This is a genomic window from Nocardia sp. IBHARD005 (genome assembly GCF_052814245.1).
The window spans coordinates 5,032,870-5,262,922 of the sequence record NZ_CP199935.1 but is presented as its reverse complement, the minus strand read 5'-3'; the positions used below and the strand labels follow the sequence as shown (position 1 = coordinate 5,262,922).

Annotated in this window: 208 protein-coding genes, 1 tRNA gene and 2 pseudogenes (2 of these 211 running past the window's edge); 109 read left to right on the top strand and 102 right to left on the bottom strand. The window is 67.9% G+C overall.

All coding sequences use genetic code 11. The annotated features are described in order from the left end of the window. The 3 genes in view from ACTWPB_RS24775 to ACTWPB_RS24765 are tightly spaced (at most 25 nt apart) and all read left to right on the top strand, a layout consistent with a single transcriptional unit that may run on beyond the window. On the top strand, positions 1-906 hold the 3' portion of the coding sequence (locus ACTWPB_RS24775) for a bifunctional 3,4-dihydroxy-2-butanone-4-phosphate synthase/GTP cyclohydrolase II (RefSeq protein ID WP_446222930.1). It extends 339 nt beyond the left edge of the window; only the last 906 of its 1,245 coding nucleotides appear in the window; its start codon lies beyond the left edge, outside the window; its stop codon occupies positions 904-906. A gap of 25 nt (positions 907-931) precedes the next feature. Continuing rightward, complete coding sequence (gene ribH, locus ACTWPB_RS24770; RefSeq protein WP_378929156.1) at positions 932-1,408, top strand: 6,7-dimethyl-8-ribityllumazine synthase; 477 nt, start codon at positions 932-934, stop codon at positions 1,406-1,408. A 2-nt stretch (positions 1,409-1,410) separates the two neighbouring features. After that, positions 1,411-1,896, top strand: coding sequence for a PH domain-containing protein (locus ACTWPB_RS24765; protein ID WP_446226469.1), 486 nt, complete (start codon positions 1,411-1,413; stop codon positions 1,894-1,896). Between the two features lie 18 nt (positions 1,897-1,914). Here ACTWPB_RS24765 and ggt read toward each other — a convergent pair whose 3' ends face one another. Beyond that, complete coding sequence (gene ggt, locus ACTWPB_RS24760) at positions 1,915-3,867, bottom strand: gamma-glutamyltransferase (RefSeq protein ID WP_446222929.1); 1,953 nt, start codon at positions 3,865-3,867, stop codon at positions 1,915-1,917. Positions 3,868-4,035: 168 nt separating this feature from the next. Here ggt and ACTWPB_RS24755 point away from each other — a divergent pair, with 168 nt between their 5' ends. Further along, entirely contained in the window at positions 4,036-4,728 is a 693-nt protein-coding gene (locus ACTWPB_RS24755; RefSeq protein ID WP_446222928.1) for an HAD family hydrolase, read from the top strand. Between the two features lie 22 nt (positions 4,729-4,750). On the opposite strand, the gene ACTWPB_RS24750 is transcribed toward ACTWPB_RS24755, so the two are convergent. Continuing rightward, positions 4,751-5,164 carry a hypothetical protein gene (locus ACTWPB_RS24750; RefSeq protein WP_446222927.1) on the bottom strand — a complete coding sequence of 138 codons (414 nt, stop codon included), beginning with the start codon at positions 5,162-5,164 and terminating at the stop codon, positions 4,751-4,753. Positions 5,165-5,435: 271 nt separating this feature from the next. Here ACTWPB_RS24750 and uvrC point away from each other — a divergent pair, with 271 nt between their 5' ends. From uvrC to tpiA, 7 genes are all read left to right on the top strand, one after another. Continuing rightward, positions 5,436-7,421: an excinuclease ABC subunit UvrC gene (uvrC, locus tag ACTWPB_RS24745; protein WP_446222926.1), complete on the top strand. Its 1,986-nt coding sequence runs from the start codon at positions 5,436-5,438 to the stop codon at positions 7,419-7,421. Positions 7,422-7,540: 119 nt separating this feature from the next. Then, on the top strand, positions 7,541-8,497 hold the full coding sequence (gene rapZ / locus ACTWPB_RS24740) for an RNase adapter RapZ (RefSeq protein WP_446222925.1): 957 nt from the start codon (positions 7,541-7,543) through the stop codon (positions 8,495-8,497). Next, positions 8,494-9,558 carry a gluconeogenesis factor YvcK family protein gene (locus tag ACTWPB_RS24735; protein WP_446222924.1) on the top strand — a complete coding sequence of 355 codons (1,065 nt, stop codon included), beginning with the start codon at positions 8,494-8,496 and terminating at the stop codon, positions 9,556-9,558. The genes rapZ and ACTWPB_RS24735 overlap by 4 nt, the downstream gene beginning before the upstream one ends. Next, a complete protein-coding gene (gene whiA, locus ACTWPB_RS24730; RefSeq protein ID WP_056810477.1) occupies positions 9,549-10,532 on the top strand; it encodes a DNA-binding protein WhiA in 984 nt (327 codons plus the stop codon). Before ACTWPB_RS24735 ends, whiA begins: the two co-directional genes overlap by 10 nt. 213 nt (positions 10,533-10,745) lie before the next feature. Beyond that, positions 10,746-11,762, top strand: a complete 1,017-nt coding sequence (gene gap / locus ACTWPB_RS24725; protein ID WP_446222923.1) for a type I glyceraldehyde-3-phosphate dehydrogenase — start codon at positions 10,746-10,748, stop codon at positions 11,760-11,762. A 5-nt stretch (positions 11,763-11,767) separates the two neighbouring features. After that, positions 11,768-13,000 carry a phosphoglycerate kinase gene (locus tag ACTWPB_RS24720; RefSeq protein ID WP_446222922.1) on the top strand — a complete coding sequence of 411 codons (1,233 nt, stop codon included), beginning with the start codon at positions 11,768-11,770 and terminating at the stop codon, positions 12,998-13,000. A gap of 3 nt (positions 13,001-13,003) precedes the next feature. After that, a complete protein-coding gene (gene tpiA, locus ACTWPB_RS24715) occupies positions 13,004-13,792 on the top strand; it encodes a triose-phosphate isomerase (protein WP_378912970.1) in 789 nt (262 codons plus the stop codon). Between the two features lie 68 nt (positions 13,793-13,860). Here tpiA and ACTWPB_RS24710 read toward each other — a convergent pair whose 3' ends face one another. Both ACTWPB_RS24710 and ACTWPB_RS24705 read right to left on the bottom strand, forming a co-directional pair. Then, on the bottom strand, positions 13,861-14,646 hold the full coding sequence (locus ACTWPB_RS24710; RefSeq protein ID WP_446222921.1) for an META domain-containing protein: 786 nt from the start codon (positions 14,644-14,646) through the stop codon (positions 13,861-13,863). 70 nt (positions 14,647-14,716) lie between these two features. Beyond that, positions 14,717-15,232 (bottom strand): MmpS family transport accessory protein, encoded by a 516-nt coding sequence (locus tag ACTWPB_RS24705; protein WP_446222920.1) that lies wholly within the window; start codon positions 15,230-15,232, stop codon positions 14,717-14,719. A gap of 239 nt (positions 15,233-15,471) precedes the next feature. Between ACTWPB_RS24705 and ACTWPB_RS24700 the strand changes: the two genes are divergently transcribed. Continuing rightward, the gene (locus ACTWPB_RS24700) at positions 15,472-17,067 is read left to right on the top strand and encodes an MFS transporter (protein ID WP_446222919.1); all 1,596 of its coding nucleotides are present in this window, start codon (positions 15,472-15,474) and stop codon (positions 17,065-17,067) included. 61 nt (positions 17,068-17,128) lie between these two features. On the opposite strand, the gene ACTWPB_RS24695 is transcribed toward ACTWPB_RS24700, so the two are convergent. Further along, on the bottom strand, positions 17,129-18,232 hold the full coding sequence (locus ACTWPB_RS24695) for an RNA-guided endonuclease InsQ/TnpB family protein (protein WP_446222918.1): 1,104 nt from the start codon (positions 18,230-18,232) through the stop codon (positions 17,129-17,131). A 38-nt stretch (positions 18,233-18,270) separates the two neighbouring features. Beyond that, positions 18,271-18,384, bottom strand: a pseudogene (locus ACTWPB_RS24690) (helix-turn-helix domain-containing protein); the annotation flags it as partial. A 159-nt stretch (positions 18,385-18,543) separates the two neighbouring features. Here ACTWPB_RS24690 and secG point away from each other — a divergent pair. Together secG and ACTWPB_RS24680 are read left to right on the top strand one after the other, a co-directional pair. After that, the gene (secG, locus tag ACTWPB_RS24685) at positions 18,544-18,777 is read left to right on the top strand and encodes a preprotein translocase subunit SecG (protein WP_101468684.1); all 234 of its coding nucleotides are present in this window, start codon (positions 18,544-18,546) and stop codon (positions 18,775-18,777) included. Between the two features lie 129 nt (positions 18,778-18,906). Then, positions 18,907-19,416, top strand: a complete 510-nt coding sequence (locus tag ACTWPB_RS24680) for a hypothetical protein (protein WP_446222917.1) — start codon at positions 18,907-18,909, stop codon at positions 19,414-19,416. On the opposite strand, the gene ACTWPB_RS24675 is transcribed toward ACTWPB_RS24680, so the two are convergent. Next, a complete protein-coding gene (locus ACTWPB_RS24675; protein ID WP_446226468.1) occupies positions 19,413-21,596 on the bottom strand; it encodes a dehydrogenase E1 component subunit alpha/beta in 2,184 nt (727 codons plus the stop codon). The genes ACTWPB_RS24680 and ACTWPB_RS24675 overlap by 4 nt on opposite strands. 120 nt (positions 21,597-21,716) lie before the next feature. Here ACTWPB_RS24675 and ACTWPB_RS24670 point away from each other — a divergent pair, with 120 nt between their 5' ends. Beyond that, positions 21,717-22,091 (top strand): SCO4402 family protein, encoded by a 375-nt coding sequence (locus ACTWPB_RS24670; RefSeq protein WP_446222916.1) that lies wholly within the window; start codon positions 21,717-21,719, stop codon positions 22,089-22,091. 492 nt (positions 22,092-22,583) lie between these two features. Next, positions 22,584-23,468 (top strand): hypothetical protein, encoded by an 885-nt coding sequence (locus tag ACTWPB_RS24665; RefSeq protein ID WP_446222915.1) that lies wholly within the window; start codon positions 22,584-22,586, stop codon positions 23,466-23,468. Between the two features lie 87 nt (positions 23,469-23,555). On the opposite strand, the gene ACTWPB_RS24660 is transcribed toward ACTWPB_RS24665, so the two are convergent. The 6 genes from ACTWPB_RS24660 to tkt all read right to left on the bottom strand — a co-directional run bounded on the left by ACTWPB_RS24660 (position 23,556) and on the right by tkt (position 31,737). Then, positions 23,556-24,248, bottom strand: coding sequence for a hypothetical protein (locus tag ACTWPB_RS24660; protein WP_446222914.1), 693 nt, complete (start codon positions 24,246-24,248; stop codon positions 23,556-23,558). 950 nt (positions 24,249-25,198) lie between these two features. Beyond that, positions 25,199-25,984, bottom strand: a complete 786-nt coding sequence (pgl, locus tag ACTWPB_RS24655; protein WP_446222913.1) for a 6-phosphogluconolactonase — start codon at positions 25,982-25,984, stop codon at positions 25,199-25,201. Next, a complete protein-coding gene (opcA, locus tag ACTWPB_RS24650; RefSeq protein WP_446226467.1) occupies positions 25,977-26,885 on the bottom strand; it encodes a glucose-6-phosphate dehydrogenase assembly protein OpcA in 909 nt (302 codons plus the stop codon). Before opcA ends, pgl begins: the two co-directional genes overlap by 8 nt. Then, positions 26,882-28,453, bottom strand: coding sequence for a glucose-6-phosphate dehydrogenase (zwf, locus tag ACTWPB_RS24645; RefSeq protein WP_446222912.1), 1,572 nt, complete (start codon positions 28,451-28,453; stop codon positions 26,882-26,884). Before zwf ends, opcA begins: the two co-directional genes overlap by 4 nt. Before the next feature lie 4 nt (positions 28,454-28,457). Further along, positions 28,458-29,591 (bottom strand): transaldolase, encoded by a 1,134-nt coding sequence (gene tal / locus ACTWPB_RS24640; RefSeq protein ID WP_446222911.1) that lies wholly within the window; start codon positions 29,589-29,591, stop codon positions 28,458-28,460. Positions 29,592-29,595: 4 nt separating this feature from the next. Then, positions 29,596-31,737, bottom strand: a complete 2,142-nt coding sequence (gene tkt, locus ACTWPB_RS24635) for a transketolase (protein WP_446222910.1) — start codon at positions 31,735-31,737, stop codon at positions 29,596-29,598. Positions 31,738-32,228: 491 nt separating this feature from the next. Between tkt and ACTWPB_RS24630 the strand changes: the two genes are divergently transcribed. Next, entirely contained in the window at positions 32,229-33,164 is a 936-nt protein-coding gene (locus ACTWPB_RS24630; protein ID WP_446226466.1) for a heme o synthase, read from the top strand. A 131-nt stretch (positions 33,165-33,295) separates the two neighbouring features. On the opposite strand, the gene ACTWPB_RS24625 is transcribed toward ACTWPB_RS24630, so the two are convergent. Continuing rightward, positions 33,296-34,966, bottom strand: a complete 1,671-nt coding sequence (locus ACTWPB_RS24625; protein WP_446222909.1) for an FAD-dependent monooxygenase — start codon at positions 34,964-34,966, stop codon at positions 33,296-33,298. Between the two features lie 96 nt (positions 34,967-35,062). Between ACTWPB_RS24625 and ACTWPB_RS24620 the strand changes: the two genes are divergently transcribed. Beyond that, positions 35,063-35,665 (top strand): TetR/AcrR family transcriptional regulator, encoded by a 603-nt coding sequence (locus tag ACTWPB_RS24620; protein ID WP_446222908.1) that lies wholly within the window; start codon positions 35,063-35,065, stop codon positions 35,663-35,665. Positions 35,666-35,758: 93 nt separating this feature from the next. Here the strand turns inward: ACTWPB_RS24620 and ACTWPB_RS24615 are convergent, their stop codons facing one another. Continuing rightward, positions 35,759-36,724: a quinone oxidoreductase family protein gene (locus ACTWPB_RS24615; RefSeq protein WP_446222907.1), complete on the bottom strand. Its 966-nt coding sequence runs from the start codon at positions 36,722-36,724 to the stop codon at positions 35,759-35,761. A 76-nt stretch (positions 36,725-36,800) separates the two neighbouring features. On the opposite strand from ACTWPB_RS24615, the gene ACTWPB_RS24610 reads away from it, so the two are divergent. Then, the gene (locus tag ACTWPB_RS24610) at positions 36,801-37,166 is read left to right on the top strand and encodes a hypothetical protein (protein ID WP_446222906.1); all 366 of its coding nucleotides are present in this window, start codon (positions 36,801-36,803) and stop codon (positions 37,164-37,166) included. A gap of 69 nt (positions 37,167-37,235) precedes the next feature. On the opposite strand, the gene ACTWPB_RS24605 is transcribed toward ACTWPB_RS24610, so the two are convergent. The 5 genes from ACTWPB_RS24605 to ACTWPB_RS24585 form a co-directional block, all read right to left on the bottom strand. After that, the gene (locus tag ACTWPB_RS24605; protein ID WP_446222905.1) at positions 37,236-38,207 is read right to left on the bottom strand and encodes a COX15/CtaA family protein; all 972 of its coding nucleotides are present in this window, start codon (positions 38,205-38,207) and stop codon (positions 37,236-37,238) included. A gap of 68 nt (positions 38,208-38,275) precedes the next feature. Beyond that, a complete protein-coding gene (locus tag ACTWPB_RS24600; RefSeq protein ID WP_446222904.1) occupies positions 38,276-39,058 on the bottom strand; it encodes an ABC transporter permease in 783 nt (260 codons plus the stop codon). Further along, on the bottom strand, positions 39,055-39,987 hold the full coding sequence (locus ACTWPB_RS24595; RefSeq protein WP_446222903.1) for an ABC transporter ATP-binding protein: 933 nt from the start codon (positions 39,985-39,987) through the stop codon (positions 39,055-39,057). The genes ACTWPB_RS24600 and ACTWPB_RS24595 overlap by 4 nt, the downstream gene beginning before the upstream one ends. A gap of 73 nt (positions 39,988-40,060) precedes the next feature. Continuing rightward, positions 40,061-41,779: a polyprenol phosphomannose-dependent alpha 1,6 mannosyltransferase MptB gene (mptB, locus tag ACTWPB_RS24590; protein ID WP_446222902.1), complete on the bottom strand. Its 1,719-nt coding sequence runs from the start codon at positions 41,777-41,779 to the stop codon at positions 40,061-40,063. 135 nt (positions 41,780-41,914) lie between these two features. Next, the gene (locus ACTWPB_RS24585; RefSeq protein ID WP_446222901.1) at positions 41,915-42,865 is read right to left on the bottom strand and encodes a rhomboid family intramembrane serine protease; all 951 of its coding nucleotides are present in this window, start codon (positions 42,863-42,865) and stop codon (positions 41,915-41,917) included. A 324-nt stretch (positions 42,866-43,189) separates the two neighbouring features. Here ACTWPB_RS24585 and ACTWPB_RS24580 point away from each other — a divergent pair, with 324 nt between their 5' ends. From ACTWPB_RS24580 to ACTWPB_RS24540, 9 genes are all read left to right on the top strand, one after another. Further along, the gene (locus tag ACTWPB_RS24580; protein WP_446222900.1) at positions 43,190-43,984 is read left to right on the top strand and encodes a helix-turn-helix transcriptional regulator; all 795 of its coding nucleotides are present in this window, start codon (positions 43,190-43,192) and stop codon (positions 43,982-43,984) included. After that, positions 43,981-45,417 carry a Fe-S cluster assembly protein SufB gene (gene sufB, locus ACTWPB_RS24575; protein ID WP_446222899.1) on the top strand — a complete coding sequence of 479 codons (1,437 nt, stop codon included), beginning with the start codon at positions 43,981-43,983 and terminating at the stop codon, positions 45,415-45,417. The genes ACTWPB_RS24580 and sufB overlap by 4 nt, the downstream gene beginning before the upstream one ends. Then, entirely contained in the window at positions 45,417-46,595 is a 1,179-nt protein-coding gene (sufD, locus tag ACTWPB_RS24570; protein ID WP_446222898.1) for a Fe-S cluster assembly protein SufD, read from the top strand. Before sufB ends, sufD begins: the two co-directional genes overlap by 1 nt. Positions 46,596-46,627: 32 nt before the next feature. Next, positions 46,628-47,395: a Fe-S cluster assembly ATPase SufC gene (gene sufC / locus ACTWPB_RS24565; protein ID WP_427908752.1), complete on the top strand. Its 768-nt coding sequence runs from the start codon at positions 46,628-46,630 to the stop codon at positions 47,393-47,395. Position 47,396: 1 nt separating this feature from the next. Next, positions 47,397-48,650 carry a cysteine desulfurase gene (locus tag ACTWPB_RS24560; RefSeq protein WP_446222897.1) on the top strand — a complete coding sequence of 418 codons (1,254 nt, stop codon included), beginning with the start codon at positions 47,397-47,399 and terminating at the stop codon, positions 48,648-48,650. A 3-nt stretch (positions 48,651-48,653) separates the two neighbouring features. Beyond that, positions 48,654-49,136, top strand: coding sequence for a Fe-S cluster assembly sulfur transfer protein SufU (gene sufU, locus ACTWPB_RS24555; RefSeq protein WP_446222896.1), 483 nt, complete (start codon positions 48,654-48,656; stop codon positions 49,134-49,136). Beyond that, on the top strand, positions 49,133-49,540 hold the full coding sequence (locus ACTWPB_RS24550; RefSeq protein WP_378912942.1) for a metal-sulfur cluster assembly factor: 408 nt from the start codon (positions 49,133-49,135) through the stop codon (positions 49,538-49,540). The genes sufU and ACTWPB_RS24550 overlap by 4 nt, the downstream gene beginning before the upstream one ends. Positions 49,541-49,659: 119 nt before the next feature. Further along, positions 49,660-50,145 carry a DUF4189 domain-containing protein gene (locus tag ACTWPB_RS24545; protein ID WP_446226465.1) on the top strand — a complete coding sequence of 162 codons (486 nt, stop codon included), beginning with the start codon at positions 49,660-49,662 and terminating at the stop codon, positions 50,143-50,145. A gap of 214 nt (positions 50,146-50,359) precedes the next feature. Further along, a complete protein-coding gene (locus tag ACTWPB_RS24540) occupies positions 50,360-50,788 on the top strand; it encodes a DUF4189 domain-containing protein (protein ID WP_446222895.1) in 429 nt (142 codons plus the stop codon). Positions 50,789-50,849: 61 nt separating this feature from the next. On the opposite strand, the gene ACTWPB_RS24535 is transcribed toward ACTWPB_RS24540, so the two are convergent. Continuing rightward, positions 50,850-51,473 (bottom strand): TetR/AcrR family transcriptional regulator, encoded by a 624-nt coding sequence (locus tag ACTWPB_RS24535; protein WP_446222894.1) that lies wholly within the window; start codon positions 51,471-51,473, stop codon positions 50,850-50,852. 158 nt (positions 51,474-51,631) lie between these two features. Between ACTWPB_RS24535 and ACTWPB_RS24530 the strand changes: the two genes are divergently transcribed. From ACTWPB_RS24530 to ACTWPB_RS24520, 3 genes are all read left to right on the top strand, one after another. Then, a complete protein-coding gene (locus tag ACTWPB_RS24530; RefSeq protein ID WP_446222893.1) occupies positions 51,632-52,921 on the top strand; it encodes a PucR family transcriptional regulator in 1,290 nt (429 codons plus the stop codon). Positions 52,922-53,086: 165 nt separating this feature from the next. After that, entirely contained in the window at positions 53,087-53,641 is a 555-nt protein-coding gene (locus tag ACTWPB_RS24525) for an NADAR family protein (RefSeq protein WP_446222892.1), read from the top strand. 276 nt (positions 53,642-53,917) lie between these two features. Next, a complete protein-coding gene (locus ACTWPB_RS24520) occupies positions 53,918-54,388 on the top strand; it encodes a DUF4189 domain-containing protein (protein WP_446222891.1) in 471 nt (156 codons plus the stop codon). A 49-nt stretch (positions 54,389-54,437) separates the two neighbouring features. Here the strand turns inward: ACTWPB_RS24520 and ACTWPB_RS24515 are convergent, their stop codons facing one another. From ACTWPB_RS24515 to ku, 5 genes are all read right to left on the bottom strand, one after another. Next, positions 54,438-55,100, bottom strand: coding sequence for a methionine ABC transporter permease (locus ACTWPB_RS24515; RefSeq protein ID WP_446222890.1), 663 nt, complete (start codon positions 55,098-55,100; stop codon positions 54,438-54,440). After that, positions 55,100-56,113 carry a methionine ABC transporter ATP-binding protein gene (locus ACTWPB_RS24510; protein ID WP_446222889.1) on the bottom strand — a complete coding sequence of 338 codons (1,014 nt, stop codon included), beginning with the start codon at positions 56,111-56,113 and terminating at the stop codon, positions 55,100-55,102. The genes ACTWPB_RS24515 and ACTWPB_RS24510 overlap by 1 nt, the downstream gene beginning before the upstream one ends. Beyond that, positions 56,110-56,979, bottom strand: a complete 870-nt coding sequence (locus ACTWPB_RS24505) for a MetQ/NlpA family ABC transporter substrate-binding protein (protein ID WP_446222888.1) — start codon at positions 56,977-56,979, stop codon at positions 56,110-56,112. The genes ACTWPB_RS24510 and ACTWPB_RS24505 overlap by 4 nt, the downstream gene beginning before the upstream one ends. A gap of 188 nt (positions 56,980-57,167) precedes the next feature. Then, positions 57,168-57,704 carry a GNAT family N-acetyltransferase gene (locus tag ACTWPB_RS24500; protein WP_378912931.1) on the bottom strand — a complete coding sequence of 179 codons (537 nt, stop codon included), beginning with the start codon at positions 57,702-57,704 and terminating at the stop codon, positions 57,168-57,170. Between the two features lie 15 nt (positions 57,705-57,719). Continuing rightward, positions 57,720-58,619 carry a non-homologous end joining protein Ku gene (gene ku / locus ACTWPB_RS24495; protein ID WP_446222887.1) on the bottom strand — a complete coding sequence of 300 codons (900 nt, stop codon included), beginning with the start codon at positions 58,617-58,619 and terminating at the stop codon, positions 57,720-57,722. A 110-nt stretch (positions 58,620-58,729) separates the two neighbouring features. Between ku and ACTWPB_RS24490 the strand changes: the two genes are divergently transcribed. Continuing rightward, positions 58,730-59,794 (top strand): lycopene cyclase family protein, encoded by a 1,065-nt coding sequence (locus tag ACTWPB_RS24490; protein WP_446222886.1) that lies wholly within the window; start codon positions 58,730-58,732, stop codon positions 59,792-59,794. Between the two features lie 326 nt (positions 59,795-60,120). Then, entirely contained in the window at positions 60,121-62,502 is a 2,382-nt protein-coding gene (locus tag ACTWPB_RS24485; RefSeq protein WP_446222885.1) for an MMPL family transporter, read from the top strand. A gap of 87 nt (positions 62,503-62,589) precedes the next feature. Here ACTWPB_RS24485 and ACTWPB_RS24480 read toward each other — a convergent pair whose 3' ends face one another. Beyond that, entirely contained in the window at positions 62,590-63,354 is a 765-nt protein-coding gene (locus tag ACTWPB_RS24480) for an SDR family oxidoreductase (RefSeq protein WP_446222884.1), read from the bottom strand. A 124-nt stretch (positions 63,355-63,478) separates the two neighbouring features. On the opposite strand from ACTWPB_RS24480, the gene ACTWPB_RS24475 reads away from it, so the two are divergent. Continuing rightward, positions 63,479-65,110 carry an ABC-F family ATP-binding cassette domain-containing protein gene (locus ACTWPB_RS24475; protein ID WP_446222883.1) on the top strand — a complete coding sequence of 544 codons (1,632 nt, stop codon included), beginning with the start codon at positions 63,479-63,481 and terminating at the stop codon, positions 65,108-65,110. Positions 65,111-65,246: 136 nt separating this feature from the next. Further along, the gene (locus tag ACTWPB_RS24470; RefSeq protein WP_446222882.1) at positions 65,247-65,519 is read left to right on the top strand and encodes a helix-turn-helix domain-containing protein; all 273 of its coding nucleotides are present in this window, start codon (positions 65,247-65,249) and stop codon (positions 65,517-65,519) included. A gap of 23 nt (positions 65,520-65,542) precedes the next feature. On the opposite strand, the gene ACTWPB_RS24465 is transcribed toward ACTWPB_RS24470, so the two are convergent. The 4 genes from ACTWPB_RS24465 to ACTWPB_RS24450 form a co-directional block, all read right to left on the bottom strand. After that, positions 65,543-66,502, bottom strand: coding sequence for an MvdC/MvdD family ATP grasp protein (locus tag ACTWPB_RS24465; RefSeq protein WP_446222881.1), 960 nt, complete (start codon positions 66,500-66,502; stop codon positions 65,543-65,545). A gap of 15 nt (positions 66,503-66,517) precedes the next feature. After that, positions 66,518-66,937 carry a hypothetical protein gene (locus tag ACTWPB_RS24460; protein ID WP_446222880.1) on the bottom strand — a complete coding sequence of 140 codons (420 nt, stop codon included), beginning with the start codon at positions 66,935-66,937 and terminating at the stop codon, positions 66,518-66,520. A 287-nt stretch (positions 66,938-67,224) separates the two neighbouring features. Further along, entirely contained in the window at positions 67,225-67,644 is a 420-nt protein-coding gene (locus tag ACTWPB_RS24455) for an acyl-CoA thioesterase (protein WP_446222879.1), read from the bottom strand. Positions 67,645-67,729: 85 nt separating this feature from the next. After that, positions 67,730-68,224, bottom strand: coding sequence for a cupin domain-containing protein (locus tag ACTWPB_RS24450; protein WP_446222878.1), 495 nt, complete (start codon positions 68,222-68,224; stop codon positions 67,730-67,732). A gap of 65 nt (positions 68,225-68,289) precedes the next feature. Here ACTWPB_RS24450 and ACTWPB_RS24445 point away from each other — a divergent pair, with 65 nt between their 5' ends. Continuing rightward, positions 68,290-68,790: a MarR family winged helix-turn-helix transcriptional regulator gene (locus tag ACTWPB_RS24445; RefSeq protein WP_446222877.1), complete on the top strand. Its 501-nt coding sequence runs from the start codon at positions 68,290-68,292 to the stop codon at positions 68,788-68,790. A 69-nt stretch (positions 68,791-68,859) separates the two neighbouring features. Here the strand turns inward: ACTWPB_RS24445 and ACTWPB_RS24440 are convergent. The 3 genes from ACTWPB_RS24440 to acnA form a co-directional block, all read right to left on the bottom strand. Next, positions 68,860-68,935 (bottom strand) — tRNA-OTHER (locus ACTWPB_RS24440). Positions 68,936-69,016: 81 nt separating this feature from the next. After that, positions 69,017-69,586, bottom strand: coding sequence for a TetR/AcrR family transcriptional regulator (locus ACTWPB_RS24435; RefSeq protein ID WP_266290299.1), 570 nt, complete (start codon positions 69,584-69,586; stop codon positions 69,017-69,019). Between the two features lie 131 nt (positions 69,587-69,717). Then, positions 69,718-72,531, bottom strand: coding sequence for an aconitate hydratase AcnA (gene acnA, locus ACTWPB_RS24430; RefSeq protein ID WP_446222876.1), 2,814 nt, complete (start codon positions 72,529-72,531; stop codon positions 69,718-69,720). A gap of 283 nt (positions 72,532-72,814) precedes the next feature. Between acnA and ACTWPB_RS24425 the strand changes: the two genes are divergently transcribed. The 9 genes from ACTWPB_RS24425 to ACTWPB_RS24385 all read left to right on the top strand — a co-directional run bounded on the left by ACTWPB_RS24425 (position 72,815) and on the right by ACTWPB_RS24385 (position 81,727). Further along, a complete protein-coding gene (locus ACTWPB_RS24425; RefSeq protein ID WP_446222875.1) occupies positions 72,815-73,366 on the top strand; it encodes an Rv1476 family membrane protein in 552 nt (183 codons plus the stop codon). Positions 73,367-73,694: 328 nt separating this feature from the next. Then, positions 73,695-75,056: an NlpC/P60 family protein gene (locus tag ACTWPB_RS24420; RefSeq protein WP_446222874.1), complete on the top strand. Its 1,362-nt coding sequence runs from the start codon at positions 73,695-73,697 to the stop codon at positions 75,054-75,056. Positions 75,057-75,232: 176 nt separating this feature from the next. Beyond that, positions 75,233-76,393 (top strand): AAA family ATPase, encoded by a 1,161-nt coding sequence (locus ACTWPB_RS24415; protein ID WP_446222873.1) that lies wholly within the window; start codon positions 75,233-75,235, stop codon positions 76,391-76,393. A gap of 29 nt (positions 76,394-76,422) precedes the next feature. Further along, positions 76,423-77,373: a DUF58 domain-containing protein gene (locus ACTWPB_RS24410; protein WP_266290289.1), complete on the top strand. Its 951-nt coding sequence runs from the start codon at positions 76,423-76,425 to the stop codon at positions 77,371-77,373. Beyond that, positions 77,370-78,374 (top strand): VWA domain-containing protein, encoded by a 1,005-nt coding sequence (locus ACTWPB_RS24405; protein ID WP_446222872.1) that lies wholly within the window; start codon positions 77,370-77,372, stop codon positions 78,372-78,374. Before ACTWPB_RS24410 ends, ACTWPB_RS24405 begins: the two co-directional genes overlap by 4 nt. Positions 78,375-78,459: 85 nt before the next feature. Then, the gene (gene fabG1, locus ACTWPB_RS24400) at positions 78,460-79,176 is read left to right on the top strand and encodes a 3-oxoacyl-ACP reductase FabG1 (RefSeq protein ID WP_446222871.1); all 717 of its coding nucleotides are present in this window, start codon (positions 78,460-78,462) and stop codon (positions 79,174-79,176) included. A 182-nt stretch (positions 79,177-79,358) separates the two neighbouring features. Further along, positions 79,359-80,195 (top strand): NADH-dependent enoyl-ACP reductase InhA, encoded by an 837-nt coding sequence (gene inhA / locus ACTWPB_RS24395; protein ID WP_266290283.1) that lies wholly within the window; start codon positions 79,359-79,361, stop codon positions 80,193-80,195. Beyond that, complete coding sequence (locus tag ACTWPB_RS24390; protein WP_446222870.1) at positions 80,195-81,244, top strand: ferrochelatase; 1,050 nt, start codon at positions 80,195-80,197, stop codon at positions 81,242-81,244. The genes inhA and ACTWPB_RS24390 overlap by 1 nt, the downstream gene beginning before the upstream one ends. Before the next feature lie 87 nt (positions 81,245-81,331). Continuing rightward, positions 81,332-81,727: a hypothetical protein gene (locus ACTWPB_RS24385; RefSeq protein ID WP_446222869.1), complete on the top strand. Its 396-nt coding sequence runs from the start codon at positions 81,332-81,334 to the stop codon at positions 81,725-81,727. A 261-nt stretch (positions 81,728-81,988) separates the two neighbouring features. On the opposite strand, the gene ACTWPB_RS24380 is transcribed toward ACTWPB_RS24385, so the two are convergent. Next, on the bottom strand, positions 81,989-82,801 hold the full coding sequence (locus ACTWPB_RS24380) for a hypothetical protein (protein ID WP_446222868.1): 813 nt from the start codon (positions 82,799-82,801) through the stop codon (positions 81,989-81,991). Positions 82,802-82,913: 112 nt separating this feature from the next. After that, the gene (locus tag ACTWPB_RS24375) at positions 82,914-83,738 is read right to left on the bottom strand and encodes a DUF3097 domain-containing protein (RefSeq protein WP_446222867.1); all 825 of its coding nucleotides are present in this window, start codon (positions 83,736-83,738) and stop codon (positions 82,914-82,916) included. Positions 83,739-83,844: 106 nt separating this feature from the next. Between ACTWPB_RS24375 and ACTWPB_RS24370 the strand changes: the two genes are divergently transcribed. Together ACTWPB_RS24370 and ACTWPB_RS24365 are read left to right on the top strand one after the other, a co-directional pair. Further along, positions 83,845-84,276, top strand: a complete 432-nt coding sequence (locus ACTWPB_RS24370) for an NfeD family protein (RefSeq protein WP_446222866.1) — start codon at positions 83,845-83,847, stop codon at positions 84,274-84,276. Between the two features lie 2 nt (positions 84,277-84,278). Beyond that, positions 84,279-85,520 carry an SPFH domain-containing protein gene (locus ACTWPB_RS24365; protein WP_446222865.1) on the top strand — a complete coding sequence of 414 codons (1,242 nt, stop codon included), beginning with the start codon at positions 84,279-84,281 and terminating at the stop codon, positions 85,518-85,520. A gap of 71 nt (positions 85,521-85,591) precedes the next feature. Here ACTWPB_RS24365 and ACTWPB_RS24360 read toward each other — a convergent pair whose 3' ends face one another. From ACTWPB_RS24360 to ACTWPB_RS24350, 3 genes are all read right to left on the bottom strand, one after another. Further along, a complete protein-coding gene (locus tag ACTWPB_RS24360) occupies positions 85,592-86,800 on the bottom strand; it encodes a molybdopterin-binding protein (protein ID WP_446222864.1) in 1,209 nt (402 codons plus the stop codon). A 315-nt stretch (positions 86,801-87,115) separates the two neighbouring features. Then, on the bottom strand, positions 87,116-88,189 hold the full coding sequence (locus ACTWPB_RS24355) for a tartrate dehydrogenase (RefSeq protein WP_446222863.1): 1,074 nt from the start codon (positions 88,187-88,189) through the stop codon (positions 87,116-87,118). Between the two features lie 10 nt (positions 88,190-88,199). After that, on the bottom strand, positions 88,200-89,687 hold the full coding sequence (locus tag ACTWPB_RS24350) for an NAD-dependent succinate-semialdehyde dehydrogenase (protein WP_446222862.1): 1,488 nt from the start codon (positions 89,685-89,687) through the stop codon (positions 88,200-88,202). Positions 89,688-89,896: 209 nt separating this feature from the next. On the opposite strand from ACTWPB_RS24350, the gene ACTWPB_RS24345 reads away from it, so the two are divergent. Together ACTWPB_RS24345 and ACTWPB_RS24340 are read left to right on the top strand one after the other, a co-directional pair. Next, entirely contained in the window at positions 89,897-91,138 is a 1,242-nt protein-coding gene (locus tag ACTWPB_RS24345; protein WP_446222861.1) for an aspartate aminotransferase family protein, read from the top strand. 153 nt (positions 91,139-91,291) lie between these two features. Then, the gene (locus ACTWPB_RS24340) at positions 91,292-91,786 is read left to right on the top strand and encodes a DUF3830 family protein (protein ID WP_446222860.1); all 495 of its coding nucleotides are present in this window, start codon (positions 91,292-91,294) and stop codon (positions 91,784-91,786) included. A 151-nt stretch (positions 91,787-91,937) separates the two neighbouring features. On the opposite strand, the gene ACTWPB_RS24335 is transcribed toward ACTWPB_RS24340, so the two are convergent. Then, a complete protein-coding gene (locus tag ACTWPB_RS24335; RefSeq protein WP_446222859.1) occupies positions 91,938-93,332 on the bottom strand; it encodes an amidase in 1,395 nt (464 codons plus the stop codon). Between the two features lie 11 nt (positions 93,333-93,343). After that, a complete protein-coding gene (locus ACTWPB_RS24330) occupies positions 93,344-94,309 on the bottom strand; it encodes a D-2-hydroxyacid dehydrogenase (protein ID WP_446222858.1) in 966 nt (321 codons plus the stop codon). Positions 94,310-94,396: 87 nt separating this feature from the next. Between ACTWPB_RS24330 and ACTWPB_RS24325 the strand changes: the two genes are divergently transcribed. The 3 genes from ACTWPB_RS24325 to ACTWPB_RS24315 all read left to right on the top strand — a co-directional run bounded on the left by ACTWPB_RS24325 (position 94,397) and on the right by ACTWPB_RS24315 (position 96,576). After that, positions 94,397-95,137, top strand: a complete 741-nt coding sequence (locus ACTWPB_RS24325; RefSeq protein ID WP_446222857.1) for a maleate cis-trans isomerase family protein — start codon at positions 94,397-94,399, stop codon at positions 95,135-95,137. Between the two features lie 64 nt (positions 95,138-95,201). Then, complete coding sequence (locus ACTWPB_RS24320) at positions 95,202-95,933, top strand: maleate cis-trans isomerase family protein (protein WP_446222856.1); 732 nt, start codon at positions 95,202-95,204, stop codon at positions 95,931-95,933. Next, positions 95,920-96,576 (top strand): GntR family transcriptional regulator, encoded by a 657-nt coding sequence (locus ACTWPB_RS24315; RefSeq protein WP_446222855.1) that lies wholly within the window; start codon positions 95,920-95,922, stop codon positions 96,574-96,576. Before ACTWPB_RS24320 ends, ACTWPB_RS24315 begins: the two co-directional genes overlap by 14 nt. Before the next feature lie 143 nt (positions 96,577-96,719). Here the strand turns inward: ACTWPB_RS24315 and ACTWPB_RS24310 are convergent, their stop codons facing one another. The 3 genes from ACTWPB_RS24310 to ACTWPB_RS24300 all read right to left on the bottom strand — a co-directional run bounded on the left by ACTWPB_RS24310 (position 96,720) and on the right by ACTWPB_RS24300 (position 100,615). After that, on the bottom strand, positions 96,720-97,337 hold the full coding sequence (locus ACTWPB_RS24310; RefSeq protein ID WP_446222854.1) for a DUF305 domain-containing protein: 618 nt from the start codon (positions 97,335-97,337) through the stop codon (positions 96,720-96,722). A gap of 2 nt (positions 97,338-97,339) precedes the next feature. Next, positions 97,340-98,887, bottom strand: a complete 1,548-nt coding sequence (locus ACTWPB_RS24305; RefSeq protein WP_446222853.1) for an LVIVD repeat-containing protein — start codon at positions 98,885-98,887, stop codon at positions 97,340-97,342. A 591-nt stretch (positions 98,888-99,478) separates the two neighbouring features. After that, the gene (locus tag ACTWPB_RS24300) at positions 99,479-100,615 is read right to left on the bottom strand and encodes an EamA family transporter (protein ID WP_446222852.1); all 1,137 of its coding nucleotides are present in this window, start codon (positions 100,613-100,615) and stop codon (positions 99,479-99,481) included. Between the two features lie 348 nt (positions 100,616-100,963). Here ACTWPB_RS24300 and ACTWPB_RS24295 point away from each other — a divergent pair, with 348 nt between their 5' ends. Further along, complete coding sequence (locus ACTWPB_RS24295; protein WP_446222851.1) at positions 100,964-102,073, top strand: substrate-binding periplasmic protein; 1,110 nt, start codon at positions 100,964-100,966, stop codon at positions 102,071-102,073. 460 nt (positions 102,074-102,533) lie between these two features. Then, complete coding sequence (locus ACTWPB_RS24290) at positions 102,534-103,400, top strand: hypothetical protein (RefSeq protein ID WP_446222850.1); 867 nt, start codon at positions 102,534-102,536, stop codon at positions 103,398-103,400. Between the two features lie 86 nt (positions 103,401-103,486). Here the strand turns inward: ACTWPB_RS24290 and ACTWPB_RS24285 are convergent, their stop codons facing one another. After that, positions 103,487-104,410 (bottom strand): 3-methyladenine DNA glycosylase, encoded by a 924-nt coding sequence (locus tag ACTWPB_RS24285; RefSeq protein ID WP_446222849.1) that lies wholly within the window; start codon positions 104,408-104,410, stop codon positions 103,487-103,489. 164 nt (positions 104,411-104,574) lie between these two features. Between ACTWPB_RS24285 and ACTWPB_RS24280 the strand changes: the two genes are divergently transcribed. Then, positions 104,575-104,886 carry a hypothetical protein gene (locus tag ACTWPB_RS24280; protein ID WP_446222848.1) on the top strand — a complete coding sequence of 104 codons (312 nt, stop codon included), beginning with the start codon at positions 104,575-104,577 and terminating at the stop codon, positions 104,884-104,886. A gap of 366 nt (positions 104,887-105,252) precedes the next feature. Next, positions 105,253-106,857: an FAD-binding protein gene (locus ACTWPB_RS24275; protein ID WP_446222847.1), complete on the top strand. Its 1,605-nt coding sequence runs from the start codon at positions 105,253-105,255 to the stop codon at positions 106,855-106,857. A gap of 66 nt (positions 106,858-106,923) precedes the next feature. Here the strand turns inward: ACTWPB_RS24275 and ACTWPB_RS24270 are convergent, their stop codons facing one another. From ACTWPB_RS24270 to ACTWPB_RS24215, 12 genes are all read right to left on the bottom strand, one after another. Next, positions 106,924-107,445, bottom strand: a complete 522-nt coding sequence (locus tag ACTWPB_RS24270; RefSeq protein WP_446222846.1) for an SRPBCC family protein — start codon at positions 107,443-107,445, stop codon at positions 106,924-106,926. Then, a complete protein-coding gene (locus ACTWPB_RS24265; RefSeq protein ID WP_446222845.1) occupies positions 107,442-107,801 on the bottom strand; it encodes an ArsR/SmtB family transcription factor in 360 nt (119 codons plus the stop codon). Before ACTWPB_RS24265 ends, ACTWPB_RS24270 begins: the two co-directional genes overlap by 4 nt. 164 nt (positions 107,802-107,965) lie before the next feature. Continuing rightward, the gene (locus ACTWPB_RS24260; protein WP_446222844.1) at positions 107,966-109,030 is read right to left on the bottom strand and encodes a hemolysin family protein; all 1,065 of its coding nucleotides are present in this window, start codon (positions 109,028-109,030) and stop codon (positions 107,966-107,968) included. Beyond that, entirely contained in the window at positions 109,023-110,378 is a 1,356-nt protein-coding gene (locus ACTWPB_RS24255) for a hemolysin family protein (RefSeq protein ID WP_446222843.1), read from the bottom strand. The genes ACTWPB_RS24260 and ACTWPB_RS24255 overlap by 8 nt, the downstream gene beginning before the upstream one ends. Positions 110,379-110,623: 245 nt before the next feature. Beyond that, positions 110,624-112,060: a GuaB1 family IMP dehydrogenase-related protein gene (locus tag ACTWPB_RS24250; RefSeq protein ID WP_446222842.1), complete on the bottom strand. Its 1,437-nt coding sequence runs from the start codon at positions 112,058-112,060 to the stop codon at positions 110,624-110,626. 52 nt (positions 112,061-112,112) lie between these two features. Continuing rightward, a complete protein-coding gene (locus ACTWPB_RS24245; RefSeq protein WP_446222841.1) occupies positions 112,113-112,973 on the bottom strand; it encodes a DMT family transporter in 861 nt (286 codons plus the stop codon). 119 nt (positions 112,974-113,092) lie between these two features. Further along, positions 113,093-114,556 (bottom strand): DEAD/DEAH box helicase, encoded by a 1,464-nt coding sequence (locus ACTWPB_RS24240; RefSeq protein ID WP_446222840.1) that lies wholly within the window; start codon positions 114,554-114,556, stop codon positions 113,093-113,095. A 255-nt stretch (positions 114,557-114,811) separates the two neighbouring features. Beyond that, positions 114,812-115,750 (bottom strand): M56 family metallopeptidase, encoded by a 939-nt coding sequence (locus ACTWPB_RS24235; RefSeq protein ID WP_446222839.1) that lies wholly within the window; start codon positions 115,748-115,750, stop codon positions 114,812-114,814. A 64-nt stretch (positions 115,751-115,814) separates the two neighbouring features. Then, positions 115,815-116,195 carry a BlaI/MecI/CopY family transcriptional regulator gene (locus ACTWPB_RS24230; protein ID WP_358182026.1) on the bottom strand — a complete coding sequence of 127 codons (381 nt, stop codon included), beginning with the start codon at positions 116,193-116,195 and terminating at the stop codon, positions 115,815-115,817. 71 nt (positions 116,196-116,266) lie between these two features. Then, positions 116,267-117,091, bottom strand: coding sequence for an ABC transporter ATP-binding protein (locus ACTWPB_RS24225; RefSeq protein WP_378929334.1), 825 nt, complete (start codon positions 117,089-117,091; stop codon positions 116,267-116,269). Positions 117,092-117,143: 52 nt separating this feature from the next. After that, positions 117,144-118,157, bottom strand: a complete 1,014-nt coding sequence (locus ACTWPB_RS24220) for a FecCD family ABC transporter permease (RefSeq protein ID WP_446226464.1) — start codon at positions 118,155-118,157, stop codon at positions 117,144-117,146. A gap of 119 nt (positions 118,158-118,276) precedes the next feature. Next, entirely contained in the window at positions 118,277-119,356 is a 1,080-nt protein-coding gene (locus ACTWPB_RS24215; protein WP_446222838.1) for a FecCD family ABC transporter permease, read from the bottom strand. Between the two features lie 76 nt (positions 119,357-119,432). On the opposite strand from ACTWPB_RS24215, the gene ACTWPB_RS24210 reads away from it, so the two are divergent. Then, positions 119,433-120,131 carry a hypothetical protein gene (locus ACTWPB_RS24210; RefSeq protein WP_446222837.1) on the top strand — a complete coding sequence of 233 codons (699 nt, stop codon included), beginning with the start codon at positions 119,433-119,435 and terminating at the stop codon, positions 120,129-120,131. A 186-nt stretch (positions 120,132-120,317) separates the two neighbouring features. On the opposite strand, the gene ACTWPB_RS24205 is transcribed toward ACTWPB_RS24210, so the two are convergent. The 4 genes from ACTWPB_RS24205 to ACTWPB_RS24190 all read right to left on the bottom strand — a co-directional run bounded on the left by ACTWPB_RS24205 (position 120,318) and on the right by ACTWPB_RS24190 (position 125,501). Next, positions 120,318-121,355 (bottom strand): alpha/beta hydrolase, encoded by a 1,038-nt coding sequence (locus tag ACTWPB_RS24205; protein ID WP_446222836.1) that lies wholly within the window; start codon positions 121,353-121,355, stop codon positions 120,318-120,320. A 165-nt stretch (positions 121,356-121,520) separates the two neighbouring features. After that, on the bottom strand, positions 121,521-122,033 hold the full coding sequence (locus ACTWPB_RS24200; protein WP_446222835.1) for a pyridoxamine 5'-phosphate oxidase family protein: 513 nt from the start codon (positions 122,031-122,033) through the stop codon (positions 121,521-121,523). Then, positions 122,030-122,242 (bottom strand): hypothetical protein, encoded by a 213-nt coding sequence (locus ACTWPB_RS24195; RefSeq protein ID WP_446222834.1) that lies wholly within the window; start codon positions 122,240-122,242, stop codon positions 122,030-122,032. The genes ACTWPB_RS24200 and ACTWPB_RS24195 overlap by 4 nt, the downstream gene beginning before the upstream one ends. Positions 122,243-122,276: 34 nt before the next feature. After that, positions 122,277-125,501 carry a BTAD domain-containing putative transcriptional regulator gene (locus ACTWPB_RS24190; RefSeq protein WP_446222833.1) on the bottom strand — a complete coding sequence of 1,075 codons (3,225 nt, stop codon included), beginning with the start codon at positions 125,499-125,501 and terminating at the stop codon, positions 122,277-122,279. 205 nt (positions 125,502-125,706) lie between these two features. On the opposite strand from ACTWPB_RS24190, the gene ACTWPB_RS24185 reads away from it, so the two are divergent. Next, positions 125,707-127,284, top strand: coding sequence for an MFS transporter (locus ACTWPB_RS24185; RefSeq protein WP_446222832.1), 1,578 nt, complete (start codon positions 125,707-125,709; stop codon positions 127,282-127,284). Between the two features lie 67 nt (positions 127,285-127,351). Here ACTWPB_RS24185 and ACTWPB_RS24180 read toward each other — a convergent pair whose 3' ends face one another. Both ACTWPB_RS24180 and ACTWPB_RS24175 read right to left on the bottom strand, forming a co-directional pair. Next, positions 127,352-127,525, bottom strand: a complete 174-nt coding sequence (locus ACTWPB_RS24180) for a hypothetical protein (protein ID WP_446222831.1) — start codon at positions 127,523-127,525, stop codon at positions 127,352-127,354. Positions 127,526-127,656: 131 nt separating this feature from the next. Further along, entirely contained in the window at positions 127,657-128,169 is a 513-nt protein-coding gene (locus ACTWPB_RS24175) for a L,D-transpeptidase (RefSeq protein WP_446222830.1), read from the bottom strand. 420 nt (positions 128,170-128,589) lie between these two features. On the opposite strand from ACTWPB_RS24175, the gene ACTWPB_RS24170 reads away from it, so the two are divergent. Then, on the top strand, positions 128,590-128,997 hold the full coding sequence (locus ACTWPB_RS24170) for a PaaI family thioesterase (protein WP_446226463.1): 408 nt from the start codon (positions 128,590-128,592) through the stop codon (positions 128,995-128,997). Between the two features lie 95 nt (positions 128,998-129,092). Here ACTWPB_RS24170 and ACTWPB_RS24165 read toward each other — a convergent pair whose 3' ends face one another. Beyond that, positions 129,093-129,665, bottom strand: coding sequence for an exonuclease domain-containing protein (locus tag ACTWPB_RS24165; protein WP_446222829.1), 573 nt, complete (start codon positions 129,663-129,665; stop codon positions 129,093-129,095). A gap of 299 nt (positions 129,666-129,964) precedes the next feature. Between ACTWPB_RS24165 and ACTWPB_RS24160 the strand changes: the two genes are divergently transcribed. From ACTWPB_RS24160 to ACTWPB_RS24130, 7 genes are all read left to right on the top strand, one after another. Beyond that, positions 129,965-130,267: an urease subunit gamma gene (locus tag ACTWPB_RS24160; RefSeq protein WP_056810177.1), complete on the top strand. Its 303-nt coding sequence runs from the start codon at positions 129,965-129,967 to the stop codon at positions 130,265-130,267. Between the two features lie 9 nt (positions 130,268-130,276). Next, on the top strand, positions 130,277-130,588 hold the full coding sequence (locus ACTWPB_RS24155; protein ID WP_446222828.1) for an urease subunit beta: 312 nt from the start codon (positions 130,277-130,279) through the stop codon (positions 130,586-130,588). Between the two features lie 30 nt (positions 130,589-130,618). Continuing rightward, on the top strand, positions 130,619-132,340 hold the full coding sequence (locus ACTWPB_RS24150; RefSeq protein ID WP_446222827.1) for an urease subunit alpha: 1,722 nt from the start codon (positions 130,619-130,621) through the stop codon (positions 132,338-132,340). Positions 132,341-132,441: 101 nt separating this feature from the next. Then, positions 132,442-132,987: a YbaB/EbfC family nucleoid-associated protein gene (locus ACTWPB_RS24145; RefSeq protein ID WP_446222826.1), complete on the top strand. Its 546-nt coding sequence runs from the start codon at positions 132,442-132,444 to the stop codon at positions 132,985-132,987. A 109-nt stretch (positions 132,988-133,096) separates the two neighbouring features. Beyond that, a complete protein-coding gene (locus tag ACTWPB_RS24140) occupies positions 133,097-133,426 on the top strand; it encodes a type VII secretion target (RefSeq protein ID WP_446222825.1) in 330 nt (109 codons plus the stop codon). 2 nt (positions 133,427-133,428) lie between these two features. After that, positions 133,429-134,424: a hypothetical protein gene (locus tag ACTWPB_RS24135; RefSeq protein ID WP_446222824.1), complete on the top strand. Its 996-nt coding sequence runs from the start codon at positions 133,429-133,431 to the stop codon at positions 134,422-134,424. A gap of 48 nt (positions 134,425-134,472) precedes the next feature. Further along, positions 134,473-135,144, top strand: a complete 672-nt coding sequence (locus ACTWPB_RS24130) for an O-methyltransferase (RefSeq protein ID WP_446222823.1) — start codon at positions 134,473-134,475, stop codon at positions 135,142-135,144. Between the two features lie 380 nt (positions 135,145-135,524). Here ACTWPB_RS24130 and ACTWPB_RS24125 read toward each other — a convergent pair whose 3' ends face one another. The 3 genes from ACTWPB_RS24125 to ACTWPB_RS24115 all read right to left on the bottom strand — a co-directional run bounded on the left by ACTWPB_RS24125 (position 135,525) and on the right by ACTWPB_RS24115 (position 138,323). Then, entirely contained in the window at positions 135,525-136,748 is a 1,224-nt protein-coding gene (locus tag ACTWPB_RS24125) for a cytochrome P450 family protein (RefSeq protein ID WP_446222822.1), read from the bottom strand. A 136-nt stretch (positions 136,749-136,884) separates the two neighbouring features. Then, on the bottom strand, positions 136,885-137,202 hold the full coding sequence (locus ACTWPB_RS24120) for an alpha/beta fold hydrolase (protein WP_446222821.1): 318 nt from the start codon (positions 137,200-137,202) through the stop codon (positions 136,885-136,887). A 134-nt stretch (positions 137,203-137,336) separates the two neighbouring features. Then, positions 137,337-138,323 carry a zinc-binding dehydrogenase gene (locus ACTWPB_RS24115; RefSeq protein ID WP_446222820.1) on the bottom strand — a complete coding sequence of 329 codons (987 nt, stop codon included), beginning with the start codon at positions 138,321-138,323 and terminating at the stop codon, positions 137,337-137,339. Between the two features lie 219 nt (positions 138,324-138,542). Between ACTWPB_RS24115 and ACTWPB_RS24110 the strand changes: the two genes are divergently transcribed. Continuing rightward, positions 138,543-139,763 (top strand): DUF418 domain-containing protein, encoded by a 1,221-nt coding sequence (locus tag ACTWPB_RS24110; protein WP_446222819.1) that lies wholly within the window; start codon positions 138,543-138,545, stop codon positions 139,761-139,763. A gap of 30 nt (positions 139,764-139,793) precedes the next feature. Next, the gene (locus ACTWPB_RS24105; RefSeq protein WP_446222818.1) at positions 139,794-140,957 is read left to right on the top strand and encodes a DUF418 domain-containing protein; all 1,164 of its coding nucleotides are present in this window, start codon (positions 139,794-139,796) and stop codon (positions 140,955-140,957) included. Here the strand turns inward: ACTWPB_RS24105 and ACTWPB_RS24100 are convergent. Continuing rightward, positions 140,940-141,614 carry a class I SAM-dependent methyltransferase gene (locus ACTWPB_RS24100; RefSeq protein WP_446222817.1) on the bottom strand — a complete coding sequence of 225 codons (675 nt, stop codon included), beginning with the start codon at positions 141,612-141,614 and terminating at the stop codon, positions 140,940-140,942. The two genes, ACTWPB_RS24105 and ACTWPB_RS24100, sit on opposite strands and share 18 nt — an antisense overlap. 255 nt (positions 141,615-141,869) lie before the next feature. Continuing rightward, the gene (locus tag ACTWPB_RS24095; protein ID WP_446222816.1) at positions 141,870-142,541 is read right to left on the bottom strand and encodes a TetR/AcrR family transcriptional regulator; all 672 of its coding nucleotides are present in this window, start codon (positions 142,539-142,541) and stop codon (positions 141,870-141,872) included. A gap of 91 nt (positions 142,542-142,632) precedes the next feature. Here ACTWPB_RS24095 and ACTWPB_RS24090 point away from each other — a divergent pair, with 91 nt between their 5' ends. The 4 genes from ACTWPB_RS24090 to ACTWPB_RS24075 all read left to right on the top strand — a co-directional run bounded on the left by ACTWPB_RS24090 (position 142,633) and on the right by ACTWPB_RS24075 (position 146,379). Beyond that, a complete protein-coding gene (locus ACTWPB_RS24090) occupies positions 142,633-144,102 on the top strand; it encodes an MFS transporter (RefSeq protein WP_446222815.1) in 1,470 nt (489 codons plus the stop codon). A 232-nt stretch (positions 144,103-144,334) separates the two neighbouring features. Further along, positions 144,335-144,985, top strand: coding sequence for an urease accessory protein UreF (locus ACTWPB_RS24085; protein WP_446222814.1), 651 nt, complete (start codon positions 144,335-144,337; stop codon positions 144,983-144,985). A gap of 28 nt (positions 144,986-145,013) precedes the next feature. Further along, a complete protein-coding gene (gene ureG / locus ACTWPB_RS24080) occupies positions 145,014-145,721 on the top strand; it encodes an urease accessory protein UreG (RefSeq protein WP_446222813.1) in 708 nt (235 codons plus the stop codon). Then, entirely contained in the window at positions 145,711-146,379 is a 669-nt protein-coding gene (locus ACTWPB_RS24075) for an urease accessory protein UreD (protein ID WP_446222812.1), read from the top strand. Before ureG ends, ACTWPB_RS24075 begins: the two co-directional genes overlap by 11 nt. Positions 146,380-146,439: 60 nt before the next feature. Here ACTWPB_RS24075 and ACTWPB_RS24070 read toward each other — a convergent pair whose 3' ends face one another. From ACTWPB_RS24070 to ACTWPB_RS24055, 4 genes are all read right to left on the bottom strand, one after another. Further along, on the bottom strand, positions 146,440-147,219 hold the full coding sequence (locus ACTWPB_RS24070; RefSeq protein WP_446222811.1) for a hypothetical protein: 780 nt from the start codon (positions 147,217-147,219) through the stop codon (positions 146,440-146,442). A gap of 205 nt (positions 147,220-147,424) precedes the next feature. Further along, entirely contained in the window at positions 147,425-148,849 is a 1,425-nt protein-coding gene (locus ACTWPB_RS24065; RefSeq protein ID WP_446222810.1) for an NAD(P)/FAD-dependent oxidoreductase, read from the bottom strand. A 158-nt stretch (positions 148,850-149,007) separates the two neighbouring features. After that, on the bottom strand, positions 149,008-149,901 hold the full coding sequence (locus tag ACTWPB_RS24060) for a tat pathway signal sequence (RefSeq protein ID WP_446226462.1): 894 nt from the start codon (positions 149,899-149,901) through the stop codon (positions 149,008-149,010). A gap of 86 nt (positions 149,902-149,987) precedes the next feature. Then, complete coding sequence (locus tag ACTWPB_RS24055; protein ID WP_378627280.1) at positions 149,988-150,194, bottom strand: hypothetical protein; 207 nt, start codon at positions 150,192-150,194, stop codon at positions 149,988-149,990. Between the two features lie 189 nt (positions 150,195-150,383). On the opposite strand from ACTWPB_RS24055, the gene recC reads away from it, so the two are divergent. Genes recC through ACTWPB_RS24040 form a run of 3 tightly spaced genes read left to right on the top strand, consistent with a single transcriptional unit; the run spans position 150,384 to position 159,296 of the window. Further along, on the top strand, positions 150,384-153,791 hold the full coding sequence (gene recC / locus ACTWPB_RS24050; RefSeq protein WP_446222809.1) for an exodeoxyribonuclease V subunit gamma: 3,408 nt from the start codon (positions 150,384-150,386) through the stop codon (positions 153,789-153,791). Next, positions 153,788-157,150, top strand: a complete 3,363-nt coding sequence (locus ACTWPB_RS24045; protein ID WP_446222808.1) for a UvrD-helicase domain-containing protein — start codon at positions 153,788-153,790, stop codon at positions 157,148-157,150. Before recC ends, ACTWPB_RS24045 begins: the two co-directional genes overlap by 4 nt. Positions 157,151-157,202: 52 nt before the next feature. Then, the gene (locus ACTWPB_RS24040; RefSeq protein ID WP_446222807.1) at positions 157,203-159,296 is read left to right on the top strand and encodes an AAA family ATPase; all 2,094 of its coding nucleotides are present in this window, start codon (positions 157,203-157,205) and stop codon (positions 159,294-159,296) included. A gap of 57 nt (positions 159,297-159,353) precedes the next feature. Here the strand turns inward: ACTWPB_RS24040 and ACTWPB_RS24035 are convergent, their stop codons facing one another. Then, the gene (locus tag ACTWPB_RS24035; RefSeq protein ID WP_446222806.1) at positions 159,354-159,545 is read right to left on the bottom strand and encodes a hypothetical protein; all 192 of its coding nucleotides are present in this window, start codon (positions 159,543-159,545) and stop codon (positions 159,354-159,356) included. Continuing rightward, a complete protein-coding gene (locus tag ACTWPB_RS24030; protein WP_446222805.1) occupies positions 159,509-161,398 on the bottom strand; it encodes a DUF4153 domain-containing protein in 1,890 nt (629 codons plus the stop codon). The genes ACTWPB_RS24035 and ACTWPB_RS24030 overlap by 37 nt, the downstream gene beginning before the upstream one ends. On the opposite strand from ACTWPB_RS24030, the gene ACTWPB_RS24025 reads away from it, so the two are divergent. Continuing rightward, on the top strand, positions 161,397-161,990 hold the full coding sequence (locus tag ACTWPB_RS24025) for a hypothetical protein (protein ID WP_446222804.1): 594 nt from the start codon (positions 161,397-161,399) through the stop codon (positions 161,988-161,990). The genes ACTWPB_RS24030 and ACTWPB_RS24025 overlap by 2 nt on opposite strands. Before the next feature lie 158 nt (positions 161,991-162,148). On the opposite strand, the gene ACTWPB_RS24020 is transcribed toward ACTWPB_RS24025, so the two are convergent. The 3 genes from ACTWPB_RS24020 to ACTWPB_RS24010 form a co-directional block, all read right to left on the bottom strand. Continuing rightward, positions 162,149-163,153 carry a HAMP domain-containing sensor histidine kinase gene (locus ACTWPB_RS24020; RefSeq protein WP_446226461.1) on the bottom strand — a complete coding sequence of 335 codons (1,005 nt, stop codon included), beginning with the start codon at positions 163,151-163,153 and terminating at the stop codon, positions 162,149-162,151. Between the two features lie 26 nt (positions 163,154-163,179). Next, entirely contained in the window at positions 163,180-163,881 is a 702-nt protein-coding gene (locus ACTWPB_RS24015; RefSeq protein ID WP_446222803.1) for a response regulator, read from the bottom strand. A 184-nt stretch (positions 163,882-164,065) separates the two neighbouring features. After that, a complete protein-coding gene (locus tag ACTWPB_RS24010; protein WP_446222802.1) occupies positions 164,066-164,746 on the bottom strand; it encodes a TetR/AcrR family transcriptional regulator in 681 nt (226 codons plus the stop codon). Between the two features lie 147 nt (positions 164,747-164,893). Between ACTWPB_RS24010 and ACTWPB_RS24005 the strand changes: the two genes are divergently transcribed. Both ACTWPB_RS24005 and ACTWPB_RS24000 read left to right on the top strand, forming a co-directional pair. Then, complete coding sequence (locus ACTWPB_RS24005; protein WP_446222801.1) at positions 164,894-166,468, top strand: succinic semialdehyde dehydrogenase; 1,575 nt, start codon at positions 164,894-164,896, stop codon at positions 166,466-166,468. 28 nt (positions 166,469-166,496) lie between these two features. Then, positions 166,497-167,324 (top strand): SDR family oxidoreductase, encoded by an 828-nt coding sequence (locus ACTWPB_RS24000; RefSeq protein WP_446222800.1) that lies wholly within the window; start codon positions 166,497-166,499, stop codon positions 167,322-167,324. A gap of 159 nt (positions 167,325-167,483) precedes the next feature. Here the strand turns inward: ACTWPB_RS24000 and ACTWPB_RS23995 are convergent, their stop codons facing one another. Both ACTWPB_RS23995 and ACTWPB_RS23990 read right to left on the bottom strand, forming a co-directional pair. Beyond that, positions 167,484-168,290 carry a putative protein N(5)-glutamine methyltransferase gene (locus tag ACTWPB_RS23995; protein ID WP_446222799.1) on the bottom strand — a complete coding sequence of 269 codons (807 nt, stop codon included), beginning with the start codon at positions 168,288-168,290 and terminating at the stop codon, positions 167,484-167,486. 64 nt (positions 168,291-168,354) lie between these two features. Next, the gene (locus tag ACTWPB_RS23990; protein ID WP_446222798.1) at positions 168,355-169,227 is read right to left on the bottom strand and encodes a YdcF family protein; all 873 of its coding nucleotides are present in this window, start codon (positions 169,225-169,227) and stop codon (positions 168,355-168,357) included. A 170-nt stretch (positions 169,228-169,397) separates the two neighbouring features. Here ACTWPB_RS23990 and ACTWPB_RS23985 point away from each other — a divergent pair, with 170 nt between their 5' ends. Next, a complete protein-coding gene (locus tag ACTWPB_RS23985) occupies positions 169,398-170,249 on the top strand; it encodes a bifunctional 5,10-methylenetetrahydrofolate dehydrogenase/5,10-methenyltetrahydrofolate cyclohydrolase (protein ID WP_446222797.1) in 852 nt (283 codons plus the stop codon). A gap of 59 nt (positions 170,250-170,308) precedes the next feature. On the opposite strand, the gene ACTWPB_RS23980 is transcribed toward ACTWPB_RS23985, so the two are convergent. From ACTWPB_RS23980 to ACTWPB_RS23970, 3 genes and pseudogenes are all read right to left on the bottom strand, one after another. Then, positions 170,309-171,697, bottom strand: coding sequence for a hypothetical protein (locus ACTWPB_RS23980; protein ID WP_446222796.1), 1,389 nt, complete (start codon positions 171,695-171,697; stop codon positions 170,309-170,311). Positions 171,698-171,807: 110 nt separating this feature from the next. Continuing rightward, positions 171,808-172,179 (bottom strand): annotated as a pseudogene (locus ACTWPB_RS23975) (L,D-transpeptidase); the annotation flags it as partial. A gap of 400 nt (positions 172,180-172,579) precedes the next feature. Next, positions 172,580-173,239 carry a cyclodeaminase/cyclohydrolase family protein gene (locus ACTWPB_RS23970; protein ID WP_446222795.1) on the bottom strand — a complete coding sequence of 220 codons (660 nt, stop codon included), beginning with the start codon at positions 173,237-173,239 and terminating at the stop codon, positions 172,580-172,582. 149 nt (positions 173,240-173,388) lie between these two features. On the opposite strand from ACTWPB_RS23970, the gene ACTWPB_RS23965 reads away from it, so the two are divergent. Then, positions 173,389-174,426, top strand: coding sequence for an LLM class F420-dependent oxidoreductase (locus ACTWPB_RS23965; RefSeq protein ID WP_446222794.1), 1,038 nt, complete (start codon positions 173,389-173,391; stop codon positions 174,424-174,426). Positions 174,427-174,490: 64 nt separating this feature from the next. Here the strand turns inward: ACTWPB_RS23965 and ACTWPB_RS23960 are convergent, their stop codons facing one another. Beyond that, positions 174,491-174,826: an STAS domain-containing protein gene (locus tag ACTWPB_RS23960; RefSeq protein WP_101468711.1), complete on the bottom strand. Its 336-nt coding sequence runs from the start codon at positions 174,824-174,826 to the stop codon at positions 174,491-174,493. A gap of 376 nt (positions 174,827-175,202) precedes the next feature. Here ACTWPB_RS23960 and ACTWPB_RS23955 point away from each other — a divergent pair, with 376 nt between their 5' ends. The 3 genes from ACTWPB_RS23955 to ACTWPB_RS23945 all read left to right on the top strand — a co-directional run bounded on the left by ACTWPB_RS23955 (position 175,203) and on the right by ACTWPB_RS23945 (position 177,430). Next, positions 175,203-175,682, top strand: coding sequence for a cation:proton antiporter regulatory subunit (locus tag ACTWPB_RS23955; RefSeq protein ID WP_446222793.1), 480 nt, complete (start codon positions 175,203-175,205; stop codon positions 175,680-175,682). Between the two features lie 61 nt (positions 175,683-175,743). Further along, positions 175,744-176,226, top strand: a complete 483-nt coding sequence (locus ACTWPB_RS23950; RefSeq protein ID WP_446222792.1) for a cation:proton antiporter regulatory subunit — start codon at positions 175,744-175,746, stop codon at positions 176,224-176,226. Between the two features lie 10 nt (positions 176,227-176,236). Further along, a complete protein-coding gene (locus tag ACTWPB_RS23945) occupies positions 176,237-177,430 on the top strand; it encodes a cation:proton antiporter (RefSeq protein WP_446226460.1) in 1,194 nt (397 codons plus the stop codon). Between the two features lie 95 nt (positions 177,431-177,525). On the opposite strand, the gene hutG is transcribed toward ACTWPB_RS23945, so the two are convergent. Both hutG and hutI read right to left on the bottom strand, forming a co-directional pair. Further along, positions 177,526-178,443 carry a formimidoylglutamase gene (hutG, locus tag ACTWPB_RS23940; RefSeq protein WP_446222791.1) on the bottom strand — a complete coding sequence of 306 codons (918 nt, stop codon included), beginning with the start codon at positions 178,441-178,443 and terminating at the stop codon, positions 177,526-177,528. Next, positions 178,440-179,630 (bottom strand): imidazolonepropionase, encoded by a 1,191-nt coding sequence (hutI, locus tag ACTWPB_RS23935; RefSeq protein WP_446222790.1) that lies wholly within the window; start codon positions 179,628-179,630, stop codon positions 178,440-178,442. Before hutI ends, hutG begins: the two co-directional genes overlap by 4 nt. Positions 179,631-179,837: 207 nt before the next feature. Between hutI and hutH the strand changes: the two genes are divergently transcribed. Then, positions 179,838-181,397, top strand: a complete 1,560-nt coding sequence (gene hutH / locus ACTWPB_RS23930) for a histidine ammonia-lyase (RefSeq protein WP_446222789.1) — start codon at positions 179,838-179,840, stop codon at positions 181,395-181,397. Positions 181,398-181,646: 249 nt separating this feature from the next. Here hutH and helR read toward each other — a convergent pair whose 3' ends face one another. Both helR and hutU read right to left on the bottom strand, forming a co-directional pair. Beyond that, complete coding sequence (gene helR, locus ACTWPB_RS23925; RefSeq protein WP_446222788.1) at positions 181,647-183,839, bottom strand: RNA polymerase recycling motor ATPase HelR; 2,193 nt, start codon at positions 183,837-183,839, stop codon at positions 181,647-181,649. A 141-nt stretch (positions 183,840-183,980) separates the two neighbouring features. Next, positions 183,981-185,657 (bottom strand): urocanate hydratase, encoded by a 1,677-nt coding sequence (gene hutU / locus ACTWPB_RS23920; RefSeq protein ID WP_446222787.1) that lies wholly within the window; start codon positions 185,655-185,657, stop codon positions 183,981-183,983. An 85-nt stretch (positions 185,658-185,742) separates the two neighbouring features. Here hutU and hutC point away from each other — a divergent pair, with 85 nt between their 5' ends. The 15 genes from hutC (at position 185,743) to ACTWPB_RS23845 (ending at position 202,377) form a co-directional block, all read left to right on the top strand. Beyond that, the gene (hutC, locus tag ACTWPB_RS23915) at positions 185,743-186,498 is read left to right on the top strand and encodes a histidine utilization repressor (RefSeq protein ID WP_446222786.1); all 756 of its coding nucleotides are present in this window, start codon (positions 185,743-185,745) and stop codon (positions 186,496-186,498) included. Between the two features lie 463 nt (positions 186,499-186,961). Further along, a complete protein-coding gene (locus ACTWPB_RS23910; RefSeq protein WP_446222785.1) occupies positions 186,962-187,288 on the top strand; it encodes a hypothetical protein in 327 nt (108 codons plus the stop codon). Between the two features lie 9 nt (positions 187,289-187,297). Then, positions 187,298-187,894: a hypothetical protein gene (locus tag ACTWPB_RS23905; protein ID WP_446222784.1), complete on the top strand. Its 597-nt coding sequence runs from the start codon at positions 187,298-187,300 to the stop codon at positions 187,892-187,894. Between the two features lie 764 nt (positions 187,895-188,658). Next, positions 188,659-189,708 carry a polyprenyl synthetase family protein gene (locus tag ACTWPB_RS23900; protein WP_446222783.1) on the top strand — a complete coding sequence of 350 codons (1,050 nt, stop codon included), beginning with the start codon at positions 188,659-188,661 and terminating at the stop codon, positions 189,706-189,708. Continuing rightward, positions 189,705-190,967, top strand: a complete 1,263-nt coding sequence (locus tag ACTWPB_RS23895; RefSeq protein WP_446222782.1) for a hypothetical protein — start codon at positions 189,705-189,707, stop codon at positions 190,965-190,967. Before ACTWPB_RS23900 ends, ACTWPB_RS23895 begins: the two co-directional genes overlap by 4 nt. Positions 190,968-191,017: 50 nt before the next feature. Further along, positions 191,018-192,013, top strand: coding sequence for a fatty acid desaturase (locus tag ACTWPB_RS23890; protein ID WP_446222781.1), 996 nt, complete (start codon positions 191,018-191,020; stop codon positions 192,011-192,013). Next, entirely contained in the window at positions 192,004-192,801 is a 798-nt protein-coding gene (locus ACTWPB_RS23885) for a methyltransferase family protein (protein WP_446222780.1), read from the top strand. The genes ACTWPB_RS23890 and ACTWPB_RS23885 overlap by 10 nt, the downstream gene beginning before the upstream one ends. A gap of 36 nt (positions 192,802-192,837) precedes the next feature. Next, the gene (mvk, locus tag ACTWPB_RS23880) at positions 192,838-193,884 is read left to right on the top strand and encodes a mevalonate kinase (protein ID WP_446222779.1); all 1,047 of its coding nucleotides are present in this window, start codon (positions 192,838-192,840) and stop codon (positions 193,882-193,884) included. Next, positions 193,881-195,017 carry a diphosphomevalonate decarboxylase gene (gene mvaD / locus ACTWPB_RS23875; protein WP_446222778.1) on the top strand — a complete coding sequence of 379 codons (1,137 nt, stop codon included), beginning with the start codon at positions 193,881-193,883 and terminating at the stop codon, positions 195,015-195,017. The genes mvk and mvaD overlap by 4 nt, the downstream gene beginning before the upstream one ends. Then, complete coding sequence (locus ACTWPB_RS23870) at positions 195,014-196,096, top strand: phosphomevalonate kinase (protein ID WP_446222777.1); 1,083 nt, start codon at positions 195,014-195,016, stop codon at positions 196,094-196,096. Before mvaD ends, ACTWPB_RS23870 begins: the two co-directional genes overlap by 4 nt. After that, a complete protein-coding gene (fni, locus tag ACTWPB_RS23865; protein WP_446222776.1) occupies positions 196,093-197,187 on the top strand; it encodes a type 2 isopentenyl-diphosphate Delta-isomerase in 1,095 nt (364 codons plus the stop codon). The genes ACTWPB_RS23870 and fni overlap by 4 nt, the downstream gene beginning before the upstream one ends. Further along, positions 197,184-198,242, top strand: coding sequence for a hydroxymethylglutaryl-CoA reductase (locus ACTWPB_RS23860; protein ID WP_446222775.1), 1,059 nt, complete (start codon positions 197,184-197,186; stop codon positions 198,240-198,242). The genes fni and ACTWPB_RS23860 overlap by 4 nt, the downstream gene beginning before the upstream one ends. Positions 198,243-198,244: 2 nt before the next feature. After that, the gene (locus tag ACTWPB_RS23855; protein ID WP_446226459.1) at positions 198,245-199,411 is read left to right on the top strand and encodes a hydroxymethylglutaryl-CoA synthase; all 1,167 of its coding nucleotides are present in this window, start codon (positions 198,245-198,247) and stop codon (positions 199,409-199,411) included. A gap of 9 nt (positions 199,412-199,420) precedes the next feature. After that, complete coding sequence (locus ACTWPB_RS23850) at positions 199,421-200,902, top strand: flavin-containing monooxygenase (RefSeq protein WP_446222774.1); 1,482 nt, start codon at positions 199,421-199,423, stop codon at positions 200,900-200,902. Beyond that, positions 200,899-202,377, top strand: coding sequence for a flavin-containing monooxygenase (locus tag ACTWPB_RS23845; RefSeq protein ID WP_446222773.1), 1,479 nt, complete (start codon positions 200,899-200,901; stop codon positions 202,375-202,377). Before ACTWPB_RS23850 ends, ACTWPB_RS23845 begins: the two co-directional genes overlap by 4 nt. Here ACTWPB_RS23845 and ACTWPB_RS23840 read toward each other — a convergent pair. The 6 genes from ACTWPB_RS23840 to mftR form a co-directional block, all read right to left on the bottom strand. Next, a complete protein-coding gene (locus tag ACTWPB_RS23840; RefSeq protein ID WP_446222772.1) occupies positions 202,369-204,729 on the bottom strand; it encodes a SpoIIE family protein phosphatase in 2,361 nt (786 codons plus the stop codon). The two genes, ACTWPB_RS23845 and ACTWPB_RS23840, sit on opposite strands and share 9 nt — an antisense overlap. A gap of 52 nt (positions 204,730-204,781) precedes the next feature. Further along, entirely contained in the window at positions 204,782-205,375 is a 594-nt protein-coding gene (locus ACTWPB_RS23835; RefSeq protein ID WP_378928943.1) for a SpoIIE family protein phosphatase, read from the bottom strand. Positions 205,376-205,394: 19 nt separating this feature from the next. Further along, positions 205,395-205,808 (bottom strand): ATP-binding protein, encoded by a 414-nt coding sequence (locus ACTWPB_RS23830; protein WP_378966074.1) that lies wholly within the window; start codon positions 205,806-205,808, stop codon positions 205,395-205,397. Next, on the bottom strand, positions 205,798-206,178 hold the full coding sequence (locus tag ACTWPB_RS23825; protein WP_446222771.1) for an STAS domain-containing protein: 381 nt from the start codon (positions 206,176-206,178) through the stop codon (positions 205,798-205,800). The genes ACTWPB_RS23830 and ACTWPB_RS23825 overlap by 11 nt, the downstream gene beginning before the upstream one ends. Before the next feature lie 10 nt (positions 206,179-206,188). Next, positions 206,189-207,094 carry an STAS domain-containing protein gene (locus ACTWPB_RS23820; RefSeq protein ID WP_378912777.1) on the bottom strand — a complete coding sequence of 302 codons (906 nt, stop codon included), beginning with the start codon at positions 207,092-207,094 and terminating at the stop codon, positions 206,189-206,191. A 68-nt stretch (positions 207,095-207,162) separates the two neighbouring features. Beyond that, positions 207,163-207,831 carry a mycofactocin system transcriptional regulator gene (gene mftR / locus ACTWPB_RS23815; RefSeq protein ID WP_446222770.1) on the bottom strand — a complete coding sequence of 223 codons (669 nt, stop codon included), beginning with the start codon at positions 207,829-207,831 and terminating at the stop codon, positions 207,163-207,165. A gap of 81 nt (positions 207,832-207,912) precedes the next feature. On the opposite strand from mftR, the gene mftE reads away from it, so the two are divergent. From mftE to ACTWPB_RS23795, 4 genes are all read left to right on the top strand, one after another. Then, positions 207,913-208,614 carry a mycofactocin biosynthesis peptidyl-dipeptidase MftE gene (gene mftE, locus ACTWPB_RS23810; protein WP_446222769.1) on the top strand — a complete coding sequence of 234 codons (702 nt, stop codon included), beginning with the start codon at positions 207,913-207,915 and terminating at the stop codon, positions 208,612-208,614. Further along, entirely contained in the window at positions 208,611-209,855 is a 1,245-nt protein-coding gene (mftD, locus tag ACTWPB_RS23805; protein WP_446222768.1) for a pre-mycofactocin synthase MftD, read from the top strand. The genes mftE and mftD overlap by 4 nt, the downstream gene beginning before the upstream one ends. A 127-nt stretch (positions 209,856-209,982) precedes the next feature. After that, on the top strand, positions 209,983-211,794 hold the full coding sequence (locus tag ACTWPB_RS23800; protein WP_446222767.1) for a GmrSD restriction endonuclease domain-containing protein: 1,812 nt from the start codon (positions 209,983-209,985) through the stop codon (positions 211,792-211,794). Next, positions 211,791-212,819 carry a CBS domain-containing protein gene (locus tag ACTWPB_RS23795; RefSeq protein ID WP_446222766.1) on the top strand — a complete coding sequence of 343 codons (1,029 nt, stop codon included), beginning with the start codon at positions 211,791-211,793 and terminating at the stop codon, positions 212,817-212,819. The genes ACTWPB_RS23800 and ACTWPB_RS23795 overlap by 4 nt, the downstream gene beginning before the upstream one ends. A gap of 414 nt (positions 212,820-213,233) precedes the next feature. On the opposite strand, the gene ACTWPB_RS23790 is transcribed toward ACTWPB_RS23795, so the two are convergent. Next, the gene (locus tag ACTWPB_RS23790; protein ID WP_446222765.1) at positions 213,234-213,425 is read right to left on the bottom strand and encodes a hypothetical protein; all 192 of its coding nucleotides are present in this window, start codon (positions 213,423-213,425) and stop codon (positions 213,234-213,236) included. On the opposite strand from ACTWPB_RS23790, the gene ACTWPB_RS23785 reads away from it, so the two are divergent. Then, positions 213,418-213,687: a hypothetical protein gene (locus tag ACTWPB_RS23785; RefSeq protein ID WP_446222764.1), complete on the top strand. Its 270-nt coding sequence runs from the start codon at positions 213,418-213,420 to the stop codon at positions 213,685-213,687. The two genes, ACTWPB_RS23790 and ACTWPB_RS23785, sit on opposite strands and share 8 nt — an antisense overlap. Here ACTWPB_RS23785 and ACTWPB_RS23780 read toward each other — a convergent pair. Then, complete coding sequence (locus ACTWPB_RS23780; protein WP_446222763.1) at positions 213,684-214,193, bottom strand: MarR family winged helix-turn-helix transcriptional regulator; 510 nt, start codon at positions 214,191-214,193, stop codon at positions 213,684-213,686. The two genes, ACTWPB_RS23785 and ACTWPB_RS23780, sit on opposite strands and share 4 nt — an antisense overlap. Positions 214,194-214,449: 256 nt before the next feature. On the opposite strand from ACTWPB_RS23780, the gene ACTWPB_RS23775 reads away from it, so the two are divergent. The 3 genes from ACTWPB_RS23775 to ACTWPB_RS23765 all read left to right on the top strand — a co-directional run bounded on the left by ACTWPB_RS23775 (position 214,450) and on the right by ACTWPB_RS23765 (position 218,292). Continuing rightward, the gene (locus ACTWPB_RS23775; protein WP_446222762.1) at positions 214,450-216,126 is read left to right on the top strand and encodes a fumarate hydratase; all 1,677 of its coding nucleotides are present in this window, start codon (positions 214,450-214,452) and stop codon (positions 216,124-216,126) included. A gap of 136 nt (positions 216,127-216,262) precedes the next feature. Continuing rightward, positions 216,263-217,639: an ABC1 kinase family protein gene (locus ACTWPB_RS23770; protein WP_446222761.1), complete on the top strand. Its 1,377-nt coding sequence runs from the start codon at positions 216,263-216,265 to the stop codon at positions 217,637-217,639. A gap of 143 nt (positions 217,640-217,782) precedes the next feature. Beyond that, on the top strand, positions 217,783-218,292 hold the full coding sequence (locus tag ACTWPB_RS23765; RefSeq protein WP_446222760.1) for a M15 family metallopeptidase: 510 nt from the start codon (positions 217,783-217,785) through the stop codon (positions 218,290-218,292). Between the two features lie 50 nt (positions 218,293-218,342). Here the strand turns inward: ACTWPB_RS23765 and ACTWPB_RS23760 are convergent, their stop codons facing one another. Then, complete coding sequence (locus ACTWPB_RS23760) at positions 218,343-219,482, bottom strand: epoxide hydrolase family protein (RefSeq protein WP_446222759.1); 1,140 nt, start codon at positions 219,480-219,482, stop codon at positions 218,343-218,345. Positions 219,483-219,567: 85 nt separating this feature from the next. On the opposite strand from ACTWPB_RS23760, the gene ACTWPB_RS23755 reads away from it, so the two are divergent. Next, positions 219,568-220,530 (top strand): helix-turn-helix transcriptional regulator, encoded by a 963-nt coding sequence (locus ACTWPB_RS23755; RefSeq protein ID WP_446222758.1) that lies wholly within the window; start codon positions 219,568-219,570, stop codon positions 220,528-220,530. Positions 220,531-220,818: 288 nt separating this feature from the next. Here the strand turns inward: ACTWPB_RS23755 and ACTWPB_RS23750 are convergent, their stop codons facing one another. Continuing rightward, positions 220,819-221,247, bottom strand: a complete 429-nt coding sequence (locus ACTWPB_RS23750; protein WP_446222757.1) for a RidA family protein — start codon at positions 221,245-221,247, stop codon at positions 220,819-220,821. Positions 221,248-221,310: 63 nt separating this feature from the next. On the opposite strand from ACTWPB_RS23750, the gene ACTWPB_RS23745 reads away from it, so the two are divergent. Then, positions 221,311-222,291, top strand: a complete 981-nt coding sequence (locus ACTWPB_RS23745; RefSeq protein ID WP_446222756.1) for a helix-turn-helix transcriptional regulator — start codon at positions 221,311-221,313, stop codon at positions 222,289-222,291. Positions 222,292-222,313: 22 nt separating this feature from the next. On the opposite strand, the gene ACTWPB_RS23740 is transcribed toward ACTWPB_RS23745, so the two are convergent. From ACTWPB_RS23740 to ACTWPB_RS23725, 4 genes are all read right to left on the bottom strand, one after another. Beyond that, positions 222,314-226,855: an SbcC/MukB-like Walker B domain-containing protein gene (locus tag ACTWPB_RS23740; RefSeq protein ID WP_446222755.1), complete on the bottom strand. Its 4,542-nt coding sequence runs from the start codon at positions 226,853-226,855 to the stop codon at positions 222,314-222,316. A 2-nt stretch (positions 226,856-226,857) separates the two neighbouring features. Next, positions 226,858-228,222 (bottom strand): DUF2398 family protein, encoded by a 1,365-nt coding sequence (locus tag ACTWPB_RS23735; protein ID WP_446222754.1) that lies wholly within the window; start codon positions 228,220-228,222, stop codon positions 226,858-226,860. Between the two features lie 181 nt (positions 228,223-228,403). Beyond that, on the bottom strand, positions 228,404-229,963 hold the full coding sequence (locus ACTWPB_RS23730; protein ID WP_446222753.1) for a TIGR02677 family protein: 1,560 nt from the start codon (positions 229,961-229,963) through the stop codon (positions 228,404-228,406). A 74-nt stretch (positions 229,964-230,037) separates the two neighbouring features. Then, on the bottom strand, positions 230,038-230,053 hold the end of the coding sequence (locus tag ACTWPB_RS23725; protein ID WP_446222752.1) for an XRE family transcriptional regulator. The gene runs 1,124 nt beyond the window's last position; 16 of the gene's 1,140 nt are visible here — the last part of the coding sequence; its start codon lies off the right edge, out of view; its stop codon occupies positions 230,038-230,040.

Genomic DNA, 230,053 nt, shown 5'->3' with positions numbered 1-230,053 from the left:
AGTGCCGAGGCCAAGGCCGACGAATTCACCCGCCCCGGCCACGTGGTGCCGCTGCGCGCCAAGGACGGCGGCGTACTGCGCAGGCCCGGCCACACCGAGGCCGCGGTCGATCTGGCCCGGATGGCCGGACTGCGTCCCGCGGGTGTGATCTGCGAGATCGTCAGCCAGAAGGACGATGGCCACATGGCTCGCACCGACGAGCTACGCGTGTTCGCCGACGAGCACAACCTGGCGATGATCTCGATCGCCGACATGATCGCCTGGCGGCGCAAGCACGAGAAGCATGTCGTGCGGGTGGCCGAGGCCAGGATCCCGACCGCGCACGGCGACTTCAAGGCCGTGGGCTACCAGAGCGTCTTCGACGACGCCGAGCATGTCGCGCTGGTGCGCGGAAACATCGGCGACGGCGAGGACGTGCTGGTGCGCGTGCACTCGGAGTGCCTGACCGGCGATGTCTTCGGCTCGCTGCGCTGCGATTGCGGCCCGCAGCTGGACGCGGCGCTCGAGATGGTCGATCAGGAGGGTCGCGGCGTAGTCCTCTACATGCGCGGGCACGAGGGCCGTGGCATCGGCCTGATGCACAAGCTGCAGGCCTACCAGTTGCAGGACACCGGCCGTGACACCGTCGATGCCAACCTGGATCTCGGCCTGCCTGCCGACGCCCGCGATTACGGCACCGGTGCGCAGATCCTGGTCGATCTCGGTATCCGCTCGATGCGCCTGCTCACCAACAACCCGGCCAAGCGGGTCGGTCTCGACGGCTACGGCCTCGCGATCACCGAGCGTGTCCCGATGCCGTTGCGCGCCAATGCCGAGAACTTGCACTACCTGCGCACCAAGCGGGATCGGATGGGCCACGACCTGGTCGGCCTCGACGATCTCGATCTGGGCGAAACCGCGCAGTGATCACTCCTTCCGAAAGGCGGCAACGATGAGCGGCACAGGTGTTCCGACCTTTGCGCTGGCGCAGGCCAAAGACGTCAAACTCGGCATCGTCGCCTCGCGCTGGCATACCGAGATCTGCGACACCCTCGTGGCCAATGCCGAACGGGTGGCCAAGGAAGCCGGCGTCGAACACGTGACCGTGGTGCGCTGCGCCGGGGCGATGGAGCTGCCGGTCGTCGCGCAGGAGCTGGCGCGCACCCACGATGCCGTGGTGGCTCTCGGTGTCGTGATCCGTGGTGGCACACCGCATTTCGAATATGTCTGTGACGCGGTGACGGCCGGATTGACCCGGGTGTCGCTCGATGCGGCGACCCCCGTCACCAACGGTGTGCTCACCACGAACGACGAGGAGCAGGCGCGCGACCGGGCGGGGCTGCCCGGTTCGGCCGAGGACAAGGGCGAGCAGGCGTGTGCCGCCGCCCTCGATGCCGCGCTCACCCTGCGCGCGCTGCGATCGGTGTGACCGTGCCGGTGGTGCGGACGTGGCGTCGCGGTGCTCCCGAGCCGGACACGGGCTGGGAGTTCGAGGTGCGTCCGCGCCGGGCGACCCGCACCGCCATCGTGGTCGCGATCGTCATCGTCGTCGCCTTCACCGCAGGCGGGTTGCTGTTACGCACCGGGTCGACCGGGGTGAACTTCCGGGTCGCCGATCAGGTCGCGATGATCCTGATCGGGGTGGTCGGTGCGGGCGCGGTACTGATGCTCACCCGGCCGCGTGTGCGCGCGGGTAGCCAAGGCGTCGCGGTGCGCAACATTCTCGGGGAGCAGGTGTATCCGTGGGCCTACATCCGCGGTGTGTCCTTCCTCGACCGCAAGTCGTGGGCCCGCCTCGAACTGGCCGACGACGACTACGTCCCGATGCTGGCGATCCGGTCCAATGACAAGGCACATGCCGCGGATGCCATCGAGCGGGTGCGCGAACTCGGCGCCCGCTACGCCCCGCGGGACTGAGTGCGGGCGCCCGGCGCCTCAGCGGGTATCGCCGAGGACCGCTCCCTCGCGTCGCGGATCCGCACCGCCGATCCAGCCGTCCTTGCCGTTGTGCCGCAGGGCACTGAGTCCGCTGGACTGCGGCGCGACCGACACCTGGTGACCCATCGCCCGCAGCTTTTCGACCAGCGGATCATGGTCACCGTTGTCGGTGGCGTTGATGTCGGGATGCTCGCCGCCTACGCCGGTGACCGGAGTATTGCCCGCGCCGAACGACACCCCGGAGACCGCCTGTTGTGGGTCCAGGCCCCAATCCAGCACGTTGACAAGCGTTTTCACGACGAACTGGATGATCACCGAACCGCCGGGTGAACCCGTGACGAGCTTCAGTTCGCCACGATCGCCCTTGTCGTCGCGTTCGAACACCAGGGTCGGGGCCATCGAACTGCGCGGGCGCTTATTCGGCTGGAGGCGGTTGGCCACCGGGGTGCCGTCGGGATCGAGCGGGTCGGCGGCGAAGTCGGTGAGCTGATTGTTGAGCAGAAACCCGTCGACGAGATGGAACGACCCGAACGCCGATTCGACCGTGGTGGTCATCGCGGCGGCATTGCCGTATTTGTCGACGACGGAGATGTGGCTGGTGCCGTGCTCCGGCGGTTGTGGGCCGTTGCCGAGGGGGACCGGTCCGAGATTGCCGGGCTTGGCGGTACCCATGCTTCGCTGGGGGTCGATCAGCGTCGACCGCTCCTTCAGGTACTGCGGGTGGACCAGCGAGAGGGCCGAATTGCCCGGCAGCGGAACGAAATCCGGGTCGGCGACGTACTTGTTACGGTCGGCGTAGGCCAGCCGCTCGGCCTCGGAGATCAGGTGCACGGCCTGCGCGTCGGGGCGCCCACCGTTGGCGTCGAGCTCCTGGGGGCGCAGCGCGGGGATGTCGAAGTTGGCGAGGATGCCCAGCGTCGCGGCGACGGTGCTGCCACCCGAGGACGGTGCGGGCATGCCGCACAGTTCGTACTTGCGATACCCGGTGCACAGTGCCGTGCGCTTCTTGGCCTCGTAATCGGCCAGGTCGGTGGTGGTCAGCGCACTGGGGGTGCGCCCACCCGCCGTACTGCCCGCCGCCTCGACGATGTCCTCGGCGATAGCCCCGCGGTAGAAGGCCTTCGCTCCGTCGGTCGCGATCGTCGAGAGCGTTTTCGCCAGCGCCGGATTGGTGAGGACGGTGCCGGCCTGCTTGGGCGAACCATCGGGTTCGAGGAAGTAGCCGCGCGCGGCGTCGTCGGCGGCCAGGTCCTTCGCGGATTCGGCGATCTGCCCGGCCAGCCGCGGACTGATCTCGAAACCGCTGTCGGACAGGCTGATCGCGGGATCGAACAGTTCCTTCCAGGCGCTCATCCCGTGCTCGGAATGCGCGAGTTCGAGCATCCGGAGCACGCCGGGTACACCGATCGAGCGCCCGCTGGCCCGGGTGTTCGGCGCGGGTTCGGTGCGGTCGGTATCGCTGACCCAGCGCAGATAGTTCTCGGTCGCCGCGGCAGGCGCGGTCTCGCGGCCGTCGTAGGTGTCGACCGTGCGCGACTTCGCGTCGTAGTGCACCAGGAAGGCGCCACCGCCGATTCCGGACGCCTGCGGTTCGACCAGCCCGAGCATCGCCTGCGCGGTGACCAGCGCGTCGGTCGCGGTGCCACCCGCCCGCAGCACCCGGCACGCGGCCTCCGTGGCAATCGGATTGGCGGTCGACACCGCGTAGGTGCTGGTGCGCACCGCCGTCATGTCCGAGCGATACCCCGAGGCGATCTCAGGATTGGTGCTGAGATTCTGCGAGGTCGGCGTACCCCCGCCGGTCGCGGGCGCCGCGGATACCGGAGTGCCGTTGGGCGTGCTCGTACACTCGGCAGCCGTCTTCTCGTCTGTCGAACAACCGGTCAGTACCCCCACCGCGAGCACTGCGGCCGTCGTGGCCCCGATCCACGTCCGTCGCCTTGGCGTCATGTAGGCAGCGTAACTCGCCGGTCCGACACGATTCGCTCTTTTTCCGCCGGGGCGCACGCCGTCGACCTCCTCGACGATGTCGACACGCGGATGAGGTGTACGCCAATCTTGGCTTCCCCGCCCGATTTCCGCCAGGTGCGCGATCGCCGGCTGGCTACCCTGGCTGATATGGATATCGACGCGGTGCTGTTCGACTACTCGGGCACGGTCTTTCGTTTGGAGGAGGACCGGACCTGGGCCGACGAACTCGTCGGCGACGACGGCACACCGTTCGACATCGCGGCGAAAGCCGAAGTGCTGCGGCGGATGACGGCCCCGGTCGAGCAGTTCATGACCTTCGACGCGGCAGGCCAATACGCCTGGGACAACCGCGATCTCGACCCCGCCCTGCACCGTCACGCCTACCTCGAGGTGCTGCGCGGCTCCGGCGTCCCCGACGCCCAGGCAACGCGCCTCTACGAACGCCTCATCGACCCGCTCACCTGGACTCCGTACCCCGACACCGGCACCGTCCTGAAATCTCTTGCTGCCCAAGGCATCCCGGTCGGGATCGTCAGCAATATCGCCTTCGACATCCGCCCCGCCTTCGCGAAGCACGGCTGGACGGACCTGATCGGCTCGATGACCCTGTCCTACGAGGTGGGCGCGATCAAGCCGAATGCCCGCATCTTCGGCGACGCCACCGACCGCCTCGGCGTCGACCCCGAACGCGTCCTCATGATCGGCGACAGCACCGAAGCCGACGGCGGCGCCACCACCCTCGGTGCCCGCTTCGCCCTCGTCGACGCGGTCCCCACCATCGATCGCCCCCGCGCCCTCATCGACGCACTCGCCGAACACGGCATCCGCACGGCCGGCTGACCCCCGCGGGCGGAGCCGACGATCAGCGCTCGCGGGTGAACCAGGCGAGCGCCGAGGGGCGAAGAAGCAGACCGGCGACGGCTCCGTTGGCGACGATGCCGACCACGCCGGGCGGCAGTCCGGTGAGGATGCCCGTCGACGACACCAGCAGCGCCAGCACCGCGACCCCGATCGCCGCCTTGCGCACCAGGTCGCCGCCCTGCCGGAACAACAGCACCAGCGGGACAAGCGCGAAGGACGGCAGATACCCGGCGAGCAGCGCGCCGAGCGAGCCACCCAGCGCCACCGTGATCGCGATCAGCACCACGCCGACGGCGGTAGCGACCGTCGCGATCAGCCGCGCCCCGCGCACAGTGCCGGGCATGACCCCGAACGGGGTCAACTCGTCGTCGTACCGGTCATCACCAGTTCGCGGCAGGGCGGCAGCGTTGCTCATCGTCGTCCTTTCGGGCACACAATCCGAGCACTCACGCTACACAGGCGGGTACTCGGCCGGTCCCGGCGCGCCTGCCGCAGTCCTTCGACCCGGCGGACTATCGACGGCGCCTCGGTTCGTGTGCCCGCCTCGGTGGTGCGGACCTGTCGGGCTAGGCGCACCTGCGGCGGTGTGGAGCTGTCGGAGCCCCTCGCTAGGCGTACCTCCGCCTTCGCTCCGGCCGTGCGCAGCTGAGGAGCGCTGTCGCGCCTGCGCCCATTAGGCTTGACAGGTGGCAGATCCCGCGACGTACCGGCCGGCGCCGGGCACGATTCCCGTCGAACCCGGTGTGTACAAGTTCCGGGACGTGCACGGGCGGGTCATCTATGTCGGCAAGGCCAAGAGCCTGCGGAGTCGGTTGAATTCCTACTTCGCCGATGTGTACTCGCTGCATCCGCGCACCAAGCAGATGGTGACAACGGCCGCCGCTGTCGAGTGGACCGTGGTGTCCACCGAGGTCGAGGCGCTGCAGCTCGAGTACAACTGGATCAAGGAATTCGATCCGCGGTTCAATGTGCGTTACCGCGACGACAAGACCTACCCGGTGCTCGCGGTAACCCTCAACGAGGAGTATCCGCGGCTGTTCGTCTACCGCGGTGCCCGCAAGAAGGGCGTGCGCTACTTCGGCCCCTACGCGCACGCCTGGGCGATTCGCGAGACCCTCGACCTGTTGCTGCGGGTATTCCCGGCGCGCACCTGCTCCAACGGAGTCTTCAAGCGGCACAACCAGATCGGGCGACCCTGTCTGCTCGGCTACATCGACAAGTGTTCCGCGCCGTGCGTGGGCCGGGTCGATGCCGACGAACACCGCCAGATCGTCGAGGACTTCTGCGACTTCCTCTCCGGCAAGACCGACAAGATGGTGCGCGCACTCGAACGCCGCATGCACGAAGCCGCCGAAGACCTCGACTTCGAGACCGCCGCCCGGCTACGCGACGACGTCCAGGCGCTGCGCCGCGCACTCGAGAAGCAGGCCGTGGTGCTCGGCACCGGCACCGACGCCGATGTGATCGCCTTCGCCACCGACGAACTCGAAGCCGCGGTCCAGATCTTCCATGTCCGCGACGGACGCGTGCGCGGCCAGCGCGGCTGGGTCGTCGACAAAGCCGGCGACGCACTCGACGTCGCGGAATCAGGAACCGAACTGGCCGCCCTGGTCGAACAGTTCCTCACCCAGTTCTACGGCGAACAGGCCTCGATGGCAGACCAGAACGGCGACGCGGCCATCGTCGTCCCGCGTGAGGTATTGGTGCCCGAACTGCCCGCCGACGCGGTGGAGATCGGTGAGTGGCTCAGCGAGATGCGCGGCTCCGCGGTCTCGCTGCGCATCCCCCAGCGCGGCGACAAGAAGGCGCTTGCCGAGACGGTGCAGCGCAACGCCGCCGAGGCACTGGCCCAGCACAAGCTCCGCCGCGCCGGTGATCTCACCTCGAGATCGCAAGCGCTGCAAGATATTCAAGACGCACTCGAACTCGACAGCGCCCCACTGCGGATCGAATGCGTCGACATCAGCCACGTGCAGGGCACCGACGTGGTCGCCTCACTGGTGGTCTTCGAAGACGGCCTGGCCCGCAAGTCCGACTACCGCCACTACGCGATCAAGGAAGCCGCGGGCGACGGCCGCTCCGACGACGTCGGCAGCATCGCCGAGGTGACCCGTCGCCGCTTCGCCCGTCTGGCCCGCGACCGCGAACAACCCGTCGAGATCGAACCCGACGAGGTGGACGAACCCGCCTCACGCCCTGGCGTCGACCCGACCACCGGCCGGCCGCGCCGCTTCGCCTACCCGCCCAACCTCTACGTCGTCGACGGCGGTGCACCCCAGGTCGCCGCCGCCGCCGAGGTCCTCGATGATCTCGGTATCACCGATGTCGCGGTGATCGGCCTGGCCAAACGCCTCGAAGAGGTATGGGTGCCCGGCGAGGCCGACCCGGTGATCATGCCGCGCAACAGCGAGGCACTGTTCCTGCTGCAACGCGTGCGCGACGAGGCGCACCGCTTCGCCATCACGTTCCACCGCAGCAAACGCTCACGCCGGATGACAGCATCGGCGCTGGACGCGGTGCCGGGTCTCGGCGAGACGAGGCGGACCGCCCTGGTCACCCACTTCGGCTCGGTCGCGAGAATAAAGGACGCGACTGTCGAAGAAATCACCTCGGTGCCCGGAATCGGGGTCGCGACGGCAAAAGCAGTGCTCGCGGCGCTCAACAGCCCGTAACCGTGACGGCCGGGATCGCAGGACGCAACATTGCGTGTGCCGTACGTTGTGTGTCTGCGCCCGATACCCGAACCGGTGCGGGATGATCGAAAGGCACCCAGAAACGGATCCGGTAGGACATGACACGCGTCGAATCGAATAACAAGGCGGGGGCGGCACCCGGGCAATCCGGGACGGTCACCGACACACAGCAACCAGTAGAAGTGGTTATCGTGACCGGCTTGTCCGGCGCGGGCCGCGGCACTGCCGCGCGCGTGCTGGAGGATCTCGGCTGGTATGTGACCGACAACCTACCGCCCGAACTGATCGGGCGGATGATCGAACTAGGCGCCGCGGCCGACCCGCCGATCCGGCGGCTCGCGCTGGTCATGGACGTGCGCAGCCGATTCTTCACCGGCGAGCTCTCCGGGGTCACCGAGCAGTTGCGTGGCGCGGGTATCCGCACGAGGGTGCTGTTTCTCGAGGCGTCCGACGATGTGCTGATCCGGCGGTTCGGCTTCGCCCGGCGTCGTCATCCGCTGCAGAGCGACAGCCCCGACGGGACGCTCTCGGCCGGTCTGACCGCCGAACGAGCCAGGCTCGCCCCGGTCAAGGCCGCCGCCGACCTCGTCATCGACACCACCGAGCTGTCGATCCACCAGCTGCACCGCAAGCTGGAGGAGGCATACGGCGCGGGCGCGCCAGCCGCACTGCAACTGACTGTGCAGTCGTTCGGCTTCAAATACGGTGTTCCCCTCGACGCCGACATGGTGTTGGACGTGCGATTCCTGCCGAACCCGCATTGGATTCCAGAATTGCGGGAACACACAGGACAGGAGTCGGTGGTCAGCGATTACGTGCTGTCCCGGCCGGGTGCGCGCGACTACCTGCAGACCGGCAAACACCTGGTCGACCTGACGACGACCGGATACCGCCAAGAGGGGAAGCGATACATGACCGTGGCAGTGGGGTGCACCGGCGGCAAACATCGCAGCGTCGCTATCGCCGAGGCACTGGGTGAGCGCATCGGCGCCGATACCGGGCACGTGGCGGTGGACGTCGTTCGCGTCGTGCACCGGGATCTGGGGCGCGAATGAGTGGAACCGAAGCCGACCCAGCCGTCGTCGCGCTGGGCGGCGGACATGGGCTGTACGCGACATTGACGGCGGTACGCAGGCTGACGAGGCGGATCACCGCCGTCGTCACCGTCGCCGACGACGGCGGGTCGTCCGGCCGGCTACGCGCCGAGCTGGGCATGCTCCCGCCGGGTGACCTGCGAATGGCCCTGGCAGCGCTGTCCGACGACGCCGACGGTGTCTGGACCACGACGGTGCAGCACCGCTTCGGCGGCACCGGCGCGCTCGCGGGGCACTCGGTGGGAAATCTGATCCTGGCCGGGCTCACCGACATCCTCGGTGATCCGGTGGCAGCGCTCGACGAGGTGGGCAGGCTGTTGCGGATCACCGGCCGGGTGCTGCCGATGTCGCCGATTCCGCTCGACATCGAGGCCGAAGTGTCTGGCCTGGAATCGGATCCGCGGATCGGCCGGTGCGTGCGCGGTCAGGTTGCGGTCGCGACCACGCCGGGTAAGGTCCGGCGGGTGCGGCTGATTCCGTCCGATCCGCCTGCCAGCCCCGAGGCGACCTCGGCTATCGAAGACGCGGATGTTGTTGTGCTGGGACCTGGTTCGTGGTTCACCAGCGTCATTCCGCATGTCCTGCTGCCGCAGTTGCACGCGGCGCTGGTACGTACCAGGGCACGCAAAGTACTCGTTCTCAATCTGGCCGCGGAGCCGGGCGAGACCGCCGGCTTTTCCGCGGAGCGACATCTGCATGTATTGTCCCAGCACGCACCGGATTTCGCGGTCGACGACGTGCTCGTCGACTCGGCGTCGGTGCCCGAGGGGCGGCAACGGGAACATGTGGCAAGAGCCGCCGAACAGTTGCGTGCACGGGTAACGTTCTGCGATGTCGCCGAGCCGGGAACGGATCGGCATCATCCCGGAAAACTTGCCGCCGCACTGGATCAGCTGATCCGGTCGCCGCGGTCGCAACTGACTGGGCTTCGATTCGAGAGACGGCACAGTGCCTCAGATGTGCACAGTGTTGCAGATGAGCGTTCGGGGTCGGTGGGAAAGGAGCGCGTCTCGTGGCGATGACAGCCGAGGTGAAGGACGAGCTGAGCAGGCTCGTGGTGTCGCAGGTCAGCTCGCGTAAAGCGGAACTGTCGGCGTTGCTGCGGTTTGCGGGCGGTCTGCACATCGTGGGGGGCAGGGTGATCGTGGAAGCCGAGGTGGACATGGGGTCCATCGCCCGGCGACTGCGCAGAGAGATTTTCGAGCTGTACGGATACGGCTCCGACGTACATGTGCTCGGCGCGGGTGGGTTGCGTAAGACCTCCCGCTACGTCGTGCGGGTGTCGAAGGAAGGCGAGGCGCTGGCGCGCCAGACCGGTTTGCTCGACGTGCGCGGACGTCCCGTCCGCGGGCTGCCCGCGCAGGTGGTCGGCGGCAGCATCGGTGACGCCGAAGCGGCATGGCGTGGTGCGTTTCTCGCGCACGGTTCGCTCACCGAGCCGGGTCGTTCCTCGGCGCTCGAGGTGAGCTGCCCCGGTCCGGAGGCGGCCCTGGCGCTGGTCGGTGCGGCGCGCAGGCTCGGCATCACCGCGAAGGCGCGGGAGGTGCGCGGCACGGATCGAGTCGTGGTGCGTGACGGTGAGGCGATCGGCGCCCTGCTCACCCGGATGGGCGCGCAGGACACCAGGCTCACCTGGGAAGAACGGCGGATGCGCCGCGAGGTGCGGGCCACCGCCAACCGGCTCGCCAACTTCGACGACGCGAACCTGCGTCGATCGGCGCGTGCGGCCGTCGCGGCGGCGGCTCGGGTGGAGCGGGCGCTGGAGATCCTCGCCGACGATGTTCCCGAGCATCTCGCCGCGGCGGGCAGGCTGCGGGTACAGCACCGGCAGGCCTCCCTGGAAGAACTCGGTCAGCTGGCCGAGCCGCCGATGACCAAAGACGCTGTCGCGGGCCGGATCCGGCGATTGCTGTCGATGGCCGACCGGCGCGCCAAGGACCTCGGTATCCCCGATACCGAGTCGGCGGTGACAGCGGAACTCCTCGACGACGCGTAACCAGGAACCGAGACTCCTCGCGCCGAAAGGTGTGGCGAATCCGACGATTAGGGCAGAGCGGTCATGCTGGACCGCTCTGCCCTCTATTCTGGGGTCTCCGCAGGCCTGAAGCCGGGGAGCTCACAACTCACAGGTGGCTGTCGTGAAGGCTGATGCGGCTACTACTGTGGTTACCGTCGGAATGAATCCGCTTGAAAGCTGAGGAGCGATAACGTGACTGTCCGGGTAGGTATCAACGGCTTCGGTCGTATCGGACGTAATTTCTTCCGTGCGGTGGAGGCGCTGAAGGCCGTCGGCGAGACCGATATCGAAATTGTCGCGGTTAACGACCTCACCGACATCAACACCCTGGCCACCCTGCTGAAGTACGACTCGATCCTGGGTCGCCTGCCGCAGAACGTCTCCGTCGAAGGCGACACCATCGTGGTCGGCGAGCAGCGCATCAAGGCGCTCGCGATCAAGGAAGGCCCCTCGGCGCTGCCATGGGCCGACCTGAACGTCGACGTGGTCGTCGAGTCGACCGGCATCTTCACCGCCGCCGAGCAGGCCAAGGGTCACCTGTCCGCCGGCGCCAAGAAGGTCATCATCTCCGCGCCTGCCACCGGCGACGACATCACCATCGTGATGGGCGTCAACGACGACAAGTACGACGGCAGCCAGAACATCATCTCCAACGCGTCCTGCACCACGAACTGCCTCGGCCCGATCGCCAAGGTGCTCAACGACTCGTTCGGCATCGTGAACGGTCTGATGACCACCATTCACGCCTACACCCAGGACCAGAACCTGCAGGACGCCCCGCACAAGGACCTGCGTCGCGCCCGCGCCGCGGCCCTGAACATCGTGCCCACCGGCACCGGTGCCGCCAAGGCCATCGGCCTGGTGCTGCCCGAGCTGCAGGGCAAGCTCGACGGCTACGCGCTGCGCGTTCCGGTCCCGACGGGCTCGGTCACCGACCTCACCGCCACCCTGGCGAAGCCGGCCACCATCGAAGAGATCAACGCCGCGATGAAGGCCGCCGCCGAGGGCCCGATGAAGGGCATCCTCAAGTACAACGAGGACCCGATCGTGTCCAGCGACATCGTCACCGACCCGCACTCGTCGATCTACGACGCGCCGCTGACCAAGGTCATCGACAACCAGGTCAAGGTCGTCTCCTGGTACGACAACGAGTGGGGCTACTCGAACCGGCTGGCCAACCTGGTCGATCTCGTCGGCAAGACGCTCTGATCGCCATGACAGTTCAAACACTTCAGGATCTCCTGGCCGAGGGTGTCGAGGGTCGCGGCGTGCTCGTGCGCTCCGATCTGAACGTTCCCCTCGACGACAACGGCCAGATCACCGACCCCGGCCGCATCATCGCCTCGGTGCCGACCATTCAGGCGCTGGTCGACGCGGGCGCCAAGGTGGTCGTGATGGCTCACCTGGGCCGCCCCAAGGGCGAGCCCGACGCCAAGTTCTCCCTCGCCCCCGTGGCGGCGAAGCTGGCCGAGCTGCTCGGCCGCAATGTCCAGCTGGCCGGTGACGTGGTGGGCTACGACGCGCTCTCGCGCTCGGAAGGCCTCACCGACGGTGACGTGCTGCTGCTCGAGAACGTGCGCTTCGACCCGCGTGAAACCAGCAAGGACGACTCGGAGCGGGCCAAGCTGGCCGCGGCGTTCGTCGAGCTGGTCGGCGACGACGGTGCGTTCGTCTCCGACGGTTTCGGCGTGGTGCACCGCAAGCAGGCGTCGGTCTACGACGTCGCGCAGGCGCTCCCGCATTACGCGGGCACGCTGGTCGCGGCCGAGGTCGAGGTGCTGCGCAAGCTGGGTGGGTCCGGGGGCGAAGGTGCAGACCCGGCCCGCCCGTACGCGGTGGTGCTCGGTGGCTCCAAGGTCTCGGACAAGCTCGCGGTGATCGAGGCGCTGGCCCCCAAGGTCGACACCTTGGTGATCGGCGGCGGCATGTGCTTCACCTTCCTTGCCGCGCAAGGACTTCCGGTCGGTGGTTCGCTGCTGCAGGCCGAGATGATCGACACCTGCAAGTCGCTGCTCGAGCGCTTCGGCGACGTGCTGCACCTGCCGGTCGACATCGTGGTGGCCGACAAGTTCGCGCCCGACGCGGAGTCGAAGACCGTGGCCTCGACCGAGATCCCCGACGGCTGGCTGGGCCTTGACATCGGCCCCGAATCGGTCTCGCGGTTCTCCGCGTTGCTGACCGAGGCCAAGACGGTGTTCTGGAACGGACCGATGGGTGTGTTCGAGTTCGACGCGTTCGCCGCGGGCACCCGTGGTGTCGCCGAGGCCATCGTGACCGCCACCTCCAAGGGTGCGTTCACGGTCGTCGGCGGCGGTGACTCGGCGGCTGCCGTGCGCACCCTCGGCCTGCCCGACGACGGCTTCTCACACATCTCCACCGGTGGTGGCGCTTCTCTGGAATACCTGGAAGGCAAAGAGCTGCCCGGTATTTCGGTGCTGGAGGGCTGAGCGATGGCTGCACGTAAACCGCTCATCGCGGGCAACTGGAAGATGAACCTCAACCACCTCGAGGCCATCTCGCTGGTGCAGAAGGTGGCGTTCGCGCTGCCCGAGAAGTACTTCGCGAAGGTCGACGTGACGGTGATCCCGCCGTTCACCGATCTGCGCAGTGTGCAGTCGATCGTCGACGGCGACAAGCTGCTGATCACCTACGGTGCGCAGGACGTCTCGGCGCACGACTCCGGTGCCTACACCGGCGAGGTCAGCGCGCCGATGCTGGCGAAGCTCGGCTGCGCGTACGTGGTGGTCGGGCACTCGGAGCGTCGTCAGTACCACCACGAGGACGACGCGACCGTGCTGGCCAAGGCCAAGCAGGCGCTGAAGTACGAGATCACCCCGATCGTCTGCATCGGTGAGGGTCTCGGCGTCCGCGAGGCGGGTACGCACGTCGAGTACAACCTCGAGCAACTGCGTGGATCGCTCAAAGGCCTCACGGCGGAACAGATTTCGCAGGTTGTCATCGCCTACGAGCCGGTCTGGGCCATCGGCACCGGCAAGGTCGCCTCGGCGGCCGACGCGCAGGAAGTGTGCGGCGCGATCCGTGGCGAGCTGGAGAAGCTGGCTTCCCCGGAGGTCGCCGCCGGTGTGCGCGTGCTCTACGGCGGCTCGGTGAACGCCAAGAATATCGGCGAGCTGATCCGTCAGCCCGATATCGACGGCGCGCTGGTCGGCGGTGCTTCGCTCAAGGGTGACGAGTTCGCCACCTTGTCGGCGATCGCCGCGGGCGGTCCGCTGCCCTGATCGGGCACTGAACACCGAAGGGCTGGAAACCAACGGGTTTCCGGCCCTTCGCTTTTCGTCGGTCGGGGCTACTGCGCGTGCAGGATCAGGCCGTAGCCGTTGTCGTTGCGCAGGGTGAGGGTGTCGGCGTCGATGGTGGCGGTGGTTCGGCCGTCCAGCGCGCGCAGCACGTTCTGCTCGACTTCCATCACCTCCGGTGGGCACATCATCTTGGTGGTGGCGACGGCGAAGGTCACCGCGTCGCCGGGACCGACGCCGGCGGTGCCGGTGATCCGGTTGCAGCCCGCGGTACCGCTGACGGTGCCGCCCTCGCCGATGCCGAGATTCGGGCTCACCTGGTCGAGCGTGGTCGACCGGATCTGCGCGTCCGGGGTGATCATGGTCGTGACCACCCACGCGGTGCCGGTCAGCGGCTTGTCGGGACTCACGATCTTCTTGTCGGTGAGATGGACGGTGACGGACTGGCCCGTCAGTGTCAGCCGATCACCGTCGAGACGCCAGGTGGGGTCGGATTCCAGGAAGTTGTTCTGCCAGGCGTCGACGCCTTCGCGTTCGCCCGGGCACGCCATCAACGTGCTGGCCAGCGGAGACGTGTGCACGACATTGTTGCTCAGGTCGACGGTGCCGCCCGCGGAGTTGCAGCCGGAGTTCGCCGCGATCCGGCCGTCGGTGAAGGTGAGCGTCATCGGACCGCCGCCCGGGATCTTGTCGCCGACGACCTCGGTCGAGATATAGGTGTGGCCCATCGGCGTGGCGCTGTCGTCCACCGGTTCTTTGTCGGGCGATCCGCAACCGGCCACCACCATGCCGGCCAGTGCGAGCAGGACGGCCAGAGGACGAGGTGATATCCGCATGGAGCCGATGGTACGGACCGCCCCGAACACCGCTGTTCGATGTTCGGGGCGGGTCGCGATCCGGTGAGAACTACTTGCCTGCGTCGCCCGTGCAGTCGGCGGTGGCGAGTGAACCGCTGGCCTCGTCCTGGGCGATCACCTTGCCGCCGACGACGATCTTGCAGGAGACCGTTCCGCCGTCGATGCCCGCCATGACGCTCAGCGCGGAGTGCTTCACCAGGCCGGTGATCGTCACATTCTTCGACCACGGCAGTGGTACGTCGTCTTCGGTCTGAACGTTGAGGGTCCCGTCGGAATAGATGACGGTGCCGGTGCCCGAGCCCGCGGCCTGGTAGGAGACGGTCACCTCACGGCTGACCTCGTTCTCGATCTCATTGGCGACGGTACCGACGAACGCCACACAACCACCGACGATCAGCAACAGCACGACGAGAATGCCACCGAGTACCCACGGCCACACCTTCTTCTTGCGCGGCGGCTGCGGGTAGCCACCCTGGGGCGGGTAGCCGCCGCCGGGCGGTTGCTGGCCGTAAGGCGGTTGCTGGCCATAGGGCTGCTGGCCATAGGGTTGTTGCGGGGCGTTCATACATTTCCTCCGTGTCGTGACAGCTCCCCCCGAACGAAACGGGAGCTGAACTTCTGATCGCTCGAAAGCGCTCAGAAGATAACACCGTATCGGCGGATCACCCGTTCGATTGTCGTGCGCGACAAGGTATCTGATAGTTTGCCGGGACTCTTCGCCGCGGGCGTGCGCTGACGGCGGGCTACCTTCTCGGCAGCAGTCACATCACGCGCGATGGCAGTCGCCGGGGATAAGGTCATCGGGTGGGCATCGTCGCGGCAGAACGGATCTCGACCTGGGCGCCGTTGCGTTCACCGGTGTTCCGGGCGCTGTGGATCGCGCAACTCGTGTCCAATCTGGGCACGTGGATGCAGACGGTCGGCGCGCAGTGGATCCTCGTGGATCAGCCGAACGCGGCGGCCCTGGTGTCGTTCGTGCAGACCGCGCTCGCGTTGCCGGTGATGTTGCTGTCGATCCCGTCCGGAGTGCTGGCCGACCTGGTCGACCGGCGCAGGCTGCTGATCGGCGCGCAGACGGGCATGGCGCTCGCCTCGCTCACCCTCACCGTGTTCACCGCCACCGGCCACACCACGCCCGCGGTCCTGCTCGGCCTGCTGTTCCTGCTGGGCTGTGGGCAGGCGCTCACCGCTCCTGCCTGGCAGGCGGTGCAGCCCGAGCTGGTGTCGCGCGACCAGATCACGTCGGCGGCGGCGCTGGGCAGCATGAGCGTCAATATCGGTCGGGCCGTCGGTCCCGCGGTGGCGGGTGTGATCGTGTCGGTGGCCGGGCCGACCGTGGTGTTCGGGTTCAACACGGTGTCGTTCGTCGGCATCGTTGCGGTGCTGCTGGTGTCGAAGTGGCCGACGCGAACGAGCCCGCTACCCAGTGAACGGCCTCTCGCGGCGTTGCAGGCAGGCACCCGGTTCATTCGAGCCGCGCCTGCGATCAGGCGGGTGCTGTTCCGCGCGATCCTGTTCATCGCCCCCGCCAGCGCGGTGTGGTCGCTGCTGCCGGTGATCGCGCACGACCGGCTCGGACTGTCGTCATCGGGCTACGGTTTGCTGCTCGGTGCGCTCGGCCTCGGTGCGGTCTGTGGTGCGCTCGGATTGTCGCGGCTGCGGGTCCTGTTCACCCCTACCCAGCGACTCGCGTTCGCCGCGGTTCTGTTCGGCCTCGGCGCGGTCGCGACCGCGCTGGTCCACCACGTGGTGCTGGTACTGGTGCTGCTGGTGGGGGCCGGGCTGGCGTGGTTGCTGGCGATGTCGACGCTGAACTCGACCATGCAGTTGCTGCTGCCCGCCTGGGTCCGCGCCCGGGGTCTGTCGGTGTACATGCTGGTGTTCATGGGCGGGCAGGCGATGGGTTCCCTGCTCTGGGGTCTGGTCGCCGGTGCCTACGGTGCCGTGACGGCGCTGCTGATCGCGGCGGTGCTGCTGGCGTGCTGTGCCGTGAGCACCCTGTGGTGGCCGATCCGGCACAACGTCGAGGACATCGACCTCTCACCGGCGGCGTACTGGCCCGAACCACAACTCGTCGTCGAGCCCGACCCCGCGGACGGCCCCGTCCTGGTGATGCGGGGCTACGACGTGCCACCTCGCGACGTTGCCGCCTTCACCGAATCGATGGCGATGGTCGGGCGATCCCGGCAGCGCACTGGCGCGATGGAATGGCGGCTCTACCGCGACGTCGGCACCGTCGACCGCTTCGTCGAAGCCTTCGTCGTCCGATCCTGGGCCGAGCACATGCATCAGCACCAGGTGCGCCAGACCGCCCGTGACCAGGAGATCGAACAGACCGTCGCGCAGTACTCCGCAGGGCCCCACACCGTCTCACACCTGGTCGCCGTCGAGCCTGGTTGAAGCGTGCCTCGAACTCCTCGGCGGAAGTTCTGAAGCACCGTCCTTCTCGGACGTCCTCGACTCACGCGGCCGATGCCGGGTGAGTGTCGGTTTCCGCTTCTTCCGGGCTGGTTTCGCCGACACCTGAGTGTCGGCCAGTGCCTTCCCGTCCACGGGCGTTGGTAACCGGGGCTCGCGCTTCGGGCTCCCGAGCCTGGTGATGTCTTTCGCCCCAGGCGGCGAGATTGACCGCGGCGTTGAGATCGCGATCAAGAGTGTGTCCGCAGTCGGTGCAGGTGAAAACCCGCTGCGCCAGTGGCAACATCTCGGCACGGGTTCCGCAGCCCGAGCAGGTTTTGCTGGAAGCAAACCACCGGTCTGCTAGGTAGACCTGCCCACCCCGCCATCGCTGCTTGTACTGGACTTGACGGGCGAACTCACCCCATCCAGCATCGCTGATCGTGCGAGCAAGATGGTGGTTGCGCAGCATCCCGGCAATGCTCAGATCTTCCAACACGATCCGGTCGTGGGTTTTGACCAGATCATGCGAAACCTGATGCAGGAAGTGCTCGCGGATGTTGCGGCTACGTTGATGATGCCGTGCGAGGCGTATGGTCGCCTTGCAGCGGCGGCGTGATCCCTTTTCCCGGCGCGCTACCACCCGTGCCAATCGCCGTTGCTGTCCGAGTCTCGACGTGAGAGGGGTGGGTCGGTCGGTGATCCGGGCTACCTCGCGGCCATCGGGGGTGGCCGCGACGATCAGCGCCGACAGTCCTCTGTCTACCCCGACCCAACCGCTCGGATCACTGCCGCCGCGACCAGGGTGCCGCTGGGCCGGATGATGATCGGCGGCTTCGACAGTGAGTGAGACCCACCACCGATCAATCCTCTCGGTGACTGTCGCGGCCAATATTCTGGCATGGTTCTTGGCCAGCATCCGCCGCAACGGCCGGGTGTCCTCCCGCACACCGACCACTCCGATCCCGGGCAACCGCACCGACCGCGCAATATTGTTCTCACCGACACGGATTGGCGGGCGATTGCTGCCGGTGTATTTGTTGCGGAGTCGAAACGATCGCTTGTGAGTCTTCTTCTTGAATCGTGGAAACCCGACCCGCCGATTGCCACTGCCTGTGCGGACCGTATGAACGTGTTGAACGAGTTGATCTGATCGAAACCCGACCATGGAACCGCGACCGCCGGATCACGTCGCCGCGCATCCAACCGTGTCTTCACAGTGGCGAGACATTGGTTGTAGGCAAACCGTGCGGCTCCGGCATGGCGTGACATGACCGATCGCTGCTCGACCGTCGGGTCGAGGCAGTATCGGAAGGTCATATGCCGAACCATTCGCGCAGTCTGCCAGCTGTCACCGACAACTATTCGTTCGATGTCCATGGCCCTACCCGGCCGCCCGACTGAACCTCCGACCAGCACTCATGAGGTATCAGATACCCTCGTGGGCCAGTCGGCTGCTGACCACCTAGGATGAACCTCATGTCGCTGTTCCTCGATATCCTCCTTGTGATCACCAGCTTGCTGTTGGTGCTGCTGGTGCTGTTGCACCGCGCCAAGGGTGGCGGCTTGTCCAGCCTCTTCGGTGGTGGCGTGCAGTCGAGCCTGTCCGGCTCCACCGTCGTCGAGAAGAACCTCGACCGCATCACCATCTTCGTCGGCATCGTCTGGTTCATCGCGATCCTCGGCATCGGCCTCGAGATCAAATTCGCCTGAGTTCGCACCCAGTTCTGCCCTGCTGACCCGCGCACAGCATGTCGGTAGGGTATTTCCATGAGCTATGGGGGAGCTGTGCCGGTCCAGGTCGTCGAACGAGGGGATCGGAGGGCGCCGAGGTGGTGGCCCGTGGCATCCAGCGTGATCGTCGGTGCCGTCGTGCTGTGCTGTCTGGGTCTGCTGTGGACGGTCCTCAGCAAAGCCGACCTCGGGCTCACGCTGGTGCTGTTGGCGTCGCTGGCGTTCACCGGCCTGGTGTGGGCCGTGTGGTCGATTTCCGGGCTGATCGTCTATCGGGTCGGGTGGATCAGTCTGGTCGCACCGGTCGTCGTGGTGATCACCGTCGGCATCACGTGGAGCGGACTGCCGAATCGGCTCGGCTGGTGGCTGTCGGAATCCGCGCTGACGGGTGCTGCTCTCACTTGTGATCCTGCCGACGGCCACCGGCGAATCGGTGTGTACTCGGTCGGGCGCATCAGCACGCGGGACAACGGTTGTCTGCTGACCGTGTCGGGGATGGGCCTGATCTCTCCTGCCGGGTTCGCCTACATGCCTGCAGGCGAACCACCTGCCGCGCGTGGAGAATACGACGAGCAGTACACCCATCTCGAGGGGGCCTGGTACCGGTTCTCGACCTAGCCCCGCATCAGATGCTGTGCGCCGGATTCGATCGCCGACTCGCTCAGCAGCACAGTGTCTGCGGCGGGTCCGAGCGGAACGAAACTGTCCGCGCTCGTGACACGGGCGAGCGCCCCACGGTAGCCGGCATCTATCAGCGCCGCGTAGACCGACTCGGAAACCCCACCGCTGCTACGAGTTTCGTCGGCGACCAAGACCCTTCCAGTAGCGTCGGCGTGGCGGAGCAGATCGGCGACCGGTAGCGGATTCAGCCAGCGCAAATCGAGTACCCGTGTGTGAATACCCTGCGCGGCAAGGCGATCCGCGGTCCGCAAGCTCATCGGTACTCCATTGCCGAAAGTGACGATGGTGAGGTCGTTGCCGTTGCGATAAGAGCGGGCGCTGCCGATCGGAATGTGCTCGGAACCCGTTGCCGCCAGCCATGATTCGTCGCCGGGGTGCAGATCCCTGGTGTGGTACAGCGCGATAGGTTCGACGAACAGGCACACGCGACCATCGACCCTGGCTGCTGAGACACAGGTGCGTAGCAGCGCGGCCGCGTCGTCGGCGCGCGCCGGTACCGCGACGACGACGCCGGGGATGTCGCGTAGCGCTGCCAGCGAATCGTCGTTGTGGAAGTGGCCGCCGAAACCTTTTTGGTAGGCGAGGCCCGCGATGCGCACAACCATCGGGTTGCGGTACCGGCCGTTCGAGAAGAACTGCAGTGTTGCCGCTTCGCCGCGGATCTGGTCGGCCGCGTTGTGGACGTAGGCCAGGTATTGGACCTCGGGAATCGGGATGAATCCGGCTAGTCCGGTGCCGAGCGCGGTGCCGAGGATGGACTGTTCGTCGAGGAGAGTGTCGAAGACGCGACGTGCTCCGAAGCGTTTTCTGAGGCCCTTGGTGACGCCGTAGACGCCGCCCTTGCGGCCGACATCCTCACCGAATACCAGTACATCGGAGTCTCGGGCGAGGAGTTCGCCGAGTGTGTGATTGATGGCCTGCGCCAGTGTCATCCGGGCAGTGCGATCCGCTGTCTTCGATGGATCGGGTGGTCGGGGCGCGCACGCGCGACGCAGTTCGCCGGCTGGCGCCTGTGCCGGGGGAACTCCCAGGCCGGGACGGGTGACGTCGTCGCGGATCGCGAGGGGGTGAGTCGGCGCGAGCGGCGCGATCACGGCCGCGGCGGAATCGAGCCGAGCCTCGTGGACCACCTCGTCGGCGGTCTCCCGCACGCGGGCACCGATCCGCTCGTAGCGCTCGAGCAGGTCGTCCGCATCGGCGATACCCGCCGACATCAAGTATCGGGCGGTGCCGAGAAGGGGATCGCGCGCTAGGTCGGCGGCGATATCGGCCGGACCGCGGTAGGCGGACTCGACATCGGACCCGGCGTGTCCACCGAGCCGGACGGTGCGCAGGTGCAAGAAGACCGGCACCCGCCAGGTCCGCGCCAGTTGCACCGCGTCTTGGGCGGCGCCGAGCACATCGGGAAGGTCGCACCCGTCGGCGGCGAGGTAGGTGAGCCCCGGTCGTGGGCCGTAGGCGCGTTCGATCCAATCCGGTGCGGTGGGCACGCTGATACCGAGACCGTTGTCCTCGCAGACGAAGACGAGCGGTATCGGCACGCCCTGATGGGCGGCATACAGGGCGGCATTGATGGCACCGACCGCCGTCGAATGATTGGCCGACGCGTCGCCGAAACTGCACACCACCACCGCATCAGCGGGCCACGGACACGAAACCCCTTGCTTCGCAGCCCGATCCAACGCGAAGGCCAGCCCCACCGCGCGGGGCAGATGCGAAGCGATCGTCGAGGTCTGCGGAATGATCGACGCCGCCGCACTCCCGATCACCTTGTGCCGACCGCCTGAGATCGGATCAGCAGCCGCCGCGACAACCCCGAGCAGTACATCCCGAATCGGATCCGACCCCGGAATCCGCCGGCACCGCTGCACGAAGAACGCCGCCGACCGATAGTGCAACAACGCCGGATCATCGACGCGCAACGCGGCCGCCACCGCCGCATTGCCCTCATGCCCCGAAGACCCGATGCTGTAGAACCCCTGCCGAGCGGCCCCCAACCGCCGCGCCGCCAGATCGAGATGCCTACTGGCCACCTGCGATTCGAACAATTCGATCCCGAACGCGGCGTCGATGGTCGCGATCGGGTCGATCCGGTCGGGCACAGCGAGACTGTCCATCGCGGCCCGAAAAGCCCCGTCCAGGTCAAGCGATCCCGGCGCCACCGTAACAACTCCTCGCCCGCAGTCGAGTCGACGTCCGAACCGTCGGCATCTCCAAGAAAGCTACTGTGGTCATCGATGAACGGCGTGCAATTCCCGGAGATGCGCGCATCTGTGTTGTCCGCCGTCGCAGCATTGGCCGACCACGAGTACCAGCAGCGGATCTGGCTGGAACACCGGTATCCCCACGAAAACTTCTACGACGACCTCGATGAGAGAATCCACGCCCTCTACGACGATTGCGCCGTCCTCCCGGATCCTCGACGAGCAATCAGCACGATCCTGATCGACAACGAGGAACTCGGCGCTTTGGTAGAACTCGATCGAGTGTTGTCCCTGCTTATCGACGACCTCGGTGTTGCGCCCGACTCGGTGTATGTAGGTGATGCGCGATGGGGCGATGTCATGAAGGCAGCCCGCGAGGCCTTGGTAGCGATGACCCGAAATCCATAGTGCCCCAACAAGGATCACCTCAGCTGCTAGGTAGTCGGAGCTTGCGCAAAGGCCCGTGATGGGATTCGCCATGTGGAGCACCGTGCGCGGCAAAGCAAGCATGTACCTTCCGGATCCGCGCGCGGTTGTGGGCTGACAGTCCGCAATGGCACCGAATTTCGCTGCTCGCTCGAATGGTGTAAGGGCGTGGTGAGTGCCGGGAGTGAGTGACGACACAGTCGACCTTGTGCTGCCGACATGATGGGTGATGATTCCGCTGGTGGCGGGGCATTGTGGAATCGGACCGGGGCATTACTCGGTGATTGTCAACCCACACCCAGGTTTTGACGGCGCCACAGTGGTCATGTTTACAGTGGCGCGTCCGGCACCGCGACGGTGCCGTATGTCGACATGAGCAGAAGCGGGGAGTTCGAGATGGCCGGCAAGCACCGAAGAATCAAAGCAGGAGTGATCGCGAGGCGCGCGGCACCGGCATTAGGGATCCTTCCCGTCATGTTCGCCGTGGCCTGCACCGACACCGGCGCCGATGTCGCGAGCTCGACATCGACCAGCCTGACACCCAGCGACACGCAGGCGCCCAAACCCACCACGGCCACGCCGAACCCGGCGAAACCGGAACCGGGAACAGCCACCCCGCCGCTGCCCGGCGATCGGGGCGGCGCGACACCAGTGGTCGGGCCGGGACGCACCACCACCGTGCAGCCGGGCGTCACCGCGCCGGGCGACGATCCGAACGCCGCGTTCGGGCCGCGCACCACCCCGCGTCAGCCGGGTGTCACCGTGCCGCGCGAGGCCAAGCCGGGCCCGTTCGGCGACTACGCTGTCCCGCCGGGCCACCGGACGGTGCCGAGCAACGAAGGTGCGCCGCCGGTCAACCTCGGTGCGCTGCACGCACCACGAGCGGTGGAGCCGGTTGCTCCCATCGCCCCACCGGACCGCACGCTGCGCCTCGGCGATTTCACCTCGCCGGTGCCCGACGCGGTGCCCGAAGACCTGCTCGACGGGGTGAACTCGGCGGCCGCCAACACCGAAGCCGCGATCGCCACGGGCGGAAAGTCGATCGGTATCGACCCGAGTCGCTCGGACAAGATCGCCGCGGGTGCCCTTGCTGGTGCGGCTGTGGCCGGGGTGCCTGCAGCGGTCGCGTGTGGTGTGGCCGGCGGGTTGATCACGTCTGTCACCCTCGCCCCCGCTGCCGCGGTTGCCGCCGGTGCCGCTGCGGGCGCCGCATCGGCTGGGGTACTGGCGGCTCCGGCCGCGGGCGCGGCGTTCGCGGCGGCAGTTGCCGCGGGTTCGGCAGTCGGCGCGGTCGCCTGCGGCGTGCCGGCAGCGGTCGTCGGCGGCGTTATCGGTGGCGCGGTGGGCAGCGCGATCTGACGCTGCACCGATAACTGATCTGAACACGTTGCCCTCCACGCCGATTCGGCTGGAGGGCAACGTCATTCAGGGAGCAAGGGGTGAAGCTCACTGTCCCCGTTCGACAATCGTCGCGATCAAAGTTCGCCCGTCGCGGACGGTGGTGGTGATGAGCTGGGTGTAGAGCAGGTCGTCTGCTGACGTGCCCCCGGGGCGACGTTCGGTCAGGTCGAGTTCGTAGCTGTCCGGGCCGATCTGGTTGATCTGGGCGCAGTAGGTGGTTCCGAGCGGGACGTACTTGTCGATGCCGCCCTGGATGATCGGGGCCGACCCCACGGTGTCGGCTTCGGGCGCCACATACGAGCGGGCCTTTTCGCCGTTCCGGTCGGTGTAGAACGCGTACTCGAAGCCGAGGATCACGCCGGGGCCGGAGCTGTTGTCACCAGGACCGCGGCCGATGGTCAGGCCGCCGCGCTGTTCGTCGACACAGGACAGTGGCCCTGCCGTCTTCTTCGTTGTCGTCGGCGGGCTGGTGGCGGCGATGACCACGGTTTCCGCTGGTTCGCTGTCCTGACCGGCCAGGACGACGAAGGTCATCGCCGCCGCCACACCGACCGCGATCGTCGCCACCGAACCCAGCACGATCACGCCGATCCTGCTGCGACCCGATGTCGACGCGTCGGGGAGCGCGTTGTTCGCGCGGCTGGCGTTGTACAGGTCATCGAACAGGTCGTCTTCATCCCACGAGGACTGCGACTGCTGTCGACCAGATACCTTGCCCGGCTTGAAGATCGCGGCCATCGGGTCGTCATCCCACGACGGCGGAGGTTCGCGAAGTCGATCCTCCCGGCTGGGCGGTGCGGGTTCGCGATTCGGTTCCCGCTGAACGGGCGGCGCAGGCTCGTGATCCCGCTGAATCGGCGGTGGAGGTTCGCGCCGATCCTGCTGAATCGGCCGTGAGGGTGCCGGTGGCGACCAGTCCGGCAGCCCCTCGGCGCCGGTGGTGTGCATCGGCTCATTGCCCGCGGGCGCCCGGAACTGGGGCGGTGGCGCCGGGATCGTCGCTTCCGGGGCAGACTCCGGACCGGCAGGTCGCCACGAAGTCGGAGCCTGCTCGTGCAAGCCCGCCACTGCGGCAGGATCAGGCCCGAGCGCAGCCAGCGGGGGACCGAATGGCGACCCCGAACTCTCGTCCTCCCATGGTTCTGTGGAACCCACCCATCACCCTTTCCCTTCCCATGCCGGCACCTCGCACCCGGCCCAAGCGCAACTCAGCGCACGGGGCACGACACCACCACAGGCAGGTAACCCGTGACGTTCCCGGTTCGGCAAACTCGCGTCCCCCGCCATACCGATCGCCCGACATTTTACCCGGTACACCCCGGTGCGGGACCGGACGGGATGGGCGGACAGGGGATTCGACCGACGTGCTGTGCGATAGATCATGATCTGCCGGAAATAGGTTTGAACGACTCGAACGTGGTGTGGGTTGGGCGAGCGAGCCGGTCGTCGACAGTGACCGCATGTTTCCGAAGCGGAGTGGTGGTCGCGGCTGTCAGGGTAGCTCTACACCGCCGGAAGACGGGTGGTGCGAGAGCGCCAGGCGGCAGGTGACGACCGAACGGGGACTACTGGTGTGTGGGCCTGCGGACACTACCCGCCGCCGAAGTAGGTGAGTATGTCCGAGACCCGGTCGCCTGGCACGAACGAGCCGGGGCCCCGATCACGGGGCCCCGGCTCGTTCGTTGGTGCTATTCGTCGTCGAGCAGCAGACCCGTCGCCGCGGCCTCATCGATCACCCAGGTGGTGGACTCGATGCCGACCGCGCCGGCCGAGGGGATGTCGTCGGGGGAGGCGCCGTTGACGGCGGCGGCTACCGCGGCGGCCTTGCCTTCGCCGCTGACCACGAGCATCACGTGGCGGGAGCGGTGGATCGCGGGCAGGGTCATCGTGACCCTGGTCGGCGGGGGTTTCGGGCAATTGTGGACGGCGACAACGTAATCGGTTGTCTCCTGCACTGCGGGGGAGTGCGGGAACAGGGAGTCGATGTGGCCTTCGGGGCCCATGCCGAGGACCGTGAGGTCGAATTCGCCGCGTTCGTCGAGTTCGGTGTGGACGAGTTGGGCGTAGGCGGCGGCGGCTTCCTCCGGGGTGCTGTAGGGGCCGTCGGAGGGGCCTATCGGGAAGACGTGGGCCGGGTTGAGGGGAACGAAGTCCAGTAGTGCCTCGCGGGCCTGGAGTTCGTTGCGGTCCTTGTCGCCGACGGGGACGAAACGCTCGTCGCCCCAGTAGACGTAGAGGGTGGACCAGTCGATGTCGCCCGGGGACCGGCGAACCCGCTCGAGCAGGCGGATGCCGTCGCTGCCGCCGGTGAGGGCGACCGAGGCGTTGCCGCGGTCGGCCTGGGCGGCGACGATCACGTCGACGAAGCGTTCGGCGGCCGCGTCGGCGAGCAACTCCGCGTCGTCGTGGATCTCGATCGTGTTGGCGGGGAATTCGGCACCGAGGTCGTCGTGCACATCTATGTGGTCACTCATAGGTCACCTTCTCGATTCCGGCGAGCGCCTCGGCGTAGATCTCGTCGGCGTCGAGCCGGCGCAGTTCTTCGGCGAGGCAATCGCGAGTTTCCCGGCGTGCCAGCGCGATCCGCTGGTCGGGTTCGCCGGTGCGGGTCAGCGTTGCCGTCCTTCCTAGTTGCGGGCGTTCGATGGCGATCGAATCGGTGGCGCGCTGGATCTGGACCTTCAACTCCCCGGTCTTGCGGATCACCGGGCAGTGCAGACGCGAGGCCAGCCAACCTGCCAGGGTGTCGAGTGCGGGTTCCGACGCCAGGCCCGACACGGTCACCGAGGTGACCGGTTCGAACGGCGGCTCGTCCAGCGCCGCGGCCAGCAGGGCCCGCCAGTAGGTGATGCGGCTCCACGCCAGATCGGTGTCACCGGTCGCGTAGGAGAAGCGGCGCTTCTTGATCGCGGCCTGCGGATCGGGGGCGTAGGTGGCGTCGGTGATGCGGCGCTTGGCCAGCTTGCCCACCGAGTCCATCGACGGATACTCCGGCGCGCCACGCGGCCACCACGCCACCACCGGGGTGTCGGGCAGCAGGAAGGGCGTCACGACGCTGCTTTCGTGGTTCACCAGCGCACCCTGCAGGCGCAGCACGATCACCTCGGCCGCACCGGCGTCACCGCCGACGCGGATCTGGGCGTCGAGGCGGGTCTCGGCGTCGCGGTCACCACGCGCCAACACGATGACCCGGCACGGATGTTCGCGGCTGGCGTCGTTGGCGGCGTCGATAGCGTCCTCGGCCTCCGAGGAGTCCAGGGTGCACACCACCAGCGTGAGCACCCGGCCCTGGGTGATCACGCCGTTGGTCTCGCGCAACTGCACCATCCGCTTGCCGACATCGACGGTGTTGGTGTCGGGCATGTCGACGATCACGGACGCCGCCATTCCCGCCCGCTGCGCGCGAGCATCTCATCGGCCGAGGTGGGACCCCAGGTACCGGCCTCGTAGGGTTCGGGTTTGCCGCCCGCGGCCCAGTGCGCGAGCACGGGATCGAGGATGCGCCAGGACAATTCGACCTCCGCGTTGACCGGGAACAGCGACGGCACGCCGAGCAGCACGTCGAGGATCAGCCGTTCGTAGGCCTCGGGCGAGGACTCGGTGAACGCCTCGCCGTAGCTGAAGTCCATGTTCACGTCGCGTACTTCCATGCCCGAGCCCGGGACTTTGGAACCGAAGCGCAAGGTGATGCCCTCGTCCGGCTGCACCCGGATGACCAGCGCGTTCTGGCCGAGTTCCTCGGTCATGGTCTGGTCGAAGGGCAAGTGCGGCGCGCGCTTGAACACCACCGCGATCTCGGTCACCCTGCGGCCCAAGCGTTTTCCGGTGCGCAGATAGAACGGCACACCCGCCCAGCGGCGGTTCTCCACGTGCAGGGTGAGCGCGGCGTAGGTCTCGGTCCGCGACTGCGGATCGAAGCCTTCTTCCTGGTGCAGGCCGACTACGTGCTCGCTACCCTGCCAGCCCTCGGTGTATTGCCCGCGCGCGGTCGTTTCATCCAGTGGCGCAACGAGTTTGGTGGCCGAGAGGGCCTTGATCTTCTCGGTGGTGAGCTGCATCGGCTCGAAGGAGGTCGGCTCCTCCATCGCGGTCAGCGCGAGCAGCTGCAACAGGTGGTTCTGGATGACGTCTCGGGCGGCGCCGATCCCGTCGTAATAGCCTGCGCGACCACCCAATCCGATGTCCTCGGCCATGGTGATCTGCACGCTGTCGACATAGTTGGCGTTCCAGATCGGCTCGAACAACTCGTTGGCGAAGCGCAGCGCCAGAATGTTCTGGACTGTTTCCTTGCCGAGGTAGTGGTCGATGCGAAAGACCTGTTCCTCCGGGAAGACCCGGTTGACCAGGGCGTTGAGCTCCTTGGCGCTGGTCAGGTCGTGGCCGAACGGCTTCTCGATCACCACGCGCCGCCACGGGGTGTACCCGTCGGGCTCGGGTTTGGCCTTGGCCAGGTTGTGTTCGGAGAGCTGATCGAGCACCACCGGGAACATATTCGGCGGAATCGACAGGTAGAAGGCGTAATTGCCGCCGGTGCCCCGGGTTTCGTCGAGGTTGGCCAAGGTATCGGCGAGCGTCGCGAAGGCCGCGTCGTCGTCGAAACTGCCCTGTACGAACCGCAGACCCTCGGCCAGGTGGTCCCAGACCTCTTGGCGGAAGGGGGTGCGCGCATGCTTCTTCACGGCCTCGAGCACCACCGCGGCGAAGTCTTCGTCGGCGTAATTGCGCCGGGCGAAGCCGACCAGGGCGAAACCAGGGGGCAACAGCCCCTGGTTCGCCAGGTCATAGATGGCCGGCATCAGCTTCTTGCGGGACAGATCTCCGGTGACACCGAAGATCACCAGGCTGCACGGGCCCGCGATGAAGGGAACACGTTTGTCGCGTTCGTCGCGCAGCGGGTTGTGCCACAGCCCCGCCGCCTGATCCGTCGATGCGGTGCCGGCCATCGGGTCAGTTGCCCTCCGCCGCGACGCCGAGCGCGCCGGTGGTGGCCTCGATCAGCTCGCCCCACGCGCTCTCGAACTTGTCGACGCCTTCGCGCTCGAGCAGCGCGAACACATCGTCGAGATCGATACCGGCCGCGGCCAGATCGGCGAAGACCTGGGCGCCCTCGGCACCGCGGCCGCTGAGCGTGTCGCCCAGTACCTCACCGTGATCGGCGAACGCCTGCAGCGTCTTCTCCGGCAGGGTGTTGACCGTGTTCGGGCCGACGAGTTCGGTGACGTAGAGGGTGTCGGGGTAGTCCGGGTTCTTCACCCCGGTCGACGCCCACAGCGGCCGCTGCCGGTTGCCACCCTGCGAGGCCAGGTGGTTGTAGGTGGAGGTGTGCGCGCCACCGTCGAACACGTCCTGGTACTCGGCGTAGGCCAGCCGGGCGTTGGCCACACCGGCCTTGCCGCGCAGGGCAAGGGCCTGCGGGGTGCCGATTGCCTCGAGGCGCTTGTCGATCTCGGTATCCACCCGGGAGACGAAGAACGAAGCGACCGAGTGGATCTTGGCCAGGTCGTGGCCGATGATCCTGGCGTTGCGCAGACCGTCGAGGTAGGCGCCCATCACCGCGCGGTAGCGCGGCACCGAGAAGATCAGCGTCACGTTCACGCTGATGCCCTCACCGATCACCGAGGTGATCGCGGGCAGGCCCGCCTCGGTGGCCGGGATCTTGATGAACAAGTTCTTGCGGTCGACGATCTTCCACAGCTCGATCGCCTGGGCGACGGTCTTGCCTGCGTCGAAGGCAAACCGCGGGTCGACCTCGATCGACACGCGCCCGTCCACGCCACCGGTCGATTCGAACACCGGCGCGAGCACGTCGCAGGCGGCGCGTACATCGTCGGTGGTCATCGTGCGGATCGCCGCGTCGGCGTCGGCGCCTTGGGACGCAAGGTCTTTGAGCTGTGCGTCGTAGGCGTGTCCCACGCTCATCGCGGCCTGGAAGATGCTCGGGTTGGTGGTGACCCCGACGACGCTGCGGGTCGCGATCAGTTCGGCGAGATTGCCGGACTGGATGCGCTCACGCGAGAGATCGTCGAGCCACACCGAGACGCCCGCGGCCGAGAGCGCGGCGAGATTCTCGTTCTGTGCCATGGTCTTACCCCTTCACCTTGTCGGCGGAACGCAGTGCCGCGCGGACGACGGCATCGGGGGTGATACCGAATTCGCGGTACAGAGTCTTGTAATCGGCCGACGCGCCGAAGTGATCGATGGACACGATCTCGCCCGCGTCACCGACGAATCGGTACCACGGCATCGCGATACCCGCCTCGACCGCGACCCTGGCCCGCACCGACGGGGGCAGCACCTCGTCGCGGTATCCCTGATCCTGCGCGTCGAACCACTCCACACACGGCATCGAGACCACGCGGGTCGGGATGCCCTGCTCTTCCAGGGTAGTGCGCGCGGCGACCGCGAGATGGACCTCGGAGCCGGTGCCGATGAGGATCACTTCCGGGGTGCCGGTGGATGCCTCGGCCAGCACGTAGCCGCCCTTCTTGACACCCTCGTAGCTGGTGCCGTCCAGCGTCGGGACGTCCTGGCGGGTGAGTGCCAGCGCGGACGGGCCGTCCTGCTTGGGCGACTCGTGCACCGGGAAGTGCGAGATGTGCTCGTCGGAGTCACGCTCGAGCACGGTGCGCCAGGCGTGGACGGTCTCGTTGGCGTCGGCCGGGCGAACCACATTGAGGCCGGGGATCGCGCGCAGCGCGGCCAGGTGCTCGATCGGCTGGTGGGTCGGGCCGTCCTCGCCGAGGCCGATGGAGTCGTGGGTCCACACGTAGATGGCGGGCACTCGCATCAGCGCGGCCAGGCGCACGGCCGGGCGCATGTAGTCGCTGAACACGAGGAAGGTGCCGCCGTAGGGGCGGGTCGGGCCGTGCAGCGCGATGCCGTTGAGGATCGAGCCCATCGCGTGCTCACGGATACCGAAGTGCAGGGTGCGCCCGTACGGGTTGGCCTTCCACGCGCCGGTGGAGATCGACTCGGGGCCGAAGCTCGCCTGGCCGGGCATCGTGGTGTTGTTGGACTCGGCCAGGTCGGCCGAACCGCCCCACAGCTCGGGCAGCTCGTCGGCGACCGCGGCGAGGAACTTGCCCGACGCCTTGCGGGTGGCCATGCCCTTGGGATCGACCTCGAAACTCGGCAGCGCCTCGGTCCAGCCCTTGGGCAGTGAACGGGTCTGCAGGCGATCGAACAGCGCCTTGCTGGCCGCGTTGGCCTCGGCCCACTGGTCGAAACTCTGCTGCCACTTCGCCTGTGCTTCGGCGCCGCGGGCCAGTGCCTTGCGGGTGTGCTCGATGACGGCCGGGTCGACCTCGAAGGACTTCTCCGGGTCGAAGCCGAGCGCCTTCTTCACCGCGGCGACCTCGTCGGGGCCGAGCGCGGCGCCGTGCGCGCCACCGGTGTTCATCTTGTTCGGAGCCGGGAAGCCGATGATGGTGCGCAGGATGATGATCGAGGGCTTGGACGTCTCGGCCTTGGCCGCTTCCAGTGCCTTCTCGATGGCGACCACGTCTTCGCCACCCTCGACGATCTGCACCTGCCAGCCGTAGGCCTCGTAGCGCTTGGCCACATCTTCGGTGAAGGCGATGTCGGTGTCGTCCTCGATGGAGATCTCGTTGTCGTCGTAGATCACCACGAGGTTGCCCAGCTGCTGGGTGCCCGCGATCGAGGAGGCCTCGGCGGTGACGCCCTCCTGCAGGTCGCCGTCGGAGGCGATCGTGTAGATGAAGTGGTCGAACGGGCTGGTGCCCTCGGGGGCGTCGGGATCGAACAGCCCGCGCTCACGTCGCGCGGCCATCGCCATGCCGACGGCCGAGGCCAGACCCTGACCCAGCGGGCCGGTGGTGATCTCGACGCCGTCGGTGTGGCGGAACTCGGGGTGACCCGGGGTGAGCGAGTCCCACTGGCGCAGGTGCTCGAGATCGGTCAGCTCCAGGCCGAAACCGGCCAGGTAGAGCTCGATGTAGAGGGTGAGGCTGGAATGCCCACAGGACAGCACGAACCGGTCGCGACCTACCCAGCGCGGCTGCGCCGGGTTGTGGCGCATCGTGCGCTGGAAGAGGGTGTAGGCGACCGGCGCGAGGCTCATCGCGGTGCCGGGGTGCCCGTTGCCCGCCTTCTGCACGGCGTCGGCGGCGAGTACCCGGGCGGTGTCGACGGCCAACGTGTCGAGGTCCGTCCAGTCGCTGGGGTAGTTCCGCTGAGTGAGGGCGCGAATGTCGTCTGTGACTGGCACGACCGTGGTTCTCCTGACCTAGGTTTCGTCGACGGCGATAGCGTGGCAGCGGCGAATGAGGATCCTGCGGGTCGCACGCGGCCGGGGTGCGTACCGATGTACAGGAATACCCTAGTGGTGCTGCTACACCGGGTTGGCGCGAACCCTGGCGTTGAGTCTAGTTCGGATTGCCGCGTACCGGCGGTGTGCGGTGCCGACCATCGCCGGGACCCGTTGCGGTGCCGTTCACCTGCGCGTCGATGCCGGTTCACCGCCGCGTGGGCGTGGGATGGGGGCTCGGGGGGTCACGTGACCGCGCCCACGGTGGCGGGGGTCTGGCGCGGAGCGGCAGGTGAGTGGGTCTACCATCCTCTGTAGTAGTGGCCGCGCCGCAGCCGCGCGCTGCTCGTTCCATTACCGGATGCGAAGCGAAGCACAGCGTGCGAGGAGAAACAGTGCGGATCGGTCACGAGCCGGGTAGTAGCGGTGCGCACGGAACTTCGTCGACGGCGCTGGCCGACCGCCTCGCGGGCGACAGTCTCGCCGCGCGGGTAGTGCGCAAGCCCCTTGCCTACATCGCGCTCACCAAGCCACGGGTCATCGAGCTGCTGCTCGTTGCCACCATTCCGACGATGTTGCTGGCCGACCGCGGCACAGTGGACATCCGGCTGATCCTGGTCACCCTGCTCGGTGGCTGGATGGGCGCGGCCAGTGCCAACACCCTCAACTGTGTCGCCGACGCCGACATCGACAAGGTGATGAAGCGGACCGCGCGTCGCCCGCTCGCCCGCGACGCGGTGCCCACCTCGCACGCGCTGGTGTTCGGCGTGGTGCTCGGCGCGATCTCCTTCGCCTGGCTGTGGTGGCAGGCCAACCTGCTCAGCGGCGCGCTCGTCGTCGCGACGATCCTGTTCTACGTTTTCGTCTACACCAAGGGCCTCAAGCGCCGGACCTCGCAGAACGTGGTGTGGGGCGGCGCCGCCGGGTGTATGCCCGCGTTGGTCGGCTGGTCCGCGGTGACCGGCGATATCGGCTGGCCCGCCGTCGTGCTGTTCGCGGTGATCTTCTTCTGGACGCCGCCGCACACCTGGGCGCTGGCCATGCGCTACAAGGAGGACTACCGCGCGGCCGGTGTGCCGATGCTGCCGGTGGTCGCTACCGAGCAGGTGGTGACCAAGCAGATCGTCATCTACACCTGGTTGACGGTGCTCGCCACGATGGCGCTGGTGCCCGCGACGGGTGTCATCTACGCGGCGGTCGCGCTGGTGGCGGGTGCCTGGTTCCTGCTGATGGCGCACCAGCTCTACGCCGGGGTGCGCCGCGGCGAGTCGGTGAAGCCGCTGAAGTTGTTCCTGCAGTCGAACAACTACCTGGCGGTGGTGTTCTGTGGTCTGGCCGTCGACTCGGTGCTCGGCTGGGAGACGATCGGCACGATCATCGGGCTGTAGCAGACTCTTGGACAGTGGCCGGGCAGCGATGCCCGGCCGTTGTCGTTTCCGGACTACGTCGGCCCGGCTATCTGCCGGTCACGACCCATCTCGCTGACCGGCAGATGGGCGAGTGGGACCTGGTTGACGGCTCACCAGCGATGGGCGAGGTGCCCGTCTGGACGGACCAGGACATAGCTGCCCGGCGTGGCGGCGTAGGCGGCGAACGCGTCGCCCTCGGTGTCGACGAGTGTGGTGAACCCGTGGCCGTCGGTGACGACGAGCGTCGTGCACGCGGGGCGGTCGGCGTCGGCGGATCCGTTGGTGGCGGTACCGATGCGACGTATCTCGACTGTGCGGACGACGGAATGTGCGTTGGCCGCCGATCCCGCTGCCGCGGACGCTGCCGGCGCTGCGGGCTCGGTGTCGGGTGCGCCGGTCGTCGGGGCGAAACGGAGCAGGGTGGCGTGGGGCCCGCGGAAGAGGTCGAACAGCCGGCGTGGGCGGCCGGCTTCGTCGTGGAGTAGCGCGTCGGGGGCGCGGTCACCGGCTACGAGCGGGCCGTGGTCGGCGGGGGAGCGATAGGTGATGCCGAGTTGGCGGGTTTCGGGGCCGCGGTGCATCGCGTCCTCGTCACCGTCGACGAGCTTGTCGAGGAGCTCGGTGCTCAGGCCGAGAACGCGGGCCGCGACCGTGCGGCGTTCGGGTTCGTAGGTGTCGAGCGGGGCGGGGTCGCCGCCGAGGGCTGCGGCCAGTTTCCAGCCCAGGTTGTAGGCGTCCTGGACGCCGGTGTTGAGGCCCTGGCCGCCGGTCGGCGGGTGGACGTGGGCGGCATCGCCGGCGAGGAACACCCGGCCCTCGCGGAAGTGTTCGGCGAGTCGAATGTTGGGGCGCCACACCGTGATCCAGGACAGGTCGCTCAACGTCAGGCCGCAGGTGTGTCGATCAGCGAGAGCTTGTAGAGCGTCGAGGTCAGGAGAGGCGGTATGGCCGCCTTCGTGTATCAGCGCGGCCGTGCGGCGCCCCGCGGTCGGCGCCCCGCGAAGCCGCGCCCTGCCACCCCGACCGGAGGGGTTGCTGGACTCGGTGTGGGCGCTCTGGGCCTGCGCGACTCCGGCGTGGCCCAGCGGCGCGGCGAATTGGAAGCGCCGACCGCCCGGCAGCGGGGACAGCGCGAAGCCGGTCATCGGTTGGTCGGCTGCGGCGGCGAACCAATAGCCGTAGTCGTGGTCGAGAGCGTCGGCGCGGACATCGCCGAGCAGCATCTTGATCGAGTCGTCGGTGCTGCCGTCGAACGCGATCCCGAGGCGCTTGCGCACCGCGCTCGCACCACCGTCGGCACCGACCAGATAGCTGGCGTGCGCCGTCTCCGGTGTGCCGTTGCGGTGCAGTGTCACCGTGACGCCGGTGTCGTCCTGGGTGAAATCGACCAGCGCCGTGCCGAATTCGACCGTCACCCCGAGCTCGGCGAGCCGCGCCCGCAGGATGGCCTCGGTGTCGGACTGGCCGAGCACCCAGGCATTCGGGTATGGCACATCCGGTGTCGGCTCGACCGGTTCGGCCATGCGGCGCTCGCCGGCGAAGGTCCCCGCGAAGTAGGCACGCATCACCGGGAGCTCGCGCCCGGCGGCCAGTACCGCGTCGATGACGCCGAGGTCGTCGAACACCTCCAGGGTGCGCGGTTGCAGGCCGTCGCCGCGCGACCCCTGAAACGGTGTATCGGCCCGGTCGACGAGCCGGACGTGCACGCCGCGCCGGGCGAGGTCGATGGCGAGGGTGAGGCCGGTCGGTCCCGCGCCGGCGACGAGTACCTGTTCTGACATGGGAAATACCTCCTGCGACAAAAACTGAATTGATATTCAGTGAATATGAATTCAGTTTCAGTGTTGGTACTTTGCTTGTCAAGGAGGTGGTGTCCGGTGGTGGGCAGCAGACGTGAGAAATCCGCGGAAACCGAGCAGGCGCTCAAGGACGCGGCCCAGCGGGTCTTCGCCGAACACGGCTACCTGAACGCGAAGATCACCGACATCACCACCGCCGCGGGGCGCGCGGCGGGCTCGTTCTACAACCATTTCGCGAGCAAAGAGGAACTGCTGCAAGCACTTCTGCGCGATCTGGCCGCGCAGGGCGACGAGCAGGCAGCCACGTCCGAGCACAACGGCGACTTCGCCGACCCTGCCGCGGTCCGCTTCCACGTCGCCGCCTACTGGGCTTTCGCCCGCGAACACGCGGTCGTCCTGCGCGCGACAGCTCAAGCCGCCCAGGTGAACCCGGACTTCGCCCGAATGGTCGCGGGCTTCGGCGCCGAGCAACGCGCCGACATCGCCGACCATGTCGCGGATTTCCCCGAGCGCGGGCTGCGGCTACCCGGCCGGGTCGACGTCAGCCTGGCCATGATGTTCGCCGCGGTCGACGGCATGGTCCGCATGGTGGAGGACGATGCGCTCGCCGTATCCGACGCCGAGGCGATCGAGTCGATCAGCAGGTTCGTCTACCGGGGCTTGACCGGGCGCGACTACTGAGCTGAGCGTTCGCAGATCGCGCGAATGGTCGAGATTTCGACGGATTCGGCGATTTGTGAACGCTGAGCGCAGGTTTTCGTTGCAGGGCCGGCGCTAGGGCAGCAGGACGATCGAGCCGGTTGTCTGGCGGGCGGCGAGGTCGCGGTGCGCTTGCGCGGCCTCGGCCAGCGGGTAGGTGGCGCCGACGCGGAGGTTCAAGGTTCCCTCGGCCGTCCAGTCGAAGACATCGGTGGCACGCCACAGGAATTCGGTACGGTCGCGGGTGTAGGCGCCCAGGGAGGGGCGGGTGAGCCAGAGGGAGCCGGCGGCGTTGAGGCGTTGGGGGTCGAAGGGCGCGACAGCGCCGCTGGCCGCGCCGAACAGGGCGAGGGTGCCGCGGATTCGGAGGGAGGCGAGGCTCGCTTCGAAGGTGCTGGCGCCGACACCGTCGTAGACCGCGGCGACGCCGATGCCGTCGGTGAGGTCGCGGACGCGGGCGGCGAGGTCGTCGCCGTAGTGCAGGACATCGGTGGCGCCCGCTTCGCGGGAGAGCTTTTCCTTGGCGTCGGTGGAGACCGTGGTGATGACCCGGGCTCCCTTCGCGACGGCCATCTGGGTGAGCAGCAGGCCGACGCCCCCCGCGCCGGCGTGGATGAGAACCGGGTCGCCGGGTTCGGGGGAGAAGACCGATTCGATCAGGTAGTGGGCGGTCATGCCCTGGAGCAGGGCGGCAGCCGCGACGGCGGGTTCGACGTCGTCGGGCACCTTCACCGCGACGGCCTCGTCGACGGCGACCATCGTCGCGTAGCTGCCGGGTGCCGACGCCCAGGCGACTCGATCGCCGATCGAGAACTCGGTGACGTCGGAACCGATCGCCACCACGATGCCTGTGCCCTCGGAGCCGGGGATATAGGGCGTCGCCTGCGGGTACTGGCCGGTGCGGAAGTAGATGTCGATGTAGTTGACACCCACACCCTGGGTCTCGACCAGCAGCTGACCGGGTCCGGCCTGCGGGTCTGCCACCTCGACGGACCGCAGGACCTCGGGACCACCGTGCTCGGAAACCTGAATCGCGCGCATGAGTTCTCTTTCTACACCTCGTGTTCCAGGCCACTCGGGGCTGGACTGGAAACTACCGGCCGGTAAACTGCGGTTCATGAGTACAACCGCCGCCCCCGAGGCCGTGAAGGTGCCGGCCGAGGTCGAGAAGTCCATCGTGAAGTTCCTCGCCGAGCACGGTGGTTCGGGAACGGCCGTGCTGCAGTACATCGGCGAGCAGGGTGTGCGGATCACCCTGGTCGGTGCCGACGGCATTCTCGGCGACCGGGTGGTCGGCGATCTGGCGACCGCGAAGGCGATCGTCGAGCGGGTCGACGGCCTCGTCGAGACCGACGAGTGGAGCCGCGAGCTGGGTTCCATCGTCACCCCGGCCGCGACCCACTGGGCCAAGATGGCGGGCTGGGTTGCCCGGCAGCGGAAGTTCCCGAAGGCGCGCAACGCGAAGGTGTTCGCGGGCGCCTGACACCCACACACGAGAAAAGCCCGCGAATCGCACGACGATTCGCGGGCTTTGCCGTTGTCGGAGGGGGCCTCAGCGCACGGAAGTCTGCGACAAGGCGGGCGCGGCGATCTCCTCGCGAGTACGCAGTGACGCCCACAGCGCGGCGGTCGCGGCGGTGCACGCCGCCGCCCCGCCCACGTGGATGGCGACCAGCGCGGCGGGCACATCGGTGAAGTACTGGACGACACCGACGAGCCCCTGTGCGAGCACGAGCGCGAGCAGCACGAACAGCCGCGTGCGGATAGCCGGTGTGATTCCGGCAGCGAAGAGCCCGAAAGCGAGGCCGACGAGCAGCGCCAGGTAACCGATCAGCAGCTGCGAGTGCAGGTGGACCAGCGTGACGATCTCGACCTGCAGGCGTTCGACCGGTCGCTCGATGCTCTTGTCCCCGGCGTGCGGGCCCGCGGCGGTCACCAGCGTGCCCGCGATCAGGACGCCCGCGAGCGCGACCCCGCTGAGCGCGGTCAGCCAGCGTAGGGGAGCGGGTACCTGCACGGCCGCGATGCCGTCATCGGGTTCGGAGATCTTGGCGTAGAGCACCACCGCCAGCCACACCATCGCCATCGAGGCGAGCAGGTGCACGGCCACGGTCCACCAGAGCAGCCCTGTGCGCACAGTGATGCCGCCGATAATCGCCTGCACGACGGTGCCGCCCGGCATCAGCCACGCATACACAAGGACTTCTTTGCGCCGCCGGGCGCGCACGACAGCGAGCACGATCAGTGCCGCGCACAGCGTGACCGCGAAGGTGAGCAGACGGTTGCCGAATTCCACGGTCTGGTGGATGACCGGCACTTCCGACACCCCCACCGGGGTGAAACTGCCGGGGAAGCACTGCGGCCAGGTCGGGCAGCCGAGCCCGGAGGCGGTGACGCGCACGATGGCGCCGGTCACCGAGATTCCCGCCTGGCTGAGGATCACCGCGACGGCGATGAGCCGCTGCACCCGCAGCGAGGGGAGCGGCAGCCGGTCGACGAGGCCAACGAAGGCGCGATACAGCACGTCAGGAATGGTACCGGCCGGGAATTCGGCGCTGATACCAGGGCTACTACAGTGCGTCGTTGGTCACGTCAGCTGAACCGGAACAGCCGGGTCGCGAGCCACCCGCACACCACGCCCCACGCCGCGAGCACCGCCACCCCGAACCAATCGATCGATCCCGACAAGGCCGTGTCCAGCGCATAAGCCAGCGCACCGGACGGGATGAGCCGCGCGATCACGGACAGCGCGGTGGGCAGGGTATCGCCGACGAGTACCAGGCTGGCGATGCCGAGCATGATGAACCACAAGATATTGGCCAGCGCGAGCACGACCTCGGCCTTGAGCGTGCCCCCCAGCAGCAGCCCCATCGCCGCGAAGGTGGCCGTGCCGAGGGCGATCACCAGCGCGCCGAGAGCGAGTCCGCCGATGCCCGGCCGCCACCCCAGCGCGACACCGATCGCCCCGAGCAGCATCGCCTGCAACACCACCACGATCAGCACGGCCGCGCACTTGCCCGCGATCACGCCCCAGCGGGGCAACGGTGTGGCGCCGAGCCGTTTGAGGGCGCCGTAGCGGCGGTCGAACCCGACGGCGATGGCCTGGCCGGTGAACGCGGTCGACATCACCGCGGTCATCATCACCATCGGCACGATCCGGTCCACCCGGTGCTCGCCGAGGTCGCCGAACGGGAGCAGGCTGAGCCCGATGAGCAGGGTGATCGGGATGAACATGGTGAGCAGCAACTGTTCGCCGTTGCGCAACAACAGTTTCAGCTCGAGCCCGGTCTGCGCCGTGAGCATCGCGGTACGCGTGGCAGGCCGCGGATCGGGCGTGAAGGTGCCGGCCTGGAAACGGCTAACAGTCTCGCTCATCCGCGCAGGTCCCGTCCGGTCAGTTCGAGGAAAACGTCTTCGAGGCGGCGCTGGTCGATGCGGATGTCGGTGGCCAGCACGTCCATCCTGGCGCACCAGGCGGTGACGGTGGCCAGCACCTGCGGGTTGATCTCGCCCTCGACGAGGTAAGTGCCCGGCGTGGTCTCCCGTGGCGAAAAGCCTTCCGGGAGAGCCGATGTCAGCAGGTTCAGGTCGAGTTTCGGCGGTGCGCAGAACCTCAGCTGACCGGCCGCGCCATGGGCGGTGACCTCGGCGGGGGTTCCCTGGGCGACGATCTGCCCGTGATCGATGATGACGAGGTGATCGGCGAGCTGTTCGGCCTCGTCCATCATGTGCGTGGTGAGCACGACGCTCACGCCGTCGCGGCGCAGCGCGTCGATGAGTTCCCAGACGATCAGCCTGGCCTGGGCGTCGAGCCCGGCGGTCGGTTCGTCGAGGAACACGATCTCGGGCTTGCCGACCAGCGCGCAAGCGAGCGCGAGCCGCTGCTGCTGGCCACCCGACAAGCGTCGATAGGGAGTGCGGCGACTGTCCCGCAGGCCCAGCGTCGACAGCAACCAGTCGGGGTCGATGGGATCGGCGGAATAGGCCGCGACCAGGTCGAGCATCTCGCCCGCGCGGGCACCGGGGTAGGCGCCGCCGCCCTGCAGCATCACGCCGATGCGCGGACGCAACTGTTCGGAGTCGGCGATCGGGTCGAGGCCGAGGACGCGAACGGTGCCCGCGTCCGGGCGCACGAAGCCTTCGCACATCTCGACGGTGGTGGTCTTGCCCGCCCCGTTGGGGCCGAGCAGCGCGAACACCTGGGCGGGCTCTACATCGAACCGGAGACCGTCTACAGCGGTGGTCTCGCCATAACGCTTGACCACACCGTCGACGCTCACGGCGGGTCCAGGGCGACTTGTCACAACCGCGCCTCGCTGACGCTCGGCTCCGTCGCGCCAAAAGGTGCCGTGCCCTTGGTCCGCTCGCTGCGCTCCCTCACGTTGTCACACGGTAAGCTGTGCCCTGCTGTGACGGAGCCGACACCCCCAGCTGGGCCCGCCAGGGCAGGGTGTGCCGGGTGAGTGCGAAGAACAGCGCGAAGCAGACGACGGCCGCCAGCGCGGCGCCGATGATCTGGAACACCTGGAACTCCGCACCCCGCGGCATCACCAGCATCGAGACCACCGCCGAGAACGCGACGGCGGGCACGCGGAACACCGGCTGGGTGGCCCAGGCGGCCAGCGGAACGATGGCCCAGAGCAGGTACCAGGGCTGGACCACCGGAAACAGCAGCACGATCGCCGCGAGGGAGACGCCGAGCGCACCGACGGGATGCAGTCGGCCCATACCGGTGGCCACGAGCATGCGGATCGTCACGTAGCCCGCAACCACGGCCGCGATGGGCCGGGTGATCGACAGTAGCGCGGTGGTGTGGTCACCCAGCCCGAGCAGTACGCCGCCGAAACCGGTGACGATCCCGATGATGGTCGGCAGCGACATCCAGCTCCGCACGGCGTTGGCAACGCTGAGGGTATTGACCCAGCCGAAGCCGAGCCCACTGGCGAAGCCGATGAGAAGCGTTGTCGCCACGGCGATGACGCCAAGCAGCGCCGCCGACTTGACGACGGCGGTGAACGTGGCGCCCCAGCGTCGGGCCAGCGCCATTCCGACGAATCCGAGCGCGATGATGGAGGTGAGCTTGATCGACGACGACAGGGTGATCACCACCGCGCCACCGATCAGCAGCCCGTAGGCGCGAGCGTCGAAGGGCGGCAGTTTCGTGCCCGTCAGCCGGTCTGGTTTGCCGCCTGCGCCGTAGATCGCGCGCAGCATCAGCTCCATCCCGGCCAGCATCAGGCCGAGCATCAGCGCGTCGTTGTGTACGCCGCCGACGAGGTGGAACAGCACCAGCGGATTGGCCGCACCGAGCCACAGCGCACTGACCGGCGCCACCCCGCAGCGCACCGACAACCGCGGCAGCGCCCACACGATCAGCGCCACCCCGGCCAGCGCCAGCAACCGGTGCACCCACACCCCGGCGATGATGTTGTCCCCGGTCAGCTCCGCGATCCCGCGGCCGATCCACAGGAACAGCGGACCGTATGGCGCGGGCGTATCACGCCAGATCGTCGGCACATTGTTGGTCAGCACATTGTCGATCCCGAGCCCGGCGACCGGCCCTTCGGAATACGGGTCGATACCGCGGGCGGCGATCTCGCTCTGTGCCAGATAGGAATAGACGTCGTTGCTGAACATCGGCGGCGCCACAGACAGCGGGATGATCCACAGCAGCAGGGTGCGATCCAGTTGGGATCGGGTCAGACGGTGCAAAGGTGATCCAGCGAGACCGCCGATCGCGAACCGCCCCAACAGCAACCACGCACCGATCACCAGCGCGGTGCCGAACATGCACATCGCGAGCGACCCGGTGTGCGCTCGCGCGAAGATGCCGAGCACCCGCACGCCCGAGACCGGATTCTGATGCACCGGCTGGGCGCCGATGCCAAGCGCCGCGATCGCCATGAGCACCGAGCCGGTCGCGCCCATCAGCCGGATCCGGTCCAGTTGCGCCCGTTCGCGCTTGTCGAGCCCGGGGACCTCGGTCTCGTCGCGATGCAGCACCGCGACGGTGTGATCGGGCGTCGACACGTCGAGCCCGAGAGCTCGCCGCCCGAACGCCAGTGTCTTGCGCGCCGCGCCCTCCAGTACCGCCACGAGGTCAAAGCCTAGTGGTCGCGGAGGCGACAGGGTTCGTCAGTCATTCGCGCACCGCTGGAGCGAAGGCGAAGGTACGCCCAGCGGGTGCAGGTGGGCAGCGCTCCTGGGCCGGTCACGCACGGTCGCAGCGGACTACCTGGGTGCTTCGACGGAGGTCGGTGCGGTCACGGCCGGTGGTCCGGTGAACACCGGTTCCGAGCGCAGCGCGAGCACGGCGGCGATGATCACGGCCACGCAGATCACCGCGACTGCGCCGAGCGCCGCCCAGCCGATGCGTTGCGCGGCCCGCTGATCACGGGCCGACAGCCAGCCGGGCACGAACAGGATGCCGAGCGCGCTCAGTGTGCCCGCGGCCAGACCGCCGAGGTGGCCCCACAGCGAGATCCCCGGGATCGAGAAACTGATCAGCACGTTCACGCCGATGACCACCAGCATCGGCGTCGGGCTCTGCCGCAACCGGATCAGTGTCACCGTGACAGCGCCGAACAGGCCGTACACCGCGCCGGAGGCACCGGCAGTCGCGGTCACCGAATCCGACAGCGCCATCACCGCCGCCGACCCACCGAGCACCGAGACCAGATAGACGCACCCGTACCTGACCCGGCCGAGCACCTGCTCGAGGTCGCGCCCCACCACATAGAGCGCGAACATGTTGACCAGCAGGTGGATCGCGCCGTAGTGCAGGAACCCCGACCCGAGCAGTCGCCACCACTCGCCATCGGCCACCAGCAGCGGGACCAGGACGAACTCGCGGAACACCGACGACCCGCGATAGTTGTCCATCGGACTGCCGGCCTGCGCCGCGGTGATCACATAGACCAGCACATTGACCGCGATCAACCCGTAGGTCACCAAGGGAACGGCCCCGCCCTGGCGCGCCCCGCTGACGGTTCGTACCGGCCGCACGTCCTGCTGCCCCTGCCGCACACAATCGACACAGTGCTGCCCGACCGACGCCGGGCGCAGGCAGTCGGGACAGGCGGGGCGCCCGCATCGCGTGCACGCGAGTCCGGTAGGCCGATCAGGATGACGGACACACGTTGGTGTGAGCGGGTTCGACACCCTGCCATCGTGCCAGACCACGGCCCCCGACCGCGTCGTTCGCCACGGCGAACCCGGACAGTCGATCGCGACGTTGTGGTGCGGATATAGCCTGCGAGCAACGCTGCGAAAGTGTGCTGATGCCCTGTCTGGCGCCGGACAGGGCTGCGCAGACCGCCGGGTGGTCGCGGTCGAAGACCTGTGCGTTGGGTCACCTCGCCGAGCCTCGGCGATCGGTCCGCAAGGGCCGCACCTGGGGTTTTATCGGGCAGGGGAGTGACCCGATGATCTTCGTCGCAGGTCAGGGCACCCTTTGTCAGGGGACCCTTATTAGATTTAGGGAAGCAATTCCGCCACACTGGTGTTGTGAAAACCGTGGGTTTGCGGACAGACGTGGGAAGTGACGGTCGTAAGACGACCGGCGCTCGGTCGTCTGCTGTGCCCGCGGCAACCGCACACGAGGGGCAGACCAGGGCGGCCATCGTCCAGCTGCTGCTCGAGCAGGGGCCGATCACCGCGACGGCGATCGGCACCGAACTCGGTCTCGCGCCCGCCGGGGTGCGCAGGCACCTCGACGCGCTCATCGACGCGGGCCAGGCCCGGGCGAACCGCTCGGCGCCGTGGCAGCAGAAGGGGCGCGGCAGGCCGGCCAAGCAATACCAGCTCACCGCGGCGGGCCGGGGCAATCTCGGTCACGCCTACGACGATCTGGCCGGGGCGGCGATTCGCCAGCTCGGTGAGATCGGCGGCGACGCCGCGATCGCCGAATTCGCGCGCAAGCGGGTTCGCGTGATCGTCGACGGCATCGAGCCCGTCGCCGACCACACCGCACCGGTGATCGAAGCCAAGGTCGAGGAGATCGCGGAAGCGTTCGCCGAGGCCGGTTTCGCCGCCACCACCCGTCAGGTCGGCGCCGGTGTGCAGATCTGTCAGCACCACTGCCCGGTGGCTCACGTCGCCGAGGAGTTCCCGCAGTTGTGCGCCGCCGAATTGGACGCTTTCCGCGACCTGCTCGGCACCCACGTGCAGCGACTTGCGACCATCGCCAATGGCGATTGCGCCTGCACCACCCACGTACCGCTGGTCGCGGTGCCGAAGATCCCATCCGCCGCACAGCCCGCGGCGGGACGAACGAACGACTCCGGAAGGAGTGCCGAATGACGACCTCGACCGACCAGGTGCAACCGCTCACCCAGGACGAAACCATCGCCTCGCTGGGCACCTACGGCTACGGCTGGTCCGACTCCGATGTGGCAGGCGCCAGCGCCCAACGTGGCCTGTCGGAGGCTGTCGTTCGCGACATCTCGGCCAAGAAGAGCGAAGAGGAGTGGATGCTCGACGTGCGCCTCAAGGCGCTGCGCATCTTCGATCGCAAGCCCATGCCGAACTGGGGTTCCAACCTCGACGGCATCGACTTCGACAACATCAAGTACTTCGTGCGCTCGAGCGAGAAGCAGGCCGAGAGCTGGGAAGACCTGCCCGAGGACATCAAGAACACCTACGACAAGCTGGGCATCCCGGAAGCGGAGAAGCAGCGTCTGGTCTCCGGTGTCGCGGCGCAGTACGAGTCCGAGGTCGTCTACCACTCCATCCGTGAGGACCTGGAGCAGCAGGGCGTCATCTTCCTCGATACCGACACGGCGTTGAAGGAGCACCCGGAGATCTTCCACAAGTACTTCGGTTCGGTCATCCCCGCCGGTGACAACAAGTTCTCCGCGCTCAACACCGCCGTCTGGTCGGGTGGCTCGTTCATCTACGTGCCGCCGGGCGTGCACGTCGACATCCCGCTGCAGGCCTACTTCCGGATCAACACCGAGAACATGGGCCAGTTCGAGCGGACGCTGATCATCGTCGACGAGGACGCCTACGTCCACTATGTCGAGGGTTGTACAGCCCCGATCTACAAGTCCGACTCGCTGCACTCCGCGGTCGTCGAGATCATCGTGAAGAAGGGCGGCCGCTGCCGCTACACGACCATCCAGAACTGGTCGAACAACGTCTACAACCTGGTCACCAAGCGGGCCAAGGCCGAAGCGGGCGCCACCATGGAGTGGGTCGACGGCAACATCGGCTCCAAGGTCACGATGAAGTACCCGGCGGTCTGGATGACCGGCGAGCACGCGCACGGCGAGGTCCTCTCGGTCGCGTTCGCGGGCCCCGGCCAGCACCAGGACACCGGCGCCAAGATGCTGCACCTGGCCCCGCACACCTCCTCGACCATCGTGTCGAAGTCGGTGGCGCGTGGCGGCGGTCGCGCGTCGTACCGCGGTCTGGTCCAGATCAACAAGGGCGCCCACGGGTCGAAGTCGACCGTGAAGTGTGACGCGCTGCTGGTCGACACCATCAGCCGCTCCGACACCTACCCCTACGTCGACATCCGCGAGGACGACGTGACGATGGGTCACGAGGCGACTGTTTCCAAGGTCTCCGACGACCAGCTGTTCTACCTGATGAGCCGCGGCCTCACCGAGGACGAGGCGATGGCGATGGTGGTGCGTGGGTTCGTCGAGCCGATCGCCAAGGAATTGCCGATGGAATACGCATTGGAACTGAACCGGCTCATCGAGCTGCAGATGGAAGGGGCCGTGGGCTGATGTCGACGCTCGAGACGCCGACCCAGAACCCTGGCGCGGGCGCCGCGGTCAACAAGGGCGAGGTCTTCACCTCGTTCGACGTCGACCAGTTCGAGATCCCGTCGGGTCGCGACGAGGCGTGGCGGTTCACCCCGCTGCGTCGGCTGCGCGGCCTGCACGACGGCACCGCCGTTGCCGATGGTGTAGCCACCGTCGAGGTGAGTGAGGTCACCGGTGTCACCGTGGAAACGGTGGGCCGCACCGACTCTCGTCTCGGCCAGGCCGGTACTCCCGCGGATCGTGTTGCCGCCCAGGCCTATTCGGGTTTCTCCGAGGCGACTGTGATCACCGTCGGTCCGGAAACCGAGGTGTCGGACCCGGTGACGGTCACCATCACCGGTCCCGGCGAGGGTAAGACCGCCTACGGTCACCTGCAGGTGCGTCTGGACAACTTCGCCGTCGCCACCGTGGTCATCGACCAGCGCGGCAGCGGAACCTTCGCCGAGAACGTCGAATTCGTGCTCGGTGACAGCGCCAAGCTCACCGTCGTCGCGGTCCAGGAATGGAACGAAGACGCCGTGCACGTCACCGCGCATCACCTGAAGCTGGGTCGTGACGCGAACCTGCGCCATATGTCGGCGACCCTCGGCGGTGACCTGGTTCGCCTGTCCGGCACCGTGCGCTACGCCGGTCCCGGTGGTGAAGCGGAGCTGTTCGGCCTGTACTTCGCCGACGCGGGCCAGCATTTCGAGCAGCGTCTGCTGATCGATCACGCCGAGCCCAACTGCAAGTCCAATGTGCTGTACAAGGGTGCGCTGCAAGGTGATCCGAAGTCCCCGAAGGGTGACGCTCGCACGGTCTGGATCGGCGACGTGCTGATCCGCGCGGCCGCCGAGGGCACCGACACCTACGAGGCCAACCGCAACCTGGTGCTCACCGACGGCGCGCGCGCCGACTCGGTGCCGAACCTGGAGATCGAGACCGGCGAGATCGCCGGTGCCGGACACGCGAGTGCCACCGGCCGTTTCGACGACGAGCAGCTGTTCTACCTGCGCGCTCGCGGCATTCCCGAAGACGTCGCCCGCCGCCTTGTCGTGCGTGGCTTCTTCTTCGAGATCATCCAGAAGGTCACGGTCCCCGAGGTCCGGGAGCGGCTCGAGGCGGCCATCGAGGCCGAACTCGCCACTGTCGGTATCTGACTCACCTACTTCCCACGAAGGATTCGAATTCGATGACCACCTTGGAAATCAAGGACCTGCACGCCGAGATCACCACCCCCGAGGGTGAGTCGAAGCAGATCCTCAACGGCGTCAATCTCACCGTGAAGTCCGGCGAGACGCACGCCATCATGGGCCCCAACGGCTCGGGCAAGTCCACGCTGTCCTACGTGATCGCGGGCCACCCGAAGTACACCGTCACCCAGGGCACCATCACCCTCGACGGTGAGAACGTCCTTGACATGTCGGTCGACGAGCGCGCCCGCGCCGGCCTGTTCCTGGCCATGCAGTACCCGGTCGAGGTCCCCGGCGTCTCGATGTCGAACTTCCTGCGCACCGCCGCCACCGCCGTGCGCGGCGAGGCCCCCAAGCTGCGCACCTGGGTCAAGGAGGTGAAGGAGTCGATGAAGGAGCTCGATATCGACTCGGCCTTCGCCGACCGCTCGGTGAACGAGGGCTTCTCCGGTGGCGAGAAGAAGCGTCACGAGGTCCTGCAGCTGGGTCTGCTCAAGCCGAAGATCGCGATCCTCGACGAGACCGACTCCGGTCTGGACGTCGACGCGCTGCGCATCGTCTCCGAAGGCGTCAACCGCTACAAGGAGCGTACGGACGGTGGCGTGCTGCTGATCACGCACTACACCCGCATCCTGCGCTACATCAAGCCCGACTTCGTGCACGTGTTCGTCAACGGCAAGATCGTTGCCGAGGGTGGCTCCGAGCTGGCCGACGAACTCGACGCGAACGGGTACGAGCGCTTCACGTCCGCGACCGCTGGAGCCTGATATGACCGCTACGGTGCCAGCCCTCGACCTGGCCCGGATCCGGGCCGACTTCCCGATCCTGCACCGCACGGTGCGGGACGGGAAACCGTTGGTGTACCTGGATTCCGGTGCCACCTCGCAGCGTCCGCTGCAGGTGCTGGACGCCGAGCGCGAGTTCTTGCTCACCCGGAACTCCGCCGTGCACCGCGGTGCGCATCAGCTGGCGGAGGAGGCGACCGACTCCTACGAACAGGCGCGCGCCGATATCGCCCGCTTCGTCGGCGCGGATCCCGGCGAGATCGTGTTCACCAAGAACGCGACCGAGTCGCTGAACCTGGTGGCCAACGCGTTCGGTGACGACCGGTTCCCCTACAAGGTCGGCCCCGGCGACGAGATTGTCATCACCGAGCTCGAACACCACGCGAATCTCGTTCCGTGGCAGGAGCTCGCCCGGCGCACCGGTGCCACGCTCAAGTGGTACGGCATCACCGACGACGGCCGCATCGACCTGGATTCGCTCGAACTGTCGTCCGCGACAAAGGTGCTCGCGTTCAGCCACCAGTCGAACGTGACCGGCGCGGTGGCTCCGGTGGACGAATTGGTCCGCCGCGCACAGGCCGTCGGCGCGCTCGTCGTGCTCGACGCCTGCCAGTCGGTGCCGCACATGGCGGTGGACTTCCACGCACTCGGTGTCGACTTCGCCGCGTTCTCCGGCCACAAGATGCTCGGTCCGATGGGCGTGGGCGGACTGTACGGCCGACGTGCGCTGCTGGAGGAGACGCCGCCGTTCATCACCGGTGGGTCGATGATCGAGACCGTCACCATGGAGAAGACCACCTACGCTCCGCCGCCGCAGCGCTTCGAGGCGGGCACGCCGATGACCTCGCAGGTGGTCGGGCTGGCCGCCGCGGTGCGTTATCTCGAAGACCTCGGCATGGACGTGGTCGCCGCGCACGAGCACGCGCTCACCGGTGCCGCGCTGGATGGTCTGTCCGGCATCGACGGTGTGCGGATCATCGGGCCCGCCGACAACGTCGATCGCGGAGGCGCGGTGTCGTTCGTGGTCGACGGGATCCACGCCCACGACGTGGGCCAGATCCTCGACGACCAGGGTGTCGCCATCCGGGTCGGACACCACTGCGCCTGGCCGCTGCACCGCAAGTTCGGTATCGCCGCCACCGCGCGTGCCTCGTTCGCCGTCTACAACACACTCGACGAGGTCGACGCACTGGTTGCCGCCGTGCGGAAGGCCAAGAGCTTCTTCGGGGTTGCCTAGAACATGCGTATGGAGCAGATGTACCAGGAAGTGATCCTGGATCACTACAAGCACCCGCACCACCGCGGTCTGCGGGAACCGTTCGGTGCGCAGGTGCACCACGTGAACCCGACCTGCGGTGACGAAGTGACGATGCGTGTGCAGATCGACGGCGCCGGTGAGGTCGCCGACGTCTCCTACGACGGTCAGGGCTGCTCGATCAGTCAGGCCGCCACCTCGATCCTCACCGATCAGGTGATCGGGCTGCCGGTGCAGCAGGCGCTGAAGGTGGTCGACGCGTTCAGCGAGATGATCTCCAGCCGCGGCACCGTCGAAGGCGACGAGGACATGATCGGCGACGGCATCGCCCTCGCCGGTGTGAGCAAGTACCCGGCGCGGGTCAAGTGCGCGCTGCTCGGGTGGATGGCGTTCAAAGACGCTGTCGTGCAGATCAGTTCGGCCGAGGAAACCAAGGCACCGATGGGAAATGGGGAGTCTGCCACATGAGTGAGAGCACCGATACCGCACAGATCCCGGAAGCCGCTGAGGCCGTCGAGGCCGAAAAAGCCGTCGAGGTCGAGTTGACGGCCGAGCAGATCCAGCACATCGAAGACCTCGAAGAGGCGATGCGCGACGTCGTCGACCCCGAACTCGGTATCAATGTCGTCGACCTCGGCCTGGTCTACGGTCTGTCCGTCGACGATGCGAACATCTGCACCCTCGACATGACGCTCACCTCGGCGGCCTGTCCGCTGACCGACGTCATCGAGGACCAGTCCCGCAACGCGCTGGTGCGCAGCGGTCTGGTCGAGGACCTGAAGATCAACTGGGTCTGGATGCCCCCGTGGGGCCCGGACAAGATCACCGACGACGGTCGCGAACAGCTGCGCGCCCTCGGCTTCACGGTGTAGCACTGAGCTTTTCGGGCCCGGATCCTGACTGGATCCGGGCCCGTTTTGTTGCGGCTATGTGTCGGCTGGTGCCGGTGTGATGTTTCCCGTTCCGGTTGGCTATCACCGGGCGATCAGTGATGATCTTGAAGGTTCTGGGCTTGCCGGAACAGTGTCACGAGGAGATCTTTCGAATGAGTTTCATGAGTAAGGCCGGCCTCGCCGTCGCGGCTCTCGGCCTTGCGGCCGGCACGGTGCTGGGTGCCGGTTCGGCGAATGCGGATGGCCTCGACCAGTGGGGCGCGATGGCCGCGGACGGAGACTGGGCGAACTACGGTCGTTCGGTCGACTATTCCACGCGTGCTGAGGCTGAGGCTGCCGCGCTGGAACAGTGCGCTGCGGATGGTTGCACGGTGGAGGCCGTGTGGGTGAACGGCTGCGCGGCCCTGGTGGAGAACGATGAATTCATCGCCTGGGGCAAGGGCGCAACCCGCGCCGACGCGGAGCGGGAGGCTTACCTCGCGCTGACCGAGGGCACCCCGCAGAGCCTGCTCGTCAACGTTGGTTCGTCGCAGCTGGCCGGCGGTCATGTGATCGAAACGGTCTGTACTGCCAACGCGCGCTGATCGTCACGGCGATTTTCGAGCCCGGACCGCGCAACGGTCCGGGCTTGCGTCGTCTTCGCCCCCGACGCTGATCACGGCGGAGCGAGCGGGCCCGGATTCATGTGCTGACGGCGGTGCTGTGATGTTTCACCGTGCGGTTGGCTATCACCGGTAGTTCGATGATGATCTTGAAGGTTCCGGGCTTCCGGGACAGTTTCACGAGGAGATCTTTCGAATGAGTTTCATGGGTAAGGCCGGCTTCGCCGTTGCGGCGCTCGGCCTTGCGGCCGGGTCGGTCCTGGGTGCCGGTTCGGCGATCGCTGCGGGTAACCAGTGGGCGTCGATCGCGGTGAGTAAAGGTGAACTGATCTACGGCACCAGTGCCAACGAAGCCGATGCACCGTCGGCCGAAGCTGTTGCGCTGGCTGATTGCCATTACGCCGACTGCGAGGTCCTCGCCACCTGGGCCAACGGTTGCGGCGCGCTCGTACAGAGCAACGACGCCTTCGCATGGGCGATCGGCGCCGATCGGGCAGAGGCTGAACGTGTCGCGTACGAGCAGCTGTCGTCGGTGACGCCCACCGCGATTCTGGCCAACACGGGTTCGGCGAACCTCAGTGGCGCCAAGATCGTCGACGTCGTCTGCACGGCGAACGCGCGCTGACCATCGCGTAGCGAACGGGCCCGGATCCGCACACAGGATCCGGGCCCGTTGCTGTTGTGCGCTAAGCGTTTTCGACCGCGGCGACCGAGTCTATCCATGCGCTGATCATGTCGGCGGTGCCGGCGATGATGGCCTCGAGTTCGGCGTCGTCCAGTTCGACCGAACGCAGCGCGGTGGCGAAGCCCGCGTTGAGCACGACAAAGGCCATGACGTCGATGTCGACGTGCTTGATCGGGCCGATGAACTGGAGGATGTAGAGCTTGATGAGCATCCGCAGCCGGGGTTCGAATTCGGGGATGCCGCTGCCGTGGAACTGCAGATCGGCGACGAGGGCGCGCACGAGGGGCCCGTTCGCGACAAGGATGTCGACGGCGGAGCGGATCAGATCGACCACGGCATCGCGGGGGGATTGGTCTGAGCTGGCGGTCAGCAGCTGGCCGTAGCGCTCCTCTACCTGCAGGAACAGGCTGTCGTTGAGTTCTTTGACGATCTCGTCGCGGTCGTTGAAGTACCGGTACAGGGTGCCGATGCTCATGCCCGCTTCGGTGGCGATCCGGTTGGTCGAGGTGTTGCCGATGCCGCGGGTGCCGAAAAGATGAGCGGACACCGTGAGAATGCGTGTTCTGGTCTCCTTCGCCCGGTCCTGCTTGGGGCGTTTGCGCTGCTTATCGGCTTGCGGTGGCATCTGTGGACCTCGGTGGAAAGAGGAGTAGAAGGTGAGCGGTTGCTCACCCTACAGTCATGATCACGGAGAAACCGAAGTGTAGGCCATCACATCGGCAGGCATCACGGAAGCGCGACCACTACCGGCGGTGCCGGGGTGCAGAAGAGGAGGAGTCGACGATGACGATCCCACTGGACGAGACGGCCATGTGGCGGCCCCTGCGCGACGTTCGGGCGATGACCAGCCGATTGGTAGGCCATTTCGTCGACACTGTCGCGACCTGCCGGGCGCTACCCGGCGATGCGATCGCCGGCGACGTCACCTCGGTCACCAGGATGTGCCTGGAAATCGTCGGCGGAATGCTGGACGGCCGCGACGAGGAGGTGAAACTGAACCGGCTCGCGGTGGCGGCGGCGGGCTGGGCACGCGAAGGCGTGCCGATCGACACGATCCTGCACGCTTTCCATGAGGGTTTCCGGCTCTCCTTCGACGCGGTCTTCGACGAGGTAGCCGACGCCGACCGGGCGAGCCTGATCCACGGCTTCCGCCGGGTCGTCGAGATCTCGGACCTGTTGTGTACCACGGTGACTCGTTCCTACATCCGCGAGCACCGCGAGGCCGTCGGCGAACATCACACGGCCGTACACACCCTCGCCTCGGCGCTACTGGCCGGTCAGCCGACCGTCACCATGGCGCGCGAGGTCGGCATCACCGTCGCCGGCGCGTATTCGGTGCTCGCACTGTCGATCGGGGCGCATCCCGATGAGCACGAACCATGCGTGAACGGTGCCGTGGTGGCGCGGCGCAAGCTGCGCCGGGTGCAAACGGCGTTGGCGCACAGGTGCGGTGAGCAGGTGCTGGCACTGCTGTCGGTCGATGGTGGCACCCTGCTGATCCCGGCCGATCTGCTGGCGGACGCGCAACTCGACGCGCTGGTCGAGGCGTTGTCGCGGGCCGCGCACGTCGACATCACGGCGGCTCTGGTGCCCGCCATCACCGACGAGATCCCCGACGCGGCCCAGCGTGCCCACGAACTCCTGGACATGGTCGAACGTCTCGACAGCGCCCCCGGTCTCTACCGCTTCGGCGACCTGGCCTTGGAATACCAGCTCACCCGCCCCGGCCCCGGCCGCGCCCGCCTCGGCGAACTGCTCGCCCCCCTCGACAACCACCCCGAGCTCTACGAAACCCTGCGCGTGCACATCGCCAACAACATGAACCGCCGGCGCACCGCGCGTCTGCTGCACATCCACACCAACACCGTCGACTACCGCCTGCGCCGAGTAGCCCAACTCACCGGCCTCGACCCGGCCCAATCCTCGGGCCTGTGGCAACTGCGCTCCTCGATGATCGCGCGCAGCTTCCACACCGGCCGCGGCACCCGATCCACCGTCGTCGCCGACCCCGGAATCCCGCGCCGCGCCACCCCCCACCCCTACCTCGACCTGAACGGCATCCGCTCGGCCTGACCCGTACCCGCTGCTCCGGCCCCGGCACCGCGACCCGAACAGTCGCGAGGCCGGGGCTTGCGAACGCGGATTCCCCAGTCCGCCGGCGAAACCGGAGCCCGCGTCGTCAAGCGAATAGAACCTCGTTCCAATCTATGGTTACATAGACCAAAACCAGGAGGGGTGATGGCTGTCGAATCTGTGGACCAGTTGTGTCGGGCAATCGCGCAGGGCGCTTCGCCGAAGTACCTGCCGTTCTGGGGGCATAGCCCACGTCGTGACGGAACGATCGGGTCGAGCAGCCTGAGTCAGTGGTGGCCTGCGACCTTCGTTGTCGACGGTGTGGAATTCGCCAGTGCCGAGCACTACATGATGTGGCGTAAGGCGATGCTGTTCGACGACGCGGCGACCGCGGCGAAGGTCCTCGGGGTCGGCCATCCGAGCCAAGCGAAGAAGCTCGGGAGACAGATTCGGGACTTCGACGAAAATGTCTGGGAGCGTGCGCGGTTCGACATCGTGGTCGCGGGGAGTGTGGCCAAGTTCGGGCAGGATGACGTCTTGCGGGGATATCTGGTCGGTACCGGCTCGCGAGTGCTCGTCGAAGCCAGTCCGGTGGACCGGATCTGGGGGATCGGGTTGGCCGCCGACGATCCGGGTGCGATGGATCCTGCGCGATGGCGGGGACTCAACCTGCTCGGTTTCGCGTTGATGCGGGCGCGGGATGAGCTGGTTCGCCAGTAGGGGGTTGCCGGGCGCCGTTACTTGTCGGAGGGCGTTGTTAGTCTGTGGTGGACGGGCGGTTCGGGAGGAATCGGGCGTTAGACATGCGAGAACTGTTGTTGCCGGGGATGTCTCGGCGCTATGACGGAGCTCGCTGAATGGTCGTCGTGGCGATGCCGGAAAGCTATTTCCGGGAAAGTGGGCGGCCGTTCATGATTGGTTCGGCTTCGAGGCGCGGAGTCGGTATTTCGACGGGGAGAATCGCTGATGTCTGTTATGGGCAAATTTGCCCTTGGGGTGGCTGCCATATCCGCGGTGGCGGCGTTCACCGTGGTGAACGCTGGGCCTGCTTCCGCGGGGGCCAGTGGTGTGGCAATCGCTGAGGTGCCGGGGTACACCGCTGTGTCGCGCGATGGTGGATTCCAGGCCGCGGCGGGCGATCTCTATGGGGCGCTGGCGTTGTCGGCGGGCCAGGCCGTGGTGGCCTCGGCGGTGAATTACGGCAGCTGGGCGGCGGCGAGCCGGGCCGCGCTCGATGAGTGTGGTGTGCGGGACTGCCAGGTCGTCGTCGAGTTCCGCAATGCCTGCGGTGCTGTGGCGCAGGGCGCGGACTACCGCTTCGGCTGGGCGTGGGATCACTCCCTGGCCGCGGCCGAGCGCTCCGCGGTGGATGTGCTCGGCATCAGTGCGGCACCGTTCCCTGATCCGGGCTCGGCGTCGCCGCGTGCGGCGAGCGTTATCCTGTCTGCTTGCACTGCGAACATCTAGACGAATTCGGTAGTGGCACGGGCTGAATTGGCCTGTGCCACTACTGAATTCAGCGGCGCAGCACTTTTCTGGCGAGCCAGTTGCCGAAGAACTGCACACCTTGCACACCGGCGATGATGATCAGCACCGCCACGATCGTGACCTGCCACTGGAATTGCTGATACCCGTAGACGATGGCGAAATCACCGAGTCCGCCGCCGCCAACAGTGCCCGCCATCGCGGAGATATCGACAATCGAGATCACCACAAAGGTGTAGCCGAGGATCAACGGCCCCAGCGCTTCCGGGATGAGCAGCGTGAGAATGATCCGCAGTGGTCGCGCACCGACCGCACGCGCGGCCTCGATCACGCCGGGATCGACTGTCACCAGGTTCTGCTCCACGATCCGGGCGAGCCCGAACGAGGCCGCGACGATCATCACGAACAGCGCCGCCTCCGAGCCGATCGTGGTGCCGACCACCTCCAGGGTGACCGGGCCGAGCGCGGCCAGCAAGATGATGAACGGAATCGGGCGCACCACATTGACGAACACATTGAGCACGAAGTAGATCGGCCCGTTCGCCAGCAGTCCACCCTTGCGGGTCGTGTAGAGCGCTGTCCCGAGCACCAGCCCGATCACCCCCGCGACGACGAACGTCACGCCGACCAGATAGACCGTGGTCCCGATCGCCTCGAACAGCGTGGGCCGCAGCTTCTCCCAGTTGGTCTCCATCAGCCCGCCTTCCGTTCCAGGTCGGCGACGACGCGATCCAGCGCGGCGTCGGGCCCGTGCAGCGCCAGGGTGACGCTGCCGAAAGTCTTGTCCTGCAACGTACTCACCCCGCCGTAGACGATCTCGAAACGCACGTCGGCGGCGGCAGCGGCAGCCAACGCCGCCCCGATCCCGGCGTGATCGTCGATGTCGACAGTGACCAGCCTGCCCCCGTGCAGCGCCCGCAGCCGATCCAGCTCCGCCGCGCCGGGCCGGTTGTGCAGCACGGTCGCTACGAACGACCGTGTCGGCGCGGCCTGCGGTGCGGCGAAAACATCGAAGGTGGCGGCCAATTCGGCGATCCCCCCCTCGGCGAGCACCGCCACCCGGTCGGCGACCGCGCGGATCACCTCCATCTCATGGGTGATCACCACAATGGTCACCCCGAGCTCGGCATTGATCTTCTTCAGCAGTCGCAGCACCTCCCCGGTGGTTTCCGGGTCGAGCGCGGAGGTGGCCTCGTCGGCCAGCAACAGCGAGGGCGAGGTCGCCAGCGCCCGCGCGATCCCGACGCGCTGTTTCTGCCCACCGGAGAGCTGATCGGGGTACGCGCGCGCCTTGTCGGTGAGCCCGACGAATTCGAGCAACTCGGCCACGCGGGCCTTGCGCTCGGCCCGTTTCCAGCCCGCCACCTTCAGCGGATACTCGATATTGCCTGCGGCAGTGCGTGATCGGAACAGGTTGAACTGCTGGAACACCATGCCGATATCGCGGCGCAGCCGGCGCACCGCCGACTCCGGCACCCCGGTGATGGGAGTGCCGGAAATCGTGACGGTGCCCGAGGTCGGCTTGTCCAGCGCGTTGATCAGCCGGACCAGCGTGGACTTGCCCGCCCCGGAATAGCCGATGACGCCGAAGATCTCACCCGGCTCGATCCGCAGGTCGATGCCGTCGAGTGCGGTGTGCCGATCGGCGCCGCTGCCGAAAACCTTGGTGACGGACCGGAATTCGACGGCGGCTGGGTGCGCACTCACTTGGTGGTGCGGATGCCCTGCTGCACCCGGTTCAGGATCTGTTCGAGCTCGGCACCGGGCCGGTTCACCGCGACCGCGGTGCCCTTGGTGGTCTCGGCGTGCGCGGTCGCCACCGCCGGATCTTTCCAGATCTCGACCAGCTTCAGATACGTCGGATTCGTCTTGTCCGCAGCCCGGCTGACGATCACATTGATGTAGGGCTCGGCGGCGGGATTCTTCGGATCATCCTTGTACAGCGCCGATTTCGGGTCGACGCCCGAACGTTCGAGGAAGGTGTTGTTGATGACCGATCCGTCGACGGAGGGCAGCGACAGCGCGGTCTGGGCGGCGTCCACCGGTGTCACCCGCACTTTGGAGGCGCCCTTGTCGATGTCGGCGGGGGTCGGCTGCGCCGAGGTGCCGGTGATCTTCAGCAACCCGGCGGCCTGCAGCACGAACAGCGCGCGCGCCTGGTTGGTCGGATCGTTGGGAATCGCGATCTCGCCACCGGCCGGGATATCGGCGAGTGCCTTGTGCCTGTTCGAGTAGAGCCCCAGCGGCACAATGTAGGTCGAGCCGATCGGGGTGAGTGTGTCCGAGCTCGCCACGTTGTACTGGCCGAGGAATTGCAGGTGCTGGAACAGATTGAGGTCGATCTGATTCTGCGACAGCGCCGTATTCGGCTGCTTGTAGTCGGAGAAATTGGTGACCTTCAGCGTGATGCCCTGCTCCTTCGCCTTCTGTTCGAAGACCTCGAAAGCCTTGTCCTTGTCGGTGGTGCCGATCCGTACCAGCGTGCCCGACGCGTCATCGGAACCGCACGCGGTCAGGGTGAGGGCCGCGGTTGCTATCAGCACTGGGATCGCCAGTGTCCGAAGGAATTTCACTTGTACTCCCGAATTGCTCGCAGAAGAGGAACTCGGCCATCCAAGCTGCCGGCACTACCGGCCGACAACGGTTTGACTTGCCGTGAGCGAAATCCTCGCAAACAGTGGTACGCCCGTCTAACTTGCCGACATGCGAATCCTGCGCCGTCTTCTGGCGATTCCGGTCCGCGAGCTCGGGTCGGACAGGATCAGCGCAGTGGGTGCTCAACCGACAATCTGCCGCGGCGGACGAGGTCGCGCTTGGTGATCGGCGGCAGCGTGGCGTCGTCGTCCGGGGCGGCGGGGTTGGGCCGCACCAGCAGGGTGACGGTCGCGGCGGGCACGAACCCGCTGCTGGTCATCAGCGCGGCCGAGGCGCTGTTGCGGTCCTCGACATCGGTGACGATATGGCGGGCGCCGCGCGCGAACAGCGCCTCCGAGCACACGTTCACCAGCCGCCGGGCGATCCCGTGGCCTTGCATATCGGGGGCGACCGCGATCCATTCCAGATACGCCCAGTCGTCGCGATGCTCGAACTCCATCGACCCGAGCACGAACCCGACCACCCGGTCGGAGTCCAGGGCCACCCAGCAGGCATTGTCGGGGCTGTCGAGGTGCTCGGCGACGGCCGTGAGCGACCACGACGTGTAGGGCTTGATGGTGGTGTCGAAGACCTGATGGCCGAGGTCGAGGACTTGACGCAGATGTCCCAATCCCATCGGCACGACAGCGATGGCGGTGTCCATAGCCGCCAGTGTGCCCTACGCGCCCTTGCGGGTCGCGGTCTTGGACGCGGTGGATTTGCTCGTGGCGGCCTTGCGCGGTGCGGCTTTCTTGGCGGCCTTTTTCGCGGGCTTGTCCGGGGCGGCTTCCCGGCGACCGCTGGCCTCGAGACTGCGTTGCAGCGCGGCGACCAGATCCACGACTTCGGCATCGGCCTGTTCGGCGGGCTCGGTTTCCGCGGCGGGCTCGACCTTGCCGGTGCCGCTGGCGATCGCCTCATCGAGAAGTTTCTGTAGTTCGATCTGGTATTCGTCGGTGTATTCGGACGGGTCGAAATCGCCCGACATCGACTCGACGAGAGTTTCGGCCATCTTCAGTTCTTGCGGGCGCGGGGCGGGCGCGTCGTCGAGCGACGGGAATTCGACGGCCCGCACCTCGTCGGGCCACAGCAGCGTCTGCAGGACCAGCACGCCGTCGCGCACGCGTAATGCGGCCAGCCGGGTCTTCTGGCGCAGCGTGAAATGCACGAGCGCGGTCTTGTCGATGCGTTCGAGGGTCGCCGCCAGCAATTGGTAGGCCTTCGGCGTCGCGGAATCCGGTTCGAGGTAATAGCTCTTGTCGAACAGCACCGGGTCGATCTGATCGGACGGCACGAATTCCAGCACCGGAATCTCATGCTTCTCCGCCGCGGGCAGCTTCGAGAAATCGGCGTCGGTCAGCACCACCTGCTCGCCATCGGGCGAGGTGTAGGCCTTGTCGATATCGGCGAACTGCACAGAATTGCCACACACCTGGCAGACCCGGTCATATTTGATCCGGCCCCCGTCCTTGGCGTGGACCTGGTGGAACCGAATGTCATGGTCCTCGGTCGCGGTATAAACCTTGACCGGGACATTGACCAGCCCGAAAGCGATCGAGCCCTTCCAGATCGATCTCATGCACCCCATCATGGTCGAAATGTCGCGTCGCGGCGAGCAAGCGATCCCGAATAGGTGCTGGTCCGTGATCCGCCGGAGCGTGAAATCGTTGCGTCTGGTCCAATCAACGGGTGGGTGTGGAGGTGATCGTCTGTGGGCTCGGTCCGGCGGGCCGGGCTGTTGCTCATCGTGCGCTGGCGGCGGGGCGCGACGTCACGGTGATCGATCCGCATCCGGACCGGGTATGGACGCCGACCTATGCGGCGTGGGCCGATGAACTACCGGAGTGGCTGGATTCCGGCGTGGTGGCGGCGGTTGACGCACCGACGGCGTGGGCGGTGGGCGAGCATCGGATCGATCGCGTCTATCAGGTGTTCGATACGGCGGCGCTGCAGTCGGCGCTGACGCTGGACGGCGCGACCGTGATCGCGGACCGGGCCGTCGAGGTGGACGCACGAGAAGTGCGGACGGCCGGTGGCCTGACCCGCACCGGTCAGGTGGTCGATGCGCGGGGGCTGGCGCGATCGGCGCATCGCGCCGAGCAGACCGCATACGGCGTCGTCTCGGCCCGTGGCGAACTAGCGCAGACGCTGTTCATGGACTGGCGCCTCGACAACGGTGCCGATCCGGACGACCCACCCTCCTTTCTGTACGCGGTACCGCTCAGTGCCGACACCGCGCTGTTCGAGGAGACCTGCCTCGCCGGCCGGCCTGCGCTCGCGCCGGAGGTGCTGCGGCGCAGACTCGAACACCGGTTACGGGCGCGGGGGATCGCACTCACCGGAGCCGAACCTGTTGAGCGAGTGCGATTTCCGGTGCAGGGAGGCACACCGGGCGGTGGCCGATTCGGTGCGGCCGGTGGCTTGACCCATCCCGCGACCGGATACAGCGTCGCCGCCGCACTCGCCGCCGCGGACACCGTCGTCACGGGTGGCACCGTGTGGACTCCGCGAGCGCGGGCAGTGGCGGCCCTGCGGCGCGCGGGATTACGCGCGCTGCTGGCTCTCCCGCCCCGCGAAGTCCCGGTGTTCTTCGAGGTGTTCTTCGGTTTGCCTGCCCCCCTTCAGCTTTCCTATCTGTCCGGCCACAGCGACCTCGGCGGCACCCTCGCCGCGATGCGCGCACTGTTCGCCGACCTGCCCCCGAATCTGCGCCGCGCTGTCGTGACCTCGGTCATCGGTGCGTCCGGCCGGTAGCCGGCGAGCGCTCGCGCCGCGGTGCGAAACGGTGCGCCGGACGCGCCTCGGCGTTCACCGAACTCGACCCGCAGAGCCCTTGACGCCGCCGGTGGAGGTGGCGAGACGGTCGCCGTGCCGGGGTGGTCGAGACCGGTGGCCGACGGGAAGAACAAGGGTGTGCCAGAGGCCCGGCGGTGGCGCCACGAAGTTGCTACGATCGCCTCGCGAACGCGCCGACCCGCCAACAGGATCGGGCCGACGAGGCGGACGGCCGGAAGTGTCTCGAGCCCCCGCACGTCGATCTGCGTGCCGCTCGGTTGTGTGACGAGTTAGGGGACAATCCGGTGTTCGAATTCACCAGGCGGCGCAGCTGCTGGGTGCTCGGCGTTTTCGCGGTGCTCGCGGTGGTGCTCGGCGCACTGGGTGCCACGCTGTTCGAGCGGGTGGAGGGCGGCGGATACACCGACCCCGGCAGCGAATCCAGCCGTGCGCTCGAGGTGTTGCGCGAGGAGTTCGGCCAGGCGCCGCCGAACCTGCTGTTGCTGGTGGAAACCGAGTCGTCGGTCGAGGACCCCGAATCCACCGCGGCGGCAACGGCATTGGTCGCCAACCTGCAGGAACGTGCCGGTGTCACCGAGGTGATGTCGTATTGGACCTCCCACCAGCCCGCGCTGCGCAGTGTCGACGGCAAGCAGGGCCTGATCGTCGCGAGTGTGCTCGGCAGCGAACGCGAGATCGACGAACGCGTCACCGCCATCTCCGGCGAGCTGACGGGCAAACAAGGATCGTTGCAGGTCAGGGCGGGCGGATTCGCCATGCTCATGCACGAGACGGTGCAGCAGAGCAAGACCGATATCGCCAAGGGCGAGGCCATCGCCTTCCCGCTCACGCTGATCGCGCTGCTGTTCGTCTTCGGCGGCCTGGTCGCCGCTAGCCTGCCGCTGCTCGTCGCGATCGGCACCGTGCTCACCACCATGGGCGCGCTGTGGCTGCTCACCCTGTTCACCCCGCTGTCGGTCACCGCGACCAACGTGGCGACGCTGCTCGGCCTCGGTCTGGCCATCGACTACAGCCTGCTGATCGTCAACCGCTACCGCGACGAACTCGCCGACGGCCGCAACCCGGCAGGCGCGGTGGCCACCACCCTGCGCACCGCGGGCCGCACCGTCGCGTTCTCGGCGCTCACCGTCGCGGTGGCGCTGGCCGGGTTGCTGTTCTTCCCACTGCTGGCGATCCGGTCGATGGGTTACGCGGGCATCGTCGTCGCGGCGCTGGCCGCGCTGGTCTCGCTCACCGTGCTGCCCGCCGCGCTGCTGCTGATCGGCACGCGCATCGACAAGGGTCAGCTCGGCTGGTGGTTCCTGCGCGCCCCGCGCCCCGCACCGGGTGAGGGCGCCTGGCACAAGCTGGCCACCGCCGTGATGCGCAAGCCGATCTCGATCGGGCTCGCTGTCACCGCCCTGCTGCTGCTGCTCGGCGCGCCGTTCCTCGGCGTGAAACTCGGTTTCCCGGACGAACGAACCCTGCCGGAATCGATGAACTCCCGTCAGGTCACCGAGATCGTGGCACGCGACTTCAGCGAGAGCGACCAGCACACGCTCGTCGCGGTGCTTCCTGACAGTGCTTACAGCGCGGCGGGACTCGACACCATCGCCCGTGCCATGTCCGACCTGGACAATGTCCGCCGCGTCGACACCGCCACCGGCAGCTACGCCCAGGGCGGCCTGTTTGTCGAACCCACGGCGGCCAACGCGCGCTTCCGGGTCGAGAAGGCCGTCTACCTGTCGATCGTGCCGACCACCGGAGACAGCGATGCCCTCGCCGGTCTGGTCGAGCAGGTGCGCGCGGTGCGCACGCCGAGCGAATTGCTGGTCGGTGGCGTGGCCGCGGCCAATGCCGACTCGGTCGCCGCCATCGAGAACGCACTGCCATGGGCGCTCGGGTTCGTGGTGATCATGATGCTGATCGTGCTGTTCGCGCTCACCGGCAGCATGGTGCTGCCGGTGCTGGCGGTGATCCTCAGCGCGCTGAGCCTGACCGCGACCTTCGGTGCGCTGGTGTGGATCTTCCAGGACGGGCACCTGTCCGGGGTGCTCGGCTTCACCGTCACCGGGGATCTGTCCGCCACGGTCCCGGTGATGTTGTTCGCCGCCGCCTTCGGGCTCGCGATGGACTACCAGGTGTTCCTGCTGTCGCGGATCCGGGAGGAATACGACCGCACCGGCAAGAACGAGACCGCGGTCGCGCTCGGCCTGGAACGGGTCGGGCGCATCGTCACCGCCGCCGCGATCCTCATCTCGCTGGTCTTCCTCGGCTTCCTGGCCTCCGACATCACCTTCATGAAGGCGTTCGGCATCGGTCTGCCGCTGGCGGTGATCGTCGACGCCACCCTCGTGCGCGGGTTCCTGCTGCCCGCCGCGATGAAGGTGCTCGGCGACGCGAACTGGTACGCACCGGAATTCCTGCACCGCCTGCACGACCGGTGGGGCCTGGACGACAGTGGTGCGGCGCGGCCGCCGAAACGTGAAGTGGTGGTGCGTGATCCGCTCGCCGCCCGGCCCGAGGAGATCGTCGTCGTGGATCCACTGGCGCGAGCTGAGGCGGCGCGGGCCGAGGCAGCACGGGCTGAGGCGGCGCGAACCGAGGACAGCGCCGGAGCGCGGGAGAACGCGCGGGCCAAGGAAAGCCTTTCGGCGTCGACAGGAAGCCGCGAGACCTCGGACTGACCAGGCGCCGGTCTGATCCGTCAACACCACGCTGAAGGGCGGCACCGGTTCAGTTCCGGTGTCGCCCTTCGGTATTCAAGCGATGTCTCAGATGCCGCCGGTGGCCAGCAGCCCGCCGTCGACCCGCACACAATCACCGGTGATCCACGCGGCCTCGTCGGACACCAGGAACGCGATCAGCCGGGCCACGTCTTCGGGCACGCCGAGCCGCTTCATCGGGTACACGCTCGCGGCGCGCTCCTCGTCGTCGGCGTACAGCGCATCGGCGAACTTGGTCTTCACCACGCCCGGTGCCACCGCGTTGACGCGGATCTTGGGGCCCAGCTGCCAGGCCAGCTCCTCGGTGAGCCGGATCAACGCCGCCTTCGACGCGCCGTAGGCCGAGATCACCCCGGACGACCGGATGCCCGCGACGCTGGCCACGTTCACCACGGCGCCGCCGTGCTCGGCCATCCACGCGCGGTAGGCCTGCTGCACATAGCCCAGCGACGCCACCACGTTCACCTCGAAGATCTTGCTGACGCCGCCCAGATCGGCGTCCATCAGCGGACCGTAGACGGGGTTGATGCCGGTGTTGTTGATCAGGATGTCGAGCGAGCCGTACTCGGTGACGGCTCTGGCCACGGCCTCCGCGCGCGCGTCGGCATCGCCGGCATTGCCGGCGAAAGTGCTCACCTGGCCCTTGTGGCCGAGCGCGCGCAGCTCGGTCGCGGCGACCTCGAGCGGTTCGGGTTTACGGGCGGTGATCAGCACGTTCGCGCCCCGGCTCAGCAGTTCGGCCGCGGTCGCGAGCCCGATGCCGCGACTGGCTCCGGTGACGAGAGCGGTGCGGCCAAGTAGATCGGTAGTCATGGCACGAGAGTAACCACGCTCACATCGGGCAGCGCCGGGTTCGGCCTCCGGAGACGTCGACGGTAAAATAACTGGTTCTTGCCGAAATACCTTTCCCGTTTTGTCTTACTCTGAGGAGAACTCTGTGATCACGGCGACCGACCTGGAGGTCCGGGCCGGAGTCCGCACCCTGCTCTCGGCCCCTGGGCCGGCGCTGCGGGTGCAGTCCGGCGACCGGATCGGACTGGTCGGTCGCAACGGTGCGGGCAAGACCACCACCCTGCGCATCCTCGCGGGCGAGGGTGAACCGTACGCCGGAAAGATCACTCGCTCCACCGACATCGGCTACCTGCCACAGGACCCGAAGGAGGGCGATCTCGATGTGATCGCCAAAGACCGGGTCCTGTCGGCGCGCGGCCTCGACGTCCTGCTGCGCGATATGGAGAAGGCCCAGCTCGAAATGGCCGAGGTCGCCGACGATGCCGCCCGCGACAAGGCGATTCGCCGGTACGGCCGCCTCGAAGACCAGTTCTCCTCGCTCGGTGGCTACGTCGCCGAAAGCGAGGCGGCGCGCATCTGCAACAGCCTCGGCCTGCCCGACCGCGTCCTGGACCAGCAGCTGCGCACCCTCTCCGGTGGTCAGCGGCGCCGCATCGAGCTGGCCCGCATCCTGTTCTCCGCGTCCGACGGCTCGGGTGGGCGCTCGGACCGCATCCTGCTGCTCGACGAGCCGACGAACCACCTCGACGCCGACTCGATCACCTGGCTGCGCGGGTTCCTGCAGAACCACGACGGCGGACTGATCGTGATCAGCCACGATGTGGAACTGCTCGGCGACGTGGTCAACAAGGTGTGGTTCCTCGACGCCGTGCGCGGTGAGCCCGACGTCTACAACATGGGCTGGAAGAAGTACCTCGATGCCCGCGCCACCGACGAGCAGCGCCGCGTCCGCGAGCGCGCCAACGCCGAGAAGAAGGCGGGCGCGCTGCGTCAGCAGGCCGCCAAACTCGGCGCGAAGGCCACCAAAGCCGCTGCGGCACACCAGATGGTGCGTCGCGCCGAACGGTTGATCAACGAGCTCGACGACGTGCGCGTGAGCGACAAGGTCGCCCGCATCCGGTTCCCCGAGCCCGCGGCCTGCAGCAAGACTCCGCTGATGGTCAAGGACCTGACCAAGCTCTACGGTTCGCTCGAGATCTTCACCGGCGTGAACTTCGCCGTCGACAAGGGCAGTCGCGTGGTGGTGCTGGGGCTCAACGGTGCCGGTAAGACGACCATGCTGAAACTGCTCGCCGGTGTCGAGACGCCGACCGCGGGTGGCGTCGAGCAGGGGCGTGGGCTCAAGGTCGGCTACTTCGCCCAGGAGCACGACACCCTCGACGATCAGGCCTCGGTGTGGGAGAACATCCGCCATGCCTCCCCTGACGCGGGGGAGCAGGAGCTGCGCAGCCTGCTCGGTGCGTTCATGTTCACCGGGCCGCAGCTCGACCAGCCCGCCGGCACGCTCTCCGGCGGTGAGAAAACGCGTCTGGCGCTGGCCGGGCTGGTGTCCTCGGCGGCGAATGTGCTGCTGCTCGACGAGCCGACCAACAACCTCGACCCGGTCTCCCGCGAGCAGGTCCTCGAGGCGCTGCGCACCTACGCGGGCGCCGTGGTGCTGGTGACCCACGATCCTGGTGCGGCCGAGGCGCTCAACCCGGAGCGGGTCATTCTGCTTCCCGACGGCACCGAGGACCACTGGTCCGCCGAGTACGCGGAGCTCATCGATCTCGCCTAGGGCCGGTGTGTCGTGCGTGAAACGCGGTGTCGGGAAGGAACTCGCCGGGGCCGCGTGAGTTTGATCACTGTTTTCGTTGATCACCGAGTGCGGAGTGTCTAGCCTGGAAGGAGTGCTCGGCGACTCGGAGGAAGCCATGAGCGACAGTGCCAGACAGGCCGCTAGGGCGGCCAAGGGTAAATCGACGATCGGCAAGGCAGTACTGGGCAAGGGCACCCGGGTGACGGGCAAGTCCCGCGACCGGTTGCAGACCCAGTTGAAGAAGCAGTACGAGGCGGGCGCGTCCATTCGCACCCTGGCCAGGTCCACCGGCCGCTCGTACGGCTTCATCCACAATGTGCTGGTCGAGTCACATGTCGAACTGCGTGGGCGCGGCGGCGCCAATCGGCGCAAGAATCCGGCCGACTGAGCCGCGCGTCGTCGACGGAGCCGCTACCAGCCTGCGACGGCTCCGTCGCTGCGGACCAGCAGATTCGCCAGGCTGGCGAACAGCGGCAGCCCCGTCTTGATCTCGAGGTACGCGAACTGCCCCTGCGGGTTCACCTCGAGGAAGTAGTACTCGCCATCGCTGCCGAGGCGGAGGTCGACGACACCGAAGCTGAGTCCGAGCGCGCCCATCAGGGTCGCGAGGGACTTGCTGACCGACGCCGGTAGCCGATCGGGCGCGAAGGCGACCGAGGTGTCGAGGCGGGAGTCGATGCGGCCGACCCCGGCTTGGGAGTCGATGCGCACACTCCACTCGACACCGTCGACCCACACCACCCGCAGATCGCAGCTGGCTTCCACATAGTCCTGGAACGTGGTCGGCGTCGAGCGGATCGAGTCGAGTCTGCTCAGCTCGGGTCCGGTGATGATCCTGGTCTCCGAGAACTCGCCACGGCCGGTGCCGGTGCGTTTGTACACCACTGGACCACAGCGGGATTCGACGAAACTGCGCGCCTCGTCCGGGTCGTTGGTGATCAGCGTCTCCGGGATCGTGAAACCCGCCCGCTGCGCGGTTTCGAGCTGCACGATCTTGCGCGTGGCGGTGCGTTCGGCGGCCGGATCATTGACCCAGTACGCCGGGATCGACCACAGCATGCCCTGCAGGAATCCGTCGCACTCGGCCTGGCGGAACTCGTCGTCGGCGGCGCGCACGCCGTGCGGCACCCGGCACGGGTGCGGCCTGCGCCACCACACCGCGCGCACGTCGTCGAGACCGTGGACATGAGAGAGCGCACGGTTGGTGCCCGCTTTGTCGAGCCGGAAACTCCCTGTCTCGGAAGGGAAGTCGCGCAGGTCGAGTCGAATCGGGTCGAGCCCGTGGTGTTCTCGCAGGGTCGACGCCAGCGCATCGGCGTGCAGGTCGTCGGTTTCGGAGACGATGAGCACGGCGTCGGTAGCGCCTTCCATAACTTCTGTGCCGTTTCAGTCGAGGCTGTCGCAGTTGATGCCGTCGCGGAAGGTGAACGTCGCCCCGGTGACACCACCTCGTTCGGCGATGCGCAGTTTCGTGGCCCAGCCGCGGGTGGCGCGGGCCAGCTGCTCGTCGCCCAGCGCCTCCGACGGTTCCGGCGCGAGGGTGATCGGCCGGTCCACCAGCTCGACGCGCATGCGCCGGGTGAAATCGGCGGTGGCGCCGGGGCGGATGTCGACCCGCACCTGACGTTCACCCGCGCCCGCGCGGTCTTCGGTGAGTCGCACGACGTCGTTGCGGTCGAAAGTCCAGGTACCGCCGTCGACGCGCACCGAGATGTCGCGATCGGACTCGGCCACCAGCAATCCGCGCAAGGCGGGGCCCCGATCTCGGGACGACGCGGTTGCGGGGAGGTGGATGGCGTCGGTCATGGGCACTCACTCCGATCTTCTCGTCTGCTCGCAATTTGCCAGAACCCCAAAAGGTGCTTCGGATCATAGCGTGAACGAGTGGCCCGCCGAGCGGGTTCGCAAGATTTGCGGAGCGCCGGGCAAACCGCCGAGCGGCGCGTGATCGCCTTGCGGGGAAAGAATTTCGGACAACTCGGATGCCACAACTGTGTTCGCACGGGCAATCCGGCAGCAAACACCTATGACAGCGGCGCGGCAGGCATCCCCGGGCCGGTGCCGGATGTTGCCTGCCGCGCCGTGTGTGGTGTCTAGAGGCCGAGCAGTTCGGGATTCTCGGCGAGCTCGCGGAAGTGTTCGGCCGGGTTGGGCACGAGTTTGCGGGCCGTCAGATCCATCGCGCCTGCCACGACGGTGATCTCCGCGGCGACGGTACCGTCGAGCTTGATGATCTGGTGGTGGAACCGGAAGACCTTCTCGCCTTCCCGCCAGTCGAAGGCGCAGGTCACGGTAACTTCGTCGCCGCCGCGCAGCTCACGCTTGTACTTGATGGTCGACTCGAGCACCACCGCGCCGACGCCGCTGGCGATGAACTTGTCCTGCGGGATTCCTGCTGCGCGCAGCAGCTCCCACCGGGCATGCTCGCCGTACTGGTGGTAAACGGCGTGATTGAGGTGGCCTTGGGTGTCGAGCTCGTAGCCGCGGACGAGGACCGGTACGGAGAACGTCATACGGCGTATAACCGGCCGCTTCGGTGGCGTTGTTCCCGGTCGGGGTGAAATCTCGGCCACAGTATCAGGACGAGTGCATGACAGGTCAGCCGCGATGGGCGTTGCGCTCGGCCCACCAGGCCGGAGCGTCGACGAAGTGATTGTCGAATTCCTCTTGGGCAGCGACGAATTCGTCATGGGTGGCATCGCCGTGGATGAGGCGATCGAGCAGGCGGAAGTACTCGAAGCGTTGGACGCCGGGCATCAGGGCGATGAGGATGCGCGCGCCGCTGTCCGGGGTGGCGCCGAAGGCGTGTGGCATCTGCCGCGGGACTACCAGCGAGCCGCCCGCGCCGACGGTGAGGATGCGATCGCCCGCCATGACCTGGAGTTCGCCGTCGGCGACGTAGAACAGCTCGTCGGAGCGGGTATGGAAGTGCGGTGCGGCGCCGTCGGCACCCTGCGCCATGGTGACCTCGAGCGTGCTCACCGCGCCGTCGCTGGCGTTCGCGTCGGTGAGCAGGCGCATCCGCACGTTATCGGTGCCCAGGGTCTCGGCGTCCTCGGGCAGGCAGAGGGCGATGTCGCGGGTGTTCGTCATGACCATTCCATTCGCCGGTTGATAATTCGTTATCGAACTATATCTCAGCGAATAGAATCATGTCCATGGATGAACGCGAACCGGATGTCGTCGATGCGATCACCTCCCAGTGGCAGCGGGAGCGACCCGATCTGGACCTAGAGGCGATGGCGGTCTTCGGCAGGCTCGGCAGGCTGATGAACATCGCCACGGCACGGATCGAAAGTGTGTTCACCGCACACGGTTTGCAGCGCGGTGAGTTCGATGTGCTTGCGGCACTGCGCCGTTCGGGTTCACCGTTCGAACTCAACCCGTCGGTGCTCGCCGATACCTTGATGCTGTCGCGCGCGGGGATGACCGGCCGCATCGACCGGCTCGAAGCGGCGGGCCTGGTTCGCCGCATCGCCGATCGCGAGGACCGGCGCGCCGTGCGGGTGGCGCTCACCGTGCAGGGCCGGGCGCTCGTCGACACGGTGGTCGTGGCGCACACAGAGAACGAGACCGCGATGCTGTCGGTGCTCGAGCCCGCGGATCGTGCCGCCCTGGACCGGATCTCGCGAACCCTGCTCGATGGCTGGGCGAGCTGACCTGCCGATCCCGGCCGGGGAAAGGGCACTCTGCGATGATCCCGCCGCGCGCAATCGGCGATGGTTCGGTGGCCATGGAGGCGGGAATCGAACCCGCGACATCCGTCCTGTGGAGTCGGCGTTCTACCTGCTGAACTACTCCATGGCCGTGCCGAGCATAATAGGCGCAGTCGCGCAGCGTTCCTCAGCCGCGCACGGCCGGAGCGAATGCGGAGGTACGCCTAACTCAGGATTCCTTGCGTCGCACCGAGGCTTCGACGAGATCCAGTACGGCGGAAAGGTTTTCGTTGGTGTGGCCCGAGGCGATGCGGGCGATGAGGCCGTCGAGAACCAGGTCGAGGTAGCCGAGCAGGACGTCGGTGGGGACGTCGTCGCGCAGGGCGCCCGCTGCCTTGCGGCGCTCCAGGCGGGCGAGCGTCGCGGCGGTGAGTTCGGCCGAGCGCTGGGTCCAGCCCGCGCGGAATTCGGGGTCGGTGCGGACTCGGCGGGCGATCTCGAGGCGGGTGCCGAGCCAGTTGAATTCCTCCGGGCGGGCGAGCATGTCGCGCATCACCTGGACGAGGCCCTGGTTGGCGGCGACGTCGGCCATGCGTTCGGCGTCGTCCTTGGCCAGGGCGAAGAAGAGGGCGTCCTTGTCGCGGAAATGGTGGAAGATCGCGCCGCGGGACAGGCCGATGGCCTCTTCCAGGCGGCGCACGGTGGCGCCGTCGTAGCCGTATTCGGCGAAGCAGCGTCGTGCACCGTCGAGGATCTGGCTGCGGCGGGCGGCGAGGTGGTCGTCGCTGACCTTGGGCATGATTCCTCCAGCTAGCGGATACACCGACCCCCGCCCCGGCGAACCGAGACGGGGGCTGTCGCATTATTCACGGGCAAACGAATGCCCTTATGGCGCAACACCTTACGATGTCGCGCCACCGGGTCGAACAATCAGCCGCGGATCATGTTGCGCAGCACGTACTGCAGGATGCCACCGTTGCGGTAGTAGTCGGCCTCACCGGGGGTGTCGATGCGGACGACCGCGTCGAACTCGGTGACCTTGCCGTCTTCCGCGGTGGCGGTGACCTTGACGGTCTTGGGGGTGACACCCTCGTTGAGGGCGGTGATCCCCGCGATGTCGAAGGTCTCGGTGCCGGTCAGGCCCAGCGACGCGGCGGACTGCCCGGCCGGGAACTGCAGCGGCACAACGCCCATGCCGATCAGGTTGGAGCGGTGGATGCGCTCGAACGACTCGGTGATGACGGCCTTCACACCCAGCAGGCTGGTGCCCTTGGCGGCCCAGTCACGCGAGGAGCCCGAACCGTATTCCTTGCCACCGAGCACGACCAGCGGGATGCCGGCGGCCTGGTAGTTCTGCGAGGCGTCGTAGATGAACGCCTGCGGGCCACCATCGACGGTGAAGTCGCGGGTGTAACCACCCGAGACGTCATCGAGCAGCTGGTTGCGCAGCCGGATGTTGGCGAAGGTGCCACGGATCATGACCTCGTGGTTACCGCGACGCGAGCCCAGCGAGTTGTAGTCCTTGCGGGCCACACCGTTGGCGTCGAGGTACTGCGCGGCCGGGGTGCCGGGCTTGATCGGGCCCGCCGGGGAGATGTGGTCGGTGGTGACCGAGTCGCCCAGCAGTGCCAGCACCCGAGCGCCGGAGATGTCGGTGACGGGGGAGGGATCCATCGACATGCCGTCGAAGTACGGCGCCTTGCGCACGTAGGTCGACTTCTCGTCCCACGCGAAGGTGTCACCCTCCGGGGTGGACAGTTCCTGCCAACGCTTGTCACCGTCGAAGACGGTGGCGTAGGAGTTGCGGAACATGTCCTGGCTGATCGACGTCTTGATGGTGTCGTCGATCTCCTGGGCCGAAGGCCAGATGTCCTTCAGGAAGACATCGTTGCCGTCGGTGTCCTGGCCCAGCGCGTCGGTCTCGAAGTCGAAGTCCATCGTGCCCGCGAGCGCGTACGCGATGACCAGTGGCGGCGAGGCCAGATAGTTCATCTTCACGTCGGGGGAGATGCGACCCTCGAAGTTGCGGTTACCCGAGAGCACCGCGGTGACCGAGAGGTCGTTGTCGTTGATCGCGGCCGAGATCGCCTCGGGCAGCGGACCGGTGTTACCGATGCAGGTGGTGCAGCCGTAGCCACCGACGAAGAAGCCCAGCTTCTCCAGGTAGGGCCACAGACCGGCCTTCTCGTAGTAGTCGGTGACGACCTGCGAACCCGGCGCCATGTTGGTCTTCACCCACGGCTTGGTCGCGAGACCCTTCTCCACCGCGTTGCGGGCGAGCAGGGCGGCGCCCAGCATGACCGACGGGTTGGAGGTGTTGGTGCAGGAGGTGATACCCGCGACCACGACGGCACCGTGATCGAGCACGAACTTGTTGCCGTCTTCGCCGACAACCTCGACCGGCTTGGACGGCCGGCCGTTGGCACCCTTGGCGGCCGAGTGGGCCGGGGTGTAGGTGTCGTCGGCGGCGTTGGCCGACACGGCGACCGAATCCGACGCGGGGAAGGACTCCTCGCCTGCCTCGTCCAGCGCGGTGAGCTCACCCTCGCCGACGTAGTTGACGATGTCGGAGCGGAACGCGTTCTTGGAGTCGCTGAGCAGGATGCGGTCCTGGGGACGCTTCGGGCCCGCGATCGAGGGCACGACGCTGCCCAGGTCGAGCTCGAGGTATTCCGAGTAGACCGGCTCGCGCTCGGGGTCGTGCCACATGCCCTGTTCCTTGGCGTACGCCTCGACGAGCGCGAGCTGCTCGTCGCTGCGGCCGGTCAGGCGCAGGTAGTTGATGGTTTCGCCGTCGATCGGGAAGATCGCGGCGGTGGAACCGAACTCGGGGCTCATGTTGCCGAGGGTCGCGCGGTTCGCGAGGGGCACCTCGGCGACGCCGGCACCGTAGAACTCGACGAACTTGCCGACGACGCCGTGCTTACGCAGCTGCTCGGTGACGGTGAGCACCACGTCGGTGGCGGTCACGCCGGGCTTGATCTCACCGGTCAGCTTGAAGCCGACGACGCGCGGGATCAGCATGGAGACCGGCTGGCCGAGCATCGCGGCCTCGGCCTCGATGCCGCCGACGCCCCAGCCGAGCACGCCGAGGCCGTTGACCATGGTGGTGTGCGAGTCGGTGCCGACACAGGTATCGGGGTAGGCCTGGCCGTTGCGGATCATGACCGTCGGTGCCAGGTACTCGATGTTGACCTGGTGGACGATGCCCATGCCCGGGGGGACGACCTTGAAGTCGTCGAAGGCGCCCTGGCCCCAACGCAGGAACTGGTAACGCTCGCCGTTGCGCTCGTACTCGAGCTCGACGTTGCGCTCCAGCGCGTCGGCGCGGCCGAAGACGTCCAGGATCACCGAGTGGTCGATGACCATGTCAGCCGGCGAGAGCGGGTTGACCTTGCTCGGGTCGCCGCCGAGGACGGTGACGGCCTCACGCATGGTGGCGAGGTCGACGATGCAGGGCACGCCGGTGAAGTCCTGCATGATCACGCGCGCGGGGGTGAACTGGATCTCGACGCTCGGCTGTGCCGAGGGGTCCCAGTTCGCGATCTCGCGGATGTGGTCGGCGGTGATGTTCGCGCCGTCCTCGGTGCGCAGCAGGTTCTCTGCCAGCACCTTCAGGGCGTAGGGCAGCTTCTCGGTGCCGGGAACAGCCGAGAGACGGAAGATCTCGTAGGAGTTGCTTCCGACCTCGAGCGTGCCTTTGGCGCCGAAGGTATCAATCTTCGTCACGTCAGCTCCACTCATCTGTGAGGGTGTGCCGCCGGCGGGGCTGTGCCGGCGGCTCGCGTCTTCGGAGGGGGTATCCGGCGCCGTGAGACGCCGGTTTCCTCGCCGTAAGAGCCTAACAGTACGCTTGTCCTATGAAATACGCGGGGGCCGTCGGTGGTGCCATGTAGGCGTGGTCGAGCACTCCGTCGCGTACTGTGCCTGACGAGCGAAGTCGGGGAAGACGCAGTGACGCTCACCTTGGCAGTGTTGGACGCCCGTCGCGACACCGGCGATCGTGGCTCGACAGACCGGATGGAACATGACCACTTTTGCGCCGATGGCGGCCGAACTGCCGCCGAACACCGTGCTGAGCAGCGTCGCGTCCGACCTCGCCGACAATCACGTCGCGGCCCCCAAGGGTCAGGATCAGGAGAAACTGGCGGCGATCGTCGCACAGGCGCGATCCGAGGGGATCCCGCTCAGTGTCGTCATCGTTCCCGGTAATCCCGGCCACGACTCGAGCCTACGTGATCTGGCCACCGAGGTCGGCGAAAGCACGCACGGCACCGTCGCGGTGTTCAGCGACGACTGGATCGGTACCTACAGCGACAGCATCAGCCGGGTTCGGCTGGAGTGGGCCGAGGACTCGGCCAAGTACAAGGGCAACCGCCCCGAAGAGGCCGTGCAGGCCTTCGTCAACCGGCTCGAGCAGCCGGAGGGCGTCTCCTGGGGCGTCATCACCACGGTCTTGATGACCCTGATGGTGCTGGTGATCGCCGGGCTGTACCTGGTCAAGGTCCGTCGCGGTCCCGAGGTGGACGCACCGGCAGTCGCCGCGTCGTCGCGCATCGATGCGGGTTCCACCAACTAACTGGTTTCATTCCAGTCGCATTTCCACACCAGCGGTCTGTTCTTCCGCGTAGAAAGCTGTCCAGCGCCAGGCAAATTCTGAGCAATCGATGAATTGTTGCCGCGCGCCACTGTGGCAGATGTTTCCTTTGGGAACTATGTGTCGTACGGTTGCGGTGATCGCGATCGTGAATGCAGTGGTACAAGGGGCATTAGTCGACTCGTGTGGTCGGTGTTTCGGCTGATGTGCCGGTGGCGTATGTCGAGTCGAGATACTCGGAGGTGCCGTGCGCGGTGCGGGCAGGCAGGACGAACCAGGTCTATTACGGATAGCGATCGGTTTGCTGGCGGTGCTGGTTGTACTCGGCGGCGCGGGACCGGTCGCGGCGGTACCACCCCCGCCACCCAATCCGTCCGACGGCGAGATCGCGGGCGCGAGCGCCCAGGTCGACGCGCGGGTCAGCGAGATCGGCGTGCTGATCAATCGCGTCGCCGCGGCCGATCAGCAGTTGCGCGAACTCGACGACGAGCTCGCGGGCAAACGGGAAGCGGTCAACCGGGCGCTCGTCGACCTGCAGACCGCACGCGACGCCGCCGACGCGGCAGCGGCCGCCGTCACCGACAGCCAGACCCAACTGGCCGACGCGGGCGTGAAAGTCGGTGCGGCACGCCAGGATTTCGATCAGGTCGCCACCCAGGCCTACGTCCGCCCCGCCAACAGCTCGGTCGTCACCTACCTCGCCTCCTCGACCCCCGATGCCGCGATGGACCGCGCGCAGGTGCTCGGCATGGTGTCGAGGAACCAGCGGCAGATCCTCGACGATCTGCGCCGCGCCCAGGTCGCCCAGGCCAATCAGAATTCCGCCGCCCGCCAGGCCAAGGCCGACGCCGATACCGCCGCGGCGGGCGCGCAACGCCAGCGCGACGCCGCCCAGACCGCGGTGAACATCGCGAAATCCGAGTTCGACACCCAGGCCGTGGCCCGCGACAACCTGCGTCGCGACCGCAGTGCCGCGCAGTCCGCCCTCGACATCGCCCGCTCGACCGTCGCCGGGCTCCAGAGCCAGCGCGAGATCTTCCTGAGCTGGGACGATCAGCGCGAAGCCGAGGTGCTGGCCCTGCTGGCCGCGGCCAACGCCGCCGCCGCGCGCGCCGCCGCCGACAAGGCCGCCCGCGACCGCGCCGCCCAGCTCAACGAGGGTCAGCGCCCGCACACCGACCTCGAGTCGACCCCGGCGTCTCCGCGCAGAACCAAGCCGCGCCCCACGAAACCACAGGTCACCGGTTCGGCCGCGATCGAAACGGTGGTCGACCGCGCGATGTCGCAACTCGGCGTCACCTACGCCTGGGGTGGCGGCGACGAGGACGGGCCCACCCTCGGCATCCGCGACGGCGGCACCGGCGACGCCCACGGCGACTTCGACAAAGTCGGCTTCGACTGCTCGGGGCTGATGCTCTACGCCTTCGCCGGTATCGGCGTCTCCCTGCCGCATTACAGCGGCTACCAGTACAACGCGGGCACCCGGGTGAACGTCGAGGATCGCGAACGCGGCGACATGCTCTTCTGGGGTCCCGGCGGCAGCGCGCATGTGGCGATGTATCTGGGCAACGGCAAGATGATCGAGGCCCCTGAATCCGGGGATGTCGTGAAGATTTCCCCGGTCCGCGAAGACGGCATCATGCCGTACGCGGTCCGCATCGTCACCGACTGAGGGCGTATCGCCGCTGGTGGGGGCGAAATCGGTGCGGTGGGTGCCACACTTGCCGCCGGAGGTGAGCGCCGTCACGCACAGGACGAATCCCCGTCTAGTCCTGGCCGGTTGCGGCGCACCGGGCGATTCAATGGAATAGTTGGTGCCGCACGCACAGGACCAAAGCGAAAGCGGGGATGTTGGTGACTTCGACGGAAGGTGTGAGCGGGCCGAAGCTGGCGAAGGACGCCGGTACGGCTACGCCGAGCACCCTGGAGCGTGACGTCCAGACTCTCGAGAAGGCGATCTACGAGGTCAAGCGGGTTATCGTCGGTCAGGATCGGCTCGTCGAGCGTTTGCTCGTCGCCGTGCTGGCGCGCGGACACGTGTTGCTCGAAGGTGTGCCCGGCGTCGCGAAGACTCTTGCGGTGGAAACCTTCGCCAAGGTCATCGGCGGCTCGTTCTCCCGGGTGCAGTTCACCCCGGACCTCGTGCCCACCGACCTCATCGGAACCCGCATCTACCGGCAGGGCCGCGAGGAATTCGACACCGAGCTCGGCCCGGTCGTCGCGAACTTCGTGCTCGCCGACGAGATCAACCGCGCACCGGCCAAGGTGCAGTCGGCACTGCTCGAGGTGATGGCCGAGCGCAAGCTGTCGATCGGCGGCAAGACCTACCCGATGCCCGATCCGTTCCTGGTCATGGCGACCCAGAACCCGATCGAGAGCGAAGGCGTGTACCCGCTGCCCGAGGCGCAGCGCGACCGCTTCCTGTTCAAGGTCCTCGTCGACTACCCCTCGGTCGAGGAAGAGCGCGAGATCATCTACCGGATGGGTGTGAGCCCGCCCGAGCCGAATCAGATTCTCGACCCCGAGGACATCATCCGCCTGCAGAAGGTGGCCGCCAACGTCTTCGTGCACCACGCGCTCGTCGACTACGTGGTCCGCGTGATCACCGCGACCCGCACGCCCGGCGAATTCGGCATGGACGATGTGGCGAGCTGGATCTCTTACGGCGCTTCCCCGCGTGCGAGCCTCGGCATCATCGCCGCGGCGCGCTCGGTCGCGCTGATCCGTGGCCGTGACTACGTGGTCCCGCAGGATGTCGTCGAGGTCATCCCGGACGTGCTGCGGCACCGTCTGGTGCTGTCCTATGACGCACTGGCCGACGAGGTTTCGCCCGAGCACGTCATCAAGCGGGTGCTGCAGACCGTCGGTCTGCCGCAGGTCGCCCCGCAGGCCGTCAACGGTCAGGTCGCCCCGCAGCCGGTGCCGCAGCCGCCCGCACAGCTTCAGCCTGTGCCGCAGCCGGTGAACGGGCAGCAGTCCCAGCCCGCCGGCTCTGTCGCGCCCCAGTGAGTGCGCCGGAACCCGTTGTCCGCGTGCCCATGTCGTCTCACGCCCCGCCATCGTTTCGTGCCGGTGAACTGACCGACCCGAAACTGGCCGCCGCGCTCAAGACCCTCGAGTTGACCGTGCGGCGCCGCCTCGACGGCGTGCTGCACGGTGACCACCAGGGCCTGATCCCCGGTCCCGGTTCGGAACCGGGGGAGGCGCGGCTGTATCAGCCGGGTGACGATGTCCGACAGATGGATTGGTCGGTCACCGCCCGCACCACCCATCCGCACGTGCGGCAGATGATCGCAGACCGCGAGCTGGAGACCTGGCTCGTCGTCGACCTGTCGTCGAGCCTGGACTTCGGCACCGGTCGGGTACACAAGCGCGATCTCGCGATCGCGGCGGCCGCGGCGATCACCCACCTCACCTCCGGCGGCGGCAACCGGATCGGCGCCGTCGTCGCGACCGGTCAGGATCTGGTGCGCATTCCCGCCCGCAGCGGGCGTATGCACGCCCAGACCCTGCTGCGCGGTATCGCGACCACCCCGCACGCCCGCGACGGTGTCCGCGGTGATCTCAAGGCTGGGATCGAATCGCTGCGCCGTCCGCAACGCAAACGCGGTCTGGCCGTGGTGATCAGTGATTTCCTCGGCGACGTCGACTGGCAGCGTTCCCTGCGCGCGATCTCCGCACGCCACGACCTCCTGGCCGTGGAAGTGCTCGACCCCCTGGATATCGCGCTGCCCGACGGCGGCGACGTGGTGCTGCACGATCCCGAATCGGGGCGCACCCGCGAGTTCAGCGTCACCCCCACGCTGCGTGCCGATTTCGCGGCCGCGGCCGGAGCCCAGCGTGAGCAGGTGGCGCAGGCGCTGCGCAGCTGCGGCGCGCCGGTGCTCACCCTGCAGACCGATCGGGACTGGATCGCCGACGTGGTCCGGTTCGTGTCCACCCGGCGCCACAGCCTCGGCGCCCCGAGCGGGCGGGTGCCTCGCCAGTGAGTATTTCGCATTTCACGGCCGTCGTCTGGCTCGGTTTCCTCGCGGTCGTCGCCCTGCTCGTGCTCGGCTATGTGCTGGTGCAGCGCGCCAGGCACAAGCGGATGCTGCAGTTCGGCAACATGGCCATCCTGGAACGGGTCGCCCCGTCGCGACCGAGTCCGATGCGGCACGTGCCGATCGCGCTCATCCTGGTCGGCTTGATTCTGCTCACCATCGCCGCCGCTGGCCCGACCGCCGTGCAGAAGGTGCCGCGAAACCGCGCGACTGTTGTTCTGGTGATGGATGTTTCGCTGTCGATGGAAGCCACCGACGTGGAGCCGGGCAGATTGCAGGTCGCGCAGGAAGCAGGCAAGGATTTCGTCGAAGGCCTGACTCCGGGCATCAACCTCGGTTTCGTCACCTTCGCCGGCACGGCCTCGGTGATGGTGTCGCCGACCACCAACCGCGAAGCGGTCAAGCACTCGATCGACAACATCAAGCTGGCCGAGCGCACCGCCACCGGCGAGGGCATCCTCACGGCCCTGCAGTCGATCGACACCCTGGCCGCCGTGCTCGGTGGCGCCGAGACACCACCGCCCGCGCGCGTGGTGCTGATGTCGGACGGCAAGCAGACCGTGCCCGACGACAAGGACATCGACAACCCGCGGCACGGTTTCACCGCCGCGCGCCTGGCCAAGAACAAGGGCATCCCGGTCTCCACGATCTCCTTCGGCACCGAATGGGGCACGGTCGAGATCCCGGACTCCGACGGCAAGGGTTCGCAGCGGGTGAAGGTGCCCGTGGACAACGACTCGCTGCGCGAGATCGCCGAGCTGTCCGGCGGCGATTTCTACACCGCCTCGTCGCTGGCCGAACTCACCGCGGTCTACGACACCCTCGAGGAACAGATCGGCTACGAGACCACGCGTGGCGATGCGAGCAGGCCCTGGCTGTTGCTCGGCATGCTGGCCATCGCGGCGGGAGTCGTGGTCAGTTTGCTCTATCGTCAACGCCTGCCCTAGCTCCCACCGCCCCGCGTTGTGAGCTGTCGCAACGGCGCGACCCCTGACGCGGGGCGCACGAATCGGAACAGATAGGTTGGACCCTATGTCGAACGTCACATCCCGGTCGGTCCTGGTCACCGGCGGTAACCGAGGTATCGGTCTCGCGGTCGCGCAACGTCTGCAGGCCGACGGCCACAAGGTCGCCGTCACCCATCGTGGATCGGGGGTGCCCGAGGGTCTGTTCGGTGTGAAATGCGATGTCACCGACAGTGATTCGGTCGATCGTGCGTTCACCGAGGTCGAGGAGCACCAGGGTGCGGTCGAGGTGCTGGTCGCCAATGCGGGCATCACCGACGACACCCTGCTGATGCGCATGACCGAGGACCAGTTCGAGCGGGTCATCGACGCCAACCTCACCGGCGCGTTCCGCTGCGCCAAGCGCGCCAACCGCGCCATGTTGAAGGGTCGCTGGGGCCGGATGATCTTCCTCGGCTCCGTCGTCGGGCTCGGTGGTGGCCCCGGCCAGATCAACTACGCCTCCTCCAAAGCAGGTGTGATCGGCATGGCTCGCTCCATCAGCCGTGAGCTGGGCTCACGCTCGATCACCGCGAACGTGGTCGCCCCTGGTTTCATCGAGACCGATATGACCGCCGAACTGCCCGACGATCTGAAGGAAACCGCGAAGAAGTTCATCCCGCTGGGCCGCCTCGGTCAGGCCGAGGACGTCGCTGCGGTGATCAGCTTCCTGGCCTCGGAGGACTCCCGCTACGTCACCGGCGCGGTTATTCCGGTCGACGGCGGCATGGGCATGGGTCACTGATCCAACAGCGGCACTGTCGTCCACGTCGACGGCCGCCATTGCATGGGTCACTGATCCAACAGCGGCACTGTCGTCCACGTCGACGGCCGCCATTGCATGGGTCACTGACCCGCTAACAGATCGCACCGCACCACCGACAAGGTGGCAGCAACCCACACTGATCTCAGGAGAACCGAAAACTCATGGGCGGACTGCTCGAAGGCAAGACCATCCTGGTCACCGGCATCATCACCGACTCGTCGATCGCGTTCCACGCGGCCGCGATCGCGCAGGAGCAGGGCGCGAGGGTGATCATCACCGGTATCCCCGACCGCCTGCGGCTCATCGACCGCATCGCCAAGCGGCTGCCGCAGGAAGTGCCGCCTGCCATCGGCCTCGACGTGACCAACGAAGAGGACCTGGCCGCGCTCACCGAGAAGCTGCGTGAGCTCGCGCCCGAGGGCATCGACGGCGCGCTGCACTCCATCGCGTTCGCGCCGCGTTCGATCATGGGACCCGGCGCGCTGCCGTTCCTCGAGGGCCCCGGCCCCGATGTCGCCAAGTCGTTCGAGATCTCCGCGTGGAGCTACGCCTCGCTCGCGCGCGCCGTGCTCCCCGTCATGAACGAGGGCGGTTCGCTGGTCGGCATGGACTTCGATCCGCGCGTGGCCATGCCGTATTACAACTGGATGGGCGTGTCCAAGGCCGCGCTGGAGTCGGTGAACCGCTACGTGGCGCGTGAGGTGGGTGCGGCCAAGAAGGTGCGCTCCAACCTGATCGCCGCGGGCCCGATCAAGACCCTGGCCGCCAAGGCCATCGCGGGTACCGCCACCGACGATGCCAAGCAGCTCGTCCAGCTCGACCAGTACTGGGACGGTGCGTCGCCGATCGGCTGGGACGGCAACGACCCGCGCGCGGTCGGCAAGTCGATCGTGGCTCTGCTCTCGGATTGGCTGCCCGCCACCACCGGCTCGATCATCTACGTCGACGGCGGCGCCAGCCACAACATGTGGTTCCCGGAGAACATGTCCCTGAGCTGATGCCGGACGCCCTGCTGCTGCTGTCCTTCGGTGGCCCCGAGGGTCCCGAGGACGTGATCCCCTTCCTGGAGAACGTCACTCGGGGCCGTGGGGTGCCCCCCGAACGGCTCGCCGAGGTCGCGCAGCACTACCTGCATTTCGGCGGGATCTCGCCGATCAACGCGTTGAATCAGCAGATCATCGCCGCGGTCGAGGCCGACCTCGCCGATGCCGGGATGGGTCTGCCGGTCTATTTCGGCAATCGCAACTGGCACCCCATGGTCGAGGACACGGTCGCGCGGATGACCGCCGACGGCGTGCGCTCGGCGCTGGTCTTCCCGACCTCCGCGTGGGGCGGGTATTCCGGTTGCCGCCAGTACGACGAGGACATCAGCCGTGCCCGCACGGCAGTGGGCTCGGCTGCCCCCGAGCTGGTGAAGCTACGCCAGTACTTCGATCATCCGCTGCTGATCGAGTCCTTTGCCGACGCGATCGCCGCTGCGGTGCAACAGATTCCGGCCGATCGCCGCGCCGGTATCCGTCTGGTGTTCACCGCGCATTCCATTCCCGTCGCCGCCGACACCGCCGCGGGACCGCCCGCCGACGGTGGCTGCCTCTACAGTCGCCAGGTCGCCGAAGCCGCCCGATTGTGCGCCGCGGCAACCGGTTTCGCCGAGTATGACGTGGTGTGGCAGTCGCGCTCGGGTCCACCGCAGGTGCCGTGGCTCGAACCCGACATCGTCGATCACCTGGATGTGCTGCACGGCAAGGGAATCGACGCCGTGGTGGTGTGCCCGGTCGGTTTCGTCTCCGATCACCTCGAGGTGATCTGGGACCTCGACAACGAAGCATCCACCCGCGCCGCCGAACTCGGCATGGCCTTCGCTCGCGCGGGGACTCCCGGCACCGACCCTAGGTTCTCCCGGATGATCGTCGAACTGATCGCCGAACAGGTGCGTGGCGGTCCGGTACGTGCACTCGGCGAAGTCCCCGGTTACGGCTGCACCGTCGACGGTGCCCGGTGCGCTCCGGGGTGCTGCGAACTGCCCGCGCGCCCGGTCCGGCGCTGAACACAACCGGATAACCATTCATCGGTCGGCCCGGGTTCGAGGAGTAGCCTTTCCACAGTTGTGCTCGACTGATCGGAGGATGTGCCGATGATCTCGACACCGCCGCGCCGCGCCGCCGGGTTCGCCCTGGTACTGGCCGCCGCCGCGCTCGGGCTGACCGGGTGCGGCAAAGACTCCGGCTACCAAACCCAGCCATACCAGCCCACCGAGCCCACCATTTCGCAAGCCTCGGTGCAGGAACTGTGCGGCATCCTCGACGGACAGAAGGGCACGTGGAAGGCGCTGGGCCCGAAGGTCGCACGGGTGGCGTTCACCGGCGCGATGAAGCTGTGGACAGTGAACGACACCGTCGCCAATGCCGCCATTTCCTTCAATCGGCGCATCGTCGACACCGTCACCATCCGCACCTGCCCGCGTGTCCGGGACGCCACAGTCAAGGTGCTCGATGTGCCGGATCTGAAGGCGGCCCTCGGCGGATTCTGAACTGGCACTTCCCACTTCGAGTCTGCTCTGCGTTAGCCGCCTCAGCCGTATCCGGCCCAGTATCAGCAGCCGTACCCGCAACAGCAACCGTCGGGTCCCGGCTATCCGCAGGCCCAGTACCCGCTGCAGTATCCGCAGGGTCAGTATCCCCAGCAGCAGCCGATGCCGTACCCGCAGCAGGCGCCGTACCCGTACCAGCAGTCCTACCGTCGCTGACGAATCGGCTCCGTCGGCCGCTGGACTTCGCGGCGCCCGGCAGGTCTAGCCGTCGCGGCGGGCGGCGGCGTGGACCGCGACGAGGCGAGCCTCGCGGATGGTGTTCCACAGCGGGCGCAGCAGGGATTCGTGCGCGCCGATCGCGGTGGCCGAGGTGGGCGAGGACGCCGGTTCGTGCTGGGCGACGGTGAGGATCGCGGCCACGTGATCGGCGGTATCGAGAATTCGCTTGGCGCGCAACGGGATCGAGTCGGGGTAGGCGTGGCGTGAGTAGGCCGCCAGCTGCGCCTCGATCTGCTCGCGCGGATCATCGTCACCGTTGCCGACCGACGTGGTGTGCAGCTGCATGAGAGCGTCGGCGGCGTCACGGACCGATTCGCGCATCGTGTACTCGGCCTCACCGAGCGACATATCGTGACCCGCGATGCGGGGGAGGTCGACGCCGTAGACGCTCCACTGCAGGGTTTCGTCGTCGTCCCACTGTGGGATCAGGCCGGTGCCCGGCTCACCGGGAACACCGAGCAGCAGGCCTTCCTCGGCGTCGATCGCGTCGGCCGCGAAGGCGGTGCCGACCGGCAGCCCACGCACGTCACCCGGCGCGGGCAGGACCAGCCGCAACTGCGCACCGGCCGGAGCCATCGCCTCGCGGATCACCTTGAGCAGGGGCATGGCACCGGAGCCCGCTGCGCCGCGTGAGGTCCACGGCAGATCCGTGCGTCCGCCGGTGACCGGGTCGCCCGCCGCGATGGTGTGGCGCGGCGCCCAGGCATGGAGTGCCTCCAGCACGTCGTCGGGCGCGCTGGTACCGGCCAGCCAGGAGCCGGCCCACAGCGTCAGCGTGGCACTGGGAGAGCACATAATCATCGAGCATAAAGGTTCGCCGACGATCGCGTGCGTGCACTGAGGCCGCCGATGGTGTGTACGCGGGCCGTTGTTTTCGGTGCGGGGACCCACCTGACCTGCTGTGCGATCACTGGGGCTCGGTGACGAAGTCGATGAGCCGTTCGACGGCGCCGATGAGCGGGGATTCCAGATCCCGGAACGAGCCGACCGCATCGTAGACACGGCGCCAGCCCTGCTGGGGTGTTCCCCAGCCGAGGCGCGCGCAGATTCCGGTCTTCCAGTCCTCGCCGCGCGGCACCGCAGGCCAGGCGTCGATGCCGAGCGCGGCGGGGCGCACTGCCTGCCACACGTCGATGTAGGGATGGCCGGTCACCAGCACATGCGGTCCGAGGCCGGTGGTCAGGTGCGTCTCCTTCGAGCCGGTCACCAGGTGGTCGACGAGCACCCCCACCCGCGCGCCAGGACCTGGTTCGAACTCGGTGAGCCGGGCACCGAGATTGTCGAGGCCTTCCAGATGCTCGACCACCACGCCCTCAACCCGCAGGTCGTGGCCCCACACCCGTTCGACCAGCGCCGCGTCGTGCACGCCTTCCACCCAGATCCGGCTGGTCCGGGCGACTCTTGCGCGCAAGCCCTCGACGCGGGTGGAGCCCGACGCCGACCGGGTCTGCTGTTTCGGCGCGGTGGCGGTGGGCCTGGTCAGCGTCACCGGTTTCCCGTCGATCAGGAAGGCCGCTTCCCGCATCGCGAACAGTCGCACCGCGCCGCGCGCGTCCTCGAGTTTCACGAATTCGCCGTCGTAGCTGCGGTCGAAACCGACTACGGCACCGCAGAATCCGCTCGCCGCGTCCTCCACCACCAGGTCCCGTTCGGCACTCACCGTCGGCACCGGCTTCTTCTTGGTCCGATCATGTCCGGAATAGATATCGCCGTAGCTGTCTCGCGCACTCACGCCCCGAAACTACCGCGCACGGAACCCACTGCGTCGCAGCGCCGCACCGGACCGGCTGATCGCGCGAGGCTGCCCGCAACGGGGGCATCAGGGCTAGGCTGGCAGTGTGGCCGCAATAGTCTGGCTGATCGCGGGCATCGTTCTCGCGGCGGCGGAAATGCTCACCGGGGATCTCATGCTGCTCACGCTGGGCGTGGCGGCACTCGGTACGGCGGGTGTCAGCGCCGCCACCGACATACCGGTGTGGGGCGATGCGCTGGTGTTCGCCGCGATAGCCGGTGTGCTGTTCCTCGGTGTGCGCCCGCTGCTGCGCCGTAAGTTCGGTTCGCCGCCGCCCACTCCGACGAATGCCGATGCGCTGCCGGGTAAGTCGGCGCTGGTGCTCGAGCAGGTCGCTGAGTATTCGGGTCAGGTCAAGCTCGGCGGCGAGGTCTGGACCGCGCGTCCGCTCGACCCGAGCGACGTGTACGAAGCCGGTGTGACTGTCTATGTGATGAAGATCGACGGCGCGACCGCTGTCGTCTGGAAGGGTCCCTAGTAATGGTTGCCTTGATCGTGGCCGCCGTCCTCGTCCTGTTGGTCGTGGTGGTGGTTTTCAAATCGATCGCGCTCGTCCCGCAGGCCGAGGCGGCGGTGATCGAACGGCTCGGGCGTTATTCGCGCACCGTGTCCGGTCAGCTGACGTTCCTCGTCCCGTTCGCCGATCGCGTCCGCGCGAAAGTGGATCTGCGTGAGCGGGTCGTGTCGTTCCCGCCGCAGCCGGTGATCACCCAGGACAACCTCACCCTGCAGATCGACTCGGTGGTGTATTTCCAGGTCACCAGCCCGCAGGCCGCCGTCTACGAGATCAGCAACTACATCGCCGCGGTCGAGCAGCTCACCGTCACCACCTTGCGCAACGTGGTCGGTGGCATGACCCTGGAAGAGACGCTGACCTCGCGCGATCAGATCAACAACCAGCTGCGCGGTGTGCTCGACGAGGCCACCGGTCGCTGGGGCCTTCGCGTGGCCCGGGTGGAACTCAAGTCCATCGATCCGCCGCCGTCGATCCAGGAATCGATGGAGAAGCAGATGAAGGCCGATCGCGAGAAGCGCGCGACCATCCTCACCGCCGAAGGCAACCGCGAAGCGCAGATCAAGACGGCCGAGGGCGCCAAGCAGGCGGCGATCCTGACCGCCGAGGGTGGCAAGCAGTCCTCGATCCTGTCGGCCGAGGGTGAACGCCAGAGCCGCATTCTGCGCGCGCAGGGTGAACGCGCCGCCTCCTACCTGCAGGCCCAAGGTCAGGCGAAGGCGATCGAGAAGGTGTTCGCCGCTATCAAGAACGGCAAGCCGACTCCGGAACTGCTTGCCTACCAATACATGCAGACCCTGCCGATGGTGGCCAAGGGCGACGCGAACAAGGTGTGGCTGGTCCCCAGCGACTTCGGTAAGGCCCTGGAAGGTTTCGCCCAGAACTTCGCCACCAAGGGCGAGGACGGCGTCTTCCGCTACGAGGCGTCCACCGACGAAGCTCCGGTGAAGATCGAAGACGACGCCGACGTAGCCGACTGGTTCGAAACCGCCTCCGACCCGAAAATCGCCGAGGCGGTCCGCGCTGCGGAAGCCACCGCGCGCACCCCCGTCGAAGGTTTCGAAACACCCGTTCCGCGCCCGAAGACCTCGGTGGCCAAGGCGAGCCCGGAGCTGCCTGCCCCGCCCCCGATCGCCCCTCAGGAACATCGCGCGCCTCGCCCCGACGACCCGTACGGTCGCCCCTGGCAGCCGCCGCAGCACGGCTGATCCAGCAGATTACGGCCCTGGTGTGGAGTACCGCACCAGGGCCGCTGCTGTTGTGCGGCAACGCCGTTGAGTCAGTGGGGGAGGGGGAGCAGTTCGACGAGGGAGCCCCGGCCGGTGCCGGGTGGGAGGATGGCAAGGGCCTGGCAGGCGATGAGGCCCGCCAAGTGCGGGGTGTGGGCGGGACCGGTGCTGCGCCAGACGCCGCCGGGGTGTTGCTGGACGCCGACTATGCGGGTGGCTTCGCCCTCCATGACGCCCGCGTCGGAGAGGCGGCCCCACATGGTGGGTCCGGGGGAGCGCAGGGTGAGCGCGTCGACGATGGCCGGACCGACGGCCAACAGGGCGGCGACAGCGGCGAAGGGGTTGCCGGGTAGGCCGAGGAGAACGCGACCGTCGGGGAGCTGGGCGACGAGGGTGGAGCCGCCGGGGCGGATCGCTACGCGCTCGACGATGATGCGGGCGCCGAGGTCGGCGAGCAGGGTACGCAGGTGGTCGGCGGCACCGCGGCCGGTGGCGCCGACCATCACGACCAGGTCGGCGTGGGATTTCAGGGTGAGCCAGGAGCGCATCAGGTCACGACTGTCGGCGAGGTGCCACAGGCCGGTGCTCTCGATATCGCAGCAGCGCAGGAACTGCGGCAGTACGGGGCCGAGGGAGTCGCGGGTTTCGCCGGGGCCGAGCGGGCCGACGGCGCGGATCTCGTCGCCGGTCATCACCACATCGGCCCGCAAAGGTCCACGCACGGTGACGGTTTCGGCCTCGGCGCTGAGCGCCGCGGAAGCCAGCGCCGCCGACACACGGGCACCGGCGCGAGCCAATTCTGTTCCGCTGCTCCAGTGTTCGCCTTGGCGGCGGGTGTCGTCGCGCACCGGTGCGCCGGGCGCTCGCATCACAACCGGCTTACCGGACACGGTCGTGGTCACGATGTGTTCGTCGCGCAGGGTCGCCGTGGTGCCCAGCGGGGTCGCGGCGCCGGTCGCGATCCGCACCGCCTCGCCGGGTGCCAGGACCACCGAGCAGCCGCGTCCGGCGTAGCTGACCTGCTGGTGCAGCCGCCACCACGGTCCAGGACCCGCGACGGCGTAGCCGTCCATGGCGGCGCTGTCCACCCGCGGCAGGGGAGTGCCCGCGGCGAGGGCGAGGGCAAGGGTCGCCCCGACCGCCTCGGCCACGGGTCGCTGCCGCACCGCGATCGGTTCGAGATCCGCGGTTATCTGCGCGCGCACCCGACCCAGCCCACACTGCGCTGCCGGAACTACGCCCACCCGTGCGCTCGTCACCACGTCTCGCCTTCCGAGGACCCATCACCGACACTGCGACTCATGGTGCGCACCACCGATTGCCTGCGATTTTCTTGGCAGTTGCCTCGCGATGACGTTGTGCTCACCGAAGAGCTCCCCGCTCGGTGCGCAGTTCGGCGTCATGGTGCGGGTGCCCGCTGGTTTCGGCCGCGCGAGGGACGGGTGCCCGAGTTACCTACAGGAGCTCCTCAGCAGCTACGGCGCGGCAGGGACCGGCGGGTTCGGTCAACGAATTCGCGAGTTCGGTGCCAGGACGCTGCCGCTGCCTTGCCAACGGTGCCGGTGGTGTTCGGTTCATGCTTCGGTGCGGGCGTTCGCGAGTTCGGCGGCGCGGTCGGCGATGGCGGTGCCGAGTTCGGCGGTGGTGGCAGTGCCGCCGAGGTCAGGGGTGCGGACCGTGCCCGTGGCGAGAACATCACAGACCGCCTGGTCGACGGCGGCGGCCGCGGCGTGCTCGCCGAGGTGTTCGAGCAGCATCGCACCCGCCAGGATCTGCGCGACCGGATCGGCGATGCCCATCCCTGCGATATCGGGTGCGCTGCCGTGCACGGCCTCGAACATCGACGGTGCGTCCGCCGCGGGGTTGATATTGCCCGAGGGTGCGAGCCCGAGGCCGCCGGTGACGGCGGCGGCGAGGTCGGAGAGGATGTCGCCGAACAGGTTCGAGCCGACGATCACGTCGAGGCGGTCGGGGTGCAGCACGATTTCCGCGGCGAGCGCGTCGACGTGCATCTGCCGTGTTCGCACCGACGGATATTCGGCCGAGACGCGCTCGAAAATGCTGTCCCAGTACGGCATCGAGTGGATCAGGCCATTGGATTTGGTCGCCGAGCAGAGCTTTCCCGAGCGTTGCGCGGCGCGGTCGAAGGCGTAGCGGATGATCCGTTCGCAGCCGGTGCGGGTGAACACCGACTCCTGCAGGACGAATTCGTCCGGCCTACCCGGGTTGTGGATGCCGCCGATCTCGGAGTACTCGCCCTCGGAGTTCTCGCGGACGATCAGCATGTCGAGGTCGTCGGCGGTGCGGTCGCGCAGTGCCGATTCCGTGCCGGGCAGCAGCCGCACCGGCCGCAGGTTGACGTACTGGGCGAAGGCGCGCCGCAGCGGAATCAGCAAGCCCCACAGCGAAATATGGTCGGGCACCCCGGGGAATCCGACGGCGCCCAACAGGATCGCGTCGAACTCCGCGAGCTGCTCCGGTCCGTCGGCCGGCATCATCGCACCGGTCCGCAGGTAGTTCTCACACGAGAAGTCGAACTCGGTCCAGCGGATTCCCGGCAGGACCCGGTCGAGCACCTTCACCGCCTCGATGGTCACATCGACGCCGATTCCGTCACCGGGAATGGTCGCGATCCGGTATGTGCGCACGCTGCTCTCCCTAAACCTTGACACCGATGTATTTGGTCTCCAGGAATTCGTCGATCCCGGTGAACCCGCCCTCGCGCCCGAGTCCCGATTCCTTCACCCCGCCGAACGGTGCGGCCGGATTGGAGACCACGCCCTGATTCAGGCCGACCATCCCCGTTTCGAGAGCTTCGCAGACGCGCAGTCCGCGGCGCAGGTTCTCGGTGAACACGTACGCGACCAGCCCGTACGGGGTGTCGTTGGCGCGCGTGATCGCTTCGTCCTCGGTGTCGAACGTGCCGATCGCGGCGACGGGACCGAAGATCTCGGTCCGGCACAGCTCGGCGTCGTCGGGGACGGCGGTGAGCAGGGTCGCCGGGTAGAACGTGCCGGGTCCGTCGATGGCCGCGCCACCGAGTAGCACCTGGGCGCCGCGTCGGCGTGCGTCGGCCACCAGGTGCTCGACCTTGGCGACGGCATCGGCGTCGATGAGTGGCCCCACGACGACGCCCGGCTCGGTGCCACGGCCCATCGGCAGAGCCGCCATCCGGGCGGCCAGTCGCGCGGCGAACTCATCGGCGATGCCGCGCTGCACCAGAATTCGGTTCGCGGCGGTACAAGCCTGGCCGATATTGCGCATTTTGGCGGCCAGCGCACCCTCGACCGCTTCGTCGAGATCGGCATCGTCGAACACCAGCAGCGGTGCGTTGCCGCCCAGTTCCATGGAGGTGCGCATGATCGTGCGGGCGCACTGTTCCAGGAGGAGTTTCCCGATGGCGGTCGACCCGGTGAAGGAGAGTTTGCGCGAGCGTGGATCGGCGATGAGCGGTGCCATCAGCGCGCCGGGGTCGGCGGTGGTGACGACATTGACCACCCCGGCGGGTACGCCCGCCTCGGCCAGGATCGCCGCGAGCGCCAGCATCGAAAGAGGCGTCTGTTCGGCGGGTTTCACGACGCAGGTGCAGCCTGCGGCCAGGGCGGGCGCGATCTTGCGAGCACCCATCGCCATCGGGAAGTTCCACGGGGAGATGAGCAGGCTCGGCCCCACTGGCTGTTTCGTCACCAGAAACCGGGAACCGCCCGTCGGTGCGGGCATGTACCCGCCGTCGATGCGAACGGCCTCCTCGGCGAACCAGCGGAAGAACTCCGCGGCATAGGCGATTTCGCCGCGCGCCTCCGCCAGCGGTTTGCCCATCTCCAGGGTCATGATCAGGGCGAGGCGTCCGGTGTCGGCGAGCAGTGCGTGGTGCGCGCGCATCAGGATGTCGCTGCGGGTGCGTGCCGGGGTGTTCGCCCAGTCCGCCTGTGCCCCGGCCGCGGCGGTGAGTGCATCGAGTCCGTCGGCCGGCGTCGCATCGGCCACCGCGCCCAGCTCCGCGCCGGTCGCGGGATCGAGGACGGGCAGGGTGGCAGGGGAGTCACGCCAACGGCCGCCGATGAACAACCCCTTCGGGACGCTGTCGATCGCGGTGCGCTCGGCGGCGCTCAGGTTGTCGAGCAGCTGCGCGCTGCCCCCGGACATATTGGTAGGGAGCCGTTGTTCCTCGTTGGTAGGGAGCCTTTGTTCCTCGTTGGTAGGGAGCCTTTGTTCCTCGTTGGTAGGGAGCCTTTGTTCCTCGTCCATGCGGTGACCTCACTCCCGGCGCGGTGGATCACCCATTGCTGTGACCACTGCCGCCATGTTATGCATATTGTCAACAATCCGACAATAGACAATCTGGGGAGTCTGTGATGACCGAGCTGTCTCCCGTCCTGAAGCAGGCCACGCCCGTGCACGTCGACCACGGCGCAGGCTGCTACCTCTACGACACCGACGGTCGCCGCTACCTGGATTTCACCGCCGGGATCGGCGTCACCAGCACCGGGCACTGCCATCCCACCGTGGTCGCGGCCGCGCAAGCCCAGGTCGCCCGCCTGATCCACGGCCAGTACACGACGGTGCTGCACCGGCCGCTGCTGGAACTCACCGAGCGGCTCGGCACCGTCCTGCCCGAGGGTTTGGACGCGCTGTTCTTCGCCAATTCCGGCAGCGAGGCGGTCGAGGCGGCGCTGCGCCTGGTCCGCCAAGCCACCGGGCGGCCGAACGTGATCGTCTTCCACGGCGGTTTTCACGGCCGCACTGTCGCCGCCGCGACCATGACCACCTCGGGGACCCGGTTCTCGGCGGGGTTCAGCCCGCTGATGTCGGGTGTGCACGTGGCCCCGTTCCCGACCGCGTTCCGCTACGGCTGGAGGGAGGAGGAAGCCACCGACTTCGCGCTGCGTGAGCTCGACTATCTGCTCGCCACCCTCACCTCGCCCGCGGAAACCGCCGCGTTCATCGTCGAACCGGTGCTGGGCGAAGGCGGTTATATCCCCGGCAACACCCGGTTCTTCCAGGGTCTGCGCGAGCGCGCCGACCGGCACGGGATCTTGCTGGTCTTCGACGAGATCCAAACCGGCTTCGGCCGGACCGGAAAGTTCTTCGGCCACCAGCACTTCGACGTTCGCCCCGACGTGATCACCATCGCCAAAGGTCTGGCCAGTGGCTTCCCGCTGTCGGGCATCGCGGCGTCGCGGGAGTTGATGGCGAAGGCCTGGCCGGGGTCGCAGGGCGGGACATACGGCGGCAATGCCGTGGCCTGTGCCGCCGCCGTCGCGACACTCGAGGTGATCGAGGCCGAGGGTCTCGTCGACAACGCCGCCGTCCGCGGCACGCAGTTGCGCAGCGGCGTCGACCGGCTCGCCACGAAAGCGATCGGGGATGTCCGCGGCCTCGGTCTGCTCGTCGGCGCCGAATTCACCACGGCGACAGGCGAGCCCGATACCGCGACGGCGACGGCCGCCCAGCGGGCCGCCGTCGACAAGGGTTTGTTGCTGCTCACCTGCGGCGCCCACATGAACGTCGTGCGCATGATTCCGCCGCTGATCGTCACCGCCGACCAAGTCGAGGATGCGCTGACGATCTGGTCGGAAGTCCTGGCTGAGCTGTAGTTCCGCGCGCCGTCCCCGCTCGAGTGCCGGGCGGGGGCACCCACCGCGTCCTGGGTAGGCCTGGATTCGATGGGTAATCCCCACCCTGCCGCGGACCGCCCCCTCGGCATGCACCGACCCCGTCCGCTCGTACCGCACAGGAAGCAGCAACCGATGGCCCGCTACATGAGCATCACCCTCACCAAAGCCGGCGTCACCTGCCGTGCCCGCCTCCTCGACGACGAAGCCCCGCTCACGTGTGCCGCCGTCTGGGATGCGCTCCCGCAGGAGGGCGACGCCTTCCACGCCAAATACGCCCGCAACGAGGTCTATGCCCTGGTGCCCCGCATCACCGCGGCACCGCACCGCGAAAACCCCACCGTCACACCGATTCCCGGCGATGTCTGCCTCTTCGACTTCGAACCGTGGGAAATCGGCAACCCCGCCTACGGCTACGAACCCGGCTCGGCCGCCCACCATGCCCAGGGCGCCACCGACCTGGCCCTGTTCTACGGCCGCAACAATTTGCTGATCAACGGCGACCTCGGCTGGGTCCCCGGCAGCGTCTTCGCCACCATCGAGGAAGGACTCGCGGACTTGGCGGATGCCTGCCACGGGCTGTGGTTGCGCGGTGTCGAGGGCGAGACGTTGGCCTTCGCCCGCGTCTGAACAGGCTCTGCCCCACGCAGAAACCCGGCTCGCTCGCCCGTGCGGAACGGGGGCACCAGGACGAGACGTTCCCGTGAGGTCGACGGTCGGTACTCATCGACGCCGTCCGGCCGATGTGGCGGCGTCGAAACAGGCCGACGCCCTGCCTGTTTCAGCTGTTGAGCACGAACTCGGCGTGCCGGGCGACCGCGAGGATCAGATCGTCGGAGTGCCGGGGACCGACGATCTGTAAGCCCACCGGTAGCCCGGCGCGAGTCCTGCCGACGGGAATACTGATGGCGGGCTGCTGGGTCATGTTGAACGGGTAGGTGAACGGGGTCCAGTCGGGCCAGCCGTTGAGCCCGCTGCCCGGCGGCACATCGTGCCCGGCTTCGAACGCGGTGATCGGCATGGTCGGGGTGATCAGGACGTCGTAGGCCATATGAAAGGTGCCCATCGTGATGCCGACTTCGGCGGCGATGTGACGGGCGTCGAGATAGTCGATGGCGCTGACGGATTCACCGCGCGCCCACACCGCACCCAAACCGGCATCGACCTTCTCCCGGGACCCGGCGGGGAACTTCGCCAGCATGGTCGCCGCACCCGCGGCCCACAGCGTTTCGAAAGCCGCACGCGGATCAGCGAATCCGGGATCGACGGCATCGATGGTCAGATCGGCCTCGGCCAACCGCGCCACCGCGCTCTCGACGATCTCGGCGACCTCGGGGTCCACCTGTGCGTACCCGAGCGTGGCGGAGTAGCCGACCGACAGCCCGCGCACATCCCGCTGTATCTGACTGCGGAAGGTCGTGAAGGTGGGTGCCAACGCTGTCGGGTCGCGCGGATCGGGCAGCGAGAGGATGTCCATCAGCAGCGCCGCGTCCTCCACGGTGCGTGTCATCGGACCGGCGTGCGCGAGCGGGCCGAACGGGCTGGCGGGGTAGAGCGGAATCCGCCCGTGCGTGGGTTTGAAACCGACGATCCCGCAGAACGAGGCCGGAATCCGGATGCTGCCACCCCCGTCGGTGCCGACCGAGACCGGTGTCATCCCGCCCGCTACCGCCGCCGCGCTGCCCCCGGACGACCCGCCCGCCGTCGTGGCCGGATCGGCGGGATTGCGGGTGACCCCGGTCAGTGGACTGTCGGTGACACCCTTCCAGGCGATCTCCGGCGTGGTCGTCTTACCGACGAACACCATCCCGTCCTCGCGCAGTCGAGCGGCGACCGGACTGTCCACCGACCACGGCCCGCCCGCGTCGACACAGGTGGAACCGCGCAGGGTCGGCCATCCCTCGGTGAGAAAGATGTCCTTGATGGAAATCGGCACGCCGTCGAGCAGCCCGCGCGGATTGCCCGATTGCCAGCGCGCCTCGGAGTCCTTGGCCTGCACCAGCGCCCGATCCGGATCCACCAGGCAGAACGCGTTGAGCGCGCCGTCGCGCGCGGCGATGGCATCCAGACAGGCCTGCGCGGCCTCGACGGGGGAGAGTTGCCCGGCCGTGTAGGCCGAAACCAGCTGAACCGCCGTCATCACGGTGGGATCGGTGGGGAGATCGGGCTGCGTCATGGCGGGCTCCTTCAGCCGGGCACGTACCCGAGCGTCTTGTCGACAACGTTGGTCAGCGGCAGACCGGCTGCCCACCTGCCGAAGTTGTCGGTGAATGCGCGGACGATCTCGGTGCGCCAGCCATGGAAATCGCCCGAATTGTGTGGCGTGAGCACCACATTCGGCAGATCCCACAGCGGATGACCAGCAGGCAGTGGCTCCGGGTCGACCACGTCCAGTGCGGCTGCGGCGATCGAACCGTTGCCGAGCGCGGCGACGAGATCGTCGGTGACCACTAGTTCCCCGCGCCCGACATTGACAAACCTGGCATGCGGTTTCATCGCCGCGAACGCGGCGGCATCGAACATGTGCCTGGTCTGCGCGGTGAGCGGCGCAATCGCGATCACGTAGTCGGCGCCGGGCAATTCGGCATGCAGATCGGCGCTGATGGTGTCGAAATCCGGGTCGCCGGTGCGAGCACGGCGCCCTACCCCGCGCACTGTCATTCCCGCGGCGCGCAGCAGGCGCGCGATGGTCCGGCCGATCGAGCCGGTCCCGACGATCAGCGCGGTGGCGCCGGCGACGCGTTCGGATTCCCGGTGCCGCCACTGGTGCCGCTGCTGTAGCCGGATCGACCCCGGCAGGTCCTTGGCGAACGAAATGATCTGTCCGAGAACATATTCGGCGATCGCCGCGTCGAAGACACGGCGGGTATTGGTGACCACCACCTCGGAGGCTCGCAGTTGCGGGAACATCACCGGATCCACGCCGACGCCGCCCATGTGCAGCCAGCGCAAGCGGTCGGCGCTGTGCCACGCACCGGGGACGGCGCGAGTCTGGAAGTCGTAGACGAACAGCACATCGGCGCCGCGTAGCGCATCGGCGAGCCCGTCGGCCTCGGTGTAGCGCACGTCGGCGCGTTCGGCAACGGGGGCCATGAGGTCCGATTCGGGCACACTGTCACGATGTAGGACGGTGACAATCGGCCCGTTTTCCACATTGACACCGTACGATCAGATCGTATGATTGTCAACAATCCGATCGTGTTCGGAGGTCCGCCCGGCTGAGCGCGAGAGGGGGCCGCAGTGGAGTTCAGCTTCCCCGACATCGACGGGCCGGTAGCCCAACGAGGCATCGGCGTGATCGCGCCGTTCGACCTCGCCCTCGAACGGGAACTGTGGCGGTGGGCGCCCCTGGAGGTGAGTCTGCACCTGGCCCGCACCCCCTATGAACCGGTGCCGGTGTCGCTGGCCATGGCCGAACTGGTGTCCAACCCGCTGCACCTGACCGCGGCCACCCACGACGTACTGCACGTGGAGCCGGAAGTCGTTGCCTACCTGTGTACTTCGGGCAGCTTCATCAACGGGCTCGCCTACGAACGATCCCTGCGGGAAACCATCTGCCTGGCGGGCGCACCCGATGCGGTGACCACCTCCGGTGCCCTGGTGGAAGCGATCAAGCACCTCAATATCGCGCGAATGTCGGTGATCACGCCCTATGACGAGGTCCTCACCGGCAAGCTGCACGACTTCCTCGACGAAGCGGGATGCGCCACGATCAAGTCCGATCACCTCGGACTCGGCGGCGGTATCTGGAAGGTCAACTACCGCACCATCGCCGAACGGATTCTCGGCGCCGACGACCCACGCTCGGAAGCGATCTTCGTCAGCTGCACCAACCTGCCGACCTACGACGTGATCGAGCCACTCGAACAGGCACTCGGCAAACCCGTCCTCACCGCCAATCAGCTGACCATGTGGGCCTGCCTTGGCCGGATGAAACTGCCCATGATGGGCCCAGGAAAGTGGCTCGTCGATGTCTTCTAACCGAATGCTGACGCGACATTCTGCCCAGGGAAGTGGCTGGTCGATGTCTTCTGAACGGAGCGAGATGCGTATGCCGACAATCGGATTCATCTATCCCGATCACGCCGCCGAGGACGACTACCCCCGCGCCGCGGCCCTGCTCGACGCCGCGTTGCCGGTGGCCCACATCTACGGCACCGATCTGCACGCGATCGCCGAACTGCTCGACCTGGGCAGCCCCGAGAAGTTGCGTCACGGTGCGTCGTTGCTGGCACCCGAGGAACCCGCCGCCGTCGTATGGGCGTGCACCTCGGGCAGTTTCGTCTATGGCCCCGAGGGCGCTCGCGGTCAGGTCGAGAGCCTGGCGGCGGCGGCCGGAGTACCCGCTTCGAGTACGAGTTTTGCGTTCGTCGAAGCGGCACGGGCGCTCGGGGTGCGGCGGGTGGCCGTCGTCGCGAGTTACCCCGAGGAGGTGGCGCGGTTGTTCGTCGACTTCCTCGCCGACGTGGGCATCGAGGTGGTGTCGATGTCGAGTGCGGGCATCGACACCGCCGCCGAGGTCGGCACCCTCACCCCCGACCAGGTCCTGACCCTGGCCGTCACCGACGACCACGCCGACGCCCAGGCACTGCTCATCCCGGATACGGCCATGCATACTCTCGAGGTGCTCCCGAAACTCGAAGCCGCGCTCGGTAAGCCGGTGCTCACGGCGAACCAGGTCACCATCTGGGAAGGTTTGCGGCTGGCCGGGGTCACCGCCTTCGTTCCTGAACTCGGCGCGCTGTTCGCGGAGGAGAGTCGGCATGTCGATCACTGATTTCGAGCCGGTCAACCAGCAGTCCACCGCGGAGATGATCGCCGACCGGCTGCGCGAGGCGATCATGCGCGGTGCGCTGGCGCCGGGCGCCCAACTCGGTGAAGCCGATCTGGCTGCCAGTTTCGGCGTCTCCCGCGGACCCGTGCGCGAGGCCATGCAACGCCTCGTCCAGGAGGGCCTGCTGTTCAGCATCCGCAACCGCGGCATCTTCGTCATCGAACTCACCACAGACGACGTCATCGACATCTATCGCGCCCGCACCGCCATGGAAGGCGGCGCACTCGACCTCATTCTCGACGGCCGCCGCGACATCGCCTACGCCGCACTGCAACCCAGCGTCACCGCCATGCGGCGCACCGCCGAAGCGGGCGACGCTCCCGGGGTCTCCGACGCCGACCAGGCTTTCCACGAAGCTCTCGTCACCGCCGCCGACAGTCCCCGCCTCGTCCGGGCCGCCCGCACCCTGCTCATCGAAACCCGCATGTGCCTCGGCGCGCTCCAAACCACCTACCCAGACCTGCGCGAACAAGCCCGCGAACACGTCGAACTGCACGAAGCGATCGGCACCGGCTCGCCCGAGCGGGCGCGCGCCCTTCTCGTGGAACACATGGACGACGCCGTGCGTCGCCTGCGCGACCGCTAGGTTCTGTCTCGAAGTCGTGAGAGCTGGCCATCAGCCCGCGATATGGATCGTTGCCGGGCGCAGGCGAACTGGACGACTGATCACCAGGCCGTCAGGTAGGCATCGCCCGAGAGCCGATCTACGCCATGGCCTGGTGATCTTGATCAGAAGGTGGGGCTGGCACCCCGGAGGTCGAGGAGCATGCCGAGGTAGCCCATTTCCTGGCTTTGGGATTGGGCCATGGCGCGGGCGGCCTGTTTGACGGGGCCGGAGGTGAGCAGGGTGTCGGCGGCGCGGGCCATCGTGACGCCGCCCGCGTGGTGGCGGTACATCAGTTGCAGGAAGAGGATTTCGGCGTCGGCCGCGCGGGCCGCGGCGAGGGTGTCGAGGTCGGCGGTGGTGGCCATGCCGGGCATCGTGGTCGGCGCGGTGGTCGCGTGGTGGGTTCCCGCCATCCAGGTCATCGGGACGTCGGCGGTGGGGGCCGCGCGGGCGAGTTGGGTCCAGCCGAGCAGCGTGCCGATCTCCACCCGCTGGGTGTCGGCGATCTGGTCGGCCAGTCTGCGCACCGCGGGGTCGGCGGCCGGGTCGAGGCGTTCGGTGAGAATCAGTGCCTGCTGATGGTGCGCGGTCATGTCCTGCACGAAGCCCAGTTCCGTGGTGGTGAGAACCGGTGCGGGCGTAGCTGTTTCGGTGACGAAGACCGGTCGCAGGGCCGCGCCGAGGGCGAGCAGGAACACGACGGCGGCGCCCGCGAACGCCAGGCGGATCACCCGGTTCACGGTTACGACCCGACCGTGGACTGCTGATTCGCGGGCGGTGTGTACACCTCGTTGTCGAGCTGCAACACCATGAACCCGTTGTCGGAACACGTGACATACAGCTGATCGCCGCGCCACTGCGGCGGTGACAGACACCAGTCCGTGGACAGATCGCCGAACGCGATATCGCCTGCCCGCGAGGTGAGCGCCTGCGCCGGATCGAACAGCCCCTCGGCCATCGACCGCAATGCCGCCGGAGCGCTCATCACCGGAATCCCGATGATCGAGGCCAGCGCGTGGGGTGAGTTCCAGATCTCGAGGTTGCGGCCGGTACGGGCAGGCGGGTTGAAGTAGGCGATCTCGCGGATCTCGCCCGGATCGCGGACGTCGAACACCCGGATACCGGAGGAGATCCAGCCGCAGGCCAGCGCGGTCGGGTCCGCGGGGCGATCGGCGGTGCAGTAGTGCGATTCGTAGGAGAACGCCGAACCGCCCATCGCAGAACCGATACCGGCGTCGATATTGTCGGGCAGGTTGATCTCGAGTTTGATCTTGGCGGTGATGCGGGGCGCGCTGTCGTCGGATACGTCGATGAGTTTCACCCCACCGGAACCGCCCTCGTCGACGGTGAACAGATGAGGCACGCCGTCATAGGTCACGGGCACGCTGTGCTGGGTGGCCCACCCGTCGGTCCAGAAGGTGCGGCCCAGATGTGGCACGTGCGGATTCGGGTCGCGCCGTTGCACCGCGCTCACATCGAGCACGGTGAATCCGCCCAGCGCGGAGATGTAGAGCCGGTTCCCGTCGGGACTCACGCCGAGCCCGTGTGCCTCGATCCCCGTCAGTCCCTGCCAGATCACCCGGGGATTCGCCGGATCGGTGAGATCGACCGCGCTGAGAAAACCGGGCACAAGGCCCGACGCCCAATACGTGCGACCATCGGGCGAGAAGCCGCCCTCGTGCGTCGTGATCGGCAGTGGCATCAGCAGATTCGAGCCCGTCCCGGGATTGAGCAGCCGCGGATGCGCGCAATCGGAGATGTCGTACACCGACAGGTATCCGGCGCCCATGCCCACCGGCACGCCCGTCCCGACGAGCAGTGTGCGAGTCGTGTTGACCTTCAACGTCTCCCATGTCCCGGCCAGCATCGCGGGTTCGGCGAGCGTCGCGGTCAGCCGCGGCTCGGTGGGATCGGAGACATCGAGGACCTGTACGCCAGGGTGCTCGCTGAGCATGTTCCCGGGGAAGAACGTGCCGACGTAGGCGCAGTGCTCGAAACTGGTGGAGGTGATGCCCGCTCCCCGCCCGGCATAGCCCCCGATCATGGACATATTGCAGCGATAACCCTGGGTGCTGCGCCCACTGTCTCGGTCACTCGCGGGCACATCACCCTGCAACCCGGTCTCCGGCAGCGATCCTGGCCCGCAGTCGGCGCGCGGCACCGCCGTTCGGCCCACCTCGAGAAATTCCTGCACCGCGCCGGTCAGATCCGCGCCGAAATCCGCGGACGCACCCGGCGGCAGACCGAGTGCCACGAGTGCGGTGATCGCGGCCGCTGCCACAGACCGCACCAGAGAATGTCGACGGTCAGGAGGCTGTGGTGCGCTTGGCTCCGGTGCGAACGGCCGGATCGTGGCCTCGGTGCTGGACGGTGTGTCGGTGCGCGGTTCCGGTGGCATCGTTGCCCTCCCCCATCAATGCTGCTGACAACCCAACTGGCTCAGACAGTTGTGCCGTGTCACGAATGGTAAGCCGGATGAATGGTTGCGGAAGGGTGTTTCGGGGAACGGGGGTTGGGCGGGCACGTGCTTGCCTCGGGTGGCCGCCCATGCGCTGTACGGTTGTTGTGCACGACCAGTGTCTGTCAAGAGCGGGGAGTTTCCGCGATCGGAGAGGACTCGGATCCATGTCGAACGATGTCGCAGGAGTCCAAGTGACGCGAAAGCGCCGGCGCGGTGATAGCTGGTCGATCGCCATACAACCTCGGCTCGATCAGCTCGTGGTCAGCGCCGCCGCGATCGGCGCAATGGCCTTTGTCGCCCGGCATATCCTCGACGACGAGAGCTTCGCCACTCAGTCAGAATCGCCCTTGCGAGTCCCCGATATCGCCAGTTGTTCGTACTCGCCGCGACGACTCAGAACTGCGACAAGCCCGAGTCGCCCTAAATTGATTGATCAGGAGCCCTAATTGTACGAAGGCCCACCAAGCTCGCACTGACCAGCACGATCCCCATTACTCCAATAATGCCGAGTGGCTGGTCGAGCCAGATCCATCCGATGGTGGCAGATACCAATGGCAATGCCGCGACCAGTACGGCGAACGTTTGTGCCGACATCTTCGTAAGGCAGTACAGGTCGATCGCATAAGGAATCACGCTCGCGAGAATTGCGATCACCGCGCACCGCGACCAGAAAGCGAGGTCTACGATGACAATCGATGGCGCGGTTCGCGTGATCCCAACTAGGGTCGCGACAGCCGCGCCGCCGAGAACTAGGCCGACGCCGAACCCTGATAGCGTGTTCTTAAGTGGGCGATCCGACTCCCCCAACGAGATATAGATCGCCCACAATGTGGCGGAGGCAAGCCCAAACACCAAACCGATATGAGCTTCGTTCCCGAATGCTGGCACTCCAACCCGCAGATACAATGCGGCAACCCCTAGCAATGCCGCCAGTCCAACCAGCACGGATTTTAGTGTCTTTATACCAATAGCGGCCAGGGTGATCGGACCGAGGAATTCGATGCCAGTAGTCACTCCCAGTGGCAAAGATCCTGCCGCCATGAACGACATTACGTTCATCAACGCTGTAACGACCCCTAGCAACAATGCGCGGCAGCTGATGAAGAGTCCACGTGCCAAAATTATGCCGACCAATACGAAGATTCCACCAGAAATGACGGATCGCCCTACCGCTACAGGGAACATCCCGCGTTCGACGGAAAATTTGACGGCCATGCCGTATCCGACATATTGAGCAACGACGCCGACAAGGAAGAGGATCGTTATCTTGTCGCCAGCGTACCGGATCGTACGTCGCCGCGGATTATTCTCCGCCACACAGCTCCCGAGGAATTCGGCAGTACTGAGCTTTTCTAGACAGTACGGCAGTTGATGTTTCCGAGTAATTGGCGTGTCGCTGTTAGCTTTCCTTCCGTGTTGGCGGTGTAGCAACTCCGGAGCACCCGATGCGATCGACTCGATTCCGAACGCGGACAGACCAAAACTGGCCTTCGTGGTCGCGGCACCATCGGTTCCCTTGGAGCGCGCTCGGCGGGTCGAGGAGTTCTTCGAGTTCATCGCTAGCCGACGCTTCAAACGTCACGATAGGCCTTGAGTCGCGCTGTCATTGATGCCTGCGTCCTCATCGGAGCAACGACACCCCCATGTGATGGAATCGAGTTTGGAGGCATCACACCATCATTCACAATGGGCCGTCCAGGTCAAGCCGACACGCCGACGGGCCGTCGGGCCTGAATTGTCAACTCGCACAACATCAAACCATCGCGGGTACCTGACAAGTTACGATGGGACCGCCGTCACGTCAGACTGTTCCGCATTCCTGTTGCCTGGCAGCAGGTTCCAGGCATCCGGCAACCAGTCGGCTACGCACCCCATTCGACCGCTACTCGGAAAGGCTTGCTTTACATGCCCCAGGGGGACCCTGTCAAAACGCTGGCTGAACTGCGGCGGTTAGGTCGCGCCCGCAGCACGGCGATCGGCTTCATCGTCGTTGTACTAGTGATCGGATCCATGGCCGCCGCTTGTAGACTGAACTATTCATCGTTACTGCCCACGCGCAAAGTGGCGATCGCAACTGGAGAGTGGGGGCCAATGGTTGTTCGAACAGACTCGACCGGAGGGCCTACTATTCGATTCGCGGCGTCGGTTCTGGGGTCTGCTGGATTCGACCCCGTTGTTTCATTCGCAACCTGGGAAACCGCGTATTCCCGCGTTGAACGGGGAGAAGCATTCGCCGCCGTGCCTGTCGTCTCCAGTGCAACGAGATTGAGAGACTTCACACTTTCCGCGCCATTTCTATCGGTGGAGTATCGTATTTTCTACAATCGGGCGCGAATGAATGGTGACTCGATATCAGCTACCGAATTGCGGGAGAAAAAGACCGCGTTCCTTGCCGGATACGACTATTGGCCCTCGGCGTCGTCAGATTTCCAGAACGTGGCACTGGACAAGTTTGGAAACAAGTACTCGGCGCATGCCGCTTTCGAAGCACTACGCGATGGAACTGTCGATCTTGTCTTAGAGGGTCTTGAACAAGGCCGGTACATCACCCAGTCGGACCGCTTCGCCGGAGACTCTGCTCAGTTTGGAACTATTCCTCCAATGCGATCGAACCAACTTGGATTTCCCGTTTCAGATCAAGCGCCGTTGCATTTTCTATTCTCGAGGTCAATGGACCCGCGCGTTGTTGAGAAGGTCAACTCTGCGATTATTCGATTCCGGGGCACCGACGAGTACCATGAGCTTGAAATGGCCTCGCTTGGATGCCTCAACACGAAAGCTGCCTGGAACGAGGATGTCGATCCCGTTCCATTAAGATCGACATCTGGATCAACTTTCACCGTAACCGAAGGGACGGAAGTCCGGGTGATCGTGTGGGGTGGGCAGGACACAAGGTGTCCTGCAGCCGCAACTATTCCACTCCCCGCAGGATTCGCACTCGCGAAGATCTGGTCGGGGCCCGATAAAGGAATCCTTTCGGTGGTCCCGGTTTCATCCTTGAAGACTGGGGAATGATGTGCTGATATATTCGGTCTCGCCGTGCCGATCCGGAGTCTCGATGGTTCTCGGCGTCGGGTTCCACCTTCGCTCCAACTATCGGGAGAGCTGGCGCGAGGTTCGATCCCGATTCTCTCCTCCCGTCGATATGGGTGGGTGGCAACTGCAGGTTCCAATAGCTAGCGATGATTCCCAAGCGGCATATGAGAGCTCTTCTCTGGATACATTCCGTCGCCGTGGCGAGCTTGTATATTTCGAGCTTCTTCAGCCTCTCTCCGCGAACTCCCTAACTGCCTATAATCCTCCTGCCGAACTTGAGCCGCTCGCGTGTCGCGTGTCGCTGTACGCCCACGGAATCGCTGTCATTGAGGTGGTGTGGGCCGCCTCCGATGGACAGGACCTTGAATCCGCCCGGGACGCTATCGAGCACGCTCATCGAAATATCGTTGACGCTTGTACACCGGCTATCCGTTCGGTAGTGAGCGAGCTGACCAACGAAGCACACCGAAGTGGGATCACATTCGCGGTTGCCGATACTTCCGAGACTTCGTTCATACCGCTATGGTGTTCTGCGGCGATGGTCCTGGATAACGACGCACCGATCCCGACCGAGGTTGCGACAAGCTGGTTTGGCGCGCAGGGGCTGTCGTTACAGGACGTCGGCAAGTTCTGCACCAACGAACTTGACTCGATCGCACGATGGATGCGTTATGGCTATCGAGTATCCACAGATGTGCCTGCTCGACTGTTTGATGTAGTACCGATTCGCGCTATGCGGTACAGCCAGTATGTGTTTGCCGCTGCGGACATTGCCGATACCGGCCTTCTCGAGGTACTCGGCGAGTCCTACGGGAACATTCGGAGGGCGCAGATCGAGCGGGTCCGTGGCATCCTCGCAGAGCGGTCGAACCGAATGCTTGTGGTGGAGCTTGAGCACGCTGCTGTCCTTAAGACTATGTCGCCCGACGAACGTGCACGAATCGTCGAGACGCTTGCTAGCTGGGAGTTCGAGCGACTCCTGCTAGCTCCGGGCAAGACCAAAACCACTGCCGCGCAGGACCGCCTTGCTGAACTGAGCGGCCGAAATTCCAGGTCCGCCATCTTGATCACAGAAGTAATGCTTCTCTTTATTGCGCTGACCTCGTTGTTCGGTACCTCGGTAGCGCTCATGCAGTACGGACGTCAGATGGTTACTGACCCCAATTTCAGCAGCTACGCTCAGGAGTCTGGAAGCATCCTTGACTACGTCGCCGGATTCTCGACCGATGGCCTGCTAGTGACAACGCTGTTGATCTGTACCGTACTCGCCGCGGGGTATATTACGGTCAAGTGGCGGAATCGCTAGTAGTCGAGAAGGACGCCGAAAGTGACGAGGGCGATTTCGCCCTCGTCACCTAATCCACGCCGGACGAGTCCGAAATCGACGGGGCGCTACCGACTAGTGGCGTCGAGACCTGCCTGCGCCGACGACAACGCGGCGCAGGCCAGGCGCAGACGATCCCGCAGTGCGTCCGCGGATTCGGCGATCGCCGCCTGGGCGCGGACGTAATCTGCTCGCCCAGTTGGTGTTTCGATGCGCACCGGCTCGTAGCCGAAGCCGGACAGATCGTAGGGACTGGCCCGCATGTCGAGTTCGCGTGCGGTGCAGGCGAGTTCGAAGCAGTCGAGCAGGAGGTCCGAGGAGATCAGTGGCGCCAGTTTGAAGCCCCACTTGTAGAGGTCCATATTCGCGTGCAGGCACCCCGGCTGCTCGCGCTGCACCTGGTCCGCGCGGGTGAGCGGTTCGGCATTGCGGCCCACCGCCTCCGGCGTGAAGAACCGGAACGCGTCGAAGTGCGTGCACCGCAACGACATCGACTCCACCACCGCGTCGGTGCCCGCGTGTCCCAAGCGCAGCGGAACCTGCTGGTGGCGTACCTCGTCGGTGCGATAGACCATCGCCCATTCGTGCAGACCGAAACACGACAACTGCGCCGGACGCCGCGCGGTGGCGCTGAGCAGACCGGACACGAATTCGATGGTGTCGCGCCGTTTGGCCAGATAGGCCGGGTCGGCGGTGAACACGTTCTGCTCGTCGGCAAGCTCGTGATACCCCCGCGCACCCCGATAGTCGCCCGCATCGCGCAGCCCGACCCCGAACCCCGGATGCCATCGGCGCAGCTGCGAAGGCTTGTTGCCGTAGTAGGTGAAGAGGAAATCCACGACCGGATGGGTGGTGCCCGCCGCCCGCCGCTCGAGATACGGCCCGACCAGCCGATCGAGCCGGTCACGGTGTGCGCGCGCGGCGGCCCGCCACTCGACTGCGGGGAATACCCGCAGGTCGAGAGCGCGGTCGAGGTCGTCGTGCGTGCTCACCGGGTCATTATCCCGCACCCCGTATCCGACGCGCGTGCTGCTCGACCGATTGGATCCGGTGCTGCGGTTGCTCGCTCCCGGTTCCTGCGAGGTCGCGATCCGGACCTACCCCACATCGAGCGCCAACGCTGGCAGATCCGTCGTGGCCGTGGCCGCCTGGGACGGTGCGGACCGTCTATGGCGCCATCGGCTCGATGCTGATTCCCACCGGCACCTGGCCGACTCCCGACGCCGAGCACGTGGCCTGGTATCGCGACCTGATGGCCGCCGGCGGGAAACCGTTGGCGGTCGTGCTCACACCCGGCCCGGCAGGATCGGGCACCGTCACGCGGATTCTCCTGGACGGACACCACAAGGTCGCTGCCGGCGCCACCGCGTTCATCGAGATCGCGCCGGTACACGGCTCCCTCGTGGACGAGGAATTCCGAGCCGTTCTCGCTGACCCCGGCTGTTCTTGCCGTCCCGAGGACTTCTGAGAAGCTCTGCCACAGTGCGGATTCGGCGCATCGACGGTGTTACTTCACCCGAGCGCCGCGCGACACCACGCCGGGTGCACGGACGGGAGCGGCGAGTGATCCGGCGAGCATGTCGACCGTGCTCGCGATCAGACGCTCCGCGGCGACACCGCCGCCCGCCTAGTGAGGGCCGTCGCCCCGTGGTCGAAGCCCGCCCCGGCCTGTTGACCCCGACCGATCTGCCCCTCACCACGGGCCGCGGACTGATGTAGTCGAGGCTCGAATCGGCGAGTCGGCGCGTGCCGAATCTAGAACACGTTATAGTTTGACTAGAATACGTTATAGCGGGCGACGATGCGGTCGGCCTCTGCTCGGAAGGTGATACAAGTGCGGGCCTGGGACGATGCAGCCGATGTCGTGGTCGTCGGATACGGCGGTGCGGGGGTGGCCGCGGCGCTGGCCGCGCGGGAATCCGGCGCCGAGGTCCTGGCCGTCGACCGGTATCTGGGTGGCGGTGCCACGGCGCTGTCGGGTGGCATCGTGTACGCGGGCGGCGGCACGTGGGTGCAGCGCGACGCGGGCATCGACGACGACGTCGACACTATGCTCGCGTATCTGGAGGCCGAGGTCGGTGACGCTGTGAGCGCCGCGACGCTGCGCCGATTCTGCGAGGAATCCCCGTCGATGATCGACTGGCTGACCGAGCACGGCGTGCCCTTCCAGCCCTCGGTGTGCCCGTACAAGACGTCCTACCCGACCGATGACTACTACCTGTACTACTCGGGCAGCGAAAACTCCGGTGGCTACCGCGATCTCGCGAAGCCGCGCCAACGCGGTCACCGCACACACGGTCGCGGCGTCTCGGGCAAGGCCCTGTTCGGGCCGCTGGCGAAGTCGGCGGCCGGGTACGGCGTGCGCGTCCGGACCGGCACCAGGGCGACTCGGCTGGTGGTCGAAGACGGGCGGGTGACAGGCGTCGAGGTGGTCACGATCGACGGCGCGCCCGCGGCGGTGCGCCGTCGTTTCGCCGCCCTCGCCCAGATCTCGGCGAAACCTGGTGTGTATCACCAGGGTTTGCGCCGGGCGGTGGAAGCGCTGCTGGCCCGCATCGAGCGCAAAGACGGAGTGCCGGTCAGGATCCAGGCGAAATCCGGGGTTGTGCTCACCACGGGTGGCTTCATCGCGAACGAGGAGATGGTCGCTCGGCACGCCCCCGCGTATCCGTGGTCGCAGGGACTGCCGCTGGGCAGTGCGGGTGACGACGGCAGCGGCATCACCATGGCGCTCGACATCGGTGCGGCGAGCGGCAAGATGGACGCGCTCTCGACGTGGCGTTTTATCGCGCCGCCCAGCGCCTTTTTCGGTGGTGTCGCGGTGAATGCGCTCGGCAGGCGCATGATCGACGAGTCCCGCTATGGCGCGGCTCTCGGCGCGGCCATCGCCGCCAGTCCGGGTCATCGCGCCTGGTTGCTCATCGACGCCGAACTCGAGGCCGAGGCTCGCGGGCAGATCGGCACACAGTCGGTGTGGTTCCAGCGAATGCAGACCGAGCGTTTGCTCCGGATCGGCCGCGTCTCCGGGAGCACCGTCGAAGAGGTTGCCGCCCGTGCGGGAATCGACCAGTCCGCGCTGCGGGAAACCGTGGACGCACACAACCGGGCTATCGAACAGGACCGGCCCGATCCGCTGGGTAAGCCCGACGACATCCGCCGCCCTGTGCGCACCGGGCCGTTCGCCCTGCTCGACATCTCGTTCAAGGCGCGGGTCACCTATCCCATGCCGATGCTCACCCTCGGTGGTCTGCTGGTGGACGAGGACACCGGCGCGGTGCGCCGCGAGAACGGGGGAGTCGTTCCTGGGCTCTTCGCCGCGGGGCGCGCGGCGGTCGGCATCTGTTCGAACTCCTACATCAGTGGGTTGTCGCTGGCCGACTGCGTCTTCTCGGGTCGGCGAGCGGGCGCCCATAGCGCCCAGCCGCATCGTGCGCCCTGAGTCGGGCGGGCCGGCGCACGCTCGTGCACCCGACACCGCCGGACTGCCGCGAGCTGACTCCAGGGGCTACTGGGTGCGCCCGAATTCCTTCCGATAGTGCTCGGACAGGGCGGGGTAGTAGTCCTCGAAACTCACGGTGGCCGGGTCGCGGTCGGCTTCGGCGGCGACCAGACGGTCGAGGTAGTAGTCCCAGCCAGGTCCGACGCTCTCCACCATGGTGGGGTCGGGCACGTTCTGGGCGAACGTCAGGGTGGTGATGCCGCCTTCCTCGGCCAGATCCAGGCGCAGCTGCCAGTGTTCGGTGTTCTCGCCGTCGGTCATGGAGGTGGTGATCCACAGTCGGTGCGGGGCATCGCATTCGTCGATGCGGAAACGCTCGGCGGGCATCTCGTCCTCGAAGGTCATCTGGAACTTCACTTCGCCGGACGCCGGGTCACCGGTCCAGGTGCCGAGCCAGCGCGCGAGTCGCTGTGGCTCGGTGACGGCGGCCCAGACGTCCTCGATCGGTGCGCGGAACGTTCGGGTCCATTCGCAGTAGGGGCCCTCGGCGAGGTCGCGGCGGTGTCCGGTCGCGGTGGGGATGGTCATGCGGTCTGCTCCTTGTCGCTGTCTGTGCTGGTCGTGGCTCGGCGTTCCCGGGTGGTGCGGCGGACTTCGAGATCGAGGCCGTCGAGCGCGTGCTCCGGGATCGGTGTCCCGGCCGGCTGCAGTCGCGCCAGATAGTTGTGCAGTGGTGTGAGCCCCGCGGGAGCGAGGCGATAGTGGCGTTCGCGGCCGTGCGGTTCGGCGCGGACGAGGCCCGCATCGGCGAGTGCTCGGAGATGCTTGCTGATCGCCGGTCTGCTGATGGGGTATTCCGCGGCCAGATCGACGACCCTGGCCGGTGCGCCGGCGAGTCGAACGAGCAGGTCGCGGCGCACGGAGTCGGCGAGAGCTTCGAACACGTCCACTCCTAATTGGTAACCGATCGGTTACCAATAGTCAAGGGTGAGCCGCTGGCGACAGACGCCAAACGGCCCGACCAGTTCGGTCGAGCCGTTTGCGATGTGCCGACGCGCCGGACCGGTCACCGCGTGGCGGTGGGCACGAGATCGGTTGCCGGAGGGGATTATTCGGCGATGCGGTGGGTTCCGTCGCGGACGGTGCCGACGAACTCTTCGATCAGGTCCTCCAGCGCGACCACGCCGACGGTGTTGCCGCGACTGTCGACCACCCGGCCCAGATGGCTGCTGGTGCGGCGCAACCGGGCCAGCGCTTCGTACAGCGGGGTCCCGGTGCTCACGGTGGGCAGCGGGCGGATGTCGGTGCGGGGGATGACGGTGTCCGGGCCCGCGTTGTCGTCGGCGACCTCGTCGAGGACGTCCTTGATGTGCAGGTAGCCCACCAGGGAGCCGTCGCAGGCGCGGACCGGGTAGCGGGAGAACCCGGTTTCGGAGACCGCTGCCTCGACCTCGCCGAGGGTGGTTCCGCTGCCGATCAGTGGCACCGATCTGGCTTGGGCCAACGGCACCATCACATCGCCGACGACCTGATCGGAGGTGCCGAGGGCCTGGGTGAGCCTGCGGTGTTCCTCCTCGTCGAGCAGTCCCTCGGAGCGGGATTCGCCGATCATCTCGGCCAGCTCCACCGTCGATACGGTGGCGTCGAGTTCGTCCTTCGGCTCGATCCGCACCATCCGCAGCGTCGTGTTGGCGGCGAGGTTGTACAGCGCGATCAGCGGTCGGGCGATCCGCAACCACATCAGGTGGATCGGCACCAGCAGCAGCGCCGAGCGTTCCGGACCGGCGAGGGCGATGTTCTTCGGCACCATCTCGCCGAGCAGAATGTGCAGGATCACCACGATCGTCAGCGCGAGCGCGAAGCCCACCGGGTGCAGCAATTGGTCGGGCAGACCGAGCATTTCGAACGGGCGCTCGATCAGGTGCGCGATCGCGGGCTCGCCGACGCGGCCGAGCAGGATCGAGCAGATGGTGATGCCGAGCTGGGCCGCGGCCAGCATCATCGACAGGTTCTCGCCTGCTTCGATCACCGTCTGCGCCTTCTTCTTCCCTTGTGCGACAAGGGCTTCGAGGCGGTCACGGCGGGCTGAGATGAGGGCGAACTCGGCGGCGACGAAGAACGCGTTGCCCGCCAGGAGTACGACGGTCAGCAAGATTCCGAACAGGTCACCCATTTGTGTGCTCCCGTGCCGAGAGGTTGGCCGCGTCGACGGGGATCAACCGCACCCGGTCGATGCGCCGTCCGTCCATTCGTTCCACCCTGGCGATCCAGCCGCCACCGGAACCGCGGGATGCGGGCAGCACCACTTCGTCGGCGGTCACCGGGATACGGCCGAGCTGGGTCAGTACCAGCCCGCCGAGGGTTTCGTATTCGCCCTCGGGTGCGTCGTAGCCGGTCGCGCGCGACACCTCGTCGATGCGCATCAGACCCGAGCAGTCCCAGCCGTCGGAGACCCGGCGCACATCGCGTTCCTCCTCGTCGTGCTCGTCGCGCACGTCGCCGAGGATCTCCTCGATCAGGTCCTCCATGGTCACCATGCCCGCGGTGCCACCGTATTCGTCGACGACCAGTGCCACCTGCATGCCGTCGGCGCGCACTCGCTCCAGCACCTCGTCGCCGTCCAGGCTGGCGGGCACGATCGGCACCGCGACGGCGAGCTCGCTGAGCGGGATCTGCTTGCGCAACTCGCCTGGACGGGTGAACGCCTGCTTGACGTGCACCACGCCGAGGGTGTTGTCGAGGTCGCCGTCGATCACCGGGAACCGGGAGTAGCCGGTGCGCGCGGAGGCGGCGATGAGGTCGGCGATGGTGTCGTCGCGGTCCAGCGATTCGACCTTCACCCGTGGTGTCATCAGATCCTCGGCGCTGCGTTCACCGAATTCCAGCGAGCGGTCCATCACCAGCGCGGTGCGCTGATCCATCGCGCCACGCATGGCGGAGGTGCGTACCAGCGAACCGAGTTCCTGGGGCGAGCGGGCCGAGCGCAGTTCCTCGGCGGGTTCGATGCCCAGCCTGCGGACCACCCAGTTGGCGGAACCGTTGAGAAAGCGGATGAGCCACTTGAACAGGGCCGAGAACCCGACCATCGGGCCCGCGGTGAGCCGGGCCACCATCATCGGCTCGGCGATGGCGATGTTCTTCGGTACCAGTTCGCCGTAGATCATCGACAGCGACGTGGCAATGATCAGGGCCAGCGCCAATGCGATGCCGTGCGAGGCACTTTCGCTCACACCGATCCCGCTCAGCAGCGGATCGATCAGGCGGGCCAGCACGGGTTCGGCGATGAAGCCGGTGATCAGGGTCGTAATGGTGATACCGAGCTGGGCGCCGGAGAGCTGGAACGACAGGGTGTGATGGGCCTGTTTCACCAGTCGTGACCGGGTGTCACCCTCGCGGGCGGCCGCTTCGACAGTGCTGCGTTCCAGTGCGGTCAGGGAGAACTCGGCGGCGACGAACAGTGCCGTTCCGAGGGTGAGAGCGATGAAGCCGAGCAGGCTGAGCACGGTCGCAACGATCGACATCCTCAGCACCACCCGAGTGGTGCGGCAGGGAAACCGGGAGATCGAACAGACGCTGCGGAAAGGAGGACGCCGGGTTTGTCACCCGGCTCCGTAGAGGAGCCCTCCTGTGTGGCGCCCTTGGACGCGGGTGACAACTGGATCCTTTCGAGGCGGGGGTAGAGCATGTGCCGTGATCGGCAACCCCATAGTAATCCGTGCCCACCCATGATGTGTCAGCGGCGGCGCCGGACACGGCAACGGCGAGCTCACCAGCCGCTGGGCAACGGGCGGCCTTCGGCGAAGCCCGCGGCGGACTGCACGCCGAGCACGGCCTTGTCGTGGAATTCCGGCAGTGAGCGAGCACCGGCGTAGGTGCAGGAGCTGCGTACACCCGAGCAGATGTGGTCGATGAGGTCCTCGACACCGGGGCGCTCGGGGTCCAGACGCATCCGGGAGCTGGAGATACCCTCTTCGAACAGCGCCTTGCGGGCGCGGTCGAAGCTGCTGTCGGCGGCGGTGCGGGCGGCGACGGCGCGCTTGGACGCCATGCCGAAGCTCTCCTTGTACTTGTTGCCGTCACGGTCGATGCGCAGGTCGCCGGGGGACTCGTAGGTGCCGGCGAACCAGGAGCCGATCATCACGTTCGAGGCACCGGCGGCCAGTGCGAGGGCCACGTCGCGGGGGTGCCGAACGCCGCCGTCGGCCCAGACGTGCACGCCGAGTTCTTTTGCCGCGGCGGCACATTCGGCCACCGCGGAGAACTGCGGGCGACCGACACCGGTCATCATGCGGGTGGTGCACATGGCGCCGGGGCCGACACCGACCTTGATGATGGTCGCGCCCGCCGCGGCCAGCTCGCGGGTGCCTTCGGCGGAGACCACGTTGCCGGCGACCAGGGGCAGGCCGAGGCCGAGATCGGCGACGGTGCGCAATGATTCGAGCATTTTGGTCTGGTGGCCGTGCGCGGTGTCGAGGACGAGCACGTCGGCGCCCGCCTCGGCCAGTGCCTTCGCCTTGGCGGCGACGTCACCGTTGATGCCCACGGCGGCGGCGACGCGCAGCTTGCCGCCGCTGTCGACCGCGGGGGTGTAGATGCCCGCGCGGACGGTGCCGGTGCGGGTCATCACGCCCGCGAGGGTGCCGTCGGTGTTGGTGAGCACCGCGAGCTGGGTGTGGGCTTCGGCGAGGCGGTCGAAGATGTCGCGCGGGGACGCCTCGACGGGCACCTGGACGAAATCGGTGAACGCGACCTCGCGCAGGCGCGCGAACCGGTCGACATCGGCGCAGGCGGCCTCGGTGACCACACCGACCGGCTTGCCGTCCTCGACGACCACGACCGCGCCGTGCGCACGCTTGTGCATCAGCGCCATGGCATCGGATACCGAACGATCGGGGTCGAGGGTGACCGGGGTATCGGCGGTGAGCGAGCGGCTCTTGACGAACGCGATGGTGTCGGCGGCGGCCTGGATCGGCAGATCCTGGGGGAGCACCACGATGCCGCCGCGGCGAGCGACGGTCTCGGCCATCCGTTTGCCCGCGACCGCGGTCATGTTCGCGACCACGAGGGGGATGGTGGTACCGGACCCATCGACGCTGGCCAGGTCCACATCGAACCGGGACGCGACATCGGTCCGGTTCGGGACCAGGAAGAGGTCGTCGTAGGTCAGGTCATACGGCGGCTGGGGTCCCGGAAGAAATCGCACTTGGTTGATGATAGCCCTGTGAGCACCGCGGCGTGCGAATCTCCGCAGCGGGTCAGCGCGCGGGCTCGGCGGTGACCGCTCGGGTGCGGCACAGCGCCACCGTCGTCGCGCACATCACCACGACACAGGCGCCCACGACGACCAGGCCGAAACCGTCGGTGCGTAAGTGCTCGTCGAGGGCGGTGAGACCGAGGAACGCGGCGGCCATGGGTTCGGCGATGGTGGCCGCGGGCAGCGAGGCAGCGAGGGGTCCGGCCTGGAACGCGCGCTGTTGCAGGTAGACGCCGAGCAATCCGGCGCCCACCAGCGTCCAGGTCTGCCACCCGCCGAGTACCGCGCCGATCCCGTCGCCGAACAGGGTGACCACGCGATCAGTGAGTGCCGCGGCCATCCCGAACAGGGCACCACCGGCGAGACCGAGTGCGAGCGCCTGTCCCGATCGGCTGGCGATCATCAGTCCGGTGACGGTCGCGGCCACGATGACTCCGAGCAGAATCGCCAAGGGCGCCAACCACTCCCGGAAGGGCGCGGTGTCCTCGCCCGCTGTCGGGTCGCCCACGATCAGGAACAGCGCGAGCGCCGCGACGAGGATCAGTGCGGTCGTGGCGGCGCGTGCGGTGATCCGTTGCCCGTTCAGTCGCGCGGACAGCGGCAGCGCGAAGACCAAGGCGCTCACCAGAATCGGTTGCACTACCAGCACCGCGCCGAATGTCAGCGCGAGAACCTGCATCGCGTAACCACCGACGTCGCCGACGATCCCGGACCACCAGCGTGGGCTGCGGAGCAGACCGCCCAGCAGGGACGTGCCTTCGGGTACGGCCGCGGCCGCCCGCTGCTGCGCTACGGCGCCCAGTGCGATCAACATGGCCGCGATCAGCGCGCACACGATGGTGGCGATCTCATGGTTCGTCACGGGCTCAGTGTGCGGGATCCGGGCCTTGTCGGCGCTGAGCTACGGACGGGAAGTCGCCGTGTTCGGGAACCCGGAAAAGACGCGTGGCCGAACCGTAATCGGTTCGGCCACGCGATAACTCAGTTTGCCGTGCGGTTGCGGTGTGCCGCGGGAGACGCCGGACGCGCGGCGCGACGACGAGAATTCGTCGGCGTGTCGCCACTGCGGGCGTGTCCACCGGTGCCCGCGGGCTTGTGACTGCGCGACTCGTGTGCCGGACGCTCGCGGCGCGGCGCACCGCCACGTCCCGCCTCGGCGGCAGGCGCGCCACCGGTGCGCGGACGACGGGTCCGCCCGCCACCGGCCGCCGACCTGGTCGGCTGCGCGGGTGCGACGGGGGCGGCCAGCGCGATGCCGCTCGGCTTGCGGGCGCCGGTGATCTCCACCAGGTTCCGGTCGCCGGGGCGCACGTCGACGCCATCGGTCCGCACGCCCGCCTTGCGGGTCATCGCGGCGACGTCCTTGCGCTCCTCGTCGGTGACGAGCGTGACCACGACACCGTCCTCACCGGCGCGCGCGGTGCGGCCCGCACGGTGCAGGTAGGCCTTGTGCTCGGCGGGCGGGTCGAAGTGCACGACCAGTGAGACGCCGTCGATATGGATGCCGCGCGCGGCGACGTCGGTGGTGACCAGCACCGGAACCGACCCGTCGGCGAAGGCCGCCAGGGTGCGAACGCGGTTGTTCTGGGCCTTGCCGCCGTGCAGCGAGCCCGCGTCGACACCGGCGCCGCGCAGCTGCTTGGCCAGGCGGTCGGCGCCGTGCTTGGTGCGCACGAACATGATGGTCAGGCCCTCGCGCGCGGCGATCTCGGTGGCCACGGTGCGCTTGATGTTCTTGTCGCGCACGTAGAGCAGGTGGTGGGTCATGGTGCTCACCGACGCCTCGGCGGGCGCGGTCGAGTGGGTCACCGGGGCGTTCATGTAGCGCTTGACGAGCTTGTCCACGTCACCGTCGAGGGTGGCCGAGAACAGCAGGCGCTGACCCTGCTTGGGGGTGCGGTCGAGCAGGCGGGTGACCTGGGGCAGGAAGCCCATGTCGGCCATGTGGTCGGCCTCGTCGAGCGCGGTGATCGTCACATCCGACAGGTCGGCGTTGCGCTGCTTGATCAGGTCGTCGAGGCGGCCCGGGGTCGCGATGAGCAGGTCGACGCCGCGCGCGAGGCGATCGGCCTGACGCTTGATCGGCGCGCCACCGACGACCGAGGCCACACGCAGGCCCAGCGAGCGGGCTGCCTCTTCGAGGGCCTTCTCGATCTGGGTCGCGAGTTCGCGGGTCGGCACCAGCACGAGGCCGCGCGGGCGGCCCGGCTTGGAAGGGGAACCCTGGGCCAGACGGGTCAGCATCGGCAGGCCGAAGGCGAGGGTCTTGCCCGAGCCGGTCGGGCCGCGACCGAGCACGTCGCGCCCGGAGAGGGCATCGCCGATCGTGGCGGCCTGGATGGGAAAGGGCTTGTCGATGCCCGCGTTGCGCAGGGTCTGCACCAGTTCGACGGGCAGGCCTAGTTCGGCGAAGGTCGGTTCATTGGGCACGGCGGAGTTGGTCAAGGTGGCCTTTCGTTGGGCTGCGAATCGCGCCGAACGATGATCGGCGCCGATTACCCGAATACGCGCCTCGGCGTGGACGGGGTGCGGCCCAGCAGGAAGGACCGGTCTCCCAGGATAGGCGCGATCGGCCTCGGGTGGGTAAACAGGCTGGTCAGGTAAGGGGTTGTGGCAACGTCTGTTCCGCCGCGAAACAGACAGTGACTTCGCGGTCGCCGCAGCGGAAACGCGGGGCAGCCGTCTCCGGGGATCGCCAGGTCAGCCGTGGAAGAGCCGGTTGAGTTCCTGCAGCCACGGCACCGCGACGGCCAGCGTCGGCACGACCAGAATGGCGGCCGAGCCGAGGTAGGCGGCGGTGGCGACTCTCACGTCTCCGGTGCTGCTCGCGAGCCGTTGGATGCGGATCAGTGTGGTCGGTCCGCCCGCGGCGAGCGCACCCTGCGGTGCGGTGGATTTGGCGCAGGCGATCAGCGCCCGGGCGAGCGGCTTGGGGCCGGTGACCTTCACCGCGGAGTCGTCGGCGAGCAGTTCGATCAGCAGTTTCACCTGACCGAGCGCGGCCTTGCTGCGGACCACCCGGGGAAAGGCCTCGTGGACAGCGGTGAATGCCTCGAGCACCAGATCGTGGCGTGCGCGCAGGTGCGAGCGTTCGTGGCTCACGATGGCGGTGACCTCGGAGTCGTCGAGGCTGCTCAGCGTGCCTTCGCTGATCACGACCCGCTGGCGTAGGCCCGGCAGGCAGTAGGCGATGGGTTCGGTCGCGGCCAGCACCCGGATATCGGCGGCGCGGCGCACCGGGCCGCTCTGATCGAGCAGGTCGACCAGCATGCGATGGCGGGAGCGGCGGCGCCGGGTGTGCACGCCGACGCGCACGATGGAGAACATCAGCCGGGCGCCGACCATCAAGGTCAGCGCGAAGACCAGCACATACACCGTCCACAGCGGCAGACCGAGCGCGTCGATCTCCTTGGTGGGCGAGGTGGTCGGCCTACCGTCGGGGCCGGGGACCAGCAGCAAGCTGGCGATGGCCAGCCCGGATCCGAAGGCGCTGAGTACGGCGGCCAGTGCGATGGCCTGCCACAACACCAGTGCCGCGCGCGGGCTGCGGTGCACCCAGGTCGCGCGACTGAGCAGCGCTGGTACCGGCCCTGCGAGAAGCAAGGCGAGACCAGCAAAGACTGCCGCGGTTGCGTTCATCGACTCTGCTCACTGCGTTGTGGGGCCAGGGGCACTCACCCCATTGTGAGAGCCGCCAGAGAGTCTAGCCGCTGTTTTCGCCGGATTCGAGCTTGGCGAGCGCCTCGCGCAGCGCATCGGCTTCGTCCTTGCCGACCTGCTCCACGAAGTGCACCAGCGCCGCGGCGCGACTACCTGCGGCGTCGGCCTGTTGCAAGGCGTCGACCATCAGGCTCGCGACCAGTTCGTCGCGGCTGTGAACCGGTGCGTATCGATGCGCGCGATCGTCGCGTCGCTGTACGACCAGATCCTTTTTCGCCAGTCGTTGGAGCACCGTCATCACCGTGGTGTACGCGAGCTCGCGCCGCGCGGCCAGCGCTTCGTGGACCTGCCGCACCGTTAGTGGCTCATCGGCCGACCATAACTGGTCCATGACCGCTTTTTCGAGTTCGCCCAGACCTGCCATCCCACCGATTTTACGGCCTCAACGACGAACATGCGTACTACAGATTGTCGTAACGGAGTGTTTGCTGTGTGTCATTCGTCATAGTCGACCGCACCGCGCACATGCCGGGTCCCGATCGGGACGATCATCGGCCGCCCCGAGACCGGATCCGTGAGCACCGTGGCCTCGAGCCCGAACACCTCGGCCAGCAGTTCGGCGGTGACGATGTCGGCCGGTTTGCCCCGCGCGACGATCTTGCCCGCGCGCATCACCACGAGCTCGTCGCTGTAGCGGATGGCGAGGTTGAGATCGTGCAGCACCATCACCACCGTGCGCCCGTACTCGGCGTGCAGCCGGTCGACGAGGTCGAGGACCTCGAGCGAGTGCGCGAGATCGAGGTAGGTGGTCGGCTCGTCGAGCAGCAGGATGTCGGTGCCCTGGGCCAGCGCCATGGAGATCCAGGCGCGCTGACGCTGGCCGCCGGAGAGTTCGTCGAGGGTGCGGTCGGCCAGGTCGGCGATGCCGGTCTGGGCCAGCGCGGCGGCGACCTCGGTCTCGTCGTCGGCCGACCACTGCCGCAACCAGGACTGATGCGGATGACGACCGCGCGCGACCAGGTCGGCGACGGTGAGCCCTTCGGGCGCGACTGGGGTCTGCGGCAGCATCCCGACCACCCGGGCCACGTCCTTGGTCTTCATCGACGAGATGGCCTTGCCGTCGAGCACCACCTGGCCCGCCCGCGGGCGCAGCAGCCTGCCGAGTGACTTCAGCAGTGTCGACTTGCCGCAGCCGTTCGGCCCGATGACGGTGGTGACCACGCCGGGGGCGATGTCGAGGCTGAGCTCGTCGACGATCACCCGCTCGCCGTAGCCGAGAGAGACGGCGTCGGCCGCGAGGCGGTGGGCAGGGCTGGTCATGAGCGCAGGGCTTTCCGAATCCATGTGGACGAGCATTGTGAGGCAGGGCTGGTCATGAGAGCGTGGCCTTCCGGTTCATGCGGACGAGCAGGTAGAGCAGGAACGGTCCACCGAGCGCCGCGGTGACGATACCGACCGGCAGATCGACGGGAAGCAGTGCGCGAGAGATGATGTCGGCGCCCGCCACCAGCGCCGCGCCGGTCAGTGCCGAGGCGATCAGTGGCTCGCCCGGGGTCCGCAGCGCCATCCGGGCGATCTGCGGCGCGGCGAGCGCGACGAACCCGACCGGCCCGACGGCCGCGGTCGCCACCGAGGCCGCCACCACCGAAGCCCCGATGAGCAGCGCCTGCTGTGACTGGATCCGCACACCGAGCACCCGGGTCGACTCTTCGCCCAGACGCAGCGCGGCCAGTGTTCGCGCGGACACCAGCGATACGACGGTCACGACCGTCAGCGCGAGCACGGCGGGGACGACCCGAGCCATATCCGCCGAGTTCAGCGACCCGTTCAGCCAGATCTGGGCTCGCGCGGCGTCGGTGAGAGTGGCCCGGGTGAGCAGCCAGCTGATCACCGACATGAGCACCGCGTTCACGCCGATGCCGATGAGGACGAGGCGGAATCCGGTGATGCCGCGGTCACCGCCGCGTCCTCGTCCCCAGGCCAGGAGATAGATGACGACGGCGGTGAGTAGTCCACCGGCCAGCGCGGCGAGCGGAGCGCCGACGGTCGCGATCAATCCGGTCGTCGCGCCGCCGCTGCCGACCAGTACCGCGACCGCGCCCACGCTGGCGCCGGTGGTGATGCCAAGGACATCCGGCCCGGCCAGCGGGTTGTGCAGGATCGATTGCATCAGCGCGCCGGAGAGCCCGAGCGCGGCGCCGACCACGACGGCCGTGAGGGCTCGCGGCAGCCGCGATTCGATGATGATGAAGCGCTGGGAGCGGGTACCGCCGCCACCGAGGACATCGAGGACGCGTCCGAGGGGGATGTGGGTATCGCCGACGGCGATGTCGAGGCAGAACAGCACGAACACCGCGACGGCCAGCGCCACCACGACACCGAGCATCACCGGCCGCAGCACCAGCGATACCGGCCCGATCCGCAACGCGGGACGCACTTTCCGCAGCCCGGCGCCTGCCTGTTCGGCGTCGCTCGAATCGGCGGCGGTGTTCGACTCGATCGTGCTCACAGCGACACCAACTTCTTGCGACGCACCAACGCGATGAAGAACGGCGCGCCGATCGCCGCCAGCATCACCCCGACCTGGAGTTCTCCCGGCCGCGCGATGACCCGCCCGGCGATATCGGCCACCAGCAGCAGCAACCCACCCAGCAGCGCGGAGTAGGGGATCAGCCACCGGTTGTCCGGCCCGGTGATTGTGCGCGCGATGTGCGGCACCACCAGCCCGAGAAAGGCGATCGGCCCGACCGCGGCGGTCGCGGCGCCGCTGAGCAGCACCACCGCGAACAACCCGAACGCCCGCGCCCGTCCGACGTCGACCCCGAGCCCACGCGCGACATCGTCGCCGAGGCTCAGCAGATTCAGCCCCGGCGCCGCCGCGACCGCCATCGCCATCCCGACCACCAGGAAGGGCAGAACCTGCCAGAACACCCCGGCCTCACGCCCGTTCACGGTGCCGACCACCCAGAACCGATAGGTGTCCAGCGCCGCGTTGTCGAGCACGATGACCGCGTTCGTCATCGCCTGCAGAAACGCGGTGACCGCCGCGCCGGCCAGCACCAGGCTCAGCGGACTCGCTTTACCCCCGCCGATCGAGGACACCCCGAACACGATCACCCCCGCGATCGCCGACCCGGCGAAGGCGAACCAGATGTACTGCGCGGGCGCGGTGAAACCGAACAGGAAGATGCTCAGCGCCGCCAGGAAGCCCGCGCCCGCATTCAGTCCTAACAATCCGGCATCAGCGAGCGGATTGCGGGTATACCCCTGGATGAGCGCGCCCGCGACGCCCAACGCCATCCCGGCGATCAGGGCCAATGCGGTGCGCGGCAGACGAAGCTCACGCACGATTTCCTCGGCGGTGGAGCGGGCCGGGCATCGGAACGGGCCGCCGTCGCAGCCGAGAGCGTGCGAGACGGCGTCGAACACCGTGGTGGGTGCGAGCGAGCGGGTGCCGATGGCAATGCTCGCCACCACCGCCACGGTGAGCAAGACAACGAGCAGCAGAAGCCCGGTCAGACGACGACGTCTGACGGTGCCAGGGTGGATCACGGCGACGAACTTCTCCTGCCTCGAACCGGACACGACTTGTGAAGTCTGGTAAGCCTAACCTATGTTCCGAGACGTCATTGTCACGGGAACCAACGTTCGAGGAGGTTCGATGTCCGAGCCCGTCACCACCGCCACTTCCCGCACCACCGCCGCGTTCGACCGCGCCTGTGCCAGGTTGCAATCGCTGCAACCCGAGCATCCGCGCGTGTATGCCGTCGCGGCGATGAGCGGGCAGGGCAAACGGCGATGGTGGCATGTGCCCAACGGGCTGTCCGAGGGCCGCGTCGAACTGATGTACCGACGCCACGCCGCGGAAATGATCAACGACGAGATCGCCGCCGAAGTGGTTGCCACCGCGCTCATCCACGCCGTAGCGGGCCGGGTCACCGCACTGTTCGTCATGGACGCGCAGGCCTGGGATCCCGGCCGTGACAACCTGTGGATCCACCACGACAACGACGGCGGCATCGACTGGGCCGGGCTGACCGACACGACGATTCGCGTCGTCGACTCCGACCCCGAACCCGGCGCAGTCGCCTTCCCGTGCGAGGCCGCCATGGCGATCTGGCTCGCCCAACGCTGCGCCTCCTCGCTGATCCCGTTGCAATCGGTCCTCACTCGCTGCTCCGGCCTGCCCGCTCGCCGTTTCTGGACCCTCGTCGGTGAATCCATCATCGGTGCGGCGACCTACGTCCCCGACCTGGCCCGCGCCGACATCGCCGCGGGCGCGCGCCGCGGCCAACTCCTGCTCGGAGCTTTCGAGGAACGCGGCCTGCCGGTCCGCCGCAGCAGCTGCCTGCAACGCTAGCGAGGACGTCGATGCTCCGGCGCCGGTAGGTGCCGGATTTTCGAGGGCGTGCAGGGCGACGGCGAGTTCGCGCAACGACGGCGGCCGTGCGTACCGCGGTGGTCAGCGGCCGTGCCCTGTCCAGCTGGACCGCAGGCGCGGATCGCGTGCCGAACAGGCGCTGGGTGCCCACCCGGAGTTCGGCGCTCAGAGGCCAAGGGCTGTCGCCATCATCGGCCAGGAGGCGTGGAGGTCGTCCTCCCAGTAGCCCCAGGAATGGGTGCCGGTCGGGCGGATGTTGTAGGTGATATTCGTGCGGCCGAGTTCTCGGGTCCGCTGCGCCAAACTCGCCGTGCAATACGCCGTCGCGGCTTCGATGCCGCCACCGACGAGCATTTGATTCGTCAAAATCGACGTCGGATTCTTTCCGTTGATATGCACGCGCGGATTCGACAGAGTGTCGTGCGGCCCCGGCAATCCGGTGCCCGCGGAAATATAGATCGGGATATTCGGCAAACGATGAGCTTGCACGTAGGGATCGTGCTCGCGCCAGGCGGCGTCGGTCACCGGACCCCACATGTTCTCGGTGTTCCCGCCGCCCATCCGCACGACGAGGGAGACGAAGGCGCGGCCGATCGGATCACTGGTCATCGCGCAGCCGCTGTACGCGGAGACGCTGCGGTACAGCTCAGGCGCCTGGATCGCGAGATCGAGGACCGAGGTTCCCGCCATCGAGATGCCTGCCAGCGAGTTGACGCCGTTCGTGCCGAAGGCCGCGTCGATCACCGGCGGCAGCTCCTGGGTGAGGAACGTCGTCCACATGTTGTTGCCATTGTTCTCGAGGTTCTTCGCCAGGCCCGGATCAGGTCGCTGCCAGTCGGTGTAGTAACTGAACGCGCCTTCCATGGGGACGACGACATTGACATGCTTGTCGGCGAAGAACCCGCCGGCATCGGTCTGACCCGGCCAGTTGGCCGAATCCTCGCCGCCGCCCGCGCCGTTGAGCAGATACAGCGTCGGTGCCGGGACCGAGGTGTCGGCCGGCCGCAGCACCCGCAGCGCGATCGTGCGATCCATGGCGGGGGAGTAGACGCTGATATCGGCGACCTGGGCGGACTGTGTCCGGCTCACCAGGCGCGCGCCGGGCGCGGCCGATGCAGGCGCACCGCCGACGAAGACGGGCGTCGCGGCGACTGCCATGACACAGACTGCCGACATGACGGCGCGGAGCATTTCGTTCTTCATGGTGTTGCGAGCCTGCTGACTTCTCGGGCGGGAACGGGGGCCGACCACATTGTGGCCGACCCCCGAACCGCGCTGACTACGTTCGCCAGGATTACTTGCCCGGGGTGGGTGTGCCGCCGCTCAGGCTTCCCGCGCCGGTATGCATCCCGTTCGCCGCCGAATCTGTCAATCCCCCTGGAGTCGGCCGCGCCAGATGCGGGCCGGAATTCCGCTGACCAGGTCCCGGCGTCGCAGCACCTGGATCCGCCAGGGGTCGAGGCGAAGCACCTGGAAGGCGGGGTCGTCGGGTCCCTGCCAGAACTGCCCGGGGTCGTAGCCCGCGCCGGGCGGGCTGCCGTGCCGGTACAGGTCCCAGACGTGTGCGCGCTCGGCGGGATCATCGGTCCATTCGGCGACCGTATCGACGGCGACCGTGTTCTGCGCCGGGCTCCAATAGGAGAACGTCACGTGCGGATTTCCCGCGATATGGGCGGCCTTCACCGGAGTGCGGTAGGTCCCGAGCCAGCCGGCCGGGTGGTCGGTATCGGTTTCCCAGACCGGAATCAGGACGCGCGAGCGTGGGCGGCCCTCGGCGTCGACGGTGGTCATGGTCGCGTAGTTGATGGCGCCGACGATGGCGTCGAAGTCGGGTTTGATATCGGCGAAGGTGCGGACGTAGGCGCGCGTGCGGTTACTCACTGCTGCTCCTCGACGCGTTCGAGCACCACAACCGGAATCGGGTGCGCGGCCAGGCGGGCGTAGTGCCGGTAGGTTCGCCGGCCGATGGTGGTGAGAACGAGGTTGGTGGTGCCGCCTTCGAGGAAGCCGTCACGCCCGTCGGTGGCGAGGTAGCGGCGAACATGGTCGGTCACCGAGCGGTCGGGGCTGTCGGTCACGGTGTGCGTCATGGGTTCACCGTGCACCGGTGGACTTCGGACGGACTCAGGATCGACTTCGGGCGTGCTCCGTGCGCAGCGTGTGGGGGTCGGCGGCCCGGCCGGCGTCGAGTTCGGTGGTGAGCCGGTCGGCGCCGATGTCGGCGACGATACGCGCTTCGATCCGGTCGACATCCCCGCGTTCGGCCTCGGGCAGCGGAGCGCCGGTCGACCGGCGGAGGGTGTCGGCGGCGCCGAGTAGCCGAGCCGCGTGCGCGGAATACCCGGCGAGCGAACGCGCGCCGGCGAGTCCTTCCAGAGCGAGCGCGTGGGCACGGGGATCGCCGGTGCGCAGGGCGCAGTCGAGTCCGCGCAGGTGCCGGTGTTCGGCTTCGTCGACATCACCGGCGAGTTCGGCGGTGAAGCCCAGTTCGGCGAGGATCAGGGCGGCGCCGAAATGCGATCCGGACCGCAGATGCCAGTCCAGCCAGCTGCCGAGGTACTCGCGGGCCGCGGCCAGATCGCCGCGGCGCCGGGCGACCAGGCCGAGCCCGAGTACCGCGGATTCTTCGCCGACGAGGTGCCCCTGATCGACCGCCACCCGACGGGCCCGCTCGTGGAGCTCGGCGCTGCGGTCGAGCTCACCGCGCAGCAAGGCGATGCGGCCGAGCGAGGTGAGCCGCTCGCCGACTTCGGTCCACAGCCCGAGTTCTTCGGCGGTGGCCAGCGCGCCGCGGTGATAGTCGCGGGCGGCATCGAGGTCGCCGGTCACCTCGGCATGGCTGCCGAGCAGGAAGCCCGCGATGGCCTGGCCCCAGCGATCACCTACCCGCGCGAACAGATCCCGGCTGCGTTCGGCGTGCTCGCACAGGCCTGCCAGGTCGCCGCGGGCGAACGCGTCGCGCGCCAGTGATACCGAGGCCGCCGCGATACCCCAGTCATCGGCATTGTCGGCGAAGGCATTTCGCAGGTCGGCCGCGTCGTCCATCCCCTGCTGGGCGGCGAATCCGGCGTACACGTGCGCGAGATACCAGCGGGCGCGCAGCTCCGCCGGTGCGGGTCGCGCGGTGACGGCGGGCAGTGTGTCGACGGTGCGGCCGGCACCGATTTCGAGCGCGGCGCGCCACAGCAGCGCTATCCGGCGCGCGGCGGCATCGGTCTCGCCGGGCACCGCGAGGGCGGTGCCAACCGACCGGATGCCCTCGGCGAGGCGTCCCCGCATCACCCAATACCAGGCGAGCGCGTTGACCAATCGCAGCGCGTCCGCGGATCTGCCCGCGGCACGGGCAGTTTCGAGTGCCCGGCGCAGATCGGCGGATTCGGTGTCGAGCCGAGACAGCCAGCGGCGCTGGTCACCGGTGCGAAGGTGCTGGTCGGCACGTTCGGCGAACGCGAGGTAGTAGGCGAGATGCCGCAGCCGCGTGCCGGATTCCTCGCCGCTGTCGCGCAGCCGGTCCACGCCGTAGGCGGCGATCGATTTCAGCAGGCGATAGCGCGGGCGAACATCGGCGGCCGGCGTGATGATCAGGGAACGATCGACCAGGCGGGCCAGCAACTGCGCGACCTCGGAACCCGCGATGGCGCCACCCGCGCAGACCGCCTCGGCCGATTCCAGTGTGCCGCCGTCGGCATGGGCCGAAAGCCGCCGCAGCACAGCACGTTCGGGCTCGTCGAGGAGTTCCCAGCTCCAATCGATCACCGCACGCAGGGTGCGCTGCCGATCCGGTGCGTCCCGATAGCCGGACGACAGCAGTGTGAAACGGTCCTCGATCCGTTCGGCGAGGGTGTGTACGCCGAGTGCGCGGACCCGGGTCGCCGCCAGTTCCAGGGCCAGCGGCAGGCCGTCGAGACGGGTGACGATGGTCGCGATCGCGGCGGCATTGTCGACGGTGACGGTGAAGCCGGGTGCGCTCGAGCGGGCACGCTCAACGAAAAGCAGTGCGGCAGAGGAAGTGTCCGCCCCTCCGGTATCGCCCGTGGCGGGCACGGCCAACGGTGCCACGTGCCAGATGAATTCGCCCGCGATGTTCAGGGGCACCTGACTGGTGACCAGTACTCGGAGGTCGGGGGCGGCGGCCAGCAGCCGCGACACGAGCGTGGCGGCGGCGTCGGCGACGTGCTCACCGTTGTCCAGCACGAGCAGCAATTGCTTGCCGCGCACCGCGTCGGCCAGATGGGCGAGCTGAGTTCCGTTGTCGGGCACCGGGAACGGGCTCGAACCCGCGAAATCGTCACGGACATCGAAGGCTGCCGTCACGACCTCGGTGAGTGTTGTCAACGCGCTGTCCGGATCGGCACCCAGGCACAGCCCGGCGAGCTCGACGAACAAGACGCCCTCACGCGCGCAATGCCCGGCCGCGGTGGCCAACGCGAGGCGGGTCTTCCCGACTCCGCCTGGGCCGGTGAGGGTCACCAGCCGTTCGGCACGGATCAGCGCGTCGATCGCGGCGAGGTCGTCTTCGCGCCCGATGAGCGAGGTCGCGGGCACGGGCAGGGCGGGGCGCGGTGTCACGGGTGCGGTGGGTGCGGGCCGAACCGGCGCGCCGAGGGCCGGATCTTGTTCCAGCACAGCACGATGCAGGGCGGCGAGCTCGGGACTCGGGTCGAGACCGAGTTCCTCGGCGAGGTGTTCGCGCAGACGCCGATAGGAATCCAGGGCCTCGCCGTGTCGCCCCGACCGGTACAGCGCCAGCATGTGGGCCGCGCGCAGCCGCTCGCGCAGCGGATGTAGTGCGGTGAGCTCACCGAGTTCGTCGGCGACCCGATCGTGTTCGCCGAGGGTGATCCGGGCCTGCGCGAGTTCCTCGACGGCCGTGAGTCGCTGTTCCTCGAGGCGCAGCACCGGAATTCGCGCGAAGTCGTGATCGGCGAGGTCGGCCAGGACCTCGCCGCGCCACAGCGCGAGCGCTTCCGCGAGAAGTATTGCCCGGGCGGCAGTCTCGTCGGTCGCGCGCGCCTGATGGAGCAGCTGCCCGAACACCTGGGAGTCCACCGCGGCCGCGGCGACCTCGAGGACGTAGCCGGGGGAGCGCGACACCAGCAACTCCCGCCCGCCCGCTTCGGCGTCGCCGAGAACCCGGCGCAATTGCGAGGCCCGAGTCTGCAACGAACCTGCCGGGTTGGCCGGCAACGCCGTACCCCACAGATCCTCGACGAGTCGGTCGGCGGGCACGATCCGACCCGGTTCGGCCAAGAGCGCGCCGAGCAGAACGCGCACCTTGAGTTCTGGAACCCGGACGGCTTGTCCATCGTCGGTCCAGACCGCCAACGGACCGAGCACTCCGAAACGCATGTCACCCACCCTAAACGGCCCGGGTATGAGTGCGGCGACGCGCGGTGGCCTGCACCGGCGGGCTGCGCTTCGCCTAGCGCGGTGCCGGACGTCGATGCCCCGGCGACGGCGGCTCGAGGCCGTCTGGAGTCGACCCGAAGGGTTCCCGAAGTGCGGCCCGGCACTGTCGGTCCCAGTTCGAATCGTCCTCGAAGGGAAACTCCTGATGTCCGAGTTCACCGATATCCCCGAGCGGGCAGGTACCCGCCAATGGCTGGGACTTGCGGTACTGCTCCTGCCGACCGTGCTGCTGTTCCTCAGCATGACCGTGCTGTTCCTGGCCACCCCCTACATCGCGGCGGACCTGTCGCCCAGCAGCGGCCAGCTGTTGTGGATCAACGACATCTACGGGTTCGTGATGGCGGGGTTCCTTGTCACCATGGGCACCCTCGGTGACCGGCTCGGCCGTCGCAGGCTGCTGCTGGCCGGTGCCGCGCTGTTCGGCATCGCCTCGGTCCTGGCCGCGTTCGCGCCCGGCCCCGACCTGCTGATCGGGGCGCGTGCGCTGATGGGTCTCGGCGCGGCCGCCGTCATGCCCGCCACGTTGTCGCTGATCACGACAATGTTCCGCGACGACCGCCAGCGCGCCACCGCCATCGGTCTGTGGGCGGCCTCGGTGTCGGCCGGTGTGGCACTGGGCCCACTGCTGGGCGGGCTCCTGCTCGACTCGCTGTGGTGGGGTGCGTCCATGCTGATCGGCGTGCCGGTGATGGCGCTCGTCGTGTTCGCGGTGCCGGTGCTGATTCCGGAACACCGTGCGCCCCAGGCGGGTCGGCTCGACCCGATCAGCGTCGCGCTGTCGCTGGCCGCGCTGCTGCCGTTCGTCTACGGCGTGAAGAAGCTGGCCGAGACCGGGTTCACCGCCGAATCGGTGCTCACCCTGCTCGCCGGCGTGGTCTTCGCGGTGGTCTTCGTGCGCAGGCAGCTGCGACTGTCCGACCCGTTGCTCGATGTGCGCCTGTTCGCGAACCGGACCTTCAGCGGCTCGCTCGGTGTGTACATGCTCGCCGCGATCGCCCTTGGCGGGGTGTACCTGCTGTTCACCCAGTACCTGCAGCTGGTCGCCGCCCAGTCGCCGCTGCAGGCCGGACTGTGGATCCTGCCCGCCGCCGTCGGCCTGGTGATCGTCTCCACCGTCACCCCCGCCCTCGCCCGCCGAATCCGTCCCGCCTACCTCATCGCCGCAGGTCTGGCCGTGTCGGCCGTCGGCTACCTGGTGCTCACCCAGGTCGGTAGCGTCGCCGGGCTGCCCCTGCTCATTGTCGGCTTCTACATTCTCTACCCGGGTATCGCCCCGGCGATGGCGCTGATCCCGGGCCTCGTCATCGGCGCCGCCCCCGCGGAGAAGGCAGGCGCGGCCTCGGCCGTGAACAGCACCGCCAGCGACCTGGGCGTGGCATTGGGTGTGGCTCTGCTCGGCAGTGTGGGCGCCGCCATCTACCGCGCCGACATGTCCGGCGCCGACGGTGCCGCCGCGGAAACCCTTGCGGGAGCGCTGAGTTCCGCCGAATCGCTGCCCGCCGACCTCGCCGACACGGTCATTGTCGCGGCTCGTGAAGCGTTCACCAGCGGCCTGAACGCCGCCGCGTGGACTGCTGCGGTGCTCTCGGCCGCGGGTGCGGTCTTGGCGGTGGCGTTGCTGCGCCGGATCCCGGCCGGTGCGACCTCCGTTCCGGAAACCGAAGAGACAACGGAGGTCTCGGCGGCCGGAGGTGACACCGAGCGAACCACCGTCGGTGTCTGACCGTCGGGGGATCCCGCCGGCCTTCGCGATCCGCGGCACCGGTTCACCGGTGCTGCGGATCGCTGTACTACCTGGGCCCGATGACGTAGCCGCGGGCCACCCACCCCACCCCGGCGCGGAACTCGACCACTACGTCGACGTCCACCCCACCGCCCGCGGCCGCCGAGACACCGCGGCCTTCCGCCGCCAGCTCCTTACCGACGCCGCGGGCGCGGACCACCGGGTCCGCCGATACTGGCACCTGACAACAACATTCACCGGCGCGGCCGTCACCTCCGGCGCCGCTCAACTCTGGCTCTTCGACGCCCTGACCACCTCGGTGACGCGAAAAGGGGAGGCCGATGACCGGCCTCCCCTTACTCGAATCAGAACTCAGGGAACAACTTCGACGATGTCGCCCGGTTCCAGCCACTCGTAGTGCGCCTTCGCGCCCTCCGGGGTCAATCGGATGCAGCCGTGGGACTGCTCCTCGGTGGGTCCGATGTGATAGGCGATGTCGCCGTTGAAGAACACCGCGTATTCCATGGGTGCGTTGTGCAAGGTGCTCCAGTGGAACGGCTTCTTGAACGCCACCTTGAATACTCCGGGGGGCGTTTCGTAGCCGGGACGGCCGTGTGACATCGGGCTGGGCCCGAAGGTGACATTGCCGTTGTCCATCAACCACGCGTTATTGGTCGACAGCTGCAGGCACGCACGCGCTTTCTCGCTGCACGGGGCCACCACGGGCTCCGGCGTCGGGGCGGGAATGATGGCGGGCACGCCGGGCACATCGGGCCCGCCCGGCCACAGTGGTTCGGCCTGTACGGGTGCTGCGACCGCGGCCCCGACCATCGCCGCGCACATCGCCGCCTGCACGGCCCACCGGGGAATACGACTACTACTCACGAAATCTTGCCTCTCTCGCCGCGCCCACCCCTGGTCGTCGTACGCCCAGAACATGAGCTTTCACCATCGACACAAGCCTCGGAAACATAGAGGTACAGCGATCATGGAGTATTGCGATCGTGTTGAGCAAGCCACGGGCAGCGCTACCGGCGCGTCACGTGCCGAAGCGTTGCCGCGGCTCGATCCAGGCCGCCGCGGCGCGGTCCGCCCGGAAGCTCGCACTTGACGACTTAGGTAAGCCTGACCTACTCTGAACTCGGCGTACGGATGAGCCGGTGGTCCCGAGGGCTGCGGTCGACTCCGCCATCCTGCCGCGGCGGGCTCCGTTTTCCAGACGGAGCCCGCCGCTACGTCTTCCCGGGTACAGCGCGGCATTTCGGATGGTGTAAACCGGACCATATGAGCGAAACGTCCCAGTCCATGGCTGATCTCACCCCTGAGCTGATGAACAAGGTCAGCGAAGGGACCTTCACCGACCTCATCGGCCTGCGCTACACCGAGATCACGCCCGACCGCGTGCGCGGCGAATGGGATGTCCGTCCCCAGCTGTTTCAGCCTGCGGGCATTCAGAACGGCGGCGTGTACTGCACCGTCATCGAAACTCTCGCCAGCGTCGGCGGCGGTGTCTGGTTCGGCGACCGCGGCCAGGTCGTCGGCGTCAACAACAACACCGACTTCCTGCGCGCTGTCCGCGAAGGCCTGCTCACTGCCGAGGCCACCCCCATCCACCGCGGCCGCAGCCAGCAACTCTGGGTCGTCGTCATCACCGGCGCGGACGGCCGCACCGTCGCCCGCGGCCAGGTCCGCCTGCAAAACCTCGCTGCCTGACAGGAAGGTCGGCGGCTACGCTGCATGACAGCATCTCCGGTCCGGGGTGAGTGCCACGTGGGGAGGAGAGAGCCGCGGCAGGGTAGAGCTATGCGTCAACCGACGGTAGTGACCCGCCAACCGCCACGCCCGAGCACATCGACGACCAGGGCACCGATATTCCAGGCGTCGTCGTCACCGCGGTGGTGTGTGCCTTCGAGGGGGATGTCGGCGATCTGGAGTGCGCGGTCCATGCCTGGCCGGCGGCGCAGGTCGTAGGACTCGGCGAAGACTTGTTTGGCGTTGGTGTGTGCGGGGCCGAATGGGTATTCGATACCGCCGGCGGCGCACTGGGTGCGGAACTGTTTGCGGTCGTAGTCTCCCCAACTCGCCCACGGGCGCTCGCCCGCCGCGAACTCGCTCGCCAGCAGGCGGCATGCCTCACCGAAGTCGACTCCCCTGTCGACCTGCTCCTGAGTGAGTGTGGTGAGTTCGGTGCAGAAATCGCTCACCGTGGACTGGGCCGGGCGCACGATGATCCCGTGCTTGCTGATCCTTGTTCGGGCGGCGAGATCGACGACGGTGATGCCGATTTCGATGATTTCGTTGATTTGCCCGGCCTGCGGGTCACCGGCCCAGCAGGTGGCTTCGATGTCGACCACGTTGAGCAGGCCGGTCCATGTGTTCACGGGGACGACAGTACGGGTCGGTTGTGGTTGAGCTCCAGCGATATTCGCAGGCGACGGTGCCGTATCGTGCGCTACAACCAGCGTGCCACGCCGGCCCTGGGGCGACTGACGGTGCGCGTTGCCGGTCGGTCGGACCCTGGTTGCGTTGTCGGTGGCGGTGCGCACGCGATGCCGGTCGCGATGCGCGTTGCCGCCACGACCCGGGGTCGTCCCCGGTCACGCTCGGCAGCGGTCGCCGCGCGGACGCGGGACGTGCCAGAATGTCGCTCACCGACCACCACCCGCCGAGGAGAGAACGTATGCGCCTGTCGCCGCACGAGCAGGAACGGTTGCTGCTGAGTTATGCGGCCGAGCTGGCGCGCCGGAGGCAGGCGCGTGGGTTGAAGCTGAACCATCCCGAATCGATCGCGTTGATCACCGATCATGTGCTCGAGGGGGCGCGGGACGGGCGGACCGTGGCGGAATTGATGTCCTCGGGGCGGTCGGTGCTCACCCGTGCGGACGTGATGGACGGGGTGCCCGAGATGATTCACGACGTGCAGGTCGAGGCGACGTTCCCCGATGGGACCAAGCTCGTCACCGTGCACCACCCGATCGGATAGGCGACGCACATGATTCCCGGTGAATATCTCTGTGCCGAGGGCACGATCGCGCTGAACGAGGGCGCGGTGCGCGTCGAACTCGAGGTGGTCAATACCGGTGACCGCCCCGTTCAGGTGGGCAGTCACGTGCATTTCCCGCAGTCCAACGCCGCGCTGGAGTTCGACCGCGAGGCCGCCCACGGGCACCGGCTCGATATTCCGGCAGGTACCGCTGTTCGCTTCGAACCCGGTCTGCCGCAGTGGATTTCGCTGGTCCCACTCGGTGGCACCCGTGAGGTCTACGGCATCAGCATGAACCCGCCGGGGCAGCTGGATGCCTGACCATTCGCCGCGACATCCGGGAGAGAGCCGATGACCGAACTGAGCCGCGCCCGCTACGCCGAACTGTTCGGGCCGACCACCGGCGACCGTATTCGCCTGGCCGACACCGACCTGCTCATCGAGATCACCGAAGACCGCAGTGGTGGACCGGGACTCGCCGGTGAGGAAGCGGTGTTCGGCGGCGGCAAGGTACTGCGCGAGTCGATGGGTCAGTCGCGCGCCACGCGCGCCGACGGCGCACCCGACACCGTCATCACCGGCGTTGTCATCATCGACCACTGGGGCATCATCAAGGCCGACGTCGGCATCCGCGACGGCCGCATCTGCGGCATCGGCAAGGCCGGTAATCCCGACACGATGCCGGGGGTGCACCCGAGCCTGGTCGTCGGGCCGTCGACCGAGATCATCGCGGGTAACGGCCGCATTCTCACCGCGGGCGCCATCGACTGCCACGTCCACTTCATCTGCCCGCAGCTGATGGACGAAGCACTCGGCGGCGGCATCACCACCCTCATCGGCGGCGGCACCGGCCCCGCCGAGGGTTCCAAGGCCACGACCGTGACACCGGGCTCCTGGCACCTGGCACGGATGCTGGAATCGCTCGATCACTGGCCGATGAACATCGTGCTGCTCGGCAAGGGCAACACGGTCAGCCAGGAATCGATGTGGGAGCAATTGCGCGGCGGCGCATCGGGTTTCAAGCTGCACGAGGACTGGGGTTCCACCCCCGCCGCGATCGATGCCTGCCTCACCGTCGCCGACGCGGCGGGCGTGCAGGTGGCGCTGCACTCGGACACGCTGAACGAGGCCGGTTTCGTCGAGGACACCCTCGCCGCCATCGCGGGCCGCGGCATCCACGCCTATCACACCGAGGGTGCGGGCGGCGGCCACGCGCCCGACATCATCACTGTCGCTTCACATCTGAACGTGCTGCCCAGCTCCACCAATCCCACCCGGCCGCACACCATCAACACCCTCGACGAGCACCTCGACATGCTGATGGTCTGCCATCACCTGAGCCCGTCGATCCCCGAGGACCTGGCCTTCGCCGAATCGCGGATCCGCCCGTCCACCATCGCCGCCGAAGACCTCCTGCACGACCTGGGCGCCATCTCCATGATCGGCTCGGACTCCCAAGCGATGGGCCGCATCGGCGAAGTGGTGATGCGCACCTGGCAGACCGCGCACGTGATGAAGCGCCGCCGCGGCACCCTGCCCGGCGACGGCGCGGCCGACAACGCCCGCGTGCAGCGGTATATCGCCAAATACACCATCTGCCCGGCGGTTTCGCACGGACTCGACGACGAGATCGGTTCGATCGAAGTCGGCAAACTCGCCGACCTGGTGCTCTGGGAGCCCGCGTTCTTCGGTGTCCGCCCACACGCTGTCCTCAAGGGCGGCATGATCGCCTGGGCCGCGATGGGCGACGCGAACGCCTCCATCCCCACTCCTCAGCCCGTACTCCCGCGCCCCATGTTCGGCGCCGCGGCCCCCGCCGCCGCGGCCACTTCCCTGCACTTCGTCTCCGAACAGGCCATCGACGACGGCCTCGCGAACCGATTGAACGTGCGCCGAAAGCTGGTGCCGGTCAAGAACGCTCGCCGCGTCACCAAGGCCGACATGCCCCACAACGACGCCATGCCCCGCATCGACGTCGACCCCGATACCTTCACCGTCCGCATCGACGGGGAAGTCTGGGCCGAAGAACCCGCCACCGAACTCCCGATGGCCCAGCGCTACTTCCTTTTCTGACCCACCGCCGGGTGAGCTAGGCTCGTCGCGATCCGAGCGGGGCGGGTTTCAGCCTGCCTTCCGCCGTCGAGCGCCGGTACCCGGCGGGAGGGGAACACAGCATGGACGACCTGAACAACGCCGCCACGGAGCTCTCGCGCTGGGCGGAGGACCTGGAACAGAAAGCGCAGCGCTACCAGGAGCTGCACGCCAAGATGACCGCGGTGAGCGTCACCGATACCTCGGCCGACGGCCGGATCAGTGTCACCGTGGACGCCAACGGCTCGACCACCGCGATCACCCTGGCCGCCGCGGTCCGCGGCATGGATCCCACCGCCGTGGCGACCGAGCTCATGGCCTGCACGCACCGAGCCCAGGCGCGCTTGCGAGACCAGGTCACCGGCTTGGTCCATGACACTGTCGGCACCGACGAAGCAGGCGAGGCCATCGTCGGCCAGTACAGCGACCGGTTCCACGACCTCGACCCGGCCTCGTCGGCACCCGTCCCGCCCTCGGCGCCGCCCGCCGCCCCGGCCGCCCCCGTCGCACAGTGGCCGTCGGAACCGGACGCTCCCGCCACTCGCAAACCCGACCGTGACCGGGTGGTCGCACCCGAGGAGCCGTCCGACGAGGACATGTTCTACCAGCGCAAATCCTGGTTGCAGTAGGCACCGCAACAACCCGGCACACATCCGGGGGAACCGAATGGGGTCGGGGCGCGTCCAAGGAGATCGAGAGCTGCGGACTCGACCGAGTTCGCCGGAGGAGGGATTCTGCGTGACCAGTCTGGTGAATGTGAATCTGGATGCGATCAGGTCGCAGGCCTGCTCGGTGGCCGTCGTGTCCAGCGGGGTGGCCAAGGCGCTCGAGGCGGCGAACTATCTCGCCCACGCCGACGACGGCTACGGCCTGCTCGTGAAGCCGTACGCGGTGAGCACCCTCAACGCGCTCCACGACGAGATCACCGAGACGCTGGCGCAGCTCGACACCCTCACCGCGGAGATGCCGGGCAAACTGCGCACCGCCGCCGACACCTACGAAACGTGTGACACCACGCGGGCGGGCGATCTCGCAGGCAAGACCGCCGAGATCGAAGGGAACGTCTGACGATGGCCGACGGACCCAACGCGGTGGGCAAGTTCCTCAACGAGAACACGATCCTGCCCGGCACGGTGAGCACCTTCGACGACGGCGAAGCGCCGAAGAACGACCTGCTCCAGGACGGGGTCGACTATCGCGATACGTATTACCAGGAAACCAACCCCTTCCTGAGCAACGTGGGCATTCCCGGGCTGAAGGACAAGGACGGGGAGCAGGAGGCCGACGCGGGTATCACGAAAGGCACGCTCCTCGGCGACACCTGGGAGAACGGTTACGGCCTGACCCAGGCACTGACCGGCGACGGCTCGATCATGACCAAGGTCGGCGCCATCTCCACAGCGGCGGGTACCGCAGGCGATTGGGCGTCGGCGGTGTCGACGTTCAGCAAAGCGATCAAGGGCACCTCCACGCTGGCGAAGTTCGATCCATTCAACTTCCTCGGCGCACAGCTGATGAGCTGGATGCTCGAACACGTCGAACCGGTGCGCAAATCGCTGGAATCGATCACCGGCAGCCCGGATGTGGTCCAGGCGTATTCGGATTCGTGGGCTGAGATCGCCAAGCATCTGACAGCGACCGCGGAGCAATGGGCCACCGCGCTCGACAGCGGAATCGGTGAATGGGCAGGCGCCGCCGCCGAGGCCTACGTGGCCACCGCGACAGAACTGACGGGCAAGATCGCCGAGAAGGCGGCCGTCGCCGAGGTGCTGGCGGAGTGCAACACGGCGATGAAGGGCATCGTCGAGACGGTGCGTGAGATCGTGGTCGAGATCCTCAGCAATCTCGCCGGCATGCTCGCCGAGGTGACTGCCCTGCTGATCGCGTCCGCGGGTACGGCCACCCCCGCGCTGATCGCCCGGGCGCTGTTCGACATCTCGCTGGCCACCATGACGGTTTCGCAGATGCTGATCGAACTGTCACAGGCTTTGATCGACGCGAAGACGCTGGCCCAGAGCGCGGTGAAGATCATCCAGGGCGTCACCGAGGTCGAGACCGCGAAGTAGCGGCTGCGGATGCCGGTGCCGACCCGCTCGCGGTGGCAGACTGCGACTATGACGACCAACGATTGGGCCGATGTCGACAGCTATATCGTCACCACCCTCGTGGGCGAGGAGGGCGTGCCCGCACTCAGCGCGAACGCCGACGCGGGCCTGCCCGCCATCGACGTGTCCCCACCCCAGGGCAAACTGCTGAACCTGTTGGCCCGCACCGCGAAAGCGCGCCGGGTACTCGAGATCGGCACCCTCGGCGGGTACAGCACCGAGTGGCTGGCGCGCGCGGTCGGCGACGGCGGCCTCGTCGTCACCCTCGAATTCGAACCCCGCCACGCCAAGGTCGCCCGGGAGAACCTGGACCGCGCCGGCGTGGGCGATCGCGTCGAGATCCTGGTCGGCGCGGCCCTCGACACCTTGCCCGGTGTCGCCGAGGACCTGACCGAACCGTTCGACCTGGTCTTCATCGACGCCGACAAGGTCAACAACTCCAACTACGTGCAGTGGGCGCTGCGCCTGACCCGTCCGGGCTCGGTGATCATCGTCGACAACGTGGTGCGCGCGGGCACCGTGGCCGACGAGCAGACCGAGGACCCGACCGCCAGGGCGAGCCGCGATCTGATCGAATTGCTCGCCGCCGAACCGAGTGTCGATGCGACCGTCATCCAGACAGTGGGCTCGAAAGGTTGGGACGGATTCGCCTACGCCGTGGTCAACGGTCCGAATTCCTGACCTTCTACGCCCGGCTGCGCCGACGATGCGCGGCGGCGTTGAGCCGACTCTCCCCGGATTTCGCCAACGAGCGAGCCATCGAATGCCTCGATGACTGCGAATCCGAGACCCGCGCAATAGCTATCGCCGACGTCGATCCAAGCAACGGCGAGGTCCGTGCACGATTGCTTCGGATCGCCGACGACCCGACCGAAGAGGACGACAACCGCCGAGTTGCCGCGGAGCGAATTGCTCGGCGGCGTTGAGAGTTCGCCGATACGCAGGTGATGGCCGCCTCACGCTGTTGACCTTCACGTCGAGTCAAAGTTCAGCGTCGCAGCGCTGACCTACCTTCGGTGTAGGTCAGCGCCCATGTGAAACGCGGATGTGCCGACAGTGCTTCAGCGCAGGCGGACGGGTAGTTCGAGTAGGCCCCGGATGAGGGTGCTGGTCTGCCAGTGGAGGTCGGCGGTGGGCGACAGGGTCAGGTCGGGGAAGCGGTGCAGGAGTGCGGTGAAGGCTATTTCGGCTTCTACGCAGGCCAGGGGAGCGCCTACACAGAAATGGATGCCGTGGCCGAAGGCGAGGTGGCCCGTGGTGGGGGTGTCGGTGGCCAGGGCGTCGGGGCCGGGGAAGCGGGCCGGGTCGCGGTTGGCTGCCGCGAGGGCGACGTAGACGATCTCGCCTTCGGGAATCTCGGTGCCGCCCAGGGTGATCGGCTCCGCGGTGAAGCGGGCGGTGGCCATGTCGACGGGACCGTCGAAGCGCAGGAATTCCTCGACGGCGGCGGGCACACCGGTCGGGTCGGCGCGCAGGGCCTGCCGCTGTTCGGGGTTGCGGAGCAGGGCGAGGACGCCGTTGCCGATGAGGTTCACCGTGGTCTCGTGGCCTGCCACCAGCAGCAGGAACGCCATCGAGACCAGTTCCTGATCGGTGAGCCGATCGCCTGCGTCATCGGCGAGGACCAGCTGCGACAGCAGATCCTCGGCGGGCTCGGACTGCTTGGCGCGCACCAGTTTCACGAGGTACCCGACCATCGCGGCCGACGCGGCAGGACGCTCGTCGCCCTCACCCTCACCCACCACGGTGACCAACGCCTTGGTCCAGGCTTGGAAGTCCTCGCGATCTTCGAACGGGACGCCGAGCAGCTCGCAGATCACCGTCACCGGAAGGGGATTGGCGAACTCGCTCATCAGATCGACCTCGTCGCGCTCACGCATCGCGTCCAGCAATGACTCGGTGATCTGTTCGATGCGTGGTCGCAGCACCGCGACCTGGCGGCTGGTGAAAGCCTTGTTCACGAGCTTGCGCAGCCGAGTGTGCGCGGGCGGGTCGGTGCCGAGCATATGGCTCAGGAGCGTGACGATATTCGGGTCCGTCGCGGTGGTGTCGCGCTTGCCGTGCAGGATCGCGTCGAGCTGGACGACGTCCTTACGGAATCGCGGGTCGGCGAGCGCGATCTTGGCTTCGGGATAGCCGACGACCACCCAGCGGATGACGTCGTCGGGGAAGCGAACCCGATGGACGGGACCCGCGGCGCGCCACCGGCGATAGTGCGCGTGCGGATCGTCGAAGAAGTCGGCGCCGATGGACTCGACATGGGCGGGAGCGGTGAGGTCGGCCATCGAATCGACGGTACCCGCGCCGGGCGGGATGCGCATCGATCGTGCGCAGACGGTGCGCGGAACACCCTGGGGCGAGCGCGAATTCACGATTCAGGGGTGCGCGGCTCCGTCGTCGATGTAGTCGACTCGACCGAGATCAGGAAACTGTGGAGCAGTTCGGTGACGGCCTGTGGTTGTTCGAGGGAACTCGAATGGCCGCACGCAGCTGCGCGTGGGGGATGAGCGAGGCGAGGTGGCGGGCATGCGGGAGCGGGGTAGCGGCGCCGACAATGATCTGGGTGGGGACGGTGATCGCCGGAAGCTCGTCATCGACAGCGCCACGTTCGGTGCCGCCGTGGACGGCGTCGCGCAGACCGACACGGTCGACCACGGTCAGGCGCCGCGACCACTCGCGGACAACCACCTTTCCGGTGTCGGAAGCACGGAAGGAGGGACCGAACAGGTGAGTGGCCACCTCCTCATGCGGCCAATCCTGCCCGCAGGCGCACGCGTGAACAGCCGATCGCGGAAATTTCGCCTGCTGTTGGGGGTCTGGAAAAAGTCGGCCGGGCGAGGCGAGCGGCGGTGTCACGCCGCCCGGCCGAGAGTTCAGCGAGTTCCGGCGTGCAGGACCACTTTGCCGTTGCGGCCGGGAGTTTCGGAGACCACGGCGGCCTCGGCGGCCCGATCGAGCGGGAAATCGGTCTGTACGTCGAGGCGAAGCGTGCCGTTGGCGGCGAGGGTGACGAGTTCGGTGATCAGCCGCACGTAATCGGCGCGATCGATGTCGGAACTGCGCTGCTGGCCCCAGAACCCCTTCACCACAGCCTGTTTGAAGATGACGGCGCCGGTGTCGATGATCAGCGGCTTGCCCGACAGCGCACCAAAGGAGATCAGTTCACCGCGCGGGGCGAGCAGCGCCATCAGGTCGCCCGCGGCGGGGCCGCTGACCTGGTCGACGGCGCGCACGATCGGTTCGCCACCGGTGATGTCGGCTCCCGTGGCGAGCCAGCCCACCGATTCGGTATCGAGCACCGGACCGTAGCCGAGCTGTTCCAGCGCCTGCACCGAGGACGGGCCGCGCACCAGGCTCAGCACCCGCACGCCGCGTTCCTTCGCGAACAAGTTGAGCAGGCGACCGACCGCGCCGTTGGCGGCATTCACCACGATCCACTGACCCGATGTCACCTGCAGATCATCGAGCAGCATGAGGGCGCTCAGCGGCATGGCGAGCAGTTGGCAGGCGGTCTCGTCGGACACCGAATCCGGCATCGGTACCGCTTGCGCGGCGCGGGCGACGAAGGAATCCGCCCACGCCCCACGCACGCCGGCGATCGCCACCCGCTGCCCGACCTGGAGTGTGTCGACTCCGGGCCCGACCGCGTCGACGACACCGGCGGCCTCGGTACCGGGGATCGCGGGCAGCGGGGGCCGGTAGCCGTACACGCCGCGGATGATCGCCAGATCGTGGTTGTGGATCGGCGACAGCGCCATCGCGATCCGCACCTCACCCGCCCCGGGCTCGGGGGCACGCACCTGCTGTGCGGTGAGCACGTCCTTCGGTTCGCCGAATTCGTCGATGACAACTGCCTGCATGTCCGCCTCCGTGGTGGTTGCGAGTCCCTGCCGAGCGTGATCGTGCTCCATTGTGGCACCGTGGCGGTCGTGGGTCGCTCAGGTGGTCGGGAGCCCGTCGCATGGAGGGACGCGGCTGTCAATACGCCGCAGGGCTGACCGCGAGTCGCTCTCCGGTACGGCGTGAAATCGCTCGCACGGTGGACGAATGTGACCGATCCGCGTGCGTACGCTCGGTGCATGGCAGACGCACTCGGAACACGCTCGCCCGCAGTGCGATCCGGATCGCGTCTCGCCGAGCTCGATATCCTGCGTGGGTTCGCCCTGTTCGGGATTCTGATCACCAACGTGGTCGTGGCGACCACGCTGTGGTCGGCGGTAGGCACTCGCGAGCATCCGGTACTGCGCTTCGGTGGCACCGTCGATCTGCTGGTGCGCGCCACCGTCGACGCACTGTTCGCCGGGCGGTTCTATCTGCTGTTCGCGTTCCTGTTCGGCTATTCGTTCACGCTACAGATCGCGGCGGCCCAGCGTGCGGGGGCTTCGCCGGTGCGGCGGTTGCTCCGGCGGTGTGCCGCGCTGATGGTGATCGGGCTCGTGCACGTCTACCTGTTGTGGATCGGGGACATCCTCACGCTGTACGCGTTCCTGTGCCTGACGTTGATCGCGCTGCGCAAGTTGCGGCCGCGGACCGCGGTGATCGTCGGGGTAGTGCTGTACGTGACATGGTCGGCGTGGACCTTTCTGCCGGGCCCTACCGGTGTTCTCGCGTTCGGTGAATTCGTCGACCTGCCCGCGATATCGGCCGACTACACCGCGGACTTCGCGTCGACGTTCGCCGCGCAGACCGCCCTCGCGCCGGCCTTCCTGCTGCTGATCTGGTTCAGTCAGGGCGTACCGAGTCTGGCGATGTTCCTGATCGGCATGGCGGCGGGCAAACGAAACCTGTTTGCGGACCCGGAGACGTTGCGCCGCTGGTCCTTTCGCGCACTCACGCTCGGCTTCGGCCTCGGCTTGCCGATCTCGGCGATGACCTTCGCCGAGTCGATGACCTGGTGGGACGCCCCCGCCGCGATCCACGGCCTCCAATTCCTGGTGAATCCGGCGATGACGTTCGCCTATGTCGCCGCGATCCTGCTGGCAGCACAGTCCGCAGGGCTTGGCCGCTGCACGGCCCTGCTCGCCCCGGCCGGGCGCATGGCCGCCACCAACTACATCGGTCAGTCGATCGTCCTGATGCTCGTCTACACCGGCTACGGCCTCGCCCTCGCCGACACCATCGAACCACTCGCCGTTATCGCGATCGCCCTACTCACCTTCGCCGCCCAGCTCTGGCTCAGCGCGTGGTGGTTGCGCGGTCACCGCTACGGCCCGGTGGAGTGGTCGCTGCGCGCCGCGACCTACCTGACGCTCCCGCCGTGGCGGCATCGGCCCGAACGGCACGCTCCGCCCGGCGCATAAGGTGCCGATTCGGCGCTCTACCGTTGTCGCGTGCTCGACGTCTCGGATCCGCCCGCAACGAAACCCGTCCACCGGATCACCGAGCTCGACACCCTGCGCGGGTTCGCGCTGCTTCCGATCCTGATCTGCAATGCGGTCGCCGCCGTCAGCCAATGGGCGCCGGACCGTGCGAATTCGAGCGGCGATCACCTGGTCCTCGCGACAGTGGACGCGCTGTTGTCCGCGCGGTTCTATCCGATGTTCGCGTTCCTGTTCGGTTATGCGTTCACGCTGCAGGTGAGGGCCGCGAAACGGGCCGGTGCCTCGCCGGCGGCACGGTCACTGCGGCGCTGCGCCGCGCTGATGGTCATCGGTCTCGCGCACGTCTTCTTCCTCTGGGACGGTGACATTCTCACCTTGTATGCCGCCCTCGGCCTGATCCTGATCGCGGTTCGCGCGCTCGGTCCGCGGACGGCCGCCCTCGCTGGTGTGACGCTGTTGCTGATCGGGGCGGTCGGCGTCGTGCCCGGCCTGACACCCGGCGACGGACTTCGGATGCCAGAGGTGGGGGCCGCCTATACCGGCACTGCCGCCGAAACCTTTTCCGCCCAGCTCGCCGTCGCGCCCACCGCACTGTTACTGGTGTGGTCCGCCGGGGCGATGCCGAGCCTGGCCATGTTCCTGCTCGGCATGTCCGCGGGCAGACTGAACCTGCTCGAGCAGTCGAACATGGCGCGTACCTGGGCTTTACGAGCTCTCGTAGTGGGACTGTGTACGGGACTGCCCGTTTCAGCGCTCGGTTTCGCGGCGACGATGGGGTGGTGGACATCGCCGCCCTGTCTGGTCGGGATCCAGACGCTGGTGAATCCGCTGATGACCTTCGCTTACCTCGCCGCTGTGGTGCTGGCGGCGCGGTCGGTACGGACGGGTCGTTACTGCGGCGTGTTCGCGCCCGCGGGCAAGATGGCGGCCTCGAACTACATCGGGCAATCGATCGTGCTGATGGTCGTCTACACCGGCTACGGTTTCGCCTTCGCCGACGATGCGTCGCTCGGCGTCGTGATCGCGATCGGCCTGATCACCTTCGCCGCCCAACTCGGGCTCAGCGCCCGGTGGCTGAGTCGCCACCCGTATGGGCCGGTGGAATGGGTCCTGCGTGCTGCGACCTACTGGACCATCCCTGCCTGGCATCAGCAGTCAGTCGGCGGCGGGTGACAGGCGGTGGAATTCGGCCCGCCAGCGGTTCAGGCCCGAGGCGTCGTGGCGAGGGATGGATTCCACACGGACCTGGGTCAGGTCGGGGGCGGTGAACGAGTCGATGTCGCCGCGGGTGAGGGGCCATGGTGGGCCGGTGGTGGCGGGGGTCTTGCTGATGTCGGCGATGACGAGCAGGGTCGCGCCGGGCGCCAGGAGGTCTCGGATGCTGGTGATGGCAGGGGCGCGGACATCCAGGGGCAGCGATTGGACGGTGATCGACTCGATCACCAGATCGAAGGCATGGCGCCAGGACGGTGGCGGGTTGAGCAGGTCGGCGACCTTGTAGGTGACGGGGGACTGCGGGAAGCGGGCCCGCGCGCCGCGGATCGCGGTAGGCGAGACATCGAAGGCCGTGGTTCGGATGCCTTGGGAGGCAACGAATTCGGCGTCGGTACCGTAACCGCAGCCGATCACCAGGCCCCGCATCCCCTGCGGTAGGGAGACGGCGCGGAGCCAGTCCACCAGCAGGGGATTGGGAACGTCTCGATCCCACGGAACCACCGAGGTCCCCGCCGCGGCCTCGGCATAGAGCGGTTCGAACCATCCGGTCGGATCGTTCGCGGCCAGTGCCTGCGCGGCGAGGCGACGATCGGCGGACGGCTGCGCGTCGGTCATAGGTCCAGTCTTCACCACCGAGGACCGCCGTGTCGTCCGACATTCGGCGACTCGCCAGACGGTCAGTGATCTGGTCGATTGATCACTAGGTCCTGGTGGTGGAAATTCCGGCCGGATCACCACCGCCAGCGCCTGATGATCTTGAAGCGGCTAGGGGGTGCCTGTGGTGGCGCGGGATTTCGAGGGCGTGGTGGGTGGTTGTGGCCTCGGTGAGTGCGGGGCGGAACAGGCCCGTGGCGGCGGCGCTGCTCGAGGTCAAGCTCGGCGGGCAGCGCGCGCGGCGAAACCGTCGCAGAGGGCTTCGAGGCCGAGGAACAGCAGGTCCTCGGAGGTCAGGTCGCTCACCCCCGCGCCTTCGAGGTCGGCCAGCGCGGGCGGCACGGGGAAGGAGGGTGTGCCCTCGAGGAGATCGCGCAGGCCATTGGTGTCGTCGGTGGCGGTGCGCTTCTCGGCCAGTAGCGCGCCGCCGACCACCGGCAGGCTGGCGCCGGAGATGTAGTTCCAGACCGAGAACCCCATCGTGGTGGCCTCGCGGGTCGACACGTCGAGTTCGCGCAGGCCCTCGACCAGCCAGGCCAGGCTCGTCAGGCCCTGCGGGCCGAAGCTGTAGCGGGGGACCGCGAAGGTGAGCAGCACCCAGGGATGCTGCTGGTAGAGCTGCCAATCGATCTCCGCGGCGATGCGCACCCGGTCGCGCCACGTCCACCCTCGGCCGACCGGATCGGGGTAGGGGTGGCGGGCGGCGATCTCGTCGGTCATGGCCGCGATGAGTTCGTCCTTGTTCGCCACGTGCCGATACAGCGACATGGTGCCCACATCGAGGCGGTCGGCGATGCGGCGCATCGATACCGCGTCGAGTCCGTCGGCGTCGGCGAGGGTGATCGCGGCGTCGACGATCGCGGTGCGGGTGAGCTTCGCCTCAGTCATCCCATGACTCGCTTTCGTAATGCAACCTTCATGCGTACACTGTACCCAGATCCCGCGTACGGTGTACGCACATTGTGGAAGGATATCGGAAATGACGAAGCTGGACCCGGCGGTGCCCACCGCGGTCGCCGGTGGCCGCCGCGCATGGCTCGGATTGGGCGTGCTGCTGCTGCCGGTGCTGCTGGTGTCGATGGACATCTCGGTCCTCTTCCTTGCCATGCCGACCCTCACGGCCGACCTGGATCCCACCGCGTCACAACAACTCTGGATCCTCGACATCTACGGGTTCATGCTGGCGGGTCTGCTCATCACGATGGGCAACCTCGGCGACCGGATCGGCCGACGCAACATCCTGCTCGTCGGCGCCGCCATCTTCGGCATCGCGTCGGTGCTCGCCGCGTTCGCGCCCACCGCGCCGATCCTCATCGCAGCCCGCGTATTGATGGGCATCGGCGGTGCGACGCTGCTCCCGTCGAGCTTGGCGCTGATCTCCACCCTGTTCCCCAACGCACGGGAACGGGCCACCGCGATCGGCATCTGGACCGCGTTCTTCGCCGGTGGTTCGGCGATCGGGCCGATCATCGGCGGTGTGCTGCTGCACCACTTCTGGTGGGGCTCGGTGTTCCTGATCAACATTCCGGTGCTGGCGATTCTGCTGATCTTCGGGCCGATCCTGCTGCCCGAACACCGTTCGGTCGCGCTGGGGCCGATCGATCTGCCCAGCGTCGCGCTGTCGATCGGCGGCATCCTGCCGTTGATCTACGGGATCAAACACATCGCCGCCGAAGGCCTGGACGCGGTATCGCTGGTGATCGCGGTGATCGGCGTCGGGCTGCTCGTGCTGTTCGTGCGCAGGCAGCGTCATCTCGCGCAACCGCTGCTCGACCTGTCGTTGTTCACGCGGCCGTTGTTCCGGGTGGCGATCGGGGCGAGCATGGCCGGCATGATGTCGCTCGCCGCGATGAGCTACCTGACCAGCATCTACCTGCAGTCGGTCACCGGACATGACCCGCTGGCCGCCGCGCTGCTCGGCATTCCGATGGCGATCGCGGTGTTCGTGTGCTCGATGAGCGGCGCGCGCCTCGGGCTGCGGCTCGGCGTGCGGGCGACGTTCACACTCGCGCTGATGCTGTCGGCGATCGGCAACCTGATGCTGCTGGGCGTCGGTGTCGACGGCGGCCTTGGTTGGTATGTGGCGGGCTCGGTGATCGCCGGTATCGGGTACGGCTTCTCGTTCACGCTGGTGTCGGATGTCGCGGTGTCGGCGGTGCCCGCCGAGCGGGCGGGTTCGGCGGTCGGGATCTCGGAAACGAGTTTCGAACTCGGCAATGCGCTGGGTCTTGCCCTGCTCGGTTCGGTGGCCGCGCTGGTGTTCCGCTCCGGCGGCGACTTCGGCGAGACCCTGGGCGACACCCTCCTGCAGTCGTCCGGTGACGAGGGGCTGATCCGCGCGGCCCGCGAATCCTTCGTCAGCGGAATGCACCTCGCGACCGCGGGCGGCGCCCTGCTGCTGATCGCGATGGCGGCGCTGGCCTGGCGCTCGGCCCGCACCACCCGCTGAGACGACACCCTGCGGCATCGCACGCCGCTCGAACAGGTCTCGACGCTCGACGCTCGCCGGAGCCGGAGCCGGAGCCGGAGCCGGAGCCGGAGTCGGGGTTGGGGTCGGGGTCGGTGACGGGGTCGGTGACGGGGTCGGTGACGACCACCGGGTGGGGCGATCGCTGCCACTGTGTGGGTTGATGGTCAGCCTTACCCGGCGGACGCCCAGGTCGGTTGCTTAGGATCGTCGGATGCGTAACGACGGTGCGACGGGCCTGGCGACATTGCTCGCCCTGGCCGATTCGCGCCTGCCCATCGGTGGACACGTACACTCCGGTGGCGTCGAGGAAGCTGTGTCGTCGGGGTTGCTGCGCGACAACGCGAGTGTGGAGTTGTACCTACGGCGCCGCGTCGCGACCTCGGGACTGGTCAATGCCTCGCTGTCGGCCGCGGTCTGTGGCGGGACGCTGACTCCCGAACGCGCCGAACTCGAAGCCGACGCCCGGACGCCATCGCCTGCCGCGCGGGCCGCTTCCCGCGCGCAGGGGCGTGGTCTGCTCCGCCTGGCCAAACAGCTGTGGCCGCACCATGACTGGGCCGCGGCCGGTACCCGTCCACACCTGTCCACGGTGTTCGGCATGGTCGGTGCCGCCTGTGGCGCGAGCACCGAACAGCTGGCGGGCGTCGTCGTCTACACGACGCTCACCGGCGCCGCCACCGCCGCGCAACGCCTGCTCGCCCTCGACCCCGCCGCCATCGCCGCGAGCACCATGCGCCTGGCGCCGCTGTGCGACCGGATCGCCGGCGAGGCCGCTACCGGGCTCGCCGCATTGTCCGATCCACTGCAGGACGCGCTCGCCGAACGTCACCTCCACCGCGACATGCCGTTGTTCGCGTCCTGACCCCTGAACCCGAGAAGAAGGAGCCCCCATGCCTCCCCATCTGATCGATGGCGAACCGCACGACCACCGCCACGACCGGCCCAAGCGCGACCGCGCCGCCGGTGATGCGCTGCGCATCGGCATCGGCGGCCCGGTCGGCTCGGGTAAGACCGCGCTGGTCGCTGCCCTGTGCAGGCAACTGCGCGATGAGCTGTCCCTCGCGGTGCTGACCAACGACATCTACACCACCGAGGACGCCGACTTCCTGCGCCGCCACGCCGTGCTGCCCGACGAGCGGATCACCGCCGTGCAGACCGGTGGCTGCCCGCACACCGCCATCCGCGACGACATCACCGCCAACCTCGACGCCATCGACGACCTCGTCGCGGCCAACCCGCCGCTGGACCTGATCCTGGTGGAATCCGGCGGCGACAACCTCACGGCCACTTTCTCTTCCGGCCTGATCGACGTGCAGATCTTCGTCGTCGACGTGGCCGGTGGCGACAAGGTGCCGCGGAAGGGTGGCCCCGGCGTCACGTTCTCCGACCTGCTCGTGGTGAACAAGACCGACCTCGCCCCGCTGGTCGGTGCCGACCTGGGCGTGATGGAGCGCGACGCCGCCAAGGTCCGCGACGGCCGTCCCACCGCACTGGTCTCTTTGACCGACGACCCGGCCGCCACCCCGGTCCTGGCCTGGGTGCGCGAACAACTGCGGGTCGCCGCCGAACAGGACGCGGCGACCGGCGTTGCGCACTGAACTGAGCATCGTCGCCGCACCGGGCAGACTGCCCCGCATCGACGCGGTCGGCGGCCTGGCCGGGCGGCACACCGGCATCGACACCGTGCACCTGATCGGCACCGCGGCCACCCCGCTCGGCGGCGACGAACTCGACATCACCATCATCGTGCGCCCCGGCGCGCGGCTGGTGGTCCGGTCGGTGGCGGCGACGATCGCCCTACCGGGCGCGGACACCGCGATGTCGAACGCGCACTGGCGTTTCGAGGTCGGCGAGGACGCCGAACTCGACTTCGATCCGGAACCGACGATCGTGGCCGGTGGCGCACACCATCACACGGTGACCACGGTGGGGCTGGCACCCGATGCGCGCCTGCGGCTGCGTGAGCGGGTGCAACTGGGCCGCAGTGGCGAGGACGGCGGCGGGTGGCGCGGTGATCTGCTGGCCGATATCGGTGAGGTGCCGTTGCTGCGGCACCGGCTCCAACTCGGCGCGGGTTCGTCGACCGACGACCGGCTCACCGCACCGCGCGCGCTCGAGGGCGAACTGGTCTACCCGGATGACCGTCCGGCCTGGTCGGGGAGTATGGACGAGGTTCGGCTCCCGCTGGCCGCGGGTGGATCGCTTACCACCCGCACGAGTAGCCGACTCCGCGCGCTCGCGATCGCCAACCCATAGCGGATGAAAACGGCGGTGGGAGCCGGGCAGAAAACCCGACTCCCACCACTGGGAATTCGATCAAGCGCTGACGAGCTCGGCGTCGGAATCGGTGGCCTCGGGGACCATCCCACGCGGCGGCGCGAGGAAACCGCTCGCCGCACCCACTGCCGCTCCGATGCCGGCACCGACGACCGTGACGGGGATCGACACGGCCATGTACGCGGCCATGCCGCCCAGGATCGGGCCCGCGACCAACCCGATCGGCACGAACGGGATACCGGCGATGAGCCCGGCCACCGCACCGCCCGTGCTTGCCATCATCGCGAACGGGATCGCCACGGTGGAACCGACCGCCGCGCCCCGTGCCGCCGAACCGAGGGTCTCGGACGCGATCCGGTCCGAGCGGCTGCGCTCGAGCCCGACCGAGTCGAGGAACGTCGCCAGGTTGGCCTCGGTCGTGGCCGCAGCGTCGTTGATCTGGATCGAGGTATCGAACGGCACGAAGTCCGGCACCGGAACCTGCTGGTCACCGAAGCGGAACTGCCCCGGCGGGGGCATGATCGGCGGCACCGGCGCGACCGCGGTCGGCGCGTGCAGCGGACCCACCGGAGACAGGTAATCCATTTCCGGCCCCGTCCGCGACCACTGCAGCGAGCTGCGGGTGTTCGCGGGCATCGGCTTGCCCACGTAAGGGGTGGCGTTGGGCGCCACCGCGTCGAACTCCTGTCCGGCCTGATGTTCGGGCTGGGTCACCGCCGCCTGCGCGGGATCGGCATTCGCGGTGCCCGTGCCGATCAGGGCCATGACCAGGGGTACCGCTCCGGCTGCGACGACCGAACCTACCTTCTGTCGCTGCAAGTTCGGCGCCCTGTGTTTCCCCGTCGCCATAGATCACCTTTCATCCTGGGGATTGGTCACACATATGACCTCCGACATTCGCACCGGTGCTCGACTCGGATGGGTCCGAAACGTCGGCAACCCGCAATAGCGGTATGCGGAAAGGTAACTGGAACGACGAAGGCCGGATGGTTCGACAGAACCACCCGGCCTTCGTTGAGCTGGGTCAGCCGATCTTGCGCTGTTGCGCGGTGAGTGGTTCGGCGGTGGCAGGCGGCGGCGCGCCCACGTCGGCCGCGAGTTCGTTGGCCTCCGCCTGATCGGCGTTGACCTCCTCGATCGCGAGCCGCGCGAAGATCCACTGCTCGGTCGCCGCCATCTGACCGCGGTTGCGGCCTAGGAACGACACGAACCAGCCGATCACGGTGACGATCCGGCTGCGGTAACCGACCAGGTAGTACAGGTGCAGTGCCAGCCAGGCGAGCCAGGCCAGGAATCCGCTGAACTCGAGCTTGCCGATCTGACAGACCGCGTCGAACCGCGAGATCGTGGCCATCGAGCCCTTGTTGAAGTACTTGAACGGCGCACGCTCTTCAGGGGTCTGACCCTTGAGCCCGGCCTTGATGGCCTTGGCCGCGTAGGTCGAACCCTGGATGGCACCCTGCGCCTGCCCCGGCACGCCGGGCACCGACATGAGGTCGCCGACCACGAATACGCTCGGATGACCCTTGACGGTGAGGTCGGGCTCCACGATGACGCGCCCCGCCCGATCCACCTCGGTGCCGTCGGAGCGTTCGGCGATCATCTTGCCCAGCGGGCTGGCCTGCACGCCCGCCGACCACACCTTGCAGACGGCCTCGATCCGGCGGGTGGTGCCGTCGGCGTCCTTGACGATCACGCCGTGCGCGTCGACATCGGTCACCATGGCGTTGAGCTGGATCTCCACGCCCATCTTCTCGAGCCGCTTGGCCGCCTTGGCACCCAGCTTGGGCCCCATCGGGCCGAGCACCGCGCCCGCGCCTTCGAGCAGGATGACGCGCGCGTCGCGGGGATCGATGGTGCGGAAGGTGCCGTCGAGGGTGCGGTCGGCGAGTTCGGCGATCTGCCCGGCCAACTCCACCCCGGTCGGGCCCGCGCCGACGACGATGAACGTCATCAGCCGGTCGCGCTCTTCCTGGGTGGTCGCCAGCTCCGCCTGTTCGAACGAGCCGAGAATGCGCGCGCGCAGCTCGAGCGCGTCGTCGATGGTCTTCATGCCGGGCGCGTAAGTGGCGAAGTGATCGTTGCCGAAGTACGACTGCTGGGCACCGGTGGCGACGATCAGGCTGTCGTAGCCGGTCACGGTCTCGCGGTTGAGTAGTCGCGAGGTGACCTTCTTGTTCGTCAGGTCCACGTCGATGACGTCGCCGAGCAGCACCTGCGCGTTCTTCTGCTTGCGCAGCACCAGCCGGGTGGCCGGGGCGATCTCGCCGGTCGAGAGGATGCCGGTGGCCACCTGGTAGAGCAGCGGCTGGAACAGGTGGGTCGACGTTTTGGAGATGAGTGTGACGTCGACATCGGCTTTGCGCAGATGCCGGGTACCGAACAAACCGCCGAACCCGGAACCGATCACCACAACGTGGTGCCGCTTCCCGACAGACTCAGTGCTCATCGTCGCGCTCCTCGACAGACTGGGGCGGACCCCGCGGTGGTGGTGACAGGGTTAACCGTAGTCGGCTCCGGTTGTGACGTCGCAACAAGAACCCGATCGCGGTGTGTAGACGCGTTGTCTCATCGGACGACGAGATCGACAATACGGGATGCGCCGAATCAGCGACCTGCGAGAAGAACCTCGGCCACCCTGGTGTCGGTCTCGGCGCCGTCGGTGTAGCCGCCTGCTCCGCCGAGCGCGTTCATGATCGACAGCGTGTACCGCTCGCCGGGGCCCGCGACGCCGACCGAGTTGACCACCCAGCCGTCGGTTTCTGCCGACCAGCCGTTCTTCAGGCCGGGCCGCATCGACGCACCCGCGCCCCACACGCCCCAGTGCTGGTTGGAGTCGACCGAGCGCATCCGGTCGAGCAGGTAGGCGAGATCGTCGGGGTGCATGGTGTCGAGGATGGTGTTCATCAGCCGGTCCAGGTCGGCGGCCGTGCACTTCTGGAACGACCAGTCCGGGAACAGCGCGGTGGTGGTCGGCTGCGGGATCAGGCTGACCATGCCGTAGGCACGGAACGCGTTGTTGTAGGCCATCCGGTCGAAGCCGATGTACTTGTTCCACAGCACGTCGGTGGCGTGGTCGTTGGAGGTGGCCAGCATCGCCTCGATGTTGAAGCGGTCGTCGGGGGACAGGCCGATGGCGCCGACGCGGGCCCGGTTGAGCAGGTCGGCGGCGATGGCCAGCTTGATCGTGGACGCGGTCCAGACCTGGTTCTCGGCGTGTTCGCTGGCGTAGATGCCGCCGGTCTTGCGGTCACGCAGCACGTAGCCGACGGCACCGGGGCGGCCGGCGAGGTAGGCGTCGGCGCGCGCTATCCGGGCGCTCATGTCGGCGTCGAATCCCTGCACCGACACCTGGGTCAACGCCGGCGGCGCGGCATGGGCCGGAGCGAGGACAAGGACGCCCGGAGTGAGGACGGCGGCGGCGGCGAACAGGCAGGCAGTTGCTGCGACCCGGGAAACGACACGGGTGGAAGGAGAACGGTCACGCACGAGGGACCACACTCGCACACCGAACGCTCGAGCGCACAACTTCACCGCAAATCCGGCCCCCGGGCGACAGCGCTGTTGCGGCGCACGGGAATTGCCGGTCAATGATGCGCGGCGTGCGGTGTGGCGATGGTGCAGCCGTTGAGGCGATGGCAGTGCTCGAACGCTTCGCCGTGCCGGTCCAGCGGCCACGAATGCAGTACCTGATCAGGTCCGTAGCGCCGGGAATTGATCAGCTCCCAGCGCGCGCCCACTCGGCGGACGATGAAGCCGCCACCGGGAACCAGGGGAAACACCTGCGCGATCATGAAACGAAACCAGCCTTTCGCCCGCGGCCGTACTGTCCCACCCGAACGGCAACGATCCCACGGTCGGCGTCGAGGGTGCCGCAGGCGTGGCCGGGACGCGTTGCGGTGTGGCGTATTTCACTAGCCCGGTCCAGTGGTGGTGGCGGGGCCGCGCGATTGCGGGTCGGTCGCTGGGCGTATAAACAACGGATGCCGTTGCACCTCCATCGCGCCGAACGCGCCGACGCGCTGGCCGACGGACTCGGGCGTTTGCTGGGGGCAGTTCCTGCCGATCCTTTCGTGACCGACGTGGTCGCGGTTGCGGCCAAAGGGGTGGAGCGCTGGTTGGCGCAACGGTTGTCGGGTGTGCTCGGTGTGGTGGGCGCCCGGGGCGGCGTCGGGGATTCCGGATCCGGTGTGGCGGGTGCCGGTCGTGGCCCGGTCGGTGACGGGGTAGCCGCGAATATCGCCTTTCCCGCGCCCGCGGCGCTGGTGGCCCAGGTGCTGGCCGGTGCGAGTGGGGTCGCGCCCGCCGACGATCCGTGGGCCGGTCAGCGACTGGTGTGGACGCTGCTGCGGGTGATCGACGAGGTCGTCGATCAGCCCTGGGCAGCGGTTCTGGCGCGACATCTCGGTGTGCCGGGGGCAGATCACCGAGTCGGCAGGCGCTACGCCACCGCCGCCCACCTCGCCGCGCTGTTCGACTCCTACGCCGCCCAACGTCCGCGGGTGCTGCTCGACTGGGCCGCGGGCGCGGACACCGACGGCGCGGGCGGGCCGGTACCCGACGATCTCGCGTGGCAACCGCGGTTGTGGCGCGCGCTGCGCACAGCGGTCGATGCCCCGAGCCCGGCCGAACGACTCGCGCCCGCCTGCGCCCGCCTGCGCGCCGATCCCGCCTCGGTCGATCTGCCCGAGCGACTCTCTGTTTTCGGCCTGACCCGACTCCCCGCCGACCAGCTGGCCGTCATCACCGCCCTCGCCGCGCACCGCGACGTCCACCTCTGGATGGCGCACCCCAGTCCGGCCATGTGGGCCGCGCTCAGCGATGCTCGGGCGGTCGCCGACGGGGTAGCCGAAGTCGGTGCGGCGGCTCGCCCGCGCGCCGGCGACCACACCGCGGACCTGGTTTCCCACCCCCTGCTCTCGGGGCTGGCCCGGGATGTGCGGGAGCTGGGACAGCGCCTGAATCCGGTGCTGGACAGCGATATTCACCTACCCGATGAGATCGCCACGCACTCGCTACTCGGTGTCGTCCAGGCGGCCGTGCGTGCGGACAGCGTCCCCGAAACGGGTGCGGTGCCGGACGGGAGTGTCGAGGTCCACGCGTGTCACGGCCCGGCGCGGCAGGTGGAGGTACTGCGGGATCTGCTGCTGCGCACGTTCGCGGCGGATCCGACGCTCGAGCCGCGCGACGTGCTGATCATGTGCCCCGACGTGGAGGCGTTCGGGCCGCTGGTGCGGGCCGTGTTCGGCCAGCGCGGCACCGGCGTCGACCTGCCGGTGGAGGGTGAACACCCGGCGCATCAACTGCGGGTGCGGCTCGCCGATCGCGGGCGGGCGGTGACCAACCCGATGCTGGCCGTGGTGATCGAGCTGCTCGAACTGGCCGACGGGCGCGTCACGGTGACGCAGGTACTCGACCTGGCGGCGAGCGAAACCGTGCGCCGCCGTTGCGGATTCGACGACGACGACATCGAACGGCTGCGCGAGTGGGCGGCCGAGTCGGGCGCGCGGTGGGGGATCGGGCAGCGTCAGCGCGAGGCGTTCGGCCTCGCCGATTTCGCGCAGAACACCCTCAATGCCGCGGTGGACCGCATCCTGCTCGGCGTCACCGCCGACGAATCCGGCGACGACTGGCTCGATCTGGCGCTGCCACTCGACGATGTCGACTCCAATGACGTCGACCTCGCGGGCCGCTTCGCCGAGTTCATCGACCGGCTCGCGGTCTGCCTGCGTGACCTGCGCGGCCCCCGGCCCGCCGCCGAATGGACCACGGTGCTGCTGCGGGCCGTCGAACTGCTCACCGATGTGCCCGTCGCGCATTCGTGGATCCGTACCGAAGCGCGCCGCGAGATCGTCGCCGCCACCGAACACGCGGGTGCCACCGGGCTGCGGCTGGCCGATGTGGCGGTTCTGCTGACCAGTCGCCTGGCAGGCGGCCCCGGCCGCGCGAACTTCCGCACCGGCGAACTCACCGTGTGCACCCTCGTTCCGATGCGGTCGGTACCGCACCGCGTGGTGGTGCTGCTCGGCCTCGACGACGATGTCTTCCCGCGTCCCGGCAGCGTCGACGGCGACGACCTGCTGGCCCGCGACCCGCTGGTCGGCGAGCGCGATGCGCGCAGCGAAGACCGCCAGCTTCTCCTGGACGCCATCATGGCGGCTGGGGACACGCTGCTGGTCCTGCACACCGGTGCCGACCCGGTCACCGGCGCCGCCCGCCCGCCCGCCGTCCCGGTGGCCGAACTCCTCGACGTGCTCGCCACCCAGGTGGGACCGGCAGCCATGGATGCCGTCCACATCCGTCATCCGCTGCAAGCCTTCGACCGCCGCAACTTCGCCCCCGAGAATCCTCGCAGCTTCGACATCGTCGCCCTGGCCGGTGCGCGCGCCGCCGCTCGCCCGTCACGACCGCGCCCACCGCTGCTCACCGCGCCGCTGCCGCCCGCTCCCGTCGCCGATGTCGCACTGGCGGAACTGATCTCGTTCGCCGAACACCCGGTGCGCGCGTTCCTGTGGCAGCGACTCGGCCTGCGGGTGCCCGAAGAATCCGAGGACATCGCCGATCAGCTCCCGATCGAACTCGACGGCCTGGCGAAGTGGGACCTCGGCGAACGAATGCTGACCGCGCGCCTCACCGGAGCCGATCCGGCGGGCCTGCGTGCCGCCGAATGGCGCCGGGGAACGTTGCCCCCCTTCAGTTTCGGGGCCAAGGTGCTCGACGAAGTGGAGGGCACGGTCGACACCCTCGTCCGCACCGCGCTACCCGACTACCAGGCACCGCCGCGTGCCGTCGACATCGCCATCGACCTCGGTAACGGCCGTACTCTCGCAGGCACGGTGCCGGAGGTCCGCGGCGAGACACTGGTGCGCACCACCTATTCGCGTCTGGCACCGAAACACCGGCTCGCGTCCTGGGTGTCGCTGCTGGCCCTGGCCGCCACCGAAGACCGATCGTGGCAGGCGATCAGTACGGGACGAGGTCAATTCCGCAGCAGACCGGTGGCCAGATCGGTGATCACGGCACCCGAAGCGCCTGCCGCACTGGCCATCCTGCGTGATCTGGTCCGGTTGCGCGAGGAAGGACTGTGCGAACCGCTGCCCTGCGCGCCCGCCGCCACCGCGGCCTACGCCGAGCGCCGGTTCCGCGGTGACAGCGTCGCCGACGCCCTGCTCGCCGCCGAACACGCCTTCGACGGCGGCCCCAACGGCCCCGGCAAGTTCGGCGACCACACCGACCGCTACCTGCGCTACGTGTGGGGCCGCGCACCCCGATTCGCCGGTCTCGCCACCGAACCCAGCCGACCGGGCGAGCCGGAGAGCACCCACTTCGGTGCGCTCGCGCGCCGCTGGTGGGCGCCGCTACTCGTCGCCGAAAGTCAGGAACAGCCGTGACGGGGACCGTATCGGCGCCCACCGCCTTCGACGCCACCGGGCCGCTGCCGCAGGGCACCGTCGTGCTCGAGGCCAGCGCGGGCACCGGCAAAACGCACGCCATCGTCGGGCTCGCGGTCCGCTACGTCGCCGAGGCGGGCATCGCGATTACCGAGTTGCTCCTCGTCACGTTCAGCCGCGCCGCCACCCAGGAACTGCGCGAACGCACCAGAGACCGTTTCGTCACGGTGGCGACCGCGCTCGCCGAGCCCGATACCGCACGGCACCACCAGGACGAACTCGTCCGGGCGATGGCCGACACCGACCCCGCGACCGTGCGTCTGCGCAGGCACCGATTGCTCACCGCCCTAGCCGATTTCGACGCGGGCACCATCGCTACCACCCACTCGTTCTGTCAGCGGATGCTCGACGAACTCGGTCTCGCCGGTGAACACGACCCGGGTGCCCGGCTGGTCGAATCGGTGGACGACCTCGTCGCCACCGTCGCCGACGACCTGTACCTGGCCCGCTACGCCCGCGACCGCGCCCCCTTCACATTGCGCGACGCGCACACCCTGGCGCTGGCGGCGGTCCACGATCGGCACGCCGACCTCGCGCCGCGCACCGACGGCGCGGCGGGGGAGCGCGTCGCCTACGCGAGCGCCGTGCGCGCCGAGACCGAACGCCGCAAACGCCGTGCGGGACTGCGTGATTTCGACGATCTGCTGGTGCTGCTACACGATGTGCTGGCCGACCCCGAACACGGGCCGCGCGCCTGCGCCCGGATCAGGCAGCGGTACCGGGTGGCGCTGGTCGACGAGTTCCAGGACACCGATCCGTTGCAGTGGGACATCCTGCGCCTGGCCTTCCACCAGCACGCCACCCTGGTGCTGGTCGGCGACCCGAAACAAGCCATCTACGCCTTTCGCGGCGCCGAAGTGCTCAGCTACCTCGACGCCGTGGCACTGGCGGATCGACGCAGCGAACTCACCCGCAACTGGCGCAGCGACGCCGGACTGCTGCGCGCCATCGACCACCTGTGTGGCGGTGCGGAATTGGGTCACCCCGAGATCAGCGTGTACCCGGTCACGCCGACACGGCCGACGACCCGCCTGCACGGTGAACCGGACGCGATCAGCCCGCTGCGCCTTCGGGTGCTGCCGCGAACCGGGGCCGGTCCGCGCAATCGGTCGGGGTTCCCTTCGGTGGGCAGGCAGCGGGCCAAGGTAGCCGACGACCTGGCCGCCGATATCGTCACCCTGCTCGAATCCGGCACCGCCATCGACGCCAAACCCATACGCGGCGGCGATCAATCGCTGTGCGAAGTGGGCGACGGCCGGGTACGCAGACCGATCGGGCCCGGCGATATCGCGGTGCTGGTGCGCACCCGGTCCCAGATCGATGTGGTGCGTGCGGCGTTGGACCGGGTCGGGGTCGCCTCCGTCCTGGCCGGTGGCACCAGCGTCTTCGCGACCGTCGCCGCGACCGATTGGCTGTGGGTATTGCGTGCCCTGGAACAACCGCATCGCGGTGACCGGGTGCGGCTGGCCGCGTGCACACCGATCCTCGGCGTGACCGCCGTCGAGATCGACTCGGGCGGTGCGGATCTCGTCGGCCGGGTCTCCACCCAGTTGCGCGACGCCGCGCGATTGTTCGCGCGCGCCGGATTCGCCGCCGTGTTCGACAAGCTCGCCACCGAAACCGACCTCGCGCCGCGCCTGCTCGCGGTGGACAACGGCGAACGCGAACTCACCGACCTGCGCCACCTCGCGCAGCTGCTCGACGAGGTTGCGGTGGCCGAGGGCCTGGGCCTGACCGCGCTCACCCGCTGGCTCGCCGACCGTGTTCGCGACCCGGAGGCAGGCAGTATCAGCGGTCGCAGCCGCAGGCTCGATCGGGACGCGGCGGCAGTGCAGATCGCCACCGTGCACGCCAGCAAGGGCCTCGAATTCCCCATCGTCTACCTGCCTTTCACCTGGGACAGCGCCAAGAATCCGTATCCTGCGACGCTGCTGTTCCACGACGACAACGGCACCAGGGTCCTCGATATCGGCGGCAAGGAGGCACCCGGTTACGGCGAGCGTCAATTGCGCTGTGAGGCCGAGGAATCGGGAGAGGAACTGCGACTGCTGTATGTGGCGCTGACCCGGGCGATGTGCCAGGTCGTCGCGTGGTGGGCGCCCGCGGTGACCACCGGCGCCGCGCCGCTGCACCGGATGATGCTGGGCAGACGGCCCGGTTCGGCGCAGGTACCGCGCCGGGCGGAGATTCCCGCTGACACCGCTGCGGCGCAACGGATTTCCGAGTGGGCTGCCGGCGCCTCGGACGCGATCTCGGTGACCATGGTCGATCGCCCCGAGGACGTGGCGCCCCGGCGGGTGCGCACCGAGCTGCCGACCGGTGAGCTGGCGGCCGCCGGGTTCACTCGCGCGCTCGACCAGCAATGGCGGCGCACATCGTATTCGGCGCTCACCGCGGGCGCGCACGACGCCCCGGGAACGATTGACTCCGAACCCGAGGACGGCCCAGGTCCTGACGACGAGCCGACCGAGGCGCCGGTCGACGCCCTGACCGGCAGCACGGCCGCCCCGTCGTTGATGAACGACCTGCCCTATGGCGCCGAGTTCGGCACACTGGTCCACGGGGTGCTCGAAACGGTCGACACCTCGGTGCCCGACCTCGCCGCCGAGGTTCACCAACGGTGCGTCGAGGCGGTCGAGCACACGATGGCCGAGCTCGATGTCGACGTCCTGTCCTCAGCGCTGCTCGAAGTCCTGCGCACCCCAGCCGATTTCGGTTCGCTGGCCGCGATCGCGACCCGTGACCGGCTCAACGAACTGGAATTCGAGCTGCCACTCGGTGGTGGCGATACGCCCGGTGCTCGCTCGGCCGGGATGCACGAAATCGCCACACTGCTGCGCACCCACCTGCCCGCCGACGACGATCTCGTCGGCTACGCCGATCATGTTGCCGCACTGCCCGATACGGTGCTGCGCGGTTATCTCACCGGCAGCATCGACGCGGTCTTGCGGGTACCCGATGACACGGGCGAGCTGCGCTATCTCATCGTCGACTACAAGACCAACCGGCTCGGCACCGGGGACCTCACCGTCGAGCACTATCGTCGCGACCACATGGTCGCGGAGATGATCCGCTCGCACTATCCGCTGCAAGCGCTGCTGTATGCCGTTGCGCTGCACCGTTATCTGCGCTGGCGGCTGCCCGGTTACGACCCCGCCCGCCATCTCGGCGGTGCCAGATACCTGTTCGTGCGGGGCATGATCGGCACGGCGACCCCACCGGGGCACGGTGTATTCGATTGGCATCCTTGCGCGGAACTCGTTGTTGCGCTGTCGGACCTACTCGCGGGGCAACGATGAGAAGGGTGTCGACGCCCCGGCGAGTGGTGCGGGCAACTGGGAGGCACCGATCATGACGTCTATTCAGGTGGCACAGCGGGGGACCGGGCTGCTGCGGGTGTTCAACGAAGCCGGCGTGCTGTCCGCGGCGGACGTGCACGTCGCGGTGCGGTTGGGTCGGATGGGCCGCGAGGACAGCGAGGACGTGCTGTTCGCGGCGGCCCTGGCCGTGCGCGCGGTGCGCTCCGGATCGGTGTGTCTCGAGCTGGCCCGGATGCGCGAGATCGGCATCGACGCCGACGAAACGCGTGACGGCGCAACGGGAATCGACCCGGCGACCCTGCCGTGGCCGGATACCGATCGGGTACTCACCGCCCTACGTCGCAGTCCGCTGATCTGCGGTGGGCAGTCCGGTCCGCTGCGCCCGTTGCGGATCGTCGAAGCCGACGCCGAGGGTGGCGCGCTGCTCTACCTCGACCGGTACTACCAGCAGGAACAAACCCTGCGGCGAGTGCTCACCGAACGCAGTGCCGACCACCCGGCGATCGATACCGAACTCGTTCGCGCACAGCTGGATCGGCTCTTCGCCGAGCTCCCCGGCGACGGCCCCGACCGGCAACGACTGGCCGCCGCACTGGCCGCGACCCACTGGACCACCGTCGTCGCCGGTGGTCCGGGCACCGGCAAAACCCACACCATCGCCCGCATCCTGGCCCTGCTCACCGCCCACCGCAGCGCCTCGCCGAAGTTGCCCCCCCTGCGTATCGCCCTCGCCGCACCCACGGGCAAGGCAGCGGCCCGCCTGCAGGAAGCGGTGCGCGAACAAGCCCCCGTCTTCGGCCTGCCCGAACTCACCGCCTCGACCCTGCACCGACTGCTGGGCTGGCAACGCGGCCGCACCACCCGATTCCGCCACCACGAACACAACCGGCTGCCCTACGACGTCGTCGTGGTCGACGAGACCTCGATGGTGTCGCTGACGATGATGAGCCACCTCTTCTCCGCTCTGCGCCCCGATACCCGCCTTGTCCTCGTCGGCGATCCCGACCAGCTGGCCTCGGTCGATGCGGGTGCGGTGCTGGCCGATCTCGTCGCCGGGCCGGTCAGCGGCGCGCCGAACCCGGCGCTTCGTGCGGTGCTCGGCCTCGATCTCGGGGGATCGCGGACGAGCCCGTCAACCGCTCCTGGCGACGGAGCAGGCTGGGAGATGCCGGGCGAGCGCGGTGCGGACCGAGTATCGGGGGCTGGCGGCGTGGCCGACATTCCCGGCCGGGATCCGATGGGTTCGATTCCCGGCGTGGCCGAGGCGCCGGGGGTGGGGTCCGAGATATCTGCTGGGTTGCCGGTGAATCCAGCAGCGGCGCAGTCGCACTCGTTGACGGCCCTCGAACAGCGGCGGCTGCAGGGTGGGATCGTCCGGTTGACCAGGGGCAGGCGGTTCGGCGGGCATATCGCCGACCTGGCGGTCGCGGTCCGCGCGGGCGATGCCGATGCGGCGCTGGCTATTCTGCGGGCGGGCGGCGACGACGTGTCGCTGTGCACCTCCGACGATATCCGCGCTGTGCGGGCGGACGTGACAACCGGCGCCCTCGCCGTCACGGCCGCTGCCGAGGCGGGCGATGCGATCGGCGCACTGACCGCGCTGGAATCACACCGCTTGCTCTGCGCGCACCGCCAGGGCCCCTTCGGTGTCGAACGCTGGGACCGGATGGCAGCCGACTGGGCCGCGGCCGGTGGCGCGGGACCCGAAGGGCCGCAATCGGTCTGGTACCCCGGCCAGCCCCTGCTGGTCACCGCCAACGATCACGAGGCCCGCATCTACAACGGTGACACCGGTGTCATCATCCGCCGCCCCGACGGCTCCTTGCGCGCGGCCATCCAGCGCGGCAGCGAGCCCTACCTGGTCCACCCGACGCAATTCCCGGCGGTCGTCACGGTTTTCGCCATGACCATCCACCGCAGTCAGGGCAGCCAGTACGACACCGTCTCGGTCGTGCTGCCCGAACCCGAATCCACGCTGCTCACCAGGGAACTCCTCTACACGGCCATCACCAGGGCCCGGACCCACGTCCGCATCATCGGCACCGAGGACTCCATTCGTGCCGCGATCGGCCGCCGCGTTCTCCGAGCCAGCGGGCTTTCCAGAACCGTTGCGCCACAGGGATAGTGGGATGTGACGCGATCGACGACCGTGCTCGTGGATCAGTGGCGGTATCGAGAACTGTCAGTCCACCGGATAGTCGTAGGTGTCGTGATGGACGACCGCGTCCAGTAGGGCGGTATCGAGAAGTGTGGTCAGCGGATCGTCGGCCTGGAGTGAGCCGTTGTGACGTCGCGGGCCGCGGTCGCCCGTGGTGGAAAGTGACCGCGGCCGCGCGGTCAGCGCGCTGAGCTGCGGGACCAGTTCCACGACCACCAGTGGTCCTCGTCCAAGTCGTAGAGGACGGTGGCTTCGATTGCTGTGCGGAGGTACTGATCATCCAGGTCATTCAGAGCTGGGAGGATGTCAGGGGAGAGGGCGCTCAGGTAGTCCGTGTCCAAGCGGCCGCTGGTGTGCCATCGGTCGATATTACGCTCGGCGACAAGGTGTTCCGGGTTGAGCAGCGCCAGGGCGATGAGCGTGCCGAGTGCGGTGCCGATCGCGGCGCGCGGCACCCAGTTCCAGCGCAGTCGCGCGATGGCGACCAGCACGAGGACGTAGACGAGGCCGACCCAGAGCTCACACGTCGTCACCAGCAGACGCAGCACGGTGAATCCGTAGGCCTGCTGGTAGGTCCACATCCGGCCGAGTGCGGAGCACGCGATGACCAGCGCCAGCACGCTCGCCGCGCTCAGCAGGACGCGCAGCGACCGGCGATCGGCGGCGGTGTCCTGCACCGACCAGTGCAGTACCGCCAGGATGACGGCCAGCGTCAGGATGCTCACCGCCGACAGCTGCCAGAAGCCACTGCGCGCGTACTCGGCGTAGGTCAGACCCGCTGTTCGCTGCACGTAGTCGTCGCCACCGAACAGGGCAACGAACTGAGCGCCGACGAACACCGCGAACAACACGGTCAGCGCCCCGACCGGCAGCATCCACTCACTGCGCGACCACAGCCGTTGCGGCCGCACCGAATCCGCCGCGCTCGCAGGCGGGCCCGCGAGCAGATACAGCGCTCCGAGCACGCCCACCGTGACAGCTACGAACAAGAAGGTCCACTGCCATGCTGCCGGACCGTCCACGGTCGGAACAAGCCCGTTCAACAGCCCCGCGAAGGTCGCATCCGCTCCGCCGAGCAGCGGCACGAACACCACCAGTAGCGCCGCCGTCACCGCTACGGAAACCCCGTATCGACGCACCGTCGAGGTGCCAACGGACCGCGACTCCCGCAACCCCGAGAACGCCCACGGCGCCGCCCCGAACGCAGCCAGCGGCACCGCGAACATGTCGTGCGCGATCCCCCGCACACTCCGTCGTCCCAACACCGCCAACGACCCGGCGACACACGCCGCGATCACGCAGAGAACGAACAACCACTCCGCCGCCCGGACCGTCCCCACCCCCAGCAGCGCAATCGCCGCTGCCGCCCACCAGACCCGATCACCGATCGAAACGGCTTGGGCGGCAACCTCATTCGACGACGTTCCGCGGTCGGTGGTGGGCGCCTTCGCGGTAACCTCGCTGCGGCCGGCCACAGCCGAATCAGCAGTCTTCGCAGCAGGTCTCGCGGACTTCACGCCGATGTCGGCCGTGCCGACCTGAACCGCGGCCTGGTCGCTCGTCGGGTCGGCCGATCGACCGATGGGCGGGTGTCCGTCGCTGGTCGCGGCGTTCGCAGGCGCGGCCTTGTCGCCCAGGCCGGTGTCTACCGCGCGGCCCGACTCGGAACCTCCGGAGACCGCCGCGACCTCGTCGGTGTGCGGCGCCGCGACATCGTCCGGTACTGAACGCGACAGTGGTTCGGCAGGTTTCGCACCGGTGCGCTCGGCCGCGGTCGGCGCTGTCGTGGACGGGGTGGTCGTAGATGATGTTCCGGCCGGCGGGGCGGATTCCGGTGAGTCCTCCGCGGATGCCCTGCGGGAACGTGCGCGGTAGTCCACCGCACAGAGCGCGCCGGTGATGGCGGTGCCGGCGATGAGCCAGCCGATGCCGGGACGGTCCACCGGGATCACCGTGGCGCCGACGATGCCGGCCAGGGCGGCGGCTGGAAGGACGCCGGGCGGGCGGGCTACGCACTGCCAGCGCCTGGGCACCGGCGGTAGCGGAGGCGGCATTGCGGGTAGTGCCATGGAACTCGCCGACGGCTTGGAACTCGGCGACGACATGCTCGGCCACGCTGCGGTCTGCCGGCCCGCGGTACCCGGCTGCACCCGGCTGTTCTCGTGGCGCACGGCAAGCAATGTGGCCAACGGTACCGAGCCATCCTCGGCGGGCTCGACGGGTGCGGCGGGCTCGGCGGGCGCGGATGGTGCGGATGGTGCGGATGGTGCGGCGGGCTCGGCGGGCTCGGCGGGCGCGGATGGTGCGGCGGGCGCAGTTGGCGCGGATGGTGCGGCGGGCATGGATGGTGCGGATGGTGCGGATGGTGCGGCGGGCTCGGCGGGCTCGGCGGGCGCGGATGGTGCGGATGGTGCGGCGGGCTCGGCGGGCTCGGCGGGCGCGGATGGTGCGGATGGTGCGGATGGTGCGGCGGGCTCGGCGGGCTCGGCGGGCGCGGATGGTGCGGCGGGCGCAGTTGGCGCGGATGGTGCGGCGGGCATGGATGGTGCGGCGGGCATGGATGGTGTGGCGGGCAAGCCATCTGCGGCGGGCGACGTCGTGTCCGGTGATGGGCTGACCGACGCTGCGGCCTTGGCGAGGGCGGGTTCGGCCGCGGGCTGATCGGCACCCGTCTGCACAGCGGACTTCAGGCTCTCGGTAGCGCCCTGATCAGGTGTCGGTGCTTCGGATATCGGTGTGTCGGACATGGGTTTCCCCTCCTGGAGGTGTGCGGATGCATCCCGGGACCGAAGTGCCGGGAGGGTGATCTGGATGTTGGGTCAGTCCGGGAGGACGACGCGGATGCGGGAGCCGGGGTCGGCGACGGCGATGGTGCCGCCGTGCAGGTCGATCACCCAGCGGGCGATGGCGAGACCGAGGCCGGTGCCGCCGCCGTCGGTGCGACCACCGCGGGTGAAGCGGTCGAAGACGGTGGCGCGCTCGGCTTCCGGGATGCCGGGTCCGTCGTCTTGGATCTCGAGGACGGTCCCCTCGGGGCAGGTTGACACCGAGACCCGGACCTCACCGCCGGACGGCCCGTGCCTGGCAGCGTTGTCGAGAAGGTTGAACAGCACCTGATGCAGGCGCGCCCGGTCGGCGAACACGCATCCATCGGCGGGTTCGACAGCAGTCGTGAACCGGACACCGCGGCCCAGCGCGGCGGTCATCACCTCGGCCTCGGCGATCACCTCCGCCAACAGCGGTGTCAGCGACAGGTTTTCGCGATCCAAGGTGAACGCGCCCGCTTCGATGCTGGACAGGTCGAGGAGTTCGGAGACGAGCAGGCCGAGACGTTCGGTCTGGGCCAGCGCGGTGCGCAGCGTCGCCGGGTCGGGTTCGCTCACCCCGTCGACCAGATTTTCCAGGACGGCATGCAGTGCGGTCACCGGTGTGCGCAACTCGTGGGACACATTGGCGATGAGGTCACGACGTTGCCGGTCGGCGGCGGCCAGGTCGGCGGCCATCTGGTTGAACGCGGTCGCGAGCTGGCCCACCTCATCGCGCGAGGACGCCCGCACGCGAAAGCTGTAGTCGCCCTGTGCCATTCGACGGACAGCGGAGGTCATTTCGCGCAGCGGCCTGGTGATGCCGTGGGCGAGGAACTGCGAGGTGAGCAGCGCGATCCCGATCGCGGCCACGGTCGTGCGCGGCGGCAGCCAGCCGATCTTCAGCCGGAAGTACCCGAATGCGACACCGCCCGAACACAACATCAGCACGGCCAGTTTGAGTTTGATCGACCGCAGCCGGTCCAGTGGCCGCGGCAACACCTCGGCGATCCGGTCCATCAACGCCGCGGCGCGCTCCGGCGCCGTCATCGTGCGTCCAAGGCATACCCGACACCGTGCACGGTGCGGATGAGATCGGCACCGAGCTTGCGCCGCAATGCTTTCACGTGCGAGTCCACCGCGCGCGTGCCCGCCGCGTCGGACCAGTCCCAGATGTCCTCCAGAAGCCGCTCCCTGGCCAGCACCGCTCGCGGACGTTGCGCGAGCCGGCTCAGCAAGTCGAATTCCAGTGGGGTGAGCCGTGCTTCGGTGTCACCGCGCCACACCCGCCGCTCGGCGAGATCTATCCGCAGATCACCGACGACGATGCTGTTGTCGCCGCGCTCGGCGGCCCGGTCCACGCGCCGCAACAGGGCGTGCACGCGGGCGGCGAGCACCCGCATCGAGAACGGCTTGGTGAGATAGTCGTCGGCGCCGACACCGAGGCCGATGAGCTGGTCGGTCTCGTCGGTGCGCGCGGTGAGCATGAGGACGGGCACGTGGCGCTCGGCTTGGATCCGGCGGCACACCTCCAGCCCGTCGAACCCCGGCAGCATGACGTCGAGGACCACCAGATCGGGTTCCCCCGCCAGGGCAGCCGCCACTGCGGCAGGCCCGTCGTGTGCCAGGTCGACGGTGAACCCCTCGGCACGCAACCTGGCGGCCACGGACTCGGCGATCGTCACCTCGTCGTCGACCACCAGGATCCGGCGTGCCGCCTGTCCTGGACCGCCCCCACTGTTTTCCATGGTGCGACCCTAGCGAGCCGGTGTGGAGGGTTGCGTCGCCAAATGTGGAGATTCTGTGCGGAGTAGACCGGCGGCCTACTCGGCACCCTCGTCCAACGCTCGACCCAGCTGTCGCGGGCCGGTGCGGCGCTGCTGTCGATCGCCCTGGCCACGGCTGGTCGTGCTGCCGAGGAACCGGCGGCGCTTACAGGTCGGGGAACAGGCCGGGTAGTTCCATCGCGTAGGCGAGATCGTCGCGGGTGCCGAGGGTGACCAGCAGCACGCGAATCATCGTCACCCTGGCCTCGGACGCCAGCGCCGGATCGGGATCGCTACCCGGCTCGCTGCCCTCGGTGAGCCGGTAGACGACGTACTCGCACACGTGCAGTGCCGCGTCCAGGTCGAGCGGGGCGGGCACCGGGCGCCCGAGATCGCCGAAGGTCTTGCGCACCAGATCGCGAATGTCGTCGAGCGCGCGTTCGCGGTAGCCCGAGACGACCGACCGGGGATCGTGCAGCTCGGCGAACAAGGGCCGCAGCATCGGGCCGTGCCCGCGCGCCCAGTCCACATACGCGTCGATCAGCCGGATACCCAGCTGCACCGGCTCGCCGGTACCTGCCAGTGCCGCGCGGATTCCGCCGACCAGACCCTCGTTGGACGCGTCGAGTACCGCGTGCAGCGGCTCGGACGCATTGCCGAAATAGCGGTAGAAAGTGGGTCTGGCCAGCCCGGCCTCTTCGATGATCTGGGCGACGCTCAACCCGCGCGAGCCGTTGCGCGCGAACACCGCGGCGGTCGCCTCGACGATCCTGGCGCGGACCTCGTCGGCCTGCTGCTGGGTTTGCGGCGGGCGCCCGCGACGCACCGCCGTCGATTCCCCGGTCATCGCACCTCCCTCACAGCCGGTCATCGCGCACTGAAAGCTTGACACGAACCAGGGCGCTGGCATTAATCTAACACTAGTGTTCAGTAAATGACCTGAACGTGCGCGATCCGTTCCGCGCGATCCACCTGTTGAAGAGAAGGGCCGACAATGACGACAGCCCCCGAGCTGACCGCCGAACCCACCGCGCTGCCCGCCGCGCTGGTGAAGCCCCTGTTCGAGCGCGGAGTCGCCGGTGGCGCACCGTCGGTCGCGGTCTTCGCCCCGGCCACCGGCCACAAGATCGGCGACCTGCCGCAGTCCTCGGTGGCCGATATCGAGCGCGCCTTCGCCGTCGCCAGGCACGCGCAGCGCGACTGGGCCAAGGTGGGAGTCAAGCAGCGCGCCGAGATCGTGCGCCGCTTCCACGACATCGTGCTCGCCGAGCAGGACACCATCCTCGACATCGTGCAGACCGAGACCGGCAAGTCCCGGCCGCACGCCTTCGACGAGATCGCCGACGTCGCGCTCAACGCGCGCTACTACGCCACCGTCGCTCCCACCCTGCTCGCCGAGCGCAAGCCGCGCGGGGTGCTGCCGGTGCTCACCTCGGTCGAGGTGCGCAACCGGCCCAAGGGCGTCGTCGCGGTCATCTCGCCGTGGAACTACCCCCTCGCCCTGGCGGCTTCCGACGCGTTGCCCGCCCTGATCGCGGGCAACGCGGTCATCGCGCGCCCCGACAACCAGACGGCGGTCTCGGCGCTGTGGGCTATCGACGCCGCCGAGCGGGCCGGGCTGCCGCGTGGTCTGTGGCAGGCCGTGCTCGGCCGTGGCCGCGAAATCGGTGGCGAGGTGATCGCGCGCGCCGACTATGTCGACTACACCGGTTCCAGCGCTACCGGCCGGACCATCGCCCAGCAGGCCGGTGAGCGTCTGATCGGCTACTCCCTCGAACTCGGTGGCAAGAACCCGATGCTCGTGCTGGCAGACGCCGATGTCTCCAAGGCCGCGAAACTGGCTGTGCGCGCGTGCTACTCCTCGGCCGGTCAGCTGTGTGAGTCGATGGAACGCATCTATGTCGACGCGTCGGTCTACGACCAGTTCGTCGCGGAATTCGTCGGCAATGTCAAGAACATGTCGCTCGGCGGCGAACTCGACTACAGCCGGGACATGGGTTCGCTGACCTTCCAGCGTCAGCTCGACACCGTCAGCGCACACGTGGACGACGCGGTCGCCAAGGGCGCCAAGGTGCTCGCCGGTGGTCGTGCCCGCCCGGATCTCGGTCCGTACTTCTACGAGCCCACCGTGCTCGCGGACGTGGCGCCCGGCATGACGGTCTACCGCGAGGAGACCTTCGGCCCGGTGGTCTCGGTGTACAAGGTCGACTCCGACGAGGCCGCCGTCGAGGCCGCCAACGACACCGCCTACGGCCTCAACGCCTGCGTATGGAGCCGGGACGTGAACCGCGGCAAGGAGATCGCTGCCCGGATCAACGCCGGTTCGGTCAACGTGAACGAGGGTTTCAGCGCCGCCTGGGGCAGCATCGACGCGCCGTCGGGTGGTCTCGGTATCTCCGGCCAGGGGCGTCGCCACGGTGCGGAAGGCCTGCTGAAGTACATCGACACCCAGACCATCGCGGTCCAGCGGGTGCTGCCGATCGCGCCGCTGCCCGGCATGTCCGAGCAGATGTGGGCAAAGACGATGACGCTGGTTTTCGGCGTCATGAAGACGCTGCGCCAGAAGTAACCGAACACGAGCAGGGTAGGTAGCAGAGATGAAGCTGGAAACGGTCGCAGGCAAGCGGGTCCTGATCACCGGCGCGGCCATGGGACTCGGTAAGTTGTTCGCCGAGAAGGCCGTTGCCGAAGGCGCCGACGCGGTGGTGCTGTGGGATATCAACGAGCTGACGCTGCGCGAGACCGCGGCGCAGCTGACCGCCGCGGGCGGCAAGGTGCACTACTACGTGGTGGATGTGTCGTCGCAGGACGCGATTCGCGAGGCGGGCGAGGTGGTGCGCAAGGAGGTCGGCGGCATCGACATCCTGGTCAACAACGCGGGCATCGTGCGCGGCAACACCTACTTCTGGGAAACCGAGAACCGCTCCGACATCGACAAGACGATGGCGATCAACTCGCTGGCCCCGATGTATGTCACCCTGGAGTTCCTGCCCGGCATGGTCGCCGGTGCGGGCCAGGCGCGCGTGCTCAATATCGCGTCGTCGGCCGGTCTGGTCGCCAACCCGCGCATGGCCGTGTACGCGGGGTCGAAGTGGGCGGCGCTCGGCTGGTCGGATTCGGTGCGTATCGAGCTGGAGCAAGCGGGCCACGACCACGTGAAGGTCACCACGGTCTGTCCGACCTACATCAACACCGGCATGTTCGACGGTGCGAAGGGCATTCTGTTCACGCCGATGCTCGAGCAGAACGATGTTGTCGACACCTCGTGGTCGGAGATGAAGAAGGGCGGTGCCCTGGTGGTGCTGCCGTGGACCTCACGGATGAACCGGGCGCTGACCGGTCTGCTGCCGATCAAGGTTCGCGACCTGTACCTGAACGCGGTGGGCGTGTACCACTCGATGGATCAGTTCACCGGACGCAAGTAGGCATTCGGTGCGGGGGTGCCCCCGTCGACCGGTCGTGGCGGCGATCGTTCGACGGGGGCATCGTCATGTCGCGCGACAGTGTGTGCACGTCGGCATCGACTGCCATGTCGAAATCCCTGATCGGGTCTCGGCTAGTGGTTCAGCGTGTGGTGGCGGCGATCAGCGAGATTCCCTGGTACCGACGATCACGGTGGCGTAATACTCCTGCGACTCTGCCACGCGGGGTAGGAGACCATGCGCGGTGAGCACCGAGCACGCGGTATCGACCTGCCCCGCCCCGGTTTCCACCAGCACGGTGCCGCCCGGCGCCAGCCAGGTGGCCGCACCCTCGGCGACCCGCCGGAACACATCGAGCCCGTCCGTCCCACCGTCCAGTGCGGTCAGCGGCTCGTGCTCGCGCGCTTCCGGCGGCAGGTCCGCGACCCGGGCGCTGGGCACATATGGTGTGTTCGCGAGCATGATGTCGATGCGCCCGCGCAGGTCGCCCGGCAGCGCGTCGAACAGATCACCACCGAACACCGGTGCGCTCAGCGGCGCGAGATTCTCACGCGCGCAGGCGACGGCGACGGAGTCGATATCAGCGGCGACGAGCTCGACATCGCACCCCCGTGCGGTGAGCTCCGTCGCCGCGCTCAGCCCGAGTGCCCCACAGCCACAACACAGGTCGACCACACAGGCTCGCGTCGTGCCCGGCGCGACGCCGTCCACCGCCTGATCCACCAGAAACGCGGTGCGCTGACGCGGCACGAAAACCCCTGGTCGCACCCCGACTCGCAGCCCACGGAATTCCACCCAGCCGAGCAGATATTCGAGCGGAGTCCCTGAGATCCGCTGTCGGACCAACGCATCCAGCCGCCGTGGATCGCCGAGGGCCGCCTCGATCAACAGCGTGGCCTCGTCCTCGGCGAACACACATCCCGCACGCCGCAACGTCACGACCACCTCGGGGAAACTGGAACCGCTCATGCGCCGATTGTTCCTGACCGGGCAAGCGAATTATCACCGCGCGCCGTGGTCGGGAAGCCACGACTCAGCGTGCAGTGTCGAGTTCGAAGGTGCGGGTCGCGTCGAGGTAGATCCCGCGCTGGGCCTGGCGCGCGGGCGGGGGCAACTGGGAAACCAGCTGTTCGAGCGAGGTCATCGCCCCGACCACAGCCGTCCCCGCCACGATGAAGTCGGCGACCGCGCGCCGAATGTGATTCGGGGAGGTCACCACCACCGCGCTGGTCGCACCGAGATCGCGCAGCAGCCGGGTACTGAACAGTGCGTTCTGCACCGTCGACCCGGCCCGATCCTCCACATGGATCCGATCGCCCGGCAGCCCGCGCGCGACCAGCCAGCGCCGCATGGCCTCGGCCTCGGAGATGCCGTTCTGCGGATTGCCGCCGGTCACGATCACCGGGGACAACGGTGCGGCGACCGCCTGCAACCACGCCGCGGTGAGCCGGTTCTCCAGCTCCGGTCGCAGCGCGCCGTCGGGTAACAGGCCGTAGCCGAGGACCACGATGCCGGTCTGCGGACCGACCAGTGCGGGCAGCGGATTGGGCAGGGTAGCGGCGGCCGCGGTCACCGCGTGCAGCACATGGTTGGTACCCGCCGCCATGCCGGCGTCGATCCCGCCGAGCCGGGCCAGCGCGTCGCCGACGGCGGCGGTGTCGCCCGCGTAGTGCGACCAGATCGCCTGTAGCGCGAGCGCCTCGGCGTCCTGCGGATCGGCGGCGATGAGGGCGCGCAGGTCGGCTCGCCCCGCGGCATCGTCACCGTCGGCGAAATGCCGCTGCGCCGAGTTGTACAGCGCGGCCACGTCCGCCTCCGCGGCGGCGGGGCCGACCGCGGTGCCCGTCAGTGCGGCTGCGGTGACGACAGCGGCGGCCACCTGTTTCCAATGCCTCGAGATCCTCACGACAGTCGATACCCTTCCCGCGAACGGTTCGGTACGTGCTGGCATAGCTGATGACAGAGCAGGCAACACCCTACGACCGGAGCTCAGGGCCGCGGCGGACCTCGACCAGCTTGCGCGCGTCGCGGCCCGGCGGCAGGCCGTCGGCCCGGCGGCGGATAAGGTGACTCACCGTGGATACCGCTTCGCTGACCGGCAAGGAACTCGCCGCCGCCATCAACGCCGACTCGAAGGAGCGCGCGGCCGCGCTCACCGCCGCGGGCACCGCGCCGACGCTGGCGCTGATCGTCGCCAACGACGACCCGGCGAGCGCCTGGTACGTGAACTCGCTGCGCAAGGCCGCCGAGCGGCTCGGAATCGCCTGCGAGCGCATCGATCTCGGTGCCGACGCGAGCGCCGAGGCGATTCGCGCCGAACTGAACGCGCGCAGCGCCGACCCGGCCACCGACGCGATCATGCTGCAGACCCCGCTGCCCGCGGGCGTGAACCTCGACGACGTGAGTTCGGCGATCGCCGCGGCCAAGGACGTGGACGGCGTCAGCCCGCTGTCGCTCGGCCTGCTCGCCTCCGGCCTCGACGGTTTCGTCCCCGCCACCTCCGAGGCGGTCGTCGAGTTGCTGAAGCATCACGGCATCGCGCTGCAGGGCCGCCTCGTCACCGTGGTCGGCCGCTCCAATATCGTCGGCAAGCCCGTGGCTCAGCTGCTGCTCGCCGAGAACGCGACCGTCACCGTCGCGCACTCACGCACCGCGGACCTGGCCGCGGTCACCACCCCCGCCGATATCGTGGTCGCCGCGGCGGGCCGGATCGGCCTGGTCACCGGCAAGCACATCGGCGACGGCGCCGTGGTGATCGACGTGGGCACCAATGAAGCCGAAGACGGCGGCATCGTGGGCGATGTCGACGCGGCGTCGGTCATCGGCAAGGCGGCGGCGCTGAGCCCCGTCCCCGGTGGTGTCGGCCCGGTGACCACCGCGCTGCTCATGCGCCACGTGGTCGTCGCGGCCGAGAACGCCCGCGCCTGAACGCCTTTCGTGATCGGGCTGTGCGATCGCTCAGCTGCTGATCGGCCCCTCGTTCGGGTCTAGCGCGGTGCCGCCCCGAACGAGGTGATCAGCGTTTTCTTGCCGACCACGGCGGTCTCCACCAGCTGCGGTGTGTAGGTGCTCGGCGCCGAATCCGGCCGGAACGCGGTGACCTTGACAAGGTACTGATCGGCGAAGGCACCCGGGGTGATCTCCACACAGTGCGTGGTTCCCACCGGAGTGGAGTCGATTCCGGCCTGGATGGCGGCCGCGGAGGGTGCCACGGCACCGGCGGCCACGAGGGTCCGCGCCTGATCACCGGATCGCGCGACGTAATAGGCGTGCTGGAAGGCCAGGATCGCCGCGATGCCGGACTCGGTGCCGCCGGAGCCGTTGCCCCGCACCATGGCGCCGATCTGCTCGGTGGGGCACTCGACCGTCACCGGGCTCGCCGAGCCCGGCACGAGCGGAGTGCTCGCCGCCGTGGATGCCGGTGCGGGCCCGCGCAGTTGGACATAGGTGCCGCCGAGCAGGACGACACCGGCCACCGAGGCGACCAGTGGTGCGACCCATCGGGGCACGCGCCGTCGCTTGGAGCGGTCGATCATTCGCGCGAAGACTTCGTCATCACCGTTGTAATCGGGTGCGGGACGCGAGGGCTCGCTGTCCGCACCACGGGCGTCGGCTGTCGCACGTGACGTAAAGGTGTCCGCGTCGCGGTAATCGGGTGCCGGGCGTGGCGGGAAGGTGTTGGTACCGCTGTAGGTGGCTGCGGGGCGTGGCGGGAAGGTGTCGGTACCGCTGTAGGTGGCTGCGGGGCGTGGCGGGAAGGTGTCGGTACCGCTGTAGGTGGCTGCGGGGCGTGGCGGGAAGGTGTTGGTACCGCTGTAGGTCGCTGCGGGGCGTGGCGGGAAGGTGTCGGCACCGCTGTAGGTTGCCGCGGGGCGCGGTGGGAAGGTGTCCGCACCACGGTCCTCGGGTGCGCGATGCGAATGCTGGGTCACCGCGGTGTCATTGCCTCGCGTGGGCCAATCGATGGCCGCCCACGTGGGGGCAGGGGAGGTGATGATCGGGATTTCGTCGGTGTCGGGCCCGTTGTCGTCGATCGAGAACGCGGTGTCCGGAATGCTGTGGCGCGCACCGGGATCGTATTTTCCGCCGACCACGGGCAGCCGGTCGGTGACGGTGGCGTCCCCCGGAACGACCCTGCCGTACTCGGAGTCTCGTAGTCCGGCGGCCGGAACGACCGGAATGCCGGCCGGTGTCGTCGGTCCACCCTCGATGCGATGGCGCGCACCGCTGACCGGCTGCTCGCTCAGCCGACGAGGCCGTGGCGCGCTCAGGTCGCGGGACCGCCGAATCGGGGTGAGTGCCGCGAGCGGAGCACCGGCCGAGCCCGGGTCCTGCTGTCGAGCCCCGATCGGTCTGTGCGCTTCCGGTCGATCCATCGCCCCACCTTCATCAGGCTCGTCGCCGTCAGGGTATGTCCCGCAACGATTTCGTTACGGGCACGATACTGCCCTGACGGCGCGATCGCCGAATGCCACGAGGGAAATGTTTACCAGTGGATGTAGACCTGATCGCCGATGCCGACATTCTCGAAGTACCAGGCGGCGTCGTCGGGTGCGAGGTTGATGCAGCCGTGACTCACGTTGGCGTTGCCCTGCGAGTCCACCGACCAGGGTGCCGAGTGCACCATCACGCCACCCCAGGTGAGCCGCACCGCGTATTCACCATCGATGATGTAGCCCTCCGGATCATCGAGCGGGATGCCGATGGTCCGTGAGTCGAACACCACCGACCGGTCCTTCTCCAGAACGCTGAAGGTGCCGGTGGGCGTCTCGAAACCGGGCTTGCCCATCGACGCGGGCATCACCCGCACGACCTGTCCGCCCTGGCTCACGGTGAAGGTGTGCGTCGACAGGTTCGCCTCGGCGTATGTGCCACCGCCGTATTGGGTGCGCTGGCCTCCGATCAAGTCCGCGGACGCGGCTCCCGACCAGGATGCGGCCAGTATTGCCGCCATGATCGCGACGAACAGGAAACGAACTGCGTTCCTCATAAACGCCACCCCTTCACTCACTCGTAGGCGGATTCCAAGTCTAGGCCGCCATGATCAACTCGACCTATCGAAGTGGTAACGGCCAACGGGTGTACCGGTGTGTCGTCTTGCGTCAGTGCAGGTCGGGACCTCGAAAAAACGTTCTCACTTCGAGATCGGTGATGCTGTACTCCATCCGAGGCGGCATCGTGGCAGATCGCCGCCGCGCATCGGCGCAGCGAATCCGGCCGGGTCCGCGGCGAGATCGTGCGCACCGCGGACGGCCGACTCAGCCGCGCACGGCGTGCAGCACGTCGCCGTGCAGGGCGTCGGCGCGCGCGGCGATGGTGTCCACGCGCAGCAGGGCGGCGGCGAACGGGTCACCGAGGTCGGCGGGCAGGGAGCCCACATTGATTTCGATGTTGAGCTGCGAGCTCATCGCCGCGGCGCGGGCGGCGTCGGCGGCGGCACCGATATCGGTGACCACGTTCGGATTGCCGATCGGCAGCAGTTCGGCGGCCAGCGAGAGGATTTCGTCGGCCTCGTCGACCACAGCGGCGGGCACGCGGGCGGCTTCGACCAGTGCCTCGTTGATCGCCGCGGTGCGGGCGGCGATCTCGGCGTCGGTGTCCTTGGGCAGCTTGTAGGCGGCACCGACGGCGGTGAACGCGGCCGCGTCGGCGTCGGCGAGTTCGAGGGACCTGGCCAGCGCGGCATCGGCGGCCACGATGATCTGGTCGATCACCGGCCGGTTCTGCGCGTCCTTGGCGCGGGTGGTGTAGCGCGCCACCATCGCCACCAGCGCGGCGGCCTGCGCGGCGTGCAGCGCGGCCACGGCCCCGCCGCCGGGGGCGGGCACCTTCGCGGCCAGCTCTGACAGATAGTGCTCCAAGGTCACCGAACCGAAGGAGGGGGCGATCTGCTGCGGCGACACGGTGGGCTGCGACACGACGGGGTGGCCTTTCGATGCGGCGAGAACTGCGTGGAATCTTGCCTCAACGCTACCGCGTGCCAGCCCACGCACCCCGCGCGACCAGCACCTGTGTCGACAGACCGACCGGTCGGGGTGTGCGCATTGTCCGAGGCTATGTTGAGTGCATGCGGATCGGATTGAGCATCAACTATTCGGGCGGTTTCAAGGAGACGGCGGCCGAGGTCGCCGACCTGGAGCGCGCCGGCCTCGACATCGTCTTCGTGCCGGAGGCGTACTCGTTCGACGCGGTGAGCGCGCTGGGCTTCCTGGCCGCCCGCACCGAGCGGGTGCAGCTGGCCTCGGGCATCCTGCAGCTCTACACCCGGACCCCCAGCCTCACCGCGATGACCGCGGCGGGGCTCGACTTCGTCTCCGACGGTCGCTTCATCCTCGGCATCGGCGCCTCGGGTCCGCAGGTCATCGAGGGCTTTCACGGCGTGCCCTACGACGCTCCGATCGGGCGCACCCGCGAACTGGTGGAGATCTGCCGCAAGGTGTGGCGTCGCGAGAAGCTCAACTACCAGGGCAAGTACTACCAGATCCCGCTGCCCGCCGACCGCGGCACCGGCCTCGGCAAAGAGCTCAAGCTGATCAATCACCCGGTGCGCGAAGACATTCCGGTGCTGCTGGCCGCGCTCGGTCCGAAGAACGTCGAGCTGGCCGCCGAGGTCGCCAACGGCTGGCAGCCGATCTTCTTCCTGCCGGAGAAGGCGAAGGATGTGTGGGGCGACGCGCTCGCCGCGGGCAAGGCCAAGCGTGACCCGGCGCTGGGCGAGCTCGACATCTTCGCCGGTCCCGCGCTGGCGATCGGTGAGAACGTGACCCCGCTGCTCGAGTTCGTGAAGCCGCACCTGGCGCTCTACATCGGCGGTATGGGCGCCAAGGGCAAGAACTTCTATCACACCCTCGCCACCAAGTACGGCTACGGCGCGGCCGCCGACCGCATCCAGGAGCTGTACCTGGCCGGTGACAAGCAGGGCGCGGCCAAGGCCGTGCCCGACGAGCTGGTGCGCGACGTGTCGCTGATCGGCCCGGAGAGCTTCGTGAAGGAGCGCGTCGCTGCGATGGCCGAGGCGGGCGTCACCACGCTCAACGTCACGCCGATCGCCGAGAACGCCGCCGGTCGCGTGAAGCTGATCGAGCAGCTGCGCACCCTCTGCTGACACCCACCGACGACAAACGCGCCGCCGCCGGAGTGGTTTCCGGTCGGCGGCGCGTTTCACTGTGTCAGGACGTGAACGACGCCAAGGCGGCGTCCAGGGTGGTGTGCATGGCGAACACCTGGTCCAGGCTCGTCATCTTCAGCTGACGGCTGGTGGCGGGTCCGTCGGCAACGACCGCGATCGAGGTGGTCTCGCCCGCCCGCTGATGCGCGGCGACCAGCGTCGCCATGCCCGCCGACGCCAAGAACCCGACCGCGGTCAGGTCGATCACCAGCGCCGCCGGTTTCTCGGCCAGAATGGCCTCGATGGTGGCATCGAGGGCGGGTGCGGTCGCCAGGTCGACCTCGCCGGTCACCGTCAGCACCGTGACGCCGTCGTGTACCGCCGTCGTGGTGGTCATCGTGTCCGTGAGTGGATACGCGTCTCCGGAAGAGTTGGTCACTGTTCAACAACACCCGACTTCGCCCGAATACGCAAGCCACAGCGGGTAGCGCCGCTCGATCGCCATGGTCGGCGCCGGTCTCGCGTCGCTCGAGACCGCTCAGTTCCTCGGTACCGCGAGTCCGGACGGTCGAGGACATTCGGCCGGGATCGGCGCGGCCCAGGCGCTCACCGATCCGCACGGCGCCACCCGCCGGCGATTCGCGCGCTAGCCGCGCGCCAAGTTCTCGGTTCTCGCAGGCGCCGAGGCCGGACCGGCGTTCGCGCCGAGCGTCGACGGACGGGTGCGCAGGGCAGGGGGTGGTGTTATTCCTCTCTGGTCGTACTGTGAGGGCGTGAACATCGATGTGACGCCTTTACCGGGAATCGGCGTGTGCAAGGACTTTCCGCTGGCGCAGGCGCGTCGCCGGATCGGCGTGATCGAGCATCGCGACGGCTCGGTCGACCTGGTCGTCTCGCGCGCCGGTGATTACGACTCGACCACCTCGATTCCCTTGTCGGACACCGAGATCGGCGTGCTGGCCGGATTACTCGGCGCGCCGCAGGTGGTGCAGAAGACGCGCGAGACCCACAGTGCGGGCGAGCTGTCGACCAGGCACTTCGCGATCGACCGTGGCAGTCGCTTCGACGGTCGACCGTTGCGCGACACCGAGATGCGCACCCGCACCAAGGCTTCGGTCGTCGCGGTGGTGCGCGCGGGCGAGGTGACCCCGTCGCCGGGAACCGATTTCACCTTCATCCCCGGTGATCTGGTCGTGGTGGTCGGCACCGACGAGGGTCTCGACGCGGCGGGGCGGCTGCTCGGCGCCGGTTGATGAATCCATACCGATAGTAAAGGGCAGGTAAGGTATCCCCTAGCTGAGGTTAGGTGATCCCATGAATGTAGAAGTCACATCCCTGCCGGGAATCGGTGTCCGCAAAGAATTTTCGCTGTCGAAGGTGGACCGCCGCATCGGCATCGTCGACCACCGCGACGGTGGTACCGACCTGATTTTCACCAAGGTCGGCGATCCTGATGCGACCGTTCAGATTCCACTGTCCGCGGTCGAGGCCCGCACGTTGGCGAGCCTGCTCGGCGCACCGCAGCTGGTCGCGCAACTGCGTGAAGAACATCGCGAACTCGACGGAGTGAGCACGCGATCTATGCCGGTGCCGCCCAATTCGCCGTATGCGTCACGGCGGTTGGGCGATACCGAGATGCGGACCAAGACCCGCGCCTCGATCGTGGCGGTCCTGCGCGCGGGGCAGGTCCTGGCATCGCCGGGACCGGAGTTCGTGTTCGCCAGTGGCGATATGGTCGTCGTGGTCGGCACGAATGCCGGGCTCGACGCCGCCGCTTCGATCTTGACCGACGGCTGAGCCGGTGCAGATCAGTGGAACCGCGCTGGCTTTGATCCAGCTGGGGGCTGTGTTCTTCGGGTTGGGTGTACTCGGGCGGATCGCGGCCCGCATCGGCCTCTCGCCGATCCCGCTCTACCTGCTCGGTGGTCTGGTCTTCGGTACCGGCGGGCTGATCGAGCTGCACGAGGTGGAGGACTTCATCCACATCGCCAGCGAGATCGGCGTCGTACTGCTGCTGTTACTGCTCGGATTGGAATACACCGCCGGTGAATTGGTCACCGGCATGCGTAAATCGTGGCCCGCGGGCCTGCTCGACCTGGTGCTCAACGCGACACCCGGGGTGATCGTGGCGCTGATGCTCGGCCTCGGGCCGACCGGGGCGATCGCGATGGCCGGTGTCACCTACATCTCCTCCTCCGGCATCGTCGCCAAGGTGCTCAACGACCTGGGTCGACTGGGTAACCGGGAGACGCCGACGATCCTGTCGATCCTGGTGTTCGAGGACCTGGCGATGGCGGTGTATCTGCCGGTGCTCACCGCGGTGCTGGCCGGTGTCGGGTTCGTGGCCGGGATGACCACCGTGGGTATCGCGCTGGTCGCGGTGACCGTGGTGCTCGTCGTCGCGCTGCGCTACGGCAAATACGTCTCGGCGATCGTGGCCAGTGAGGATCGGGAGATCTTCCTGCTCAAGCTGCTCGGTTCGGCGCTGCTGGTGGCGGGTATCGCCTCGGCGGTGCAGGTGTCGGCGGCGGTCGGCGCGTTCCTGCTCGGTATCGCGATCTCGGATTCGACCGCGCACGACGCCACCAAGATCCTCGAACCACTGCGTGATCTGTTCGCGGCGATGTTCTTCGTGCTGTTCGGTTTGAGCACCGATCCGACGACCATCCCGCCGGTACTGGGGTGGGCGATCCTGCTGGCCGTGGTCACCACCGTCACCAAGATCGCCACGGGCTGGTGGGCGGCCAAACGTGCGGGGGCGTCATCGCTGGGCCGAGCCCGCGCCGGTACGGCCCTGATCGCGCGCGGCGAATTCTCGATCGTCATCGCGGGTCTCGCGGTGGCCGCGGGTGCGGTGCCCGACGAATTCGCGGCGCTGGCCACCACCTACGTGCTCCTGATGGCCATCATCGGCCCGATCGGTGCCCGCATCGTGGAACCGGTCATGCGCCTGGTGGCCGGTCGCAAGCAGCGTGTGGAGGTCGACCCGCTCGCAGAATGACGACCCGGCTTCAGGAGCGCCCGATCGAGGACCCGTTTGCGCCGCAACAGTGCCACGGTCAGACCTACTTCTGAGTGGCTGTCGCGCACCGGGTCTCACTCGACGTGTCGGGTGACGATGCGGTGGACGATGCGGGCGGCGGTGCGGGCGGTGCGGTTGTCGATGTCGAGGCGGGGGTTGAGTTCGGCGATGTCGACGACCGCGAGGGTGCCGCTGGCGGTGACACGGTCGCCGACGGACTGGATCGTGGACAACGCAACACCGTATGCCGCAGGGGCACTCACGCCGGGAGCGACCGCCGCGGGCAGTACATCGAGGTCGATGGTGAGGTACAGCAGGTCGATCCCGTCCAGGAAATCGTCGACGAAGGTGGCGACCCGGGTCGGCTCGCAGTCGTCGTCGAGCAGATAGCGCACACCGAATCTGTGCGCGGTGTCGAACAAGTTCCTGGTGTTGCTGGGCTGGCTGATCCCGATCACCGCGTACCGGACGTCCTCGTCGGTCTCGAGTATCTGCCGGAACGGGGTACCGGAGGTGGGCGTGGGATCGGGGCGCAGGTCGAAATGTGCGTCGAGATTGAGGATTCCGACGATGCTGCCCGGCGCGCGGCGGGCGGAACCGGCCAGCCCGAGGTAGGTGCCGTAGGCGAGCTCGTGACCGCCGCCGAGGACGACCGGGAACGCGCCGTCGTCGAGCAGCGCGGACACGGTCTGGCCCAGTCGGCGCTGACCGTCCTCCAGCCGGTCGTCGGTGACGGCGATCGTGCCCGCGTCGAAGGCTCGCAGGTGCGTGGCGAGTGCCATCGGTGACAGTGCCCGCCGCAGCGCGTCCGGCCCCTGCGCTGCCCCGAGGCGGCCCTTGTTCCGGCGCACCCCTTCCTCGCAGGCGAAGCCGACGAACACGCACGCCCCGGGATCCTCACCCGGCTCGTAGGGCGTCACCACCTGATGCCAGCGCAGATACTCGGGCGCCGTGCCGTCCACGCGACCTGTCCATGCGGGGTCGGAAGTCACTGTGCCGCACCTCGATTCGGCACAACGAGCACACCCTCACGCCATACCTGGCCGACCAGGGGAACGCCGGGGCGGTAGGCGAGATGCAGATGCGATGGGGCCTCCAGTGCGATGGCATCGGCCCGGAAACCGGGGGAGAGGGCACCGATATCGCTGCGCCGCAACGCCTTCGCCCCACCCGCTGTCGCCGCCCAGACCGCTTCGTCGGGCGTCATGTGCATCTCCCGCACGGCTAGCGCGATACAGAACGGCAAGCTCGTCGTGTAGCTGGTGCCCGGATTGCAGTCCGCGCCGAGCGCGACGGTGACTCCCGCCTCCAGCAGCGCTCTGGCATCGGGATAGCTGTTGCGCGTACAGAAGTCGGCGCCGGGTAGCAGCGTGGCCACCGTGTCGCTGTCGGCGAGTGCGGCGATATCGGCACGGTTCACCTGCGAGACATGATCCACCGACGCGGCACCGAGTTCGACGGCCAGCCGCACGCCCGGTCCCTGATGCAGCTGATTGCCGTGTACGCGCGGCACCAGCCCGTGCGCGATCCCCGCGGTCAGCACGGCATGCGCCTGGTCGCGGTCGAAAGCGCCCTGCTCGCAGAACACGTCGATCCACCGGGCGTAGGGCGCGCATCGCGGAATCATCTCCGCGCACACCATCGTCACGTATTCGTCGGTGCGCCCGGCGTATTCGGGTGGCGGCACATGCGCGGCGAGCAGGGTCACCTCGTCGGTGAACCGTGCCGCGATCTGGACGCTGCGCAGTTCGTCCGCGACGGTTTGCCCGTAGCCGCTCTTGCATTCGACAGTGGTGCTGCCCGCCCGCAACGACTCGTCCAGCAGCCCGCGCACCGTCGCCGCGAGTTGCTCGTCGGTAGCGGCCCTTGTCGCCTCGATGGTGGTGCGGATGCCACCCGCCGCGTAGGGCAGCCCCGCCATCCTGGCCGCGAACTCCTCGGCGCGATCGCCCGCGAAGACCAGGTGTGCATGCGATTCGACGAATCCCGGCAGCACCGCGCGCCCGGCGAGATCGAATCCGGTGTCGGCTGCGGGTGCGCCGGCACTGTCACCGACCCACACCACCCGTCCGTCGTCGATGACGAGCGCGGCCTCGCGCCGGATCCCCAGCGGGCCGTCGCCCAGCGCCGGGTCGTTGGTGACGAGGGTGCCGATATCGCTCAGCACGGTGGTGGGCACGGGACGCCTCCTGGCTGCGAGTGTCGAGCATGGCGGTGTGCGCGGGGTAGATCATGTGTCGGCGTCCAGGCGCCAACTCACGTACGGTAGGTATAGACCTGTATAGACAAGGACGTCAAGGGTGGCCGCGCTGTCGCGGCTCGTCGATATGGCTGTATATACAGGTATGCGCAGGGATCGACCGGCCGCAGTGAAGGGAGAACCATCGTGAGCATCGACTCGGATCGGTCCGGGCCCGTCGTTGTCGGCCCAGGTCCGGTCTCGGCGCCGGATGTGGTGCGGGTGGCCCGGGGTGGTGCCGGGGTGGTGGTGTCGGACGAGGCTCTTGCCGCCATCGGGGCGAGCCGGGCGCGGATCGAAGCGCTGGCGGCGGACCCCACGCCGGTGTACGGCGTGTCGACCGGGTTCGGTGCGCTCGCCGTCCGCCATATTCCGCAGGAGTCACGTCAGCAATTGCAGCGCAGTCTGATCCGTTCGCATGCGGCCGGTTCGGGTGCCGAGGTGGAGCGGGAGGTGGTGCGCGCGTTGATGTTGCTTCGCCTGTCGACGCTGGCCACCGGCCGGACCGGTGTGCGCCCGGTCGTCGCGCAGACCTATGCCGCGCTGCTGTCGGCGGGAATCACCCCGGTGGTCTACGAATACGGCAGCCTCGGCTGTTGCGGCGATCTCGCGCCGCTGGCCCATGTCGGGCTCGCCGTGATCGGTGAGGGCACGGTGCGGGATGCGAATGGTGCCCTTGGGCCGGCCGCCGCAGCCATGGCCGCCGCCGGAATCGCCCCCGTCGAGCTCGCGGAGAAGGAAGGCCTCGCGCTGATCAACGGCACCGACGGCATGCTCGGCATGCTGGTGCTGGCCTGCCACGACCTGCGTGGACTGCTGCGCCTGGCCGATGTGGCCGCGTCGATGAGCGTGGAGGGTCTGCTCGGCACCGACAAGGTCTTCGCCGCCGACCTGCAGGCGCTGCGCCCGCAACCTGGCCAGGCGATCGCGGCCGCCAATATGGTTCGCCTGCTGGCTGATTCGCCGATCGTCGCCAGCCACGCGACCTCGGACTGCGCTGTCGTTCAAGACGCCTACTCGTTGCGCTGCGCACCCCAGGTGGCCGGCGCCGCCCGCGACACCCTCGACCACGCCGAACGGGTCGCGGGCTACGAATTGGCGAGCGCGGTGGACAATCCCGTCGTCACCCTCGACGGCCGTGTCGAATCCAACGGCAACTTCCACGGCGCCCCCCTCGCCTATGTCCTTGACTTCCTCGCCATCGTGATCGCCGACGTCGCCTCGATCAGCGAACGCCGCACCGACCGCTTCCTCGACAAGGCCCGCAACCACGGCCTGCCCCCGTTCCTGGCCGACGACCCCGGTGTCGACAGCGGCCACATGATCGCCCAGTACACCCAGGCCGCCATCGTCTCCGACCTCAAACGCCTGGCCACCCCCGCCTCGGTCGACTCGATCCCGTCCTCGGCCATGCAGGAGGACCACGTCTCGATGGGCTGGTCCGCCGCACGCAAACTCCGCCGAGCCCTCGACGGCCTCACCCGAGTCCTTGCCATCGAAGCCCTCACGGCCGCCCGTGCCCTCGACCTCCGCGCACCGCTGGCCCCGGCGCCGGCCACCGCGGCCGTCGTCGCGGCCCTGCGCACGGAGATCCCCGGCCCCGGCCCTGACCGCTACCTCGCCCCGGAAATCGAAGCAGCGGTTCGACTGGCGGCAACCGGGGCCCTAGTGGCTGCCGCCGAGTCGGCGGCAGGCCCCCTGGGCTGATCTGCCCGGTGGCCCGGCTCGCCGACGCGTTGCCATGGGATGTTCGCAGTGACCCGACCGAAACGGATCGCTGGGTCGGGCCGCACGTTCGAACTGCTGCGGGGAGCGCGCCGCCAGCGTGCCGCTGTGACGACCGATGCCTGCGAAATCGCCGATCGCCGCGCCGGTGGTCCTGACCGCAGGATGCCGATCGCGCTGCCGAGCGGGATTGTGCCGACCGGCAGCGCGGAGGTGCGGTGCGTGAAATCGCTACGCCGGCAACTGTTGTGCTGGTTCGACCGGGGTGAGCCCGCGCAGCGGCTCCGGCAACGGGCTCTGGTGCGCGACGCCGAGACGCTGGGTGGCACGGGTCAGGGCGACGTAGAGTTCGGCGGCGCCGCGGGGGCCGTCGGCGAGGATTCGCTGCGGGTCGACGACCAGGACGGCGTCGAACTCCAAGCCTTTCGTCTCCGACGCGGGCACTGTTCCCGGCACGCCGGGGGGACCGATCACGATGCTCGTCCCCGCCAGCTCGGCCTCGTCCCGGACGAATTCCTCGATCACGGTGGGCAATTCGTCCGTGGTCACCCGGCGCGACCACGGTGCGACACCGCACGAGCGAACCGAGTCGGGCGGCCGCACATCGGGCGCGAACTCGGCGAGCACGTCGGCGGCCACGGCCATGATCTCCGCGGGGGTGCGGTAGTTCACCGTCAGGGAACGGTAGATCCACCGGCCGGGGACGTAGGGCTCCATCATCGAGCCCCATGAGGTCGCGCCCGCCGCGGACCGGCGCTGCGCGAGATCGCCCACGATCGTGAAGGATCGGCTCGGGCAGCGCCGCATCAGCACCCGCCAGTCCATCTCCGACAGTTCCTGGGCCTCGTCGACCACTACGTGCCCGTAGGTCCACTCACGGTCCGCCGCGGCACGTTCGGCGAGTTCGCGCGTGTCGCGCTCGAGGAAACGTTCGGCCAGGTCTTCGCCGTAGAGCATGTCCTGGGCCAGCAGATGGTCTTCGTCGTCCATCAGGTCCTCACGGCTGATCAGGGTGTCGAGCACACCCGCCGCGTACTCGGCCTCGGCCTTGCGTTCTCGCTCGGCGGAGTCGTCGGCGGCCTTGTCGCGACCGAGCAGGTCGACCAGTTCGTCGAGCAGCGGCACGTCCGACACCGTCCACGCGCCACCGTCGGCCCGCCACAGCGCCTCGTCCGCACCTGCCGCCCGCAGCCGATCGGGTGACGAATACAGCTGGGACAGCACGGTTTCCGGTTGCAGAATGGGCCAGCACTGATCGAGCGCCGCGGTGAACTCGGCCGTGTCGGCCAGCTCGCGGAGCAGGTCGGCCCGCAGTTGTTCCCATGCTTCGGTGTCGTCACGAGTCAGCCAGCCCTCGCCGATGCGGGCGATCGCGCGCTCGGTGAGGACATAGGTGATGATCTCGGCGAACACCGCGCGCGCCTCGTTGTGTGGGCGACCGCTCTCCCGTGCTTCCTGCCTGGCCCACTCCGCGGTCGCGGCGTCGATCCGCACCGTCACATCGGTCAGCGCGATCGTCAAGGGCGCCTCGGGCAGGCGCTGTCGATCGGCGATCGTCGCTGCCAGGACATCGAGGATGCGCAGCGAGCCCTTGAGCCGGGCTGCCACGGGGCCGTCCTCCGCGGTCGGGTGCAGCCCGGGAACGAGATCGGCGGTGGTGGCGAACACGACATTGGTCTCACCGAGCGAGGGCAGCACGTGGGCGATGTGATTCAGGAAAGCCGGGTTGGGGCCGACCACCAGCACACCCTGCCGTTCCATCCGCCTGCGCTGGGTGTAGAGCAGGTACGCCACGCGGTGCAGCGCCACCACGGTCTTCCCGGTGCCGGGACCGCCCTCGATCACGGTCACGCCGGGGTGCTCCACGCGGATGATCTCGTCCTGTTCGGCCTGGATCGTCGCGACGATATCGCGCATCCCGTCCCCGCGTGGCGCGTCGACGGCGGCGAGCAGCGCGGCATCGGCTCCACCCTCGCTCCCGTCCGGACGGCCGAGCACCTCGTCGGTGAAATCCACCACCTGACGTCCCCGCGTATGAAACTGACGACGCCTGCGCATGCCCTCCGGGTTGGCCGCGGTGGCGACATAGAACGCGCGCGCCGCGGGGGCCCGCCAGTCCAGCAGCAGCTGTTCGAGGTCGTTCGACTCGTCGAACAACCCGATCCGGCCGATATAGGACCGCTCGCCCGACGCCGCGTCGAGCCGGCCGAAACACAATCCGTTGTCGGCCACGTCGAGGCGCTGTACCTGTTTGCCCAGCGCCCGCACCTCGTTGTCGCGCTCCATCGGGGAGTCGCCCTTGGCGCGCAGGGCCGCGCCGTAGCGGCCCTTCACCCGTGCCCGCTCGGCATCGAGGCGCGCGTACAACCCGGCGACATAGCGTCGCTCGGACCGGCGTTCCTCTTCGTACCCGTGCGCTGACATAGGCCCCTAACTGTACTTTTCCGGTGCGATCGGATGATTGTGCAGCACCAACGGGGCCTTGCCGCAAGTCCCCACATGCGCTATATATTGACAGTGGAAAGAGCCCCGGCACCGCCGGGGCTCTCGTCATATCCGGGCCGGTCAGCCTTCTTGCATCGGGATGCGTACCCCGCGCTCGCGAGCCACCTCGGCCGCGTGCTCGTAGCCCGCGTCGACGTGGCGCATCACACCGGTGCCAGGGTCGTTGGTCAGCACGCGCGCCAGCTTCTGCGCGGCCAGGGCGGTGCCGTCGGCGATACACACCTGGCCCGCGTGGATCGACCGGCCCATCCCGACCCCGCCACCGTGATGGATCGACACCCAGCTCGCGCCGGAGGCGGTATTGAGCAGCGCGTTGAGCAAGGGCCAGTCGGCGATCGCGTCGGAACCGTCGGCCATCGCCTCGGTTTCGCGGTAGGGGGAGGCCACCGAGCCGGAGTCGAGGTGGTCGCGGCCGATGGCCAGGGGAGCGGACAGCTCGCCCGAGGCGACCATCTCGTTGAATCTCAGGCCCGCGCGGTGCCGTTCGCCGTAGCCGAGCCAGCAGATCCGGGCAGGAAGACCCTCGAACTTCACCTTCTCGCCCGCCATGGTGATCCAGCGGCGCAGATGTTCGTTGTCGGGAAACAGCTCCAGGATCGCCCGGTCGGTGGCGGCGATATCGGCCGGGTCGCCCGAGAGCGCGGCCCAGCGGAACGGCCCGAGGCCCTCTTCGAAGAGCGGGCGGAGGTAGGCGGGAACGAAACCGGGAAACGCGAAAGCCCGGTCGTAGCCGCCCTTTCGGGCCTCGTCGCGAATCGAGTTCCCGTAGTCGAACACCTCGGCCCCGGCGTCGGAGAATCCGACCATCGCCTCCACCTGCTCGGCCATCGACGCCCGCGCCTCGGTGGTGAACCAGACCGGGTCCTTCTCGGCGAGGGTGTGCCAGTCGTCGAGTGCGACCCCGATCGGCAAGTAGCACAACGGATCATGCGCGGAGGTCTGGTCGGTGACGATGTCGATCGGCGCGGCCATGGCCAGCAGTTGCGGAAACACCTCGGCCGCGTTACCGACCAGGCCGATCGAGAGCGGCTTGCGCTCGTCGCGCGCGGCGATGGCCAGATCCAGTGCTTCCCGTAAGGTTTCGGCCTCGGTATCGAGGTAGCCGTGGGCGATCCGTCGTTCGATCCGCGCCGGATCGCAGTCCACGCACAGGGCGACACCGCCGTTCATCGTCACCGCGAGTGGTTGCGCACCGCCCATCCCGCCGACACCCGCCGTGAGGGTGATCGTGCCGGCGAGGGAACCACCGAAACGCTTGCGCGCCACCGCACCGAAGGTCTCATAGGTGCCCTGCAGAATGCCCTGGCTGCCGATATAGATCCACGACCCGGCCGTCATCTGCCCGTACATCATCAGCCCCAGGTGCTCGAGCTTGCGGAACTCTTCCCACGTGGCCCAGTCGCCGACGAGATTGGAATTCGCCAGCAGCACCCTCGGCGCCCACTCGTTGGTACGGAACACCCCGACCGGCTTGCCCGACTGCACCAGCAAGGTCTCGTCCGAGGCGAGGGTTCGCAGCGTTCGCACGATCGCGTCGAACGCTGCCCAGCTGCGCACCGCCCGTCCGGTCCCGCCGTAGACGACCAGGTCATCGGGACGTTCGGCGACCTCCGGATCGAGGTTGTTCATCAGCATCCGCAGCGCGCCCTCCTGCTGCCATCCGAGGGTCTGCAGCTCGGTGCCGCGCGGAGCGGACACGGGACGTGGGCCCGAGACAGGTGACGGCGCGTCGTTCATGAGGCCAGTATAGTCCTGTATATACAGGTGACGTCGGCGTTCGGGCGCACCGTATTCTCTGGGCGAGGCGAGGAGATTTTCGGTGGTGGCAATCGAGGTAATCGATGCGGAGCTGGCCGCGCTGTACGGCGAGCTCGGCAGCGAATTCGCGGCGTACGAGCGGGTGAAGCAGCTGATCATGGCGCAGATCACCGCGCGACGGTGGAACGCGGGGGAGCAGATCCCCTCGGAGAACCAGTTCGTCGCCGCCCTCGGCCTGTCCCGGATGACGATCAATCGCGCCCTGCGTGACCTGACCGCCGACGGTGCGCTCACCCGGGTGATGGGTGTCGGCACCTTCGTCGCGGCGAGCAAGGCCACCTCGCCGCTGTTCGAGGTCCGCAATATCGCCGACGAGATCACCGGCCGCGGACACCGTCATCGCACCGAGGTGGTGTTCGTGCGGTCGGAGGTGCCCGGCGACCAGGATCTCGCGAATACGATGGGCGGCAAGGTATTCCACTCGCTGCTCGTGCACTTCGAGGACGGTGTGCCGATCCAGCTCGAGGATCGCTACGTCAACCCGGCGCAGGCCCCCGGCTACCTCGCCCAGGACTTCAGCGCCGTCACCCCGAACGTCTACCTCAGCGAGGTCGCCCCGCTGCTGCGCGGCGAGCATGTCGTCGAGGCGGTGCGGGCGGCTCGCGAGGAGTGCGCACTGCTCGGCATCGACGCCGACGAGCCGTGCCTGCTGATCCGCCGCCGCACCTGGTCGTCGGGTGGGCTGGTCAGCGTGGCACGGCTCGTGCACCCCGGTTCGCGAAATCGCTTGGAGGGCAGTTTCGGTAGCGAACCGAGCTGATTGCGCGCGGTGACGGTCGATCCACGCGTCGAACAATGTGCCCGGTGACTCGAAATCGCCGTAGCCTCTTGGCAATTGCGCGATGGCATTTCGATCAGGGAGATGTTCGAACTGTTCTCGGTGCGGTTGTATTACCGGCTACTTATCGGCGGCACCGATCCCACCGAAACGTCAGCCGTTGTCGAAATCGTTCTCGATGGCCTGCGACCAGCTCGATGAGAACGGTGAAGGGGGCGTGATCGGTGCCTGAAATTGTTATCTGATCTGAATGAAATCCGACTCTAGCAAATCTGTAGCTACCTAGAAAATAGTGTCTGAACTGGGTGTATGTCGAATAGCTGGATCGGGTTCAGTTTCGGGTTATCACTGTTTCGTGACGAAGTGCGCGCTATGCCGGATCGGGGCTGTACGTTTGGGACTCGATAGTTTCGCTGGTTCCATTCAGGTAACGGAGAGGGCGGAAATGGCTACAGTCACGCAGCCGTCGGGGCCGCACACCATGATCTCCCGACGCGATCTCTCCGCAGCGAAAACAGCGATGACGCCGTCGAGTCTGGTCACTCTCGGGTTGATCTTGTTGATCCCCGTGTTCATCACGGTGGGGCCGATCTTCGCGTTGGCGTTGATCGCGCGAAATCATGGTGTCGGCTGGTCCGGCGGGGTGATTTTCGGGGCGATCGCGGCCGTCATCGTGATGTCGGTGCTGGCCGCGGCGTGGGCGTTCCGCCTGGCGTGGCGGCGCGGTTGCGCCGCCGCGCGGCGCCCGTTCGGTTCTTCTCTCGTGCGGTAGGAGGTCGACATGCAGACGCACCGGCAAGCGGCGACGCCCCTCATCGAACCGCCCGCGGTCACCGCTGCCGACGAATGCCGCCGCCTGCGGATCGTCGCCCGGATCGAGGCGCCCCACCTGTGGGACTCCACCGCCGCCCGGCTGCTCGACTGCGCGCGTCGGCGTTGGCAGGGCAGGCCCGATATCGCCGATCACCCGGCGTTGCGCCGCTGGTCGCAGATCCAGGACTCCCAGCAGCGGCCCGAACAGCCTTGCCTGCGCACACTTTTCGCTGCCTACGCCTCGGGTTCGCTGGTCGGCGGTGATCCCTGTGCCGACCTGGCCGCCGCAGTCATGCTCCTGGCGAGCTGCCCTGCCGAAGCGGTCCAGCAGGCCGACCCGCTCAACAGCCAGTACACGGTGCGCTTCTCGGTGTATGGCTACCGCGAAGACGATCTGCCCCTGGCCGAAGACCTGATCACCACCGCCATCCTGGCCTGCGGCACCCTGCTGGCCCGTCGCTGCACGATCATGCACCCCCCGGCCCGTTCCACGGCGCCACTGGTCGACCATCCGACGCCGGACCTGCTGGTTCTCGGCAACCGCGGCAGTACCGCCGCCCGCTGATCCCTTCGGTCGGCGCTTGGCGAGCGGGGTGTCCGGTCCTCCGTGCGGTCGGCGGCGGACTGCGGCGTTTCGCGCCTTTTCGCTTGACACTTCGGTGGCTCGGTATCTTGCAAGCGAAACTAATAGTGCTGCAACATATTTCAATGTGCCGCCGATCCTGATGTCGGATCGTCGCAGACCTCCGGGTCGGTTCCCGATCGCGCCTCGGCTCGCGGGAAGGCGCTGCGGATTGTATGGTTCTGACAGAGCTGCACTGTCACCGAGGCTGTTGACGGTCTGGCAGTTCATCTCACTCTGGTCCTGTAACCCTGTGTGTGCCAACAACATTGATGTGGTGCGGTTCCGACGTAACCGTGTGCCTGTCGACCCGCACATCGCCGGACGACCCTGAGGTCGGTTCCCCGGCGATCGATGAGTTCATGCCCGGCTTTCCTGCGATGACGCGGAAGCCATTGGGGTGCAGGAGATTACGTAACTTTGACGGTATCGGAGCCGTCCACTTCTGCTGTGCGCCCCGCTCGCAAAATTCGTAAATCCTTGTGATACACCACAATTGCGCGGTTGAAACTTGGAACATGTTGAAATGCTTGACATCTCGAGCTTCCTACAGAAAACTACCCGTCGGTAGGCGAACTGGACGCTCGACCCGTCGGCTGCGAGAGGTGACTCCCGACGACCGCCCCGCCGGAATCTCCGTAAACCCGTGCCCGGCCGTCGCCGGTGAACCTCTCCGCATCGTGACCACACCAAAGGAGCTCAGCGCTATGGATAATCCCGCGCTACCCGCAGCACAGCACCCGGGTGAGCAGCACTCGGGCGACCACGTGGTGGTCCTGCCCAGACCGGCCGGACCGGTCGAGCAGCTGGCGCTGGTCACCGAACGGCTGCGGGAACTGCTCATCACCGGCGAAGACTTCGACGCGATCTACACCCACATCCTGGCCGCTCCCGGCAAACGCGTGCGGGCACGGCTCGTCCTGGCCTGCGCCGGCCTGCGCCCCGATGCCGCCGACACCGCGACACCGCTGGGCGACGCCGTCGATCTGGCCTGCGCGATGGAGATGCTGCACGAATCCTCGCTGGTTCACGACGATATCTGCGACGGCTCACTACTGCGCCGTGACGCTGCGTCGGTGCCCGCCGCGTTCGGCGTACGCACCAGTGCCCGCGCCGGGTTTCACCTGGCAGGGGCCTCGATGCAGGTCGTCGCCCGGGTGCTGGCCGACAATCCCGGGATCTTCGCGCGGGTCGGTGAGGCACCCGGCATCACCTACGCGGATCGGCTCTCCGACCTGTCCTACGGTCAGCTCATCGAGACGCTGCCACCCTCGATCGACGAGGTGGCGCTGCGCCGGCACTACGAACTCGTGGCCGGGGCCAAGACCGGCACGCTGTTCCGCCTGTCGTGTGCCTACGGCGGCACCGCGGGCGGTGTCGATCTCGATCGGCTCTACGCCCTGATGGAGTACGCCGACCAGCTCGCGCTCGCCTTCCAGATCATGGACGACGTCCGCGACATCGAAGGCGGGCCCGGTCTCGGCAAGGACGCCTGCGGTGACCTCGAGCGCCGCGTGCCGACCTGGCCGGTGATCGAATGGCTCGGTTCGCGCCCCGGCGCCCGTGACATGTGGCTCGACGCGGAGATTTCCAGCGCGACACTGCAAGAAGACCTGGTCGGCAGCGGCGCGACCACAGCCGCCCGCCTGGTCGCGATGGACGCCACCGAGAAGGCCACCCGCGCCCTGGATGTCTTCCCACCTTCCCTCGCGCGCGAGGACCTGCGCGAACTCCTCCAGCAGGTGATATCCCGATGAGCACAGCACGACTTCCCCTCCTGATCCGCGGACTGCGCAACCTGCGCCGCGCCCCGGATCTGGCCGCGCTGCGGGCCGCGCGCTCACCGCAGGAACTGGCCGCGCTCGCCCTGATCCCCGCGGGCCGCAACCTGGGTATCGCCGTCGGCCTGCTGCCCGCGACTGTGCGCGCTGAAGCCACGGCCGCGCTGCTCGCCTGTCGCGTGCTCGACGCCTTCGAAGATCTCAGCGATCGCGCGGTCGCGAGCAGTGCCGTGCCTGCGGCCGTGGAATACCTCACCGGCACCAGCGAGACCCTCCCGCCGCCGCTGCCCGCGCTCGAGGGCAAGATCCGCGACAGCGAAGCGGTCGACCGGGTGCTCGCCGAGCGCATCGCCGACATCAGGGCACTGCTCACGGCGTTGCCCGCACCGGGCCGCGAGCGCGTCGGCCACGTGCTCACCGATGTCGGCCGGGTCATGGCCCGCAATATCGACGCACCACTGACCCGCGTCGCCTACAGCGAGGGCGTGCTCGGCCGGATCACCCACTACGCGTGTGCCCTGGTCGCCGAAGATGTTCTGCCCGAAGCGGATCTGCGCGAACTGACCGGCTGTGTCGCCGTGATCGCCCAGTCGGCCAACGACCTGCGCGACAACGAACTCGCGATCTACGGCGCCGCCGACCACGAGGAACTCACGCGCATGGTGATGCTGCGCCAGCTCACCCCCGCCCTCGGCGGTTTCGCCCTGCTGGCCAAGCTCGGCCCCGGCACGCCGAGCCTGGGCGCGCGGGCGGCGATGGCATACATGACGATCACGACCTCGGCGTTCCTGTGCGGTGCCGTCGACGCGCCTGCGCCCTTCCGGCGCCCGGTCGCCGCGGCCACCCTGGCCGCCGCCTCACCGGTGTACTGGATCAAGATGCTCGAGCGTGTGCGCCGCAGTGGCGACGCCGCGATCCATCAAATGCTCGATGCCTCACCGGATTTCACCACGGGCTCGGCCTCGGCGTCGCAGGTGCTCGGTGCGGGCGACCTCGCCTCGGCGGAAACCTCGCTGATGCCGCTGATCGTCGATACCACCTTCGCACTGGTGCACACGCTGCCCGAAGGCCGCTTGACCGGCGAACTCTCCGATTCGGCGATCCGCACCATGATGATCGCCGATCACCTGGCCTTCGGTGCCATGGAGCGGGTGCCGAGCCATGAACCCGACGCGATCCGGGCGCTGGCCACACGGCTGCAGCTCGCCGCACTCGACAACAGCAGCCATCAGTAGTCGGGGAACACGTCCTCGATGATCGTCACTACTAGCGAAGGAGCTCTCCTATGAGCACCGGAACGCCCGTCGCGCCCACAGAGAAACCGCCGTTCAGCCGGCGCGTGTTCAAACTCGAGCACGCAGCCAATGTCGGCCCGCTGCTCCACATCGTGTTGTGGATCGGCATGACCTCGGCCGCGCTGTTCGTGCCAGGCACCTCGACCTGGTACCTCGCGGTGCCGCTGATCATCGTGCTCTCGCTGCTCAACCTCTCGCTGACCATCGGCGTGATGCACATGCACACCCATCGCCCGCTGTTCGTGTCCAAGGTCCCCAACCGTGTCGTCGACATCCTGTGCTGCCTGCCCGGCAACCTGACCGCGGCCGAGATGCGCGAGGTGCACGTCCTCAACCATCACCGCTTCAACGACGGCCCCGGCGACGTCACCGCGACCACCGGCATGGACAAGGGCATCGGTGCCCTCTGGTACTGGGTCCGCTACGGCATGGTCGTCAAGATCCACACCGTGCGCACGGTTTTCGCCGCGAACCCGGCGCCGCGCCGCCGCAAGACGCGCCACCAGTTCCTCTTCGACCTGGCCGTGTACGCGGTCGTGATCGGCTCCGTCTGGTATGTCGCCGGCTTCGAGAAGTTCGTGCTGTTCTACTGGGTGCCGTTCCTGATCACCCAGGTCAACGCCGGCTACTTCGCCTGGCTGAGCCACGCCCCCGCACGCGGATTCACCGATGAGCCGAGCACCTCGCTGAACAATGCGGGCAACATCCTCAACGTCCTGATCTTCAACCAGGGCTACCACAGCGTGCACCACCGCTACCCCGGCATCCACTGGAGCCAGATCCCAGACAAGCTCGACTACATGCGCGAGGTGAACCCCGGCGTCATCGTGCCGTATTGGATGGTGGCGCAGTCGGGGTGGCGTCTGGTCGTGCCCGGCGGCTTCCTCAATGAGGGTTACGGCAACAAGTGGAAGGCGCGCCTGGAGACGCGTTTGGCAGCGGGCACCGTCCGTTCGCGTTTCCTGCCGTGGTTCGCATGGATCTGATGACACCCCACCAGGTTCGGGGCGTGGTGAAAACCCCCGCACGGCTCGTCCCGTTCCTGTTCTCCTTCGCCGTCTACGGTTTCGCGGGCATCACGGTGCCCCTGATGCTGCTGTTCGTGGGCGGCTGGTGGTTGCCCAAGACGGTCGACAAGGGACCGCACCTGTCCGCGGTCCCGGCGATCGCGATCGACCTCGTGCTGCTCGCGCTGTTCGCGCTGCAGCACTCGGGGATGGCCCGGCCCTCGTTCAAGGCGTTCATCACCCGCTGGGTGCCCGAGGCGCTCGAGCGGACCGTCTACATCATCGGCGTGTGCCTGGTGATGTGGGTGATCATGCTCGCGTGGCAGCCGGTGCCGCAGGTGCTGTGGTCGGCCGACGGTGCGCTCGGGGTGGCACTCGACACCGGGTTCTGGATCGGTTTCGTGCTGGTCTACGCGGCTACCCTGCTGCTGAACCACTTCCACCTGCTCGGCATCAGTCAGGCCTACCGCCAGTACGTGATCCAGGTGCCGGACGCGACGGTCGACCGCCTGCAGGTCAACGGCGTGTACAAACTGGTTCGGCATCCGCTGATGACGGGTCTGCTCGTCTCGTTCTGGTTCGCCGGTGAGTTCACCGTCGGGCACCTGGTGTGGGCGCTCGGGCTGACCGGGTACATCCTGCTCGGAACCTATCTGGAGGAGCGCGATCTCATCGCTCGTTTCGGAGCGTCGTATCGTGCATATGCCGCACGGGTACCCGCGTTCTTCCCATCCGTGCGCGTAATTTTCGGTCGATCGTCTCGGTAACCGGCACGGCCGGGCCGAGTCTGGAGAGGAATCGTCGTGAACAGTCCGGTTCGAGAACGCACTGAACACAGCTCCACAGCGACCGGCCCGGTCCGTGGCGTGGGTCGGGCCCACGCCAAGGCGATCCTGCTGGGTGAGCACACCGTGGTGCACGGGACGCCCGCCATCGCGTTCCCGCTGCCGACCCTGTCGGTGCGGGCGATCGCGCGTCCCGGCACGCCGGGTGCGGTCATCGAGGTTCCCGAAGGATACTTCGGGTTCGTCGCGGGTAACCCGAATGCTGTGGAGAACACGTTGTCCGGGCCGCGCGTCGCGGTCGAGGAGGCGTTGCGGCGCTGGGGCCTGACCGGTCATATCGCTGATGTGGTGATGGAGTGCGATATTCCGCTCGCCCGTGGGCTCGGATCGAGTGCGGCCTGCGCGGGTGCGGCGGTGCGCGCGGTCGCCGATCTGCACGGCCGGGCCGTCGATCCCGCCACGCTCTACGAACTCGTGCAGTGCGGTGAACAGGTCGCGCACGGCAGGGCAAGCGGTATCGATGCGAGCGCGGTGCTCGCCGACGGCCCCATCCTGTTCCACGAAGGGACCGCCACCGCACTGGATATCGGTCTCGACGCCGCGCTGGTGATCGCCGACACCGGGGTGCCCGGGTCCACTCAACACGCGGTCGCCGGGGTGCGCCGGACCCTCGAGCGTGATCCGCGGTCTGCGCGAGGGCTACTGGCCAGGGCCGGTGAGCTGATCAGCGGTGCCGCGGCAGACCTCTCGACCGGGCACCCCGCCTCGCTGGGGCGGGCGATGCTCGACTTCCAGGACTTGCTCGCCGAACTCGGCGTGAGCACCCCCCACATCGACACCCTGGTCGCCGCGGCGCTGGACGCGGGCGCCTACGGTGCCAAGCTCACCGGCGCCGGCCTCGGCGGCTGCGTCCTCGCGCTCACCGAAACCGGCGACGCGCGCACGGTCAGCGCCGCATTGCGCCGGGCCGGTGCGGTGCAGACCTGGACGGTCCCCACCCGTAGCCTGCGTTCGGGCGCGCAGTCCCTATCCGTCTCGACATCGGAACACGGTGCCAACCAATGACTTCTACTCCCGCATCACCCGCAGCCACCGAACGTGGCGCCGTGCCAGGGCCGTCCGCCGAGGCTGTCGCGGTCGCGTATCCGAACATCGCCCTGGTGAAGTACTGGGGTAAGCGGGACGAAGAACTGTTCCTGCCCGTCACGGGCAGCCTGTCGATGACGCTCGATATCTTCCCGACCACCACGTCGGTGCGGCTGATCGAGGGACCGGCCGATGTCGTCGAGTTCAACGGTGTCGCGGCGACCGGTGCCGCCCGCGCCCGCATCGAGACGTTCCTGGATCTGGTGCGCACCAAGGCAGGTCGCGACGACCGGGCGATGGTGGTGACGTCCAATGCCGGGCCGACCGGCGCCGGTCTGGCCTCTTCGGCGAGCGGGTTCGCGGCGCTGGCCGCTGCCGCCGCTGCCGCCTTCGCACTCGACGTCGACCCGCGCGCCTTGTCGCGATTGGCCCGGCGCGGCTCGGGCTCGGCCTCGCGCTCGGTCTTCGGTGGATTCGTCGTCTGGCATGCCGGTGAAGGGGAAGGCGAAGCGGGGGACCTGAGTTCGTACGCGGAGCCGATCGGCGGCGACGAACTGGACCCGGCCCTGGTGGTCGCCGTGGTGAACCAGGGCGCGAAGGCGGTCTCCAGCCGAGTCGCCATGCGCCAGACCACCGCCACGTCACCGTTCTATCGCCCGTGGGCGGAATCGTCGGTGCTCGATCTGGCGGAGATGCGCAAAGCCGTGGCGCGACAAGACCTTCCCGCGATCGGGGAGATCGCCGAGCGCAATGCCCTCGGCATGCACGCCACCATGCTCACCGCGCGCCCCGGAATCCGGTACCTGTCACCGCATTCGATCGCCATCCTCGACGCGGTACTCGCGCTGCGCGCCGACGGGATCATGGCGTACGCCACGATCGATGCGGGTCCCAACGTCAAGGTGCTGTGCACCCGTGCCGACGCAGCGCAGGTCAACGCCACCCTGGACGGTCTCGGCGATTTCGTCACCACGAGAACCGCCCATATGGGCCCCGGAGTATCGCTGGCGACAGCCGGCGCATCCCGTGCGGCGCCCGCGCCAACACCTGGCGCATCGCCGACGACCGCGCCCACGCCCGGTGTGTCTCTCGGGGCGGGTGGCGATCGATGATCAGTTGTCGCGCACCGGGCAAGCTCTTCATCGCCGGTGAGTACGCCGTGGTCGAGCCGGGACACCTCGCGGTGCTCACGGCGGTCGACCGCTACGCGACCGCCACGGTGACAGCGGCGGTTCCCGGCGAGGGCATCACCCTGCATTCGGATCTGGACGGCGGCATCACACTGTCGTGCGGGCGTCACGGTGACGAATTGGTGCCCACTCCCGATGCTGTTGTGCCAGTGGCATTTTCCTACGTTTTCGCGGCAGTGTCGATCGTTGCCCGGCTACTCGTGGAACGTGCGGTTCCCGTCTCTTCGTTCCGCCTGAGCGTCACCGCCGACCTCGGCGACGCCGACGGTCGCAAGTTCGGCTTGGGTTCGAGCGCGGCCGTCACGGTGGCGACGGTCGCCGCCCTCGGACAGTACTTCGCCCTCGGCCTCGATCCCATGGACCGGTACCGTCTGGCCATGCTCGCCACGATCGCGGTCAACCCGCGCGCCTCGGGCGGCGATGTCGCCGTGAGCACCTGGGGTGGCTGGCTCGCCTACCGATCCCCGGACCGCGCGCAGGTGGCTGCCGCGCTCGCCCGCGACGGCGTCGAGGCAGCCCTGCGCTCACCGTGGCCGGGCCTGTCGGTCCGCCCGCTGCCCACCCCGACCGAGCTCACCGTGCAGGTCGGCTGGACCGGAAACCCGGCCTCCACACCGGCACTGGTCGCCGGACTCGACGGTGACCGCAGCACCTTCCTGGCACACAGCAACGAGTGCGTCGAACGACTCGTCGCCGCCATCGAGGCCGACGACCCCCGGGCCGTGCGAGTCGAAATCGACAGCGCCCGAGCACTGCTCGTCGACCTCGATGCGAATTCGGGTCTCGGGATCATGACGCCACGTCTGCGCGCGCTGTGCGAGGCGGGCGCTGCGGTCGGCGCTGCGGCGAAGCCTTCGGGCGCCGGTGGTGGTGACTGCGGGATCGCGCTCATCGAGCGCACCCGGCCCGCCGCGATCGCCGAACTCACCGGCCGCTGGATCAGCGCCGGAATCCGTCCGCTGCCCCTGCGGACCCACCCAGTCGAAGGGGACCACCGATGATCGCCGATCGCAAGGACGACCACGTCCGCCACGCGGTGAACCACCAACGCCAGGCCACCGGTGTCAGTGACTTCGACTCCGTCACTTTCGTTCATCACGCCCTCGCGGGCATCGACGCCGAAGACGTCTCCCTCGCGGTCGATGTCGCCGGAAAGCATTGGGACACACCATTGTTCGTCAACGCGATGACCGGTGGCAGTACCAAGACGGGCGAGATCAACCGCCAGCTCGCCATCGCCGCCCGCGAGACCGGAATCCCCATCGCGTCGGGCTCGATGAGCGCCTACTTCCGTGACCCGGCGGTCGCGGGCACCTATCGTGTGCTGCGGCAGGAGAATCCGCACGGTTTCGTGATGGCCAATGTCAATGCGAACGCGACCGTCGACCAGGTACGCAGCGCCATCGACCTGCTCGAGGCCGACGCGCTGCAGATCCACCTCAACGCCGTGCAGGAAGTGGTCATGCCCGAGGGCGACCGCTCCTTCGGGTCCTGGCCGCGCCAGATCGAGCGCATCGTCGCCGATACCGCCGTGCCGGTCTTCGTCAAGGAAGTCGGCTTCGGCCTGAGCAGGCAGACCGTCACCTGGTTGCGGGACGCGGGCGTGTCGGTGGCCGACGTCGGTGGCCGCGGCGGTACCAATTTCGCTCGTATCGAGAACGATCGGCGTGTCGGCGGTGATTTCGGGTTCATCGAGAGCTGGGGCCAGTCCACCCCGAACTGCCTGCTCGACTGCACCGACATCGCCGGCATCGATATCGCCGCCTCCGGTGGCATCCGCTCGCCACTGGACATCGCGCGCGCACTCGCGCTGGGCGCCAACGCGACCGGCGTCGCCGGCGCGTTCCTGGAAACCCTGGTGAGCCAGGACACCGCCGCCCTGGTGGACAAGATCGGGACCTGGCTCGACCAGCTTCGCACCATCCTCACCGTCCTCGGCGCCCGCACCCCAGCGGATCTGGTCGGCGCCGACCTGCTCATCACCGGCGATGTCGCGAGCTTTTGCCGGCTTCGCGGTATCGACGTCGCAGCACTTGCCCACCGGAGCCCCTGGTGGCGTGAATCGGAAACATCGAGAAGGAGTCACCCATGAATGACATGTCGTACGCGGCGGTGCCGCTGCAGTGGGTGGGACCTGTGCGCATTACCGGAAATGTCGTCGACGATGCCGTCGACGTTCCCCTGGCCACCTACGAAACCCCGCTGTGGCCCTCGGTCGGGCGCGGCGCGCGGATCAGCACCCTGGCCGAGAAGGGCATCGTCGCGACGCTGATCGACGAGCGGATGACCCGCTCGATCCTGCTGGAAGCCGACGACGCCTACACCGCCTACACCACGGTGCAGCAGTTAGAGGGCCGCATGGCCGAGCTCCAGGAGGTGGTCGCGGGCAGTAGCCGTTTCGCCCGGCTCATCGACCTGCACCACCAGATCGCCGGCAACCTGCTGTTCCTGCGCTTCGAGTTCACCACCGGTGACGCCTCGGGCCACAACATGGCGACCCTGGCCAGCGATCACCTGATGGATTACATCCTGACGTCTATGCCTGGTGTGCGGTATGGATCGATCTCCGGCAACTATTGCACCGACAAGAAGGCCACGGCGGTCAACGGCATTCTGGGTCGAGGTAAGAACGTGATCACCGAATTGCTCGTTCCCCGCGAGGTGGTCTCCCAGCGGCTGCACACCACCGCGGCGCAGGTGGTGCAGCTCAATATCCGCAAGAACCTGATCGGCACCCTGCTGGCGGGTGGAATCCGTTCCGCCAACGCGCATTACGCCAACATGCTGCTCGCGTACTACCTGGCCACCGGTCAGGACGCCGCCAATATCGTCGAAGGTTCCCAGGGCATCACCCATGCCGAGGATCGCGACGGTGACCTCTACTTCTCGTGCACCCTGCCCAACCTGATCGTGGGCACGGTCGGCAACGGCAAGCACGCGAGTTTCGTCGACGAGAACCTGGAACGCCTCGGTTGCCGCGAAGACCGGCAGCCCGGCGAGAACGCCCGACGCCTCGCGGTGATCGGGGCGGCCACCGTGTTGTGTGGGGAGCTGTCGCTGATGGCGGCACAGACCAATCGCGGTGAATTGATGCGCGCACACACCCAGTTCGAGCGGTCCACCACGAGCAACGGAATCCCACGATGACAATGACGCCGGTCGGTATCCACGACCTTTCGTTCGCCACCACCCACTACGCTCTCGATCACGCTGTCCTCGCCGAGCGACTCGGGGTGGATCGCGACAAGTTCTACCTCGGCATCGGCCAGGAGAAGATGAGCGTCGCCGCCGCCGACGAGGATATCGTCACCATCGCCGCGGCCGCCGCCGAGCCGATCCTGCAACGGCACGGCACCGACAACATCCGCACCGTGCTGCTGGCCACCGAGACCGGTGTCGACCAGTCCAAAGCCGCTGCGCTGTACCTGCATTCGCTGATCGGGCTGCCCAATGCCGCCCGGGTCGTCGAGCTCAAGCAGGCCTGCTACGGCGGCACCGCCGGGCTGCAGTTCGCGGCGGGCCTGATCGCCCGCGACCCGTCGCAGCGCGTGCTGGTCATCGCCGCCGACATCGCCAAGTACGAACTCGACACACCGGGGGAGCCGACCCAGGGCGCTGCCGCCGTCGCGATGCTCGTCACCGCGGACCCCGCGATCCTGGCGCTGGACCCGGTGTCGGGCCTCTACAGCGCCGACATCATGGACTTCTGGCGCCCGAACTACCGCACCGAGGCCATCGTCGACGGCAAGACCTCGGTCAACGCCTATCAGAAGGCCGCCCAGGAGGCGTGGACCGACTACCGCCGCCAGGGTGGGCGCGCACTCGGTGAGTTCGCCGCGTTCTGCTATCACCAGCCCTTCACCAAGATGGCCTACAAGGCGCACCGTCACCTGCTCGAAAGTCAGGGCCACACCGCCGACGCCGAGGCGATCGAAGCCGTGATCGGTAACACGACCACCTACAACCGCACGGTCGGCAACAGCTACACCGCCTCGCTCTACCTCGGGCTGGCCTCGCTGCTCGACCATTCCGACGACCTCACCGACAAAGCCCTTGCCATGATCAGCTACGGGTCGGGCAGTGTCGCCGAATTCTTCAGCGGCACAGTACAACCCGGCTACCGCGCGCACCTGCGCACCGAGGCGAACCTGGCCGCGATCAGCTCCCGTGAGCTGCTCGGCTACGAGCGCTACCGGGAACTGCACGAGGCCACCTCGCCCAGCGACGGGGCTTACCACGCGATGGCGGCGGAAACCCGTCGCCCGTTCCGGTTGGCCGCCGTCTCCGGTCACAAACGCATCTACGAATCTCGCTGAGGTCGCCCCATGAGCAGTAACGACACCCGCCACGTCCAGGTCATGATCGTGGGCAGCGGGCTCTCCGGCCTCGGCACCGCCATCCGGCTGAGCCAGCGTGGCCTGTCCGACTTCGTGGTCATCGAACGTGGCCCCGATGTCGGCGGTACCTGGCGCGACAACACCTACCCGGGTGCGGGCTGCGATGTGCCCTCGCATCTGTACTCGTTTTCGTTCGCGCTCAATCCCGACTGGTCCCGGTCGTTTTCGCCGCAGCCGGAGATCGAGCAGTACCTGCGCACCGTGTCCGAACGCTACGGTGTGCGCGACAAGCACATCTTCGACTGTGCGATGACCGCGGCCCGCTGGAACGATGCCGAGGGCCGGTGGGATATCGAGACCAGCAAGGGCACCTTCACCGCCGACTTCATCGTGTCGGCGGCGGGTGTGCTCGCCGAGCCGAATCTTCCCGATATCAAGGGGATCTCGAGCTTCGAGGGCGAGATCTTCCACTCCGCGCGCTGGAACCACGACGCCACCTTGACCGGCAAGAAGGTCGCCGTCATCGGCACCGGGTCCTCGGCGGTGCAGATCGTTCCGTCGATCGCGCCGGAGGTGGAGCATCTCGACGTCTACCAACGGACCGCCACCTGGGTGATGCCGCAGATCTCGCGGCCCTACCTGGCGCCGGAACGCTTCGCCTTCAAGCACATTCCGGGTCTGCAACGGTTGATGCGGGCGCTGATCTACACCACCCGCGAGCTGTTCGTGATCACCCAGGTGAAGTATCCGTGGACCGGCATCGTGCTGGAAACGGTCGGGCGGTTCAAGATGCGCTTCGAGATCCGTGACCCGCAGCTGCGGCGAAAAGTGTTGCCCAAGCATCGCATCGGGTGCAAGCGCATGCTCGTGTCGAACAAGTTCTACGGTGCGCTCGATCGTGACAACGTCGACGTCGTCACCGACGGCATCGCCGAGGTTCGCAGCGGTTCGATCGTGTCCGAGGACGGCACGGAGCGGGAGGTGGACGCCATCGTGCTGGCCACCGGCTTCCATGTCGCCGATTCGCCGACGTTCAACCTCTACACCGGTCGCGACGGCCGGACCGTGTCCGAGGCGGCCGATGCCGAGGGCTACCAGATGTACAAGGGCACCACTGTCGCGAACTTCCCGAACATCTTCTTCATGCTCGGCGCCAACTCCGGGTTGAACTACACCTCGTTGATCTACATCATCGAATCCCAGATCAATTACATCGTCGACGCGATCACCACCATGGAGCAGCGCAACCTGCAGTCGTTCGAGGTCCGCCTGGACGCGCAGGTCGAATACAACCAGCAGCTGGCGCCGAAGATGGCCCGCACCGTGTGGGTCAACGGCGGCTGCACCAGCTGGTTCCTCGACAAGCACGGCAACAACTCCGCGCTGTGGCCGGACTTCAGCTTCAAATATCGGCGCATGGTGCGCAAGTTCGACATCGACGCCTACGACACCAAGACGAAGACGCTGTGACCGCAACGCCGGCGCGCCACACCCGCGTCGCGATCATCGGCGCCGGTTTCGCCGGGCTGGGTGTGGCTATCCGACTGCGCCAGTGGGGGATCACCGACTTCGTCGTCTTCGAGCGTGCGAGCGATGTCGGCGGAACCTGGCGCGACAACACCTATCCCGGTGCCGGGTGCGATGTCCCGTCGCAGCTGTATTCGTATTCGTTCGCCCGCAATCCGCACTGGACGCATTCGTTCTCGACGCAGCCGCAGATTCAGCAGTACGTCCAGGATGTGGTGGACCGGGAAGGGGTACGTGATTCGATCGTCCTCGATTGCGAGGTCACCGACGCGCGGTGGAACAACGACACCGCGCGGTGGGAGATCCGGACCAGCCATGGCGCCTACACCGCCGACATCACGGTGTCGGCGGCCGGGCCGCTGAGCGCTCCGAATCTGCCCGATATCAAGGGCATCAACACATTTCGTGGCCCGATCTTCCATTCCGCGCGCTGGGACCACGAGTTCGAGCTCGCGGGCAAGCGGGTGGCGGTTGTCGGTACCGGTGCGTCCGCGATCCAGATCGTGCCGTCCATCGCGGGTGAGGTCGCCCGGCTCGACCTGTACCAGCGCAGCGCGCCGTGGGTGCTGCCGCGGATGGGGCGCAAGTACACCTGGCTGGAACGCCTGTACTACCGGCGAGTTCCGGGTGCGCAGCGGCTGGCGCGGCTCGGCGTGTACTGGGTGCGTGAGTCTTTCGTGCTCTGGCAGTCCAAGTACCCGCCGTTCGCCGACTTCTTCGCGCGTGGTGCGCGTATGAAGATGTGGTGGGTGATCCGGGACCGGGAGCTGCGCCGCACAGTGACACCCGGCTATCGCCTCGGGTGCAAGCGAATGCTGATCTCGAACGTGTACTACCCGGCACTGGCCCGCGACAATGTCGAGGTCGTCGCCGACGGCATCGCCGAGATCCGCGAACAGTCGATCGTCGCCAACGACGGCACCGAGCGCGAAGTCGACGCCGTGGTGCTGGCAACGGGGTTCCGGATCGCCGACTCGCCGACCTACGACCTGATCAGCGGGCGGGACGGGCGCACCCTGTCGGAGGTTTTCGGCGCCGGGGGACTGAGCGTCTACAAGGGCACCACCATCGCGAACTTCCCGAACATGTTCCTGATGATCGGCCCGAACTCCGCACTGAGCTACACCTCGGCGATCTTCACCATCGAATCCCAGATCAACTACATCATCGACGCGATCACGACGATGGATGCCAATGGCCTGCGAACAGTCGAGGTCCGCGAGGACGCGCAGACCACCTACAACCGGGACCTGCAGGACAAGTTCGACGGCACCGTCTGGAACGCGGGCGACTGCACCAGCTGGTTCGTCGACGAGAACGGCCACAACGCCACCCTGTGGCCGGATTTCAGCTTCCGGTTCCGGCGGATGTTGCAGACCTTCGACGTCGAGGCCTACGAAACGACCCGGTCAGAATGAATTCTGCCGGGAGCTGACGGCCGGCGGTCGTGAGGAGGCGCGCAGCGGATTCGCGGTGGGGAAGGTGATCGAGGGCAGGGTCACCCACATGCGAACCCGGGTGCCGTTCTCGTCGTGATCGAAAGTGAGATCCTCGGTGAGTACCCGCATCATCTCCACCCCGCGACCGCGATAGCCGGGGTCGGTGGGAGTGGGGATCCAGCGGCCGTTGTCGGCGATCTCGAGGACCACCCGGTCGCCGTCGCAGCGGGCCGTGAGGCTGACGCGGCCGGGTTCGGTGTCGCGGTAGGCGTGTTCGACGCTGTTGCTGCAGGCCTCATTGGCCGCGGCGACCAGGTCGGCGGCCAGGTCGTGCGGGACCGCGGCGGTAGCGAACCAGCGGTAGAGGCCCCGGCGCACACCGGCCAATTCGGCTGCGGCAGCGGGGAAGTCGAGCCGCAACGGCTCCGGGGGCTGCCGGTAGACGACCATGGCGACGTCGTCGTCGTAGCCCGCGGGCGGGCACAGCCGTGACAGCACCGCGTCGGCGACATCGCGGGGGAGCGCGGCACCGGTCTCGCTGAGCACTTCGGCGATCTTGACGAAGCCATCGGCGATGTCGTACCCGCGTTGCTCGACGAGGCCGTCGGTGAACAGCACCAAGGTCGCGCCCGGCGGCAGCGCCGTGGTGGCTTCCGGCCTGCGTGGGGTGTCGAAGGTGGCCAGGGGGACCGCGCGTCCGCCTTCGAGGATCCGGCCCGGCCCGCCGGGCGGTGCGAGCACCGGCGGCATGTGGCCCGCGTTCGAGTACCGCACCATCCCGCGCTCCGGATCGAGCACGGCCGCGCACACCGTCGTACACATGGCGCCCGGGATCCGGGAGGCCACGGCGTCCAGTTCGGCGAGCAACTGCGCCGGTCCGGCGCCCCGCAGCAGCAGAGCCCTTGCCGCGGTACGCAATTGGCCCATCACCACGGCCGCGGACAGACCACGGCCGACACAGTCGCCGACGACGACACCGATGGTGCCGTCGCGCAACGGCACCACGTCGTACCAGTCGCCGCCGATCTCCAAGGGCGGCAGGGCGGGTTCGTAGTGCACCGAGAACCGGGGCGGCAGTTCGATCGGTCCGAGCATCGCCCGCTGCAGGGTGAGCGACGTGGCGCGGGCCTGATCGAAGTTGCGGGCGCGCTGCAGTGCGACGCTGAGATGACCGACGAGCAGTGAGTACAGCGCCCAGTCGGCGGCGCTCACCGCGCGTGGCGCACCGAAGCGCACCCACAGCGCCGCGTCCCCGGTCTCGCCGAGCGGTGCGACGACCGCGTCGACTCCGCCCTCGTCGCCGGTGATGGCCGAGAGCCCACGGGCGGATTGTCTGCGCGAGCGGTCGAGCAGAGCCTGGGTGTCGTCGTCGAGCACGACGGGGCCGTCCGCGCGCGGGCCGCTCTGCCGCATCGGCGTTGCGGTGAATTGCGGTGCGATGCCGTTGGTTTCGGGTTCGGGATCGGCTTGTTCGCTGCTCGTCGGTGTCACCCCGCAGGAGTAGACATCGGGGCGTCCGGTCCGGCTCGGCCAGATCGCCACCAGGGCGGTCTCGGCGCCCATGGTCCGGCGCAGTTCGTCGAGTCCGACCGCGAGGACCTCCACCATGCTCGTTGCCGCGCCGACGGCGGTGGCCAGGCGTGAGGCGGCCTGGTCGCGGGCCTGTGCGTCGTGTTCGGCGGTCACATCGCGCACGGTGCCGACGAAGATCCGTTCGTCGTTCTCCTGCTTCACCAGCGAGCTCGCGCTCACCGCCAGCCAGCGTTCCCGGCCGTCGCGATGCCGCACCGGCATCACGAATCGCGATGCCTCCGTGCCGATCTGGGGATAGCCGGCGCGATCGGTCAGTGCCCACGGATGCGGTAGCCCGAACGGCACCTCGGTGGCGCCGTACCCGGTGAGCACCCCGAACGCGGAGTTCACCTCGACGATGGTGCCGTGATCGTCGGCGACGAAGAACCCGTCCTGCAACGATTCGACCAGCGCGGTGCGAAAAGCGTCGCGGCCTTCGAGATCCTCCGCGCGGGAACGCTGTTGCTCGTAGCGGCGGGTGCCGTCGAGATAGCCGCGGGTGGCGATGTCGAGGGCCGCCATGGTCTGCAGCAGGAATTCCAGTGCTACCTCGGCGCGGCGCGGATCGGCCTGCGTTTCGGCGTCGCGGGCAACGGTCCGGAAGTGGTGCTCGGTGAGATCGAGCAGGCTGATGCCCTCGACGAGGGCCCGCCGCCCGAGGTCGTATCCCTCCGAGAGGCCGGCCTGGCCGGGCGCGGCGACGTGGCGGCGCATGGCCACCGAATAGTCGTCGAGAAATGCGACCAGGACGGCGCTCATCGGCAACCTCTTATCGGCCGGGTCGGTGGGAAGAGGCCGCGGTGTCGCGGCCTCACGGGCATGGCCCACGGAAACGCGCGGCGAGCACCAGTGCGTCGTCGGTGTCCTTCGCGTCGCGCGCGAGGAGATCGCCCGCGATGGCAGTGGCGGGTTTGGCCAGGTCAAGCGATTCCGGGCCGACCGCGACGATTCCGTCGGTGGCCATCAGCAGCAGATCGCCGGGGCGGATCGGCAGTGTCTGCGGCTGCAGGTGCGAGGGCAACCGGTACCCGACGATGCCGCCGGTGAGCAGCATCGTGGCCCGCAGCTCCGGACCGGCCGGGCCGAGGGTGAGCAGTCGCGAATCGACATTGCCGACCCCGAGCCATTGCAGCGTCTCGCCCGGCTCGATCAGCGCCAAGGACACTGCGGCACCACGGGTTTCGACCATCGCGCGATGACAGAGCACCATCAGCACGTCCAGCGGTTCGCCGCAGTTCTCGGTGAGGATGAGCGTCGCGCGATCGGCCGCCTCGGCCGCGGGCGCACCGTGACCGAGCCCGTCGAGCACCGCGAACAGCACGCCGGCGCCGGTGTCGAGGACGAGCGCGCGGTCACCGGAGACGTCCTGGCCGGGCAGTGCCCGGCCGGCCGTCGACCACTCCATACGCCCGATGATCCCGTCCTCATGCAACGTCGGGTACCCACTTCCACATCTCGATCAACGTCCCGCGGCCCGGGGCGGAATCGATGGTGAGGCGGTCCATCAGCCTGCGCGCGCCGGGCAGTCCGAGTCCGAGCCCGCGGCCGGTGGAATAGCCGTCTTCCAGCGCGCGGGGAATGTCACGGATGCCGGGGCCCTGGTCCTCGGCTTGGATGACGAGTGCGCGGCGGCCCTCGCGCACATCGATGAGCAGCCTGATCTCGCCGCTGCCCGCGTAACTGGTGATGTTGCGGGCGATTTCGGAGATGGCGGTGGAGATCATGGTGCGGTCGGTGAGGGTGAAACCGAGGTCACCGGCCAACTCGCTACCGGCCTGCCGGGCGGTGACGATGTCCTCGGACACCTTGACCGCGATCGCCACCTGCTCAGCGGCCACAGTCGCGACCGTCTCGTCGCCGCGGGTGCCGATTCAGCCAGGAGAGGCCTTCCTCGAGATCCAGCGCGGTGTGCATGTCTTCGAAGGTAAGGCCCAGTTGGACCATGGCGAAGGCCACTTCGGGTTGCAGCCCGACGATGACGGTTTCCGCGCCGCGCAACTGGGTCATGTGCGCGATGGTGCGCAACGAGCGCGCGGCGAAGGAGTCCATCACGTCGATGGCGGTGACGTCGACGATGATGCCGGTCGCGCGGTAGCGGCTGACCTGCTTCATCAGGTCGTCCTGTAACCGTTCGGTGTCGGCATCGGTCAGCGCCGACTGCACCGACGCGATCAGGTACGTGCCCTGCTTGAGAATAGGTACCGGCATGGTGGCTGGGTCAGCGCCCGTCCCGCTCGCTCAAGCGTTCGGTGACTCGCGAGACCTCGTACCCGAGCAGACGCTCGGCCTCTTCGATACCGCCCTGCAGGTCGCCGACCGCGTTCATCTTGGACAGATCGAGGCCGATGGTCACCAGGGTCAGCGCGATCTCCGAGGACAGGCCGGTGATGATCACGCTGGCGCCCATCAGGCCGGACGCGTCGACGGTCTGCACGAGGTGGTTGGCCACCACGGAGTCGATCGCGGGCACACCGGTGATGTCGATGACGACCACCTTGGCGCGATTGGCGCGGATGGCGCGCAGCAGCTGCTCGGTGAGCTGGCGGGCGCGCTGGGAGTCGAGCACACCGATGATCGGCAGGATGAGCAGCTGCTCGCGGACCTGCAGAACCGGGGTGGACAGCTCGCGGATCGCCTCTTGCTGGCGGCTGATGACGCGCTCGCGCTCCTGCACGAACGACACGGCCACGGTGTTGGCGATGCGGTTGGCGGCCGGTTCGTAGGCGTCGAGCACCCGATTGAGCAGCTCGAAGTTGGACTGGTATTTCTCGAAGAGGCTGCGTGCCAGCACATCGCGCAGCAGCAGGACGATGCCGATGACCTCGTCGGTCTCGACGCCTCGCGGAATGATGCGCTCGGACAGGTCGCGGGCGTAGGCCTGCAGTGCCTCGACGCTACCGGTGACAAGCACCTCGACGTAGTTGTCGTACATCGACGTCGCCTCGGAGAAGATCTCCTCCGGGGTCATCGCGGTCAGCAGTTCGGCCTCGGTGATGCGCCGTGCCCACTCTTCTCGCAGCCCGGTGCGGTTCTGCCGCAGGTGCTCGACCAGCTGCGGGAGCAGGTTGTCGAGCGGCTGCACCGGCAGCGAATCCGCCGAAAGACTCGTGGACACCTCGGACATGGAAACCCCTGCCCCTTTCGACGACGGACGTTCTCGGTGCGCACAGTGCGCGTTGAGCCTGAGCCTACTCATACCCCTTCGGTGGTGCTGCCCAAACGTGGCGCGCTCGGCTGTTCCGGGGCGAACCCGCGTTCCAGTGCGCGCAGTGCCCGGTCCAGATACACAGTGAGATCGGTATCGCCGCGCTCGAGCCAGGCATCGAACGCCGCACGCGCGGCGGCCAGGGTGGTGCGCCCGATGGCGAGGGGAATCAGGTCGCCCGCGCCTGCGCCGAGGCGGCTCGCGGCGAACTCGCCGACGGCGTGTTCCCACGCGTCGTAGTGCGCCCCCGCGCCCGCCGAGAGTGCGGGTACCCCGGAGACCAGCCGCATTCTGGTGCGCAATTCGGGGATGTCCTCGGCGCGATATCTGTTGGCCGCCACCACGATTCGACGCACCGCCGCCATCATCGGCTCCTCGCTGGGGACGGCGGCGAACGCGGCGCGAAGGTCGGCGACCTCGTTGTCGAACTGATGCCACAGCACCTCGGCCTTGCTGGGGAAGTAGCGGAAGAAGGTGCGCTCGCTCACCCCTGCCTCGGCGGCGATACGTTCGACGGTGACCTCGTCGAATCCGTGCTCGGCGAACAGTTTCATCGCGATCACCTCGAGCTCGCGGCGGGTGGTGCGCGGCGGGCGCCCGCGGTGCCCCGATTGCTTCGGAATCGACATCGGTGCGCGCGGCGGCGGGGCGGACATGGATACAGGATAGGGACTCGGCGAGCTGTCGACCTGCACGAGCTATTGATTATGTCAGTGACTGACGTTAATGTTGGCGCCATGTTCGTGGCGCACCTCACATCGCCCGAGGCAGGTGTGCGCGCCGCCGCGGGAGTGATCCTGGTCATTCCGCTCGGCGCGACCGAGCAGCACGGCCCGCATCTGCCGCTCTCGACCGACAGCGATATCGCGTCGGCGGTGTGCCGCGGGGTCGCCGCCGAGCGCTCCGACGTGCTCATCGCGCCTGCCCTCGCCTACGGGGCAAGCGGCGAGCACGCGGGGTTCGCGGGCACCTTGTCGATCGGACAGGCGGCGCTGGAACTGCTCGTCGTCGAACTGTGTCGCTCCGCGACGGACACGTTTTCGCGGATCGTGCTGGTCAACGGCCACGGCGGCAATGTGGAAGCCCTGCGCCGAGCCGTCGCCTTGGTGCGGTCGGAGTCGCGCGACGTGCGGGTGTTCTCGCCCGGCTACGGCGGCGACCCGCACGCCGGGCGCACCGAAACCTCGATCCAGCTCGCGCTGAGCCCCGACCTGGTGCGCACCGAACTGGCCGAGCCGGGCGACACCCGCCCGCTGGCCGAACTGCTGCCGCTGCTGCGCGCGGGCGGAGTGCGGGCAGTCAGCCCCAATGGAATCCTCGGCGACCCCACCGGATCGAGCGCAGGCGAAGGCGCCGACCTGTTGCGGGCCGCCACTACCGCATTGCTGGAAGACCTGCGCCGATGGTGGCCGCAGGATCATGAGGAAGGACCCCGATGAATCCCTGGTTCGAGACCGTTGCCGAGGCGCAGCGGCGCGCCCGCAAGCGCCTGCCGAAGTCGGTGTACGGCGCGCTGATCGCCGGTTCGGAACGCGGACAGACCATCGAAGACAACCAGACCGCGTTCACCGAACTCGGTTTCGCCCCGCACTGCGCGGGCCCGATCGGCGACCGTGACCAATCGACCACGGTGCTCGGTCAGCAGGTGTCCATGCCCGTGCTGATCTCGCCGACCGGCGTGCAGGCGGTGCACCCCGACGGTGAGGTCGCCGTCGCGCGCGCCGCGGCCGCGCGCGGAATCGCCATGGGGCTCAGCTCTTTCGCGAGCAAGCCCGTCGAGGAGGTCATCGCCGCCAACCCGTCGACTCTGTTCCAGCTGTACTGGTGCGGCAACAAGGACCAGATCCTCGAGCGGATGGCCAGGGCGAAGCAGGCAGGCGCGGTGGGCCTGATTCTCACCCTGGACTGGTCGTTCTCGCACGGCCGTGACTGGGGCAGCCCGGTGATCCCGGAATCGCTGAACCTGCGCACGATGATGAAGTTCGCGCCCCAGACCCTCGCGCGCCCGCGCTGGCTCGCGACCTACCTGCGCTCGGGCAGCATCCCCGACCTCACCGCACCCAATATGGCGGTCGGCGGCGGCGCGGCACCCGGGTTCTTCGGTGCCTACGGTGAATGGATGCAGACACCGGCCCCCGATTGGGACGATGTCGCCTGGATCTGCGCGCAGTGGGACGGCCCGGTCCTGCTCAAGGGCGTGATGCGCGTCGACGACGCCCTGCGCGCCGTGGACGCGGGCGTCGCGGGCATCTCGGTGTCCAATCACGGCGGCAACAATCTCGACGGCACCCCCGCCGCCATCCGGGCGCTGCCGGTGCTCGCCGATGCGGTCGGCGACCAGATCGAGGTGCTCCTCGACGGCGGCATCCGGCGCGGCAGCGATGTCGTGAAGGCGGTGGCGCTGGGCGCGCGTGCGGTGCTGATCGGGCGCGCCTCCCTGTGGGGTCTGGCGGCCAACGGTCAGGCAGGCGTCGAGAACGTTCTCGACATCCTGCGTGGCGGCATCGATTCCGCGCTGCTTGGCCTGCGCAAGACCTCGATCTCCGACCTGACTCGCGACGACATCGTGATCCCGGCAGGTTTCGAGCGAGTACTGGGTGTGTCTACGAGGCAAAACTATTCAAAATCCAGGGATTTCACGATCGTTGGGTCCGAGGCCGGCGAGTCCGTGCCCGGCTAGCTCGACCGACGTTGGAGGTAGCTGGCGCGCCGGGCGGATGGCCTAGAATCACTTGCGCGGCAACGGGGTTGGCGCGGTTGGTCGAGAATTGTTCGCCCGCGACAGCTCGGGCGCGAAAGGGGGACAGATGGCACTGGACAGTCCGAAGTTGCAGGATGTACTGAAACAGATTCATTCGGGTGTGATGCAACTTCCGGAATTCCAGCGAAACTGGAAATGGGATGATCAGCGGATCCGTGAACTGATCGCTACCGTCACACTCAACTACCCACTAGGCGTTGTGATGGCGTTGGAGACTGGTGGCGAAGCACAGTTCCGGGCTCGCCCGCTGGCCGGTGTACAGGTCGAGGGCCTGCCGGAGCCGAGCGCGCTGCTGCTCGACGGGCAGCAGCGACTGACCTCGCTATATCAGGCGCTGTACTTGGATCGGCCGGTAGAGACGGTTGACGACCGTGGGCGTGAGCTGACCCGCTGGTATTTCATGCACGTGGGGCGCGCCATTGGATCTCCCGCTGACCGCGACGAGGCGATCGTGTCTGTCCCGGAGGATTATCGTGTCCCCAGCGCGAATGGTCGCGGCGTGGCACTCGACCTCACTACCATCGCGAACCAGTGCGCGGCGGGGTACTTCCCCCTGAACATCATCTTCGACGGTAAACGTCTGAGTCGGTGGCGCAGCGCGTTCGAGAAGGCGGACTCCGCTAATGAAGACCTGTGGGCCGAATTCGAAGAACGGGTCGTCGACAACATCAAGTCATTCTTGATACCTATGATCCGACTCGACGCGACCACCTCGGCCGTGGCAGTGTGCTCGGTCTTCGAGCGCGTCAATACCGGTGGCGTGCCGCTGACGATCTTCGAACTGTTGACCGCGACGTACGCGGGAAACCAAGCCTTCGAGGAGGCGAATCGCGACTACTACAAGCTGCCCGATGCGTGGACCGACATCAAAAAAGGTCTTGCCACCGCACACCCCGTTTTCGGCAACATTGATCTCAGCATCGAAAACGGGCTGACGAGCAGCGACTTCCTGCAGGCGGTCGCGCTGGTGCGGACTTGGGAACTGAAGCAGCATCGCCCGAGTACGGCGATTTCGTGCAAGCGTCGAGACCTGCTGGCGCTCCCGCTGCAGGATTTCATCGACTTGTCGCCCCGCCTACGCGATGCGTTCGATTGGGTCGGGCATTTCCTGTCCGACCAGTGCATCGTATCGTTCACAGATTTGCCCTACCGGTCGCAGCTCGTCCCGTTGGCTGCTGTCCGGGCCATTCTCGGCGAGGATGCCAACGAACCGGCGATTTTGGCGTTGATCATTCGCTGGTACTGGTGCGGAGTGTTGGGCGAAATGTACGGAGGCTCCACCGAGAGTCGATTCACCCGCGACGTCGAGCAACTGGTGGCATGGCGTGACGATCGGTCGGGCGTGCCGGACACTATTGCCGAAGCGAGCTTCGTCGCTGACCGCCTCGACAAGTTGTCAACCCGGAACAGTGCCGCCTACAAGGGCGTCATCGCGCTTCTGATCAAGCAGGGTGCCCATGATTGGTACTACACCGAAGACCCACTGACCGCGGCCACATTGGGTCAGTACGCAGTCGACATCCGGCAGATCTTTCCGAAGCAAGCCCAGGTCCGCCTCGGAATTCCGCTCGCCATGGCTAATTCGATCATCAACAAGACCCCGTTGTCGGAGCGAGCGAGTCGAAGCATGAACACCCAGCCGAGCAACTACCTGAGAGTCCTTGCTGCCGAGGCTGGACGACGAAGGAGTTGGTATGACGATGTTGTCAGAACGCATCTCATAGATCCTGCGGCATTGCACCGGGATGCGTTCGACCGGTTTTATAACGACCGAAAGCAGCAGTTGTTGAAATTGGTGCAGTCTGCTATGGGAAAGACGACGCTCGCCTACGAAGAGCAGGGAGCTTCTCCGCGATGAAAAGGGCGGACTACAAAGCGTTGCGCGATACCGTCCGTGCACGTCTCGGTCACGAGATTTCGGTGCAGGAGTTACTGGGGCTGTTCAAGATTCGCGTTCGCAGCTATCAAAATATGCAGTTCTTCATGGAGACCATGCATGATTTCGGCCTTGGCGTCGAACCGTCGATCGGTGACGAAGCAGGCGGAGACGACAAGGTAATTGTCGTGACCGCCGCGGCGGTGAGCCCTCCGGCACACACGGCACCCGCTGACTTGCGACCGGGAATGCTGCCTCAGCGTCCGCCGACGATCGGGGATGTGCCGTCCGCCGTGGGTGGCCGCCTCCGATCGGTCACTTCGCACGACTCCTTGAAGTTCACCGTCAATCTGATGAGGCAGCACAAGTTCTCCCAGATCCCGGTGATCGATGACAGGACAGTCCTACGAGGCGTGGTCACCTGGCAGTCATTGCAATCGCTGCATGACAAATCACTGCCGTTCACATTGCAGAATGCGACAGCGCGCAACGCGGAATGTGCGGAGACTCATCAGGAGTTGTTTCCGCGACTTCCGATCATCGCGCAGGAGGGCTTCTTGCTGGTTCGCGGTGCCAGGGGCGAGTTTGTCGGGATCGTCACGGTCGCTGACATTGCGACGCAGTTCTATGAGAGCGCACTGCCGTTCTTCATGGTGGGATCCATCGAGGGGCGGCTCCGCACGCTGTTTCGTGATTTTGGTGAGGATGCGATCGGCCTTGTCCAGTCCTACGAAAAGACGGGCCGGATCGACGATCTCACGTTCGGTGAGTATGAGAACCTGGTGATCATGGCCGAACATGCGAAGAATCCGCAGATCGCGGCAAGCGCTGACGCGAATTGGCACAAGCTGGGCTGGTCGAGCGTCGATCGGCGCGACTTTGTTCGCCAGCTCACTCGTGTGCGCAAGATCCGCAACCGCGTCGCTCATTTCAGCCCGGTTCCGCTGGCGGACACCGACCTCGACGAACTACGGCAATTCTCTCATCTGCTCGATCACCTGGTCTGAATCGGCATGGCTCATGGACTCGGTGCTGATGGCCCTGACGTGCGGTGGTGGTCGGTGACGACGTGGTAGATCTCGGCCAGGGCAGCGAGTTGCCCTGGCCGAGCACGTCGATCATCTCCTAGCGGACGCTGCCACGGTGGTATCGATTCCGCGCTGTTCGGCCTGCGCAAGACCTCGATCACCGACCTGACCCGCCACATCGTGATCCCGGCCGGTTTCGAACGTGCGCTGGGGGTCGGTGCGGGGCAAAAGGATTCCGGTAACCGGGATTTCGCGTCCAACGGAACAGTCGTCAGCGGCGCCGCGGCTGGATAGTATCGGCGGTTGGGCGTCACCGTTCGAGGGGGAATTCGTGAGTGTGGTACCGGAAATCGAGGGTTCGCGTAGTCGAATCATGATGTCGCGCAGCGTGTCCTACACGCTGCCCGCGGTAGTGGCGGTGGCACTGGTCTCGGCCGGATGTGGCACCGCCACACCGAAACCGGCACCGCGCGCGGCGTCGACCACACTCACGACCACCTCGAAACCCCCGACGACCACGTCCCGGGCGCCCACGACGACCTCGGCCGCCGCCACACCGGCGGCTGTCGGTGTCTGCGTGGACAAGACGACCAACGTCCGCGTGGCCGACGAACAGTGTGACACCGCCGACGCCAAGTACACGCGGGTCTGGTACCAGCACACCGACACCTTCGTGTACCCGGCGATCGGCGTCGCCGTCGCCCTCGCCGCGGGCAGTTTCCGGCGCCCGACCAGCGGTCAGGTCTTCGACCGCGGCGCACCTGCCAAGGGTGGCACCGTCGCGCGCGGTGGTTTGGGCAAGGCCCGTCCCGACTCCTCCGGCGGGGGCGGCAGCGGCGGGTCCTAGTCCTCGCCGGGCGCGGCGGTCTGTAGCCGACCGACCGGTTCGGTCGCGTTCGCGCCGCGGTGATGGTCGACGAGCACGTCGTAGATCTCCGCGAGGGTGGCGAGCTGGTCGCGATCCAGCACGTCGATCATGTGTTTGCGCACGCTGCGCACATGGGCGGGCGCGGCCGTGGTGAGCAGTTGCCCGCCGGTCGTGGTCAGTTTCGCCACCGTGCGGCGCTGGTCGTGCGGCATCGTCTCGCGTGAGACCAGGCCGCGCTTCTGCATGCGGGTGATCTGGTGCGAGAGCCTGCTCTGCGACCACTCGAGCGCGCAGGCCAGATCGGCGAAGGTGAGCCGCTGGCCTGGTGCGTCGGCTAGGTAGACCATGACGGAATATTCGACATAGCTCAGGTTGGCTGCCCGGCCCGCGTCACGTCCGATCGCCGCGGCGATCAGGTCGCGGGTCCGGACATAGCCCAGCCAGGCACGCATTTCGACATCATCGAGCCACTGTGGATCGGTCACGATCGAGCTCCAGATTCTGAAGGTGCAGGCTTCGGATTGAACGGCGCACGCCCGCCACCGCCCGGAGAATGGGTAGCACCGTTTGGGTTGAACGTGCAACCTTGATGTTGGTTAGGGTTGGCCGGGAACCTCACATAGGGTTGCCTAACCACCGTGCGGGTATGGGTGGTCGATAGGCTGCGGATTGCTTTGTGACCAGCCCTGCCTGGTGCTCCGCAGTGTTGCGGTGCCCGCCCTGCCCGAAGGAGTGCGATCCGTGACCGCGCCGGAGTTCCGCTATTCCGATCTGCTGCCCATCGGCGCCGACGAGACGCCCTACCGCCTGCTCACCACCGAGGGGGTCAGCACCGTCGAGCACAACGGGCGCACCTTCTTGCAGGTCGAGCCCGAGGCGCTGCGGCTGCTGACCGAGACGGCGATCCACGACATCAGCCACTACCTGCGCCCCGCGCACCTGCGGCAGCTGCGCAAGATCATCGACGACCCGGAGTCCTCGGGCAATGATCGCTTCGTCGCGCTCGACCTGCTCAAGAACCTCAACATCTCCGCCGGTGGCGTGCTGCCGATGTGCCAGGACACCGGCACCGCGATCGTGATGGGCAAGAAGAGCGAGGGCGTGCTCACCGGGGTCGACGACGCCGAATGGCTCAGCCGCGGCATCTTCGACGCCTACACCAAGCTGAACCTGCGCTACTCCCAGCTCGCCCCGATCACCATGTGGGACGAGAAGAACACCGGTACCAACCTGCCCGCCCAGATCGAGCTGTATTCGACCGAGGGCGACGCCGACAACCCGGTGTACAAGTTCCTGTTCATGGCCAAGGGCGGCGGGTCGGCCAACAAGTCGTTCCTGTACCAGGAGACCAAGGCCGTCCTGAACCCCGAGCGCATGCTCGAGTTCCTCGACGAGAAGATCCGCTCGCTCGGCACCGCGGCCTGCCCGCCGTATCACCTCGCCGTGGTCATCGGTGGCACCAGTGCCGAATTCGCCTTGAAGACAGCGAAGTACGCGTCCGCGCACTACCTCGACAATCTGCCCACCGAGGGCTCGATCACCGGTCACGCGTTCCGTGACGTCGAGCTAGAGGAAGAGGTCTTCCAGCTCACCCGTGAGTTCGGCATCGGCGCGCAGTTCGGCGGCAAGTACTTCTGCCACGACGTGCGCGTGGTCCGCCTGCCCCGGCACGGCGCGTCCTGCCCCGTCGCGATCGCCGTCTCCTGCTCGGCCGATCGCCAGGCGCTGGCCAAGATCACCAAGGACGGCATCTTCCTGGAACAGCTGGAAACCGAACCGGCCCAGTACCTTCCGGAGCAGACCGCCGACATCCTCGGTGGCGATGTGGTGAAGATCGATCTCAACCGCCCGATGGACGAGATCCGTGCCGAACTGTCGAAATACCCGGTGAAGACCCGTCTTTCGCTGACCGGTCCCTTGGTCGTGGCCCGCGACATCGCCCACGCCAAGATCAAGGAACGCCTCGACGCGGGCGAGCCCATGCCGCAATACCTGCGCGACATGGCCGTCTACTACGCCGGTCCGGCGAAGACCCCCGAGGGTTACGCCTCGGGCTCCTTCGGCCCCACCACCGCGGGTCGGATGGACTCCTACGTCGACCAGTTCCAGGCAGCGGGTGGCTCCATGGTCATGCTGGCCAAGGGCAACCGTTCGGCTCAGGTCACCAAGGCCTGCAACGAACACGGCGGCTTCTACCTGGGCTCCATCGGCGGCCCCGCCGCCCGCCTCGCCCTGGATTGCATCAAGAACGTCGAGGTCCTGGAGTACGCCGAACTCGGCATGGAAGCGGTCTGGAAGATCGACGTAGAGGACTTCCCCGCCTTCATCGTCGTCGACGACAAAGGCAACGACTTCTTCGCCGAAACCTCCAAGCCCATCGCCCTGCGCGTGCGCACCCGCTCCAAGGAACGCGTGTAGTCACTCGCTCCGATGCCCCGGTGTCCGCTTCGGTGGCGCCGGGGGTTTCGTCGGTTCCAGGGGCACGGCGACGGCTGTCACCCCGGTGTACTGTGACGCACGACATACGGCCCACAGGGCCTGACAGGGGTGCGGGTTGGCGAGCGGTGGAGTTCCAAGGGGGCGGGCGACGCGCAGTGCGAAGTTGGGGCAGTTCGCCGCGGGGCAGGCTGTGCGGGAGGTCGGGCGGCGGCTGTCGATGGTGGGTCGCACCGACGAGGCGCGGGAGGTGCTGGCCGAGCGTTCGGCGATGATGAAGGCCCAGCAGATCGTCGCGGTGCTGGGGAGCATGAAGGGCTCGGCGATGAAGCTCGGGCAGATGGGCTCGGTGCTCGATCTCGACTTCGTTCCCGAAGCGCACCGCGAACAGTTCCGCGCCCAGCTCGCGGCCCTGCAGGACCGGGCACCCGCGATGCCGTTCTCGATGATGCGGCAGGTGATCGAGGACGATCTCGGCCCACTGGCACAGACCTTCGCCGAGTTCGACGAAACATCGATCGCGGCGGCGTCGATCGGCCAGGTGCACCGGGCGCGGCTGCACGACGGGCGCGTCGTCGCGGTCAAGGTGAAATATCCCGGGGTGGAGCGTGCCGTCCACGCCGATATCAGCAATCTCGAATTCCTCGGGAAGCTGGGCAGATCCGTGCTGCCGAGCCTGGCCGATACCGGCGTGCTGGCGGAGGTCGCCAGCAATCTGCGCAGCGAGCTCGACTACGAGCGAGAAGCCCGAACCCAGCACCGGGTCGCGCAGCGCTATCGCGGTCATCCCTTCATCACCGTGCCCGACAGCATCGAGGAATTCTGCACGCACAACGTGCTGGTCACCGAATTCGTCGAGGGCCATCCCTTCTCCCACATCCAAACGCTGCCCGCCGCCGAACGTGACCGGCTCGGCGAGCTGATCTACCGCTTCTATATCGCCGGCCTGTTCGCCGACAACGAGTTCTGTGGCGACCCGCATCCGGGCAATGTACTTTTGGCCACCGACGGCAAACTCGCCTTCGTCGACTTCGGTCTCTACAAGGAGATGGATCCGGCACACGTCGAGTTCGAGCGTTCCGTCCTGCGGGCGGCCGCGGAGGGGCGGGGCGAGGATCTGTTCGCGGCATGGGTGGGGCGCGGGATCATCGACCCCGATTCCGCGGTCACCGTGGAGGAGAGTCTGGCCTACGTCTGGGCCGCCACCGGCTGGCACCTGCTCGACGAGGAAGTCACGATCACCCCCGAACTGGCCACCGGCGCACTACTTCTCGCCGTCGATCCGCGCGCGTCCGACTTCCAGGGCATGCATAAACAGCTGCTGCCGCCCGAGCACGTATTCTCCCGCCGCGCCGATCTGTTCACCTTCGCCACCCTCGGTCAGCTGCGGGTCACCGCCAACTGGCATCAGCTCGCCCGCGAATGGCTCTACGACGAACCTCCGCACACCGAGATCGGCCGGGCGATCGAGGAATGGCGGCGCGGCCATCGGTGAACCGATGTGACGAGTTGTCCTGCCGCCGAACGTGTTTCATCGAGAGGGGTCGAGTCGTCAGGCACCGCACCGTGTTCCACGTGCGCCACCGGAACCGGACCGGGCGCGGCCCGGACGCCCGGTCCGGTCGATAGAATCCGTCCATGAAAACTGTGCTCGGCCGCGTGGCCGACCGGATCTTGGTGACGATGACGGCCGCCGCCGCCGTCACGGCCGTCGGCCTCGGCGCCGCCGACGCCCAGCCCGACACTCGCGAACAGTTCCAGTCCTCCGCGGGCACCGAGGGCCTCGACCCATCCCTCGCGGCCGCCTACACCCTCGCCGAACAGCAAGCCCATGCCGAGGGCGTACCGCTGTCGATCACGTCCGGCCATCGCACCTACGAGCAGCAGGAATGGCTCTGGCAGGACGGCCTCGCCACCTACGGCAGCCCCGATGAGGCGCGCCGCTGGGTGCTCCCGCCGCAGGAGTCCACCCACGTCTCCGGGCGCGCGGTCGATGTGGGCCCGCAGGTAGGGGCTCAGTGGCTCGAGGACAACGGGAACCGGTGGGGGTTGTGCCGGACTTTCGACAACGAGTGGTGGCACTTCGAGTTGGTCACCGCGCCCGGCGCACCGTGCCCGCCGCGGGTACCGGACGCGAGCCAGCGCTAGAGCTGAATCCCGTTGTGGCAGTGCACCCGCGAGCACTGCCACGCGAGAGTTCAGCGCAGCTCGGCGAAGAATGTGCGGATGTCGGCGACGTGTGCGGCGGGTTGTTCCATCGCGACGAAATGGTTGCCCGGATTCCCCGACGGCCAGTGGGTGATCTTGTTGCCGTGATCGGCGATCTTGCGCATGAGCGGTGAACCGCCACCGTAGACGCCGGTCGGCACCAAGTTCTGGCTGGTGGGCCAGCCGAAACCGCCGCCGTTGCGCAGTCCGTCGTACATCGGCCAGGACGAGGTGCCGCTGGTCTGGGTGAACCAGTACAGGGCGATATTGGTCAGCAGGTGATCGCGCTCGATCACGTCTTCGGCGCGGTCGGCCATGTAGGCGAACTCCTGGAACTTCTGCATCATCCACGCGAGCAGCGCGACCGGCGAATCGTTCCAGCCCAGCGCGAAGGTTTGCGGCGCCGCCCGCAACAGGGCGTGGTGGTCGACGCCGCCGGTCATCCACTGTTGCATTTGCGCCCACTGGGCGCGGTCCTCGGCCGACATCGCGGGCACGTCGGCCTCCGTCGGCATGCCGATCCCGCCGTCGAGATGCACACCGAGCACATGCTCCGGGGCGGCAAGCGCCATTTCGGGCGCGACGTAGGCGCCGAGGTCACCGCCCTGGGTGCCGTAGCGGTCATAGCCCAGTCGGTCCATGAGGGCGGCCCACATCCTGGCCACCCGTGCCGTGGTCATCCCTGCTTCACGCGGCGCCGCCGAGAAGGCGAATCCGGGAACCGACGGGATCACCACGTCGAAGGCGAGCGCGGGATCGAGGCCGTGGGCGCGCGGATCGGTGAGCGGGCCGATGGTGCGGGTGAATTCGACGAACGAGTTGGGCCAGCCGTGGGTGAGCAGCAGCGGCATCGCGTCGGGCTCGGGGGAGCGGACGTGCACGAAATGGACGTCGAGGCCGTCGATGTCGGTGATGAACTGGGGGAGCGTATTGAGTGCCGATTCCTGTGCGCGCCAATCGAAATCGTTCGCCCAGTACAGCGCGAGCTCGCGCAGATACTCGGTGGGCACGCCGCGTTCCCAGCCCTCGCCCGGCAATTGAGCCGCCCAGCGCGCCCTGGTCAGGCGCTCGTGCAGGTCGTCGATGTCGGCCTGGGGGATGTCGATGTGAAACGGGCGAATGGTGGTCATCGGGGCTCCTCGTTGTCGGTGTGATTTCGACGCTATCGGCCATCTAGGACAGTTCCGGTCCTAGATATTCGGCAGAATCGAGAACATGACCGACACCGCGGCCCGACTGCTTCGTTTGCTCTCCCTGCTGCAAATGCCGCGGGAGTGGCCGGGCAGCGAACTGGCCGACCGGCTCGGCGTCACCGATCGGACCGTGCGACGTGACGTCGACCGTCTGCGCGAGCTGGGCTATCCGGTGGTCGCCGCGATGGGTGCGGCCGGCGGGTACCGGCTCACCGCGGGCTCCGCGCTGCCACCGTTGATCCTCGACGCGGACGAGGCCGTCGCGGTCGCTGTCGGGTTGAGAGTCGCTGCGGGACAGGCGGTTGCGGGCATCGAGGACGCGTCGGTGCGGGCCTTGACCAAACTCGAGCAAGTCCTGCCCACGAAACTACGCAGGCGGGTGCGCGTGGTCGGTTCGGCGGTCGCGGTCCGCGCGGGCGATGGCCCTACCGTCGACCCGGAGGTCCTCACCACCCTGGCCGCCGCCGTCACCAACCGAGAACGTCTCCGCTTCACCTACCGCGACGCCACCGGCACCCGATCCCGCCGCCACACCGAACCCACCGGCGTCGCCGCCGCGGGCCGCCGCTGGTACCTCGTCGCCTACGACCTGGACCGCGACGACTGGCGCAGCTACCGAGCCGACCGCATCGAAAACCCCGAGCCCACCGGCGCCCGCACCACCCCACGCGACCTCCCCGCCGCCGACGCGGCCGACTACGTCGCAGGCCGCCGAACCGACTGGGCCACCCCCGAATACCACGTCGACGTCACCATCGAAGCGCCACACGCCCGGATCGCGGGCCGTCTCGGCGAAGAACCGGACACCCTGCACGCCGACAGCGACACCACGTGCCGCCACACCGCCACCCGAGACGACGACCCCGCCTGGCTCGCCGTCCAATTGATCTCCCTGGGAGCACCCTTTCGCGTACATGATTCGCCAGAACTCACCGCGCGGCTACGCGCCCTCGCGGATCGCCTCACCGACGCAGCAGCCGATTGAGCGGGTGGGTGCCTCGCTCAGAGTTGACCTACCTCGGGGTCGGCCAGGCGCTCGCCGCAGCGCTGGTTGCGGACCTGCCATAGACGCGGTGGTCGCGGCATTCGACCGGACAGCGGATCTCGACCTGCTCGAGCTGCTCGCCGAGGCGTACGACATCCTCGAGCGGGGTCTATCCGTCGCCCGCGCCTCGTAGGTGAGCCATGCCCCTACGAGGCGGTTCCGGCTAGGGCGACCTGGATGTCCAGTCGCGCGTGTTCATCGCGCTACGGCACCTGCGCGCGAGGCGGATCAGGGGCGGGCGGCGACGGCTTCGACCTCGAACAGCACGTCGGGCGTCGCCAGGCTCGCGACGCCGATGAGGGTTTGGGTGGGCGGAGTCGTCCCCCAATTCGCCTGTACAGCACCAGCAATGGGGCCGAGCTTGCTGACGTCGTGGTTCACCACATAGGTCCTGAGTTGGACGACGTGGCTGAGGTCGAGGCCGTGAGCGGCCAGGGCGGTGCCGATATTGCGGAATGTCTGGTTCACCTGCTCGGTGAAATCGGGCGAGACGACCGAGCCGTCCGGTCGGGAACCATACTGTCCTGAGACGAGCACCAGTTCCGTACCCGCCGGGATGGTGGCGGTGTGGCTGTAGCCGAAGGGCGTCGGGTCGTGCAGGCCGTCCGGGTTGACGATGGTGTGGGCCGTGCGGGGTGCGTGCTCGGTGTTGGTCATGCCCATGAATCTGCCAGGAATACACGACATCCTGTGTCGTGTATTCCTGGCATAGTTTTTCCTATGCGAGCTGACCGGCTGGTCTCCCTGGTGCTGCTGTTGCGTCGGCACGGCCGGCTGTCGGCCGAGGCCCTCGCGCGCGAACTGGAGGTGTCCACCCGCACCGTGCTGCGCGACATCGAGGCGCTGTCCACGGCAGGTGTTCCGGTCTACGCCGAACGCGGCAGGCACGGCGGTTTCGCGCTGCTGCCCGGGTTCCGGACCGAGCTCACCGGGCTGAACCACGAGGAGGCCCTCGCCTTGCTGATCGCCGGATCACGGCGTGGCGCACAGGCATTCGGTCTGGGCTCCGCGCTGGCCTCGGCCATGCTCAAGGTGATCGACGCGCTCCCCGAGAGCTATCGGGACACCGCGAGCGACGCGGCGCAGCGTTTGCTCATCGACCCGGAGACCGATCTGCTGTCACGTCGGCTGGTCGCCGAGGAACTGTCCGACACGATCGTGACCGAGGTCCGGCGCGCGGTGCTCACCGGACACAAGCTGCGCATCCACTACGCGGCCGTGGACCAGAAACCCCAATGGCGCACGGTGGACCCGATCGGCCTGGTCACCGTCCGCGGTCAGGGCTACTTGCTCGCCACGAGATCGGGCGCGGACCGCACCTACCGGCTCTCACGTGTGCTGGCCGCCGAGGAACTGGCCGAACCGGCCCAGCGACCGGACCGGGTCGATCTGGATCAGGCGTGGCAGGACCGCAGTACGCGGTTTCGCGAGGGCGGCGAGCTGATCTCGGTGCTGGTTCGGGTGAACCCGGCGCGACGGGAGGAACTGGTCGGCACCGCGCTGGCTGTTCGGAGCGAAGTTGCGGACGCGGACGGCCGACTGCGGATGGAGGTTACCTTCCAGGATCGCAGGCACGCCGAATGGGCGATGTGGCAGCTCGCCACGAACGCGGAAGTGCTGGCCCCACCATGGCTGCGCACCGCCCTGCACGACCGTGCCGCCGCGCTCGCCACCTGCTACGAGGTGTCATCGGCCAGGTGACGAGTCGCGGGGACCGGTCAGGTCAGCCCACCGACGCAGGTTCGCCGGGCATGCCCGCCAGCGTCAACCCACCCTCGATGGTGTTCGGCACCCGGCGGCGGTTGGGGGAGCCGAGAGCGGTGGTGAGGTCGCCGCCGTCGTGTTCGGCGAGGAGTTCGCCGCTGTCCCAGACGAGCAGGGTCGCGCTGACGGTGTTCTCGGCGGCGGAATGGGCCAGGTCGTAGTGTGCGCAGCCGGGCACATGGGCGTAGGTGATCCACAGGTCATAGCCGGTCATGAACAGGTCGAGGTCGAATTGCACACTGAGGCTGAGCAATTCGCTGCGGCCGTTGTCGTCGACGCCGGCGAAGGCTTCGTCGAGGGCCAGCAGGCGAGGAGCCTGGGGGTCGGCGGAGTCGAGCATCACGTGGGCGGCGGCGAACAGCGGCAGGTGCAGGGAGACGGATTGTTCGCCGCCGGACAGGGCGCTGTGCCGGGCGACGGTGAGCTTGTCCTCGGTGCCGTCGCCGGAGATGAGGGTGAACGAGAAGACCCGCCAGGTGCGGTAATCGAGGGTGGCAGCAAGGATTTCGGGATAGGAACGTTCCGGGTGCGCGGTGCGGGCGGCGCGGATCTCGGCGGCGAAGTGGGCACGCACCGAGCCGAGGTCATCCGAGCTCAGGGCGGTGGTGTCGCGGTCGAGGAGTTTGCACACCGAGCGCGCGGACTCCGACAGGCCGTCGGCGAGGATCCAGTGCACACCGATGGTGTTGCCCGACGACATCCGCCGCTGCTTCATCTCCGCGCCCATGCGGGAGATGAGTTCGCGTGCGTCGGTGGTGCGTTCGTGGATCTGCTGGGCCAGACCGGTCAGCAGCGCGTCTTCGAGGATGCGGCGTTCGGCGTCGGTGAGCAGCAGTTCCTGGTCGCGGCGGGCGGCGTCGATGCGGGCGGCGAAGTCGGCGAGGGCCGTCTGGCCGTTTTCGTCGTGGACGGCGACGACGGTGAGTCCGTCGGCAGCGTCCCAGTGCAGGCGGTAGTCGCGACCCGATGCGGTGAGCGCGGCGTCGAACTCCTGGAGTGCGCTGGTGACGGCGGACCGGGTGGACTTGCGACCGGCCTCGGTGGCGCGGACCTGGTTGGTGGCGGTGTCGAGGTCGGCGAACAGGGCGGCCACCTCCTCGGGCAGCACCACCGGATCGGTTTCCGGGCCCGCGGCGACGATGCGGTATTGCAGTTGCTCCGGGGTGGACCACGCGGCATCGCTGCTGGGCCAGCGATGTTCGATCGATGCGCCGAGCAAGCGCAACAGGTCGGGGCGGGCGTAGGGGGCCAGTGAACGTACCTCGGCGAGCACCTCGGTGAGCGCGGTGGCGAGGGCTTCGTTGGCGGTGCGAGAGGCGGCCTCGGCGTCGCCGACCGCTTCGATGGCGGCATTGGCGGCCTTGCGCGCGGACCGCTGTTCGGCCTTGGCCGACTCGATGGCGCCACGGGCCAGGTCGAGGTCACGGTCGATGTCGGCGGCATTGGCGCCCAACGCTTCGCGCAGCGTTTCGAGTTTGCGATGCTGCTCGGTATAGCCGAGGCGGGCCGCTTCGGCTTCTTCGGCGAACGCCTCGGCCAGTGCCCGCGCTTCGTCGTGCCGGTCGGCGCCCTCGCGTTCGCGTTCGCGTTCCCTTTCGTGTTCGGCGCGCAGGCGAAGCAGTCCGGTGCCGGTGTTCTCGAAATGGCGGATGGCTGCGGCCAGCGCGTCGAGTTCGCGTGCTTCACGCGGGGTTCGGTGTGCCGCAGCGGCGGCGCGAACCTTCTTGTCCAGCGCCGCGACTTCGGCGACGGCCTGATCGAGTTCGCGCTCGGCCTGGGTCGCGGCCTCCACGCGCGAGCGCATCAGACCCGCGGCCTCGGCCACCGTGCGCAGGGCTGCGGTCACCGCCGACGGGCGCGGCAGAGCCTTGGCGGCTGCGGACAGCGCGGCCAATTCCGCAGTGGCCGAAGCATCTTCGGCTCGTGCGGCGTCGTGCTCGGCAGCGGCGGCCTCGATCGCTGCCTCGATCTCGACGAGCCGGGACTCACGCCTGCGGGCTCGCGCGGTCGTCCCGATGAACTCGGCCTCGGACTTGTGATGGTGGCCGAGGAGAACGCCCTGCCGGAAGGACCCGGCGACGCTGACCACGACATGCCCAGTGTCGGCAGTGGTCAGCGCGGTGAGCGTGGCGCCGGTGCACGACGCCGAGTGCTCGATCATCGATCCTGTGGTCGAGATGTCGACGGCTTCGCCGGAGCCTGACCGCCCAGCATGGTCCGTACCGGGTGCCGCCGTGGCGCGGGCCTGCTGATCCGGGCTGCGGGTCGGTGCGGCGTCGTGTAGTGCGATGGAGGCCAGCACTGCGGCGACAGTCTCGGTGGGAACCGTGAGCGCGGTGGAGTCCTCTTCGACGACAAGGACATCGGCGAGCGTGCGCCCGGGTGGACGCTGGGCGGCCGGCAAGGGGAGCAGGAAGTGGTCGGAGTCGATGTCGGCGGGCAGGGTCGGGCCGCAAATCCAGCTGTCGAGCAGGCCGCCGGAGTGCAGCGCCGCCTCGATGCCCGCCGCATCTCGCGCGGACACCGAGTCGGCGAACCGCACCAGCTGCCAGAGCGGAGCGCCTGGAAGTCCTTCTCGGACACCAGTTCTGGCGGGGTGCGGTGGGGGAGCGTCGTCGCGCTGGGCGGCGATCTGTTCGCGCTCGGCGACCAGGGCATCGCGGCGCACGGCAGCGGCGCTGGCACGGGTGCGCGTCTCCTGGCGTCGGGTTCGGATCTGCTCTTGCAGTGGCTCGCACCACTCGGCCAAAACCTCTGACGCGGAGGGAAGGTCCTCCACTCCTGCACCGGCCATGGCAGCGTCGAGCGCCGCGAACAAGCCGACAGTGGTGTCGGATGCGTCCGAGCGGCCACCGTGCGTCACAGTGCCCGGCTTCGTTGGCAGGATGGCGGAACCGGCGGGGTTAACACCTTCCGGGCCGGACTCGGCGGTGTCAACTGATCGGGCGGTGTCGCCGGTGCGCCTCGCGTTTTCTGCCGTCGTGCTCGCAGGTTCGGCGACGGCCCCGAAGATCTCGCTGTGCGCGTTCCACCAGGTGCGCAGGGCGGCGGCGGATTCGCTACGGGCCAAGGCAACTGCCGCTTCGGCGTGGGCGACTTCCGCGGCAGCCGAGTCGCGCAGTTCGATGGCGCGTTCGGCGAGGCGTTCAGAGCGGATACGGTCGGCGGCGGCGGTTTCCCACTTGCCCAGTGCTTTTCGTACGGCGCGGACGTCGGCGTCGCGCTCTTCGGCGTGGCCGCGGACCGCTGCGGTGAACTGGTCGCCGCGGCCCTCGGCGCTGGGCGGCGTCCATTCGATGCCCGCTTCCTCGGCAGCCGCGCGGACGGCGTCTTCGCCGCGGACGAGCGCGGCCGCCGCGGTGCGGACAGCCTCGGCCGCGCGCGAGGCTTCCTCGGCGCGACGTTGCAGCGTGTGACCTGCCTCGGCGGCCTTGTCGCGATGGGCGGCGGCGGAGGTTTCGAGGCGGTGTACGGCGTCGGCCAGGTCGTCGAGTTGCTGTTTGCCCTCGTAGGCGCTGGATCGTTGCAGGTTCTCGCGGTCGGCGATGGCCTGTTCGTAGGCGTGATCGGCGTTTTCGGCTCTGGTCTCGGCTTCGGCGCGGTCGGTGTCGCGGCGGGTGCGCAGTGCTGTCGCGGCGAACAGGGCCGTGGCGGCGAAGGTGGCGGCGTCGAGGCGGGTGCGGAGCTGGTCGACGTCGGTTTTCGCCTGTACCGCAAGGTATTTGCGGTACACGTCGACGAAACGGCGGGTGGCGGTGTCGGCCTGGACGAGGCCGTCGAGGGTCCGGCCGACCTCTTCCATATCGCTGAACGAGCGAGCGGCGTCGAGGATCAACTGCTCGTCGAGGGGGCGCAGGCCGTCGGTGAGCGCTTGGGACAGGCCGCGCGGGTCGAGGTTCTTGGCGAGCTGTGGCCTTCGCAGGGTGAGGATCAGGTTGATCAGCTGGTCGTAGCGCTGCACGCCGAGCCCGAACATGCGCGCGTCGATCGCCGCGCGATATTCGACGGGACGGTCGACGATGGCATCGCTGCCGATCTGCTCGGCCAATTGTTTGCGGGTGAGCGGGCGGTCGTCGGGGCCGATGAGGGAGAAGTCGACCCCGGCGCGGCCGTCGGCGACGAAGTACCAGCGGGTCACCTTGTCCGATGAGCGGGTGGCGCGCATGCCGATGCCGACGGTGACGGTCTCGGGATCGTCCCAGCCGCCGCGCGCGAACTCCATCCACACATACGAGTAGGCCGATTCCTGCTTGCGGTACAGCAGATTCGACTTCATGGTGCGTTCTTCACCGGCGAACGGGTTCAGCCTGCGCGGTTCGATCCGCCCGTCCAGCACGAACGGGAACAGCACCTCGAGTGCTTTGGTCTTTCCGGAGCCATTGGGACCGCGCAGCACCAGACGACCGTCGGCGAAACTGAACTCCTGGTCGCGGTAGTCCCACAGGTTGACGATGCCCGCTCGGGTCGGGACGAACCGCACTCCGCCGTGAATGAGTGACATGCTCAGACCCCTCCCTCTCCGGTGCTGCCGTCGGTATCGGCGGCGGTGACGAACAATTCCTCGGTCTTGCGCACGCGCACGGTGACCACCGCGCCCCGATACCTGGCCAGCGCGGGCAAGACCAGCAGCCCGTCATCGACCGGCCGGATCAGCCGCAGCTTGGCCAGCAACGCGAGCACCTCGGTGGTGAGTCCGCCGGTATCGGCCTGCCATTGCGCGGCGAAGGTCGCGCCGTAGCGGTCGGTGAGCGCGGTGACGGTCGTGCGTACCCAGGCGTCGTCGAGGAACGGGTAGGTGACGGGGTCGACGATCTCGGTCTCGTCGTCGGCGAAATCCGCTGTGGCAGTGATGATGTCGATCTCGTCGGCGAGCGGTGCGAACACTCCCGCCGTGGGGATGGACGCGTCGAGTTGGTCGAGCAACGCGTCATCGGCGGTGAGCGCGCCGGGACGCCGCGGGATCGGATTGTCGATGTCGAGCACCACGTCGGCGATCTCGCCGATCAGCAACAGGGCCACCTGCGCCAGGGTCCCGGTGCCGGGGAAACGGGTGTCGGACAGCCGCCCCGAGGTGTCGATCAGCGCCACTCCCTCGGCCCGACGCTCGGCCCGCAAGCCGGTGCAGTATTCGACCTCGCCGATCAGCCGGTCCTGGCCGAGCAGCGCTCGCTCGTCCGGCGCCAGTTCGTCGAGGTAGACGACAGGGCGCTCCACCAGCGCCCGGCGCACCCGGCGGGCATGCTCGGTGCCCTCGGTCAGGAGACCGCGCACGCTGTGCAGGTGCTGCAACGCGCGCGGGGGCCGGAACAGGGCGAATACGACCGGCCGGTCGATGTCGTAGAGCGCTTCGCCCGCCTCCGGGTCGCTGGCCCAGCCGCCTGCGTCGCCGTCGGCCAGAGTCAGCGCACCCCGCGCGCCCAGCCAGCCGATGGCATCGACGAAGGCGTCGCGATCGGCGGCCCGCTCGGTCGACAGGTCGAGGCCCTCGATCCGGCTCGCGTAATCGGCGACGTGTTCGGCCAATTCGGACAGGGTGATCTGGTCGCCCGCCCGGCCGAGCGCGGCCAGCGCCAACGACAGATACGCGTAGCGGCGGCGGTCGAAAACGCGGTCGTTGGCACTGCGAGCGGGCCGGGCGTCATCGAGTCGATCGTGCACCGGGTAAAGCCGGGCCGTGGTCTCGGTGACCTCGAGCCGATAACCGAACAGCTCGGCGAGGTCCTCGCGCAATTCCGTGGCCCACCGCCGGATCAGCGGCAACGCGATCCGGTCGGGATAGACGCGGGTCACCAGGTGATTGGCCAACATCACCCGCGCCGCACGCTGATAGCTGTCGAGCGCGAGCGCATCGATCCGCTGTCGTTTCACAGTTTCGCCCCTCGTGCCGACATCGGTCGCGCAGACCGGGGCCGCGCCGAGCGGCGGATGCCGAAACCGGGCGAGTCCCTGCGCGTGGAACCCCGGCGTAATCGTGCAATTGGGCTCGTTTCAGTCAGAATTCTGATTCCGAGCGGGTGGATTGCACGATTACGCCGGGTCGGTCGCTGCCTCATCGCGTGGCCCCCCGTCGCGCCGAATCACGCACTTCGAGTCGGCGGTTGTTCAGATGGAGCAGCCCCGCCGCGGTGCGGATCACTGTCGACCCGTCGCAGGGGCGCACCGTCAACGTGACGCCGTTGTCGGAACCTGTTGTGCCGTCGACCTTTCCGGTCACCGGAACCCACGCGGTCGAGGCGGCGTCGATCAGCCGCAACAGCACCTCGGTCTCCCGCTGATCCAGCACTCGTTCGTGCACATTGCCCTGCGACAGCGAGGCCGCGGCTGCGGCTCGTTCGCGCTGCGCCGCCAACTGCGCCTCGCGCAATCGCCGCACGCTCGCGTCGTTGCGTGCGATCCGGGCCGGGGCGCCCGCTGTGGGTGCGCGACCGGTTTCGGCGAGGGTGCGGGAGATCTCCAAAGGTGGTGCTTCCCACCAGGATCGGCTGGTCGGAATCAGCTCCGCATCGGGATGCTCGAGTGACAGATGGCGGGGCTTGCCCAGTCCGAACACCGCATCGTAGAGCGCGTGCGCGCTGCCCGCGGTGGGCGTGGCGACGAACCATTCGGCCAGGTGCCGCAACGCCGATTCCCGGCTGACGCCACCACGGCGGGTCTCGGTGACCCGGCGCAACAGCGACAGCACCGCCGCGATCGCGCTCATCGTCGCCTCGCGCAGCCGGTCGGCCTCACACGTTTCGGCCGACTCGGTGCCCGCGGCGACGAACCAGGTGCGCAACCCGTCCCAGCGTGAACGCCAATCCGCTTCGCGCTCAGCGAAACTCAACAGCACCCGCTCGTCGCACCCGGCCGCGCGACCGATCAGCTGCTCGACCCCGGTCTCCTCGACCTCGCCGATCGCCGCCGCCAGCCGCGGCGCGAACCGGGCCAGATCCAGACTGAACTCCCGCATGTGGGCCAGCAACGCATCCTTGTGCGCGAGAAAGGATTGCGGTGTGATCTCGGTCGTGCGCACCAGATCGCCCAGCGACAGATAGAAATGCGCGGCCCGCGCGGCCATGTCGGTGAGCGCGGCATCGAGCCTGCGCACGGTGGTGTAGACCCGTTCGGCATCGCCGTCGCGGTTGGCGGCGGCGAGCGTGCGCAGGTCGGCGAGCAGCTCGGGCAGCACGAGCCGCGACAGCGACGCGTCCTCCATCCGGGCCGCGAGCACCCCGGCCACCGCCCGGTAGGCCTGGAAACCGGCCTGCGCGAACTGGTAGACGTAGTGCCGGTTGCGGTACTCGGCCAGGGTGGCCGCCCGGGTGCCGTCATAGCTGCGTTCGAGCACACCCCAGCGATGCAACTGCTCGAGCAGCGGACCGATCTCGGCCGCGGGCAGTGGGACACCCGCGGCCGCCTCGATCCGGCCGCCCGCCTCGGCTCTGGAAATCCACTCGGCGACGTCGTCGGCGTGCAACAACACCACATAGGCGGCACGAGCGCTGTCGAAGGCGCGCAGCACCCGCAGGTAGTCGGCGCGCTTCTCGGCGGTCGCGAACGAGAACAACCGCAGACGCTCGTCCCAGAGGGCGGGTACGGCGCTGGGCAAGCCGTCGGCGGAGTCGGTCACCGTAGACAGGTTAGTGGTGGCCTTCGGGTGCTCCGCCGGACCGTCCCCGATCGGCGTGGCACCGCCCGGCGAACTCACCCGACATTGAGC

What these genes read in the sequence shown, in the direction of transcription:
- ACTWPB_RS24295 (WP_446222851.1), top strand. Translation starts at nt 100,964, where the DNA reads ATGCCCCAGGGGGACCCTGTCAAAACGCTGGCTGAACTGCGGCGGTTA.
- mvaD (WP_446222778.1), top strand. Translation starts at nt 193,881, where the DNA reads ATGACTTCTACTCCCGCATCACCCGCAGCCACCGAACGTGGCGCCGTG.
- ACTWPB_RS24705 (WP_446222920.1), bottom strand. Translation starts at nt 15,232, where the DNA reads ATGAACGCCCCGCAACAACCCTATGGCCAGCAGCCCTATGGCCAGCAA.
- ku (WP_446222887.1), bottom strand. Translation starts at nt 58,619, where the DNA reads ATGAGATCGATCTGGAAGGGCTCGATCGCTTTCGGGCTGGTCAATGTC.
- ACTWPB_RS24020 (WP_446226461.1), bottom strand. Translation starts at nt 163,153, where the DNA reads ATGGACCGGATCGCCGAGGTGTTGCCGCGGCCACTGGACCGGCTGCGG.
- ACTWPB_RS23895 (WP_446222782.1), top strand. Translation starts at nt 189,705, where the DNA reads ATGAGCACAGCACGACTTCCCCTCCTGATCCGCGGACTGCGCAACCTG.
- ACTWPB_RS24345 (WP_446222861.1), top strand. Translation starts at nt 89,897, where the DNA reads ATGACCGAGCTGTCTCCCGTCCTGAAGCAGGCCACGCCCGTGCACGTC.
- ACTWPB_RS24210 (WP_446222837.1), top strand. Translation starts at nt 119,433, where the DNA reads ATGTCCGAGCCCGTCACCACCGCCACTTCCCGCACCACCGCCGCGTTC.
- ACTWPB_RS23890 (WP_446222781.1), top strand. Translation starts at nt 191,018, where the DNA reads ATGAGCACCGGAACGCCCGTCGCGCCCACAGAGAAACCGCCGTTCAGC.
- ACTWPB_RS24145 (WP_446222826.1), top strand. Translation starts at nt 132,442, where the DNA reads ATGGACGACCTGAACAACGCCGCCACGGAGCTCTCGCGCTGGGCGGAG.
- ACTWPB_RS24220 (WP_446226464.1), bottom strand. Translation starts at nt 118,157, where the DNA reads ATGCTCGGTGTCGTGGTGGCGCTGGCCGTCGCGGTGTTCGTGCTGTTC.
- ACTWPB_RS23750 (WP_446222757.1), bottom strand. Translation starts at nt 221,247, where the DNA reads ATGACCAACACCGAGCACGCACCCCGCACGGCCCACACCATCGTCAAC.
- ACTWPB_RS23765 (WP_446222760.1), top strand. Translation starts at nt 217,783, where the DNA reads ATGAAAACTGTGCTCGGCCGCGTGGCCGACCGGATCTTGGTGACGATG.
- ACTWPB_RS24720 (WP_446222922.1), top strand. Translation starts at nt 11,768, where the DNA reads ATGACAGTTCAAACACTTCAGGATCTCCTGGCCGAGGGTGTCGAGGGT.
- ACTWPB_RS24315 (WP_446222855.1), top strand. Translation starts at nt 95,920, where the DNA reads ATGTCGATCACTGATTTCGAGCCGGTCAACCAGCAGTCCACCGCGGAG.
- ACTWPB_RS24530 (WP_446222893.1), top strand. Translation starts at nt 51,632, where the DNA reads ATGACGATCCCACTGGACGAGACGGCCATGTGGCGGCCCCTGCGCGAC.
- ACTWPB_RS24040 (WP_446222807.1), top strand. Translation starts at nt 157,203, where the DNA reads ATGACGTCTATTCAGGTGGCACAGCGGGGGACCGGGCTGCTGCGGGTG.
- ACTWPB_RS24125 (WP_446222822.1), bottom strand. Translation starts at nt 136,748, where the DNA reads ATGGCCGACCTCACCGCTCCCGCCCATGTCGAGTCCATCGGCGCCGAC.
- ACTWPB_RS23980 (WP_446222796.1), bottom strand. Translation starts at nt 171,697, where the DNA reads ATGGATCGACCGGAAGCGCACAGACCGATCGGGGCTCGACAGCAGGAC.
- ACTWPB_RS24010 (WP_446222802.1), bottom strand. Translation starts at nt 164,746, where the DNA reads ATGACCGGGGAATCGACGGCGGTGCGTCGCGGGCGCCCGCCGCAAACC.
- ACTWPB_RS24460 (WP_446222880.1), bottom strand. Translation starts at nt 66,937, where the DNA reads ATGACCGACGCCATCCACCTCCCCGCAACCGCGTCGTCCCGAGATCGG.
- sufU (WP_446222896.1), top strand. Translation starts at nt 48,654, where the DNA reads ATGCGTATGGAGCAGATGTACCAGGAAGTGATCCTGGATCACTACAAG.
- ACTWPB_RS24170 (WP_446226463.1), top strand. Translation starts at nt 128,590, where the DNA reads ATGGCTGATCTCACCCCTGAGCTGATGAACAAGGTCAGCGAAGGGACC.
- ACTWPB_RS23885 (WP_446222780.1), top strand. Translation starts at nt 192,004, where the DNA reads ATGGATCTGATGACACCCCACCAGGTTCGGGGCGTGGTGAAAACCCCC.
- ACTWPB_RS24320 (WP_446222856.1), top strand. Translation starts at nt 95,202, where the DNA reads ATGCGTATGCCGACAATCGGATTCATCTATCCCGATCACGCCGCCGAG.
- ACTWPB_RS24300 (WP_446222852.1), bottom strand. Translation starts at nt 100,615, where the DNA reads ATGAACTCGAAGAACTCCTCGACCCGCCGAGCGCGCTCCAAGGGAACC.
- ACTWPB_RS24115 (WP_446222820.1), bottom strand. Translation starts at nt 138,323, where the DNA reads ATGCAGGCAGTTGTCATCGACGAATTCGGCGAACCGAAGGACGTGCTC.
- rapZ (WP_446222925.1), top strand. Translation starts at nt 7,541, where the DNA reads ATGACACGCGTCGAATCGAATAACAAGGCGGGGGCGGCACCCGGGCAA.
- ACTWPB_RS24470 (WP_446222882.1), top strand. Translation starts at nt 65,247, where the DNA reads ATGAGCGACAGTGCCAGACAGGCCGCTAGGGCGGCCAAGGGTAAATCG.
- ACTWPB_RS24610 (WP_446222906.1), top strand. Translation starts at nt 36,801, where the DNA reads ATGAGTACAACCGCCGCCCCCGAGGCCGTGAAGGTGCCGGCCGAGGTC.
- ACTWPB_RS23745 (WP_446222756.1), top strand. Translation starts at nt 221,311, where the DNA reads ATGCGAGCTGACCGGCTGGTCTCCCTGGTGCTGCTGTTGCGTCGGCAC.
- ACTWPB_RS24545 (WP_446226465.1), top strand. Translation starts at nt 49,660, where the DNA reads ATGATCTTGAAGGTTCTGGGCTTGCCGGAACAGTGTCACGAGGAGATC.
- fni (WP_446222776.1), top strand. Translation starts at nt 196,093, where the DNA reads ATGATCGCCGATCGCAAGGACGACCACGTCCGCCACGCGGTGAACCAC.
- ACTWPB_RS24710 (WP_446222921.1), bottom strand. Translation starts at nt 14,646, where the DNA reads ATGCGGATATCACCTCGTCCTCTGGCCGTCCTGCTCGCACTGGCCGGC.
- inhA (WP_266290283.1), top strand. Translation starts at nt 79,359, where the DNA reads ATGGGCGGACTGCTCGAAGGCAAGACCATCCTGGTCACCGGCATCATC.
- ACTWPB_RS24615 (WP_446222907.1), bottom strand. Translation starts at nt 36,724, where the DNA reads ATGCGCGCGATTCAGGTTTCCGAGCACGGTGGTCCCGAGGTCCTGCGG.
- ACTWPB_RS24735 (WP_446222924.1), top strand. Translation starts at nt 8,494, where the DNA reads ATGAGTGGAACCGAAGCCGACCCAGCCGTCGTCGCGCTGGGCGGCGGA.
- ACTWPB_RS23850 (WP_446222774.1), top strand. Translation starts at nt 199,421, where the DNA reads ATGAGCAGTAACGACACCCGCCACGTCCAGGTCATGATCGTGGGCAGC.
- ACTWPB_RS24015 (WP_446222803.1), bottom strand. Translation starts at nt 163,881, where the DNA reads ATGGAAAACAGTGGGGGCGGTCCAGGACAGGCGGCACGCCGGATCCTG.
- recC (WP_446222809.1), top strand. Translation starts at nt 150,384, where the DNA reads ATGCCGTTGCACCTCCATCGCGCCGAACGCGCCGACGCGCTGGCCGAC.
- ACTWPB_RS24340 (WP_446222860.1), top strand. Translation starts at nt 91,292, where the DNA reads ATGGCCCGCTACATGAGCATCACCCTCACCAAAGCCGGCGTCACCTGC.
- ACTWPB_RS23755 (WP_446222758.1), top strand. Translation starts at nt 219,568, where the DNA reads ATGACCGACACCGCGGCCCGACTGCTTCGTTTGCTCTCCCTGCTGCAA.
- ACTWPB_RS24225 (WP_378929334.1), bottom strand. Translation starts at nt 117,091, where the DNA reads ATGACCAGCCCTGCCCACCGCCTCGCGGCCGACGCCGTCTCTCTCGGC.
- ACTWPB_RS24670 (WP_446222916.1), top strand. Translation starts at nt 21,717, where the DNA reads ATGAACGGCGTGCAATTCCCGGAGATGCGCGCATCTGTGTTGTCCGCC.
- ACTWPB_RS24600 (WP_446222904.1), bottom strand. Translation starts at nt 39,058, where the DNA reads ATGAGCGAGACTGTTAGCCGTTTCCAGGCCGGCACCTTCACGCCCGAT.
- ACTWPB_RS24150 (WP_446222827.1), top strand. Translation starts at nt 130,619, where the DNA reads ATGACCGAACTGAGCCGCGCCCGCTACGCCGAACTGTTCGGGCCGACC.
- ACTWPB_RS24540 (WP_446222895.1), top strand. Translation starts at nt 50,360, where the DNA reads ATGAGTTTCATGGGTAAGGCCGGCTTCGCCGTTGCGGCGCTCGGCCTT.
- ACTWPB_RS24270 (WP_446222846.1), bottom strand. Translation starts at nt 107,445, where the DNA reads ATGACCATCCCCACCGCGACCGGACACCGCCGCGACCTCGCCGAGGGC.
- ACTWPB_RS24185 (WP_446222832.1), top strand. Translation starts at nt 125,707, where the DNA reads ATGTCCGAGTTCACCGATATCCCCGAGCGGGCAGGTACCCGCCAATGG.
- tal (WP_446222911.1), bottom strand. Translation starts at nt 29,591, where the DNA reads ATGGCACAGAACGAGAATCTCGCCGCGCTCTCGGCCGCGGGCGTCTCG.
- ACTWPB_RS24480 (WP_446222884.1), bottom strand. Translation starts at nt 63,354, where the DNA reads ATGACTACCGATCTACTTGGCCGCACCGCTCTCGTCACCGGAGCCAGT.
- ACTWPB_RS24030 (WP_446222805.1), bottom strand. Translation starts at nt 161,398, where the DNA reads ATGGCACTACCCGCAATGCCGCCTCCGCTACCGCCGGTGCCCAGGCGC.
- ACTWPB_RS23740 (WP_446222755.1), bottom strand. Translation starts at nt 226,855, where the DNA reads ATGTCACTCATTCACGGCGGAGTGCGGTTCGTCCCGACCCGAGCGGGC.
- ACTWPB_RS23965 (WP_446222794.1), top strand. Translation starts at nt 173,389, where the DNA reads ATGCGGATCGGATTGAGCATCAACTATTCGGGCGGTTTCAAGGAGACG.
- ACTWPB_RS23995 (WP_446222799.1), bottom strand. Translation starts at nt 168,290, where the DNA reads ATGAGCGGTTCCAGTTTCCCCGAGGTGGTCGTGACGTTGCGGCGTGCG.
- ACTWPB_RS24260 (WP_446222844.1), bottom strand. Translation starts at nt 109,030, where the DNA reads ATGGGTGACCTGTTCGGAATCTTGCTGACCGTCGTACTCCTGGCGGGC.
- ACTWPB_RS23820 (WP_378912777.1), bottom strand. Translation starts at nt 207,094, where the DNA reads ATGTCCGAGGTGTCCACGAGTCTTTCGGCGGATTCGCTGCCGGTGCAG.
- ACTWPB_RS23900 (WP_446222783.1), top strand. Translation starts at nt 188,659, where the DNA reads ATGGATAATCCCGCGCTACCCGCAGCACAGCACCCGGGTGAGCAGCAC.
- ACTWPB_RS24350 (WP_446222862.1), bottom strand. Translation starts at nt 89,687, where the DNA reads ATGTCCGGGGGCAGCGCGCAGCTGCTCGACAACCTGAGCGCCGCCGAG.
- ACTWPB_RS24110 (WP_446222819.1), top strand. Translation starts at nt 138,543, where the DNA reads ATGGCAGACGCACTCGGAACACGCTCGCCCGCAGTGCGATCCGGATCG.
- mftD (WP_446222768.1), top strand. Translation starts at nt 208,611, where the DNA reads ATGAATCCCTGGTTCGAGACCGTTGCCGAGGCGCAGCGGCGCGCCCGC.
- sufD (WP_446222898.1), top strand. Translation starts at nt 45,417, where the DNA reads ATGTCGACGCTCGAGACGCCGACCCAGAACCCTGGCGCGGGCGCCGCG.
- ACTWPB_RS24335 (WP_446222859.1), bottom strand. Translation starts at nt 93,332, where the DNA reads ATGACGCAGCCCGATCTCCCCACCGATCCCACCGTGATGACGGCGGTT.
- ACTWPB_RS23860 (WP_446222775.1), top strand. Translation starts at nt 197,184, where the DNA reads ATGAATGACATGTCGTACGCGGCGGTGCCGCTGCAGTGGGTGGGACCT.
- tpiA (WP_378912970.1), top strand. Translation starts at nt 13,004, where the DNA reads ATGGCTGCACGTAAACCGCTCATCGCGGGCAACTGGAAGATGAACCTC.
- helR (WP_446222788.1), bottom strand. Translation starts at nt 183,839, where the DNA reads ATGTCAGCGCACGGGTACGAAGAGGAACGCCGGTCCGAGCGACGCTAT.
- ACTWPB_RS24005 (WP_446222801.1), top strand. Translation starts at nt 164,894, where the DNA reads ATGACGACAGCCCCCGAGCTGACCGCCGAACCCACCGCGCTGCCCGCC.
- ACTWPB_RS24410 (WP_266290289.1), top strand. Translation starts at nt 76,423, where the DNA reads ATGTCGTCTCACGCCCCGCCATCGTTTCGTGCCGGTGAACTGACCGAC.
- ACTWPB_RS24090 (WP_446222815.1), top strand. Translation starts at nt 142,633, where the DNA reads ATGACGAAGCTGGACCCGGCGGTGCCCACCGCGGTCGCCGGTGGCCGC.
- ACTWPB_RS23795 (WP_446222766.1), top strand. Translation starts at nt 211,791, where the DNA reads ATGAAAAGGGCGGACTACAAAGCGTTGCGCGATACCGTCCGTGCACGT.
- ACTWPB_RS24365 (WP_446222865.1), top strand. Translation starts at nt 84,279, where the DNA reads ATGGTTGCCTTGATCGTGGCCGCCGTCCTCGTCCTGTTGGTCGTGGTG.
- ACTWPB_RS23840 (WP_446222772.1), bottom strand. Translation starts at nt 204,729, where the DNA reads ATGAGCGCCGTCCTGGTCGCATTTCTCGACGACTATTCGGTGGCCATG.
- ACTWPB_RS23825 (WP_446222771.1), bottom strand. Translation starts at nt 206,178, where the DNA reads ATGCCGGTACCTATTCTCAAGCAGGGCACGTACCTGATCGCGTCGGTG.
- ACTWPB_RS24085 (WP_446222814.1), top strand. Translation starts at nt 144,335, where the DNA reads ATGCGTAACGACGGTGCGACGGGCCTGGCGACATTGCTCGCCCTGGCC.
- ACTWPB_RS24455 (WP_446222879.1), bottom strand. Translation starts at nt 67,644, where the DNA reads ATGACGTTCTCCGTACCGGTCCTCGTCCGCGGCTACGAGCTCGACACC.
- zwf (WP_446222912.1), bottom strand. Translation starts at nt 28,453, where the DNA reads ATGGCCGGCACCGCATCGACGGATCAGGCGGCGGGGCTGTGGCACAAC.
- ACTWPB_RS24525 (WP_446222892.1), top strand. Translation starts at nt 53,087, where the DNA reads ATGGCTGTCGAATCTGTGGACCAGTTGTGTCGGGCAATCGCGCAGGGC.
- ACTWPB_RS24445 (WP_446222877.1), top strand. Translation starts at nt 68,290, where the DNA reads ATGGATGAACGCGAACCGGATGTCGTCGATGCGATCACCTCCCAGTGG.
- ACTWPB_RS24195 (WP_446222834.1), bottom strand. Translation starts at nt 122,242, where the DNA reads ATGACGCACACCGTGACCGACAGCCCCGACCGCTCGGTGACCGACCAT.
- ACTWPB_RS24160 (WP_056810177.1), top strand. Translation starts at nt 129,965, where the DNA reads ATGCGCCTGTCGCCGCACGAGCAGGAACGGTTGCTGCTGAGTTATGCG.
- ACTWPB_RS23870 (WP_446222777.1), top strand. Translation starts at nt 195,014, where the DNA reads ATGATCAGTTGTCGCGCACCGGGCAAGCTCTTCATCGCCGGTGAGTAC.
- ACTWPB_RS24205 (WP_446222836.1), bottom strand. Translation starts at nt 121,355, where the DNA reads ATGAAGAACGAAATGCTCCGCGCCGTCATGTCGGCAGTCTGTGTCATG.
- ACTWPB_RS24155 (WP_446222828.1), top strand. Translation starts at nt 130,277, where the DNA reads ATGATTCCCGGTGAATATCTCTGTGCCGAGGGCACGATCGCGCTGAAC.
- ACTWPB_RS24660 (WP_446222914.1), bottom strand. Translation starts at nt 24,248, where the DNA reads ATGGCCGCGATCTTCAAGCCGGGCAAGGTATCTGGTCGACAGCAGTCG.
- ACTWPB_RS24130 (WP_446222823.1), top strand. Translation starts at nt 134,473, where the DNA reads ATGACGACCAACGATTGGGCCGATGTCGACAGCTATATCGTCACCACC.
- ACTWPB_RS24255 (WP_446222843.1), bottom strand. Translation starts at nt 110,378, where the DNA reads ATGTCGATCGTTGCGACCGTGCTCAGCCTGCTCGGCTTCATCGCTCTC.
- ACTWPB_RS24465 (WP_446222881.1), bottom strand. Translation starts at nt 66,502, where the DNA reads ATGGAAGGCGCTACCGACGCCGTGCTCATCGTCTCCGAAACCGACGAC.
- ACTWPB_RS24500 (WP_378912931.1), bottom strand. Translation starts at nt 57,704, where the DNA reads ATGGACACCGCCATCGCTGTCGTGCCGATGGGATTGGGACATCTGCGT.
- ggt (WP_446222929.1), bottom strand. Translation starts at nt 3,867, where the DNA reads ATGACGCCAAGGCGACGGACGTGGATCGGGGCCACGACGGCCGCAGTG.
- ACTWPB_RS23855 (WP_446226459.1), top strand. Translation starts at nt 198,245, where the DNA reads ATGACGCCGGTCGGTATCCACGACCTTTCGTTCGCCACCACCCACTAC.
- ACTWPB_RS23905 (WP_446222784.1), top strand. Translation starts at nt 187,298, where the DNA reads ATGCAGACGCACCGGCAAGCGGCGACGCCCCTCATCGAACCGCCCGCG.
- ACTWPB_RS24425 (WP_446222875.1), top strand. Translation starts at nt 72,815, where the DNA reads ATGACCACTTTTGCGCCGATGGCGGCCGAACTGCCGCCGAACACCGTG.
- ACTWPB_RS24665 (WP_446222915.1), top strand. Translation starts at nt 22,584, where the DNA reads ATGTTCGCCGTGGCCTGCACCGACACCGGCGCCGATGTCGCGAGCTCG.
- acnA (WP_446222876.1), bottom strand. Translation starts at nt 72,531, where the DNA reads ATGAGTGGAGCTGACGTGACGAAGATTGATACCTTCGGCGCCAAAGGC.
- mftE (WP_446222769.1), top strand. Translation starts at nt 207,913, where the DNA reads ATGTTCGTGGCGCACCTCACATCGCCCGAGGCAGGTGTGCGCGCCGCC.
- sufB (WP_446222899.1), top strand. Translation starts at nt 43,981, where the DNA reads ATGACGACCTCGACCGACCAGGTGCAACCGCTCACCCAGGACGAAACC.
- mftR (WP_446222770.1), bottom strand. Translation starts at nt 207,831, where the DNA reads ATGTCCGCCCCGCCGCCGCGCGCACCGATGTCGATTCCGAAGCAATCG.
- ACTWPB_RS24055 (WP_378627280.1), bottom strand. Translation starts at nt 150,194, where the DNA reads ATGATCGCGCAGGTGTTTCCCCTGGTTCCCGGTGGCGGCTTCATCGTC.
- ACTWPB_RS24415 (WP_446222873.1), top strand. Translation starts at nt 75,233, where the DNA reads ATGTTGGTGACTTCGACGGAAGGTGTGAGCGGGCCGAAGCTGGCGAAG.
- ACTWPB_RS24065 (WP_446222810.1), bottom strand. Translation starts at nt 148,849, where the DNA reads ATGAGCACTGAGTCTGTCGGGAAGCGGCACCACGTTGTGGTGATCGGT.
- ACTWPB_RS24235 (WP_446222839.1), bottom strand. Translation starts at nt 115,750, where the DNA reads ATGAACGCAACCGCGGCAGTCTTTGCTGGTCTCGCCTTGCTTCTCGCA.
- secG (WP_101468684.1), top strand. Translation starts at nt 18,544, where the DNA reads ATGTCGCTGTTCCTCGATATCCTCCTTGTGATCACCAGCTTGCTGTTG.
- ACTWPB_RS24755 (WP_446222928.1), top strand. Translation starts at nt 4,036, where the DNA reads ATGGATATCGACGCGGTGCTGTTCGACTACTCGGGCACGGTCTTTCGT.
- ureG (WP_446222813.1), top strand. Translation starts at nt 145,014, where the DNA reads ATGCCTCCCCATCTGATCGATGGCGAACCGCACGACCACCGCCACGAC.
- sufC (WP_427908752.1), top strand. Translation starts at nt 46,628, where the DNA reads ATGACCACCTTGGAAATCAAGGACCTGCACGCCGAGATCACCACCCCC.
- ACTWPB_RS24515 (WP_446222890.1), bottom strand. Translation starts at nt 55,100, where the DNA reads ATGGAGACCAACTGGGAGAAGCTGCGGCCCACGCTGTTCGAGGCGATC.
- ACTWPB_RS23800 (WP_446222767.1), top strand. Translation starts at nt 209,983, where the DNA reads ATGGCACTGGACAGTCCGAAGTTGCAGGATGTACTGAAACAGATTCAT.
- hutU (WP_446222787.1), bottom strand. Translation starts at nt 185,657, where the DNA reads ATGAACGACGCGCCGTCACCTGTCTCGGGCCCACGTCCCGTGTCCGCT.
- ACTWPB_RS24550 (WP_378912942.1), top strand. Translation starts at nt 49,133, where the DNA reads ATGAGTGAGAGCACCGATACCGCACAGATCCCGGAAGCCGCTGAGGCC.
- pgl (WP_446222913.1), bottom strand. Translation starts at nt 25,984, where the DNA reads ATGAGTGACCACATAGATGTGCACGACGACCTCGGTGCCGAATTCCCC.
- ACTWPB_RS23910 (WP_446222785.1), top strand. Translation starts at nt 186,962, where the DNA reads ATGGCTACAGTCACGCAGCCGTCGGGGCCGCACACCATGATCTCCCGA.
- ACTWPB_RS24000 (WP_446222800.1), top strand. Translation starts at nt 166,497, where the DNA reads ATGAAGCTGGAAACGGTCGCAGGCAAGCGGGTCCTGATCACCGGCGCG.
- ACTWPB_RS24695 (WP_446222918.1), bottom strand. Translation starts at nt 18,232, where the DNA reads ATGGTCGGGTTTCGATCAGATCAACTCGTTCAACACGTTCATACGGTC.
- ACTWPB_RS23960 (WP_101468711.1), bottom strand. Translation starts at nt 174,826, where the DNA reads ATGACCACCACGACGGCGGTACACGACGGCGTCACGGTGCTGACGGTG.
- ACTWPB_RS24135 (WP_446222824.1), top strand. Translation starts at nt 133,429, where the DNA reads ATGGCCGACGGACCCAACGCGGTGGGCAAGTTCCTCAACGAGAACACG.
- ACTWPB_RS24390 (WP_446222870.1), top strand. Translation starts at nt 80,195, where the DNA reads ATGCCGGACGCCCTGCTGCTGCTGTCCTTCGGTGGCCCCGAGGGTCCC.
- ACTWPB_RS24190 (WP_446222833.1), bottom strand. Translation starts at nt 125,501, where the DNA reads ATGCGTTTCGGAGTGCTCGGTCCGTTGGCGGTCTGGACCGACGATGGA.
- ACTWPB_RS24025 (WP_446222804.1), top strand. Translation starts at nt 161,397, where the DNA reads ATGGAACTCGCCGACGGCTTGGAACTCGGCGACGACATGCTCGGCCAC.
- ACTWPB_RS24230 (WP_358182026.1), bottom strand. Translation starts at nt 116,195, where the DNA reads ATGGCAGGTCTGGGCGAACTCGAAAAAGCGGTCATGGACCAGTTATGG.
- ACTWPB_RS24535 (WP_446222894.1), bottom strand. Translation starts at nt 51,473, where the DNA reads ATGCCACCGCAAGCCGATAAGCAGCGCAAACGCCCCAAGCAGGACCGG.
- ACTWPB_RS24380 (WP_446222868.1), bottom strand. Translation starts at nt 82,801, where the DNA reads ATGTGCTCTCCCAGTGCCACGCTGACGCTGTGGGCCGGCTCCTGGCTG.
- ACTWPB_RS23835 (WP_378928943.1), bottom strand. Translation starts at nt 205,375, where the DNA reads ATGGAGTGGTCGACGGCCGGCCGGGCACTGCCCGGCCAGGACGTCTCC.
- ACTWPB_RS24625 (WP_446222909.1), bottom strand. Translation starts at nt 34,966, where the DNA reads ATGTCAGAACAGGTACTCGTCGCCGGCGCGGGACCGACCGGCCTCACC.
- ACTWPB_RS24750 (WP_446222927.1), bottom strand. Translation starts at nt 5,164, where the DNA reads ATGAGCAACGCTGCCGCCCTGCCGCGAACTGGTGATGACCGGTACGAC.
- ACTWPB_RS24095 (WP_446222816.1), bottom strand. Translation starts at nt 142,541, where the DNA reads ATGACTGAGGCGAAGCTCACCCGCACCGCGATCGTCGACGCCGCGATC.
- ACTWPB_RS24675 (WP_446226468.1), bottom strand. Translation starts at nt 21,596, where the DNA reads ATGGACAGTCTCGCTGTGCCCGACCGGATCGACCCGATCGCGACCATC.
- ACTWPB_RS23950 (WP_446222792.1), top strand. Translation starts at nt 175,744, where the DNA reads ATGAATGTAGAAGTCACATCCCTGCCGGGAATCGGTGTCCGCAAAGAA.
- ACTWPB_RS24385 (WP_446222869.1), top strand. Translation starts at nt 81,332, where the DNA reads ATGATCTCGACACCGCCGCGCCGCGCCGCCGGGTTCGCCCTGGTACTG.
- ACTWPB_RS24560 (WP_446222897.1), top strand. Translation starts at nt 47,397, where the DNA reads ATGACCGCTACGGTGCCAGCCCTCGACCTGGCCCGGATCCGGGCCGAC.
- ribH (WP_378929156.1), top strand. Translation starts at nt 932, where the DNA reads ATGAGCGGCACAGGTGTTCCGACCTTTGCGCTGGCGCAGGCCAAAGAC.
- ACTWPB_RS24450 (WP_446222878.1), bottom strand. Translation starts at nt 68,224, where the DNA reads ATGACGAACACCCGCGACATCGCCCTCTGCCTGCCCGAGGACGCCGAG.
- ACTWPB_RS23760 (WP_446222759.1), bottom strand. Translation starts at nt 219,482, where the DNA reads ATGACCACCATTCGCCCGTTTCACATCGACATCCCCCAGGCCGACATC.
- ACTWPB_RS24100 (WP_446222817.1), bottom strand. Translation starts at nt 141,614, where the DNA reads ATGACCGACGCGCAGCCGTCCGCCGATCGTCGCCTCGCCGCGCAGGCA.
- ACTWPB_RS24435 (WP_266290299.1), bottom strand. Translation starts at nt 69,586, where the DNA reads ATGCCCAAGGTCAGCGACGACCACCTCGCCGCCCGCCGCAGCCAGATC.
- fabG1 (WP_446222871.1), top strand. Translation starts at nt 78,460, where the DNA reads ATGTCGAACGTCACATCCCGGTCGGTCCTGGTCACCGGCGGTAACCGA.